Annotated in this window: 213 protein-coding genes, 4 tRNA genes and 1 pseudogene (1 of these 218 only partly in view); 137 read left to right on the top strand and 81 right to left on the bottom strand. The window is 63.8% G+C overall.

The window, feature by feature from the left end:
- The 4 genes in view from AruPA_RS08550 to AruPA_RS08535 are tightly spaced (at most 8 nt apart) and all read left to right on the top strand, a layout consistent with a single transcriptional unit that may run on beyond the window.
- A protein-coding gene (locus AruPA_RS08550) for a glucose 1-dehydrogenase (protein ID WP_265636237.1) crosses the window boundary here: on the top strand, positions 1 to 387 show its 3' portion. The gene continues 381 nt to the left of window position 1, outside the view; only the last 387 of its 768 coding nucleotides appear in the window; the start codon falls outside the window, past its left edge; the stop codon is at positions 385 to 387.
- Complete coding sequence (locus AruPA_RS08545) at positions 384 to 1,919, top strand: sugar ABC transporter ATP-binding protein (protein WP_265636236.1); 1,536 nt, start codon at positions 384 to 386, stop codon at positions 1,917 to 1,919. Before AruPA_RS08550 ends, AruPA_RS08545 begins: the two co-directional genes overlap by 4 nt.
- Positions 1,900 to 2,982: an ABC transporter permease gene (locus tag AruPA_RS08540; protein ID WP_265636235.1), complete on the top strand. Its 1,083-nt coding sequence runs from the start codon at positions 1,900 to 1,902 to the stop codon at positions 2,980 to 2,982. The genes AruPA_RS08545 and AruPA_RS08540 overlap by 20 nt, the downstream gene beginning before the upstream one ends.
- Positions 2,983 to 2,990: 8 nt before the next feature.
- Positions 2,991 to 4,082 (top strand): substrate-binding domain-containing protein, encoded by a 1,092-nt coding sequence (locus tag AruPA_RS08535; RefSeq protein ID WP_265636234.1) that lies wholly within the window; start codon positions 2,991 to 2,993, stop codon positions 4,080 to 4,082.
- Between the two features lie 22 nt (positions 4,083 to 4,104).
- Here the strand turns inward: AruPA_RS08535 and AruPA_RS08530 are convergent, their stop codons facing one another.
- Both AruPA_RS08530 and AruPA_RS08525 read right to left on the bottom strand, forming a co-directional pair.
- Positions 4,105 to 4,746: a DUF6969 family protein gene (locus AruPA_RS08530; RefSeq protein WP_265636233.1), complete on the bottom strand. Its 642-nt coding sequence runs from the start codon at positions 4,744 to 4,746 to the stop codon at positions 4,105 to 4,107.
- Positions 4,747 to 4,754: 8 nt separating this feature from the next.
- Positions 4,755 to 4,973, bottom strand: a complete 219-nt coding sequence (locus AruPA_RS08525) for a hypothetical protein (protein WP_265636232.1) — start codon at positions 4,971 to 4,973, stop codon at positions 4,755 to 4,757.
- Between the two features lie 192 nt (positions 4,974 to 5,165).
- Here AruPA_RS08525 and AruPA_RS08520 point away from each other — a divergent pair, with 192 nt between their 5' ends.
- Together AruPA_RS08520 and AruPA_RS08515 are read left to right on the top strand one after the other, a co-directional pair.
- On the top strand, positions 5,166 to 5,732 hold the full coding sequence (locus tag AruPA_RS08520) for an RNA polymerase sigma factor (RefSeq protein WP_265636230.1): 567 nt from the start codon (positions 5,166 to 5,168) through the stop codon (positions 5,730 to 5,732).
- Entirely contained in the window at positions 5,722 to 6,396 is a 675-nt protein-coding gene (locus AruPA_RS08515) for an NrsF family protein (RefSeq protein WP_265636229.1), read from the top strand. The genes AruPA_RS08520 and AruPA_RS08515 overlap by 11 nt, the downstream gene beginning before the upstream one ends.
- Before the next feature lie 33 nt (positions 6,397 to 6,429).
- Here the strand turns inward: AruPA_RS08515 and AruPA_RS08510 are convergent, their stop codons facing one another.
- The 8 genes from AruPA_RS08510 to AruPA_RS08475 all read right to left on the bottom strand — a co-directional run bounded on the left by AruPA_RS08510 (position 6,430) and on the right by AruPA_RS08475 (position 16,033).
- Entirely contained in the window at positions 6,430 to 7,785 is a 1,356-nt protein-coding gene (locus AruPA_RS08510; protein ID WP_265636228.1) for a HAMP domain-containing sensor histidine kinase, read from the bottom strand.
- Positions 7,769 to 8,452: a response regulator transcription factor gene (locus AruPA_RS08505; protein ID WP_265636227.1), complete on the bottom strand. Its 684-nt coding sequence runs from the start codon at positions 8,450 to 8,452 to the stop codon at positions 7,769 to 7,771. The genes AruPA_RS08510 and AruPA_RS08505 overlap by 17 nt, the downstream gene beginning before the upstream one ends.
- Before the next feature lie 34 nt (positions 8,453 to 8,486).
- Positions 8,487 to 9,890, bottom strand: a complete 1,404-nt coding sequence (locus AruPA_RS08500) for an MFS transporter (RefSeq protein ID WP_265636226.1) — start codon at positions 9,888 to 9,890, stop codon at positions 8,487 to 8,489.
- Between the two features lie 79 nt (positions 9,891 to 9,969).
- Entirely contained in the window at positions 9,970 to 11,037 is a 1,068-nt protein-coding gene (locus AruPA_RS08495) for an ABC transporter substrate-binding protein (RefSeq protein ID WP_265636225.1), read from the bottom strand.
- A gap of 29 nt (positions 11,038 to 11,066) precedes the next feature.
- A complete protein-coding gene (locus tag AruPA_RS08490) occupies positions 11,067 to 11,957 on the bottom strand; it encodes an ABC transporter permease (protein ID WP_265636224.1) in 891 nt (296 codons plus the stop codon).
- Positions 11,954 to 12,787: an ABC transporter ATP-binding protein gene (locus AruPA_RS08485; protein ID WP_265636223.1), complete on the bottom strand. Its 834-nt coding sequence runs from the start codon at positions 12,785 to 12,787 to the stop codon at positions 11,954 to 11,956. Before AruPA_RS08485 ends, AruPA_RS08490 begins: the two co-directional genes overlap by 4 nt.
- A gap of 57 nt (positions 12,788 to 12,844) precedes the next feature.
- Positions 12,845 to 14,365: a porin gene (locus tag AruPA_RS08480; RefSeq protein WP_265636222.1), complete on the bottom strand. Its 1,521-nt coding sequence runs from the start codon at positions 14,363 to 14,365 to the stop codon at positions 12,845 to 12,847.
- Positions 14,366 to 14,524: 159 nt separating this feature from the next.
- The gene (locus tag AruPA_RS08475; RefSeq protein ID WP_265636221.1) at positions 14,525 to 16,033 is read right to left on the bottom strand and encodes an ATP-binding protein; all 1,509 of its coding nucleotides are present in this window, start codon (positions 16,031 to 16,033) and stop codon (positions 14,525 to 14,527) included.
- A 246-nt stretch (positions 16,034 to 16,279) separates the two neighbouring features.
- Between AruPA_RS08475 and AruPA_RS08470 the strand changes: the two genes are divergently transcribed.
- Positions 16,280 to 17,152 carry a methyltransferase domain-containing protein gene (locus AruPA_RS08470; protein WP_265636220.1) on the top strand — a complete coding sequence of 291 codons (873 nt, stop codon included), beginning with the start codon at positions 16,280 to 16,282 and terminating at the stop codon, positions 17,150 to 17,152.
- 200 nt (positions 17,153 to 17,352) lie between these two features.
- Here the strand turns inward: AruPA_RS08470 and AruPA_RS08465 are convergent, their stop codons facing one another.
- The 4 genes from AruPA_RS08465 to AruPA_RS08450 form a co-directional block, all read right to left on the bottom strand.
- Entirely contained in the window at positions 17,353 to 17,553 is a 201-nt protein-coding gene (locus AruPA_RS08465) for a hypothetical protein (RefSeq protein WP_265636219.1), read from the bottom strand.
- 77 nt (positions 17,554 to 17,630) lie between these two features.
- Complete coding sequence (locus AruPA_RS08460; protein WP_265636218.1) at positions 17,631 to 17,852, bottom strand: hypothetical protein; 222 nt, start codon at positions 17,850 to 17,852, stop codon at positions 17,631 to 17,633.
- Positions 17,853 to 18,056: 204 nt separating this feature from the next.
- Positions 18,057 to 19,313, bottom strand: a complete 1,257-nt coding sequence (locus AruPA_RS08455) for a DUF5666 domain-containing protein (protein ID WP_265636217.1) — start codon at positions 19,311 to 19,313, stop codon at positions 18,057 to 18,059.
- Positions 19,313 to 20,119: a DUF6502 family protein gene (locus AruPA_RS08450; RefSeq protein ID WP_265636216.1), complete on the bottom strand. Its 807-nt coding sequence runs from the start codon at positions 20,117 to 20,119 to the stop codon at positions 19,313 to 19,315. The genes AruPA_RS08455 and AruPA_RS08450 overlap by 1 nt, the downstream gene beginning before the upstream one ends.
- 241 nt (positions 20,120 to 20,360) lie before the next feature.
- On the opposite strand from AruPA_RS08450, the gene AruPA_RS08445 reads away from it, so the two are divergent.
- The 8 genes from AruPA_RS08445 (at position 20,361) to AruPA_RS08410 (ending at position 28,670) form a co-directional block, all read left to right on the top strand.
- Positions 20,361 to 21,134, top strand: a complete 774-nt coding sequence (locus tag AruPA_RS08445; protein WP_265636215.1) for a hypothetical protein — start codon at positions 20,361 to 20,363, stop codon at positions 21,132 to 21,134.
- A 224-nt stretch (positions 21,135 to 21,358) separates the two neighbouring features.
- Positions 21,359 to 22,666: a glycosyltransferase family protein gene (locus tag AruPA_RS08440; RefSeq protein WP_265636214.1), complete on the top strand. Its 1,308-nt coding sequence runs from the start codon at positions 21,359 to 21,361 to the stop codon at positions 22,664 to 22,666.
- Entirely contained in the window at positions 22,663 to 23,970 is a 1,308-nt protein-coding gene (locus AruPA_RS08435) for a glycosyltransferase (RefSeq protein WP_265636213.1), read from the top strand. The genes AruPA_RS08440 and AruPA_RS08435 overlap by 4 nt, the downstream gene beginning before the upstream one ends.
- Positions 23,865 to 25,214 carry a glycosyltransferase family 4 protein gene (locus AruPA_RS08430; protein WP_265636212.1) on the top strand — a complete coding sequence of 450 codons (1,350 nt, stop codon included), beginning with the start codon at positions 23,865 to 23,867 and terminating at the stop codon, positions 25,212 to 25,214. The genes AruPA_RS08435 and AruPA_RS08430 overlap by 106 nt, the downstream gene beginning before the upstream one ends.
- Positions 25,211 to 27,028 carry an ABC transporter ATP-binding protein gene (locus AruPA_RS08425; RefSeq protein WP_265636211.1) on the top strand — a complete coding sequence of 606 codons (1,818 nt, stop codon included), beginning with the start codon at positions 25,211 to 25,213 and terminating at the stop codon, positions 27,026 to 27,028. The genes AruPA_RS08430 and AruPA_RS08425 overlap by 4 nt, the downstream gene beginning before the upstream one ends.
- Complete coding sequence (locus AruPA_RS08420; protein ID WP_265636210.1) at positions 27,025 to 27,864, top strand: hypothetical protein; 840 nt, start codon at positions 27,025 to 27,027, stop codon at positions 27,862 to 27,864. The genes AruPA_RS08425 and AruPA_RS08420 overlap by 4 nt, the downstream gene beginning before the upstream one ends.
- A 2-nt stretch (positions 27,865 to 27,866) precedes the next feature.
- A complete protein-coding gene (locus AruPA_RS08415) occupies positions 27,867 to 28,466 on the top strand; it encodes a histidine phosphatase family protein (protein ID WP_265636209.1) in 600 nt (199 codons plus the stop codon).
- Positions 28,467 to 28,472: 6 nt separating this feature from the next.
- Entirely contained in the window at positions 28,473 to 28,670 is a 198-nt protein-coding gene (locus tag AruPA_RS08410) for a hypothetical protein (RefSeq protein WP_322784393.1), read from the top strand.
- 431 nt (positions 28,671 to 29,101) lie between these two features.
- On the opposite strand, the gene lpxB is transcribed toward AruPA_RS08410, so the two are convergent.
- The 4 genes from lpxB to AruPA_RS08390 are packed head-to-tail and all read right to left on the bottom strand — an operon-like array spanning position 29,102 to position 33,427.
- Entirely contained in the window at positions 29,102 to 30,247 is a 1,146-nt protein-coding gene (lpxB, locus tag AruPA_RS08405) for a lipid-A-disaccharide synthase (RefSeq protein ID WP_265636208.1), read from the bottom strand.
- Positions 30,244 to 31,113 (bottom strand): carbon-nitrogen hydrolase family protein, encoded by an 870-nt coding sequence (locus tag AruPA_RS08400; RefSeq protein ID WP_265636207.1) that lies wholly within the window; start codon positions 31,111 to 31,113, stop codon positions 30,244 to 30,246. Before AruPA_RS08400 ends, lpxB begins: the two co-directional genes overlap by 4 nt.
- 11 nt (positions 31,114 to 31,124) lie before the next feature.
- A complete protein-coding gene (locus AruPA_RS08395) occupies positions 31,125 to 31,715 on the bottom strand; it encodes a GNAT family N-acetyltransferase (RefSeq protein ID WP_265636206.1) in 591 nt (196 codons plus the stop codon).
- Between the two features lie 8 nt (positions 31,716 to 31,723).
- Positions 31,724 to 33,427 carry a cytochrome c gene (locus AruPA_RS08390; protein ID WP_265636205.1) on the bottom strand — a complete coding sequence of 568 codons (1,704 nt, stop codon included), beginning with the start codon at positions 33,425 to 33,427 and terminating at the stop codon, positions 31,724 to 31,726.
- Between the two features lie 206 nt (positions 33,428 to 33,633).
- Here AruPA_RS08390 and AruPA_RS08385 point away from each other — a divergent pair.
- The 5 genes and pseudogenes from AruPA_RS08385 to AruPA_RS08365 all read left to right on the top strand — a co-directional run.
- Positions 33,634 to 33,709 (top strand) — tRNA-Lys (locus AruPA_RS08385).
- A 198-nt stretch (positions 33,710 to 33,907) separates the two neighbouring features.
- A tRNA-Arg gene (locus AruPA_RS08380) sits at positions 33,908 to 33,984 on the top strand.
- A 27-nt stretch (positions 33,985 to 34,011) separates the two neighbouring features.
- Positions 34,012 to 34,197: a Trm112 family protein gene (locus AruPA_RS08375; protein ID WP_029314210.1), complete on the top strand. Its 186-nt coding sequence runs from the start codon at positions 34,012 to 34,014 to the stop codon at positions 34,195 to 34,197.
- Entirely contained in the window at positions 34,194 to 34,547 is a 354-nt protein-coding gene (locus AruPA_RS08370; protein WP_265636204.1) for a DUF971 domain-containing protein, read from the top strand. The genes AruPA_RS08375 and AruPA_RS08370 overlap by 4 nt, the downstream gene beginning before the upstream one ends.
- A gap of 169 nt (positions 34,548 to 34,716) precedes the next feature.
- Positions 34,717 to 35,334, top strand: a pseudogene (locus AruPA_RS08365) (DNA-directed RNA polymerase subunit beta'); the annotation flags it as partial.
- Positions 35,335 to 35,450: 116 nt separating this feature from the next.
- Here the strand turns inward: AruPA_RS08365 and AruPA_RS08360 are convergent.
- Positions 35,451 to 36,425: a GNAT family N-acetyltransferase gene (locus AruPA_RS08360; RefSeq protein ID WP_265636203.1), complete on the bottom strand. Its 975-nt coding sequence runs from the start codon at positions 36,423 to 36,425 to the stop codon at positions 35,451 to 35,453.
- 368 nt (positions 36,426 to 36,793) lie between these two features.
- Here AruPA_RS08360 and rpsL point away from each other — a divergent pair, with 368 nt between their 5' ends.
- From rpsL to arfB, 43 genes are all read left to right on the top strand, one after another.
- Positions 36,794 to 37,165, top strand: a complete 372-nt coding sequence (gene rpsL, locus AruPA_RS08355; RefSeq protein ID WP_029312048.1) for a 30S ribosomal protein S12 — start codon at positions 36,794 to 36,796, stop codon at positions 37,163 to 37,165.
- 11 nt (positions 37,166 to 37,176) lie between these two features.
- Positions 37,177 to 37,653, top strand: a complete 477-nt coding sequence (rpsG, locus tag AruPA_RS08350; RefSeq protein WP_029312049.1) for a 30S ribosomal protein S7 — start codon at positions 37,177 to 37,179, stop codon at positions 37,651 to 37,653.
- 64 nt (positions 37,654 to 37,717) lie between these two features.
- Positions 37,718 to 38,905: an elongation factor Tu gene (gene tuf / locus AruPA_RS08345; RefSeq protein WP_265636202.1), complete on the top strand. Its 1,188-nt coding sequence runs from the start codon at positions 37,718 to 37,720 to the stop codon at positions 38,903 to 38,905.
- A gap of 102 nt (positions 38,906 to 39,007) precedes the next feature.
- On the top strand, positions 39,008 to 39,316 hold the full coding sequence (gene rpsJ / locus AruPA_RS08340) for a 30S ribosomal protein S10 (protein WP_029312051.1): 309 nt from the start codon (positions 39,008 to 39,010) through the stop codon (positions 39,314 to 39,316).
- Between the two features lie 17 nt (positions 39,317 to 39,333).
- Positions 39,334 to 40,008, top strand: a complete 675-nt coding sequence (gene rplC, locus AruPA_RS08335) for a 50S ribosomal protein L3 (RefSeq protein WP_265636201.1) — start codon at positions 39,334 to 39,336, stop codon at positions 40,006 to 40,008.
- A 4-nt stretch (positions 40,009 to 40,012) separates the two neighbouring features.
- Positions 40,013 to 40,672 (top strand): 50S ribosomal protein L4, encoded by a 660-nt coding sequence (gene rplD / locus AruPA_RS08330; RefSeq protein ID WP_265636200.1) that lies wholly within the window; start codon positions 40,013 to 40,015, stop codon positions 40,670 to 40,672.
- Between the two features lie 41 nt (positions 40,673 to 40,713).
- On the top strand, positions 40,714 to 41,010 hold the full coding sequence (locus AruPA_RS08325) for a 50S ribosomal protein L23 (RefSeq protein WP_265636276.1): 297 nt from the start codon (positions 40,714 to 40,716) through the stop codon (positions 41,008 to 41,010).
- 10 nt (positions 41,011 to 41,020) lie between these two features.
- On the top strand, positions 41,021 to 41,854 hold the full coding sequence (gene rplB / locus AruPA_RS08320; RefSeq protein WP_265636199.1) for a 50S ribosomal protein L2: 834 nt from the start codon (positions 41,021 to 41,023) through the stop codon (positions 41,852 to 41,854).
- Between the two features lie 3 nt (positions 41,855 to 41,857).
- Positions 41,858 to 42,136: a 30S ribosomal protein S19 gene (gene rpsS, locus AruPA_RS08315; protein WP_029312056.1), complete on the top strand. Its 279-nt coding sequence runs from the start codon at positions 41,858 to 41,860 to the stop codon at positions 42,134 to 42,136.
- Between the two features lies 1 nt (position 42,137).
- Positions 42,138 to 42,617 (top strand): 50S ribosomal protein L22, encoded by a 480-nt coding sequence (gene rplV / locus AruPA_RS08310; RefSeq protein WP_265636198.1) that lies wholly within the window; start codon positions 42,138 to 42,140, stop codon positions 42,615 to 42,617.
- On the top strand, positions 42,617 to 43,294 hold the full coding sequence (gene rpsC, locus AruPA_RS08305; protein WP_265636197.1) for a 30S ribosomal protein S3: 678 nt from the start codon (positions 42,617 to 42,619) through the stop codon (positions 43,292 to 43,294). The genes rplV and rpsC overlap by 1 nt, the downstream gene beginning before the upstream one ends.
- Positions 43,295 to 43,309: 15 nt before the next feature.
- Positions 43,310 to 43,726, top strand: a complete 417-nt coding sequence (gene rplP / locus AruPA_RS08300) for a 50S ribosomal protein L16 (RefSeq protein WP_029312059.1) — start codon at positions 43,310 to 43,312, stop codon at positions 43,724 to 43,726.
- A 1-nt stretch (position 43,727) separates the two neighbouring features.
- Positions 43,728 to 43,934 (top strand): 50S ribosomal protein L29, encoded by a 207-nt coding sequence (gene rpmC, locus AruPA_RS08295; protein WP_265636196.1) that lies wholly within the window; start codon positions 43,728 to 43,730, stop codon positions 43,932 to 43,934.
- Between the two features lie 13 nt (positions 43,935 to 43,947).
- Positions 43,948 to 44,223: a 30S ribosomal protein S17 gene (gene rpsQ / locus AruPA_RS08290; protein WP_265636195.1), complete on the top strand. Its 276-nt coding sequence runs from the start codon at positions 43,948 to 43,950 to the stop codon at positions 44,221 to 44,223.
- A gap of 1 nt (position 44,224) precedes the next feature.
- Complete coding sequence (rplN, locus tag AruPA_RS08285; protein ID WP_029312062.1) at positions 44,225 to 44,593, top strand: 50S ribosomal protein L14; 369 nt, start codon at positions 44,225 to 44,227, stop codon at positions 44,591 to 44,593.
- Position 44,594: 1 nt separating this feature from the next.
- Positions 44,595 to 44,915, top strand: coding sequence for a 50S ribosomal protein L24 (gene rplX, locus AruPA_RS08280; RefSeq protein ID WP_265636194.1), 321 nt, complete (start codon positions 44,595 to 44,597; stop codon positions 44,913 to 44,915).
- A gap of 10 nt (positions 44,916 to 44,925) precedes the next feature.
- Entirely contained in the window at positions 44,926 to 45,480 is a 555-nt protein-coding gene (gene rplE, locus AruPA_RS08275) for a 50S ribosomal protein L5 (RefSeq protein ID WP_265636193.1), read from the top strand.
- Positions 45,481 to 45,598: 118 nt separating this feature from the next.
- On the top strand, positions 45,599 to 45,904 hold the full coding sequence (rpsN, locus tag AruPA_RS08270; RefSeq protein WP_029312065.1) for a 30S ribosomal protein S14: 306 nt from the start codon (positions 45,599 to 45,601) through the stop codon (positions 45,902 to 45,904).
- Between the two features lie 12 nt (positions 45,905 to 45,916).
- Positions 45,917 to 46,315 (top strand): 30S ribosomal protein S8, encoded by a 399-nt coding sequence (gene rpsH / locus AruPA_RS08265; protein WP_029312066.1) that lies wholly within the window; start codon positions 45,917 to 45,919, stop codon positions 46,313 to 46,315.
- A gap of 12 nt (positions 46,316 to 46,327) precedes the next feature.
- Positions 46,328 to 46,861, top strand: a complete 534-nt coding sequence (gene rplF, locus AruPA_RS08260; protein ID WP_265636192.1) for a 50S ribosomal protein L6 — start codon at positions 46,328 to 46,330, stop codon at positions 46,859 to 46,861.
- Positions 46,861 to 47,223 (top strand): 50S ribosomal protein L18, encoded by a 363-nt coding sequence (gene rplR, locus AruPA_RS08255; RefSeq protein WP_265636191.1) that lies wholly within the window; start codon positions 46,861 to 46,863, stop codon positions 47,221 to 47,223. Before rplF ends, rplR begins: the two co-directional genes overlap by 1 nt.
- A gap of 12 nt (positions 47,224 to 47,235) precedes the next feature.
- Positions 47,236 to 47,808, top strand: coding sequence for a 30S ribosomal protein S5 (rpsE, locus tag AruPA_RS08250; RefSeq protein ID WP_265636190.1), 573 nt, complete (start codon positions 47,236 to 47,238; stop codon positions 47,806 to 47,808).
- Positions 47,801 to 48,010, top strand: coding sequence for a 50S ribosomal protein L30 (gene rpmD / locus AruPA_RS08245; protein ID WP_265636189.1), 210 nt, complete (start codon positions 47,801 to 47,803; stop codon positions 48,008 to 48,010). The genes rpsE and rpmD overlap by 8 nt, the downstream gene beginning before the upstream one ends.
- Complete coding sequence (gene rplO, locus AruPA_RS08240; protein ID WP_265636188.1) at positions 48,007 to 48,492, top strand: 50S ribosomal protein L15; 486 nt, start codon at positions 48,007 to 48,009, stop codon at positions 48,490 to 48,492. Before rpmD ends, rplO begins: the two co-directional genes overlap by 4 nt.
- Positions 48,493 to 48,657: 165 nt before the next feature.
- The gene (gene secY, locus AruPA_RS08235) at positions 48,658 to 50,007 is read left to right on the top strand and encodes a preprotein translocase subunit SecY (protein ID WP_265636187.1); all 1,350 of its coding nucleotides are present in this window, start codon (positions 48,658 to 48,660) and stop codon (positions 50,005 to 50,007) included.
- Entirely contained in the window at positions 50,004 to 50,687 is a 684-nt protein-coding gene (locus tag AruPA_RS08230) for an adenylate kinase (RefSeq protein ID WP_265636186.1), read from the top strand. Before secY ends, AruPA_RS08230 begins: the two co-directional genes overlap by 4 nt.
- 231 nt (positions 50,688 to 50,918) lie before the next feature.
- A complete protein-coding gene (gene rpsM / locus AruPA_RS08225) occupies positions 50,919 to 51,296 on the top strand; it encodes a 30S ribosomal protein S13 (protein ID WP_265636185.1) in 378 nt (125 codons plus the stop codon).
- Positions 51,297 to 51,376: 80 nt separating this feature from the next.
- The gene (rpsK, locus tag AruPA_RS08220; RefSeq protein ID WP_265636184.1) at positions 51,377 to 51,769 is read left to right on the top strand and encodes a 30S ribosomal protein S11; all 393 of its coding nucleotides are present in this window, start codon (positions 51,377 to 51,379) and stop codon (positions 51,767 to 51,769) included.
- A gap of 110 nt (positions 51,770 to 51,879) precedes the next feature.
- Positions 51,880 to 52,899, top strand: a complete 1,020-nt coding sequence (locus tag AruPA_RS08215) for a DNA-directed RNA polymerase subunit alpha (RefSeq protein WP_265636274.1) — start codon at positions 51,880 to 51,882, stop codon at positions 52,897 to 52,899.
- A gap of 31 nt (positions 52,900 to 52,930) precedes the next feature.
- On the top strand, positions 52,931 to 53,365 hold the full coding sequence (rplQ, locus tag AruPA_RS08210; protein WP_029312077.1) for a 50S ribosomal protein L17: 435 nt from the start codon (positions 52,931 to 52,933) through the stop codon (positions 53,363 to 53,365).
- Positions 53,366 to 53,553: 188 nt separating this feature from the next.
- Positions 53,554 to 53,931, top strand: coding sequence for a hypothetical protein (locus AruPA_RS08205; RefSeq protein WP_265636183.1), 378 nt, complete (start codon positions 53,554 to 53,556; stop codon positions 53,929 to 53,931).
- 347 nt (positions 53,932 to 54,278) lie between these two features.
- On the top strand, positions 54,279 to 56,066 hold the full coding sequence (locus tag AruPA_RS08200) for an ABC transporter ATP-binding protein (protein WP_265636182.1): 1,788 nt from the start codon (positions 54,279 to 54,281) through the stop codon (positions 56,064 to 56,066).
- Positions 56,067 to 56,080: 14 nt separating this feature from the next.
- Positions 56,081 to 57,742, top strand: coding sequence for a M3 family oligoendopeptidase (locus tag AruPA_RS08195; protein ID WP_265636181.1), 1,662 nt, complete (start codon positions 56,081 to 56,083; stop codon positions 57,740 to 57,742).
- A gap of 318 nt (positions 57,743 to 58,060) precedes the next feature.
- The gene (locus AruPA_RS08190; RefSeq protein WP_265636180.1) at positions 58,061 to 60,307 is read left to right on the top strand and encodes a cation-translocating P-type ATPase; all 2,247 of its coding nucleotides are present in this window, start codon (positions 58,061 to 58,063) and stop codon (positions 60,305 to 60,307) included.
- An 827-nt stretch (positions 60,308 to 61,134) separates the two neighbouring features.
- Positions 61,135 to 64,272: a maltotransferase domain-containing protein gene (locus AruPA_RS08185; protein ID WP_265636179.1), complete on the top strand. Its 3,138-nt coding sequence runs from the start codon at positions 61,135 to 61,137 to the stop codon at positions 64,270 to 64,272.
- Entirely contained in the window at positions 64,269 to 67,595 is a 3,327-nt protein-coding gene (gene treS / locus AruPA_RS08180; RefSeq protein WP_265636178.1) for a maltose alpha-D-glucosyltransferase, read from the top strand. The genes AruPA_RS08185 and treS overlap by 4 nt, the downstream gene beginning before the upstream one ends.
- Positions 67,579 to 69,741 carry a 1,4-alpha-glucan branching protein GlgB gene (glgB, locus tag AruPA_RS08175; protein WP_265636177.1) on the top strand — a complete coding sequence of 721 codons (2,163 nt, stop codon included), beginning with the start codon at positions 67,579 to 67,581 and terminating at the stop codon, positions 69,739 to 69,741. The genes treS and glgB overlap by 17 nt, the downstream gene beginning before the upstream one ends.
- Complete coding sequence (gene glgX, locus AruPA_RS08170; RefSeq protein ID WP_265636176.1) at positions 69,741 to 71,852, top strand: glycogen debranching protein GlgX; 2,112 nt, start codon at positions 69,741 to 69,743, stop codon at positions 71,850 to 71,852. The genes glgB and glgX overlap by 1 nt, the downstream gene beginning before the upstream one ends.
- Complete coding sequence (gene treZ, locus AruPA_RS08165) at positions 71,849 to 73,618, top strand: malto-oligosyltrehalose trehalohydrolase (RefSeq protein ID WP_322784391.1); 1,770 nt, start codon at positions 71,849 to 71,851, stop codon at positions 73,616 to 73,618. The genes glgX and treZ overlap by 4 nt, the downstream gene beginning before the upstream one ends.
- Entirely contained in the window at positions 73,615 to 75,606 is a 1,992-nt protein-coding gene (gene malQ, locus AruPA_RS08160; RefSeq protein WP_265636174.1) for a 4-alpha-glucanotransferase, read from the top strand. The genes treZ and malQ overlap by 4 nt, the downstream gene beginning before the upstream one ends.
- Positions 75,607 to 75,609: 3 nt before the next feature.
- Positions 75,610 to 78,387 (top strand): malto-oligosyltrehalose synthase, encoded by a 2,778-nt coding sequence (gene treY / locus AruPA_RS08155; protein ID WP_265636173.1) that lies wholly within the window; start codon positions 75,610 to 75,612, stop codon positions 78,385 to 78,387.
- 27 nt (positions 78,388 to 78,414) lie between these two features.
- Entirely contained in the window at positions 78,415 to 81,834 is a 3,420-nt protein-coding gene (dnaE, locus tag AruPA_RS08150) for a DNA polymerase III subunit alpha (protein ID WP_265636172.1), read from the top strand.
- Positions 81,835 to 81,842: 8 nt separating this feature from the next.
- Positions 81,843 to 82,271, top strand: a complete 429-nt coding sequence (gene arfB / locus AruPA_RS08145) for an alternative ribosome rescue aminoacyl-tRNA hydrolase ArfB (RefSeq protein WP_265636171.1) — start codon at positions 81,843 to 81,845, stop codon at positions 82,269 to 82,271.
- Positions 82,272 to 82,294: 23 nt separating this feature from the next.
- Here the strand turns inward: arfB and pheT are convergent, their stop codons facing one another.
- Both pheT and pheS read right to left on the bottom strand, forming a co-directional pair.
- Positions 82,295 to 84,775 carry a phenylalanine--tRNA ligase subunit beta gene (pheT, locus tag AruPA_RS08140; protein WP_265636170.1) on the bottom strand — a complete coding sequence of 827 codons (2,481 nt, stop codon included), beginning with the start codon at positions 84,773 to 84,775 and terminating at the stop codon, positions 82,295 to 82,297.
- Between the two features lie 2 nt (positions 84,776 to 84,777).
- A complete protein-coding gene (gene pheS / locus AruPA_RS08135; RefSeq protein ID WP_265636169.1) occupies positions 84,778 to 85,848 on the bottom strand; it encodes a phenylalanine--tRNA ligase subunit alpha in 1,071 nt (356 codons plus the stop codon).
- 594 nt (positions 85,849 to 86,442) lie between these two features.
- Here pheS and AruPA_RS08130 point away from each other — a divergent pair.
- From AruPA_RS08130 to AruPA_RS08105, 6 genes are all read left to right on the top strand, one after another.
- Complete coding sequence (locus AruPA_RS08130) at positions 86,443 to 88,653, top strand: prolyl oligopeptidase family serine peptidase (RefSeq protein WP_265636168.1); 2,211 nt, start codon at positions 86,443 to 86,445, stop codon at positions 88,651 to 88,653.
- A gap of 537 nt (positions 88,654 to 89,190) precedes the next feature.
- Entirely contained in the window at positions 89,191 to 89,694 is a 504-nt protein-coding gene (locus tag AruPA_RS08125; RefSeq protein WP_265636167.1) for an OmpA family protein, read from the top strand.
- 170 nt (positions 89,695 to 89,864) lie between these two features.
- Complete coding sequence (locus AruPA_RS08120; protein WP_265636166.1) at positions 89,865 to 90,737, top strand: tol-pal system YbgF family protein; 873 nt, start codon at positions 89,865 to 89,867, stop codon at positions 90,735 to 90,737.
- 33 nt (positions 90,738 to 90,770) lie between these two features.
- Entirely contained in the window at positions 90,771 to 91,964 is a 1,194-nt protein-coding gene (gene tilS, locus AruPA_RS08115; RefSeq protein WP_265636164.1) for a tRNA lysidine(34) synthetase TilS, read from the top strand.
- Between the two features lie 237 nt (positions 91,965 to 92,201).
- Positions 92,202 to 94,127 carry an ATP-dependent zinc metalloprotease FtsH gene (gene ftsH / locus AruPA_RS08110; protein WP_265636163.1) on the top strand — a complete coding sequence of 642 codons (1,926 nt, stop codon included), beginning with the start codon at positions 92,202 to 92,204 and terminating at the stop codon, positions 94,125 to 94,127.
- A gap of 114 nt (positions 94,128 to 94,241) precedes the next feature.
- Positions 94,242 to 95,120 carry an NAD(P)-dependent oxidoreductase gene (locus tag AruPA_RS08105; RefSeq protein WP_265636162.1) on the top strand — a complete coding sequence of 293 codons (879 nt, stop codon included), beginning with the start codon at positions 94,242 to 94,244 and terminating at the stop codon, positions 95,118 to 95,120.
- Here AruPA_RS08105 and AruPA_RS08100 read toward each other — a convergent pair.
- Positions 95,104 to 95,871, bottom strand: coding sequence for an enoyl-CoA hydratase/isomerase family protein (locus AruPA_RS08100; RefSeq protein WP_265636160.1), 768 nt, complete (start codon positions 95,869 to 95,871; stop codon positions 95,104 to 95,106). The two genes, AruPA_RS08105 and AruPA_RS08100, sit on opposite strands and share 17 nt — an antisense overlap.
- Before the next feature lie 598 nt (positions 95,872 to 96,469).
- Between AruPA_RS08100 and pnp the strand changes: the two genes are divergently transcribed.
- Both pnp and AruPA_RS21790 read left to right on the top strand, forming a co-directional pair.
- Entirely contained in the window at positions 96,470 to 98,620 is a 2,151-nt protein-coding gene (pnp, locus tag AruPA_RS08095) for a polyribonucleotide nucleotidyltransferase (protein ID WP_265636159.1), read from the top strand.
- Between the two features lie 68 nt (positions 98,621 to 98,688).
- Positions 98,689 to 99,081 (top strand): type II toxin-antitoxin system Phd/YefM family antitoxin, encoded by a 393-nt coding sequence (locus AruPA_RS21790; protein WP_408858585.1) that lies wholly within the window; start codon positions 98,689 to 98,691, stop codon positions 99,079 to 99,081.
- Here AruPA_RS21790 and AruPA_RS08090 read toward each other — a convergent pair.
- The gene (locus AruPA_RS08090; RefSeq protein WP_265636157.1) at positions 99,004 to 99,930 is read right to left on the bottom strand and encodes a hypothetical protein; all 927 of its coding nucleotides are present in this window, start codon (positions 99,928 to 99,930) and stop codon (positions 99,004 to 99,006) included. The two genes, AruPA_RS21790 and AruPA_RS08090, sit on opposite strands and share 78 nt — an antisense overlap.
- Before the next feature lie 88 nt (positions 99,931 to 100,018).
- Between AruPA_RS08090 and AruPA_RS08085 the strand changes: the two genes are divergently transcribed.
- Complete coding sequence (locus tag AruPA_RS08085; protein ID WP_322784392.1) at positions 100,019 to 100,213, top strand: ferritin-like domain-containing protein; 195 nt, start codon at positions 100,019 to 100,021, stop codon at positions 100,211 to 100,213.
- 1 nt (position 100,214) lies between these two features.
- Here AruPA_RS08085 and AruPA_RS08080 read toward each other — a convergent pair whose 3' ends face one another.
- Together AruPA_RS08080 and AruPA_RS08075 are read right to left on the bottom strand one after the other, a co-directional pair.
- Complete coding sequence (locus AruPA_RS08080) at positions 100,215 to 101,420, bottom strand: MFS transporter (RefSeq protein WP_265636156.1); 1,206 nt, start codon at positions 101,418 to 101,420, stop codon at positions 100,215 to 100,217.
- Between the two features lies 1 nt (position 101,421).
- Positions 101,422 to 102,063: a 2OG-Fe(II) oxygenase gene (locus AruPA_RS08075; RefSeq protein WP_265636273.1), complete on the bottom strand. Its 642-nt coding sequence runs from the start codon at positions 102,061 to 102,063 to the stop codon at positions 101,422 to 101,424.
- A 76-nt stretch (positions 102,064 to 102,139) separates the two neighbouring features.
- Here AruPA_RS08075 and AruPA_RS08070 point away from each other — a divergent pair, with 76 nt between their 5' ends.
- Positions 102,140 to 102,550: a DoxX family protein gene (locus AruPA_RS08070; protein WP_265636155.1), complete on the top strand. Its 411-nt coding sequence runs from the start codon at positions 102,140 to 102,142 to the stop codon at positions 102,548 to 102,550.
- 307 nt (positions 102,551 to 102,857) lie between these two features.
- Here AruPA_RS08070 and rpsU read toward each other — a convergent pair whose 3' ends face one another.
- Entirely contained in the window at positions 102,858 to 103,061 is a 204-nt protein-coding gene (gene rpsU, locus AruPA_RS08065) for a 30S ribosomal protein S21 (protein WP_007421557.1), read from the bottom strand.
- A 231-nt stretch (positions 103,062 to 103,292) separates the two neighbouring features.
- Between rpsU and def the strand changes: the two genes are divergently transcribed.
- Positions 103,293 to 103,853 carry a peptide deformylase gene (gene def, locus AruPA_RS08060; protein WP_265636154.1) on the top strand — a complete coding sequence of 187 codons (561 nt, stop codon included), beginning with the start codon at positions 103,293 to 103,295 and terminating at the stop codon, positions 103,851 to 103,853.
- 28 nt (positions 103,854 to 103,881) lie between these two features.
- Positions 103,882 to 104,535, top strand: coding sequence for a COQ9 family protein (locus AruPA_RS08055; RefSeq protein WP_265636153.1), 654 nt, complete (start codon positions 103,882 to 103,884; stop codon positions 104,533 to 104,535).
- A gap of 231 nt (positions 104,536 to 104,766) precedes the next feature.
- Here the strand turns inward: AruPA_RS08055 and AruPA_RS08050 are convergent, their stop codons facing one another.
- Positions 104,767 to 105,963, bottom strand: coding sequence for a UbiH/UbiF/VisC/COQ6 family ubiquinone biosynthesis hydroxylase (locus AruPA_RS08050; protein WP_265636152.1), 1,197 nt, complete (start codon positions 105,961 to 105,963; stop codon positions 104,767 to 104,769).
- Positions 105,964 to 106,259: 296 nt separating this feature from the next.
- Between AruPA_RS08050 and AruPA_RS08045 the strand changes: the two genes are divergently transcribed.
- The 7 genes from AruPA_RS08045 (at position 106,260) to lpxC (ending at position 116,970) form a co-directional block, all read left to right on the top strand.
- On the top strand, positions 106,260 to 107,615 hold the full coding sequence (locus AruPA_RS08045; RefSeq protein ID WP_265636151.1) for an ammonium transporter: 1,356 nt from the start codon (positions 106,260 to 106,262) through the stop codon (positions 107,613 to 107,615).
- A gap of 144 nt (positions 107,616 to 107,759) precedes the next feature.
- A complete protein-coding gene (locus tag AruPA_RS08040) occupies positions 107,760 to 110,159 on the top strand; it encodes a DNA translocase FtsK (protein WP_265636150.1) in 2,400 nt (799 codons plus the stop codon).
- A 7-nt stretch (positions 110,160 to 110,166) separates the two neighbouring features.
- A complete protein-coding gene (locus tag AruPA_RS08035; protein ID WP_265636149.1) occupies positions 110,167 to 110,550 on the top strand; it encodes a hypothetical protein in 384 nt (127 codons plus the stop codon).
- Positions 110,551 to 110,585: 35 nt separating this feature from the next.
- Complete coding sequence (locus AruPA_RS08030; protein WP_265636148.1) at positions 110,586 to 111,500, top strand: class I fructose-bisphosphate aldolase; 915 nt, start codon at positions 110,586 to 110,588, stop codon at positions 111,498 to 111,500.
- On the top strand, positions 111,497 to 112,114 hold the full coding sequence (gene thiE, locus AruPA_RS08025) for a thiamine phosphate synthase (RefSeq protein ID WP_265636147.1): 618 nt from the start codon (positions 111,497 to 111,499) through the stop codon (positions 112,112 to 112,114). Before AruPA_RS08030 ends, thiE begins: the two co-directional genes overlap by 4 nt.
- A 164-nt stretch (positions 112,115 to 112,278) precedes the next feature.
- Positions 112,279 to 115,290 (top strand): glycosyltransferase family 2 protein, encoded by a 3,012-nt coding sequence (locus AruPA_RS08020; RefSeq protein ID WP_265636146.1) that lies wholly within the window; start codon positions 112,279 to 112,281, stop codon positions 115,288 to 115,290.
- 732 nt (positions 115,291 to 116,022) lie between these two features.
- Positions 116,023 to 116,970, top strand: a complete 948-nt coding sequence (gene lpxC / locus AruPA_RS08015) for a UDP-3-O-acyl-N-acetylglucosamine deacetylase (protein ID WP_265636271.1) — start codon at positions 116,023 to 116,025, stop codon at positions 116,968 to 116,970.
- A gap of 81 nt (positions 116,971 to 117,051) precedes the next feature.
- Here lpxC and AruPA_RS08010 read toward each other — a convergent pair whose 3' ends face one another.
- On the bottom strand, positions 117,052 to 117,987 hold the full coding sequence (locus tag AruPA_RS08010) for a carotenoid 1,2-hydratase (RefSeq protein ID WP_265636145.1): 936 nt from the start codon (positions 117,985 to 117,987) through the stop codon (positions 117,052 to 117,054).
- Positions 117,984 to 119,537, bottom strand: a complete 1,554-nt coding sequence (crtD, locus tag AruPA_RS08005) for a 1-hydroxycarotenoid 3,4-desaturase CrtD (protein WP_265636144.1) — start codon at positions 119,535 to 119,537, stop codon at positions 117,984 to 117,986. The genes AruPA_RS08010 and crtD overlap by 4 nt, the downstream gene beginning before the upstream one ends.
- 72 nt (positions 119,538 to 119,609) lie before the next feature.
- Between crtD and AruPA_RS08000 the strand changes: the two genes are divergently transcribed.
- The 14 genes from AruPA_RS08000 (at position 119,610) to AruPA_RS07935 (ending at position 133,371) form a co-directional block, all read left to right on the top strand.
- On the top strand, positions 119,610 to 120,479 hold the full coding sequence (locus AruPA_RS08000) for a polyprenyl synthetase family protein (RefSeq protein ID WP_265636143.1): 870 nt from the start codon (positions 119,610 to 119,612) through the stop codon (positions 120,477 to 120,479).
- Positions 120,476 to 121,597 (top strand): methyltransferase, encoded by a 1,122-nt coding sequence (locus tag AruPA_RS07995; protein ID WP_265636141.1) that lies wholly within the window; start codon positions 120,476 to 120,478, stop codon positions 121,595 to 121,597. The genes AruPA_RS08000 and AruPA_RS07995 overlap by 4 nt, the downstream gene beginning before the upstream one ends.
- A 120-nt stretch (positions 121,598 to 121,717) precedes the next feature.
- The gene (gene bchC / locus AruPA_RS07990; protein ID WP_265636140.1) at positions 121,718 to 122,656 is read left to right on the top strand and encodes a chlorophyll synthesis pathway protein BchC; all 939 of its coding nucleotides are present in this window, start codon (positions 121,718 to 121,720) and stop codon (positions 122,654 to 122,656) included.
- Entirely contained in the window at positions 122,653 to 123,621 is a 969-nt protein-coding gene (locus AruPA_RS07985; RefSeq protein ID WP_265636139.1) for a chlorophyllide a reductase iron protein subunit X, read from the top strand. The genes bchC and AruPA_RS07985 overlap by 4 nt, the downstream gene beginning before the upstream one ends.
- A gap of 2 nt (positions 123,622 to 123,623) precedes the next feature.
- Positions 123,624 to 125,051: a chlorophyllide a reductase subunit Y gene (gene bchY, locus AruPA_RS07980; protein WP_265636138.1), complete on the top strand. Its 1,428-nt coding sequence runs from the start codon at positions 123,624 to 123,626 to the stop codon at positions 125,049 to 125,051.
- Positions 125,051 to 126,487 (top strand): chlorophyllide a reductase subunit Z, encoded by a 1,437-nt coding sequence (bchZ, locus tag AruPA_RS07975; RefSeq protein ID WP_265636137.1) that lies wholly within the window; start codon positions 125,051 to 125,053, stop codon positions 126,485 to 126,487. Before bchY ends, bchZ begins: the two co-directional genes overlap by 1 nt.
- 148 nt (positions 126,488 to 126,635) lie before the next feature.
- Entirely contained in the window at positions 126,636 to 126,872 is a 237-nt protein-coding gene (pufB, locus tag AruPA_RS07970) for a light-harvesting antenna LH1, beta subunit (protein WP_029312396.1), read from the top strand.
- A 13-nt stretch (positions 126,873 to 126,885) separates the two neighbouring features.
- On the top strand, positions 126,886 to 127,065 hold the full coding sequence (gene pufA, locus AruPA_RS07965) for a light-harvesting antenna LH1, alpha subunit (RefSeq protein ID WP_265636136.1): 180 nt from the start codon (positions 126,886 to 126,888) through the stop codon (positions 127,063 to 127,065).
- A 103-nt stretch (positions 127,066 to 127,168) separates the two neighbouring features.
- A complete protein-coding gene (gene pufL, locus AruPA_RS07960; protein WP_265636135.1) occupies positions 127,169 to 128,005 on the top strand; it encodes a photosynthetic reaction center subunit L in 837 nt (278 codons plus the stop codon).
- 55 nt (positions 128,006 to 128,060) lie between these two features.
- Complete coding sequence (gene pufM, locus AruPA_RS07955) at positions 128,061 to 129,041, top strand: photosynthetic reaction center subunit M (protein ID WP_265636134.1); 981 nt, start codon at positions 128,061 to 128,063, stop codon at positions 129,039 to 129,041.
- Complete coding sequence (gene pufC / locus AruPA_RS07950) at positions 129,038 to 130,207, top strand: photosynthetic reaction center cytochrome PufC (protein WP_265636133.1); 1,170 nt, start codon at positions 129,038 to 129,040, stop codon at positions 130,205 to 130,207. Before pufM ends, pufC begins: the two co-directional genes overlap by 4 nt.
- Positions 130,208 to 130,513: 306 nt before the next feature.
- Complete coding sequence (locus tag AruPA_RS07945; RefSeq protein ID WP_265636132.1) at positions 130,514 to 131,557, top strand: NAD(P)-dependent alcohol dehydrogenase; 1,044 nt, start codon at positions 130,514 to 130,516, stop codon at positions 131,555 to 131,557.
- A gap of 33 nt (positions 131,558 to 131,590) precedes the next feature.
- Positions 131,591 to 132,607, top strand: a complete 1,017-nt coding sequence (locus tag AruPA_RS07940; protein WP_265636131.1) for an amidohydrolase family protein — start codon at positions 131,591 to 131,593, stop codon at positions 132,605 to 132,607.
- On the top strand, positions 132,604 to 133,371 hold the full coding sequence (locus AruPA_RS07935) for a metal-sulfur cluster assembly factor (protein WP_265636130.1): 768 nt from the start codon (positions 132,604 to 132,606) through the stop codon (positions 133,369 to 133,371). Before AruPA_RS07940 ends, AruPA_RS07935 begins: the two co-directional genes overlap by 4 nt.
- Here AruPA_RS07935 and AruPA_RS07930 read toward each other — a convergent pair.
- The 4 genes from AruPA_RS07930 to AruPA_RS07915 all read right to left on the bottom strand — a co-directional run bounded on the left by AruPA_RS07930 (position 133,353) and on the right by AruPA_RS07915 (position 139,349).
- A complete protein-coding gene (locus AruPA_RS07930) occupies positions 133,353 to 134,291 on the bottom strand; it encodes a DmsC/YnfH family molybdoenzyme membrane anchor subunit (RefSeq protein ID WP_265636129.1) in 939 nt (312 codons plus the stop codon). The two genes, AruPA_RS07935 and AruPA_RS07930, sit on opposite strands and share 19 nt — an antisense overlap.
- Entirely contained in the window at positions 134,288 to 135,037 is a 750-nt protein-coding gene (locus AruPA_RS07925; protein WP_265636128.1) for a 4Fe-4S dicluster domain-containing protein, read from the bottom strand. The genes AruPA_RS07930 and AruPA_RS07925 overlap by 4 nt, the downstream gene beginning before the upstream one ends.
- Positions 135,034 to 137,841: a molybdopterin oxidoreductase family protein gene (locus AruPA_RS07920; protein WP_265636127.1), complete on the bottom strand. Its 2,808-nt coding sequence runs from the start codon at positions 137,839 to 137,841 to the stop codon at positions 135,034 to 135,036. Before AruPA_RS07920 ends, AruPA_RS07925 begins: the two co-directional genes overlap by 4 nt.
- A gap of 74 nt (positions 137,842 to 137,915) precedes the next feature.
- Entirely contained in the window at positions 137,916 to 139,349 is a 1,434-nt protein-coding gene (locus tag AruPA_RS07915) for a pyridoxal-dependent decarboxylase (RefSeq protein WP_265636270.1), read from the bottom strand.
- A gap of 94 nt (positions 139,350 to 139,443) precedes the next feature.
- Between AruPA_RS07915 and AruPA_RS07910 the strand changes: the two genes are divergently transcribed.
- Positions 139,444 to 140,397 (top strand): aldo/keto reductase family protein, encoded by a 954-nt coding sequence (locus AruPA_RS07910; RefSeq protein WP_265636126.1) that lies wholly within the window; start codon positions 139,444 to 139,446, stop codon positions 140,395 to 140,397.
- Here the strand turns inward: AruPA_RS07910 and AruPA_RS07905 are convergent, their stop codons facing one another.
- Positions 140,398 to 141,348 (bottom strand): fatty acid desaturase, encoded by a 951-nt coding sequence (locus tag AruPA_RS07905; protein WP_265636125.1) that lies wholly within the window; start codon positions 141,346 to 141,348, stop codon positions 140,398 to 140,400.
- A 102-nt stretch (positions 141,349 to 141,450) separates the two neighbouring features.
- On the opposite strand from AruPA_RS07905, the gene AruPA_RS07900 reads away from it, so the two are divergent.
- From AruPA_RS07900 to AruPA_RS07885, 4 genes are read left to right on the top strand one after another with little or no spacing between them, the layout of a single operon-like run.
- Positions 141,451 to 142,302, top strand: coding sequence for a helix-turn-helix domain-containing protein (locus AruPA_RS07900; RefSeq protein WP_265636124.1), 852 nt, complete (start codon positions 141,451 to 141,453; stop codon positions 142,300 to 142,302).
- Positions 142,299 to 143,792, top strand: a complete 1,494-nt coding sequence (locus AruPA_RS07895) for an aromatic amino acid lyase (protein WP_265636123.1) — start codon at positions 142,299 to 142,301, stop codon at positions 143,790 to 143,792. Before AruPA_RS07900 ends, AruPA_RS07895 begins: the two co-directional genes overlap by 4 nt.
- Positions 143,789 to 144,604, top strand: coding sequence for a phosphate/phosphite/phosphonate ABC transporter substrate-binding protein (locus AruPA_RS07890; RefSeq protein ID WP_265636122.1), 816 nt, complete (start codon positions 143,789 to 143,791; stop codon positions 144,602 to 144,604). The genes AruPA_RS07895 and AruPA_RS07890 overlap by 4 nt, the downstream gene beginning before the upstream one ends.
- 14 nt (positions 144,605 to 144,618) lie before the next feature.
- Positions 144,619 to 145,500: an ADP-polyphosphate phosphotransferase gene (locus tag AruPA_RS07885; protein ID WP_265636121.1), complete on the top strand. Its 882-nt coding sequence runs from the start codon at positions 144,619 to 144,621 to the stop codon at positions 145,498 to 145,500.
- A gap of 34 nt (positions 145,501 to 145,534) precedes the next feature.
- Here the strand turns inward: AruPA_RS07885 and AruPA_RS07880 are convergent, their stop codons facing one another.
- Genes AruPA_RS07880 through AruPA_RS07870 form a run of 3 tightly spaced genes read right to left on the bottom strand, consistent with a single transcriptional unit; the run spans position 145,535 to position 147,476 of the window.
- The gene (locus tag AruPA_RS07880) at positions 145,535 to 146,272 is read right to left on the bottom strand and encodes a hypothetical protein (protein WP_265636120.1); all 738 of its coding nucleotides are present in this window, start codon (positions 146,270 to 146,272) and stop codon (positions 145,535 to 145,537) included.
- Positions 146,269 to 147,231, bottom strand: coding sequence for an Hsp33 family molecular chaperone HslO (locus AruPA_RS07875; protein ID WP_265636118.1), 963 nt, complete (start codon positions 147,229 to 147,231; stop codon positions 146,269 to 146,271). The genes AruPA_RS07880 and AruPA_RS07875 overlap by 4 nt, the downstream gene beginning before the upstream one ends.
- Positions 147,228 to 147,476, bottom strand: coding sequence for a hypothetical protein (locus tag AruPA_RS07870; protein WP_265636117.1), 249 nt, complete (start codon positions 147,474 to 147,476; stop codon positions 147,228 to 147,230). Before AruPA_RS07870 ends, AruPA_RS07875 begins: the two co-directional genes overlap by 4 nt.
- 47 nt (positions 147,477 to 147,523) lie before the next feature.
- Between AruPA_RS07870 and rfaE1 the strand changes: the two genes are divergently transcribed.
- The 4 genes from rfaE1 (at position 147,524) to AruPA_RS07850 (ending at position 151,412) form a co-directional block, all read left to right on the top strand.
- On the top strand, positions 147,524 to 148,984 hold the full coding sequence (gene rfaE1 / locus AruPA_RS07865; RefSeq protein ID WP_265636116.1) for a D-glycero-beta-D-manno-heptose-7-phosphate kinase: 1,461 nt from the start codon (positions 147,524 to 147,526) through the stop codon (positions 148,982 to 148,984).
- Positions 148,985 to 149,045: 61 nt separating this feature from the next.
- Entirely contained in the window at positions 149,046 to 149,702 is a 657-nt protein-coding gene (locus AruPA_RS07860) for an ATP-dependent Clp protease proteolytic subunit (protein WP_265636115.1), read from the top strand.
- A gap of 196 nt (positions 149,703 to 149,898) precedes the next feature.
- Complete coding sequence (locus AruPA_RS07855; protein WP_265636114.1) at positions 149,899 to 150,453, top strand: SRPBCC family protein; 555 nt, start codon at positions 149,899 to 149,901, stop codon at positions 150,451 to 150,453.
- Positions 150,454 to 150,518: 65 nt separating this feature from the next.
- Positions 150,519 to 151,412 (top strand): GntR family transcriptional regulator, encoded by an 894-nt coding sequence (locus AruPA_RS07850; RefSeq protein ID WP_265636113.1) that lies wholly within the window; start codon positions 150,519 to 150,521, stop codon positions 151,410 to 151,412.
- A gap of 19 nt (positions 151,413 to 151,431) precedes the next feature.
- Here the strand turns inward: AruPA_RS07850 and AruPA_RS07845 are convergent, their stop codons facing one another.
- From AruPA_RS07845 to pspA, 7 genes are read right to left on the bottom strand one after another with little or no spacing between them, the layout of a single operon-like run.
- Entirely contained in the window at positions 151,432 to 152,070 is a 639-nt protein-coding gene (locus AruPA_RS07845; RefSeq protein ID WP_265636112.1) for a head GIN domain-containing protein, read from the bottom strand.
- Between the two features lie 48 nt (positions 152,071 to 152,118).
- Positions 152,119 to 152,727 (bottom strand): GIN domain-containing protein, encoded by a 609-nt coding sequence (locus AruPA_RS07840; protein WP_265636111.1) that lies wholly within the window; start codon positions 152,725 to 152,727, stop codon positions 152,119 to 152,121.
- Positions 152,728 to 152,741: 14 nt separating this feature from the next.
- Positions 152,742 to 153,002 carry a hypothetical protein gene (locus tag AruPA_RS07835; RefSeq protein ID WP_265636110.1) on the bottom strand — a complete coding sequence of 87 codons (261 nt, stop codon included), beginning with the start codon at positions 153,000 to 153,002 and terminating at the stop codon, positions 152,742 to 152,744.
- A gap of 28 nt (positions 153,003 to 153,030) precedes the next feature.
- On the bottom strand, positions 153,031 to 153,447 hold the full coding sequence (locus tag AruPA_RS07830) for a PspC domain-containing protein (protein ID WP_265636109.1): 417 nt from the start codon (positions 153,445 to 153,447) through the stop codon (positions 153,031 to 153,033).
- Between the two features lie 17 nt (positions 153,448 to 153,464).
- On the bottom strand, positions 153,465 to 153,713 hold the full coding sequence (pspB, locus tag AruPA_RS07825; RefSeq protein WP_265636108.1) for an envelope stress response membrane protein PspB: 249 nt from the start codon (positions 153,711 to 153,713) through the stop codon (positions 153,465 to 153,467).
- Positions 153,714 to 153,715: 2 nt separating this feature from the next.
- Positions 153,716 to 153,946 (bottom strand): envelope stress response membrane protein PspB, encoded by a 231-nt coding sequence (locus AruPA_RS07820; protein WP_265636107.1) that lies wholly within the window; start codon positions 153,944 to 153,946, stop codon positions 153,716 to 153,718.
- A 27-nt stretch (positions 153,947 to 153,973) separates the two neighbouring features.
- The gene (gene pspA / locus AruPA_RS07815; RefSeq protein ID WP_265636106.1) at positions 153,974 to 154,657 is read right to left on the bottom strand and encodes a phage shock protein PspA; all 684 of its coding nucleotides are present in this window, start codon (positions 154,655 to 154,657) and stop codon (positions 153,974 to 153,976) included.
- A 179-nt stretch (positions 154,658 to 154,836) separates the two neighbouring features.
- Here pspA and AruPA_RS07810 point away from each other — a divergent pair, with 179 nt between their 5' ends.
- Positions 154,837 to 155,775, top strand: coding sequence for a sigma 54-interacting transcriptional regulator (locus AruPA_RS07810; RefSeq protein ID WP_265636269.1), 939 nt, complete (start codon positions 154,837 to 154,839; stop codon positions 155,773 to 155,775).
- 107 nt (positions 155,776 to 155,882) lie between these two features.
- Here AruPA_RS07810 and alkB read toward each other — a convergent pair whose 3' ends face one another.
- On the bottom strand, positions 155,883 to 156,521 hold the full coding sequence (gene alkB, locus AruPA_RS07805; RefSeq protein WP_265636105.1) for a DNA oxidative demethylase AlkB: 639 nt from the start codon (positions 156,519 to 156,521) through the stop codon (positions 155,883 to 155,885).
- 190 nt (positions 156,522 to 156,711) lie between these two features.
- On the opposite strand from alkB, the gene AruPA_RS07800 reads away from it, so the two are divergent.
- The gene (locus AruPA_RS07800; RefSeq protein WP_265636104.1) at positions 156,712 to 157,050 is read left to right on the top strand and encodes a hypothetical protein; all 339 of its coding nucleotides are present in this window, start codon (positions 156,712 to 156,714) and stop codon (positions 157,048 to 157,050) included.
- Between the two features lie 133 nt (positions 157,051 to 157,183).
- On the opposite strand, the gene AruPA_RS07795 is transcribed toward AruPA_RS07800, so the two are convergent.
- The 5 genes from AruPA_RS07795 to miaA all read right to left on the bottom strand — a co-directional run bounded on the left by AruPA_RS07795 (position 157,184) and on the right by miaA (position 162,789).
- Positions 157,184 to 158,332: an acyltransferase gene (locus tag AruPA_RS07795; protein ID WP_265636103.1), complete on the bottom strand. Its 1,149-nt coding sequence runs from the start codon at positions 158,330 to 158,332 to the stop codon at positions 157,184 to 157,186.
- Between the two features lie 213 nt (positions 158,333 to 158,545).
- Positions 158,546 to 159,094 carry an HNH endonuclease gene (locus AruPA_RS07790; RefSeq protein ID WP_265636102.1) on the bottom strand — a complete coding sequence of 183 codons (549 nt, stop codon included), beginning with the start codon at positions 159,092 to 159,094 and terminating at the stop codon, positions 158,546 to 158,548.
- Positions 159,095 to 159,291: 197 nt separating this feature from the next.
- Positions 159,292 to 159,810: an acetolactate synthase small subunit gene (gene ilvN / locus AruPA_RS07785; RefSeq protein ID WP_265636101.1), complete on the bottom strand. Its 519-nt coding sequence runs from the start codon at positions 159,808 to 159,810 to the stop codon at positions 159,292 to 159,294.
- 151 nt (positions 159,811 to 159,961) lie between these two features.
- The gene (locus AruPA_RS07780) at positions 159,962 to 161,743 is read right to left on the bottom strand and encodes an acetolactate synthase 3 large subunit (protein ID WP_265636100.1); all 1,782 of its coding nucleotides are present in this window, start codon (positions 161,741 to 161,743) and stop codon (positions 159,962 to 159,964) included.
- A 53-nt stretch (positions 161,744 to 161,796) separates the two neighbouring features.
- Entirely contained in the window at positions 161,797 to 162,789 is a 993-nt protein-coding gene (miaA, locus tag AruPA_RS07775) for a tRNA (adenosine(37)-N6)-dimethylallyltransferase MiaA (RefSeq protein ID WP_265636099.1), read from the bottom strand.
- Here miaA and serB point away from each other — a divergent pair.
- Entirely contained in the window at positions 162,788 to 163,660 is an 873-nt protein-coding gene (gene serB, locus AruPA_RS07770) for a phosphoserine phosphatase SerB (protein ID WP_265636098.1), read from the top strand. The two genes, miaA and serB, sit on opposite strands and share 2 nt — an antisense overlap.
- Here the strand turns inward: serB and AruPA_RS07765 are convergent, their stop codons facing one another.
- The 5 genes from AruPA_RS07765 to AruPA_RS07745 all read right to left on the bottom strand — a co-directional run bounded on the left by AruPA_RS07765 (position 163,661) and on the right by AruPA_RS07745 (position 169,445).
- Positions 163,661 to 163,966, bottom strand: coding sequence for a hypothetical protein (locus tag AruPA_RS07765; protein ID WP_265636097.1), 306 nt, complete (start codon positions 163,964 to 163,966; stop codon positions 163,661 to 163,663).
- A 112-nt stretch (positions 163,967 to 164,078) separates the two neighbouring features.
- The gene (locus tag AruPA_RS07760) at positions 164,079 to 167,513 is read right to left on the bottom strand and encodes an indolepyruvate ferredoxin oxidoreductase family protein (RefSeq protein WP_265636096.1); all 3,435 of its coding nucleotides are present in this window, start codon (positions 167,511 to 167,513) and stop codon (positions 164,079 to 164,081) included.
- Positions 167,514 to 167,903: 390 nt separating this feature from the next.
- A complete protein-coding gene (locus AruPA_RS07755) occupies positions 167,904 to 168,635 on the bottom strand; it encodes a hypothetical protein (protein ID WP_265636095.1) in 732 nt (243 codons plus the stop codon).
- Positions 168,608 to 168,684, bottom strand: a tRNA-Arg gene (locus tag AruPA_RS07750). The genes AruPA_RS07755 and AruPA_RS07750 overlap by 28 nt, the downstream gene beginning before the upstream one ends.
- A gap of 44 nt (positions 168,685 to 168,728) precedes the next feature.
- A complete protein-coding gene (locus AruPA_RS07745; protein ID WP_265636094.1) occupies positions 168,729 to 169,445 on the bottom strand; it encodes a response regulator transcription factor in 717 nt (238 codons plus the stop codon).
- Between the two features lie 487 nt (positions 169,446 to 169,932).
- On the opposite strand from AruPA_RS07745, the gene ribA reads away from it, so the two are divergent.
- Entirely contained in the window at positions 169,933 to 171,045 is a 1,113-nt protein-coding gene (gene ribA / locus AruPA_RS07740) for a GTP cyclohydrolase II (RefSeq protein WP_265636268.1), read from the top strand.
- Complete coding sequence (locus AruPA_RS07735; protein WP_265636093.1) at positions 171,032 to 171,538, top strand: L,D-transpeptidase; 507 nt, start codon at positions 171,032 to 171,034, stop codon at positions 171,536 to 171,538. Before ribA ends, AruPA_RS07735 begins: the two co-directional genes overlap by 14 nt.
- Before the next feature lie 50 nt (positions 171,539 to 171,588).
- On the opposite strand, the gene AruPA_RS07730 is transcribed toward AruPA_RS07735, so the two are convergent.
- Positions 171,589 to 171,930 (bottom strand): hypothetical protein, encoded by a 342-nt coding sequence (locus tag AruPA_RS07730; RefSeq protein WP_265636092.1) that lies wholly within the window; start codon positions 171,928 to 171,930, stop codon positions 171,589 to 171,591.
- A gap of 495 nt (positions 171,931 to 172,425) precedes the next feature.
- Here AruPA_RS07730 and AruPA_RS07725 point away from each other — a divergent pair, with 495 nt between their 5' ends.
- From AruPA_RS07725 to AruPA_RS07685, 9 genes are all read left to right on the top strand, one after another.
- Positions 172,426 to 172,782 (top strand): septum formation initiator family protein, encoded by a 357-nt coding sequence (locus AruPA_RS07725; protein ID WP_265636091.1) that lies wholly within the window; start codon positions 172,426 to 172,428, stop codon positions 172,780 to 172,782.
- A 229-nt stretch (positions 172,783 to 173,011) separates the two neighbouring features.
- The gene (pdhA, locus tag AruPA_RS07720) at positions 173,012 to 174,049 is read left to right on the top strand and encodes a pyruvate dehydrogenase (acetyl-transferring) E1 component subunit alpha (protein WP_265636267.1); all 1,038 of its coding nucleotides are present in this window, start codon (positions 173,012 to 173,014) and stop codon (positions 174,047 to 174,049) included.
- A 3-nt stretch (positions 174,050 to 174,052) separates the two neighbouring features.
- A complete protein-coding gene (locus tag AruPA_RS07715) occupies positions 174,053 to 175,453 on the top strand; it encodes a pyruvate dehydrogenase complex E1 component subunit beta (RefSeq protein ID WP_265636090.1) in 1,401 nt (466 codons plus the stop codon).
- Between the two features lie 15 nt (positions 175,454 to 175,468).
- On the top strand, positions 175,469 to 176,776 hold the full coding sequence (locus AruPA_RS07710; RefSeq protein ID WP_265636089.1) for a pyruvate dehydrogenase complex dihydrolipoamide acetyltransferase: 1,308 nt from the start codon (positions 175,469 to 175,471) through the stop codon (positions 176,774 to 176,776).
- A 143-nt stretch (positions 176,777 to 176,919) separates the two neighbouring features.
- Positions 176,920 to 177,414, top strand: a complete 495-nt coding sequence (locus AruPA_RS07705; protein ID WP_265636088.1) for a GNAT family N-acetyltransferase — start codon at positions 176,920 to 176,922, stop codon at positions 177,412 to 177,414.
- A complete protein-coding gene (gene lpdA / locus AruPA_RS07700; protein WP_265636087.1) occupies positions 177,407 to 178,804 on the top strand; it encodes a dihydrolipoyl dehydrogenase in 1,398 nt (465 codons plus the stop codon). Before AruPA_RS07705 ends, lpdA begins: the two co-directional genes overlap by 8 nt.
- Before the next feature lie 7 nt (positions 178,805 to 178,811).
- Positions 178,812 to 179,756 carry a lipoyl synthase gene (gene lipA / locus AruPA_RS07695; protein WP_265636266.1) on the top strand — a complete coding sequence of 315 codons (945 nt, stop codon included), beginning with the start codon at positions 178,812 to 178,814 and terminating at the stop codon, positions 179,754 to 179,756.
- A gap of 2 nt (positions 179,757 to 179,758) precedes the next feature.
- Positions 179,759 to 180,223 (top strand): type II toxin-antitoxin system RatA family toxin, encoded by a 465-nt coding sequence (locus AruPA_RS07690; RefSeq protein ID WP_265636086.1) that lies wholly within the window; start codon positions 179,759 to 179,761, stop codon positions 180,221 to 180,223.
- A 112-nt stretch (positions 180,224 to 180,335) separates the two neighbouring features.
- Positions 180,336 to 181,394, top strand: a complete 1,059-nt coding sequence (locus tag AruPA_RS07685; protein ID WP_265636085.1) for a low specificity L-threonine aldolase — start codon at positions 180,336 to 180,338, stop codon at positions 181,392 to 181,394.
- Here AruPA_RS07685 and AruPA_RS07680 read toward each other — a convergent pair.
- From AruPA_RS07680 to AruPA_RS07665, 4 genes are read right to left on the bottom strand one after another with little or no spacing between them, the layout of a single operon-like run.
- Positions 181,387 to 181,809: a helix-turn-helix domain-containing protein gene (locus AruPA_RS07680; protein ID WP_265636084.1), complete on the bottom strand. Its 423-nt coding sequence runs from the start codon at positions 181,807 to 181,809 to the stop codon at positions 181,387 to 181,389. The two genes, AruPA_RS07685 and AruPA_RS07680, sit on opposite strands and share 8 nt — an antisense overlap.
- Positions 181,806 to 182,357 carry a Smr/MutS family protein gene (locus AruPA_RS07675; RefSeq protein ID WP_265636083.1) on the bottom strand — a complete coding sequence of 184 codons (552 nt, stop codon included), beginning with the start codon at positions 182,355 to 182,357 and terminating at the stop codon, positions 181,806 to 181,808. Before AruPA_RS07675 ends, AruPA_RS07680 begins: the two co-directional genes overlap by 4 nt.
- A 48-nt stretch (positions 182,358 to 182,405) precedes the next feature.
- The gene (locus AruPA_RS07670) at positions 182,406 to 183,104 is read right to left on the bottom strand and encodes a lactate utilization protein (RefSeq protein WP_265636082.1); all 699 of its coding nucleotides are present in this window, start codon (positions 183,102 to 183,104) and stop codon (positions 182,406 to 182,408) included.
- A complete protein-coding gene (locus AruPA_RS07665) occupies positions 183,101 to 184,522 on the bottom strand; it encodes a lactate utilization protein B (protein WP_265636081.1) in 1,422 nt (473 codons plus the stop codon). The genes AruPA_RS07670 and AruPA_RS07665 overlap by 4 nt, the downstream gene beginning before the upstream one ends.
- Positions 184,523 to 184,889: 367 nt before the next feature.
- On the opposite strand from AruPA_RS07665, the gene AruPA_RS07660 reads away from it, so the two are divergent.
- Entirely contained in the window at positions 184,890 to 185,732 is an 843-nt protein-coding gene (locus AruPA_RS07660) for a transglycosylase SLT domain-containing protein (protein WP_265636080.1), read from the top strand.
- Between the two features lie 9 nt (positions 185,733 to 185,741).
- Here the strand turns inward: AruPA_RS07660 and tolB are convergent, their stop codons facing one another.
- From tolB to AruPA_RS07605, 11 genes are all read right to left on the bottom strand, one after another.
- Positions 185,742 to 187,187 carry a Tol-Pal system beta propeller repeat protein TolB gene (tolB, locus tag AruPA_RS07655; protein WP_265636079.1) on the bottom strand — a complete coding sequence of 482 codons (1,446 nt, stop codon included), beginning with the start codon at positions 187,185 to 187,187 and terminating at the stop codon, positions 185,742 to 185,744.
- A 31-nt stretch (positions 187,188 to 187,218) separates the two neighbouring features.
- The gene (locus AruPA_RS07650) at positions 187,219 to 188,181 is read right to left on the bottom strand and encodes a hypothetical protein (protein ID WP_265636078.1); all 963 of its coding nucleotides are present in this window, start codon (positions 188,179 to 188,181) and stop codon (positions 187,219 to 187,221) included.
- A gap of 162 nt (positions 188,182 to 188,343) precedes the next feature.
- A complete protein-coding gene (tolR, locus tag AruPA_RS07645) occupies positions 188,344 to 188,787 on the bottom strand; it encodes a protein TolR (protein ID WP_265636077.1) in 444 nt (147 codons plus the stop codon).
- Entirely contained in the window at positions 188,787 to 189,503 is a 717-nt protein-coding gene (gene tolQ / locus AruPA_RS07640; RefSeq protein ID WP_265636076.1) for a protein TolQ, read from the bottom strand. The genes tolR and tolQ overlap by 1 nt, the downstream gene beginning before the upstream one ends.
- A 2-nt stretch (positions 189,504 to 189,505) precedes the next feature.
- A complete protein-coding gene (ybgC, locus tag AruPA_RS07635; RefSeq protein ID WP_322784389.1) occupies positions 189,506 to 189,967 on the bottom strand; it encodes a tol-pal system-associated acyl-CoA thioesterase in 462 nt (153 codons plus the stop codon).
- Positions 189,964 to 191,007, bottom strand: a complete 1,044-nt coding sequence (gene ruvB / locus AruPA_RS07630) for a Holliday junction branch migration DNA helicase RuvB (protein WP_265636075.1) — start codon at positions 191,005 to 191,007, stop codon at positions 189,964 to 189,966. The genes ybgC and ruvB overlap by 4 nt, the downstream gene beginning before the upstream one ends.
- Positions 191,004 to 191,615: a Holliday junction branch migration protein RuvA gene (gene ruvA, locus AruPA_RS07625; protein ID WP_265636074.1), complete on the bottom strand. Its 612-nt coding sequence runs from the start codon at positions 191,613 to 191,615 to the stop codon at positions 191,004 to 191,006. Before ruvA ends, ruvB begins: the two co-directional genes overlap by 4 nt.
- Positions 191,612 to 192,130, bottom strand: coding sequence for a crossover junction endodeoxyribonuclease RuvC (ruvC, locus tag AruPA_RS07620; protein ID WP_265636264.1), 519 nt, complete (start codon positions 192,128 to 192,130; stop codon positions 191,612 to 191,614). The genes ruvA and ruvC overlap by 4 nt, the downstream gene beginning before the upstream one ends.
- 111 nt (positions 192,131 to 192,241) lie before the next feature.
- Complete coding sequence (locus tag AruPA_RS07615) at positions 192,242 to 192,991, bottom strand: YebC/PmpR family DNA-binding transcriptional regulator (RefSeq protein ID WP_265636073.1); 750 nt, start codon at positions 192,989 to 192,991, stop codon at positions 192,242 to 192,244.
- A 65-nt stretch (positions 192,992 to 193,056) separates the two neighbouring features.
- The gene (locus AruPA_RS07610) at positions 193,057 to 194,223 is read right to left on the bottom strand and encodes a glycosyltransferase (protein ID WP_265636072.1); all 1,167 of its coding nucleotides are present in this window, start codon (positions 194,221 to 194,223) and stop codon (positions 193,057 to 193,059) included.
- A 134-nt stretch (positions 194,224 to 194,357) separates the two neighbouring features.
- Positions 194,358 to 195,560, bottom strand: a complete 1,203-nt coding sequence (locus AruPA_RS07605) for a TCR/Tet family MFS transporter (RefSeq protein ID WP_408858584.1) — start codon at positions 195,558 to 195,560, stop codon at positions 194,358 to 194,360.
- A gap of 153 nt (positions 195,561 to 195,713) precedes the next feature.
- Between AruPA_RS07605 and AruPA_RS07600 the strand changes: the two genes are divergently transcribed.
- On the top strand, positions 195,714 to 197,711 hold the full coding sequence (locus tag AruPA_RS07600; RefSeq protein ID WP_265636070.1) for an AI-2E family transporter: 1,998 nt from the start codon (positions 195,714 to 195,716) through the stop codon (positions 197,709 to 197,711).
- Here AruPA_RS07600 and AruPA_RS07595 read toward each other — a convergent pair.
- From AruPA_RS07595 to AruPA_RS07565, 7 genes are all read right to left on the bottom strand, one after another.
- A complete protein-coding gene (locus AruPA_RS07595) occupies positions 197,637 to 198,542 on the bottom strand; it encodes a glycosyltransferase (RefSeq protein ID WP_265636069.1) in 906 nt (301 codons plus the stop codon). The genes AruPA_RS07600 and AruPA_RS07595 overlap by 75 nt on opposite strands.
- A complete protein-coding gene (gene rfbD / locus AruPA_RS07590; protein ID WP_265636263.1) occupies positions 198,539 to 199,435 on the bottom strand; it encodes a dTDP-4-dehydrorhamnose reductase in 897 nt (298 codons plus the stop codon). The genes AruPA_RS07595 and rfbD overlap by 4 nt, the downstream gene beginning before the upstream one ends.
- 1 nt (position 199,436) lies before the next feature.
- On the bottom strand, positions 199,437 to 199,991 hold the full coding sequence (gene rfbC / locus AruPA_RS07585) for a dTDP-4-dehydrorhamnose 3,5-epimerase (RefSeq protein ID WP_265636068.1): 555 nt from the start codon (positions 199,989 to 199,991) through the stop codon (positions 199,437 to 199,439).
- Positions 199,988 to 200,869, bottom strand: coding sequence for a glucose-1-phosphate thymidylyltransferase RfbA (gene rfbA / locus AruPA_RS07580; protein ID WP_265636067.1), 882 nt, complete (start codon positions 200,867 to 200,869; stop codon positions 199,988 to 199,990). The genes rfbC and rfbA overlap by 4 nt, the downstream gene beginning before the upstream one ends.
- A 121-nt stretch (positions 200,870 to 200,990) precedes the next feature.
- Entirely contained in the window at positions 200,991 to 202,046 is a 1,056-nt protein-coding gene (gene rfbB / locus AruPA_RS07575; protein WP_265636066.1) for a dTDP-glucose 4,6-dehydratase, read from the bottom strand.
- Positions 202,047 to 202,121: 75 nt separating this feature from the next.
- A complete protein-coding gene (locus AruPA_RS07570; protein WP_265636065.1) occupies positions 202,122 to 205,889 on the bottom strand; it encodes a glycoside hydrolase family 99-like domain-containing protein in 3,768 nt (1,255 codons plus the stop codon).
- Between the two features lie 80 nt (positions 205,890 to 205,969).
- A complete protein-coding gene (locus AruPA_RS07565; RefSeq protein ID WP_265636064.1) occupies positions 205,970 to 207,640 on the bottom strand; it encodes an amidase in 1,671 nt (556 codons plus the stop codon).
- A gap of 73 nt (positions 207,641 to 207,713) precedes the next feature.
- On the opposite strand from AruPA_RS07565, the gene AruPA_RS07560 reads away from it, so the two are divergent.
- Both AruPA_RS07560 and AruPA_RS07555 read left to right on the top strand, forming a co-directional pair.
- Positions 207,714 to 208,898, top strand: a complete 1,185-nt coding sequence (locus tag AruPA_RS07560) for an FAD-binding domain-containing protein (RefSeq protein ID WP_265636062.1) — start codon at positions 207,714 to 207,716, stop codon at positions 208,896 to 208,898.
- A gap of 47 nt (positions 208,899 to 208,945) precedes the next feature.
- Positions 208,946 to 209,071 (top strand): hypothetical protein, encoded by a 126-nt coding sequence (locus AruPA_RS07555; RefSeq protein ID WP_265636060.1) that lies wholly within the window; start codon positions 208,946 to 208,948, stop codon positions 209,069 to 209,071.
- A gap of 116 nt (positions 209,072 to 209,187) precedes the next feature.
- Here the strand turns inward: AruPA_RS07555 and AruPA_RS07550 are convergent, their stop codons facing one another.
- Positions 209,188 to 209,967 (bottom strand): SDR family oxidoreductase, encoded by a 780-nt coding sequence (locus AruPA_RS07550; protein WP_265636059.1) that lies wholly within the window; start codon positions 209,965 to 209,967, stop codon positions 209,188 to 209,190.
- A gap of 124 nt (positions 209,968 to 210,091) precedes the next feature.
- Here AruPA_RS07550 and AruPA_RS07545 point away from each other — a divergent pair, with 124 nt between their 5' ends.
- The 11 genes from AruPA_RS07545 to AruPA_RS07495 all read left to right on the top strand — a co-directional run bounded on the left by AruPA_RS07545 (position 210,092) and on the right by AruPA_RS07495 (position 222,406).
- Positions 210,092 to 211,747 (top strand): fatty acid--CoA ligase, encoded by a 1,656-nt coding sequence (locus tag AruPA_RS07545; RefSeq protein ID WP_265636058.1) that lies wholly within the window; start codon positions 210,092 to 210,094, stop codon positions 211,745 to 211,747.
- Positions 211,748 to 211,862: 115 nt separating this feature from the next.
- Positions 211,863 to 213,362: an MmgE/PrpD family protein gene (locus AruPA_RS07540; protein WP_265636057.1), complete on the top strand. Its 1,500-nt coding sequence runs from the start codon at positions 211,863 to 211,865 to the stop codon at positions 213,360 to 213,362.
- 42 nt (positions 213,363 to 213,404) lie between these two features.
- Positions 213,405 to 214,553 (top strand): 2-methylcitrate synthase, encoded by a 1,149-nt coding sequence (prpC, locus tag AruPA_RS07535; protein ID WP_265636055.1) that lies wholly within the window; start codon positions 213,405 to 213,407, stop codon positions 214,551 to 214,553.
- A gap of 10 nt (positions 214,554 to 214,563) precedes the next feature.
- Positions 214,564 to 215,484 (top strand): methylisocitrate lyase, encoded by a 921-nt coding sequence (prpB, locus tag AruPA_RS07530; RefSeq protein WP_265636054.1) that lies wholly within the window; start codon positions 214,564 to 214,566, stop codon positions 215,482 to 215,484.
- Between the two features lie 14 nt (positions 215,485 to 215,498).
- A complete protein-coding gene (locus AruPA_RS07525; RefSeq protein WP_265636053.1) occupies positions 215,499 to 216,671 on the top strand; it encodes an acyl-CoA dehydrogenase family protein in 1,173 nt (390 codons plus the stop codon).
- Entirely contained in the window at positions 216,668 to 217,720 is a 1,053-nt protein-coding gene (locus AruPA_RS07520; RefSeq protein WP_265636052.1) for an enoyl-CoA hydratase/isomerase family protein, read from the top strand. The genes AruPA_RS07525 and AruPA_RS07520 overlap by 4 nt, the downstream gene beginning before the upstream one ends.
- 20 nt (positions 217,721 to 217,740) lie before the next feature.
- Positions 217,741 to 218,637, top strand: coding sequence for a 3-hydroxyisobutyrate dehydrogenase (mmsB, locus tag AruPA_RS07515; RefSeq protein ID WP_265636051.1), 897 nt, complete (start codon positions 217,741 to 217,743; stop codon positions 218,635 to 218,637).
- Positions 218,634 to 220,334, top strand: coding sequence for an AMP-binding protein (locus AruPA_RS07510; protein WP_265636050.1), 1,701 nt, complete (start codon positions 218,634 to 218,636; stop codon positions 220,332 to 220,334). Before mmsB ends, AruPA_RS07510 begins: the two co-directional genes overlap by 4 nt.
- Positions 220,331 to 221,098, top strand: coding sequence for an SDR family NAD(P)-dependent oxidoreductase (locus AruPA_RS07505; protein ID WP_265636049.1), 768 nt, complete (start codon positions 220,331 to 220,333; stop codon positions 221,096 to 221,098). Before AruPA_RS07510 ends, AruPA_RS07505 begins: the two co-directional genes overlap by 4 nt.
- A 49-nt stretch (positions 221,099 to 221,147) precedes the next feature.
- Positions 221,148 to 221,222: transfer RNA gene (locus tag AruPA_RS07500), tRNA-Val, on the top strand.
- A 143-nt stretch (positions 221,223 to 221,365) separates the two neighbouring features.
- Positions 221,366 to 222,406, top strand: coding sequence for a site-specific integrase (locus AruPA_RS07495; RefSeq protein WP_265636048.1), 1,041 nt, complete (start codon positions 221,366 to 221,368; stop codon positions 222,404 to 222,406).
- A 75-nt stretch (positions 222,407 to 222,481) separates the two neighbouring features.
- Here AruPA_RS07495 and AruPA_RS07490 read toward each other — a convergent pair whose 3' ends face one another.
- Positions 222,482 to 222,727, bottom strand: a complete 246-nt coding sequence (locus tag AruPA_RS07490) for an XRE family transcriptional regulator (RefSeq protein ID WP_265636047.1) — start codon at positions 222,725 to 222,727, stop codon at positions 222,482 to 222,484.
- Between the two features lie 230 nt (positions 222,728 to 222,957).
- On the opposite strand from AruPA_RS07490, the gene AruPA_RS07485 reads away from it, so the two are divergent.
- Together AruPA_RS07485 and AruPA_RS07480 are read left to right on the top strand one after the other, a co-directional pair.
- On the top strand, positions 222,958 to 223,614 hold the full coding sequence (locus tag AruPA_RS07485) for a hypothetical protein (RefSeq protein WP_265636046.1): 657 nt from the start codon (positions 222,958 to 222,960) through the stop codon (positions 223,612 to 223,614).
- A 260-nt stretch (positions 223,615 to 223,874) separates the two neighbouring features.
- Positions 223,875 to 224,798 (top strand): AAA family ATPase, encoded by a 924-nt coding sequence (locus tag AruPA_RS07480; RefSeq protein ID WP_265636045.1) that lies wholly within the window; start codon positions 223,875 to 223,877, stop codon positions 224,796 to 224,798.
- Between the two features lie 480 nt (positions 224,799 to 225,278).
- Here AruPA_RS07480 and AruPA_RS07475 read toward each other — a convergent pair whose 3' ends face one another.
- Positions 225,279 to 227,276: a plasmid recombination protein gene (locus AruPA_RS07475; protein WP_265636262.1), complete on the bottom strand. Its 1,998-nt coding sequence runs from the start codon at positions 227,274 to 227,276 to the stop codon at positions 225,279 to 225,281.
- A gap of 1,130 nt (positions 227,277 to 228,406) precedes the next feature.
- On the opposite strand from AruPA_RS07475, the gene AruPA_RS07470 reads away from it, so the two are divergent.
- The coding region (locus AruPA_RS07470; RefSeq protein WP_265636044.1) for a transposase at positions 228,407 to 228,945 on the top strand (539 nt) is incomplete at its 3' end.

The following is a 228,945-nucleotide window of genomic DNA, read 5'->3' as shown; positions in this document are numbered from 1 at the left end:
GCGGTCGGGCGGCGGATGATCGCGCGGCGGCGCGGCAAGATTATTAATATCGCGTCGGTGCAAAGCGAGTTGGGCCGCGCCTCGATCACGCCCTATGCGATGTCGAAAGGGGCGGTGCGGCAATTGACGCGCGGGCTGTGCGCGGAGTGGGCGCGGCATAATATTCAGGTCAATGCGATCGCGCCGGGGTATTTCCGCACCGAGCTGACGGCGGCTTTGGTGGCCGATCCCGCGTTCACCGCCTGGCTGGTCGCCCGCACGCCGGCCGGGCGGTGGGGCGAGGTGGCGGAGCTGGGCGGTACCGCGGTGTTTCTGGCCTCCGCCGCCGCCGATTTCGTCAATGGCCAGACCATCTTCGTCGATGGCGGGCTGACGAGCGTGGTATGAGCGCTGCCCAGACGCCGCCGCTGCTGGAGATGCGCGGCATCGGCAAATCGTTCGGCGGCACGCGGGCGCTGGACCGGGTGGATTTCACCGTCGGGCATGGCGAGATCGTGGCTCTGCTGGGCGAGAACGGTGCGGGCAAATCGACCCTGATCAAGATTCTGGCCGGGATTCACCGGATGGATGAGGGCAGTATCGGGTTTCAAGGGCGGGAGATCACGGGGTCGCCCGGGTTGCTGCCGATCCGCTTCATTCACCAGGATCTGGGCCTGTTCGACTGGATGACGATCAGTGAGAATTTCGGGCTGACGCTGGGGTTTTTGCGACGGATCGGGCTGATCGACCGGGCGGCGAACCGCGCGCGCACGGTGGCGGCACTGGCCGCACTCGGGCTCGATCGGCATCCGGACACGCGTATCCGCGATCTTGGCCGGGCGGAGCGCGCACTGGTGGCGATTGCCCGCGCGCTGGCGGCGAACGGCGAGGTGCTGGTGCTCGATGAGCCGACCGCGAGCCTGCCGGCTTCGGAAGTGGCGCGGCTGTTCGATGCGCTGCGGCAGTTGCGGGCGCGCGGAGTGGGGATTGTGTATGTGTCGCACCGGCTGGACGAGGTGTTCGAACTGGCGGACCGGGTGGTGGTGCTGCGCGATGGCAGGCTGGCCGGCGCCGGGCCGGTGGCGGGGCTGACGGCGGACCGGCTGATTTCGATGATCGTCGGGCAGGGGTTCGCGCGGCACCGGCGTACCGATTGCGCAGCCGGCACCGCGGTGCGGCTCGCGTGCTGGTCGGTCGTGATCGAGACGGCGGCGCCGCTCGATGCGGCGTTCCGGGCGGGCGAGATCGTGGGCCTGGCCGGGCTGGTCGGCGCCGGGCAGGAACGGCTGGGGCGCGCGCTATTCGGCCGGGCGGTGGTGCATGAGGGCGCGATCACGCTCGATGGCGCGGCCTATGCGCCGCGCGATCCGCGCCATGCGATGGCGCGGGGGATCGGGTTCGTCGCCGGCGACCGGACCGGGGAATCGACCGCGGCGCGGCTGAGCATCGCGGAGAATGCGTTTCTGAACCCGTATGCGCATGGCATGGGCGCGCTGGATTACATCACACCGCGCCGCGTGCATCGGCGCGCACACGCGCTTGGGCGCCGGGTCGGGCTGCGGCCGAACCAGCCTTGGCTGCTGCTCGAACAATTATCGGGCGGCAATCAGCAAAAAGTTGTGGTGGGGCGCTGGCTCGACCAGGGGGCAAAGCTGCTGGTGGTGGAGGACCCGACTTCGGGCGTCGATGTCGGCGCGCGGGCCGAGATTTACCGGCTGTTCGCCGAGGCGGCGGCGGCGGGGGCAACGATTTTGGTGGTGTCGTCGGATTTCGAGGAAATCGCGCAGATCTGCGACCGCGCGCTGGTGTTCGACCGGGGCGCGGTGGTCGCCGAACTGGCGGGTGAAGGGCTCACCATCGACCGGTTGATCGCGGCGGCATCGGCCGGGGTGTTTTCACGGCGACATGAAGGGAGTGCGCATGGAATCGCTCAAATCTGACGCGCTGGAGCCGAGCGGGGCCGAGCGCGAGAGCATGGGGCGCGGCGAGCTGGTGCGCCGCGGGCTCACCACCTACGGGCTGCCGATCATCACGCTGTTCCTGATCGCGCTGTTCTCGATCCTGCTGCCGGATACGTTTCCGACCGCGGACAACATGCGCGCGGTGTTCGTGGTGAAATCGGTCGTGGCGTTGCTGGCGCTGGCGGCGCTGCTGCCGATGATCGCGGGGCGGATCGATCTGACGGTGGGGTACGGCATCGTGCTGTGGTCGATCATCGCGATCAGCCTGCAGGTGCAATATCACTGGCCCTGGCCGCTTGCGGTCCTCGCCGTACTCGTGCTGGGCGGCTTGTTCGGGTTGATGAACGGCCTGCTGGTCGAGATCGCGCAGATCGACAGTTTCATTGCCACCTTGGGCACCGGCACGATCATTTTCGCTTTGGCGGAATGGTATACTGGTGGCGAACAGATGGTCGGCACGCTATCGGCCGGGTTCACCGCGATCAACGACGGGCGGTTGCTCGGGGTGATCCCCTTGCCGGTGGTCTATGTGCTGGTGATCGCCTTCGTGCTGTGGCTGGTGACCGAGCGGATGCCGCTCGGCCGCGTGCTCTATGCGATCGGTGCTAACCGGCGCGCCGCCGAACTCAACGGCATTGCAGTGCGGACCCATGTGGTCGGGGTATTCATCGCCTCCGGCGTGCTGACCGCGTTCGCCTCGGTCGTGCTGGCGGCGCAATTGCGGATCGGTACGACCAGCCTGGGGCTGAGCTATCTGCTGCCGGCACTGGTCGGCGCCTTCCTCGGCTCGACCACGATCAAGCCGGGGCGGGTCAATGTCTGGGGCACGGTTGCCGCCGAGGTGCTGCTGGCGGTCGGGATTTCCGGGATCGAGCAGCTGGGCGGGGCGTTTTTCGTGTCGGATTTGTTCAACGGCATCACGCTGGTGCTCTCGATCGGCCTGGCCGGTTTCGCGCAGCGCCGCCGCGCGGTTCATCTGAAGGCGGTGCGGCCGGCATTGGTGCCGGCACCGGCTGCCTCGGCAACAGGGGGGGATTTATGAAACCAGGAATGATCATCGCCATCGCGGCGGCATCGGCCGGATTGTCCGGGCGGGCGCTGGCCGATACCACCGTCGCGGCGGCAAAGGCGTTCGTCGCGGCGGCGACTAGCAAGACGATACCCTACACTGGCCCGACCACCGGGCCGAAGGCGGTGCCGGGCAAGTTCATTGTCTATGTATCGACCGATCAGTCGAACGGCGGCGCACGCGGTGTGGCCAAGGGCGTGGCGGCGGCGGCCAGGGCGATCGGCTGGCGGTTCCGCTTGATTGACGGTAAGGGCACGGCGGCTGGGCAGAACGCCGCGTTGTCTTCGGCGATCGCGCTCAAGCCGGCGGGCATCGTGCTGGGCGGGGTGGATGCGGTCCAATCCGCGCCGTTCATCGAGCAGGCCGACAAGGCGGGCATCAAGGTGGTAGGCTGGAATGCGTCGCCGCGTCCCGGTCCGATTGCTTCGCCCGGCGTGATCTATAATGTCACGCAGAACTCGCTGGACGTCGCGAAGGCGGCAGCGCTGTACGCCATTGCGAAGTCGGATGGACACGCGAATGTGGTGATCTTCACCACCAGCGAGTATGCGATCGCGATGGCCAAATCGGCCGAGATGGCCAAGACCATCAAGCAATGCGTGGGGTGCAAGGTGCTCGCGATCGAGAACGTGCCACTGGGCGCGACTGCGACGCGAATGCCGCAGGTGACGGCAGCGCTGCTGTCGAAATTCGGCAAGAGCTGGAATTATTCGCTGGCGATCAATGATCTGTATTACGATTATATGGCGCCTGGATTGGCCGCGTCCGGGCGGAAGGGTGATGGGCCGCCGTATAACGTGTCGGCGGGCGATGGTTCTGAATCGGCGTTTCAGCGAATTCGCTCGAAACAATTCCAGACCGCGACGGTGGCGGCGCCGTTGGAGTTGGAAGGGTGGCAATGTGTCGATGAGCTGAACCGCGCTTTCGCTGGGCAAAAGGCGGTGAGCGAGCCCGATCCGGTGCATCTGTTCACGCCCGACAACATCGATGAGGACGGCGGCAATGCCAATGTGTTCAATCCCTCGAACGGCTACAAGGCGGTGTTTCTAAAGATTTGGGGCAAATCGGCTTGACGAGACGGCCAGGACGCGCGGCTCAGGCGAGCGTGTCCTGGAGCGCCGTCAGGACCGCGAGCAGGTCGATCGGGTGGGCCGAGGTGATCTCGAGGTCGCGGTCCTCGAAGGGATCGATGCCGGGATGGTCGCTTTGCCAGGCGGCGATCGCGGCGTCGCGCGCGGTCAGCAGATCGGCGATTTCGGTCGCGAACAGTGCGAACAGCGCATTGATGCACCGGCTCGCCGGTGCGCCATCGCTGACCTGATAGGCGCGCGCGTAACCGATCGCCTGCGACGCCGGGATGAAATCATCGTCGGTGACCCAGCGATTAGTGGTGAACAGGGCGGTCGGGCGGCCGCAGCGGTCGAGCGCGATTGCGATCAGGTGATGGATCGGCGCATCCTCGGCCCGCCCGGCCGGACGAATGAAGGTGTGGATATGGCCGATTTCCGCCCAACTCGGGCCAAGTGCGCGCGCTTCGCCTGGGGCGTGGGCGTGGAAGTAATATTGCGCGCCGCTGACCGGATCGTGGACATCGCCGGGCGGATGATGTTCGAAGGCCATAAACGGCGCGCCGGCCAGCAGTTCGGCGACCAGGTTGGAGCCGCGATCCTCGATCGATCGAAGGGCGGCGACCAATCCAGCGGCGGCCGCCAGCCGGGCAGGATTGGCGGCCGGCACGGCCGGGTTTATTTGCCGGCGCAGGCGCCCGATTTCATTTTTTTGTTGGTCATCGCGGCATGGCCGGGCTTGGCGCTGGATTTTGCGCCCATCTTGCCGCCGGCGCAGGGGTTCGCAGACGTTGCAGCCTGGGCGGGTGCCGCGCTCACAAGACCGGCGATGGCTACGGCCGAACCGAGTGCGAGGGCTGTGCGTGTGATCGGGTTGGGCGCGGTTGGGTTTTTCATAGTGGTTCCTTCCAAGGTGCTACGGACGGGCCGACGGATGTGATCGGGCTGTGCCTATCAGCCTGATATACGCGGTGTCGCGGGTTTTGGTTACCGTTCGTGCCGGGGATTTTTTCGGGGCGCGGGTCTGGCTGGCCATGGACAGCGGCGGGGCGGCATTGGATGATCGGGATCGCTTCTGACGGAGGATGGATGGCGGAGGAAGACGCCAATTGGCGCATCTGGCTGGCGGCGGCGCAGGCGGGCGACCGGCGGGCTTATGGGGCGTTGCTGGCCGCCGCACTGCCATGGCTGCGGGCGCGGGCGCGCGGGCGATGGCCGACGGCCACGCTGTCGGATATCGAGGATATCGTGCAGGAGACGCTGCTGGCGTTGCACCGCAGCCTTGCCTTGTACCAGCCGTGCCGGCCGGTAGCACCGTTCCTATTCGGCATCATGAAACTGCGCGGAGCCGAAGTACGCCGCCAGCGCCATCGTCACGCGGCGCGTGAGACGATCCTGGACGATGTGCCGGCAACCTCGGAGGCGTTGCGGATGAATCCGGACCAGGATGCGGCGGTGGATCAGGCGGCGATGCAGGCGGCGATCGGGCGATTATCCCTACGCGATCAGGAGATTCTCGATATGCTTAAATTGCGGGAACTGAGTTTGCTTGAAGCTGCCGCGGTTTCCGGGCTGACCGTGACCGCGTTGAAGGTCGGTACGTTCCGGGCGATCCGGCGGCTGCGGCATGCCATGGGGGTCGAGGATGTCGAATGAACGTCTGATCACGGCGCTGGCCGATGAACTGAGCCCGGTGTACCGCGCGCCGGCGCCCGCGCGCTTGACGATGTGGTGGCTGGCCGTGACGGTGCCGATACTGGCGCTGGTGACACTGATGATGGGGCCGCGTCCCGACGTACTGTCGTTGCTGCTGCGGCCCGACTTTGCGCTCGACGAGGCGCTGGCGGTGCTGACCGGGGTTGCCGCCGCCTATGCTGCGTTCTGTGCCGGCCGACCTGATCAGCCGGGCTGGAAACTTCTGCTGCCGGTGGGGGCGATGGCGCTTTGGTTGGGTGTGCTGGGCCGGCAATGCATGTCGCTATCGGTCAGTACGCAGGGCGGTGCGCTGAGACTGCATGTCGATGTGATGTGCGTTCCGGCAATCGCTGTGGCGGGCATTGCGCCTGCGGTTGCGATGGTGGTGCTGCTGCGGCACAGCCCGATGTTCCGCACTGCGCACGCATGTCTGTGCGCGGCGCTCGCCGCAGCGGCGCTGGCAGAGTGCGCGCTGCGACTGTTTCATCGGGCGGACAGTTTCGCGACGATGTTGGTCTGGCAGATGGGCAGCGTCGCCCTGTTCACCCTAGCGGGCAGCCTCGTTGGGCGGGCAATTATCGGGCGGGCGCAACCGAACGGCCTCGCTTCGCACGTCGAATCCTGACGTGTTGCCGCTAGGCAATGGGGCTTTGGAGTGTCACGCGGTGAGCTTCAGCGTGATCCGCACGATCAGGCCGGGCGCATGGTCGAGCAGGGCGATCGTGCCGCCGTGCAGGCCGACGACGGCATTGACCAACGCGAGGCCGAGGCCGTGGCCGGCGGTGGTGCGCGCCGCATCGAGCCGGACGAAGCGGCGGAAGACACGTTCGCGATCGGCATCGCGGATGCCGGGGCCGCGGTCGGCCAATTCGATCGTGAGGACGCGGTCCTGCGCGTGCGCGGCGAGAGTGATGGCGATGCCGGGCGGGCAGTGGCGGATTGCGTTCTCGATCAGGTTCACCATCATCTGAGTGATCAGCGCGGTATCGCCCTGAATGATCAGATCGTCCGCGATCGCATGGGTGAGGCGCTGGCCACGGTCTTCCGCCACTGGTTCGTAGGATTCCGCCAATGCGCGGCACAGGGTGGACAGGTCGACCTGCTCGAAATGCCCTTGCACCGCCCCGGCCTCGACCTCGGCGATCCGCAACAGGGCAGCGAAGATCGCAATGATCTGTTCCACCTGCTGCAACGCCTGAGCGTAGCCCGGATCGGTCACCGTGCGTCGCTGGGCCTGCACCAGATGATCGCGCAGCCGGGTGAGTGGCGCCCGCAGATCATGCGCGATGTCGCTGGTGACCTGGCGCGCGGTTTCGACCAGGCGATCGATCGTGGCGAGCATCAGGTTCAGGTCGGTGGTGAGGAAATCCAGCTCGTCGTCGATGCCGTACAGCTTGATCCGGTGCGACAGATCGCCCGCGACGATCTGTCGGCTCGCCTCGCTGATCGCGCGCACCCGTTGCAGACTGTAAAGTGCGATCAGCAGGCTCATCACCAGACCGAGCGAGATCATGAAGCCGAACACCCCGGCGAACACCCAGGCGATTTCGGTATTCAGCCGCGCGAACACCGATGCATCCTCACCGATGAACAGGATGTCGCCGTCGGACAGGCGCTGACCGATGCCATCGATCGCGCGCACACCCGGCGGCATCCCGGGCAGGTTCCAGCGCGTGAGGTGGCGCCAGAGCAGCGGGTTGGAGGGCATAGGGATATTTCCAGCGCGCTCGACACCGTTCGTATCGGTCAGCGCGTAGAAAGTATGGCGCTCCTGCAGCGTTGCCAGCTCGATTTCCGAGCGCAGCGAACTACCCGAGGACAGGGCATCCGCGATCAGATCGGCGCGGTCGCCCGCCACGATCGGGCTGAACTCCTGGCGGGCGGCGCGGGCGGTCGCGCCATAGATCATGGCGAACACGATGATGGCGCCGATGGTCGAAAGCATGGTGCCCAGCACGGCCAGCCGAAAGCTGGCCATGCGGAACACGCTGCCGCGCTCAGCCGGGGCTCTCATGCGCCACCCGATAGCCGACACCCCAGACGGTGTGGATCAGCTCGCAGTCGAAGCCGCGATCGACCTTGGCGCGGATGCGGCTGACGTGGGACTCCACCAGCGAGGTCTGCGGGTCGAAATGGAAATCCCAGACCGCCTCGAGCAGCATGGTGCGGGTGACCACTCGGCCGGCGTTGAGCATCAGGAATTCAAGCAGGCGGAATTCGCGCGGTTTCAGCTCAATCCGCTGGCCGGCGCGGGTTGCGACCTGGCTCAGCCGGTCCAGCGTAAGGTCGTGAACCGCGAGGGTGGTGGCGGGGCGCTTGTAGGCGTGGCGGCGGGCGATCGCGCCGATCCGGGCGACCAGCTCCTCGATCGCGAAGGGTTTGACCAGGTAATCATCGGCCCCGGCGCGCAAGCCCTCGACGCGTTCATCGACCCGGCCGAGCGCCGTCAGGAAAATGACCGGGGTGGCGATCGCCATCGAGCGCAGGGCGGTCACCACGCCCAGCCCATCGAGCTGGGGCAGCATCCGATCGACCACCATGGCGTCGAAATCGGTGGTCGCGGCCATCAGCAGGCCGGCGCGCCCGTCCGGCGCGGTCGTCACCTCGTCGCCCCCGGCGGCGAGCTCGCTGCGGATGAATTCGAGCGTGTGCGGATCATCTTCGATCACGAGGATGCGCATCAGCCGGCGCTCCGCAATCCGGGCGTGCGCGGTTTCAATGGTTGACCGCCTCCAGCGGCCGGCCGGCGGTGTTGGGGCCGAACACCGCGACGATGACGATGCCGATCGCCATCGCGACGCCGATGAACACCGCAAGCGCCGGCACGCCGCCGTAGAACAGGAAATAACCGACCGCGAGCCCGGCGAAGGCGGCGGCGAGCCGGCTCCAGGACCAGACGATGCCGACACCGCCGGCGCGGATCCGTGTGGGGTACAGCTCGACCTGATAGGCATGATAAGCGCAGGACATGATGTTGGCCGAGATGGTGAACAGAACACCCAGGCCAATGAGCAGTGCCGGGGCGGTGGCCGCGGAGAAAGCGGCCATGAACAACGCCATGCCGAGCAGGCCGCACACGATCTGGGTACGCCGCTCGATCCGGTCGGCGAACAGCATCGCGAGCAGCGGGCCGAGCGGCGACGCGGCGGCGATCACGAAGGAATATTCGAGGCTGTTGGTGAAGGTAACGCCGCGCGCGATCAGCAGGGTCGGGACCCAGGCCGCGAAGCCATAAAAGCCGATCACCTGGGCGATGTTGAAGATCGACAGCATCAAGGTGCGTTCGGCGTAGCGCGGCGAGACGAGTTCGCGCAGCGCACCGGCACAGGATTGCTCGGGTGTGGCAGGCGCGGGTTCGGGCAGGCGCGCCGCACCGGTTTCGGCGAGGATGCGGCGCTCGATGGCGGTGACCACCGCATCGGCCTCGGCCTCGCGCCCGTGCAGGGCGAGCCAGCGCGGGCTTTCGGGAATGCGGCGGCGGGTGAACCAGATGAGCCCGCCGCCGAGCGAGCCGATCAGAATGACCCAGCGCCAGCCATCGAGCCCGGCGGGGCGGAGCGGGACCAGCAGCCACGACAGCAGGGCGACCACCGGCACGACGCAGAACGTTACGAACTGGTTGACCGCGAACGCCCGGCCGCGCGCGCGATAGGGGATGATCTCGGCGATATAGGTATCGATGGCGATAAGTTGCGTGCCGAAGCCGAGGCCGGCGGCGAACCGCCACAGGTTCAGCCCTTCGCCGGTCCGCTGAAACGCCATGATGGCGGTGCAGATCATGTACCAGACCAGCGACCACGTGAACACGGTGCGCCGCCCGATCCGGTCGATCACCGGGCTGATCAGCACCACGCCGGCCCAGAGTCCGGCAAAGGTGCAGAACACGAACGAGCCGATGCCGTGCACCGACAGGACATCGAGCACATCGAGGAAGCCAAGGCTTTGCGGGGTGAACAGGCCCGCGCGCAGCAGGCTGGGGGCGATGTAGCCGGTGAGGAACAGGTCATAGAACTCGAACATGCCGCCGAGCGAAATCAGCACGACAAGCGTCCAGATCGCGCGCGAGGACGGCAACCGGTCGAGCCGGGCAGCGATCCGTGCGGCAGCGATCTCAGACATCGGACATTTCCTTTGGCCCGTTATGGAGCCGCGCACCGGCATCGTCCAGAACCTGGCGATGCCGGCGGCCGGATCGTGGTTACTTCGTAAAGCCTTCGAGCTGGTTGGCCTTGTCGGCGTAGGCGTTGGAGTAGGTGATCGTCAGGTTGACCGGCTTGATGATCTTGCCGGCCAGTTTTTCGACGTCGAACACTTTTTGCGGGCCGTCCTTGGGCATCCGCCCATCAGGCAGGAACTGGCCTTTGTCCTCGTTCAACGCCTTGATGTAGGCGGCCTTGGTCGAGAGCGGGCTGCTGACGAAATCCTTCGGCAGATGGTCCGCGATGTCGGCCGCGCTGTGGGTCGCGATCCAGTGCATCGTCGCGACCATCGCGTCGACCACGTGCTGGGTCCGCACCGGGTGTTTCTTGACCCACGATGCCCGCGCCAGCACCGAAGCGGCGGGCCAGAAGCCGCCGAGCCATTTGTTGACGCCGGCACTGGTCGCGAGGTCGATCGTGGAATGGCCGATGCCCATGGTTTCGATGGCGTTGACGGTCGGCTGCGTCGTCATGCCGCAGACGATGCGGTGATGTTCGAGCGCGCTGATCAGCGTTTCGCCGGCACCAACGCCGATGCGGTGGTATTCTTGCGTGGTCAGATGATAACGGGCGGCAAGATAGAGCGTCAGGTCATCGGTGCCGGAGCCTAGGTCCGTCACACCGACCGATTTGCCCTTCCAGTCGGCGGGGGTCCTGATGTGGGTCCCCTTGCCGCACATGATGCGCTCGCCCGGCGCACCGCTGAGCTGGGCGATGTCGATGACGTTCTTGCCGTGCATCTGAAAATCGATGGTGTGCACATACCACGCGCCGGCCATGTCGACCTGACCGGCGACCATCGCGTCCTCGGCCCCGATGCCGCCTTCCTGCTCGGTGCTCAACACCATGTCGATGCCGTATTTTTTGAAGAATCCGAGGTCTTGAGCGAGCTGGTAGGGCAGGTAGATCTGCTTGTCGATGCCGCCGACCATCATGCTGACCTTTTGCAGCTTGGGCGCGGCATGGGCGGCGGGTGACGCGAGCACGCCGGTGGCGACCACCGCCGCGGCGGCGATATCGCGCAGCAGGCTTGCCGGTGAATGTTTGAACATTGGATGATCCTCCATGATTGTTGAGACTGGTCGTGGCCGGGGGACTACAAGCCGGCCTGGCTTGTTTCGGAGGCGGCGGGCGGCCGCCAAGCGAGCAACCGGCGTTCGGCGATCGACATGAGACCCTCCGCCGACACCGCGATCAGACCGATGATGAGCATCGCCCCGAACACGCCGTTGGTGTCGAAATTGTTCTGTGCCGTCGCGATCACGAGGCCGAGGCCCTTTTGCGCGCCTAGGAACTCGCCCACGATCGCGCCGATGATCGAGAAACCGAGCGCGACATGCAGGCTCGCGATGATCCAGGTGGTCGCCGAGGGCACCACGACGTGCCAAACCACCTGCAAGCGCGAGGCGCCGAGGATGCGGGCGTTGGCGACCAGATTGCGATCGACGCTGCGTACACCCTGAAACGCATTGAAGAACACAACGAAGAAGACCAGCACGGCCGCGAGCATCACTTTCGAGGGCAGGCCGAGCCCGAGCCAGATCACGAAGATCGAGCCGAGCACGATGCGCGGCAGCGCATTCACCATTTTGATATAGGGGCCAAGGATATCCGCCAGCAGCGGGATTTCACCGAGCAGCACCCCCATCACGACGCCGCTGATCACACCGGCGGCGAAGCCAAGCAGTGCTTCTTCCATGGTCACCCAGATCTGCAGCCAGAGCGAACCATAGGCGGTGCCGTGGACCGCCCAGTCCGCGAGGCGCAGGACAATGCCCCAGGGCGAGCCGGCGAAGAACGGGTCGAGGATTTTAAAATGGGTAAGCAACTGCCAGCCCGCGACGATGACGATGAAGGTACCGATCTGGCCGGCACGCACCGTGCGCTTGTAGTTGCGTACCCGGCGGCGTGCGGCAACGGCGAGCGGGTCTTCGACCTCGAAGGCCTGCGCCGGGCCGCCGCGCGGGGTGATCGGGGCGTCGCTCATGATGCGGCTCTCTGCGCGGTGGCGGCAGCCGACAGGGCATAAGTGCGCTCGACCTCCTCGCGCAAGGATTCCCATATCTGGCGGTAGAGTTCGAGAAAACGCGGTGTGAACCGGATATCCTGCACCGCACCGCGCGGGCGCGGCAGATCGATCTCATAGACAGCCTTCACGGTGGCCGGTCCGGCGGTCATCACCACGACCAGATCGGCCATTGAAATCGCCTCCTCGAGGTCGTGGGTGACGAACAACACCGATGGCCTGGTCTGCTCCCACAGGCGCAGCAGCTCATTGGTCATGATGGCGCGGGTCTGCACGTCGAGCGCTGAAAACGGCTCGTCCATCAGGAGCAGGCGCGGTTTGTTGATCAGCGCCGCCGCCAGGCTGACGCGCTTGCGCATGCCGCCGGATAGCTGGTGGGGGTAATGATCCTCGAACCCGGCGAGGCCGACCACGCCGAGCCAGCGCCGCGCTTCGGCCAGCGCATCGCGCGTGGCCATGCCGCGGAATTTCGGGCCGAGCGCCACGTTGTCGAGCACCGATTTCCACGGCATCAGCGCATCGGTCTGAAACACGAAGCCGGCGTTGGGCGTGATGCCGTCGACCGGTTTACCGAACACCCGCACCTGGCCGGCGCTGGCGCGTTCGAGCCCGGCGGTCAGCGTCAGGGTGGTGGATTTGCCGCAACCGGTGGGTCCGACCACGGCGCAGAACCGACCCGCCCCGACACGCAGATTGACATCGCGGATCGCCGTCATGGTCGAGCCGGTCGGCGTGACGAAGCGTTTCGTCACACCGGTCAGTTCGATGCCGTCTTCAGTTGATACACTCATATCGATACTCTACTTTTGGTAGCGGGGCTGTTGGTAGCGGCGCTGTTGTTGGCGGGCTCAGAAATGCCAGATCCCCCCGAATTCGAAACGATCGGCATTTTTCGGCGGCACGTTGGTGCCCCGCTGGAACTGCTTCTGGCCGATCATGCCTTCGATCCCGAGATCGACGCTGGGCACCGGCCGGTAAATCAGGTTGATGTGGGCGGTCTTGGTGGCGATCGCGTTCGCGGTATCGACCGGCAGGAAACCCGCGAGGTTGAGATGATTGTAGCCGATCGCGACGGTCGAACGCAGCTTGGCGGTCCAGAAATGCTGGATCCAGGCGGTGAATCCCTGGTCGTCCTGCACTTTCGAAGCAATGGTCAGCGGCGTCCCGGTCACGCCGTTGTCAACCGCCAGCACCGAGGCGACGTTACCGCCGAAATCATCGGGGATGTAGCGGCCGATCGCGCCGGACCAGAGCTGGGCGCCGATGTTGTCCTGCCCGAAGCCCTTGTTGATCGCACCGAGGTTGAGGGTGGTGCCGACCAGGCCGGCGCCGGTGATATGGCTCACCCGGTCGCCGTAGCCATCGGTGTAGGCGACGTCGCGTACCACCGCGCCGAGCTGAAAGTGTAGCAGCTTGCTGGTGTATTGATACCGCGCGCTGAAATCGGGCATCGGCTCGGTGACCGAGGGAACCTCGATATTGTTGCGGGTGTCCTGATAGCCGCTTTGCGGGCTTTCCGCCGCGATCGAGAAGATCGATGCCTTGTTGAACGGAAAGGTCAGGCGGATCTGTTCGGTGCGCTCAGCCGGAATGCCGGCCGGGCCGCCGTTGTCGAAGGTCTCGGGCGTGTCGGTCGCATCGAGGAAGTTGGAGTTGAGCATGCCGAGCGTGAGCGGCCCGATGGTGCCGTAGGCGAACACGATGCGCGCTGAATAGGAGTTGTTCTGCAGCGCCTGATTGTAGTCTCCGCCGGCGACGAACCCATAGAAATCGAGCGCGAAATTCGTGGTGATCGGGCCGAGGTCGCTCGCCGTGCTGGTCTGCACGATCAGGCGCGAGACCTTGCTCTGGAACTGGAAATCGCCTGCGGTGGCGCGTCTTGCCGGGCTGGGCGGCAGCAGATTGCCGATCGAGAATTTCGGGCCGAAATTCTGGGTCGGGCTGTATTCGGCCTGGAAATTGATGAAGCCGCCGATATGGATCGAGGTATTAGTCCCCGGAATCACGAACGAGCCCGGCAGCGCACCCATGGTAACGTACTGGTTGTTCGGCAGGCCTTCCTGCTGCGCCCGGGTGGGCGATTCCTTCTGGGACATGGTGGCAAGCACGGCATTGCGGGCGGCGATCAGGGTTTCATCGTGTTTCTGGCGGGTGGCCATGGCGGCGGCTCGTTCGCGCATGGCCAGCGCGCGCAGATGTTCCTTGCGCTCGACCTCGGCCTGATGAGCCTGAATTGCGGCAAGCTTGGCCGAGAGCGCATTGATCTGGGCTTGCAACTGGCCGATCTGGTCGGCCCATGCCGCGCGCGGCATGGCGGCGGCCAGCGCGATGGCCGAGCAGACAAATAGAGCGTGTTTGGAAAGTCTCATCGGCACCGTTCCTCCCAGAACATTTTTTCGATCAGCCCGATCCGGATGGCCGGGCCAGTTGAGGGAGGGGATGACGGATCGGTAATTCCGCATCCATGGATGAAATCGTGTGGATTTGTAATGTGCAGCGGCCGGTCTCGCGGAGCCGGCCCGGGCAGCCTAGCGGATTGGGTCGTACTGCGTGTCCGGCGCATCGGGCGCGCCGGGGGCAGTGGCCCAGGCGAGTTCGACCAGCGTGACGATGCGGCGCCCGGCGCCATCGGTCTGGCAGACGATCAGCCCCTGTTCCTCCATGTAGGTGAGCAGGCGGCGGGCACGGCCGAGCGAGCGGGTGCCGTAGGCGCGCGCGATCGCCTGATCACCCGGGCACGGCAGACCCTCGCGGGCGGTGCGGGCGATCATCATGAAAATACCCTGGATATCCTCGGGCAGCACGGCGGCGCGGGCTGCGATGTCGCGCCAGATATCGTCTTCGGCCATGTCGGTGCTGATGCCGGCGCGGGCGCGGGTCAGCATGCGGCGGAAGGTGACCAGATCGGGGGCGACGGTGCCGAGGCCGGCGATCCGGCAGCGGACCAGGAAATCCTGATACAGCACGCCGATCGCGCGGAACCCGGCTTCGGGGTCGGCCAGGATGGCGGCCAGAATCCGGTCGAGCCGGGCCGCGCGTTCGGCCCGCTCGGCCGAGCTCACGTCCGGCTCGGGCGATGGGCTAAGGTTTTCGGCGACCAGCGGTGTCGCGGCCATCAACTGACTCAGCAAATCAGGTGGCGGCGCCGCGGGGGTGCGGCGCGGCAGGCGCACGGCATCGGGCGGCGTTGCGGCAAGGATGACGGCGCGGGCATCATCGAGTGCGGCTTCGGGCAGGGGCAGCAAAGATGGCGGCGCGTTGCGCGGCTGGGTTGCCGTGCCGCCGATGCGTATGCCGAGCGGACGGCGGCTGAGCGCGGGGCCCAGCGCCATGAAATGGCCGCGTTGCAGATCGCGGAACACTTCGGCCTGGCGGCGTTCCATGCCGAGCAGATCGGCCGCGCGGGCCATGTCGATATCGAGGAAGGTGCGGCCCATCAGGAAGTTCGACGCCTCCGCCGCGACGTTCTTGGCCAGTTTGGCGAGGCGCTGGGTCGCTATGACGCCGGCAAGGCCCCGCTTGCGGCCGCGGCACATCAGATTGGTCATGGCACCGAGGGCGAGCTTGCGCGCCTCATCCGACACCTCGCCGGCGACGGCGGGAGCGAACAGCTGCGCTTCATCGACCACGACCAGCATGGGGTACCAATGGTCGCGGCCGACTTCGAACAGGCCGCCGAGGAAGGCGGCGGCGCGGCGGAGCTGGGTTTCGGCATCGAGCTGTTCGAGGTCGAGCACGATGGAGACGCGGTGGATGCGCGCGCGTTCGCCGGCGAGTTGCAGGTCCTGTTCGGTATAGAGCGCGGCATCGATCACCAGATGGCCAAACTGTTCCGCGAGGGTGATGAAATCGCCCTCGGGGTCGATGATGGTCTGCTGCACCCAGGGTGCGGCTTGTTCCAGCAGGCGGCGCAGCAGATGGGATTTGCCGGAGCCTGAATTGCCCTGCACCAGTAGCCGGGTCGCCATCAGTTCCTCGAGGTCGAGCAATGCCGGCGCGCCGGCCGCAGTGGACCCCATATCGATTGCAGTCGTCATGTCTTGATGTGTAGCCCTTCATCATGGATGGGCTCATCGACCGTGCCTCACCCGGAGGGGCTTTACCCCGCCGGCGGTGGCACCGCCAGACGTGGGAGGAAGGGGTGGCGTTAGGCGGATGTTAGGAATGATGCGGTATCACCGTTTTTGTTGCAGCGGTCTGAAGCGTTCCGCCTATCCACAGAGAAAAACCCGATCGATCGCTGCCGGTTTTCTTTGTGGTCCAAACAAAAAATGGACTTTGACATGATGCTTGATGCCGCTGCAACGCAAGAATGGATGGGGCGGTTGCGCGAGGCGACATCGGCGCTGTTGCCCCATAGCGGCGCACTCGACTGGCTACTGCGCCAGACCATACACACCCATATGCACCGGCTCGCGGTGCTGCCCGCCTTCGGGCTTACGCGCGGCATGATCCGAGTGCTGGACGTGGGAGCCGGGACGGGTGCGCTCTGCCTCGATATCGCATGGCTGTGCGGACCGGAGGCGCAGATTATCGCGGTTGATCGGGATGCGCAGAGCATCGCGCTGCTGCAGGACCTCGCAGCACGCCTCGGCTGCGCGATCGAGAGCCGGCGCGGCGAGGCGTATCGGCTGCCGGTTTCGTCTGCGAGTGAGGATTTGACAGTGTCGCGATTTCTGTTTCAGCACCTCGATCAGCCCGCGGCGGCGCTGGCTGAAATGATCCGGGTGACGGCGCCGGGCGGACGGGTGGCCGTAATGGATGTCGATGACGGAGCCTGGCTGTCCTATCCCGAGGAGGCGCCGGTTCTGGAGCAATTGAACGCAGCGATCCGGCAGTTGCAGGCGTCGACCGGAGCGGGGCGGCATATCGGGCGACGGCTGTATCATCTGTTTCGATCTGCCGGGTTGACTGAATTGCAGGTCCTGTCGGTGCCGCGTGTTCGACTGGGTACCTATTACGGACGCAACCATGAGCTCGAGGCACATCATAAGGCGTATTACCTCAATTATCGCGAGGCGCTGATCGGCGCCGGCCTGATCACGGCGGCCGCGTTCGATGACGCGATTGCGGCCCTGGATCGGTCGATCGATAACGATAATTTCGGATTCTCTTCAGATTTCATTGCGATCGGCAGGGTCCCTGTGCGAGGGTGAGCGACGGGGGCCGATGCCAAAGGTGTATGCGCTTGAAGTGTAAAAAGACGCTCAGGGGACGCACTTTGCTTCCCCTGAGCCTGAGCCCACGACCCGACTTCCAGTTCGTCCGCTCAGACAGGCGGGGCGATCTCCGAGGCGGGATCAGGGATATCAGCGAGGCTGCTGATCTGATTGTTGATACTCGTCAGTTCTGCTTATCAGGCGCCCGCCTGCGTCTGGTGACTGGAGGTCGCGGCGTTGACGGCGTGCGGGTGCACCGGAAACTGGGTGCCATAGGCATTGTTGATTTTCTGCACTAGCCGGTCCTGTTGGGCAGCGGTCGGCGCAGCTTGGGCGATGACGGGCATTGCAAAGCTGAGGGTGGCTGCAAGTACTGCAAAGGTAGAAAATTTGGTCATGATACCATTCCTTGAGGGGGGCTGATCGATCGGTGGTGTGTGCGGCCGGCCGGAGACCGGCTGGCCGCGATGGTCGTTCAGGCAGCAACGCGGTTGCGTGCGATCGCCTTCAGCTGATCGGCGTGGATCGTGCGGCCTTCAGCCAGTTTGGCGTTGTGGACGGCAGCCTTGCTGGAGTGCGCCTTCACGATGATCGGGCTGGGCTGATAGATCGCGGTGCCGACGTCGGCGTTAGCAGCAACCGGAGCAAACGCACCGACAATACTCAGAACCGACGCAAAAAGGGCAAATTTACGCATGGTAATCTCTCCTTGATCAAACGACGCAGGGGGTCCCCTGCTCTGGCTCGTCAAGTAACTCCTCCGTAGCAATGCATTAAGTTGGGTAATCACTCTAATACTTATGCACTTAAAATATGAATATGCGCGATCGGTAAATGACCGTGCCACGCGGCCGCGGGCGCTGGCCCACCGTTGTGGCCGGTGCGGTTCGAGCTCGGGCTCTCAGTGGTCGGGCTGCCCCTCGATTTCGGGCGGGTCCACATGGGGGCTCGGCGTATCGATGTGCGGCGGGCTGATGTCCGGCCGTTCGATATCGGGGGTTGGAGGGACCGGTTCCTCGAGTTCAGGAGGTTCGATTTCAACCGGCGCACCGACATCGTCAGGCGGCGTTATTTCGGTGTCCGTTCCGGATTGCGGCTCCACCACATCGCTACCCGGCTCCTGGCTTTCGGTCTGGGTGGCCCCCTCCGCATGGTTGATGCCAGGTCCAGAAAGGTCCGGAGCGACCGGCGTGTCGATATCGATGTGCTCGATCGCGATGGTGTTTGGCGCCGTGACGCGGCCATCAATTTCGACAGAGGCGAGACCGTTAAGCTCGACTTTGGGTGACGCGCCAGTCGCCACCATGCCGTCGGCAGCGACAATGCGTCCCCCAACGAGGGTTCGAAAGTAGTTCTGCACCTCAACCCGGGTGCCCGGCGCGCCAAGCACGATCGGCTGGCGGGTCAGGCTGGCGGCGCGCAAGCCGGCATTGGTCATGGTGCCGGTAACGGCGACACGCTCGCCAGGCCGCAGGCCGGCGGTGAGGCGGGGTGAGGCGCTGACCGGCGTGCCTGCCACCGCAACGATCCCGGATTTAACGGCGGTGACCATTGCCTCCAGGCGGAACATAGCGCTCGGTGGGAGTACCGAGACCCGCTGCGCCGCCCAATAGCCGTTTGACAAGCGCTGAGCTGAGACCGCTACCGTATCGCCCGGCCGGATGCCTGAAAAGGGTTCACCGGTCGTGGCTGCAACCACACGTTGGCCGAGCACTGTGAAGGCGCTGCCCTGGCCGGCGACGGCGGTGACGCGGCCGATGATTGCATCGCGGATAGAAATGCTCAGTGCGAGGCCGGTGTGCGGTCCGGTGAGAACGCCACGGACTTTTGCAATGTCACCGATCCGCAAGGCCGCGACGGGTGCTGCGCGACCATTGATCGTAACCAGGGTTTGGCCGGAGATGGCGTATTCGCGTCCGTTTACAAAGACGGAACCGAAACGTTGGATCGGGCCGTACCCGACGATCGGCGTTGCGCGCCCGCGGACGCCGGTTCCACCGATACCGCCGGTCTCCTCGCCGGTTGACGCACGGATACCTGTGCCGCCGATGCCGCCGGTTTCCTCGACCTGGGCACGGCCGGAGGTCGAAGTTGCGGCCCAGACAGTGATCAGCAGCGCGACCAGGGCAAAGCTGCGGTTGACCCATGGTTGGCGCATCACGGTCGGTCCTCGGAGTCGGTTTCGTAATAGTATACGCCGAGACGAAGGCGGCGAAACGTCCCGGCTGCCGGCGTGGTTTCGGCATCGGTACTGGCAAGGTTGCTGTCCATCAGACGCTCGTTCGCCTGGCGAAGCAGGCGGTCCGCCATGTCGGCCAAAATCGGACGGGCGGCGTCCAACCGATCGGCGCGGATGGCGTTGTGGAACAGGGCGCGCTCGATGAACGGCGTGTCCGAGCTGGATAGGTTATGAAACGCGCTGCGTAGATGGTCGCTGACGTTTGAGGCGAGGAAGAGCATTTTTTCACGAGGGGCGGCGGGTGTGTAGGTGGGTCGCAGCAATCGGAGTCGCTCGTCGGCGTCTTGTTCGACGACGCCGGCGCGGAGCAATTCATCGATCACGGTGCGAGCCCGAACATCAATTTTGGCGGCGCGGAGCAGATCGTCGAAACTGGTTGTGGTGCCGTCGCCATGCGCAGCGAGCGGACGGGGTTCACCGGCGGCATTGCGGAATGCCGGGACCGACACCCAGGTGGCGACCGCACGGGCGGCCATGTTGATGCCGGCCATTGGATCTCGCTCTGTCGGGCTGGGCCGCGTCGTTTCGTCGCGCAAGCGCTTGACCTCGCGGCGGTTGATGCCGGTTATCAGGCTAATCTGGCTGTCGGTCGCGGCTTCATCGCCGTTGTGGATTTTCAAGGCTTCCTCGACAAACACGCGCTTGAGCAAGTCGCGCATGGCGATGTAGCCGACGCCCCGCCGCATCAGATATGCGATGAGCGGACGTAGGACGCGCCTCAACATCGTTTCGAGGTCAAGCTCCATCAGGCAATACTCATGACGATCGTTTGTCGGGGACTCAATCGGGATAGGCCTATGAACCAGTTTATACCTAACGGCATCCGTTCATGCGTGTAACTTTTACCCACATACACGATTTTGGTAGAAGTTCAAGTTTTTATACGACGATCCGGCCATTGAAACGACATGATTTTCGTGAATGTATCGGCTCTGTAGGCGATCTGGTGGGAGACGTGCGGGTTTTATGGGGAGGCGGACGCGTATTCTTCTTGTACTTGGTCTGGCGACCGGTACGGCGGGCGCTCAGGCACAGACGGCAACACCGGGACCGTTCCGCATCAGCCTCGAGCCATCGTATTTCACGGGTCGCTTCGGAGCGGCCCACGGGTTTCGGATTTACAATCTGCCGCTTGCGATCATCTACCGCGAGAATCTATTGCGAGTTCGCATCGAAATACCCTATGTGGCGGTGGCCGGAGCGGGGCTCCTGAGCGGTGGTACGGTGCTGCGAGACCGCCAAAGTACCGCGCTGAGACGCGGGCTGGGTGATGCGTGGATCAGTGCACAATACCGGGTGTTGCCAGGGCAGGGCTTGACTCCTTCGATCAGGCCTTTGATCAAAATCAAAATACCTTTTGCTTCGCGAACGCGTGGGCTTGGCACCGGACGGGTAGATGGCGAGCTGGGCACGCGGTTCAGCTGGCGGGTCGGGACGCGGATTTTTCCCTATGCTGAAATCGGCTATCGCCTCAACGGTCGCGCCCACGGACTCAGGCTGCGTAACGCTGTGACATATCAACTTGGTGCCAGTATCGCCTTGGCTCAGCAGCAATATCTCACTGCCGTTTTCATCGGGCACAGCGCGTTTCAGTACCATGTTCGCCCGACTGACTCGATCGTTGCGGCCTATAATGTCACTTTGAGCCCGATTTGGGGCTTGGAGGCCTATGTCGATCGTGGCCTGACCGCGAATAGTCCGTCGGTCGGTCTAGGTTTTGGCGTGACAGCCGGTTTCTGATTTTCCCGATATATTCAACTCATTGAAATAATTGCGGATTGGCGCCTCTGGCGCGCCGCGTCTGCGCGCGTCGGAAGCTTTTTGGCGGACGTGTCATCGGACAGTCATTACAAATCACTTGACCGTGGAACTTTATCCCACGATAAGTTAATCACGATCACAATTCGTGGATGGGCGTTCCAATGAATCATTCTCTCGCGGCTGCCAGTCTTATGCGTGACGCAATGTCCATCTCGGCACCGTTCGAAGGGCGAGACTCCAGCACCGGCGTCGCCGGTGTCGTCCGTAATGCGCCCGTCCGGGTACCGCATCGCAAAATCAAGATCCTGCTTTATTCGCATGACACCTTTGGATTAGGGCATCTGCGGCGCAACCTAGCGATCGCCGATCGCTTACTGGCGCACGGAGGTCGGTTTTCTGTGCGCCTGCTCACCGGTTCGCCAGTGATCAGTGATTGGAGTTTGCCGCGCGGCCTGCAGGTGCAGGCGTTGCCTCCCGTCGTGAAAACCGGAGTGGAGCACTATCGCTCGCGCGATCCGAGATCGAGCTTCGCGATGACCAAAGGCTATCGCGAAGCGCTGATTCTCAAGGCGGTCTGGCGCCACCGGCCAGATGTGTTCTTGGTCGATCACGCGCCGGCCGGCATGAACGGCGAATTGCTCGCGGCGCTCGCGCTGATCCGGCGCGAATTACCGGCGACCCGCACGATCCTGGGGTTGCGCGACATTCTGGATGCGCCGGACACCGTCAAGGCGCTATGGCAGGAGCAGGAAATCCCTGAATTGCTGGACCAAGCGTATGATGAAATTTTTGTCTATGGGAGCAAAGCGCTGTTCGATGTGGCGGCCGGCTACGGTTTGCGTGGGCGGATTGCCGAGCACGTGCAGTACTGCGGGCATGTTGTCGCCGCGCCGGACGCCCCGTGCCGCCTCGCCGGTGCGGGTCCGCAGGCGATCTGCTGGACAGCGGCGAAAGCGGCAGGGCGGCCGGTTGCGCTGGTAACGGCCGGCGGCGGCGGCGACGGGTTTTTTCTGATGAACGCTTATATCGGGGCGCTGAACCGCATGCCGGCCGGTGCGCTGCATTCCGCCATCGTCACTGGCCCGCTGATGCCGCAAGCGCAGAAGGCGGCGCTGGTGCTGGCTGCTGGCGGGCGCGCCGACATCGAACTGGTCGACCACACGACCGATCTGATACCGAGCCTGCGTGCCGCCGATCTCGTTGTTGCGATGGCGGGGTACAACACCAGTGCGGAAATCATCGCCACCCGCAAGCGGGCGATACTGGTGCCGCGCGCCGCACCGCGCGCCGAGCAACTGATGAGGGCATCACTTCTGGCCGGGCTTGGCGTGGTGCAGACGATCGTTCCCGGCCCGGATCTGGCCGATGATCTGGCGCATTTGCTACCGCGGGTTCTGGCGGCGCCGCCGCCGCAGGCGGCGTCCTGGGCGGCGCTCGACCTCAATGGCGCGGAACGGGTTGCAACGCACCTGGGTGCCATGATCCCTGCCTTGATCGGGGATGCGTCATGAACGCCATGCCCCCAGCAGCGATGGCCTCGGGACCGGTCGCGTACATCATGAAGCGCTATCCGCGTCTTACGGAAACCTTCATTCTAAATGAAATTCGTGCGATGGAACGACTGGGGGCAGATCTGCGAATCTTCTCGCTCCTGCCGCCGGAGCCGCCGCCGCATCACGCCATGGTGGCCGAGGTGCGTGCGCCGGTACGTGCGGTGCCGATGGCTGGCGCGTGGGTCGACCTGGTTCGCGCGCATGCCGCCGCAATCAGGGCCGCACCACTGCGCTATGCGGGGGCGTTCGGCCGTGCCGCCTGGTGGTCGGTGCAGTCGCCGACACCGCTTTCGGTCTGGAAGCAGTTCACCCGCGCCGGCTTTGTCGCGACCGCCTGCCGGCGCGGCGGTATCCGGCATATCCATGCCCATTTCGCCAACGCTCCCGCGGCGGTCGCGCGGTTCGCCAGCCTGATGTCCGGGATTCCGTTCAGTTTCACCGCGCATGCCAAGGACCTTTACCTGACGCCGAAGCAGGTGATCTCCCGGCGGGCGCGGGCGGCCAGCTTCGTTGCGACGTGCACCGACTATAACGCGCAATATCTGCGCAATCTACTGGGCGAAGCTGAGTCTCATAAGATCAACCTAGTCTATCACGGCATCGATCTAACTCATTTTTCCGCGCGTACGGCGATCGGGGCGGCGCCGATCCCGCTCATTCTCTCGGTGGGACGGCTGGTTCCGAAGAAGGGTCACGATGATTTGATCGAAGCCTGCGCATTATTGCGTGACGCCGGGGTGGCGTTCCGCTGCATGATCGTGGGCGCCGGGCCACTGCACGCGGAACTCACCGCACTGATCGAGCGGCACGATCTAACCGGAACGGTGACGCTCGAGGGGGCGATGACCCATGCCGCCCTGATCGATCTGTACCGCAGCGCCACGCTGTTCGCCCTGGCACCGCGGATTGCCGATGACGGTGATCGCGACGGGATTCCGAACGTGATCGCCGAAGCGATGGCGATCGGGGTGCCAGTGGTGTCGACCGATGTATCGGGCATCCCCGAAGTGGTGCGCGATGGCGAGACCGGTCGGCTGGTGCCGCCGCGCGATGCCCGGGCCCTGGCCGATGCCATGGGCCGGCTGCTGGCCGATCCTGATCAGGCGCAGGCGCTGGCGGCTGCGGCGCGCGCCCTGCTCGAACGGGATTTCGATTTGTGGACCACGACGACGCGGCTGCACGGGCTGATGGGCTGTGCCGATTGCGCGCCGCCCGACGCAGGGCTGGTCTGTACCGCGCCGGCGGTGGCGGCGGCGGGATGAAAATTCTGTATTTCAATCCTGACCGCGGCGTGCCGGTGCTGGGTGACAAGGGCGCTTCTGTCCATGTGCGGTCGTTCGTGACCGCTGCCGCACGGCTCGGCCATGAGGTGGTGCTGGCCTGCGCGACCGCCGGCTCGGGCAATCCGTCTCCACCGGCGCGGCTCATCGAACTCCCGGTACGCACTGATGACGCGCGGCTGCGGGCCGAAGCGATGGTGCGCGGGCTGCCCGGCACGGCGATCGATGACCCGGTGGTCCGGCGCGAACTGGCGCGCCTCGCGCATGACCGGGGCGTGCGGCTCGCCTTGATCGCGCAATTGCGGCGGATCGGGTTTCAGCCAGACCTGGTTTACGAGCGCCACGCCTTGTTCAGCCGGGCCGGCGTGCGGATTGCGACCCATTTCGGGGTGCCGCGGCTGCTTGAGGTCAATGCACCGCTGATCGAGGAGCAGGCCCGGTTTCGTGATCTGCGGCTGATCGATGTGGCGCGGCGGGCGCAGGCGGCATCGTATCGCCGGGCAAATGTGGTCATCGCGGTGTCCGAGGCGGTGGCGCAGCATGTGACCGGTGTACGCGGCAATGCCGCCCATGTGTATGTTCTGCCCAACGGCGCCGATCTGTCGCGGTATCGGGCGGGCGGCGATGGTGCGGCGTTGCGGGCGCGGCTCGGGATCGGCGCGGCCCCGGTGATCGGCTTCATCGGCAGTTTCAAACCCTGGCACGGGGTGGATTTTCTGTTCGACGTGTTTGCCACACTCGCGCGCAGCCGCCCGGATGCACGGCTGATTGCGGTCGGGGACGGGCCGGATCTTGCCGCGCTGCGTGCACGCGCCGAGCAACTCGATTGCGCCGGGCGCATCATTCTGCCGGGCCGGGTGCCGCACGATGATATTGCCGACTGGCTGGCGGTGATGGATGTGACGGTGGCACCCTATCACGACCAGCAGGATTTTTATTTCTCGCCGCTCAAAATCGTCGAATCGCTGGCGGCCGGACGCCCGGTGGTCGCACCCGGCATCGGCCAGATCGCGAGCCTGATCGCACCCGAGGTGACTGGCATCCTGTATCCGCCGGGCGATGCCGCGGCCTGCGAAGCAGCGTTGCGGATGCTGATCGATCAGCCGGCGCGCCGCCTCCGGATGGGTGAAGCCGCGCGCCGTGCGGCCGCCGTGTGGGACTGGACCGCCGTGGTCGCCCGCGCGCTCGCCCTGGCCCCGCTCAGGCAGCGGGAGTTGGTGCAATGACCGCGCCCGCCCGACCCAGCCGGCGCTGGTTGCTGGCGTACCTGAGGCCGGAATGGCGCGCGCTGGGCGCCGGCTCGGCGGTCATGGCGGCGCGGGCCTGCGTATTGCTGGCATTGCCGTGGCCGCTGAAATTCATCATCGACAACGTCATTTTCCAACGCAAATTGGCTCCGTTGCTGCACGGCGTGCTGCCCGACCCGGTCGCGCACCGGGTGGAACTACTCAACCTGCTCGGGCTTACCATGCTCGGGCTCGGCGCGCTCGATGCACTGCTGGTATTTGTCGGCAACCGATTGTTTCTCGATGTCGGACAGCGGGTCGTGTTTCGGGTCCGCTCCGATCTATTTGCGCATCTGCAACGTCTTTCGCTCGATTTTCACCGTCGTCAGCGCGGCGGCGAATTGATCGCGCGCCTGTCGGGCGATGTTCGCCAGTTGCAGGATTTCATCGCCGCGGTCGGCATCGATCTGCTACCGCACGGCCTGACGATCATCGGCATGGCCACCGTCATGCTGCTGATCGACTGGCGGTATGCGCTGCTCGCGCTTTCGGTCGCGCCGATCCTGTTCCTGATGGCACGGTTCTACGCCGACCGGCTGCGCCAGCGGTTGCGCCAGGTACGCCGCCAGGAGAGTACCCTGTCGGGTTTGACGCAGGAAATTCTCGGCGGCGTCCAGGTGGTCCAGGCATTCGCGCGGGAAACCCACGAGGATGCCCGCTTCGGCGAGCAGGCCGGCAAGAGTCTCACGGCCAGCCTGCAGGCCAACACGGTGCAGGCGCAATTCGGCCCGGCGATGAACTTCATCATCGCGGTCGCGACCGGCGCAATCGCCTGGTACGGCGCGATTTCGGTGATCCAGGGCACACTGACGCCGGGTGAGCTGTTGATTTTCCTGGCGTATCTGCGCGGCATCGCGACACCCGCGCGGCAGTTCGCCAAGACCGGGCGGATCTTCGGCCGTGCGTCGGTGGCGTTGGAGCGCATCGGCGAATATCGCGCCGAGCAGCCGAGCATCGTCGATGCCCCGAACGCCCAGGCTCCGGAATCCTGCGCCGGGCGGGTAGAATTCCGCGCGGTCGGGTTTGGATACGGTGAAGCGCTTGACGTGCTCCACGATATTTCATTCACCCTGGAACCGGGCCGCACGGTGGCACTGGTCGGTGCGACCGGTTCCGGGAAAAGCACCATCGCGAGCCTGATCCCGCGGTTCTACGATGCGGGAAGCGGCAGCATCCTGCTGGATGGCAGCGATATCCGAACCCTGCCGCTCAACTGGCTGCGCCGCCAGATTGGGCTGGTGTTGCAGGAGCCGCTGCTGTTTCAGGCGCGGATTTGGGAAAACATCGCCTATGGCATGGCCGGTGCCGGCCGCAGCGAGGCGATCACGGCGGCGCGCGACGTGGGGGTTGACGATATTATCGAGCGCCTGCCCGGCGGGTTCGATGCCATGGTGAACGAGCGCGGGCTAAACCTGTCCGGCGGCCAGCGCCAATGCGTTGCCATCGCGCGGGCCATGCTATGCGGCGCGCCGGTGGTCATTCTCGATGAGCCGAGCAGCAGCCTCGATGCGGCGACCGAGCAACGGCTGATGAGGGCGCTCGAACGGCTGGCATCGCAGCGCGCGGCGCTGGTGATCGCGCATCGTCTTGCCACGGTGATGAATGCCGATCTGATCCTGGTGCTCGATCAGGGACGGATCGTCGAACGCGGCAGCCATGCCGATCTGCTGGCCGCCGCTGGCACGTACGCCACCCTCTGGCATGCCCTGCGTGAGATCCCCGAACCACCGAAACTGCGATTGGTATCCCCATGACCGTGCCTGCTCGGCCTGATTTCGTCGTCACACTGTCGGGTGTGGCGCTGGCGCTGTGCGCCATGGTGAGTTCGGCCTATGCCGATCCCTGGATTCCCGCTGCCGGCAATGGCGTCGTCAAACCGATGGTCCGGCTGTTCGATTCCAGCAGCGCGTATTCCGCCAGCGGTTTCACCACCGGCACCATCCCGGCATCGACCCAGCAGGAGACGCAGTTTCGCGTCACCGGCTCGGCCGGGATCGGGGATGGATTTTCGATCGAGTACGATCTGCGCGCAGGCCGCCTGCGGAGCGCACGCATCAAGCACCACCGGTCGATCGCCCAGTCCGGATCGGGGCTGGAGGACCAGACGATCGGGCTGAACTACGGCCTGACGCAGACACGGGATTTCGCGGATTCGGTAACCATGAACGTGGTCTTGCCAACCGGTTCGACCAGCGCCGCACCAGCGCTCGGCACCGGTCATTTCGCGCTGGAGCCGGATGTGCAGGCGGGTGTGATCGATGGCCGTTTCAGCGCCACCATCGCCGCAGGGGCGCGGATTTTCCCCGACAGCGGTGTGACGCAGCTCCGCAGCACCGTGTACGCGGGCCTGCGCGTCTGGCCCCGGCTGTCGGTGTTCGCGACCGGCTTCGTGAGCCGCACCATCCAGCAACCGAAAGCGCTGCGGCTGACCGACCAGGCCGAGGTCTACAACATCGTTCGCGTCGGTGCCGGGATGACGTACCGGTTGAGCACGATGCTGCGGCCGTTTTTCGAATATGAATCCACCATCGCGGGCCAGGGCATCCATGCGGGACGCCGTATCGTGGTGGGCGTGGCGATCCGGTATTGATCATGACCGATATCGCCCCGCCGATCCTGCTCGCGCGGCACGGCGAGACCGCCTGGACGCGGGCGGGGCGTTATCAGGGGCAGAGCGATCCGGCCTTGTCGCCTGCGGGTGTCGCGGAGTCCGAGCGCCTCGCGGCGACCCTGGGTGGTGGCGCGATTGCCGCGATCATGTGCAGCCCGCTGCTGCGCGCGCGCCAGACCGCCGGTGTGATCGCCGGAGTGATCGGGCTGCCGGCGCCGCAGATCGATCCGGACCTGATCGAAATTGCCTATGGCGATTGGGAAGGGCTGACCCAGGCGGAAGTCAAATGCCGCTGGCCCGCATTGCTGCGCGCCTGGAAGCACGCGCCTGAGACGGTGATGTTTCCGGGCGGCGAAACGCTCGGCGCGTTGCGCATGCGGGTGCGCCGCTGTCTTGGCACGTACAGCATGCCGGCCTCATCGGGTGCGGTTCTGTTGGTGACGCACAGCGCCTGGATCAGGATTGCCGTGATCGAGGCGCAGGGCCTGCCGCTCGCGAGGTTCCGGCAGGTTCCGGTCGCGACTGGTTCGGTGCAGCCGCTCTTTTTCCATACCAGCCGAACTCTTACGGGAACGAACTGAGACAGTATCATACGCATCACGATAATCGGCGGTGGCTATGTCTACATGGGATCGGCTGCCTGCTATGCCGCGACTGGAACCGATGTGGTTATCGTCGAGACCGATCGCCACCAATTCGAAGCGTTGAATGACGGCCCGATGCCAATCCACGAGCCGAGCGTCGATGACCTGGTCGCGACCCATCAGGTCGCCGGTCGCCTTTGATTCGCCACAACCATCGAAGGAGCGATTGATGACGTCGATGCGGTGTTTCTGGCGGTCGGCGCGCCATCCCGGTGCGGCAGTGTCCTGCGCTTGCGGATGAGTTTCGACAAGGGTCTGATCCGGAATTGCGGAGCGTCATATCCGTTAGTAGTTTTTAACACCTTGGGTTCGGCGATCCGCGGTGATTTGAGGCGGTGAAACGATCGAGGAGTATCAGCGGCTTGTCAGGACTGACAACGGGGATGCTCTGATTGACGGTGTTATCGATGGACCCGTCTTGATTGAGCGCTGGCGGTGGTGGGGTACAATTGGCAGTATCAGAGGATAACTACCCTGCGGTCTTTACAAAACGGTCAGAAAGCTTTTTCCTTCTTTTTTACAAAAAAGTACTTGCTTTGCCTTAATTATTAAGAGCGTCGGAGGTCGATCGATTACTGTCCGAGAACTTCGAGGGCGGCGGCGGCGGCGGCTTCGTTGGGGGGTAGGCCGTTGGGGGGGGTGAGGCGGGCGAGGGCTTGGATGAAGCCGGTGCGTTGGGTGGTGGCGATGGCGGGGTTGGTCAGGATTTCCTTGATGGTGGCGGCGAGTTCGGTGGGGGCGCAGTCGGATTGGAGGCGTTCGGGGACGAGGGCTTGGTTGGCAAGCAGGTTGATCATGGCGACGTGGGGTACTGTGATGAGCCGGCGGGCGAGCGCGGCGCTGAGCGGGTTGACGCGGTAGGTGACGGCCATGGGTACGCCGGCGAGCGCGAGTTCGAGTGTCGAGGTGCCGGATTTGGTCAGCGCGGCGGCGGCGGCGGCGAAGGCGTCGTAGCGGGTGGTGGGGCCGGTCACGATGATCGGGCGGGTCGGCCAGCTTGCGGCTTGGGCCGCGAGTTCGGTCGCGATGGCAGGGGCGGCGGCGAGAACGGGGACGAGGGCGGGGTGGTGAGGCGCGAGCCGGCCGATGGTTTCGCGGAAGACGGGCATCAGGCGGGCGGTTTCGGTGCGGCGGCTGCCGGGCATCAGGATGAGGGGTTGGGCGCCGCCATCGAGGCCGAATTGGGCACGAAAGCGGATGGCGTTGCCTTGATCGGCGCCGGATTGCAGGACGGGGTGGCCGACGAAGACGGGGTTGAGGCCGTGGGGGGCGAAGAAATCGGGTTCGAACGGCAGCAGGCAGAGCAGGCGGTCCCATAGGCCCGGAAAGTGGCGAACGCGACCGGGCCGCCAGGCCCAGACCTGGGGGGCGACGTAGTGGACGCGTTTGAGGCCGAGCGGGGCGATGGCGCGGAGGACGCGAAGGGTGAAGCCGGGGCTGTCGATGGTGATGACCAGGGCGGGCCGGCGGGTGGTGATGTCCGTGATGGCCTGGTGCAGGCGGTTGCGGAGTTTGATGACGCGGGGGAGGATTTCGGCGATTCCCATGACGGCGAGATCCTGCATCGGGAACAGGGTGGTGAGGCCTTGTTCGGCCATGCGGGCGCCGCCGATGCCGGCGTAGGTGAGGTCGGGGCGGCGGCGGTGGAGGGCTTCAATCAGGCGGGCGCCGAGAACATCGCCGCTGGCTTCGCCGGCGATCAGGTAGACCAGCGTCACGCGAGCGCGACCACGCTGGCGGGGGCAGGGTTGTCGGGCCAGTCCGTGTGGTTGCGGACGGCGGGATCGGCGCGGGTGGCGGCGAGGGCGGCGGGGTCAAGGTTGACGTACAGCAGGTCGGGCGCGTCGAGCGGGCCGCGGGCGATCAGGCCATCGTCGGGGAAGCCGCGATCGACCGGGCCGAAGGCGCAGGCGTAGCCGCGGTTTTCATCGAGTGTGGCGGACCAGGGGGCGATGCCGGTGGTGGGGGCGAGCGCGGTGAAGCACTGGTTTTCGAGCGCGCGGGCGCGGGCCGAGAGGCGGACGCGGTTGAATCCGTGCAGCGTATCGGTGCAGGTGGGGATCAGGATGATATCGGCGCCGGCGAGGGTTTGAGCGCGGATCAGCAGGGGAAATTCGGAATCGTAGCAGATGGCGATGCCGATACGGCCGAAATCGGTTTCGAACACGCGGGGTGGGCCGCCCGGGGTGATCCCCCAGCGTTCGGCTTCGAAGCGGGTCATGACGCGTTTGTCCTGAAAGGCGATGCGGCCGGCACCGTCGATCAGGGGGGCGCGGTTACGGATGCGGCCGTCCGATCCGCGCATCGGGACGGTGCCGGGGAGAAGCATGATGCCGTGGGTGCGGGCGAGGGTGCGACACGCGGCAATCAGGGCATCGGCCTGCTCCACCACGGCGGCGAGTTCGGCGGTAACATCGGGTGACGCGACGAAGGCGCCGGCGAGGGCCATGCTGGCGTATTCGGGCAGGACCAGGGCGTCGGCGTTACCAGCTTTTGCTGCGCGCAGGAGGGTTTCGATCCGGGCGGCGAAATCGTCGAGACTGGTGGGGCGGAGGATCGCGAAAGGCGAGAGGGCGATGTGCATGATGCGGGGCGTTATAGCTGTTTCAGCCAGGCTTGGAGACGATTTTCCACTTCGGCCTCGGTGCCGATTTCGCGCCAGCGCATGGTGCAGATCAGGCCAGCGCGAAGGGTGAAACCGCGATGGCGCCAGAATTCGTCGAGTGGGGTCGCGCCGGTCGGGCGGCGGGGGTCGGCCGCGCCACGGATGACGGCGCAGAAGGCGGCGTGGGTGACGCCCTCGATGGTGCGAGCGTGGGCTTCCCGCGCGGTGAAGAAGGCAACTCCGGCACCCTGGCCGCGGTAGGGTTCGAGCAGGACGGATTCGCCGAAATAGCAGATGGTGGCGGGCTCGAAGCCGGCAGCGCGGAAGGGCGCTTGCAGGGATTCGGCCTCGTCCGTCAGGGGCAGGCAGGTGGAGGCACCGACGATGATTTGATCATCGCGCGCGACGATGATGGCGGCGTGCCGGCTCGCCGCATAAGTCGCGACGTAATCGCGTTCGTAGGCGGCATCGCCCTCGTAGAGATAGGGCCAGGCACGGAACACCTTCATGCGCAGCTCGGCGAGCGCGGCAAGGTGCTGCAGAATAGCCGCACCCTGCAAGGTCTCGATGGTCAGCGCCACCTGGCAGCTCAGCTGCCTTGTTTGGCCGGAGCGGCCATGGCGGTCGCCGCCGTGGCCTGGGCCTGGTCCATGAAGCGTTTCAGGGCGGATTTTTTCTCCGACAGCGACATGCCGGATTGGGTGGCCACGACGGGGCAATAGGCAGTGAGAAGATATTGCGACATCTGGTCCTTGGTTATGCCGGGGTTGGCTTTTTTGACGGCGGCCATCAGCTCGGCGGTACGGTTTGTCAATGTAGCGGGCGTGGCACCGGCCATGATCTGCATTTCACCGGCGCCGGGGCCGATCAGGCGGTCGCTCAGGAGGGGGCAGCCGAGTTTACGGGCGGCGGCGGAGGCGATTGGTGGCAGATCGAGATAGTCGGCGTCGGCCAAGGCTATTTTATGCGGCGGGGCGGATCTGCGGAAGGCGAATACGCTGGCGGCGGTGGCATCCGGCACGCCACGGTTACCCCAGGCGGTGCGGACATAGTTGGTGACCGCGGCGATCTGGTGATCGGATAAGATCGAGCCGAAGGCAGGCATGACGGGGCCGTTGGCGTGCCAGGGGATCATGCCGCCGAGCACAATGCCGATGGTGTTGTCGGCCGGTCCGCCGGTGACGGCCTGGTTGCCGGCGAGGTTGGGGAACACCTGGGCAATGCCCTTGCCATCGGCCTGGTGGCAGGCGGCGCAATTTTGGATGTAGAGCGCGTGGCCTTCGGCAAGCTCAGCGGCGGGGACGGTCATCGGTTTGACGGGGTTGCTGCGCGGCTTGGTGGCGGTTTGCAGATAGGCCGCGAGGTCGTTGATGTCGGAAACGGGGATCTGGCTCAGGCTGTAGTCGACCACCGATTTCATCGGGCCGAACGCCGAGCCGTTCACCATGTTGCCGCCTTCGTGCAGATAGGAGACCAGATCGGCCCGGTTCCAGGCACCCACGCCGTATTGTTTGGAGGATGAGATGTTGGGGGCATACCAGGGTTCGCCGAGTATCTGGGAACCGGCCAGCGTGTCGCCCGATTTGATTGCGAACAGCAGGTTACGCGGCGAGTGGCATTCGGTGCAGTGGCCGAGCGCTTCGGCGATATAGGCGCCGTTTCGGACTGCGGGGCTCCAGGATTTCTGGTAATGGACCGGGTGTGCGCCGAAGAACAGGATACGCCAGCCGAGCAGGACGGCGCGGATGTTGAAGGGGAAGTTCAGCGCATTCGGCACATGCGGGGCATCGACCGCGGGAATCGCATCGAGATAGGCTTTGATCGCCAGCACGTCCGGCCTCGAGAGCTTCGAATAGGAGGTGTACGGCATCGCCGGGTAGATGTATTTCGGGAACACCAGGAGCGAGTGGCCTGGCGCGATGCCGTAGTGGAGGGCGTTCCAGAATTGCTTGTTGGTCCAGTTGCCGATGCCGTTGGTTTTGTCGGGCGTGATGTTGGGTGAGTACATCGTGCCGAACGGCGTGACGAAGGAGAGGCCGCCGGCGAAGGGCTTTGCGCCGGGGGCTTCGTGGCAGGGCATGCAATCGGCCGCAGTGGTGAGGTATTCGCCGCGCTTGACGATGGCGACCTGCTGCGGGCTCATGCCGGTGGTGTTGGGTTTCGGCATGGCGGCAAAGGCGCCGGGCGGGCTGACTTCGGAGGTGGGCAGATAGGCTTGGCCGATATCGCCCAACGCCATGCCCGCCCCTAGCGCGAGGGCAGCAACGGCGAATACGCCGGTGGCTATCCACACCGGCAATCTTGACCCGGACCGTGACGATGAGGGCATGGCAATCCTGCTTCATATAAAATCGGGCGGTGCGATTGCACCTTTGACGTGTCCTAATTCGCCATAAACCCGGAATGATCAAGTGGTGGTCAGGCAGGGTCTTCACAGATGATGACGGTGTTGCTAGAAGGCGCGGGTCCGGCGCTGCGATGGCCTCGGCGGGCAGGGATGGGCGCATAGCTCAGTTGGTAGAGCAGCTGACTCTTAATCAGCGGGCCCAAGGTTCGAATCCTTGTGCGCCCACCATTCCTGCTCCTTGCCGTCGATTACCCTGATAGCCGCACATCACCATCACCCCACCCAATGTCCGACGAACGGTTCGTACGTCCACAATGCGACGAACGGCGCGAGCGGACGCCAGTTCGCACGGTTTTTTAAATATACGGTCGCCGTCGCTGCACCCTTGCGATCCTGAGCGCCTTCGGCTAATCCACCCCCATCAGCGCACCCGTAGCTCAACTGGATAGAGCACCAGACTACGAATCTGGGGGTTAGGAGTTCGAGTCTCTTCGGGTGCGCCATTTTCCTCATCGCGAAGGACCTGCGCCATGACCGATCCGGCGCCGATCGACCCGAAACTACTCGAAGTTCTGGTCTGCCCGCTGACCAAGGGGCCGCTCGTCTATGATCGCGCCAATAGCGAATTGATCAGTGAACGGGCTGGACTCGCGTTTCCGATCCGCGACGGCATTCCGATCATGCTGATCGATGAAGCCCGCAAGCTCGACGCGTGACGGCGCCGCAACCCACCGAAATCAGGTTGAAACGCGCCGAACGCGTGCTGGAAATCAGCTTTTCCGACGGCACAAATTTCGTCCTGCCAGCGGAATACCTGCGGATCGAAAGCCCCAGCGCCGAAGTTCAAGGCCATAGCCCCGAACAGCGCCAACTGGTCGCCGGTAAACGCGCCGTCGGCATCATAAACCTCGAACCCAACGGACATTATGCCGTACGTATAAGTTTCGACGACGGTCATGGCACAGGCATCTATTCCTGGGACTATCTGCATCGGCTAGGCCGTGAATACAGCCAGCGCTGGGCCGCGTACCTGAAAGCCTTAGATGCGGCAAACCTCCACAGGTAAAGCAATGCGTCGCGAGGCTACACCGGACTCAACACCGTTGTAGGCGTTGCGCTGACCGCGTAAGGATAGAGATGCCCAATCTGCTGGGCTGAGACGATGGTCTGTAGGCCTCTCACCGTCGAGCGACTTGATCCTAATGATGGAACGGTGAAGATGTGGGGATGAGCAACAGGGCAAGCATATGTCGGTGCAGGAGGGTGATTACGTGCACCGGGGTGATCCGCTGGTCGATGGTCCGCGGGTGCCGCATGATATTCTGCGGGTGCTCGGGGTTGAGGCGCTGTCGGATTATCTGGTCAACGAAATCCAGGATGTCTATCGACTGCAGGGTGTGAAGATCAACGACAAGCATATCGAAGTCGTGGTGCGTCAGATGCTGCAGAAGATCGAGATCACCGAGCCGGGGGATACCACGTATCTGATCGGCGAGCTGGTCGACCGGATCGAGTTCGAGACCGAGAACGAGCGGCGGGTGAAGCTGGACGAACGGCCGGCGAGCGGGTTGCCGGTGTTGCAGGGCATTACCAAGGCGAGCCTGCAGACGCTCAGCTTCATCTCGGCGGCCTCGTTCCAGGAGACCACGCGGGTGCTGACCGAAGCGGCGACCGCGGGCAAGACCGATCAACTGCTCGGCTTGAAGGAGAACGTGATCGTCGGGCGGTTGATCCCGGCGGGTACCGGCAGCGTGATGAGCCGGTTGCGCGCGATTGCCGCGGGGCGGGACAAGACGACGCTGGCGCAGACACGCACGGCGCTGCCGTCACGCCGCGAGGTTGCCGCGGAGTAACGGCCTGGTTCGGTGGAGTAAAGAAGCCGGCATCCTTCGGGGTGCCGGTTTTTTGGGTTCAGGGAGGAAGGAAGACTTCTTTTTTGTAAAAAAGAAGCAAAAAACTTTTGGGAGTCTCAGACTGGTGCGGCTGCTGCGCTATCGTCCGCGGCCCGGCTCCAGGGTTTGCGGTAGGTAATGAATCGGTCGAACGTATCGGCGAAACCGCTCGATCGATGGAGTTTCATGGAGGGGGCGTTGATCAGATCGACCATGGCGTTCCATTGCAGTCCCGGGACGTCGTGATCGGCGAGACAGCGTTCAATCAGCGCTGTGCCGACGCGCTTGCCCCTATGAGATTTGGTCACACCCACATAGACGATCCATCCTAATCGTGTTTCACGATCAATCTGGGGGATGAGGAGCCCGATGGGCTCGTCGCCCTCGGTTGCGACCAGCCAGATGGTACGATCGGCGCTGGGTTCGGTAGGATCGAGAAATTCCGCCATATCGGCTCGCAAATCGATCAAGGGGTCGTTATCGGCTCGGTCCATCGTATCGGTTTGGCATGCGAGGTATAGATCAAGCAGACCGGTTTCTGTGAAATGACCCCCGCCCGTGATGCTGCGGGCGATTGAAGTCTTTCGCGTCACTGCTGAGCGTCGATGAGCCAGGATAGCGGCTGCCGCAGTGAATTCAAAGCGGTCAGCGACCACAGCACCCCGCCACACTGACGCATCAGGGTGACTCTCGAGAAAGCGAGCCTCACCATATTTGATTTCAATATCGGAAAATAGTTCCAGTGTTCGGTTCAGTATCAAACCGGCGATACTTTTTTTCTGGCACACCGATAACGCATCAGCGAAGACAGGCGGCCAAAGCTGCAACCGACCCCGGGGATCGATTTCGGTTGCAATTCTCGCGTATGTCTCAAATCCCTGATGTGCGACGAGGCGGACCACGTTGTGAGGTGTGTTTGAGGAGATGTTAGCCAGCACGCGGTCCCGTGCTGCTTGAGCTTTTGCGGGCTTCGGGCCGATTTGGAACCATAAGTCTATATTTCGACGGTCGATCACGCTGATTTCGAGCGATGGTGGAAATGCGTGGGTCATCGGCCATACTCTTCCATGCCATCGGTATCGGCGCAACAAAATCATTCTCTTTCCAATGGGGTCTGGGGCCTGAGGCCCCAGCGGGTCCAGGGCAGAGCCCTGGCCTTTTTCCGGGGAATCGACTTGACTCTGGGGTGTGCGGCTCTTAAGGGTGACGCCTCAGCGAGACGCGGGGATTTCCCGGTCGCGCCGTTCATTATTCTCACGCTTGCGGCGCCGTCGCCCTTTGGGGCTGACTTAGGTTGCGGGTCTGGGTTGCCGCAGGTGGAGTGTTCTCTGCCCTGCGGTGTTTGTATGAGCGCGTGACGGGTGAGATACCGCTGCCTTGTTTGGGCGAGACGGATTTAGGCCAGAAGGACGACGAGTGCATGCCGACTATCAATCAGTTGATCGCCAAGGGGCGTGAAGTTCGGGCCAAGCGCAACAAGGTGCCGGCGCTGCAGAACTGCCCGCAGAAGCGTGGTGTTTGCACCCGCGTTTATACCACGACGCCGAAGAAGCCGAACTCGGCCTTGCGTAAGGTTGCCAAGGTGCGCCTGACGAATGGTTATGAGGTTGTGAGCTACATTCCGGGCGAGGGGCATAATCTGCAGGAGCACTCGGTGGTGCTGATCCGTGGTGGCCGCGTGAAGGATTTGCCGGGCGTGCGTTATCATATTCTGCGTGGCGTGCTCGACACGCAGGGCATTGCCAAGCGCCGTCAGCGTCGTTCGCTGTATGGCGCAAAGCGGCCGAAGTAAGGAGAGAGTTCGTGAGCAGACGTCATTCCGCGACCAAACGCGAAGTTTTGCCCGATCCGAAATTCGGTGATGTGGTGATCAGCCGTTTCATGAATGTGCTGATGTATGATGGCAAGAAATCGGCGGCCGAGACGATTGTCTATGGTGCGCTGGACAGTTTGAAGAAGCGGGGCGGCAACAATGCCGATCCGGTTCGGATGTTTCATGAGGCGCTTGATAATGTGAAGCCGGCGATCGAGGTGCGGTCGCGCCGGGTTGGTGGTGCGACGTATCAGGTTCCGGTCGAAGTGCGGACCGAGCGGCGCCAGGCTTTGGCGATCCGCTGGATCATCGAGAGTGCGCGCAAGCGGGGCGAGCACACGATGGAGGACCGGTTGTCGAACGAGCTGCTGGACGCGGTGAACAACCGTGGTGCGGCAGTGAAGAAGCGTGAAGACACGCATCGCATGGCCGAAGCCAACAAGGCGTTCAGCCATTATCGCTGGTAGACGGAAACTCATCTGACGCCGGTTTTGATTGCGGCGCTGACCCAAATACGAGACGGAGATACCCATGGCCAAGGCTAAATTCGAGCGGAACAAGCCGCACTGCAACATTGGCACGATCGGCCACGTCGATCATGGCAAGACGTCGCTGACGGCGGCCATCACCAAGGTGCTGGCAAAGTCGGGCGGCGCGACGTTCCGCGCCTATGACAGCATCGATGCGGCGCCGGAAGAGCGTGCGCGTGGCATTACGATCGCGACCGCGCATGTCGAGTACGAGACCGCGAACCGGCATTATGCCCATGTCGATTGCCCCGGCCATGCCGACTATGTGAAGAACATGATCACCGGCGCGGCGCAGATGGATGGCGCCATTCTGGTGGTTTCGGCCGCCGATGGCCCGATGCCGCAGACGCGCGAGCATATTCTGCTCGCCCGTCAGGTTGGCGTGCCGGCGCTCGTCGTGTTCCTGAACAAGATGGACATGGCCGATCCCGACCTTGTTGAGCTGGTCGAGATGGAAGTGCGCGATCTGCTGAACAAGTATGAATATCCCGGCGATGACATTCCCATCATCAAGGGTTCGGCGCTGTGCGCGCTGGAAGACAAGCAGCAGGAGATCGGCGAGCAGGCCGTGATCGAGCTGATGGCGGCGGTTGACTCCTATATTCCGCAGCCGGAGCGCCCGATCGACAAGCCGTTCCTGATGCCGGTGGAAGACGTGTTCTCGATCTCGGGTCGTGGCACCGTGGTGACCGGCCGCGTCGAGCGCGGCATTGTCAAGGTTGGTGACGAAGTCGAGATCGTGGGTCTGAAGGCGACTGTGAAGACGATCGTCACCGGCGTGGAGATGTTCCGCAAGCTGCTCGATCAGGGCCAGGCGGGCGATAACATTGGTGCGCTGCTGCGCGGCACGAAGCGTGAAGATGTCGAGCGTGGCCAGGTTCTGGCGGCTCCCGGCTCGATCACCCCGCACACCAATTTCTCGGGTTCGGTCTATATTCTGAACAAGGAAGAGGGTGGCCGTCATACGCCGTTCTTTACCAACTACCGTCCGCAGTTCTACTTCCGCACCACCGATGTGACCGGTGTGGTGACGTTGCCGGATGGCGTCGAGATGGTGATGCCGGGTGACAACGTGACGGTTGCGGTTGAGCTGATCGCGCCGATCGCGATGGATGAAGGTCTGCGCTTTGCGATCCGTGAAGGTGGCCGGACCGTTGGTTCGGGCGTCGTCGCCAAGGTCACGAAGTAGGCTCCGGTTTGATACAGCCCCGCCTTCCGGTTCATGCCGGTGGGCGGGGTGGTTTTTTGGCTTTTCTGCCCCCGCTCTTTGTAACGACTATAGGTTTTGACGATGGACAATCAGAATATCCGTATTCGCCTCAAGGCGTATGATCACCGGGTGCTCGATAACAGCACCAAGGAGATCGTGAACACCGCACGGCGGACGGGCGCGCAGGTTCGGGGGCCGATCCCCCTGCCGACGCATATCGAGCGTTTCACCGTCAACCGGTCGCCGCATGTCGACAAGAAGAGCCGCGAACAATTCGAAATCCGCACTCATCTGCGGCTGCTCGACATTGTCGATCCGACGCCGCAGACGGTTGATGCGCTGATGAAGCTCGACCTTGCGGCCGGCGTCGATGTCGAAATCAAGATCTGATATCTGGAAGTAGTGTGATGCGCACCGGTATTATTGCAAAGAAGCTGGGGATGACCCGGTTGTTCAGGGATGACGGCACCCATGTGCCGGTCACCGTTCTGCACATGGACGATGTGCGGGTGGTGATGGCGAAGACTGTGGACTCCGACGGCTATGCGGCGGTTCAGCTGGGGTTTGGCCATGCCAAGACCAAGAACGTGTCGAAGCCGATGAAGGGTCATTATGCGAACGCGAAGGTCGAACCGGCGATGAAGCTGGTCGAGTTCCGCGTGGCTGATGACGCCGTGTTGGAAACCGGTGCGGTCCTGTCGCCTACGCATTTCGCGGCGGGCCAGAAGGTCGATGTCGCGGGCATCAGTAAGGGCAAGGGGTTTGCCGGTGGCATGAAGCGCTGGAACTTTGCCGGTCTTGAAGCCTCGCACGGCGTTTCGATCAGCCATCGTTCGCTGGGCTCGACCGGTAACCGTCAGGATCCAGGCAAGACCTTCAAGAACAAGAAGATGGCGGGTCATCTGGGTGACAAGCGGATCACCACGATGAATCTCGAGATTGCGGCGGTCGATGAGGCGCGCGGCCTGATCATGATCAAGGGCGGCATTCCCGGTGCGAAGAACGGCTATGTATTCGTGCGCGACGCGGTGAAGAAAGCCCGTCCGGCCGATGCGGCCTATCCTGCCGCGTTGAAAGGCTGAGACGATGGAATACGATATCTATACGCTGCAGGCCGAGACCGCGGGCAAGATCGAACTGCCTGAAGAGTATTTCGGCATGGCGCCGCGCCCGGATATTCTGGCGCGTGTCGTGCATTGGCAGCTGGCCAAGCGCCGCGCCGGCACGCACAAGACCAAGGGCATGGGCGAGGTGCAGGGCACCACGAAGAAGCCGTTCCGCCAAAAGGGCACCGGCAATGCGCGCCAGGGTTCGTTGCGCGCGCCGCAGTTCCGCACCGGTGGTGTGGTGCATGGTCCGGTCGTGCGGGATCATGGCTATTCGCTGAACAAGAAGGTGCGCCGGCTCGGGTTGATTTTCGCGCTGTCGCAGAAGGCGCTCGAGGGCAAGCTGGTCGTGTTGGATACGGTTGCGGGGGTCGCCAAGACTTCGGAACTGAGCAGCAAGATCAAGAAGCTTGGCTGGGGCCGGACTTTGATCGTTGATTTTGTGGTTGACGATGGGTTTGCGCGGGCGAGCCGCAATCTGATCGGGATCGATGTGCTGCCGGTGGTGGGGGCGAATGTATATGACATTCTCCACCACGATATTCTGGCGATCACGACAGCTGGTCTCGAGGGTTTGAAGCTGCGCCTGGCGGGGAAGGTTCCGCACAGCGAAGCCTCGCATGAGGAGATCGCGGCATGAGCAGCAGTGTGAGCAAGACGCCGGCGGCGAAAAAGCCGGTGCTGTCCCGCGAGGCGATGTTCGATGTGATCCGCGGGCCGCTGATCACCGAGAAGGCGACGGCGCTGTCGGAACGGAACCAGGTTGGGTTCAAGGTTGCGATCGATGCGACCAAGCCGATGATCAAGGCTTCGGTCGAGGGGTTGTTCGGCGTGAAGGTGACCGGTGTGAACACGCTGATCCAGAAGGGCAAGGCGAAGCGCTTCAAGGGGCGGCCGGGTAAGCGGTCCGATCTGAAAAAAGCATTCGTGACGCTGGCCGAGGGCCAGTCGATCGATTTCACGACGCGTCTGACGTAAGGCGAAACCGATGGCATTGAAACATTTCAAACCGGTCACGGCGAGCCTGCGCGGCACCGTCCTGATCGATCGCTCGGAACTTTGGAAAGGCAAGCCGGTCAAGGGTTTGACCGAGGGCAAGCACTCCACCGGCGGGCGCAACAATCATGGCCGTACCACCAGCTATTTCCGGGGCGGCGGACATAAGCGGACGTATCGTCTGGTCGATTTCAAGCGCCGCAAATTCGACGTGGCGGCGACGGTCGAGCGGCTGGAATATGACCCGAACCGTTCGGCCTTCCTGGCGCTGGTGAAATATGCCGATGGCGAGCTTTCGTACATTTTGGCACCGCAGCGGCTTAAAGTCGGCGATCAGGTGATCTCGGGTCTGAAGGTCGATATCAAGCCGGGCAATGCGATGCCGCTGGCTGCCATTCCGGTCGGCACGATCATTTGCAATATCGAGCTGAAGGCGGGTGCCGGCGGCAAGATGGCGCGTTCGGCGGGGACGTTTGCCCAGCTGGTCGGCAAGGATCAGGGTTATGCCCAGGTCAAGCTGATGTCGGGCGAGCTGCGGTTGATCCGCGGCGAGTGCATGGCGACGATCGGTGCGGTGTCGAACCCGGACCATTCGAACCAGGAACTCGGCAAGGCGGGGCGCAATCGCTGGCTGGGCCGGCGGCCGCATAATCGTGGCGTGTCGATGAACCCGGTCGATCACCCGTTGGGTGGTGGTGAAGGCCGGACCTCGGGCGGGCGTCATCCGGTGACGCCGTGGGGCAAGCCGACCAAGGGCTACAAGACACGTTCGAACAAGCGGACGGATGATCTGATCATCCGGCGCCGTAAGGTCGGGAAGGGCTGATCGATGACACGTTCCGTATGGAAAGGCCCGTTCGTTGACGGGTATATGCTGGCCAAGGCCGAGACCTCGCGCGCTTCGGGCCGCAATGAGATCATCAAGATCTGGTCGCGCCGGTCGACCATTCTGCCGCAGTTCGTCGGTCTGACGTTCGGCGTGTATAATGGCCGGAAGTTTCTGCCGGTTCAGGTCAACGAGAACATGGTCGGCCACAAGTTCGGCGAATTCTCGCCGACCCGCAGTTTCACCGGCCATTCGGCCGACAAGAAGGCGAAACGAGGCTGATATGAGCAAGCCCAATCATCCCCGCATGCTGGCGGAAACCGAAGCCGAGGCGGTGCTGCGCAACATTCGCGTCAGCCCCCGCAAGCTCAATATCGTTGCGACCTCGATCCGCAACCTGCCGGCCGGCCGCGCGATTGCCGAACTGACGTTCAGCAAGAAGCGGATCGCCCAGGACGTGAAGAAGCTGTTGCAGTCGGCCGTGGCGAATGCCGAGAACAATCATCAGCTCGATGTGGATCGTCTGGTCGTTACCACGGCGGAAGTCGGCCGCGGCATTGTGATGCGCCGGTTTCAGGCGCGGGGTCGCGGCAAGGCGGCGCGGGTCGAGAAATGGTTCAGCCATTTGCGCATCGTGGTCTCCGAGCGGGATATCGTTACCAAGGCTGAAAGGCGCGCGAACAGCGCGCGGGGCGTGAGCGCGGCGGGTCGTAATCGGCCGGTCGGCGCAGAAGGTCCGGTCATTGAAGGGGCGCAGGCGTAATGGGTCACAAGGTCAATCCGATCGGGCTGCGGCTCGGCATCAACCGCACCTGGGACAGCCGGTGGTTTGCGGGCACCGATTATGCCAAGCTGCTGCATGACGATTTGAAGCTGCGCGAGCATCTGATGACGCGGCTGGCGGGCGCGGGTATTTCCAAGGTGTTGATCGAGCGCCCGGCGAAGAAGCCGCGCGTGACGATCTATGCGGCGCGCCCTGGCGTGGTGATCGGGAAGAAGGGCCAGGATATCGACGTTCTGAAAAAGGAATTGTCGGTGATGGCGAAGGCCGAGGTGTCGCTGAACATCGTCGAGATCCGTAAGCCGGAAATCGATGCCGTGCTGGTCGCGCAGAACATCGCCCAGCAGCTTGAGCGCCGCGTGGCGTTCCGCCGGGCGATGAAGCGGGCGGTGCAGTCTGCGATGCGGCTGGGTGCGCAGGGGATCAGGATCAACTGCGGTGGCCGCCTCGGCGGTGCCGAGATCGCGCGGATGGAATGGTATCGTGAAGGCCGGGTGCCGTTGCACACGTTGCGCGCCGATATCGATTTCGGGACCGCGACGGCCAAGACGACTTATGGCACCTGCGGCGTGAAGGTGTGGATCTTCAAGGGCGAGATCATGGGGCATGATCCGCTTGCGCAGGACCGCCGGGCCGCCGAACAAGCGCCGCAGCGTTAAGCGAGGATTGAGACTATGCTGTCACCAAAGCGAACCAAGTTCCGCAAGGCGCACAAGGGCCGTATCCACGGCCTGGCCAAGGGGAATACTCAGTTGAACTTCGGCACGTTCGGGCTGAAGGCGATGGAGCCGGAGCGGATCACCGCGCGGCAGATCGAGTCGGCGCGTCGGGCGATCACGCGCCAGATGAAGCGTGCGGGGCGCGTGTGGATCCGGATTTTTCCGGATCTGCCGGTTTCGACCAAGCCCGCCGAAGTGCGCATGGGGTCGGGCAAGGGTAGCCCGGAGTTCTGGGTGGCGCGGGTGCATCCCGGCCGGATCATGTTCGAGATCGACGGTGTGGCCGAGGGGATCGCGCGTGAGGCGTTGACGCTGGGTGCGGCGAAACTGCCGATCAAGACCAAGATCGTTACCCGCATCGGGGAGGCGTGAGATGACCAAGGCCGCTGATATCCGGGTGAAGACGCCGGATGAGACGAATGAATTCCTGCTCGATCTGAAGCGTGAGCAGCTCAATCTGCGGTTCCAGCGGGCCACCGGCCAGCAGGAGAACACCAGCCAGATGCGCAAGACGCGCCGTGACGTGGCACGGGTGAAGACGATTATGGCTGAGCGCCTTCGCGCTTCGGCCAAGGTTTGAGGGGTTACGAGTTATGCCGAAGCGCGTCCTGACCGGGCGGGTCGTGAGTGACAAGATGGACAAGACCGTGACGGTGCTTGTCGAGCGTCGCATCATGCATCCGCTGTACAAGAAATTCATCCGCCGCTCGAAGAAATACGCGGCGCATGACGAGGCGAACGTCTGCGCCACCGGTGATCTGGTGCGTATTGAGGAATGCCCGCCGATCAGCAAGCGCAAGGCGTGGTTGGTGACGGCCCGAAACGGCGAGTCGCTGAGCCCGGCCTCGGCCGAAACACAGGTGGCCTGATATGATCATCGTTGAATCCAATCTGGACGTTGCCGACAATTCCGGCGCGCGCCGGGTGCAGTGCATCAAGGTGCTGGGCGGGTCCAAGCGCCGGATCGCCTCGGTCGGCGATGTCATTGTGGTGTCGATCAAGGACGCGATCCCGCGCGGCAAGGTCAAGAAGGGCGATGTGCATCAGGCCGTGGTGGTGCGGACCGCCTATCCGGTGCGCCGGGCCGATGGCAGCGTGATCCGGTTCGACCGCAATGCTGCCGTGCTGATCAACAAGCAGATGGAGCCGATCGGCACGCGTATTTTCGGGCCGGTCACGCGTGAGCTGCGCGCGCGCAAGTTCATGAAGATCATTTCTCTGGCACCGGAGGTGCTGTAATATGGCTGCACGTATCCGCAAGGGCGACCAGGTGGTCGTGATTTCCGGCGCCAGCAAGGGCCGCCAGGGTGAAGTGCTGCGCGTGCTGCCGACCGTGAACAAGGCCGTGGTTCAGGGCGTGGCGGTGGCGAAGAAGCATACCAAGGCGCGTGGCATGGGCGAGCCGGGCGGCATTATCAGCAAGGAAATGCCGATCCATTTGTCGAATATCGCATTGATCGATCCCGAGACGAAGAAGGCCACGCGCGTCGGCTTTCGGACGCTCGAGGACGGTCGCAAGGTCCGGGTCGCGCGCAAGAGCGATTCCGTGATCGACGGTTGAGGGTAGTATCATGAGCGAGGCCAGTGCCAAGACGAGGCTGCACCAGCATTACCACGATGTGGTGCGCGAGGCGTTGCAGAAGGAATTCGGCTACACGAATGTGATGCAGGTTCCGAAATTGGAAAAGATCGTCATCAACATGGGTGTCGGCGAGGCGGCGGCCGATCAGAAGAAGCTCGACCAGGCGGTGGCCGAGCTGACGCTGATTGCCGGGCAGAAGCCGGTCAAGACTGTGGCGAAAAAGGCGATCGCCGGGTTCAAGATCCGCAAGGGTCTGCCGATCGGGTGCAAGGTGACGCTGCGCCGGGCGCGGATGTATGAATTTCTGGACCGGCTGGTCACGATCGCGCTGCCGCGCGTGCGCGATTTCCGCGGGGTTTCGGGCAAGGGTTTCGATGGCCGGGGCAATTTTGCCATGGGCATGAAGGAACAGATCGTGTTTCCGGAGATCGAATACGACAAGGTCGATACGGTGCGCGGCATGGATATTGTGTTTGTCACCACGGCGAAGAACGACGCCGAGGCGAAGGCACTGCTCAAGGGGTTCAGCATTCCCTTCGTTTGAGCCGATCGCCCGGGCTCGTGCCCGGGTGGGATGGTCTGGCGACGGTGAGTTGGGCGCATACACAGTTTTTAGGGAAAACCGTCGGCGGGTGCTGACAGGTTCCGGAGGATAGAAGACGATGGCGAAGACCTCTCAGGTCAATCGGAATAAGCGGCGGGAAAAGATGGCGGCGCGCGACAAGGGCAAGCGAGCGGTGCTGAAGGCGATCGTGATGGATCGCACCCTGCCGGTCGAGGACCGTTTCGATGCGACGATGAAACTGGCGCAGCTACCGCGCAATGGCGCGGCGGTGCGGGTGCGCCTGCGTTGCGAGCTGACCGGCCGTTCGCGCGGCAACTATCGTAAATTCAAGCTTTGCCGCATCGCGTTGCGCGACTTGGCCAGTGCCGGGCAGATCCCCGGCATGGTCAAGGCCAGCTGGTAAGGAGGGCAAGCCATGTCGATGTCTGATCCGTTGGGTGACATGCTCACCCGTATCCGCAATGCGCAGCGCGCGCGTCATACCATGTGTGTCGCCCCGGCCTCGCATCTGCGGGCCAATGTGCTCGAGGTGTTGAAGCGCGAGGGGTTTATTCGCGGGTTCTCGAAAGAGGATCTGCGGCCCGGTGTGGCGCAGCTGCGCATCGAGCTGAAGTATAACGAGGGTGAACCGGTGATCAAGGAGATCACCCGGATCTCGCGCCCGGGGCGCCGGGTGTATTCGAAGATCAAGGAATTGCCGCGGGTTTATGCCGGGTTGGGGATCTCCATCCTGTCGACGCCACGCGGCGTGATGAGCGATGTCGAGGCGCGCACTGCCAATGTTGGTGGTGAAGTGCTCTGCCGCGTGTTCTGAGGAGGCAGCATCATGTCACGTGTAGGTAAATATCCGGTTCCGCTGCCGCAGGGCGTTTCGATCACCGTGGTCGATGGCATTCTGACCGCCAAGGGCAAGCTGGGCGAGTTGACCATGCCGGTGTCCGAGCGGGTCGAGGCGAAGATCGAGGATGGCAAGCTCGCCGTCATTCCGCGCAACAAGGAGGCCGCATCGCGCATGATGTGGGGCACCACGCGTGCGAATGTCGCGAACATGGTCGAGGGTGTCTCGAAAGGGTATGCGAAGGTTCTGGAAATCACCGGGACGGGTTTCCGCGCTGCGGTGCAGGGCTCGAATCTGGTGATGAACCTGGGGTTTTCGCATGACGTGGTCTTTGCGGTGCCGCCCGGCATCAAGATTTCGTGCGAGAAGCCGACCTTGATCAAGGTCGAGGGGATCGACAAGCGGCTGGTGGGTCAGGTTTGTGCCGAAATCCGCGCCTTCCGTCCGCCGGAGCCCTATAAGGGTAAGGGCGTGAAGTTCGAGGGCGAGGCGATCCGGCGTAAGGAAGGCAAGAAGAAGTAATGACCGCGACATATGACAATGAAGTGCGGCGCCGGCAGCGCCTGCGCTACCAGCTGAAGCAGAAATCGGGCGGAAGGCTGCGGCTTTCGGTGTTCCGGTCGGGCAAGCATATCTATGCCCAGGTGATCGATGATGCCGCGGGGCGGACGCTCGCCGCGGCCTCGTCGCTCGACGCGGGGTTGAAGACCGAGCTCAAGACCGGCGCCGATCGCGCTGCTGCGGCGGCTGTCGGGAAGCTGGTGGCCGAGCGCGCCAAAGAGGCCGGGATCACCAAGGTCGCGTTCGATCGTGGTGCGTATAAATATCATGGCCGGGTGAAAGCCCTGGCCGATGCCGCTCGCGAGAGCGGTTTGGACTTCTGAGGAGCATAGCGCATGGCACGTGAAGCACGAGACGGCGGTCGTGGCCGCGAGCGCGAGCGGGACCGGGACGGCGATGAGCTGATCGACAAGCTCGTCACCATCAACCGTGTCGCCAAGGTGGTGAAGGGCGGACGCCGGTTTGCGTTCGCCGCCCTGGTGGTGGTTGGCGACCAGAAAGGTCGCGTCGGTTTCGGCGCCGGCAAGGCGAAGGAAGTGCCCGAGGCGATCCGCAAGGCGACCGAGCGTGCCAAGCGCGGCATGATCCGGGTGCCCATGAAGGAGGGTCGGACCTTGCACCACGACATCGAGGGCCATTACGGCGCGGGTCATGTGGTGTTGCGTTCGGCACCGGCGGGCACCGGGATCATTGCCGGCGGTCCGATGCGCGCGGTGTTCGAGACGCTGGGGATTGGCGACGTGGTTGCCAAGTCGCTCGGTAGCCGGAACCCGCACAACATGGTGAAGGCAACGGTCGCCGCGCTGGCGAACTGCGCAAGCCCGCGGACGGTGGCGGCGCGGCGCGGCAAGAAGGTGGCGGATCTGTTCGGCACCAAACGCGAGAAAGAGGTGACGGCCGATGTCTGATCCGATCAAACGCGTTCGCATCACCCAGACCGGGTCGGCGATCGGGCGCAAGCCGGGCCAGAAGGAAACACTGGTCGGGCTCGGGCTGCGCCACATGCATTCCACGCGCGAACTGGCGGGCACGCCCGAAACCATGGGGCGGATCAGGAAGGTCGCGCATCTTTTGAAGGTCGAGGAATTGACCTCGGGGACTGAGCCATGAATCTGAATGAATTGCGCGACAATCAGGGTGCGCGCCTGAAATCGAAGCGGCTGGGCCGTGGCATCGGATCGGGCAAAGGCAAGACATCCGGCAAGGGCGTCAAGGGTCAGAAGGCGCGTGAAGGCGTCTCGCTGAACGGGTTCGAGGGTGGTCAGCTGCCAATCTATCGGCGTATGCCCAAGCGCGGCTTCACCAATGTGAACCGCAAGGATTACGCGCCGTTGAACGTGGGCACGCTGGCGATGCTGGTCGCGTCCGGCAAGCTCGATGCTTCGGCGCCGATCACCGAGGCGCATCTGCGGGCGGCGGGCGTGTATGCCGGTTCGAAGCTGTCGGGTGTGCGGCTGCTGGGGCGCGGCGAGATTTCGACCAAGGTCGAGATCGAAGTGTCCGGCGCGTCGGCCACGGCGGTTGCGGCGATCGAGCAGGCCGGCGGCACGGTGAAAACGCTGGTGGCGAAAGCCGAAGCGGCAGCTGCCTAAATTATCGAGAGTTTTTTGGTTCTTTTTCGTAAAAAAGAACGGCTCTTTGGAACAAGGGGCAGCAAGGGGCGGCCAGCGCATTTGGTTCTTGCCGTCTTCAGTGTAACGCATATAAGCAACGGCGCCTCATCCGCATGAGGCGCCGTTGTTATTTGGGGATCATTCATGGCTTCCGCTGCTGAACAGCTTGCATCGAGTTTCAATCTCGAAACCCTGTCGAAGGCGACCGATCTCAAACGGCGGATCTGGTTTACGCTGGGGGCGCTGATCGTGTTCCGGCTGGGGACGTATATTCCGATCCCTGGTGTCGATCCGACGGTGATGGAGCATATGCTGGCGCAGAACGGCGGCGGCGTGCTGGGCATGTTCAACATGTTCACCGGCGGCGCGCTGGGTCGGATGACGGTGTTTGCGTTGAACATCATGCCGTATATTTCGGCCTCGATCATCATGCAGTTGTTGCAGGCGGCGGTGCCGACGCTGGAGACGCTGAAGAAAGAGGGCGCTTCGGGGCAGCAGAAGCTCAATCAATACACGCGGTATCTGACGGTATTCATCGCGCTTGCGCAATCCTATGGCATCGCGATCGGGCTTGAGCATATCACCAGCGCGGTCGGGCCGGCGGTGATCGAGCCGGGCGGGTTCTTTCTGGTGACCACGATCATCACGCTGACCGGCGGCACGGTGTTCCTGATGTGGATCGGCGAGCAGATCACGTCGCGCGGGATCGGCAACGGGTCGAGCCTGATCATTTTTTCGGGGATCGTGTCGGCGTTTCCGGGCGCGATTGCCAGCGTGTTACAGTTGGGTGCGACGGGCGGGCTTTCGACCGGCTTCGTGATCGGGTTTTTTATCATGGCGCTGGTGGTCGTCGCGTTCGTGGTGTTCATGGAGCGGGCCCAGCGGCGGGTGCTGATCCAGTACCCGAAACGCCAGGTGGGCAACCGGATGTTCGGGGGCGATGCTTCGCATCTGCCGATGAAGGTGAACACCTCGGGCGTGATACCGCCGATCTTTGCGAGCTCGCTGCTGCTGATTCCGGCGACGATCGTGGGGTTCAGCCATGGCACCGGGCCGGCGTGGTTGCAGTTTCTGGCGCGGCAGCTTTCGAACGGGCAGCCGGGCTACATGATTTTATATGCCGGGCTGATTATTTTTTTCTCGTATTTCTATACGGCCGTGGTGTTCAATCCGGAGGAGACCGCGGATAATCTGAAGAAATATGGCGGGTTCGTGCCGGGGATCAGGCCGGGGGCGAATACCGCGAAGTATTTTGATACCGTGCTCACGCGACTGACCACGATCGGGGCGGGGTATCTGGTGATCGTGTGTCTGATCCCACAATTTTTGATCGGGCAGTTCGATCTTGCCGCGGGCTATTATTTTGGTGGCACATCGCTGCTGATTGTGGTTTCTGTGACAATGGATACGGTCGCACAGATCCAGTCACATTTGCTTGCACATCAATATGAAGGCCTGATCAGAAAAGGCCGCGGAAGGACACGAACCAGATGAACATCATTCTCCTCGGCCCGCCTGGTGCCGGCAAAGGGACCCAGGCCAAGCTTCTGCAGGAGCGCTACCACGTCGGGCAGATTGCCACGGGTGACATGCTGCGGGCCGAGGTCAAAGCCGGGACCGAGTTGGGCGCGATCGCCAAATCGGTGATGGAGGCCGGTGGGCTGGTTTCGGACGATCTGATCATCAACATGCTACGCAAGCGTTTGGCCCAGGATGATTGCCGGCACGGGTTCATTCTTGACGGGTTTCCGCGGACAGTGCCGCAGGCGGAGGCGCTCGATGCGATGCTGGCGGCGGAGAAACAGGATCTGCGGGCGGTGATCCTGCTCAAGGTCGATGAGGATGTGCTGGTCGAGCGGATCGCCGGGCGGTTCAGCTGTGCCCAGTGCGGCGCCGGGTATCATGATAAGATGCACCCGACCGCGCAGGCCGGGGTGTGCGACAAATGTGGCTCGACCGAGTTCATCCGGCGGCCGGATGACAACCCGGTGACGGTGAAGCAGCGGTTTACCGCCTACAACCAACAGACCGCGCCGATCGTGCCGTATTACCAGGGGCGGAACATCTACTACGAGGTGGATGGCATGGCGGACATGGATGACGTGACCATTGCGATCGAGGCCGCGCTGCGCAAGGCAGGGATTCCGGCGCCGGTTGCGATGTCTGCGGACTGATCGCGTCAGCCATCGGCGGGAGATCACGAAAAATTGATGCCATTTGATTGACTCGTATCGCCCCCGGCGATAGAGACACCCATCTGCGGCGCTCCCTGGCGGGGCGCCGCACTTTGTTCAGATGATGACTTTCGGAATTGGGTTCTGCCCGTCGGGCGGATCGGGTTTTGTGGTTGTCATTACCCAGTCGACGATTTCAATCCGCATCAGCGGAGACCAAGGAGCAGCTTCGTGGCGCGTATTGCTGGCGTAAACATTCCATCGAACAAGCGCGTGCTGATCAGCCTGCGTTACATCTACGGTATCGGGCCGAGCAAGGCTCGTGACATTTGCACGACGCTGAATATCGGTGACGACAAGCGGGTCAACCAGCTGTCGGACGACGAGATTGGCAAGATCCGTGAATTGATCGACAAGGATTTCCGCGTCGAGGGTGATCTCCGCCGTGAAGTGGCGATGAACATCAAGCGGTTGGTCGATCTGGGTTGCTACCGCGGCCTGCGCCACCGCAAGGGTCTGCCGGTTCGTGGTCAGCGGACGCATACCAATGCGCGGACCCGCAAGGGCAAGGCCGTGGCAATCGCCGGTAAAAAGAAGGTTACGAAGTAGCCTTTCGGTTCTTCGTATCGATGCAGTGATCCGCGCCGGACTGGGTCTGGCGGCGGATCGAGAGAAAGACAGGATTTTCTATGGCCAAACCAGCCGCCGTGCGTCCCCGCCGCAAGGAACGCAAAAATATCAGTTCAGGTGTTGCCCACGTGCTCGCCAGCTTCAACAATACGATGGTGACGATCACCGACGCGCAGGGCAATGCGATTTCGTGGTCTTCCGCCGGGAGCCAGGGTTTCAAGGGCAGCCGTAAGTCGACCCCGTATGCCGCGCAGGTTGCGGCCGAGGATGCCGGCCGCAAGGCGCGCGAACACGGGATGGAGACGCTGGAAATCGAAGTGAGCGGTCCGGGTTCGGGCCGTGAGAGCGCGCTGCGCGCGTTGCAGACCGTTGGGTTTTCGATCACGGCGATTCGGGATTTGACGCCGATTCCGCATAACGGCTGCCGCGCCCGCAAGCGCCGCCGGGTGTAATCCGCCGGGTGTGACGGGCTTGCGTTGTGTGCCTGGCGGACGATGCGTTTTTGGAAGGTGAGGGCGGGTTTGTCGCCTGACCGGAGGATTTGATGCTGAAAGATACCAACTTGGCAATGCAGCGGAACTGGCAATCGCTGCGCAAGCCGGAGAAGCTCGATATCGAGCCCGGCGCCGATGACATGCGGATGGCGACGATCATTGCCGAACCGCTCGAGCGCGGGTTCGGTGTGACCCTGGGCAACGCGTTGCGGCGCATTCTGCTGTCGTCGCTGCATGGTGCGGCGGTGACCGCGGTGCGAATTGATGGCGTGCTGCATGAGTTTTCCTCGATCGCGGGTGTGCGCGAGGACGTGACCGACATCGTGCTGAACATCAAGCAGATCGCGGTGCGGATGCATGGCGATGGTCCGAAGCGGATGACGCTGAGCGCCAAGGGGCCATGCGAGGTGACGGCTGCGATGATCCAGTCCGGCCATGACATCGAAGTGATGAATCCGGACCTGGTGCTGTGCACGCTGGACGATGGCGCGACGCTGGGCATGGAATTCACGGTCGATTCGGGTCGTGGCTATGTCGCCGCTTCGGCCAACCGGCCGGAAGACGCGCCGATCGGGTTGATTCCGGTCGATTCGATCTATTCGCCGGTGCGCAAGGTTTCCTATCGCGTCGAGCCGACCCGCGTCGGGCAGGTGACCGATTATGATCGGTTGATCATCGCGATCGAGACCAACGGTGCGGTGACGCCCGAGGATGCGGTGGCGCTGGCCGCGCGCATTTTGCAGGACCAGTTGGGCATGTTCGTCAATTTCGAGGAACCGCAGCGGTTGCGTTCGGAAGAGCCGCGCCCTGAACTGCCGTTCAACCCCAATTTGCTGCGCAAGGTGGACGAACTCGAATTGTCGGTGCGTTCGGCGAACTGCCTGAAGAACGACAATATCGTCTATATCGGCGACCTCGTGCAGAAATCCGAACAGGAAATGCTGCGCACGCCGAATTTCGGCCGGAAGTCGCTCAACGAGATCAAGGAAGTGCTGACCGCCATGGGGCTCGGCCTTGGGATGTTGGTGCCGGACTGGCCGCCTGAGAATATCGAAGATCTGGTCAAACGTTCCGACCAGCCGTTCTAACTCGTCATTTTTCTGATCTGGAGTAACCCTTATGCGTCACGGAATTGCTGGACGTAAACTCGGCGTCACCACGTCCCACCGTGCGGCCATGTTCCGCAACATGGCGGTGGCCCTGCTCAAGCATGAGCAGATCACCACGACGTTGCCGAAGGCCAAGGAGCTGGCGCCGGTGGCTGACCGGTTGATCACGCTGGGCAAGCGCGGGGGGCTGCATGCACGCCGCCAGGCTCATGCGGTGCTGCGCGATGAGGTGATCGTGTCCAAGCTGTTTGCCGCGTTGGCCGACCGGTACAAGGAGCGCCAGGGTGGTTACACCCGTGTGCTGAAGGCCGGGATGCGCTATGGCGATGCGGCGGATATGGCGGTGATCGAACTGGTCGATCGTGATCTGGCGGCGAAGGGGCTCGATAGCGGTCCGAAGCCCGAGGTCAAGGATGATGAGGACGATACGGCTGAGGCGGCTTGAGGTCGCGTTAGATAAGGCAAGCACTTCTTTTTTGTAAAAAAGAAGCAAAAAACTTTTTGGATCTGGGCGATGGGCCGTTCTTGTTGCTCGGGTAAGTTTGCTCACTTTTGGTTGAGACGAATGTTAGGCGCTGCTTCGGCAGCGCCTTTTTCGTTGCAATGCACGGAATCGGCGTTATCGTCGGCGGCATGAATCGTAGCATCCTGTTAGCGTTTCCGATCGTATTTCTCACATCCTGTTCGGGGGGTATGGGGTCGGGCCCGCGGACGCCTGCTCAGGCGAAGGCCGACAATTCATCGTTTCTGACGAGCCTGCCGGAAGCGTCGCAGAAGATGGTGCTGTTCTGCCAGGGGCAGTTTCAGAGTGAGGTGGGCGGGACGGTCTATATCGTAGCCGCACCGTCGCTGCAGAGCGGCGACATCCAGGCCAATTCGACCAGCACCGTGATCAATTCGCATGTCGTTATGGTGTATGACCGGGTCGAAGGCGCGGCAGTGACGTCCGCAGCGCGCTCATGCAGCCTGCACTCGAAAAATCTGGTGGTCCACCCGTCCCACGCCGAATGAGTGAGGCACCAGCCTCAACCCAAGTCCGATCCCAGACGAATAAAAGTTTTTTGCTTCTTTTTTACAAAAAAGAAGCCTTCCCTTCCCTGCCGTGCTGCCCCCATCCCGAGACGCAAGCAATTTATGCTGGACATAGCCGACCAACTCCGGTAACCACTAGTCTAGGTCAACACTCTTGAAGGGGGCTACAATGTATTTTGATGCAGTTGCCTCCTTTAGCGGGATCCGGTTCGAGCCAACGCGCGCTACGAACTAGGTTCTCCGCCCGGCACTTTCTGGTGCCCGTTCGATCGTTTTCAACATTGATATCTCAGAGGTGATCTCGCGTCAGCGGGGTCGGTCATTTCATGTCATCCTTGGATCTTAAGATCGCATCGCCGTTTCGTGCGGTGTTTGGTTTCGTCTTTCGGCGGTGGCGGACTCATCCGGGGCTGTTTGCTGGGACGGTGATTGCCATGCTGCTGGCGACGCTGACCGATGTGTTCATGCCGCTCTATGCCGGCGATCTGATCAATGCGGTCGCGACACACAGCCGCGCCTCGTTGCACGCGGCGTTAATGGCGCTGGCGATGATTGCCGCACTCGGCGCCGCACAGACCCTGCTGCGCTACATCGGGTTTCGCTCGATCGTGGGTCTGACCCTGAAGATCATGGGGGAGATGGCCAGCGATTCCTTTTACCGGGTGCAGCGCTTTGCCTCGGACTGGCATGCCAATAATTTTGCCGGTGCGATCGTGCGGAAGATCACCCGCGGCATCTGGGCGCTGGATCTGCTGAACGATACCGTGCTGATCGCGATGCTGCCGGCGCTTGCCGTCTTGATCGGGACATCGGTCATGCTCGGGCTGCAGGCGCCATCGATCGGTGGGCTGATCGCCGTGGGTGCGACGGTCTATGTCGGCGCGACGGTGTGGTTGCAGACGCGTTATGTCTCGCCCGCCTCGCAATTGTCCAACCGCTGCGATACCGCGATGGGCGCAGCACTGGCCGACGCCGTTTCCTGCAACGCCGTGGTGAAGGGGTTTGCCGCCGAGGCGCGTGAGGATGCGATTCTCGCGCGGGTGATCGACAAATGGCAGCGCCGGACCCGGCGCTTCTGGTTCCGGGGCAACCGGGTCGGCACCGGGCAGGGCGGCGCACTGATGGTGCTGCGCGTCGCGATCATCGGTCTTGCGCTGTATTTGTGGTGGATCAGGCAGGCGACGCCCGGTGAGGTGGCGACCGTGATCACCGCCTATCTGATCGTGCTCGGCTACCTGCGCGACGTGGGCTATCACATTGCGATGCTGCAACGGGCCGTCAACGAGATGGAGGATATGGTGCGCATGGAGGCGCAGCCCTTCGCCGTCGCCGATCGGCCCGGAGCGATGCCGGCGCAGATCCTGCGGGGCGAGATTGTGTTCGATCGCGTCGATTTTGCCTATGGCAAGCATGTCGAGCCGCTGTTCCGGGCGTTGTCGGTGACGATCGCCTCGGGTGAACGGGTCGGGCTGGTCGGGCATTCGGGCTCGGGCAAGACGAGCTTTGTCAAGCTGATCCAGCGCCTGCACGACGTGACCGGCGGGGACATCAGGATCGATGGGCAGAGCATCGCGCAGGTGACGCAGGCCTCGCTGCGGGGGTCGATCGCGATCGTGGCGCAGGAGCCGATTTTGTTTCATCGCTCGCTGGCCGAGAACATCGCGTATGGAAGACCCGATGCGACGATGGCCGAGATTGAGAATGCGGCGATGCTGGCGAACGCGCATGATTTCATTATGGCTTTGCCGAACGGGTATCGCACGCTGGTCGGCGAGCGGGGGGTGAAACTCTCGGGCGGCGAGCGGCAGCGGGTGGCAATCGCGCGGGCGTTTCTGGCCGATGCGCCGATCCTGATTCTCGATGAGGCGACGGCGAGCCTGGATTCGGAATCGGAGGCGCTGATCCAGCAGGCGGTCGAGCGGTTGATGACCGGGCGCACCGTGATCGTGGTCGCTCACCGGCTTTCGACCGTGCGGGCGCTGGACCGCATCCTGGTTTTCGATCAGGGTCGGCTCGTGGAGCAAGGCACGCATGAGGCGTTGACGGCACGGCCCGGTGGTATCTATCGCCGGCTGTTCGAGCGGCAGGCGCTTGGGTTGATGACGCACGAATAAAGAGGGACATGATAATGAAGTTCGATGACATCGAGGCGGTGACGCCGACGCGCGACAGTCTGGCGGCGGCCTATGCCTCGCTCAACGGATTGCTCGACCGCGATGCGGTGCGCGAGGCGCTGGCTGAGTGGGAAGGGCTGCGCCGCGCGACCGGGACCTGGTCGGCGCTCGTGCATCTGCGGTTTTCGCAGGATACCGCGAACGAGGATTACAAGGCGGCGCGCGAATATGCCGATGCGCTGGGCCCGGTGATCGCGGATCATGAGACTAGTTTCAAGAACCGGCTGCTCGCCCTCGATCCCGCGGTGATCGAGGACCAGTACGGCAAACACGCGGTGGATATCTGGCGCAACGCCGTGACGACGTTTGCCCCCGTGATCGCCGATGATCTGGAGGAGGAGTCGAAGCTCGAGGCACGCTATACCGCGCTGCTGGCTTCCGCGAAATTCGTTTTCGATGGCGAGACGGTCAATCTGGCGGGGCTGACGCCCTATACCGAGAGCGTGGATCGGGACACGCGGCACCGGGCCGCCGCGGCGCGCTGGGGGTTTTTCGCCGAGCATGGCGCCGAGCTCGATGATATCTACGACCAGTTGGTGAAGCTGCGCCACAAGATGGCGCGGGCGCTGGGCGATGAGACGTTCACGCCCCTTGGCTACCGGCGGATGGGGCGGCTGGATTACGGGCCCGAGCAGGTTGCGACCTATCGGGCCGAGGTGCTCAAGCACGTGACGCCGCTGGTGGCCAGGCTGGTCGAACAGCGGCGGATCGCGAACGGGTTGGACACGCTCTATGCGTGGGACGAGCCGTTGACCGACCCCCAGGGCAATCCGAAGCCGCAGGGCGGTCATGATGAGCTGGTGGCCAAGGCCAATGCGATGTTCGAGGCGATGGACCCCCGGCTGGCCGGGTTCTACCGGCAGATGAACGAAGGCGGCTTCATGGATCTGAAGAACCGGCCGACCAAGGCGGGCGGTGGGTTTTGCACCTCGTTTCCGGCGGTTGGGATGCCGTATATTTTTGCCAATTTCAACGGCACGCACCACGACGTGGATGTGTTCACCCATGAGATGGGGCACGCGTTTCAGAACTATCAGAGCCGCAATCAACCTTCGGTCGATTATCTGTGGCCGACCTCGGAATCGGCGGAAATCCACTCGATGAGCCTGGAGTTTCTGGCCTACCCGCACATTGCGCCGATGTTTGGCGACCAGGCGGCGCGGTATCGGCGGATGCATCTGATCGGGGCGCTGGAGTTTTTGCCGTATGGCGTGTGCGTCGATCATTTTCAACACGAGGTCTATGCGCGGCCGGATGCGACGCCGGCGGAGCGCCATGCGATGTGGCGGCGGCTGGAGGCGATGTATCTGCCGTGGCGCAACTGGGGCGATCTCGCGTATCCGGCGATGGGCGGACGGTGGCAGGCGCAACTGCACATCTATCGCGCGCCGTTCTACTACATCGATTACACGCTGGCACAGTGCTGCGCCTTGCAGTTCTGGGTGAAATCGCAGCAGGATTACCAGGCGAGTTTTGACACCTATGTCGATCTCTGCGGCCTGGGCGGCTCGGCGCCGTTCGGCAAACTGGTGGAAGCCGCCAAGCTGAAATCGCCGTTCGAGGCGGGTGCGTTGCAGGCGGTGGTGGAGACCGCCGAGGCGACCCTGGCGTTGTGAGGTGAGGCGTTTTTCGATGGTGTCTGGTGGTATAGGGTGCCGATGAGTTTCCCGCACATCACGGCGATCTATGCCGCGATCCTGCGGGGTGGGTGAGGATAGGAAGGCTTCTTTTTTGTAAAAAAGAAGCAAAAAACTTTTTGACTCTGGAACACGGGCGGTTTCACCGGCACTGGTCTAGATTAATAAAGTTTTTTTTGCTTCTTTTTTGTTCACAAAAAAGAAGACTCTTCCTCCCTCGCCTTGCGTTTGATGTCGCAGGCTTGACCTTCCCATCATGGGAATCACCATATCCACGGTGATGGAAAGGACTTTCCCATGAACATGCTCACGCCGATGCCCGACCGGGCCGCAGCCGACGAAATCAGTGTGGATCTGGCGATCGAGGGGATGACCTGCGCCTCGTGCTCTGGGCGGGTCGAGCGGGCGTTGCGGAAGCTGGACGGTGTTGGTCTTGCCGAGGTCAACCTGGCCAGCGAAACCGCGCGCGTGTTGGCGCGCGGGGTAGATGCGGCGGCGATGATCGCGGCAGTGGAGCGGGCGGGGTATGGCGCGCATGTGATCGATCCCGCGGGCGACGCCGATGAGGCGGCGCGGCGCGAAAGGGCGGCGCGGCGGGATTATGAGGTGCTGGCGATCTCCGCGGCGTTGACCGCGCCGCTGGTGATCGGGATGATCGCTGATCTGGCCGGGGCGCGGTTCATGCTGCCGGGCTGGCTGGCGCTGGCGTTGGCGACGCCGGTGCAGGTCTGGATCGGCGCGCGGTTCTATCGGGCCGGGTACAAGGCGCTGCGTGCGGGCAGCGCCAACATGGATGTGCTGGTGGCACTCGGCACCTCGGCCGCTTACGGCATGAGCCTGTATCTGCTCCTGCGGTCCTGGATGGTTGGCGGGCGGCCGGTGCTGTATTTCGATTCATCGACCGTGGTGATCACGCTGATCCTGTTCGGCAAATTGCTCGAACAGCGCGGCAAGCGCCAGACCGGGGCGGCGCTGCAGGCACTGACCGCGCTGCGCCCGGCGCGGGCGACGCTGCGCGCTGCGGATGGCACGGAACGGCAGGTGGCGGTAGGCGCGATCCGGTTGGGTGATCTCGTCGTGGTCAAGCCGGGTGAGCGGATCGCGGTGGATGGGACGATCCGCGCGGGGGAGAGCGCGATCGATCTGTCGATGCTGACCGGGGAGAGCGTGCCGGTGAGCAAAGGCGTCGGCGATCCGGTGACAGGCGGGGCCATCAACGGCGATGGGGTGCTGCTGGTCGAAACCACGGCGGTCGGCGGCGAGACGACGCTGGCGCGGATCATTCGGCTGGTGGAAACCGCGCAGTCCGGCAAGGCGCCGATCCAGGCGCTGGTGGACCGCGTGGCGGCGGTGTTCGTGCCGGCGGTGCTGGTCGTGGCGCTGATCACGCTGATCGGTTGGCTGCTGGCGGGGGGCACGGTGGAACATGCGGTGTTGACCGCCGTTGCGGTGCTGGTGATCGCGTGCCCCTGCTCGCTCGGGCTTGCCACACCGACGGCGGTGATGGCGGGAACCGGTGTGGCGGCGACGCATGGTATTCTGATCAAGGACGCGGAAACGCTGGAGCGCGCACGGTCGATCGATACCGTCGCGTTCGACAAGACCGGCACCTTGACCCAGGGGCAGCCAACCGTCGTGGCGCTGCACGCCGTGGAGGGCGGTGATCCTGTTGCCGTGCTGCGCCTCGCGGCCGCGGTGCAGCGGGGCAGCGAGCATCCGCTCGCCCGCGCGGTGCTGGCGCGGGCGGCGGCTGATGGGGTTCAGCCGCCTGGCGCGGCGGCGGTGAAAGCGTTGCCAGGACGGGGGATCGAGGCGGTGGTGAACGGCCGGCGGCTCATGCTCGGCAGCGGCCGGTTGCTCGGCGAATCCGGGGCGGATGCGGGGACGCTGCGTGATGTCGCGGCCACACTCGAGCACGAGGGCCGTACTGTTTCATGGTTGATCGATCGCGGCGCGGTGGATCAGGCGGACACGCCGGCTGTGCTTGGTCTCCTCGCGTTCGGCGATGCGGTGAAATCAGGATCACGCCGTGCCGTGGCCGCGTTGCGTGCGCGGGGCATTCGTGTCGTGCTGCTCACCGGGGATAGTCAGGGAAGCGCCGCTGTCGCCGCAAAAGCCCTCGGCATCGATGAGGTGCGGGCCGAACTCCTGCCCGGCGAGAAAGCGGACATGGTCCGGCGCCTCCGCAACGAAGGCCGCATCGTCGCCATGGTGGGCGACGGCGTGAATGACGCCCCGGCACTTGCCGCCGCCGATCTCGGGATCGCGATGGCCACGGGATCGGACGTCGCCATGCACACCGCCGGCATCACGCTGATGCGCGGCGACCCCACGCTGGTTGCAGCCGCGTTGGATATCGCCAACAAAACTTTTGGCAAAATCCGCCAAGGCCTGTTCTGGGCCTTCGCGTTCAACACCATCGGCATCCCGCTCGCAGGCCTCGGCCTGCTCAACCCCATGATCGCCGGCGCTGCCATGGCGGCCTCCAGCGTCATCGTTGTCACTAATGCGTTATTGCTGCGGCGGTGGCGGGCAGGGCGGTAGACAATACTGGTTGGCGCGGCATCCGACCCGGGGAAAGATTTTTTCGAGGCGTATTTCTATTTGCGCATTTGTTGGATGGGAGGACATTTGCGATGGCGGTGCCGATCGTGCTGCATTCGAATTTTCCGGGGAATTGATTTTGGTGCCTGGTGCGGCGCTTGCGGGACGCCAGATCGGGCGCACCGGATCATCGCGCTTACGGTAATCCATGATGCGGCAGGGCCGTGATAGCCTGCCTGGCGCGGCGAACAGGGCCGTCAGCCCGGTCGATCCCAGGGATGTCCGGTTCAATACCCGAAAGCGCGCGATGGGCTGGTCGAATCAAAGGAACCGGGACTGAAGCCGTCTGCTGTCGCAAGGCGCTACGGATTGCTTTATCGCGAATCGACAGTGGTGTGCGTGTCGCTTTTCTGGAGCTGTGGGAAGACTTGCAAACGAGCGGTGTTTCTTGCAGTTTGCAACCGCATTGGGGCTGATTCTGCAGCCGGCTGCCGATCTTGGGAACCTTGGCTGAACAATCGTTGCGCGCCTCTGACCTGACAGCCGTTTTGAACGACACGCGAGCCGCAGCGAAAAATACTCAATCAGATCCGTACCATATCGCGCATACTGCAACCAGAAACGGACAGGATTGCGTGATTGTGGCTCGCCGATCCTGACTTGAACATGCTGGCGAACCTGCCCACATCGCGTAGGAAGGCTGCGGATACGTTGTTTACGGTGCCGAGGCGCAGCGTCCTGGCACGTGTCGGCCTGTCCGGTCGTCGTAAACGGAGCTGAAATCGAACGACATTTGACCGGAACCGGTTGCATGGAGACTGTCCAGCATGGATGACCAAGCCGCACTGATCAGCGCGACCCAACCGGCATCGAAAACCTCGCGCGAACTTCCCGTAGCAACAGGGCGACCGATGCCGACCGCCGCTTATTATGTCGATATATCATCGGTGGCACGCGATCGATGGGAGAGTGAGGTACAGGTCGCAGCGTCTCTGGGGTTCGACTGCATCGCCATAGCGTCGCCCTTTGAAACCGATGCGTCATCGCATCGTTATAATATCGTTGATCACGCAAGGCTTGGCCGAGGGTTGGACGATGCCGATGCCGATGGCGCCTTGCGAGGTCTTGCCGGAATGGCACATGCGCGTGATCTGTCGATCGTCCTTGATATCTGTATTGATCGCGTGTCGCCTAGCGCGCCCTTGACGAACGAGCATCCGGACTGGTTCGTGCATGCGGACGATGGCGCGGCGTTTCGTCTGCTGTCGGACACGGACGCGGTGACCGACTGGTGGGATGAGCGGATTGCCCTATGGCAGTCACTTGGTATCGATGGGTTTCGGTGCGATTCAGCACATCGCGTACCTGCAATGATATGGGCGCGGCTGATCGGCGCGGCCAAACGACGCAACCTGAACTGTTGTTTCATCGCGGATTGTCTTGGCGCAGCCCCTCACGCAATCGCGGCGCTTGCAGGTTGCGGCTTCGATTACGCATTGTCCTCGTCGTGCTGGTGGGACGGGATCGGCTCCTGGATTGCCGATGATCTCGATCGCGTCGGCGCCATTGCCGCAATTGGCACACTAACGGTACCAACCGGCGATGCGCGGCCACCCTCGGATCGAGCGATCACCCTCGCGAGCTTCGTCGGTAATCTTTGGCTCTTGAACGCCAAGCCGCAAGTGTCCCAGATGGAGCAGATCAGACGTCTGAACGTACGCCGACAACAACACCGCGTGCTATTCCAGACGCCAGTGGTCCTGCGGTCACCGCCTGCGGCATCGATTACCTTGTTTGCACGTGTCGCCAGCGGGAGCGGTGGCATTGTCCTCGCGCTCACGTCACCCGGTGAGCCGATCCCCGAATCGGTGCTTGTCACCTGGCTTGGAGAAGCCTTTGGTGGCACGGGTGCGTCGGTTCATCAGACCGACGAAACGGGTACGCTCATTCTTGATATTACTGCACCTCGCGTGATCAGGCGGAAGGGCAACACGCTGACACCGGCCAAGGTGGCGGTCAAAGCACCGCGCATCGCCATTGAGGCGGTATCCCCTTCGATTGAGGCGGGTCGGTTTCCGGTCAAGCGGACGGTTGGTGACTGGATCAATGTCGAGGCCGACCTGATTTGCGACGGCCACGGCAGGCTAGCTGCCGATCTGCTCTGGCGCGCTGTCGACGATGCAGACTGGCAACGCGCGCCGATGGCGCTCGTCGTCAACGATCGATGGGCCGCTCAGTTCCAAGTCAAACGGTTAGGCCGTTATGAGTTCACAATCGAAGCTTGGATCGATCGGTTTGGTGCCTTTGTCGACGAAGTTGCCAAAAAGAGCGCAGCCGGTGTGCCGGTTGGGCTTGAACTGGTCGAAGGGATGCATTTGGTCGAGGCGACAGCTGCCGGGTCTGCGAACCGGATAGGCCAGGCATCGGCGGCTGCCGTGAACGACCTGCTCGCAGCGCTGCGGGACCAGCCCGAGACAGAACGTTTGCCCTTGTTAATCGCCCCTGCAACGACAGCGTTGATGCGTGATGCTGAGCATCGCCATGCGCTACTCAGAGTCGATCCACCACTGCCGATCGATGCCGAGCGGACGAGCGCGCGTTTTGCAAGTTGGTACGAGTTGTTTCCGCGTAGCCAGAGTGGCTCAGAAACGCGACATGGTACCTTTGACGATGTCATCAGCCAATTGCCTCGCATTCGTGCAATGGGCTTCGACGTGCTGTATTTCCCGCCGATTCACCCCATTGGCAGACGAAATCGAAAAGGCCGAAACAACAGCTTGACGCCGAGCGAGACTGATCCAGGTAGCCCGTACGCGATCGGATCAGTAGAAGGCGGTCATACCACTCTTCACCCCGAACTTGGCAATTTCGATGATTTTAGACGTCTGATCGACGCAGCGGCTTCGCAGGGCATTGAAATTGCACTCGATTTTGCAATACAGTGCGCGCCAGATCACCCGTGGCTGCGCGAACATCCCGAATGGTTCAACTGGCGGCCCGATGGCACGATCCGCTATGCCGAAAATCCACCGAAAAAGTACGAGGATATCGTCAACGTTGACTTCTATGCCGAGGGCGCGATGCCTTCGCTCTGGGTTGCGTTGCGCGACGTGGTGGCCTTCTGGGTCAAGCAAGGCGTGCGTATTTTCCGGGTTGATAATCCGCATACCAAGCCCCTGCCGTTCTGGGAATGGATGATCGGCGATATTCGCTCGCGGAATCCGGAGGTGATGTTTCTCGCGGAAGCGTTCACCAAGCCGAAATTGATGTACCGGCTGGCCAAATTGGGCTTTTCACAATCCTATACCTATTTTACGTGGCGCAACACGGCCGAGGAACTGCGGGCATACATGGTTGAACTAACAACCATGGCGCCGCGGGAGTTTTTCCGGCCGCATTTTTTTGTCAACACGCCGGACATCAACCCGCTGTTCCTCCAATCATCCGGTCGGCCCGGCTTTCTGCTGCGGGCGGCGCTGGCAGCGACTTTGTCCGGCCTTTGGGGCGTTTATAACGGGTTCGAACTGTGTGAAGCGGCGGGACTGCCGGGGCGCGAAGAATATCTGGACTCCGAAAAATATCAGATACGCGCTTGGGATCATGATCGGCCTGGAAACATCATCGCCGAAATCACGGCGCTCAACCGTATGCGTCGACAGAATCCGGCATTACAAAGCCACCTTGGCATCACGTTTTTGCCGTGTTCAAACGAGCAGGTGCTGTTTTTTGAAAAGGCTAATGCCGACCGCAGCAATGTCGTTCTCGCGGCGATCAGCCTTGATCCGTTCAACCTGCAGACCGCCGAGATCGAGCTGCCGTTATGGCGATTCGGGCTCGCGGATGACGCAGATCTTCACGCGGAAGATCTCGCACGCGACTTCGCTTTCGTCTGGCATGGCAAACGCCAGATCGTCAGCCTCGATCCACATGAATTGCCTTATTGCATCTGGCGGGTGCGCGCATGACCAAACTCGGAAAATTCGTCACCCCATCGATCAGCGATGCCGATCCGCTGTGGTATAAGGATGCGGTTATTTATCAGGTTCACGTCAAATCATTTTTCGACAAGAACAATGATGGCGTCGGTGACTTCGCCGGCTTGATGGAAAAGCTGGACTATATTGCCGACCTCGGTGTAACGGCGATCTGGCTGTTGCCGTTCTACCCGTCGCCGCGCCGAGATGATGGCTACGACATCAGCGCCTATCGTGCGGTCCATGAAGAATATGGCACGCTGAGCGATTTGAAGCGCCTGATCGAGGCGGCGCATCGTCGTGATATTCGCGTCATTACTGAGTTGGTCATCAATCACACGTCCGACCAGCATCCCTGGTTTCAAAGAGCCCGTTCGGCAAAGTCGGGTTCTGCCGCACGGAACTACTATGTGTGGTCTGATACCGACCAGAAATACGATGGTACCCGAATCATCTTTCTTGATACCGAAAAATCGAATTGGACCTGGGACCCGGTAGCCGGAGCCTATTATTGGCACCGGTTCTACAGCCATCAGCCTGACCTGAATTTCGACAACCCCCGCGTGTTGCAGGAGGTGCTCGGCGTGATGCGCTTCTGGCTCGATCTCGGGGTCGATGGCTTGAGGCTCGACGCGGTGCCGTATCTGATCGAACGGGAAGGTACCAATAATGAAAACCTTCCCGAAACTCACGCGATTCTCAAGCAGATCCGCGCCGCGATGGATGCGCATGCCCCCGGCCGGATGCTGCTGGCCGAGGCCAATCAATGGCCAGAAGATGCGCAGCAATATTTCGGCGATGGCGATGAATGTCATATGTCGTTTCATTTTCCCCTGATGCCGCGCATGTATATGGCAATCGCCCAGGAAGATCGCTTCCCGATTTCGGACATCATGCGCCAGACGCCGGCGATTCTCGAAACTTGCCAGTGGGCGATATTCTTGCGCAACCATGATGAACTCACCCTTGAGATGGTCACGGATTCCGAGCGGGACTATCTGTGGGAGACCTACGCGGCCGATCGGCGGGCTCGGCTCAATCTTGGTATCCGCCGCCGTCTTGCGCCCTTGCTGGAGCATGATCGGCGCCGGATCGAACTGATGAACGGCTTGCTGTTTTCGATGCCCGGCACACCCGTTATTTATTACGGTGACGAAATTGGTATGGGTGATAACATCCATCTGGGTGATCGCGATGGCGTACGCACGCCCATGCAGTGGTCACCGGATCGCAATGGGGGGTTTTCCCGCGTCGATCCTGCACAGCTCGTTTTGCCGCCGATCATGGACCCGATCTATGGTTATCAGGCGCTGAATGTTGAAGCCCAGGCGGCCGATCAACACTCGTTACTCAATTGGACACGGCGGATGCTGGCGGTGCGTAAGCGCCATCGCGCGTTCGGGCGCGGTGGTTTACGTTTTTTATACCCAGGCAATCGAAAAGTTCTCGCATATCTGCGTGAGTTTACTGATTCGGACGGACGGGATGAAACCATTTTATGTGTCTATAATCTATCTCGCATCGCGCAGGCGGTAGAGCTTGATCTATCGGCTTTCGAGAACCGGATTCCGGTCGATCTGGTTGGCGGCTCGCCGTTCCCGCCGGTCGGACAATTGCCATATATGCTGACCCTGCCGCCGTATGCCTTTTATTGGTTCAGCCTCGCGACCGAAGCCGCACTGCCAAGCTGGCGCATCCAGCCCTCCGAGCCATTGCCGGAATTTGTTACATTGGTGATGCGCAATGGATTGTCGGACCTGCTGAATGCAGAAACCCGCGGCATTTTGGAGACAGAAAGCCTGCCGAACTATTTGGCGCGCCGCCGTTGGTTTGCGGCGAAGGACCAAAAGATCAGTGCTGCGACGCTGGGCCGCGCCGACATCGTCGGCAGTGAAACTGCTGGATTGTTGTTGGCGGAGGTAAATGTGGAGGTCGGCGGTACGCTGCAGACTTATCAGGTGCCGCTGGCCGTGAGTTGGGACGATGCCCCGTCGAACCCGATGGCGCAGCAATTGGCGCTTGCGCGCATCCGCCACCACCGCCGGATCGGCTACCTGACGGATGCTTTTGCGATTGATGCCCTGCCACGCAATATCATCGTGGGCCTCAAAGCACGCACCACTCTGGCGGTGCGCAACGGCGAGGTCAAATTTCTGCCGACCGCGCAGATCGACGATCTGCCGGACATGCAGGATGCTGAAATCCGCCGCTTCTCGGCTGAGCAATCCAACAGTTCGATGATTGTTGGCGATGTCGCTATCATCAAAGTGCTTCGTCGGATCGAGGGTGGTATTCATCCTGAGACTGAAATGACACGCTTTTTGACCGATGCCGGCTACGCCAACACCCCCGCCCTGTTGGGCGAGATTGTGCGGACGGATTCCGATGGCGTGGGACACACTCTGATCGTGGCGCAACGCTTCGTGCGCAATCAGGGCGACGCCTGGCAGTGGACGCTGGATACCTTGACCCGCGCGGTAGACACAGCGATCCACGCGGACCTAGACGATGCTGGCGAGGCGGATGCTCTGGCGGGTTACCTGCCCTTTGCCGCGGCAATGGGACGGCGGCTTGCCGAGATGCACGCGGCGCTCGCAACGCCCGACACGGCATCGGATTTCCGGCCAGAACCCGCGGCGGAACGCGACGTAGCCCGCTGGACGGAGGGCGCGAAGCAGCAACTTGCGGCGGCGTTCGTGGCGCTCGAACGGGCCCGCCCGCTTGCCGCGGCGCAGACGCTCGCGCTGATCGATCAACTGGGAACGTGCCGGCAGGGGCTTGAGGCTGCGTTGCCGCGCCTTGCGAACGCTGGCATCGGCACGCTGAAAACCCGCATCCACGGCGATTTCCATCTCGGACAGATCCTGGCTGCGCAAGGCGACGCCTATTTGATTGATTTCGAAGGCGAACCGGCGAAATCCCTCGCCGAGCGCCGGGCCAAGGGCTCCGCCTTACGCGATGTCGCGGGGCTGCTGCGTTCGTTTGACTATGCCGCGGCGTCAGTCGAGCGCGCGGTACCGACCTCGACCGAGCGGGCGGCGGAGCGCAGCCACGCGATGGTGCAACGCTTCGTCAGGGATGCCGGGGCGAGCTTCCTGGAGGCCTATCATACGACCGCCGCGGCGGCGGCACATCCATGGCTGTCTACATCGGCGTGGGATGATTTGTTGACATTGTTCCTGATCGAGAAATCGGCTTATGAAATCTGCTACGAATCGGCCAATCGCCCGGCCTGGCTGATCATTCCGCTCACCGGCCTTGCCAATCTGGCAGCCCAGCTCACGACAGGAGCCCACGATGCCAGCATGGGATGACGCGACACTCGATGCGCTGGCCAACGCCACGCACGCCGACCCGTTTGCCTGCCTCGGGCCGCATACGATCGACGGTGTGCGGGTCGTAACCACGATTCAGCCGGGCGCCCATCAGGTCCGCCTCGTGGGTGCCACGGGCTCCGAACCGATGGAGCGGATTCATCCCGCCGGCATTTTTCAGGGAGAGCTCGGGTCGAATTCTGATTATACAATCGCGATCAATTGGGGCGAGACCAGCCAGACAATCGAAGATCCCTATCGCTTCCCGCCGCTACTTACTGATTTCGATATTCATCTGCTGGGCGAGGGTCGCCAGCTGCGCCTTGCCGATTGCCTTGGTGCCATCCCCGTGCGCATCAATGGCGTCGACGGCATCCGTTTCGCTGTCTGGGCGCCGAATGCGCGGCGGGTTTCAGTGGTTGGCGCCTTCAACGGTTGGGACGGCCGCCGTCACCCGATGCGTCTGCGCTATGATGTCGGCGTCTGGGAATTATTCATCCCGGCGGTCGTGATCGGCGCGCTTTACAAATTCGAAATCCTGACAAAATCGGGCGGTATCCTGCTCAAGGCCGATCCGCTGGCGCGCCAGGTGCAAGGGCCGCCTGAAACAGCTTCGATCGTCGCTGACAATACGGGGTTCGACTGGCATGACGAATCATGGTTGAAAAATCGAAACGGTCGCGCTGATAATGCTTTATCGGTCTATGAGGTTCACGCTGCCTCATGGCGGCGCCACGACGACGGCAGGCCTCTGTTATGGAGTGAGTTGGCCGACCAGTTGATTCCCTACGCCGCTGGTATGGGGTTCACGCATATCGAGTTCATGCCGGTGATGGCGCATCCGTTCGGCGGGTCCTGGGGCTATCAGCCGCTGTCTCAATACGCACCGATGCCGGCGCTCGGCACGCCGGCCGAATTCGCTGCCTTCGTCGATCGCTGCCACCAGATCGGTATCGGTGTGATTCTCGACTGGGTGCCGGCACATTTTCCGACCGATGCGTTTGGGCTGGTGCAGTTCGATGGCACGCCGCTCTACGAACATGCCGACCCCCGCGAGGGATTTCATCAGGATTGGAATACCCTGATCTATAATTTCGGCCGGACCGAGGTGCGCAACTTCCTTGTCTCCAGCGCGCTTTTCTGGCTCGATCGCTATCATATCGATGGCATCAGGGTCGATGCGGTCGCATCAATGCTCTACCGCGATTATTCGCGCAAGGAGGGGGAATGGATTCCAAACCGTTACGGCGGGCGCGAGAATCTCGAAGCGATCGATTTCCTTAAGGAACTGGCCAGCGCCATCGAACATTATGCGCCCGGTGCAATGTTGATCGCCGAGGAATCGACCGCTTGGCCGGGCGTGACTCGACCCGTCGCCGAGGGTGGTCTCGGTTTCAGCCACAAATGGAACATGGGCTGGATGCATGACACGCTGCGCTATATCGAAGAGGATCCGATCAACCGCCGTTACCATCACGACGAAATGACGTTTGGTCTTGTCTATGCGTTTTCCGAAAAATTCGTCTTGCCGATTTCGCATGACGAGGTCGTTTACGGCAAACACTCCCTGTTCGACAAAATGCCAGGGGATCCGTGGCAGAAATTCGCGAATCTGCGTGCCTATCTTTCGTTCATGTGGACCCAGCCTGGCAAGAAACTTCTATTCATGGGCCAGGAGTTCGGCCAATCGAGCGAGTGGAACCACGATATCGCGCTTGCGTGGCAGGAAGCCGACACGCCCGCGCACAACGGTGTGCGCCACCTGCTCGCCGATCTCAACCGGGTCTATCGCGCCGAACCGGCACTGCACAGTACCGATTTCAATCCCGGCGGATTTCGGTGGCTGATTGGCGATGATCGGGATCAGAGCATTTTTGCCTGGGTGCGTCAGACCGACGATGTCGCACAATCCATCGTCGTGCTGTGCAACTTCACCCCTGTGCCGCGATACGCCTACCGCGTGGGTGTGCCGACCGGCGGTCGCTGGCTCGAATGCCTTAATAGTGATTCCGCGATCTATGGCGGTTCGGATCTTGGAAATCTTGGTGCCATCACGGCCGATGCGAGCCCGGCACACGGCATGGCGCATTCATTGGCGCTGACCGTACCGCCGCTCGGGGTGCTGATCCTGCGACAGGATCGCTGATGGCGATCCTGCCGGCAAAACTCGCGACCGGAGCGAACGAGCCGCTGGGTGCAACATGGGACGGTCTGGGGGTCAATTTCGCGGTGTTCTCAGCCAATGCCGACCGCATCGAGCTGTGCCTGTTCGATCGCGGGGGGCGGCGCGAAATTGCGCGCTACGATCTGCCCGAATGCACCGATGAGGTGTTTCACGGTTATCTGCCGGATGCGTTGCCAGGCCTGATCTACGGGTTTCGTGCCCATGGACCCTACCAACCCGAGCAGGGTCATCGGTTCAACCCGAACAAGCTGTTGCTCGATCCCTACGCGAAGGCGATGTTTGGTGACATCCATTGGTCCGACACGCTATTCGGCTATCGCGTGGGCGCGGCCCGGGCGGATTTGTCGTTCGACCGGCGCGACAGCGCGCTGGCGATGCCGAAAGCGATCGTGGCCGATGCGTCCGCCGTCTGGGGCGAGCACCGCCGACCACGCCGCGGCTGGAGCGAAACGATCATCTATGAGGCGCATCTGCGTGGCCTGACCAAGTGCCACCCCGGTATCGCGTCGGAGCGCCAAGGCACGTTCGCGGCATTGCAAGATCCGGCTCTCATCGAGCATCTGGTCAAGCTCGGCATTACCGCGATCGAATTGCTGCCGGTCCATGCGTACCTGCAGGATCGCTTTCTGATCGAACGCAAATTGACGAATTATTGGGGATATTCGACCCTCGGTTTCTTTGTGCCGCAGACTGCGTATCTTGCCGATCCAGAGCAGGCACGCCACGAAATTCGCGCTGCTGTGCGCCGCCTGCACGAGGCGGGCATCGAGGTCATTCTCGATGTGGTCTACAACCATACCTGCGAGGGCAACGAAATGGGGCCGACGCTGAGCTGGCGCGGCCTCGATAACGCAAGCTATTACCGCTTGATGCCCGGCCAGGAGCGGTATTTCATCAACGACACAGGCTGTGGCAATACGCTCAACATCTGCCATCCGCGCGTGCTGCAAATGGTGATGGACAGTTTGCGCTACTGGGCCGATGCGTATCAAATCGACGGATTCAGATTTGATCTCGGAACGATTTTAGGGCGCGAAGCCGCCGGGTTCGATCCTGGATCGGGTTTCTTCGATGCCATCCGCCAGGACCCGGCGCTCGCCAAACTCAAGCTGATCTCCGAACCGTGGGATCTCGGGCCCGGCGGCTATCAGGTCGGTAATCATCCGCCCGGTTTTTCGGAATGGAATGCGGAGTTCCGCGATGGCACGCGCCGCTTCTGGCGCGGCGATCACGGCCAGCGTCCGGAAATCGCTCGCCGCCTGATGGGTTCGCCCGAATTGTTCGACTATCGCCGCCGCCGGCCCTCAGCTTCGATCAATTTCATCACCGCGCATGATGGGTTCACGCTGCGTGACCTGGTGAGCTACACCCAACGCCACAACATCAAGAACGGCGAGAACAACAACGACGGCACCGATAACAATCTTTCGGCCAATTGGGGCGTCGAAGGCGAAACGATCGATCCTGTCATTGCATCGACCCGCGAACGGGTAAAACGCGCCATGCTCGCGACCCTGTTCGTCTCCTACGGCGTGCCGATGCTGCTGGGTGGCGACGAAATGAACCGAACCCAGCGCGGCAACAATAATGCCTATTGCCAGGACAATGAAACATCCTGGGTGGACTGGTCCGGCCTCGAAGATGGCACAGCGACCGAACTTGCCGCGTTCGTTGGCCATCTGGCAGCGTTGCGGCGCCGCTATCCCAGCCTGCGCAGCGCGGTATTTCGCCATGGACTGGAAATGATCACGCCAGAGTTAGCCGACACGAACTGGTTCGATGAACAGGCGGGCGATCTGTCGATCGAAGCCTGGGCCGATCCAAACGCGCGCCTCCTTACGCTGCGGCGGGCAACACGCGAGGGCGAACAGCCCGATGTCACGCTGGTGTTGCTGAACGCTTCAGAGTCCGATCGTGAATTCACCCTGCCTGCACCCATGTTCGATTGGGTGCTCGAAATCGACACCGCGCGCCCCACATATCGGCGCGCGGCGTTCACCGAACCTGTGGTGACGGTCGCCTCCCGCTCCATCGTCGCGCTCGGCGCCCTGATCGAAGAGACAGAACAATGACCGTATCCCACATGAGCCCACCCCGTCCGGGCGCGCACGTTTCGGCCAATGGACGGACGATTTTCACGATCTGGGCACCCGGATGTGATTCGATGTCACTCGCGATCGAAGGACGTGATCCGCTCGCGATGCGGCGGCATCCGGATGGACATTTTGATATTGAAACAGAATGTTCTCCAGGCATGCGCTATCATTTTGTAACCGATACGGGAATAAAGGTGGCCGATCCTGCGTCACGCCTTCAGGCGCGGGATGTGCACGATGCCAGTATCGTCGTCTCGCCCGACGCCTACCGCTGGACCAATCCAGACTGGCGCGGCAGACCCTGGCATGAGACCATTTTGTATGAACTGCACCCCGGCGCCTGCGGCGGGTATGCCGGCATCGAAGGCATGCTGCCCGGCCTCGCCGAACTCGGCATCACGGCGGTCGAGTTGATGCCAATCGCCGATTTTCCCGGCCGGCACAACTGGGGTTACGACGGCGTTCTCCCCTACGCACCCGACACTGCCTACGGCACACCGGATGAATTGAAACATTTGATCGACACCGCTCACGGCCTCGGTATGATGATATTTCTCGATGTCGTCTACAATCATTTCGGTCCCGATGGGAATTATCTTCACACCTATGCTCCGGAGTTTTTTCGCGATGACCTCCACACGCCATGGGGCAGCGCAATCGATTACCGGCGTGCGCCGGTCCAGCGCTACTTCGTGGATAACGCGATCTACTGGCTCAACGAGTTTCGGTTCGATGGTCTGCGGTTCGACGCAGTACACGCCATTCAGGACGATGGGTTTCTTGCCAGCATGGCGAGCGCGATCCGTGCCGCTTGCGACTCCCGGCGCCACATTCACCTCGTGCTCGAGAACGACGACAACAATGCCGCTCTTCTGGAACAAGCTGTTGCCTATGACGCCCAATGGGCGGACGACACCCACCATTGCCTGCACGTTCTTCTCACCGGCGAACAGGGTGGTTATTACGAAGATTACCAGGATGCTGCCGCGCAGTTGGCACGTTGCCTGCAATCTGGTTTCGCCTATCAGGGTGAGCCCTCGTCCCACCGCGACAATGCATCACGCGGCACCCCGAGCGCGCACCTGCCGCCGACCGCCTTCGTCGCGTTCCTGCAAAATCACGACCAGATCGGCAACCGTGCGTTCGGCGAACGCCTGACCACGCTGGCCAACCCCGCGGCTCTGCGCGCGGCTGTGCTGCTCCTGCTGTTGTCGCCGCAGATCCCGCTGATCTTCATGGGTGAGGAGTATGGCGATACCACGCCCTTCCTCTATTTCACCGACCATAATGCGCCCGGGCTCGCCGAAGCCGTCCGCAAGGGACGGCGGCAGGAGTTCGCCAAGTTTGAGGCATTTTCGTCCAAGGAGGCGCAGCAGCGCATCCCGGACCCGAACGACGCAGCGACCTTTGCAGCCTCGGTGCCAGCGTTCAACTCGGCCGATGCGCCCGCGGCGGCCTGGCGTGCCTTCTATCGGATACTCCTGCGCCTCCGTCACACCAAGATCGTGCCCGGCATTCCAAATGCCCGTGCTGAGCGGGCAATCGCCCTGGGGCGCTCGGGCGTCCGCGCGGTCTGGACCCTCGGCGATGGTGCAACACTGACCATCGCGGCGAATTTCGGCGACCGTGCGGTGCCCTGTGCCGCAGGCGAGGGACATGTTCTGGCATCGTCGCCGCCCGATGCCGCGTGTGACAACCATCTGCCGCCGCATGCCGCCATCGCCTGGCTCGCCACACCGTGAGCGATCATGCCCTCTACGAACTGGCCGATCGTGCCGGGCTGTCACGCGTCTGGCACGATGTTTTCGGCACCGCGCACGATGTGTCTCCCACCAGCCTGCGCGGACTGCTCGCCGCCTTCGATCTCGATGCGGGTTCGGAAGCCGCCTGTCACGACAGCATCGCCCTGCTCGACGCCGAAGCACGCCTGCCCCCGCGCCTGCTGACGGCAACCGTCGATTCCGAAATCACTCTGAGCCATCCTGGCGGCGCGGCACGCATCCTGCTCGAAGATGGCACCAGCTATGACACGAGGCTGGAGGATGTCGGCAACGGCCACGCCCGTCTGCCCGGTCTGGCGACGCCGGGCTATCATCAGATCCATCTAGGCAATGCGATGATCGATCTGGCGATCGCGCCGCATCGCGCATTCACCGTGGAGGATGCGCTGGCCCGCCACGGCCGCACCGGCAAAGCGTGGGGCCTCGCGGTGCAGGTCTACAGCCTGCCGCGCGAGAACGATGGCGGCATCGGTGATTTCGCCGCCCTTGCCACGCTGGCCGCCAACGCGGGTGGGCGCGGCGCCGATGCGGTAGCGATCAGCCCGGTTCATGCCCTCTATGCAAGCGAACCGGGCCACTACGGTCCCTACGGTCCTTCCAGCCGTGTCGCGCTCAATCCGGTCTATGCGGCCATCGACTGCGCGGCGATTGCGCCATCGCCCGATGGCCTGATCGACTGGCGCGCCGCCACGCCGCTCCGCTATCAGGCGCTCCGGCGTGATTTCGCCCTGCATCGTGACGATCCGGCATTCAAGCAATTCCAGGCTGAAACCTCGCCCGCGATCCAGCTCCATGCCTTGTTCGAGGCGTTGGTGGCGCATCAACTCAGCGTTGGCGCGGGGCGCGACTGGCGATCCTGGCCGGATTCGCTGCGCGATCCGCACAGCAGCGCCGTCGCGGCACTGGCCGCTGCCAATCAGGACGAGTGCACGTTTCACCTCTACGCCCAGTTCCGCGCGCTCGGCAGCTTGCAGGCGGCCCAGCGCGCCGCCATCGATGCCGGCATGGCGGTCGGCCTGATCGCGGATTTGGCGGTCGGCGCCGATCCGGCGGGCAGCGATGCCTGGAGTCGTCCGGCCGAGGTGTTGCGCGCCGCTGCGGTTGGCGCGCCACCCGACGAATTCAACCGGCGCGGCCAGAACTGGGGCCTCACCGCGTTTTCGCCACGCGGCCTGCGCCAAAGCGGGTTTTCGGCACTGCGCGATATGCTGTCGACCGCGCTGCACGCCACCGGCGGCGTCCGCATCGATCATGCCATGGGCCTGTCACGTCTGTGGGTTATCCCCGAAGGCGGCGAGGCCAAGGACGGTTGCTATCTGCGCTATCCGTTCGAGGACATGCGCCGGCTGGTGATGCTGGAATCGCAGCGCCATCGTGGCATCGTCGTCGCCGAAGATCTCGGCACGGTGCCGGGCGGCTTTCGCGAATCCCTCGCGGCCAGCGGCATCACCGGCATGAGCATCCTGTGGTTCGAACGCGATGGGGATCGCTTCGTGCCGCCGGCGCACTGGCGCGCCGAGACCACGGCGTTGACGACAACGCATGACCTGCCGACCGTCGCGGGCTGGTGGTGTGGCACCGATATTGCCTGGCGCGAGCGCCTCGGGATTGCCGGCGAGGATCATGACAAACGCGCCCATGACCGGCATTGCCTGTGGGATGCCTGCGTGGCATCCGGCGCGGCACAGGGCGATATGCCGGCGCCCGACGACGGCGAACGGATCGCCGATGTCCTCGCCGTCCATGTCGCCACGGCATCGTCGGGTCTGGCGATCCTGCCGATCGAAGATGCGCTGGCTTTATCCGAGCAACCCAATATTCCAGGTACGATCGATGAACATCCAAACTGGCGCCGCCGGTTGCCCGCGCCCGCGGCAACCCTGTTTGATGCCCCGCGCGTTACGGCCCGCCTCGATGCTCTCGACCGGACCCGTAAGGCGCGCGGCTGAATCATGACACAATCCACGATCCCGCGCGCGACCCTGCGCCTGCAATTCCACAAGGGCTTCACGCTCGATGACGGTGCCGCCGTCATTCCATACGCCGCCGCGCTGGGCATGAGCCATCTTTATGCCTCGCCGATCCTGAAGGCGCGGCCTGGCTCGACCCATGGTTACGACATCGTTGACCATAATGCGATCAATCCCGAACTCGGGGGCGAAGCAGCACTGGATCGATTGTCGGCGGTGTTGCGCGCCCACGGCATGGGCCTGATTCTCGATATCGTTCCCAATCACATGGGCGTCGGCGGCAGCGACAATCAATGGTGGATGGATGTGCTGGAATGGGGCCGCGCCAGCCGCTACGCCGATGCGTTCGACATCGACTGGACCCCGCCGGACCGCGCGCTGCACGGCAGGATCATGGCGCCGTTCCTGGGTGAATCCTATGGCGCCGCCTTGCAATCGGGCGATCTGCGCCTGTCCGCCGATGCCAAGGCGGGGCGGATTTCGGTCGTTTACCACGAACACGAATTTCCACTCTCACCAGCCGGCATGGCGGTTGTGCTGAAGGCCGCGCCGCGCCGCTTTGCCGATGCGATCGCGCATTTCACCGGCGCCGCCGATCTGATCGACCGGCCGGACATCGCCCGCCCGCTGGCCGAAACCGCCCGTGCGCGCCTGATCGCAGCGCTGGCAACGCCGCACGGCGAAGCCGGTCTGGTCAACGCTCTGGCCCGCTACGAGCCAAGCACGCCGGATGGCATCCGCCGTCTGCACGAATTGCTCGAAACCCAGAATTACCGCCTCGCCTACTGGCGCGCCGCCGCCGATGAAATCAACTGGCGCCGGTTTTTCGATATCAACACGCTGGCCGGCATCCGCGCCGAAATACCATGGGTGTTCGACCTCAGTCACAAGCTCATCCTCGATCTTTACGCCCGCGGCGTGATCGATGGCGTACGTGTCGATCACGTCGACGGGCTCGCCGACCCGCGCGCCTACTGCCGCAAGCTGCGCCGCGCATTGACCGCCGCGGGCAAGTCGCGCCCGTCCAGCGCGGCGGCGGGACCGCCCTACATCATCGTCGAAAAAATCCTGGCGCCGCATGAGCGCCTGCGCGCCGACTGGCTGACCGATGGGACCACAGGCTATGATTTCATGAATGAAGTCGCCGCCGTGCTGCACGACCCGGATGGCGGCGAACCCCTCGGCGCACTCTGGCAGTCCCTCACCGGCCGCAGTGCCGACTTCGACCCCGAGGAACGTGATGCACGCCGCCAGGTGCTGCGCGATAATCTCACCAGTGAATGGAACGGCACCGCCGCCCTGCTGCATCGCCTTGCGGGTGCGGATCTGGCGACGCGGGATATTTCCCTCACCGCCCTGCGCCGCGCGCTTGCGGAATTGCTGGTGCATTTCCCGATCTATCGGATCTATGCTGGCGCCGGCGGCAGCACCAGTACCGATGAGCAGACGATGGATTGGGCGCTTGCGCTGGCCCGGCGGAGCTTTCGCGTCGCCGACCGCGGCCTGCTGAACCAGATCCGCCATTGGCTCGCCGATCGGCCGCTGGCGCGCGAGCCGTTGGAAACCCGCGCTCTGCATCGCCGGGCGATGGTCCGGTTTCAGCAATTATCCGCCCCGGTGGCGGCCAAATCGGTCGAGGATACCGCCTTCTATCGGTATGGGCGGCTGATTTCGCGCAATGAGGTCGGCAGCACGCCGGCGCAATTCGCGCTGGCGCCGGGTGCCTTCCATGCCGCCCAGCAGCAGCGCGCCGCAAGCCTGCCGCACGCCATGCTCGCCACCGCGACGCACGACCACAAGCGCGGCGAGGACACCCGCATCCGCCTCGCGGTCCTGTCGGAAATCCCCGATGAATGGCAGGCCGCCCTGGCGCGTTGGATGCGCCTGAACAGCGGCTTGACCAGGGATCTCGACACCGGCCGCGCACCGAGCGAGGGCGACGAGATCATGCTGTATCAGACGCTGATCGCCGCCTGGCCACTTGGAGCCGCACCCGATGCCAGCGGCGATTTCCGTGATCGGGTCTGGGGTTGGTGGGAGAAATCGATCCGCGAGGCCAAGCTCCGATCCGAATGGGCCGCACCCGATGAAGCCTATGAAGAGGCCTGCCGCCAGTTTCTGGACGGCGTGTTCGATACCATCCGCGCCACTGCGACCTTGGGCGAAATCGTCGCTTTCGCGCGCCGGATCGGCCCCGCTGGCGCGCTCAACGGGCTCGCCCAGACGGTTCTGAAATATACCGTCCCCGGCGTGCCCGATCTCTATCAGGGCACCGAATTCTGGGACCAGAGCCTCGTTGATCCCGACAATCGCCGCCCGGTCGATTTTCAGGCTCGTGCCGCAGGGTTGTCCGCCAGCCAGATGCCATTACTCGATGGCTGGGAGAACAGCGACATCAAGCAGTGCGTGATCGCCAGGCTGCTGTCATGCCGCGCCGACCACCAATCGCTATTTGCGGAAGGCGCCTACACGGCGCTCGATTTCATCGGCACTCATGCGGCGCATGGTCTCGCCTTCGCGCGCACCCATGGCGACCGCACGCTGGTCGTCGCCGTCTCGCGTCTCGCAGCACGCCTGCTCGGCGGCGCCGCACAACCGCTGATCCCGCCCGCCCACTGGGGTGATACCGCGCTCGATCCGGCGGTGCTGTCCGGCCCCTGGCGCGATGTTCTGACCGGCCGGACGCTCGATGCAACGGGCGGCGTAATCCCGCTCAGCACGCTATTCGCCACCCTGCCGGTCGCGGTTCTGATCGCCTGAAACCCCGAATCGTGCTACCCTGCGCGCATGCCGCATGCCGATTTCGTCCATCTCCGTGTCCACTCCGCCTATTCCCTGTCCGAAGGCGCGATCAAACCCGATAAAATCGCAGCCCTCGCGCAGGATCAGGCGATGCCGGCGGTCGCTATCACCGATACGTCCAACCTGTTCGGCGCAATCGAGTTCTCCCAGGCCTGCATGGCGAAATCGGTGCAGCCGATCATCGGCTGCCAGCTCTCGCTCACCCGGGCGGACCAGCCCCGGCTGACGCCGGACCCCCTGGTCCTGCTCGCCAAGGATGCCGCCGGATTCGCCAATCTCTCGAAACTCTCGTCCGCCAGCTTCCTCGAATCCGAAACCGGCAACCGCCCGCAGATCAGCCTGGATGCGCTGCTTCGCCATCACGAGGGGCTGATCCTGCTCACCGGTGGCCGGTTCGGCCCGCTTGGCCGCATGCTGGGCGAGGGTCAACGCGCCGAGGCCGAAACCCTGCTGTCCACCCTGGCTGAAACCTTCGGCGACCGCATCGCGGTCGAACTCGAGCGCCACGGCCTGCCGACTGAACGCGCGATCGAGCCCGGCCTGATCGCCATGGCCGATGCCGCCGGCATCCCGCTCGTTGCCACCAACGAATGTTTCTTTGCCCGGCAGGACATGCACGAAGCGCATGACGCGCTGCTCTGCATTGCCGAAGGCCGTCTGCTGTCCGAAGCCGAACGCCGCCGCGTCACGACCGAGCATTGGTTCAAACCCGCCAAAACCATGCGAACCCTGTTCGCCGACCTGCCGGACGCCTGCGACAATACCATCCACATCGCGCGCCGCTGCGCCATCGCCGCGCCCACGCGCAAACCGCTGCTGCCCATCTGCCCGAAAGTCCGCCCCGGCAGCACCGAGGCCGAAACCCTGCGCGCGATGGCGCGTGAAGGTCTGGCCGCCCGTCTCGCGGCGATCGGTGCCGATGCCGCGACCACCGCGCGCTATAGCGAACGCCTCGAATTCGAGCTCAACGTGATCGAACAGATGGGCTTTCCCGGCTATTTCCTGATCGTGGCGGATTTCATCCAATGGGCGAAATCCCAGGGCATTCCCGTCGGGCCGGGCCGCGGTTCGGGTGCGGGTTCGCTCGCCGCCTATTGCCTGCTGATCACCGATATCGACCCGATCCCGTTCAATTTGCTGTTCGAGCGCTTCCTCAACCCCGAACGCATCTCGATGCCGGATTTCGACATCGATTTCTGCCAGGAACGCCGCGACGAAGTGATCGACTACGTCAAACGCGAATACGGTGCGGACCGCGTCGCCCAGATCATCACCTTCGGCAAGCTGCAGGCCCGTGCGGCGGTGCGTGACGTCGGGCGCGTGCTCGGCATGCCCTACGGCCAGGTCAACAAGGTTGCCGAAGCCACGCCGAACAATCCAGCCAAGCCGATCCCGCTCGCCGAGGCGATCGAATCCGAACCCCGGTTGCGTGAAATGCGCGACACCGACGACGCCATCCGCCGCCTGCTGGAAATCGCTCTGCAGGTCGAAGGCCTGTATCGCCACGCCAGCACCCATGCGGCCGGCGTGGTGATCGGTGACCGGCCGCTGGCGGAATTAGTGCCGCTCTACCGCGATCCACGCGCGGATATGCTGATCACCCAGTATTCGATGAAATATGTCGAGAGCGCCGGCCTCGTGAAGTTCGACTTTCTGGGCCTGACGACACTTACGATTCTTGACCGCGCATTGAAGTTTCTACGGGGCCTCGGCACCGATATCGACCTCGCAACCCTCCCGCTCGATGATGTCAAAACCTATGAAATGCTCTCACGTGCGGAGGCGGGTGGTGTGTTCCAGTTCGAAACCCAGGGGTTTCGCGACGTGCTCAAACAGATGCGCCCGGACCGGTTCGAGGATCTGATCGCCGCCGTTGCGTTGAACCGCCCCGGGCCTATGGCGAATATTCCAGCCTATTGCGCCAGCAAGCACGGACAGGCGTGGGACTCACCCCATCCGGCGATCTTTGAAATCCTGAGCGAGACCTATGGCGTCATTGTCTATCAGGAACAGGTCATGCAGATCGCCCAGCGCATGGCCGGCTACAGTCTGGCCGCCGCGGATTCACTGCGCCGCGCAATGGGCAAAAAGATCCGCTCGGAGATGGAACAGCATCGCGCCACCTTCATCGCAGGCGCCAAGGCCAAGGGTGTCGATGAACCGAAAGCCATCGAAGTCTTCGACCTGATGGCGAAGTTTGCCGATTACGGCTTCAACAAATCGCACGCCGCCGCCTACGCCCTGGTTTCCTACCAAACCGCATGGCTGCGCGCGAACCACCCGGCCGCGTTCATCGCCGCCTGCATGTCGCTCTCGCACACCAATCATGAGAAACTCGCCGCCCTGAAACAGGACGCCGTGCGCCTCGGCATCCCGATACTCCCGCCCGACATCAACAAATCCGCTGCCGATTTCACGGTGGAACGTCAACCCGACGGCACGCTGGCCATTCGCTACGCACTTGCCGCCATCAAGCGGGTGGGTGAGGGGGCAATGAACGATGTCGCCCGCATCCGCGCCGATCGCCCGTTCACCGACCTCGCGGATTTCGCCACCCGCGTCGAACCCAAATCGCTCAACAAGGCGCAGATCGAACAACTCGCCAAAGCCGGCGCGTTCGATCAGCTCGAGCCCAACCGCGCCCGCGTCATGGCCGGTGCCGAAACCCTGATCCGCCGCGCCCAGGCCGAAGCCGCCAATCGCCAGTCAGGCCAGATCAACCTGTTCGGCAGCAGTGCGGCGCCCGAGCCGCTGCACCTGCCCGACACGCCCGATTGGCCCGGTTTCGAACGCCTCGGCTTCGAAGCCGAAGCGATCGGCTTTCACCTCACCGCCCATCCGCTCGATTCCTATGCGGGTGTGCTCAAACGCCTTGGCGTCATCCCTTCCAACCGGATCGACGCAACCGGCCACGCCGGCATCACCCGCGCCAAACTCGCCGGCGCCGTGGTCGGGCGCAAGGAACGGCCCACCCGCAGCGGCACGCGCATGGCCTGGGTGATGCTGTCCGATCAGGCCGGCGGCTTCGAGGTCACCTTCTTCTCGGAGGTCCTGGCCACCGCGCGCGAATTGCTCACCGAAGGCACCATGCTGCTTGTTACGGTCGAACTGCGGATGGACGGCGAAAGCTTGCGCATCACCGCGCTGGATGCCGAGCCGCTCGACCGCGCCGCCGCCGACGCCGGTTCGGGTCTCCGCATCGTGGTCGAACGCATCGAAGCCGTCGCCTCGCTGCGCGCCCTGCTCGACCGTGAAGGCCGGGGCAAAGGCCGCGTCCTCGTCTCCCCCCGGATCGGTTCCAACGCCCGGCTCGATATCGCGCTGCCCGGCGGCTTCAACGTCTCGCCCCGCCTCGCCCAGGCGGTCAAAATGATCCACGGCGTCGCCGAAGTCGCCGAACTCTAATTGCCGCCATGCCGATCATCGTGACCCCGCGCATCACACTGGACGATTCCGAACTCTCCGAGGTTTTCACGACATCCTCCGGTCCGGGTGGCCAGAACGTCAACAAGGTGGCAACCGCCGTGCGCCTGCGGTTCGATGCGCTGAACTCACCCGCCCTCAGCGACGACATCAAGGCGCGCCTGCGCAGCATCGCCGGCCGCCGCATGAGCAAGGACGGCGTCATCCAGATCATCGCGCAACGCTTTGCCTCGCAGGAGCGCAACCGCGACGATGCCCGTGACCGCCTGCTGGCATTGATCAGAGACGCGGCCGTCCGCCCGACCGCCCGCGTGCCGACCCGCGTGTCGAAAACCCAGAAGGCCAAACGCCTCGACAATAAAACGCATCGGGGCCGTACCAAATCCCTGCGCGGTACGATCCCCGACGACCGATGCTAAATAGCGCCATGCGCGGTATCATCTCACCCGCGCAGGGTGGCGTTGGTTGCCTTGCTGACGGCAGCGACGATCTTGGCTGAAACCGCCTCGATTTCGCTATCGGTCAGGCTCTTGTCCTTCGGTTGCAGCGTCACGGCGATCGCGAGAGACACTTTGCCCGCGGGCAATTTGTCGCCGGCATAGCGGTCGAACAGCGTGACGTCGGTGATCAGGCCGCGTTCCGCACTTTTCGCCGCCCGCAGCACGGCTTCAGCGGCGATGCCGGCATCGAGCACGAAGGCAAAATCTCGCCGTAGCGGTTGCAACGGCGAGATATCGGGTGCCGATTTACGGCGGCGCTTCGGATCGGCAATGGCACCAAGATCGATCTCGAAGCCGACGCTGCCAGCCGGCAGGTCGAGTGCGGCGCAGAGCGAAGGGTGCAGTTCGCCGAAGCTGCCGATGGTGGTTTTGGGTCCCTGCTTGATCGTGCCGGCACGGCCGGGATGGTAATGGCCGGGCGCGGTCGCGCTGACCTGCAGCGCCTCGAGCGGCACGCCGAGATCTTGCAGCACAGCGAACGCATCGGCCTTGGCGTCGAACGCATCAACACTGCGGGATGGGGCCAGCCACGACAACGGCGTTGCCCCGCAGCGCAGCCCCGCAGCGATCAGGTCCTGTCCGGCGGGGGTTTCGTTGCGAAATCCCGGCCCGATTTCGAACAGCGCGAGATCGCCGAAGCCGCGGGCCGCGTTCATGGCGGCGGCGCGCGCGATTGTGACGAGTGGCGAAGGACGCATCTGGTCGAGATCGGCAGCGATCGGGTTGGCCACGGTCAGGCTATCCGGTGTCGCGCCGAACCGCGCGGCGGTCGCACGATCGACGAAGCTGAACGTCACGCATTCCGCCATGCCGCGCGCGGCGAGCACACGCCGGGCGCGTACGCTACGGGCCTGGCGCGGCGTGAGCGATGGCGTCGGCACGGTGGTGAGCGGCGGCAGCGAAACCGGTACGATCCGGTCAAGCCCTTCGATCCGCAGCACTTCCTCGATCAGATCGGCTTCCGGTTCGATCGCGCGGGCACCCTCTCGCACCACCATGGCCTGATCCGGATCCAGATCCGCGTGCTGGTCGAGCGTGCTGCCGGCGGAAAACCCGGCGGAGGCGATATCATTGCGCCACGGCGGCACATCGACGGTCACACCCGCCGCATCCCGCGCGGCGATCGTAAAGCCGAGCGCGCCCAGAATCCCGACCGCCCGATCCGGCGTGACATCCGACCGGCCAAAGCTCCGCAGGCGCTCGAATCGAAGGCTGGCCTGCCGCTGCCACGCAGGTTCGGCGCCGGCCTCAGTGACTGCGGAGGCTTCGCCGCCGCAGAGCGCGATCACCATGGCGGTTGCCGCATCGAGCGCCGCCGGCAGCAACGACACATCGATGCCACGCTCAAAGCGTTGCCGCGCGTCGGAAAAAATGCCGCTGCGCTGGCCGCTGAGCGCAATCGCCACCCGGTCGAACAGCGCGCATTCGATGAAGACATCGGTTGTGGTCCCGTCGCACCCGGTCGCTGCGCCGCCGACGATGCCGGCAAGCGACTGCACGCCCGCTTCATCCGCGATCACGCAATCATCGCCCGTAACGGTCACGTCCTTGCCGTGCAGGCCGCGAAACCGCTCGCCCGCGCCGCGCCGCACTGTCAGCACGCCACCGCTGATCTTGTTGGCATCGAACACATGCAGCGGACGGCCGAGGTCGATCGTGAAGAAATTGGTGATGTCGGCCAGCGCGTTGATCGGCCGCAGCCCGACCGATTCGAGGCGTTGCTTCAGCCATGCGGGGCTCTCGCCATTGCGCACGCCGCGCACGGTCCGGCCGAGGATCCACGGGCACGCCTCGGTGAAATCGTCCTGCCAGCGGATCGCACTGGCCCCCGTACCGTTGATCGCAGGCGCATTCCACGGCGTCAGCGTGCCGAGGCCGGCGGCCGCAAGATCGCGCGCGATGCCGCGCACCGCCAGCGCATCGCCGCGATTGGGTGTCACCGAAATCTCGATCACCGGATCGTCAAGTCCCGCCCAGGCGGCGTATGGCGTGCCGACCGGCGCATCGCCCGGCAGATCGACGATGCCGTCATGATCCTCGCCGAGCGCCATTTCCCGCGCCGAAACCAGCATGCCGGCCGAAGCCACGCCGCGGATCTCGCCGATTTTGAGCGTGATGCCGCTGCCCGGAATATAGGTGCCGGGCGGGGCGAACACCGTCGTCATGCCGGTACGCGCGTTCGGCGCGCCGCACACGACCCCAACCTCGCCCGAACCGGTATCGACCCGGCACACCCGCAGCCGGTCCGCATTCGGGTGCGGTACCGCCTCGATCACGCGGGCGATCACGAACGGGGCGAGCGCTGCGCCGCGATCTTCGATGCCTTCGACCTCTAGGCCGATATCGTTCAGCGTGTCGGCGATCTGCGCCAACGAAGCGTCGGTCGTCAGATGTGTCCGCAGCCAGGAGAGCGAGAATTTCATGATTACGCGTCTCCCTCATGCAGCGTGACCGGGGCGAGCGGCGAGGTGCCGTAATGTGACAGCCAGCGGATGTCGCTCTCGTAAAAACTGCGCAAATCGGCAATCCCGTGCTTCAACATGGTGATGCGTTCAACGCCCATGCCGAACGCGAAGCCCTGGTATTCGCGCGGGTCGATGCCGCAATTGGCCAGCACGTTCGGGTGCACCATGCCCGAGCCCAGAATTTCGAGCCAGTCCGACCCGGCGCCGATCACGCCGGTTTTGCGATCCCAGGCGATGTCGATCTCCATCGAGGGTTCGGTGAACGGAAAATAACTGGACCGGAACCGCGCCTTCAGATCGGGGACCGCGAAAAAGGCCCGCAGGAAATCGACCAGGCAACCCTTCAGATGCGCAAGCGTGATGTCGCGGTCGATCACCAGACCCTCGCATTGATGGAACATCGGGCTGTGCGTCGCATCGTGATCCGACCGATAGGTCCGCCCCGGCACGATGACGCGGATGGGGGGCTTCTGCTCCAGCATGGTGCGGATCTGCAGGGTCGAGGTATGCGGGCGCAGCACCATCGGCCGGTTGCGGCCGGCCGCTTTGAGATAGAATGTGTCCATCATCGCGCGCGCCGGGTGATGGGACGGAATGTTCAGCGCACCGAAACTGTACCAGTCATCCTCGATGTCGGGCCCATCCTTCACGGTGAAGCCCATGGCGCCAAACAGGGCGGTGAGTTCCTCCATGGTCCGCGACAGCGGGTGGATCGAGCCGCGCAGCACGGGCCGGGCCGGCAGGGTGATATCGATCCGCTCCGCGCCCAACCGCGCCGTGAGGGCCGCCGCGTCGAGCTCCACGCGCCGCTGCTCGATCGCCTGGGCCAATGCGTTTTTCAACGCGTTGACCGCAGCGCCGAAACTCTTGCGAAGTTCGGCATCCATGCCACCCAGGGATTTCAGCAACGCGGTAACCTGGCCGGTCTTGCCCAGCAGGGCAACGCGGACGGCATCGAGCGCCGCAGGGTCGCCGGCGGCGTCGATGGCGGCGCGGGCGTGGAGTTCGATCGTTGTGATATCATTGGACATGGCCGGGCAGGGAGCGTGCCGCGCTCGAAATGTCAAGCAATGGCGGGGCAAAAGACCATGCGGCGCGATCAAGCCGCGGTCGGCACGCAGGTCTTCCCTTGTTCAATCAAGACCCGGGCAGGGCAAATGCGCCGACTGGCCCTGCGGCGCCGGAAACGCCGGCCTTTCCCCAAAAATAAACCCCCGGAATCGGTGTTCCGGGGGTCGATCGGTCTAAAAGGCTCAGTGCCGTACGGTAATAGCCTGTCTAAAATCCCACCCCCGACGAATAGCCAACGAAATCCATAAAACTGTCTAAAAAATAAACCAAATATCAGTTATCTAATGATTGGTGGTTTAATGTATTGCCCCGGTTGAATCTATAAATTGGAGGTAGAAAGTCCAAAAAAATGAATTTATTTCCTCGATATTTAAGGAATATTAATAAAATACTCGTCGTTTGATGCGCAGCGTATCTGACCTAACCTGAAGTTGTCAGAGTTTCGGATGCGACGGGTGCCCGGGTCCCGATCGTGCGGGACGGAGCGAAACAAATCGGTTTGCGCAGCGTTCGTTTTCCGGTACCCCGGTCCCTCACTTGAAACGGGGAATCGGATGATCAGATCAGCGCGTGGATTTCTTGCATTGTTGCCTGGGCTTGCGTTGGCTTCACGCGCACTGGCCAGCCCCGCCGCGCCCGCATCGATTCCCAAACCGCCGCCCGCACCTGTCGTCGCCCATGTCAGCCAAGATTTTGGTACGCCGGTGACCGATGATTATCGTTGGATGGAAAAACCCGGCAGCAAGCGGTTTGCCGCTTTCATGAAAGTGCAGAACGCCTACACGCGCAAAGTGCTCGCCGCGATTCCGGGCCGTCAAGCGCTCTACGAGCAGATCAAGCGCGACGCCAATGTCGGCACCGCGGTGTTCTCGGTGACCCGCGCCGATAACCGCATTTTCTACATGGGCGTGGCCCCCGGCCAGAACACGGCGCATCTGTTCGTACTCGATAAAATCGGCGGCAAGCCGCGCCTGCTGATCGACCCGATGCAGTTCAGCACCAATCACATCCCCCAGGCGCTGAATTATTATTTCGTCTCGCCCAACGGTAAATATGTCGCCTTCGGCGTCTCCGGTGGCGGCTCCGAGCAGGCCAAACTGCGTGTGCTCGATGTCGCGACCGGCAAACTCCTGCCGATCGGCATCACCCGGATCGATGGTGACGATACCGATTTCCCACCGATCGCCTGGCTGCCGGATTCCAAAGGCTTCATTTACTATCGGCTGCATAAATTCGGCCCGAAGGACCCGGTGACCGATTTTTATCAGAAAAGCCGGGATTATCTGCATCTGTTGAGCGCCACCGACGGTACCGGCGCGACCGACAAGCCGGTGTTCGGCTGGAAAGTGTCCCAGGCCGCGCCAATGACCTTCGCACAGGACGCCCTGGTGGTCACCGCGCCGCATTCGTCCTACGCGCTCGGTCTGTTCACCGAGAACGAGGAACTCCAGTCGATCGACGATGTCTACGCGACGAAATTGACCGATCTCGAAGCCGGCGCGCCGGTCTGGCATAAAATCGCCGGCCGCAGCGTGCAGATGGCCGGATTCGCCCTGCATGACGACCGGCTCGATGTCATCACGCCGAACGGCGCACCTCGTTTCAAGGTGGTCAGTTACGATCTCGCCGGATCGGCCGCGCCTAAAACCGTGGTGCCCCCGGGCGATGACGTGATCACCAGCCTCGCCGCCGGTCGTCATGCCCTCTATGTCGGTGCGATGCACGACGGCATGGGTCGCATCAAGCGGGTCGCCTACGGCACCGATGCAACGCGCTCGGCGGCCATGCCGTTCCAGGGCGGTCTCGGTCAGATCATCGCGGACCCGGATGGTTCGGGCGTGTGGTTCCATCTTGGGGGCTGGACCACACCCTCGGCCTGGTACGATTACGCGCCAGCCACCAGTGCCGTCACGAACACCAACCTGCAAACCCCACCGAAAGTCAGCTTCGCGGGCATCGAATCGCGCGAGGTCAAGGCGGTGTCGTGGGACGGCACGATGGTCCCGGTGTCGATCATCATGAAAAAAACCACCAAACTCGACGGCAAGGCGCCGACCCTGCTGATCGGTTACGGCAGCTACGGCATCACCATCACCCCGTTCTTTGCACCGACGTTCCTGCCCTGGCTCGATCACGGCGGCATCATCGCGATCGCGCATGTCCGTGGCGGTGGCTGGTATGGCGATGCCTGGCACAAGGCCGGTATGAAGGCGACCAAGATCAACACCGTCTTCGATTTCATCGCAGCCGGCCAGTATCTGGTCGATCATCACTACACCTCACCGGCGCATCTGGCCGGCGAGGGCGGTTCGGCCGGCGGCATCACCATCGGCGGTGCGATCGCCTGGCGGCCCGATCTGTTCGCCGCCGCGATCGATAGTCACGGCGACACCAACGCCCTGCGCATGCAGTTCAGCCCGAATGGACCGCCCAACGAAATCGAGTTCGGCAATGTGTTGAGGGAACCCGATTTTCACTGGATTTATGCGATGGATGCGATGGCCCATATCCGCAACGGCGTGAAATACCCGGCGGTTCTCGCAGTGACGGGCGCGAACGATCCGCGTGTGGAACCATGGGAAGTCGGCAAGTTCGCGGCCCGTCTGCAGGCGGCCAGCACCTCAGGCCGCCCGGTGCTGCTGCGCGTCAGCTACCAGTCCGGCCACGGCATCGGATCGACCAAGGATCAGGAAGTCCGCTCGATGGCGGATCAGGACGCATTCCTCTTCTGGCAGTTGGGTGTGCCCGGCTTTCAGCCAAAATAACGATCCTGGCGAGACGGCGTGTCGGTCGGGTCGCGTGAGGCCCCAAAAAGAGAGTGTGACGGGCGGAACCCGCCACACTCTGTAAGGAGACCACGGCATCACCCGTGGTTGTTGGGAGGAAACGGAGACCACAGGTCTCTTCACGCAATATCGTCCGGATTAGTTAACGTACCGTTACTTTTTGCGAAAATAATCAGTGCCGACTTGATCGAGCCCCAGCAAAATCGCGCACAACCGTGTCAAAAAAGTCGCGTCTCGACGAAATTGCCGGAATCGATCCGTCGGATCCCACGAAGTTGCGCGAAGCCGCTTGAACCGGCCGGGCAACCGGAATAGATGCTGCTCAAGCGAAATGGTCGATGCAAAACATCGCAACGATCCTTAGCGCCGTATTTCAGTCCGCTTATTGTCTGCGTGGTTGACGCTCGTTCAGCCGTGCTTCGGGTGAACGGGCTGGAATATCACCACCGACTGATAACGCGGCCGATACTGTGTCGGCACATTTTAACTTTGGCACACAACACCGGGACGGTACATATGAAAATCAAAGCTCTGGGCGCTCTTGCGGCTGTTGCCCTGTTGGCGGCGTGCTCCAACGCTCCCAAAACCCAAACTGCATCCACCGGCTCCGGCGCTATGGCCGCTTCCTCTGGCCCCGCGCCCGGTAGTGAGCAGCAGCTCGTGGCCGATGTTGGCGATCGCGCCTTCTTCGGCTTCAATAAATCCAGCCTGACCAGTGCAGACCAGGCAACGCTCGATCGCCAGGCCGGCTGGCTCGGCAAGTACCCGAACGTCGACGTTCTGATTGCCGGCAATGCCGATCCGCGCGGCACTGAAACCTACAACCTCGCGCTGTCCAAGCGCCGCGCCAACGCCGCGCGCGACTATCTGGTCGCCAAGGGCGTGTCGCCGTCGCGCATCCAGACCGTCGGTTACGGCAAATCCTGCCTCGTTTCGCCGGGCAACACCTCGGAAGACTACGCCCAGGATCGCGTCGCGATCACCTCAGTCCAGGGCTTCAATCCCCAGAACTGCCACTAAAAACGTATCTTCGGTGGTGTGATCGGCCGATCACACGCGCTGGGCCAAACGATCGGCGACCCCCTGACAGGGGTCGCCGATTTGCGTTTTCGGCACTCCATCTTCAAGGACGAATGGAATTGCCCTACATAGGGCTGCGCCCTGCGCGCCAACCGCCCTGAGGATGTTTCATGCGCCGTCTCCTGTTGACCGCCCTGCCGATTGCAAGCCTCGTCTTTGCCGGAGTCACCGTGGCCACCCTTGCCCCCGCCGGCGTCGCCCGCGCCCAGATGATTTCCAGCCGCGAGGGTATCGCGCTCGAGAACCAGATTCTCGAACTCAAACAACAGATCGCGGCGGACCGGCAAGGCAACGGCAACTCGGCCCTCGGTGCCCCCGCGCCGGAGCCCGGCGGCGGTGCGACCGCAGCGAGCAGCGCGCTCCTGCCCAACATGCTTCAACAGATTCAGACCCTGACCGATCAGGTGCAGAACCTGCGCGGCCGGGTCGACACGCTGGAGCATGAGGTCGCCACCCAGCATGACGAATTAAAGCAGGAAATCGGCAATCTGAAGTTCCAGTTGAGCCAGAACAGCGCAACCGCCCCTGCCGCAGGCTCGGGCCAGACGGGCGCCCCCCCGCCGGCGCCCACCCCCGCGCCGGTCGCTGCCCGTGTCCCACGGGTGGAAGCCTCACTCACCGCCGCCCGCCGCGCGCTGGCCGGGGGGGATTACAAGGCCGCCGCCGCCGATTCTCGCGCCGTGATCGCCCGTCAAGGGAAAAATGCCGACAAAGGCGCCGCCGAACTGACGCTGGCGGCGGCACTCGCCCATCAGGGCGACCATCAGGGCGCCGCCATCGCGTATGACGATGCCTACAACGCGAGCCGTACCGGCCCGAACGCGCCGGACGCGCTGCTCGGCCTTGCCGGATCGCTCACCGCCATCCATCAGAATCAGGAAGCCTGCGACACGCTCGATTCGCTGGCCAGCCAGTTTTCCTCTCCCTCGCCCAGCCTTGCCACGCGCATCCATCTGGCGCGCGTTCGCGCCCATTGCGGCTGATGCCCGCATAACCGCGGGACCGTTGCCGGCCCGATGAGCGAGACACCGGTCGCGGCCAGGTTCGACGCCGCGATGCGCGACCTCGGCCCGTTCGGACCCTGTCCGCGTCTTGCCGTCGCCGTCTCGGGCGGGGCCGACAGCACGGCCCTCGCCCTGCTTGCTCACGACTGGGCACAGGCGCGCAGCGGCACAAGCCTGGCCCTGATCGTCGACCACGGTCTACGTCCCGCCGCCGCCGCGGAAGCGGCGCTCACCGCGCAGCGCCTTCAGGCGCGCGGTCTCGCCACCCAAATCATTACCCTTGCGATCCCTCCCGGTTCAGCGGTGCAGGAACGGGCGCGCATCGCGCGGCATCATGCCCTTGCCTCCGCTGCCGCTGCCGCCGGCGCTGTACATCTGCTGTTCGGCCATCACGCGGCGGATCAGGCTGAAGGCCTCGCGATGCGCGCGGCCCGCGGCCCGGGCGGCGCCGCCGGCATGGCCGGTTTCGCCGCCCGTCACGACGTGGTACTCCTGCGCCCTCTGCTCACCTGCAGCCCCGCCGATCTGCGCGCCCTGCTGCGCCAGTGGAATGTCGCCTGGATCGATGATCCCTCGAACTCCGATCCACGGTTCGAACGAGTCCGCGTGCGGCTGCACCAGTCCCTGACACACACCGCCGCGACGGCAGCGCATCTCAGTGCCCAGACCGAAGCGGTGCGGCATCTGGCCGACCATGCAAGGATCGACCCGGCCGGTTTCGTCCTTCTCCAAACCGACCACCTGCCGCCCGCTGCCCTGGCGGCATTGATCCGGGCGATCGGCGGCTCGCTCTACCCACCCGCCCGCACCGCGGTCGATCGGCTCGCGAAGGCCCTGCGCCCCGCAACCCTGGGCGGCGTGCACATCATGCGCGCCGGCAGGCTCGGGCCCGGCTGGCTGCTCTGCCGCGAGTTCGCCGCCTGCGCACCGCCGGTGCCGGCTCACCCCGGCACGCATTGGGACAATCGTTTCCAGGTTCGCGAGGTCCCGCCCGTCGCTGAAACGATCGGCGCACTGGGCACGGAAGCCGCGCGCTTTCGCAGCCGTAACGGCCTGCCGAGCGCCGTTTTGCGCACCCTGCCCGCATTTTTCGACAAGGGCGCGGTCGTCGCGGTGCCCCATTTGCAGCCGGAGGCAGATCAGAGCCTGCTTTTCATGCCGCCCGCACCGGTGGTTGCGGCGCCCTTCACCTCTGCGCCGCCATGACGTTCACACCTTGCGGCCAAAGCAACCGACACCCGCGCTTCGTGACGCAGGGTGGGATAGGAAATTCGCCGCCGATCCCCATCTCAAACTTTGGGTAGCGGTCAATGGCGTGGCGTGCCATGGTGGCACCCTGATTTCGTTTGGCTCGTCTCGTTTGGCATGGCTCCGCAACGTTTGGCCGGCGTCCCGGCTACCCCGGTCTGAACCCCGGGTGACAACAGAACTGGATTAAGGTTGATGAATAATCTAGGGCGTAATTTGCTGGTATGGGTGATCATCGCACTGTTCTTCGTGCTGCTGTTCAACATGTTCCAGCCGGCCACCACGGCGTCCGACCATGGCACCCAGGTCGCCTACTCGACATTCATGTCCGAGGTGAGCGCCAACAAGGTCGATCATGTCACCATCCGTGGCCACGACATCACCGGTGCGTTGAAATCCGGTTCCACCTTCGAAACCTACGCGCCGAGTGATCCGGCGCTGGTCAACACGTTGATCCGCAACAAGGTTCGCGTCGTCGCCAAGCCGCTCAACCCGCCGGTCAACCCGCTGATCCACTACCTGATCTCCTGGGCGCCGATGATCCTGCTGCTCGGGGTATGGATTTATTTCATGCGCCAGATGCAGGGCGGCGGCGGTCGCGCCATGGGCTTTGGTAAATCCCGTGCCCGCCTGCTCACCGAAAAACAGGGCCGCGTGACGTTCGACGATGTCGCCGGCATCGAGGAAGCCAAGGGCGAATTGCAGGAAATCGTCGAATTCCTGCGCGATCCGCAAAAATTCCAGCGCCTCGGCGGCAAGATCCCCAAGGGCGTCCTATTGATCGGCCCGCCCGGCACCGGAAAGACGCTGCTTGCGCGCGCTATCGCGGGCGAAGCAAATGTTCCGTTCTTCACCATCTCGGGCTCGGATTTCGTCGAAATGTTCGTCGGCGTCGGTGCCTCGCGCGTTCGTGATATGTTCGAGCAGGGCAAGAAAAACGCACCCTGCATCATCTTCATCGACGAAATCGACGCGGTCGGCCGTCATCGCGGCGCCGGCCTCGGCGGCGGCAACGATGAACGCGAACAGACCCTCAACCAGATGCTGGTCGAGATGGACGGGTTCGAATCCAACGAAGGCGTCATCCTGATCGCCGCCACCAACCGGCCGGACGTGCTGGACCCCGCGTTGCTGCGCCCGGGCCGGTTCGACCGTCAGGTGGTGGTGCCGAACCCGGACGTGAACGGGCGCGAGCGCATCCTGAAGGTCCACATGCGCAAAGTCCCCCTGGCCGCCGATGTCGATCCGAAAGTGATCGCGCGCGGCACGCCGGGCTTTTCCGGTGCCGATCTCGCCAACCTTGTCAACGAGGCGGCGCTGCTCGCCGCGCGCATCGGCAAGCGCGTGGTCGCGATGTCCGAGTTCGAATACGCCAAGGACAAGGTCATGATGGGCGCCGAACGCCGCAGCTTGGTGATGAGCGACGAAGAGAAGAAAATGACCGCGTATCACGAAGGCGGCCACGCCCTCTGCTCGATCGCCCAGCCGCAATGTGACCCGGTGCACAAAGCCACGATCATCCCGCGCGGCCGCGCGCTCGGCATGGTGATGAGCCTGCCGGAAGGTGACCGCTACTCGATGAGCAAGGCCAAAATCCTCGCCGAGCTGGTCAAGGCGATGGGCGGCCGTGCTGCCGAGGAAATCATCTTCGGGCCCGAAAACGTCTCCAATGGCGCGTCCGGCGACATCAAGCAGGCGACCGACATCACCCGCCGGATGATCACCGAATGGGGTATGAGCGACAAGCTGGGGATGATCGCCTATGGCGATAACGGCCAGGAATTGTTCCTTGGCCATTCGGTCACCCAGCACAAAAACGTCTCGGAATCGACCGCTCAAAGCATCGATAACGAGATCAAGGCTGTCATCGACCACGCCTATAGCGAGGCCAAGCGCATCCTCACCGAGCGGATCGATGAGTTGCACCGCCTCGCCAACGGGTTGCTCGAATACGAAACCTTGTCGGGCGATGAGATCACCACCGTCCTGCGTGGCGATCCGGTCGTCCGCAAAGTGGTTGATGAGCCCGCGCCGGACAATCGCCGCGCCTCCGTGCCCAGCTCGCAAAAGCCGGATATGCCCAAATCCGGCGGTCTCGGCCCGCTGCCCGCGCCCGGCTGAGCCGCGCTGCCCATCACGAACCGATGACGAAAGCCGGAGGGCGATACCCTCCGGCTTTTTTCATGGTCCCCTCGCGACCATATCCCAACCGGACAATATTTCAGGAGCTTATACATGAGCGTACGAGTCGGCATGGTCGGGTTGGGGCGGATGGGCGCGGCAATGGCAGCGCGGTTGATCGAGCGCGGCCATCAGGTGAGCGGCTGGAACCGCACCGCATCCCGTGCCGAAGCAATCGCCGGTCTCACCGTCAAGGCCAGCCCCGCCGAAACCGTCGCCGGCGCGGATATCGTGATCGTCATGCTCCTCGACGAAGAGGCCGCCCGCCCGGTCTACCACGGCGATGCCGGCCTGCTCGCGGCCGATCTCAAGGACACCGTCATCCTCGACATGAGCACGCTGAAACCACGCGACATGCTCGCCAATGCCGAGGCGGTGCGCGCGGTCGGGGGTGCTTTCGTCGCCTGCCCGGTCGGTGGCACGGTCGGCCCGGCCCGCAGCGGCAAGTTGCTCGGCCTGGTGGGCGGCGAGCCTGCTGCGGTCGAACGGGCTCTGCCGGTGCTGAACGATCTGTGCGACCGGATCGAACGCTTTGCGGAACCCGAAGCCGCCTCGGCGATGAAACTCGCCATCAACCTGCCCTTGCTGGCCGCATTCCAGGCGCTCGGCGAATCGATCCTGATGACCCGCGATTATGGCATCGCGCCGGACCGCGTGGTCTCGATCATCGGCCAAAGCCCCGGCGGTGCCCCGGCAATCGGCCTGCGGCGCGAAGCCATCCTGTCTGAAATCGGCGGCAAGCCCGCCTCGATGGTCGGCTTCTCGCTCGATGCGGTCGAAAAAGATCTACGCCTGATCGACGAGGTCGGCGGCGAGGCCGGGTTCGATCTGCCGCTCGCCGAATCCGTGCGCGGTCAGGTGCACGATGCCGTGCGCGAGGGGTGGGGCGAGCGCGATCTGGCGGCACTCGCCGCGTTCAATCTGCGCGCCTGACCGGCTTGCGGCCAAGCGCTGCCAGTGCTGCGTGAAAGTCGGGGCTCTGGTGCGCCGCCGCCAGACCCTCGGCAAACCGAACCCGGTCGAGCGCGCCGTGCGCCAGCGCGCCGATCGCCGCTTTCATCCCTGCCACCGCGAGCGGTGCATTGTCGATCAGCCGCGCCGCCAGCGCATCGACCGTTGCATCCAGCGCCTCCGGTGCAACCAGATGCGTCAGATACCCCAGCCGCAGCAACGCCTGCGCCCCCACCGGTTCCGCCAGCACGAACAGCAGCCGCGTCGCATCCGGCCCGATCCGCTGCACCGCGCGCTCAAGCCCGGAGCGATAATAATGCAGCCCGATCCGCGCCGCCGGCATCAGCACCGCCATCGTCTCGACGCCCACCCGAAAATCGCACGCCAGCGCCAGATCGACCGCGCCGCCATACACATTGCCATGCAGCCGCGCGATGCTCGGCTGCGTCAGGGCCGCCAGCGCCGACCCCACCGCACCAATCCCGCCCGGCCCATCCTCGGCATCGCCGAAATCACCGCCCGCCAACGCATCGAGGTCGAACCCCGCGGAAAATACGGTTCCCACAGCCTCGAACACCACGACCCGCACTGATCGGTCCTTGGCAACCGCCGCAAGGTGCCCGCGCAACACGGCAATGTCATCCGCCCCTAACCGATTGCGCTGTGCCGGCCGGTTCAGCCGTAACCGTGCCACGCCGTTGGTGCATTCGAGGGTCGGACTGCTATCGCTCATGGGTTGAATACCAAGCGCGCGACCGCAGGCAAGGTCAATCCTGCCCGCCTAATTGATGGCCCGGCGTGAAGCGAAGTCTCGATGCTCTGGCAGCGTCGTGGCTTGCATAGACACCGATAACCAATAAAAGTGGAAAGAAAGCGCCTCTTTTTTGAAAAAAAGAAGTAAAAAACTTTCTGAGTCTGGGTCGCGGGCGTTTGAACCGGCACGAACCCGATTAACAAAGTTTTTTTGCTTCTTTTTTGTTCACAAAAAAGAAGACCTTCCCTTCCCCTTCGCCCGACTCCCGATGACAAGCTAATCCCGTAACCCGATAAGCCCCATCACGAAGCAGTAGCGGTATCGCCCGATCTGCGCTATAAAGGCACGGCACGCTGGTTGAAGCGTGGATGAACCGGGGGAATGGTCTCCCGGATGCGATCGGAACGGCTCAGGTCATTCGGTTGCGTGGAATGCCGGGTATCTCCGGCGTTTCCGGCCACATGGCCCGTGGCTGTGAGTTGACCCTCTCAGCCCGACCCATGCCGCCCGAGACGCTGGCCCCGCTTCACGCCGCTCAGTGCCCCGCCGGGCCGGTCCTGTTGTTGTGAAGGACTGCATGATGTTCGATAAATATTTCCGCAAGGAGCTCGACTGGGGTGGCCGCAAGCTGATCCTGGAAACCGGCAAGGTCGCCCGCCAGGCCGATGGTGCCGTGGTGGCCTCCTATGGCGATACCGTGGTGCTCGCCACCGCCGTCGGTGCCAAATCGGTCAAGCCAGGCCAGGATTTCTTCCCGCTCACCGTCAACTATCAGGAAAAATTCTTCGCCGCCGGCCGCATTCCGGGTGGCTTCTTCAAGCGTGAAGGCCGCCCGACCGACCGTGAGACACTGACCTGCCGGTTGATCGACCGCCCGATCCGCCCGTTGTTTCCGCACGGTTTCAAGAACGAAGTGCAGATCATCGTCACCGTTCTGAGCCATGACCTCGAAAACGAGCCGGACATTCTCTCGCTGGTCGCCTCATCCGCCGCGCTCACCCTGTCCGGCATGCCGTTCTTCGGTCCGGTCGGCGCCGCCCGCGTCGGCTATATCGATGGCGAATACGTGCTCAACCCGACTTCAGCACAGATCAAGGAAAGCAAGCTCGATCTCGTGCTCGCCGGCACCGCCGAGGGCGTGCTGATGGTCGAATCCGAAGCGCATGAGCTCTCCGAGGACGTTATGCTCGGCGCCGTCGCGTTCGGCCACAAGGCGTTTCAGCCGGTGATCCAGGCAATCGTCGAACTCGCCGAACACGCGGCCAAGGAACCCTGGACGCTGAGCGAAACCAGCGAAGAGGAAAAAACCCTCGCCGCCAGGATCGACACGCTGGCCCGTGAAGGCCTGCGCGCCGCGTATGACGAGAAGGAAAAAACCGCCCGTCACGAAAAACTCAGCGCGGTCAAAGCCGACACGATCAAGCAACTGACCGAGGAAGGCCTGCCCGCCGACAAGGCCAAGGGCATGTTCAAGGACCTCGAAGCCGACATCGTCCGCAACGCGATCCTCGACAACGGCATCCGCATCGACGGGCGCGACACCAAAACGGTCCGTCCGATTGTGGCCGAAGTCGGCGTCCTGCCGCGCACCCATGGTAGCGCCCTGTTCACCCGCGGCGAAACCCAGGCTTTGGTCGTCGCAACCCTCGGCACCGCCCAGGACGAACAATTGATCGACGCGATAGAGGGCGAATACCGCGAGCATTTCATGCTCCACTACAACTTCCCTCCGTTCTCGGTCGGTGAGACCGGCCGCGTCGGCAGCCCTGGCCGGCGTGAAGTCGGTCACGGCAAGCTCGCCTGGCGCGCCATTCACCCGCTGCTGCCCGCCAAGGACAAGTTTCCGTACACGCTGCGCGTCGTCTCGGAAATCACGGAGAGCAACGGCTCATCCTCGATGGCAACCGTCTGCGGCACCTCGCTTGCCCTGATGGATGCCGGCGTGCCGCTGGCCCGCCCGGTCGCCGGTATCGCGATGGGTCTGATCAAGGAAGACCGCGCCTTCGCCGTGCTGTCCGACATTTTGGGCGACGAGGATCACCTCGGTGACATGGATTTCAAAGTCGCCGGCACCGCCTCGGGCATTACGAGCCTGCAGATGGACATCAAGATCACCTCGATCACCTTCGAGATCATGAAGATCGCGCTCGATCAGGCCAAAGAGGGGCGGATGCACATCCTCGGTGAAATGGCCAAGGCGCTGCAAGGCTCGCGTGACGACGTCTCGCAGAACGCGCCGCGCATCACCGTGATCACCGTGCCGAAGGACAAGATCCGCGACGTGATCGGCACCGGCGGCAAGGTGATCCGCGAGATCGTCGAACAGACCGGCTGCAAGATCGACATCGAAGACGACGGCACGATCAAGATCGCCGCCACCTCCGACGAGCAGGCTCAGAAGGCGATCGACAAGATCCGTAGCCTGACCTCCGAGCCGGAAGTCGGCATGATCTACACCGGCAAGGTCGTGAAAGTGGCCGATTTCGGCGCCTTCGTGAATTTCTTCGGCGCGCGCGATGGCCTGGTGCATATAAGCGAACTGGCCCAGGGAAGGGTGGCCCGCACGGGCGATGTGGTGAAGGCCGGCGATATCGTGAAGGTCAAAATGGTCGGGCTCGACGATCGCGGCAAGGTCAAGCTGTCGATGCGCGTGGTCGATCAGGCCACCGGCGCCGATATCTCCGACCAGGTCGGCGGCAAGGCGCGTCGGGAAGACGCGGCAGAGTGAGTCACTGCTAAGTTTTTGTAAAAAATAGCAAAAACGCGCGACCACACTATAGCCAGTCTCTGGCTATAGTGTGCGCTGGGCAAAGCCTGATCGAAGCCAAGAATAATCTTTCGGCCGTGATCGATCGGGCTCGGGCGGGTGAAGAGATTATCATCACCCGCCACGCCCCCCGTCGTCACCCTCAAGCCAATCACGCCAAAACCGCCTCGCATGACGACGACCGATCTCCAATGGCGCGACCGCCGCCGGCTCAAGTGCGGCATCGGGGGCCGGATGTGGTGGAATTGCGCCGCGCCATCGTGCCCAATCGCCCAACCATCTCGCCTGCGGCGCTCAAGCCGCCATCTGTGCCGGTTGCATCCCCGGCATCCCCGATTTTTCCGTTACTCGCCTGTGTTCGCAGGGTGCCGATGAACGGTCTCCGAAACATTGTCGGACCGGAACATCGCCTCGATCGGTAGTGTCCCGAACTTCAGGATCGGCGGTACCCGATTGGTGAAATTATCTGGCAGATGACGGATCAGCGCAGCGTGGAGCGGGAGCCCGGTGTTACGATCGAGCGGCATCACATACCGGCTGGTAAATCCTCCGGACGCCGGAATATTCTCAAAACTGAACGCCAGATTCGCCCGCTCCGCCTCTCCATGCCCATATATCTTGCTCGCCTCAACATCGAAGGACGGACCCGCCGCATGTTCGGCCGCCAGTTCACGGTCGAGCACGAAGCAGGCCTGATACGGCGGATCGACATTCACAAAGCGGACATCGCCCAGATCGATCCCGGGACTATCAGCGACCCGTGTCGGCTCCCGATGATCAACCAGATACGTGTGGTAATCCGTATCGTTGAACTCGTAGCGCAAGAACCCCGGCAGCAGGCCATAGGGCCGCAGTTTCTCCCGAAACCGCCTGAAATACGAGAAATTGCGCTGTGAGAGCCGAATATCATCTTCGACATAGATGAAATGGGAATAGCGGGAGTCCGCCAGAAAGACCTCCCTGAGCAGGCTCTTGTGCGCCCAGGTCACCCGATATGGTACCGCAGCGTCGAACGGCACCTGCCGGAACGACACTCTCATCCCGCTCGTGCGCAACGGCACCAACGACCGCTCCAGTGTGGCAAGCTCTGCGTCATCCGCCGTCGTCGTCACAATGAAATCCACCGCGGCATCGGTGTATTCGGCAAAGCCGGTCGCAACTTCGAGCAGATGGCGCAGCCGGGTGGTCCGGAACTTGAATGCCACGACCACCATGATGTGCAAATTCGCAGCCGACCGATGATCGGCGGACAATTCAGGTAAATCGACCATGTTCTGAAACTGCATAAAAACCGGCTCTCTGGCAATTCGGCCGGCTACGGCCTGTCATTAACGTCATCAGCGTAGAGCTTGCCCCGTAATCCGGCCATCATCACCTCTCCTGCTCGCCAACCTGATCGAACGCTTCGGCGACGTCGGCATCGCGGTCCGCAAGACCATCGATGAGACTGACGAAGCCGGCGATTCAGACACCGCCGATCTCCTGACCGGCGTATCCCGTAAACTCGACGAATCGCTCTGGTTCCTGGAATCGCACGTCCAGACCAGAAACTGAGCTACAGGCTGACCGTCTCCGGCCGCGACGCCCGCAACCCGAACCACCACAACGGGATCACGGTCGCGGCCACAAACGCCATCGCCGGCCACCATGCCCCGGTCGCCGCATGTAACGCACCCATCCCCAGCGGCCCGGCGATCGACACCGCATACCCGATCGTCTGCGAAAATGCCGAAAGCGCCATCGCCTCGGTCGGCCCGTTCGATCGTAGCACGATAAAGGTCATCGCCAGTGGAAACATCGCCCCCTGCCCGATCCCGATAAGGGCGATCCACAGCCACGGCGCCGCTCCAGGTGCCGCCATCAGCCCGAGATAGCCAAGCAGCGTCACCCCCAGCACCGCGCTCGTCAAGCCGCGCTGGTCACGGCTGCGCGCCGCCAGGCTCGGCGTGATCAACGTCGAAGGCAAGGCCACCAGCGTGCTCACCGACAGCATCAGCCCCGCCTCCGCCTGCGAGATGCCCACCTGGTGCAGCATGGCCGGCAGCCACGAGAGTACCGCGTAATACCCAAGCGATTGCAGCCCCATGAACATCGCCACCGCCCAGGCCAGCGGGCTGCGCGCCATCAGCGCAAGCCCACCGCCCCGATACTGCAACGGCGCCCGTGTCACCCCATGCGTCAACTGCGGCACCCACACGATCATCGCGATCATCGCAGGCACCGCCCAGGCCCCCAGGGCCAAACGCCAACCCCACGCGCTCGCCTGCGCCAGCGGCACACTCACCCCGGCCGCCGTCGACGCTGTGATATACAGGGTCGTGATATAAAGCCCGGTCACCAACCCGACCCGTCCGGCAAAATCCCGCTTCACAATCGCCGGGATCAGCACATTCCCAACCGCAATCGCCGAACCCGCCAATACCGTCCCGATAAACAGCGCCGGTGCCGCATCGATCAGGCGAAGCGCCAACCCTGCACACAGCAGCGTCAGAACGCCCAGCACCACCGTCTCCAGCCCGAACCGCCGCTGCAACGGCAGACTGACCGGCGCCAACGCCGCAAAACATATCACCGGAATCGTCGCCAGCGCGATCAAGCCGAAACTACTCAACCCCAGCGATAGGCCAATCGGTACCAGCAACGGCGAAACGGAAGTAATGCCCGGCCGCAGATTGGCGGCAATCAGCAACACCCCAGCCAGCAGCAGAACCTGCCGGCCGGTCCACAGCCGGGGCACCGTAATCGCCGTGGAATCAGACACGCTAGGCGGCCGGCAAAAAGCGCTTGACCAGCGCCGATACCCGATGCCGGCGCATTTCATACTTCGCCTTGGCATCGGTCGTCATGTAATTCAGCTGAACCGTATACCGCCGCCCGACAAAACTCCGATGCCCATGCCACGTCGTCGGCCCGTTCGGGAACACCAGCAGCGTACCATCCACCGGCGGCACCTCCACCGCATAATCCTCCAGATCGTTCGGCCCCCGCAGCAGCCGCAGACACCCGTCCTGGCGCGCCCACGCCTCGCTCGCCGGATTGAGATACAGCAGCACCGTCACCCGTTTCGCCACCGAATCACAATGGATCTGCCCATCCCGCTCGCCGGTCTGGCCTCGCAGCGTGATCATCACCGGCGCACCCGTCAAATCCAGACCAAATTTCTCGGCAATCACCCGGCGAAACGCATCGCCCTTCATCTCCCGCGTCAGCGCCGCAGCATCCGGGCCAAGCCTGACCGACTCGATCGGAAAACTGCCCCGGCTACCCAGCGCCGGCAACCCGGCCACCACACCCGCGAGCCGCGCCGGCCGCACAAAGCCGCGCATCACCACATGGTCGAACGGATCGCGCGCCACTGGCGTCGCCGCCAACCCCGCAAGATCAAGAATGCTGCTGTCGCTCATGGTCAGGCTTTCGTTGAATAGGCACCGCGGCCGATCACTCATATAACCCCGCCATCATACAGCACCAGGAGACCCGATGAAAACCACGCAGCGCGGCACGTCAGATATCGGTCTTTTGCTGGGACGTCTCGCCCTCGCAACCGTCTTCCTCCAGGCCGGCCTCAGCAAGCTGACGGCATGGCCCGGCATCGTTCACCTGCTCACCCGCTTGCATGCGCCATACCCCCTGCTCGGCGCCATCATCGCCATCGCCAGCCAACTCACCGGCGGCCTCATGGTCGCCCTCGGCCTGCGCGCCCGCACCGGTGCGCTCATCCTCATCCTGTTCACCCTCGGCGCCAACTGGCTCACCCACCGCTTCTGGCTGATGCACGGCCCCGCCGCCGCCGCCGCCGAAATCCAGTGCCTCCTCGACCTCGCCATCTGCGGCGGCCTGCTCATCCTCGCCTCAACCGGACCCGGCCGCTTCGCCGTCGATCGCCGCTGAGGATGAGGGGACGAATGAGTTAAGCAAGGCCAAGGGGCTCTGCCCCCTGGACCCCCGTTAAAGGCGGAGCCTTTAAAATCCATTAGTTTTAGGGGTAGGGAGGGCGGCTGCCGGGCTCTGAACCGGTATGGTCTGGACGCCCTCCCTACCCCTAAAACTAGCAGGTTCTAAGGGCTGAGCCCTTAGCGGGGTCCAGGGGCAGAGCCCCTGGCCTTCTTGACTTAACCCATCCCACCCCACCACCCGCGCACGACAAAAAGCGCGGCATCGCGGCCGCGCTTCGTCGAACCCAGCAATCAGTCGTAGATCAGAAGCCTTCGCGTTCGATCCGCTTGCGCTCCATCTTGCGGGCGCGGCGCACGGCTTCGGCGGCTTCACGAGCGCGGCGCTCGGAGGGTTTTTCATAATGGCGGCGCAACTTCATCTCGCGGAACACGCCTTCACGCTGAAGCTTCTTTTTCAGCGCCTTCAGCGCCTGATCGACATTGTTGTCACGAACGAGAACTTGCACTTGGCCCGACACTCCGTTGCTGGTGAAGTAGAAAATGGAACATAGACGATTGAAAAAACAAGAAAAAGCCGCGCCATAGCAGGCGCAGCCGACGAACTGGCCGATCTGGGCCCGGCTCACCCGTAGCGATATAGCAAAAATCCCGGCTTTGCCAACCTCGGCCCTTCGAAATTCAGCCGATTTCACGCAGAGCCCGTTTGCGAAACCCGCCAACTGCGCCATTTGTGCATCATGGCGATCCTCAAACTGGCCCGCATGGGCCACCCCGTCCTGCTCACCCGCGCCGATCCGGTGCCAGACCCGACCGCGCCGGAGATCCGCCGCCTGCTCGCCGATATGATCGAAACCCTCGACGATGCCGGCGGCGTCGGGCTCGCGGCACCCCAGGTTCACGTACCACTCCGGCTGTTCATCTATAAAGTGCCGGAACGCCGGGTCTCGACCATCGAAGGCGATGAACCGCGCGCCCTCAGCGCCGTCATCAACCCCGAACTCACCCTGATCGAGGGCGATCCCGTCGAAGATTGGGAGGGTTGCCTGTCCATCCCCGGGATGACGGCCCTGATTCCGCGCGCCGCGCGCATCATCCTCACCGGTACCGATGCCAGCGGTACCGAATTCACCCGCCAAGCCGCCGGTTTCCACGCCCGCGTGATCCAGCATGAAACCGACCATCTCGACGGCATTCTCTACCCCGCCCGCATGACCGACATGCGCATGATCGGCTTTGCCGACGAAATCACCAAATTCCGCGAGGACATCCTGGCGGTCCACCACAACCACACCCTTTGAACCCGACCCAGCCCCGGAGAGCGAACCGATGAACCCGTGCGACACCATGCTGGCGGACGACGAAGCGGTCATCCGCGCGCTGCTGAACGAAGTGCCGTTCAACGGCTGGACCCGCACCGCGCTGCGCCGTGCGCTCGCCGCCTGCAACCGCGACCCCGACGATGCCGCCTTCCTCTTCCCCGGCGGCGCCGCCGACATGATCGAAACCTGGGCCTGCCTCGCCGATCGCGACATGGAAGCCGCAGCCCTCGCCGCAGACCTCGCCGCCTACCGCACCCCCGCCCGCGTCCGCGCCATCATCTCGCTCCGCTTCGAACAAAACCGCCCGCACCGCGACGCCATCCGCCGCGCCATCGCCGTGCTCGCCCTGCCGCAGAACGCCAAACGCGCCGCAACCATCACCGCCCGCACCGTCGATTCCATCTGGCACGCCGCCGGCGATCGCTCCGCCGACTTCGCCTGGTACACCAAACGCGCCCTGCTCGGCGGCGTCTACACCAGCACCCTGCTGTTCTGGCTGCGCGATACGTCCGATACCGACGAAGATACGATCGCCTTCCTCGACCGCCGCCTCAATAACGTCGCCACCATCGGCAAAACCCGCAAAGCCATCACCGACAAACGCCCCAAACTCCGCATCCCCATGCCCGGGTTCATGCGGACATGGGCGGAGCGGGCGTGAGGGCGGGTTTAGGGAAGCAAGGCCAAGGGGCTCTGCCCCCTGGACCCCCGTTAAAGGCGGAGCCTTTAAAATCCATTAGTTTTAGGGGTAGGGAGGGCGGCTGCCGGGCTCTGAAACGGTATGGTCTGGACGCCCTCCCTACCCCTAAAACTAGTGGGTTCTAAGGGCTGAGCCCTTAGTGGGGGGTTCGGGGGGCAAAGCCCCCCCGAGCTTGCTTCCTTGAACGCACTCTCACCCCCGTCCTCCCAGTCCCATGGCCGTGCGCATGAAGGCGCGTTTGAGGCGCGGCATGCGGTGGACGGCGGCGAGGCCGAGGTCGCGGGCGAGGCGGATGGGGGGTAAGTTGGTGGAGAACAGGCGGTCGAGTGTATCGGTGGCGGCGAGCATCATCAGATTATCGGGGCGGCGGGCTTGTTGGTAGCGGGCGAGCAGAGTGCGTGATCCGGGGTCATCGGCGGTGGCGAGCAGGCGGGTGAGGGCGAGGGCGTCGCGCAGGCCGAGGTTGAGGCCTTGTCCGGCGATCGGGTGGATGCCGTGGGCGGAATCGCCAACCAGGGCGAGGCGGGTGGCAAAATAGCGGTGGGCGTGCAGTGCGGAGAGCGGGTAGGTCCAGCGTTTGCCGACCAGACGGATCTTGCCGAGGTGGCTGCCCAGGCGGCGCGCGACTTCGGTGGTGAAGCGGGTGTCGTCCATCGTGGCGAGGCGTTGGGCGATGGCGTGGGATTCAGTGAACACGATGGCGGAGATATGGGCATTGTCCGCATCGCTCATCGGCAGCTGGGCGAACGGGCCGCCGGGCAGAAAATGTTCGAGGGCGACGTTGCCGTGCGGCCGTTCGTGGCTGATTGCGCAGACGACGGCGCTTTGGCGATAGGAAAACCGGGTGACGGCGATGCCGGCTTCGGCGCGCAGGCTGCTCATTTTGCCATCAGCCGCGATGACGAGGCGGGCGCGGTACGTGCCGGCACCGCTGACCGCGATCATCGCATGATCCTCGTGCCGGGTGACGTGTGCCGTAGCGGGGGCGTGCAGGACAATGCCGGAGTCGGCGAGGCGGCGGTTGATCGCCATGCGCAGGGCGCGGGCTTCGACGATCCAGCCGAACGGGTCGGTGCCGACGTCGCGATGGTCGAAGTGCAGAAACAAGGGTGACGCAGGCCTGCCCGGTTTGCCGTCGGAGACCCGGATTTGTTCAATCGGGCAGGGCGCGAAGGGCAGGATGTCCCATAATCCGGCGTCATCGAGCAGGATGCGTGATCCCGCGGCGATGGCATAGGCCCGGCCGTCGAAATCAGGATGTTCCATCGGCGGCAGTGCGGCGCGGTCGACCAGCAGGACGGATCGTCCCGCCTGGTCGAGCGCGAGGGCGAGGGCCGCGCCCACGGGTCCGGCGCCGATGATGGCGATGTCGACTTGATCCTGCGTCATTCGCCGTATGTCGCACGTCTTGCGTAACGTGCAAGTTCTGGTCCCGGCCGCACGGTCTCGTGATAATCGACGGCATTGCAGCGCGATTGCCGGTAGATTGACCACCGATCTGCTTAATTCATGGTCAATGTCTGACTCGATATAAAAATTGAATGAAGCTTTCGTAAGCGCCGGGTCTGCCTGAAATCTTTGGCATGAATACTGCATTACCCGATGCGAACGGCGCTTGGGCGTCGTCGTGCGGTCGCGGTTGCGACCGGGTAATGAACGCTGGGAAGCATGGAGACGAATATACAATGGCACTGATACCCTCCCCCGCCTGGCTCGATACCGGGGACAACGCCTGGCAGATGACGTCGGGTGTGTTGGTCGGTCTGATGAGCATTCCGGGCCTTGCCGCGCTGTATGGCGGCGTGGTCAAGAAAAAATGGGCGATCAATTCCGCCTTCATGGTGTTCTATGCCTTCGCCGCCGTGCTCATCGTGTGGGTGCTCTGGGCCTACAACATGAGCTTCGGACCGCATTGGCTGCACGTCGGAAAGGATTATTTCCTCGGCATTCCGCACCCGACCACGTCGGCCGCCGATCTCGAGAAACAGGCGATCATTCCGGATGCCGCGGCCGGCATGCCGCCGCTGGCTTTCCCGATGTCCACCATGGTGTGGTTCCAGTTCGTGTTCGCCGCGATCACGGTGATCATTCTGGCCGGCGCGGTGTTGGGCCGCATGAGCTTCAAGGCATGGATGATTTTCGTGCCCGTCTGGATGACATTCGTCTACACCATCGGCGCGTTCTCGCTCTGGGGCGGCGGCTGGCTCGGCCAGTTGGGCGTGGTCGACTATTCGGGCGGCTATGTCATTCATCTGACCGCGGCAGCTTCGGGCTACACGGCGGCGGCGGTGATCGGGCCACGGCTCGCGCGCGATCGTGAAAGTTTCCACCCGAACTCGCTGCTGATCACGCTGATCGGTGCCGGCCTGCTCTGGCTCGGCTGGTCCGGCTTCAACGGCGGTGACCCGTATTTCGCAAACATGGATTCCTCGGCGGCGGTTCTCAACACCAACGTCGCGACGGCGGCGGCCCTGCTCACCTGGCTGGCGCTCGACGTGATGTCGTTCGGCCTGCCTTCGGTGCTCGGCGCGGTCAACGGCATGATCTGCGGCCTCGTCGCGATCACGCCAGCAGCGGGTTACATCAACGGTACCGAAGCCATCGTGCTCGGCATCGTCGCCTCGCTGGTGCCCTGGTTCACCTGGAACAAGCTCGGCAAAATGGCGTTCATGCGCAAGGTCGATGACACCTTGGGCGTCATCCATACGCATGGTGTGGCCGCGCTGATCGGCGGCATTGGCACCGGTATCCTCGCGAACCCGAACATGATCGAGTATCTCGGCACCCAGAAGGACAGCAACGTCAACGTAACAGGCTGGCTCTATGGCAATTTCCATCAGGTGCTGCTGCAGATCTATGGTGCCGCCTACATCATCGTGATCAATGTGGTCGGAACCTTCATCCTGCTGAAGCTGATCGGCCTCGTGGTTCCGCTTCGGATGGACGAGGAAATGCTGAAAATGGGCGACGAAGCCGCACACGGCGAGGAAGCCTATGCGATCTACGCCGATGGGCAGAAAGTCCCCGTGATGGGCGACTGACCGGACGCACCGACCCTGACCGACGGCAATGGCCGGGTGCTTTCGGGCGCCCGGCCGTTTTGTTTTGTCGAATCAGGTGGATTGAGGTTATACTTCACGTCGTACTGACACGTCCGATGCCTATAACCGGAGCCTGATCACCCGATGTCCGCGACCACCGATACAAGACGGTTTCTGTCCCCCGCGCTCAAAGCAAGGTTTGCCCGGCATCTCGCCGAAATCGCAGCCCTGGTTTCGGTGCTCGCGGGGCTGATCCTGCTGGTGGCGCTGGTTTCCTATCATCCCGGCGATGTCTCGTTCGATACGGCATCCAGCCTGCCGCCGCAGAATCTCGGTGGTCGGTTCGGCGCGACGCTTGCCGATTTCATGTTGCAGGGCTTCGGTGTGATCGCGGTCCTGCCCGGTTTGGTGCTGCTGGCCTGGGCATTCTTGCTGGTCAATCACGGCCGTGTGTCGCATTGGCGGTTGCGCATCGCTGCAACTTTGGTTGCCATGCCTGCGCTCGCCGCCGCCCTCGGTGCTGCGCTCGCCATCGATCCGGCACTCATGACGCATTGGCCGGTTCCCGCCGGCCCCGGTGGTGCTGCGGGTAAATTGATCGGCGGCTTCGGCACTGCGGTCGGGCATTCGATGCTCGGCGTGATCGGTCGCGGCCTCGCGCTGGGGGTTGCTGCGATGATCGGCCTTGGCTGCGCTCTGTACGCGCTCGGGCTGAGCCCGGGCGAGTGGCGGGCGGCAGGGCGGCGTGCGCGCGATGCGGCGCTGATTTCGGCCCGGCAGAGCGGTCGTGCGGTGCGCGGCGCGCGCGGGGGCATGGGGGCGGTGTCGTCCTGGCTCGCGCCGGTGCTGAGCACGCCGCCGATGATCGATCCATTCGAGACGGACGATGAAGCCGGCATCCGGCTGCCGCATGCCGAAGGCACAGCGATCGAGCAGCCGAAACCCCATCATCCCGGCCTTGCCGCGCCGGCGCGGCTGACCCGGGCGGCGCCTGCGAAAAAGCTTCCGCCCAAGCAGGAACGCCTGCCGCTGCCCGACACCGGCTGGCGGCTGCCGCCGCTCGAGCTGCTGGCCGCCGCGCCGCCGCGCGCGGCGACCGGTCCTTCGGCGGAAGCGCTGCAATCCAACGCGCGCCTGCTTGAAACCGTGCTCGGCGACTACGGTGTGCAGGGCCGCATCGTTGAAATCCGACCCGGTCCGGTGGTGACGCTGTACGAACTTGAACCCGCACCGGGGATTCGCTCCGCCCGGGTGATCGGCCTGGCCGATGACATCGCGCGCAGCCTGTCGGTGCTGGCGGTGCGCATCGCCACCGTTTCGGGCCGCAACGTCATCGGCATCGAGGTGCCGAACGCCAAGCGCGAAACCGTTTATCTGTCGGAACTGATGGATATGGCGGATTGGGGCAGCGGCGCCGGCAAGCTTTCGATCGCGCTCGGCAAGGACATCGGCGGCAAGCCGGTGATCGCCGATCTGGCCCGGATGCCGCATCTGCTGATCGCCGGTACCACCGGTTCGGGCAAGTCGGTCGGCATCAACGCGATGATCCTGTCCTTGCTGTACCGGCTCTCGCCCGAGCAATGCCGGATCATCATGATCGACCCGAAAATGCTGGAACTCTCGGTGTACGAGGGCATACCGCATCTGCTGGCACCGGTGGTGACCGATCCGACCAAGGCGGTCGCCGCCCTCAAATGGGTGGTGCGGGAAATGGAGCGGCGCTACCGGGCGATGAGCGGCCTGTCGGTGCGTAACATCGGCGGCTATAACGATCGGGTGAACGATGCGCTGGCCAAGGGCGAAGTGGTCACCCGCCGGGTCCAGACCGGCTTTGATTCCGAAACCGGCCGGCCAACCTTCGAGGATCAGCCGCTGGCACTGGAGCCGTTGCCGCTCATCGTCGTCGTGATCGATGAAATGGCCGATCTGATGATGGTCGCGGGCAAGGAAATCGAAGCGGCGGTGCAGCGCCTCGCGCAGATGGCGCGTGCCGCCGGCATCCATGTCATCATGGCGACGCAGCGGCCATCGGTGGATGTGATCACCGGCACGATCAAGGCGAATTTCCCCACCCGCATCAGCTTCCAGGTGATCAGCAAATTCGACAGCCGGACCATCCTGGGTGAGCAGGGCTCAGAACAGCTGCTCGGCATGGGCGACATGCTGTATATGGCCGGCGGCGGCCGGATCACCCGCGTGCACGGCCCCTTCGTGTCGGACCGCGAGGTTGAGGACGTGGTGGCTTACCTGCGCGAACAGGGCGAGCCCGATTACCTTGATGCGGTGACCGAGGCGACGGAGGATGATGCACCCAACATGCCCGGTCTCGCCGCCGCGGAAGCCGGTGAGGGTGGGTTGTATCAGCAGGCGGTTGCCCTGGTCGCGCGCGAGGGAAAGGCCAGCACCAGCTTCGTGCAGCGGCATCTGCAGATCGGCTACAACCGGGCGGCCAAGCTGATCGAACAGATGGAAAAGGAAGGCGTGGTCGGGCCTGCCAACCATGTCGGCAAGCGCGAGGTGCTGATCGAAAGCACGCGCGATTAGCGGTGCGATGCTGCCGCCCGCGGTAATTGTGCACGATCGCCCGCAGATTGTGACGCTGATGGCGCTGGGGCGGCCTGTAACCTTGCTGTCGGCGCCGGGATTTGCGATTTATGGCGGGGGGTTCTGGTGGCAGGCGATGGTGGCGGGGTATGAGGCGGCGAGCCTGCTCGATTGCGCCGATGCCGGCGGCCGGGCGGTGGAGGCGCTGCGGCTGGGGTTGCCGGGCGTGATTCTGGCCCGCTCGGCGCCGAATTTCGCGCGGGTGGCGCTGATCGCGGCAGAGTGTGGGGCGCTGCTGCTTGATACCGCGCCGCCGGCGCTCGATCTAGCGGTTCGGGGTGCCGACCGGCGCCTGGCGGCGTGGCTTGGTGGCGCGGGCGAAACCGGCTAGGTCAGGACCGCCTTGCACAATCACAGGAGATGATCATGCGCGTCACCCAACGGGTTAAAAAAATTCTCGACTGGTATGAAAGCGACAACCCCGGCAGCAAGGGCAACCTTGCGCGCATTCTGATGCAGGGCAAACTCGGCGGGACGGGCAAAATGGTGATCCTGCCGGTCGATCAGGGGTTCGAGCATGGGCCGGCACGCAGTTTTTCGGCCAATCCGCCCGCCTATGACCCGCATTATCACTTCCAACTGGCGCTCGATGCCGGGCTTTCGGCCTATGCCGCGCCGCTCGGGATGCTCGAGGCGGCTGCCGGCAGCTATGCGGGCGCGATTCCGACCATTCTGAAGTTAAACTCGTCCAATTCGCTGGCGACCGAAAAGGACCAGGCGGTGACCGGTTCGGTATCGGATGCGCTGCGGCTGGGGTGTGCGGCGATCGGTTTTACGATCTATCCGGGTTCGGAATACCAGTTCAAGCTGATGGAGCAATTCCGCGAGCTGGCGGAGGAGGCCAAATCGGTCGGTCTCGCGGTGGTGCTGTGGTCCTATCCGCGTGGCCCGCTGCTCGACAAGGCCGGGGAAACCGCTGTCGATATCTGTGCGTATGCGGCGCATATGGCGGCGCTGCTCGGGGCGCACATCATCAAGGTGAAGCCGCCGACCGCGCATATCGGGCTGGAGGCGGCGAAGAAGGCCTATGAGAAGATCGATGTCTCGACGATGGAAAAGCGGATCGAGCATGTCGTGCAATCCTGCTTCGCCGGGCGGCGGCTGGTGGTGTTTTCGGGCGGTGAGGCTTCCGATTCGGCGACATTGATCGAAACGATCAAGGGGATCCATGCCGGTGGCGGCTCGGGCTCGATTGTCGGGCGCAATTCCTTCACCCGGCCGCGCGATGAGGCGCTGGCGCTGCTGTCGCAGATCATTGCGATCTATCAGGGCAAGGCTTGAGCGCACTCTATCTGATCTCGCCGCCGCGCATCGGGCCGGATTTCGCCGATGCGCTGGCGGCGGCGTTGGATGCCGGGGCGGTTTCGGCGTTTCAACTGCGGCTGAAGGATGCGGCGGAGGATGACATCTGCCGCGCGGTTGCGACGTTGATGCCGGTGGTGCAGGCCCGCGATGTGGCTTTCATTCTGAACGACCGGGCCGATCTTGCGGCGCGGCTGGGGTGCGATGGCGCGCATCTGGGCCAGGAGGATCTGCCGAAGGGCGGGGTGAAGGGGGCGCGGGCGTTGCTGCGGGATGCGAGCCTGGGGGTGACCTGCCATGATTCGCGGCATCTGGCGATGGAAGCGGCGGAAGCGGGAGCGGATTACGTGGCGTTTGGCGCGTTTTTTCCGACCGCGACCAAGGAGGCCAAAAGCCATGCGGAGATCGAGATTTTGGCATGGTGGTCGGGCCTGATGGAGGTGCCGTGCGTTGCGATTGGCGGGATCGATGCGGGAAATTGCGCGAGCCTGGTTGAGGCCGGGGCGGATTTTCTGGCGGTGATCGGTGCCGTGTGGCATCATCCGGATGGTCCCGCGGCGGGGGTGCGGGCGATGCTGGCTGCGATGGGCTAACAATATGTTAGTCATAATAACTGTCCTTTGTTTCACGTGAAACAAAGGCACCAAAGCGGACCTATTTGCGAAATGTTGAAAAATATTCGTAGTGTCTGTTAGACTCCGTCAAATCTATTTTTTTCGATGTTTAGTTAGAAGTTAGCGATTTTTTAGGCCAATCAATGAATTCCATACAGAGCGAACACTGGCGTCAACAGGTTGCGGAACTTGATGCTCAGGGACGCACCGAGGATGCATTAAATCTTTTAAAGCGCGTGGCGTTTGAGCGGCCGGATGACGCTTCACTTGGCTTTATGGTTGGTGAGCGCCTTAAAAAAGGCGGCCATTTGAGCGATGCTGCCCTCGTGTTCGCCTTGGTATCCAACCTTAACGATGAGCACCTGCGATTCCGCGCCCTGCTTGAACGTGCGGAGTGTTTGCGTCTGACAGGTGACTATTCAGGAGCGATCACGGTGATTGCGCGCGCAATGATGATCGATCCCGGAAGTCACTGGCCGGTGGTTGCCATGGCCGAAGTGTATGCGTCTGCTGGCCGCGACAGTGAGCGGTTAGAATTTCTTGAGCGGCATTATGAGGCTTTACGCCCGGATGGAAAAGCGGAATTGGCTCGCTATGCGTCTGGTATGCAGGCGTATTGGCAATTCGAGGCTACGCGCGCCAAACCTGGATGGGGACCGATGGCTCCTGAGCGGATACCTGCTTTGGAAAAGGCTGGGATAATTCTTCTGGTCAAAGACGAGGCGGATATTATCGGTCAAAATTTGATGCACCACTATACATTAGGCTTTCGATCCTTCTGCGTTATAAATAACATGAGTACCGATCGTACAAAAGAAAAAATAGAAGATTTTAGAGAGCAGCATCTAGATGCTTTTGTTTTGCTTGTAGACGATCCGGTCGCCGGGCATTATCAAGCGAAAAAGATGACGATCTATGCCGATGTATTTGTGAAGCATGCTGCGTTAGCTGATTACGTTATTGCGTGGTTATTTTTTATCGATGCAGATGAATTTATCGCGGCTGAAAACACATTTTCAATGGGAGCAGCGACTGAGAATTTTGAAAGGTATTTAAATAATAAATCCAATAAAATTATTGTATTTCACTGGGTTCATTGTGCTTCGTTTCTTCCAAAAGATGTATTCGATGCTCAATCAAATCCCTTTAAAACTTTCAATAAATACACTTCGCGGCTTCTACCTGTTGTCCCCAAAATATCCTATCGATCTGATAGCAATTTTGAAATTATGGAAGGAAATCATTTTGTAAAATCAATAAATTGTCCATTAAATGCTGTCATAACGGCCGCTCTCGGCGGATGGTACATATGGCATTTTTCCCTCCGTTCCAAAGATCATGTTCGAAAAAAGATCATCAATGGAGGTCGTGCATTTGAAGGGACTATAGGTCTCGAAAGTCACGGTGGGCATTGGAGGGAAAGATACTCGCTCTATCAAAAATACGGCGAACCGATTGTGAGCCAAGTCTTGCAGAATCATATCGACAGCATATTAGAATTGGACAATGTAAGCAATGCAGATTCCAGCACCGAAGCAGTATCTGATATCAATAACATAACTGTCGGTGGTAACCATCTATTGTCGCTCGGGGAGCAAGATCGGCACTTACTCAATATTCGTGATAATTCGAATGATTGGGAAGTGCAGTTAGCCGATGTGCGCCGTCATGCCGAGCAGTTCAAAAATAATGTGGAATTGTTTAGAAGGCTCGCATGGTTACAAGCTGTGAGTGGTTTACTTGATGAGGCTGAGGCGACACTACTAGCCAGTGCCGAAATGCCTGGCGACAGAGGGAATGCATTTTACTCAATTGCGGCACTGCGGTTGGCTCAGGGCGACGTCATAGGTATGTCGATGTTTTTCGATCGTGCCCTCTCCATCTCCGATGTTTCTCAGAAAAAACTCGCCGAGATTGAAGATCTTAAAAAATCCTTTGTTGGCGACCGCTTTTTCATGCCGTTTGTTCTGGACTCCGTCGGGGTAGAGCCGTTTGCGCATGATTTCCTTTGTTTCGTTGGGCCTCAGAAAATTTCTGCCGCCGAAGGGCTGACCTACGCACGTTTCATGGAGCATGCACTCCCCAAAATCGGATTGATTTCGGACGTGGCCGTAAATATTCTTGAGCACGATCATGAACTCAATGGGCCGTCCTACTGGTATCACCTCCATTTAGGGCACCATTTTTGGCTTAACGGCAATCGCGCGAAGACGGACTTCCATTACGGTCAAGCTCGTTCGGAGAGCCTTTCAAAAAAAATTATGCCCACTCATTTCAATGCGGGCGTTCTTACGTGGCTGGATTCTAGCACGGTTGATCGTTTAGCCGTTGAACAGGCCGCCGATTTCGCGGGGGTCAGCGGGTGGCACTGGTGCACGCCAAGCGATGAGCTGGTGGCGCCACAACTGACAATTATTGTTGGTTGTGACTCCAGATATTTCGTTTATTTTCCAAAGTTGTTGCTGTCGCTGACCGAATCGTTAATGAGCGCTGCACCAGAGAATATCACATTGTTACACGTTCACATTGCTGAACCAGATCGTCCACAACTTGAATTCCTGGAGAAATGGTCGAAATATTTTAATCACGCCGGTTCAAAATTATACCTTTCGTATGCATTCGGCTCATTAAAGTACGCTGACGCTGGTATTTTTACGTGCCTTCGATTTTTGGCGTTGCCCGAAATATTGGCGCGATATAATGCAAATACTGTTATAATTGATATTGATAATATCATATCAGCTGATTTCTTTAAGCAAATTCGCGGTCTCAAAGCGGCTGATCTGGCATTGCGAATGCACAATTTCGATGATTCGCAGCGCCAGATAGCCGGCGAGCCATGGTCCATCAACGCTAGTCAGATGTATGTTGCGGCGAACGAAATCGGAAAACTATATGGAAAAATTCTCAAAAACTTTATTTCAGTAGCCTACGACCCAAGCCTACCGACAAACTGGACAATAGATCAAAACGCGGTTGGCCAAGGATTTGATTATTGCCGGAAAAAATATCCGGAGCTAAATATTATCGATTTAGCAAAATATGAATCAATTACGGTAATGCCGCATAATGTGGGTGGCAAAGAAGCATTATATAATTTAGGCGGCGCTATTACTATTTCAAATTTCGAAGAGTTTCTGAGAAAAATCTTGTAGAGGCTCGTCCTATGCAATACGCATCTTAAATTATATATTTTAAATAAAATTTATAACTATCTAGAATACATTAGAAATGCGAATCAAAACCGTTAATATTGATCGCGTGGTCGTTTTTGGTAGAAATAAAATGATTTTTTTGGCTGTCATTCCGACACCTTTTGACTTACCACACCGTGTTGTGCGGGAATATAGAAACGTAAGTTTTGGATTATTACCTCGGCGATGTATCGGCATAAAAAAATATTTTCAAAAATTTTTTGGTTCTTTTTTTTAAAAAAGAACCGCTTTTTTGAGATCGCCAGCTGCGCTTCGTGCTGGCGGTAGAGCTACAGTTCTCCTATTCGGTTTTCTGCAGATTTTGTAAGGTGAGATGCGCTCTTTCGGTGGTGGAGGGCTCGGGACGTCTTAGGTCGGTTGGCGTTTTGATCGTGGCATGTAAAGCGAAATGGTCGGGGATCGAGGAGTCCAATTGGGCGGCGTATTGTTGGCCGGGATTCAGTGGGGCGTTCACGCGTTTTCGGCGTGTTACGGGCTGATACATAAAAATGCCGCAATTTGAGGGGGTTATGGCGAAATAATCAGAAATATTGATTGATTTCTTAACCAAAGCTTCACGGTATAGTGTGCGGTGCAACGAAGGACGTGGTTGGGCCCGGTTTTTGCGGGTCGGCGGTTGGTTTGGCATTTTTGGGAAGCTGGTCGGGTATGGATGGTGGTTTGAGCGGCGCGATGGTGCGGTCGGCTGGGTCCTGGGATGCCGGGGCGGGTCGGGCTGGGCGGGGTGTGCGGCGCGGGTTGCGTTCGGCGATCGCTTGTCATGGCGTGGGGCTGCATAGCGGGGCGGCGGTGCGTTTGCGGCTGGTGCCGGTGGCGCCGGGCGCGGGGATTGCGGTGCGGCGGGTGGATCTGCCCGGGGCGCCGGTGGTGCCGGCTTTGTGGAATTATGTCGCGGATACGCGGATGTGCACGGTGCTGGCCGATCCGGCGCGGCCGGAGGTGCGGGTTGGCACGGTCGAGCATGTGATGGCGGCGCTGGCGGGGCTTGGCATCGATGATGCGATGATCGAGGTGGATGGGCCGGAGTGTCCGATTCTCGACGGGTCGGCGGCGGAGTTTGCGTTTCTGATCGGGTGCGCGGGGATTGCCGAGAGCGGGGTGGCGCGCGAGGCGATCGAGATTCTGCGGCCGGTGCGGGTGGTGGATGGTGCGGCCTATGCGGCACTGGAACCGGCGGGGCCGCGTGCAGGGGCGTTTGGGATGGCGCTGGAGATCGAGTTCGCCGCCGCGGCGATCGGGCGGCAGCGGTTTGCGTGCGATCTGACGCCGGGCGGGTTCATGGCGGACTTGTCGCGGGCGCGGACGTTTACGTTTGCCGATGAGGTCGAGGCGTTGCAGGCGGCCGGGCTGGCGCGGGGCGGGAGCCTGGCGAATGCGGTGGTGGTGGATGGCGCGCGGGTGATGAACCCGGAGGGTCTGCGGTACGGCGATGAATTCGTGCGCCACAAGCTGCTCGATGTGGTGGGCGATCTGGCGTTGGCCGGGGCGCCGATGCTGGGGCGGTTCGAGGGTGCGCGGACGGGGCACCGGATCAACAACATGGTGCTGCGGGCGTTGTTCGCCGATGCGGCGAATTACCGGATGGTCGGGGCGGTGAGCGAGCTGGCGGCGGTGGCTTAGGGATCGCGCGGGTTCGGATGACGCGCCGCCTGCCATGAGGCGTTGGGGCGTATGGTGCGCCGGGTCATGGAAGGCTTCGGGTCATATGAAGCGCCGGGGCATGCGGAACGGTAGCATCGCCTGCACCACCGGCATGGTGAAACGATCGAGATCGAGGGTTTCGTGCACGCCATCGAGGCGTTCGCGGTCGACGGTGGTGGCGATGCGGGCGCGGGCGTAGAAGGGCGTATCCTCGAAGGCGCGCAGGAGGCGGGGTTCGGCATCGGCGTCGCTGCGGGTGGCGCGGGTGATGCGCCACCAGGTGATCGGCAGCGGTGCTTCGGGCGGGGCTTGCAGCGGTGCTACGCCGCCGGCGGCGGTGAAACCGAGGGAGAGCGACGTGGTGCCGCCATCGCGGCGGTTGGCATGGTAGAACACGCGCGCACCCTGGCGGCTTGGCGCGCGGGACCAGTTCCAGGTGGAGAAGGCGGTGTGCATTGGGGCGTCGCCCTCGTTGCGGTCGAAATAGGCATCGCCCTCCCAGGAGAGTCCGGGTTTTTCGAAGGCGACGCTGATGCGCGCGCAGGGCGCGATCGGCTGCCAGCGGTGGGCGCCCGCGGCATCGATCTTGTAGATGGTTGGTTCCAGCGCCTTGGGATGCAGGGTGATGGTGCCGCGCAGGGGTTGCGGGATGGGGGTGGTGAATTCGGTGATGCGGGCGGTGAGGCGATTGCCGTTCCAGTCGAGCCGGCTGGGGCCGATGCCGAGCGTGCCGGGTTCGCGGACCAGGCTGCGGCGGCGGCGCTCGGTCATGGCCCAGAGGGTGCGGCGCGGGCCGTAGAGGGCGAGGTTGATCGCGACGTAATCCTCGGGGTCGGCGCCGCCCGGGGTGCGGCGGTTGGCGGCGGCGTAGTAGGGTGAGAAGACCGAGCCGACGAAGGCGATCAGGGTGAGGGCGTGCAGGCCGTCATCGCTGAGGGCATCGGCGTACCACCAGGCGTAGCCGCCGCGCGGGATGGGGTGGTCGAACCGGATCATCGGCGGTCGGCCATCAGGGCGGTGGCGGCGAAATGGCCGGACAGGGCGGCCATCGGCAGGCCGGGTCCGGGATGGGCGGAGCCGCCGGCGAGGTAGAGGCCGGGCAGGGCGGTGCGGGCGGCGGGGCGCTGGAACGGGTCGCGCCAGCCGGCGAGGTCGCGGCCGTAGAGCGCGCCGCCGGCGCCGGGGAATTTTTCGTTGAACTCGACCGGGCCGGTCATGGCGGCATCGATGCCGGTGAGGGTGAGGCCGGCGGCGGCGAGGCGGGCGGTGACGCGTTGCCAGAGGGCGGCGATGGCGGTGGCATCCGGCGTGCCGCGATCGCCGGTGGCGGGGGCGTTGACGAGGATGAGGAGGCGCTCGGGGGTGGCGGGCGGCGATTCGGTGCGTGCGCCGGTGCGGTCTTGCGCGCAGAGGTAGATGGTGGGGTCGGTGGGCAGGCGGGCGCGGGCGATTTCGGCGAATTCGGCGGCGTAGTCGGTCGAGAAGAAGACGTTGTGGTGGCTGAGCGGAAAGCCGCTGACCCGGGCGGTGACCTGCCAGGTGACGGCGGAGAGGGAGCGCTTGCCGTCGCGCAGCCGGGGCGGGATGGCGGCGCGTGCGGCTGCGCCGAGGGCGCCTGTGCTGAGCGCGCCGAGTTCGGTGTTCGCGATGACGGCGGAGGCGGCACGGGTGGTGCCGTCCTGCAGGCGGACGCCGGTGGCGCGGCCGTGTTCGACCAGGATTTCAGCCACACTGGTATTGAAGTGGAACACGGCGCCGAGGCTGGTGGCGCGGCCGGCGATGGCTTCGGCGAGGCGGCGCATACCGCCGGCGATGCGCCAGACCCCTGCTTGCTCGGCATGGGCGATCAGCATGAGTGTGGCCGGGGCGGCGAAGGGTGAGGCGCCGGAATAGGTGGCGTAGCGGGCGAAGAGCTGGCGTAGATGGGGGTCGGTGAAGCAGGTGCCGAGGGCATCCCACAGCGAGGCGAAGGGCGAGGCGGCGCGGAAGGCGGCGAGGCCGGTGAGGCCGGCGTCGCGCGTGACGCCGATCAGGCTGGGGGTGGGGTTGTGCATGAAACTGGCATCGAGCGTGCGGTAGATGGCTGCGCTGCGGGTGCAAAAGCGGCGGAATGCCGTGGCGGCGGGCGCGCCGAGGGCGTGGCTGATGGCGGCTTCGCTTGCGGCGGGGTCGGCCAGCAGATCGAGTTGGGTGCCATCGCGCCAGTGGTGCCGGGCGAGGACGGCGAGCGGGACGAGGCTGACATGATCCTCGAGCCGGGTGCCGGCGCGGGCGAACAGGGCATCGAAGATTTCGCGCATGGTGATGACGGTGGGCCCGGCGTCGATCTCGGCGGCACCGATGCTGACGGTGCGCAATTTGCCGCCGGGGGCGGCGGCTTGTTCCAGCACGACGACGGACTGGCCGGTTGCGGCAAGCTCGAGCGCCGCGGCCAGGCCGCCGATGCCGGCGCCGATGATGATGACGGGGTGGTTTGGGGTGGCGGGAATCGGGCGTGGCCTCCTGCGGGGGTGGGGCGCGAAATTGCTTGACGAACTGTCAATCAAATAGCACAGTCGCGAGTGACAATCAAAGTTGACACATGCGGTTCGGCCCGCATGAGCGCCGGGAGGCTTCTGATGGATGCCGTAGCACTGATCGAGTCCACCCTTACCACTGCGATGCTCCGCGCTGAAGCGGGGGACGCGCCGCCGAAACTGGCGGCCGCGATGCGCCATGCGGTGTTTCCGCGCGGCGCGCGGGTGCGGCCGCGGCTGTGCCTGGCGGTGGCTTCGGCATGCGGGGCGCGGGATTTCGATGCGGCGGCGGCGGCGGGTGCGGCGCTCGAATTTCTGCACTGTGCTTCGCTGGTGCATGATGATCTGCCCTGTTTCGATGATGCGCCGATCCGGCGGGGCAAAGCCTCGGTCCATGCCGCGTTCGGCGCGCCGCTGGCGGTGCTGGCGGGGGATGCGCTGATCGTGCTGGCGTTTCAGACCGTGGCGCTCGGCTGCGCGGCGCAGCCGGGGGCGTTGGCCGGGTTGATCGGCATTGTTGCGCAATCGGTCGGCATGCCGGGCGGCATCGTTGCCGGGCAGGCGTGGGAGAGCGAGGATGACGTGGATCTGGCGCGGTATCAGCGGGCCAAGACTAGCGCCTTGTTCGCCGCCGCGGCGATGGCGGGGGCGGTGAGTGCCGGTTACGCGCCGGCGGCGTGGCGGGCACTGGGCGAGAATCTGGGCGATGCGTATCAGATCGCCGATGATCTGTGCGATGCGGCGGGCGATGCGGCGGTGTGCGGCAAGCCGATCGGCCAGGACAATGCGTTGCACCGGCCGAGCGCGGTCGCGCAATACGGGATCGACGGCGCGCTCGATCGGCTGGATGTGATCGCCGAAGCGGCGGCGGCATCGATTCCCGATTGTCCCGGGGCGGGGCCGCTGCGCGCGCTGATCGTTCAGGAAGCCAAGCGCCTGGTGCCGAAAGCGCTGGTGCGCGCGGCGGCATGACCGTCGCCGCCATGGCCGGCGCGGCCCCGCCGGGTTGGCGCGACCGGTTGCACGCGCTGCGCAACCGGATGCTGGCCAGTCCGCGGTTTCAGCACTGGGCGGCGGCGTTTCCACTGACGCGCCCGATCGCGCGGCGCGAGGCGGCGGCGTTGTTCGATCTGTGTGCCGGGTTTGTTTATGCGCAGACGCTGGCCGCGTGCGTCAGTCTCGATCTGTTCGAGCGACTCGCGGCGGGGCCGGTGGCGATCGGCACGCTGGCGGGCGAGGGCGGCATGATGCCGGAGGCGATGCTGCGGCTGATCCGCGCCGGTGCGGCGCTGCGCCTGCTGGAGACCGATGGCAGCAGCGCCCAGCTGGGACCGCTGGGGGCGGCGCTGCGCGGCAACCCCGGCATCGCCGCGATGGTGCGCCATCATGCGCTGCTGTATCGCGACCTGGCCGACCCGGTGGCGCTGCTGCGCGGCGAGGCGAATGCGAGTCTCGCCGCGTTCTGGCCTTATGAGCAGGCGAATGACGAGCGTGCGCTGGCGTATTCCGCGTTGATGGCGGCGACGCAGCCGATGATCGCGGGCGAGATTCTGGCGGCGTATGATTTCCGGCGGCACCGGCGGCTGCTCGATGTGGGGGGCGGCGACGGCAGTTTCATCGCGGCGGTCGCCAAGGTGGCCCCGTTGCTGGACGTGATGCTGTTCGATGTGCCGGCGGTTGCGGCGCTGGCAGGGCGGCGCCTTGAGGCGGCGGGGCTGGCGGCGCGCAGCCGGGTGCTGGCGGGCGACATGCGTTGTGATGTTTTGCCGCGCGATGCCGATATCATCACGCTGGTGCGGGTTCTGCACGATCATGACGATGCGCAGGCGATGGCGATTCTGCGCAATGTGCGGGCGAGTCTGGCATCGGGCGGGACGGTGATGGTTGCTGAGCCGATGGCGGGGACCAAGGGCGCGCAATCGATGGGGGATGCTTATTTCGGGCTGTATCTGTTCGCAATGGGCAGCGGCCGGCCGCGCCGCCCGGCCGAGCTGGTTGCGATGTTTGAAGCTGCCGGCTTCATCGGTGCGAAACGACATACGACCCGTCAGCCCATGCTGGCGAGCGTGATGACGGCGGTGGCGCCGTGACGGCGGGCGGTTTCTTCGCCGGCGAGTGTAAGTTTAGATTGACAATCCAGACTGTAACGGTATTCTTACACATGTGGCCCGGCAATCCTCGGGCACAGCACTCCACTGGGAGGACGTGCATTGCTCGATAGTCTGGCCGTCATCATTGAAGAGCCAAAACGCGTCGCCGTCCGCCGCATCGCGCTCGATGCACCGGGAGCGGGCGATGTGGTGGTCGAGATCGATTACAGCGGTGTGAGTTCCGGGACCGAGAAACTGATCTGGTCGGGTGCGATGCCGCAGTTCCCGGGCATGGGCTATCCGTTGGTGCCGGGTTACGAGGCGGTCGGCCGGATCGTCGCTGCCGGGGCTGAGGCGTCATTGCGGGTGGGCGAGCATGTGTTCGTGCCCGGTGCCCGCTGTTTCGGCGCGGTGCGCGGCTTGTTCGGCGCCAATGCGAAGCATCTGGTGGTCGGCGCCGATCGGGTTGTGACGGTCGCGCCGGATCTGGGAGATCGCGGCGCGCTGATCGCGCTGGCGGCCACCGCGCAACACGCGCTGGCGGTGGCGGGCGGGGCGCCTGAACTGATCATCGGGCATGGTGTGCTGGGCCGGTTGATCGCGCGGCTTGCGGTGATCGCGGGCGGTGCACCGACCGTGTGGGAGACCAACCCGAATCGGATGGATGCTGGTGATGGCTATCGAGTTTGCCACGCGGGTGATGATGCGCGGCGCGATTATCAGCGGGTGATCGATGTCAGCGGCGATGCGGCGGTGCTCGATGCGCTGATTGCCCGCCTGGCACCGCAGGGTTTGATCACGCTGGCGGGGTTTTACGCCGCACCGATGCAGTTTTCCTTCGCGCCGGCCTTCATGCGCGAGGCGCGCATCGCCATCGCGGCGCAGTGGCAGAAGGCCGACCTTGTCCATGTCACCGATCTGATCGCGTCGCGGCGGCTCGACCTCGATGGCCTGATCACGCATCGGGTGCCGGCGCATGAGGCGGGCGGCGCGTATCATACCGCGTTCGGAACAGATAATTGCTTGAAACTGCTCATCGATTGGAGAGACGCATCATGAATGCAACCACCGGCCGGATCGCCCCCGATATCGAGGTGGGCGCCAGCGTGGCGTCGCCCAAGAAAACGCAGATCATTGCGATCTATGGCAAGGGCGGCATCGGCAAGAGTTTCACGCTTGCCAATCTTTCATACATGATGTCGCAACTTGGCAAGCGGGTGCTGCTGATCGGGTGCGATCCGAAGAGCGACACCACCTCGCTGCTGTTCGGCGGGCGGTCCTGCCCGACCATTATTGAAACCTCGTCGCGCAAGAAGGCGGCGGGTGAGCCCGTGCTGATCGGCGATGTGTGTTTCAAGCGCGATGGTGTGTTCGCGATGGAACTGGGCGGTCCGGAGGTTGGCCGTGGCTGCGGCGGACGGGGCATCATTCACGGGTTCGAACTGCTCGACAAGCTCGGCTTTCATCAATGGGATTTCGATTACGTGCTGCTCGATTTCCTGGGCGATGTGGTGTGCGGCGGGTTCGGTCTGCCGATCGCGCGCGATCTGTGCCAGAAAGTCATCGTGGTCGGCTCGAACGACCTGCAATCGCTCTATGTTGCCAACAATGTTTGTTCGGCGGTCGATTACTTCCGGAATCTGGGGGGTAATGTCGGTGTGGCCGGCCTGGTGATCAACAAGGACGATGGCACGGGCGAGGCGCAGGCGTTTGCCGAGGCGGTCGGTATTCCGGTGCTCGCCGCGATCCCGGCCGATGAGGACATCCGGCGCAAATCGGCCAATTATGAAATCGTCGGCCAGCGGGGTGGTCAGTGGGCGCCGCTGTTCGAGGCGCTCGGCGTGCAGGTGGCCGAGGCGCCGCCGATCCGCCCGAAGCCGTTGAGCCATGATGCCCTGCTCGGCCTGTTCAAGGGCGATGCGGTCGGCCGCGGCGTGACGCTCGACCCCGCCAGCCTCGAGGATATGTGCGGCTCGACCGTGTTGAACAAACCCTCGCTTGAAATCGTCTACGAGGGCGCCTGAGCATGAGCCCGCCCGACGGAGCAACCATGCCGGCCAGCCCAGCCGCGAGCGGCTGCCACGGCGGTGCCGAGACCATGCAGGACGCCGCCCGGGCTGCCGGGAAATCGGCGATGCTGGACCGGCTTGCCGCCGATTATCCCAAGGGGCCGCATGATCAGCCGCAATCGATGTGTCCGGCGTTCGGCAGCCTGCGGGTCGGGCTGCGGATGCGTCGAGTGGCGACGATTCTCTCAGGCTCGGCCTGCTGCGTTTATGGGTTGACCTTCACTTCGCATTTCTACGGCGCGCGCCGCAGCGTGGGGTATGTGCCGTTCGATTCCGAAACGCTGGTGACCGGGCAATTGTTCGAGGACATCCGCAAGGCGGTGCGCGAGACCGCGCGGCCGGCGGACTATGATGCGGTCGTGATCATCAATCTCTGCGTACCGACCGCTTCGGGTGTGCCGCTCGATTTGCTGCCCAAAGAGATCGATGGCGTGCGCATCATCGGCATCGATGTGCCGGGGTTCGGTGTGCCGACCCATGCCGAGGCGAAGGATGTGCTGGCCGGCGCGATGCTGCGCTACGCCCGCACCGAGGCCGAGGCCGGGGCCGTGGCCAACCCGCGCACCAAACTCGCCGACGGGCAGCGGGTGACGCTGATCGGTGAGTTGTTTCCGGCCGATCCTCCCGGCGTTGCGGCGATGCTGGCGCCGATGGGCCTGGCGATCGGGCCGCAGATTCCGGCGCGCGAATGGCGTGATCTGTACGGCGCGCTCGACTGCAGCATCGCGGCCGCGGTGCACCCGTTCTATACCGCGAGCATCCGCGAATTCGCCGCAGCCGGCAGGGCCATCGTCGGCTCGGCACCGGTGGGCGAATCCGCCACCGCCGACTGGCTCGATGCGATCGGCAAGGCGGCGAATATCAGTGCCAAGACCATCGATATCGCCAAGGCGCAGGCGCTCGCGCCGATCCGCGCCGTGATGGCGGCGAACCCGACGACCGCGCGCCTGATCGTGTCCGGCTACGAAGGTTCGGAGTTGCTGGTGGCGCGCCTGCTGATCGAGGCCGGCGCGACGGTGCCTTACGTCGGCACGGCGCTGCCGCGCACGGAATGGAGCGAGCCTGATCGCGTCTGGCTCGAAGCGCAGGGCACGCATGTGCAATACCGCGCCTCGCTGGAACAGGATATTGCTGCGATGCGCGACGTGAAGCCGGATCTGGCGATCGGCACCACGCCGCTGGTGCAGGCGGCGAAGGAGCAGGGCACGCCGGCGGTGTATTTCACCAACATGGTCTCGGCGCGGCCGGTGTTCGGCACCGCGGGCGCTGCGGCTTTGCCGGGCATTATCGCCACGCAATGCAAGGGCCGTGAACGGTTCAGCCGCATGGTCGGGTTTTTCGAAGCACCGGGTTCGATGAAACCCGCCAAGGCGGAGGTCGTCTGATGCTGGTGCAGGACCACGACCGGGCGGGCGGCTACTGGGGTGCGGTTTACGTATTTTCGGCGATCAAGGGATTGCGCGTGGTAATCGACGGGCCGGTGGGTTGCGAGAACCTGCCGGTGACCGCCGTGCTGCATTACACCGACGCGCTGCCGCCGCATGAATTGCCGATCGTCGTGACCGGGCTCGATGAAGACTCGCTCTCGATGACCGGCACCGAAGGGCCGATGAAACGCGCCGCCGCGATCGGGGACCAGAAAATTCCGGCCGTCGTGGTGACCGGCAGTATTGCCGAGATGATCGGCGGTGGCGTGACACCGGAGGGTTCGAACCTGCGCCGGTTTCTGCCGCGCACGATCGATGAGGATCAGTGGCAGAGTGCCGATCGCGCGCTGGTCTGGCTGCATAGCGAATTCGGCAACGTCAAGGCCAAGCGGCCGGAAGTGAAGGCCGAAAAGCCGCGCGTGAATATCATCGGGGCGATCTACGGCACGTTCAACATGCCGTCCGATCTGGCGGAGGTGCGGCGCCTGGTCGAGGGGATCGGCTGTGAGGTCAATCTGTCCTTCCCGCTCGGGTCGCATTTGAAGGATACGCCGAGACTTGCCGATGCCAGCGTCAATATCTGCCTGTATCGCGAATTCGGCCGCAAATTATGCGAGGAACTCGGCAAGCCGTATCTGATGGCGCCGTTCGGCATTCACGCCACCACCAATTTCTTGCGCAAGCTTGGCGAACTCACCGGACTCGATCCCGAACCGTTCATCGCGCGCGAGAAGGAGACCACGATCAAGCCGATCTGGGATCTGTGGCGCAGTGTGACGCAGGATTTTTTCGCGACCGCGAGTTTCGCGGTGGTCGCGACCGAAACCTACACCCGCGGGCTGAAGCGACTGCTCGAGGATGATCTGGGCATACCCTGCACGTTTTCCTTCGCGCGCAAACCCGGCGTGAAACCCGACAACGATGCGGTGCGCGCGGCGATTGCCAAGACGCCGCCGCTGGTGCTGTTCGGTTCGTTCAATGAGCGGATGTATGCCGCCGAGCGCGGGGGCCGTTCGATGTACATTCCCGCCTCGTTTCCGGGTGCGATCATCCGGCGCGCCACCGGCACGCCGTTCATGGGATATGCGGGGGCGACCTACGTCGTTCAGGAATACTGCAACGCCCTGTTCGATGCGCTGTTCACCATTTTGCCGCTCGGCACCGATCTCGACAAGATCGATGCGACGCCGGCCAAAGCTGACACCGCCGATCTGTGGGATGCCGGCGCGCTGGCGGCACTCGATCGTCATCTGGCGGATGAGCCTTATCTGATCCGGATTTCGGCGGCCAAGCGCCTGCGCGATCGTGCCGAGCGCTGCGCGCAGCATGAGGGATCCTCGCGCGTGACCGAAGCCCATGTCGCCATCGCCTTGCGCGAGAGGGAGCTTGCATGAGCCCCGCGCGCCATCACACGCCCGCCGTTCCGGCCGGGCTACCCCATCGTCCGCAGTCCCATGGGCTGCGGCCGTCCCCCCGCGCGGGGTCCGCGCGGAACTGGTCTGACCCGGCAACGTGCCAGTCCATATCGAGGATATCTCTATCATGTCCATGACCACACAAGATCGGGAGGGCTCGCTATCGGGTCTGACCGAGCGCGAAGCGAAGGAGTTTCACTCCATCTTCGTGATGAGTTTTATCGGCTTCGTCATCATCGCTGTGATCGCCCACTTCCTGGTATGGCAGTGGCGCCCGTGGATCCCGGGTCCGCATGGCTATGTCACCGGGTTCCTTACCAACGCGCACATCGGGGTGAAAATGCTCACCTCGCATATCGGTTGAGGGAGGACAGACCATGTGGCGCATGTGGCTTCTATTCGATCCGCGCAGGGTTCTCACCGCACTCGGGGTCTTCCTGTTTGCGTTGGCCATCCTGATTCACTTCATTCTGCTCAGCACGCCACGGTTCGACTGGCTTGGCGGAGCACCGGCGGTGACGATGCAACAGCAATCGTCGATGCCAGCAAACAAGTAACGGGGCGACGGCCCTTCGCCAACTCCGGTGATCGCCAGACGATCGGGCGGCACCGGGGGAAGGGCCCCCAACTGCGAGTTCGAGAGCGACAAGGAACAGCCCGATGGCAATGCTCAGTTTTGAAAGAAAATACCGCGTCCGCGGCGGCACACTGCTCGGCGGCGATCTGTTCGATTTCTGGGTAGGGCCGTTCTACGTCGGTTTCTTCGGTGTCATCGGCGGATTCTTCACCCTGCTCGGGACCGCCCTGATCATCTGGGGTGCCGCAATCGGCCCCACCTGGAATATCTGGCAGATCAACATCGCCCCGCCCAACCTTTCCTACGGGCTCGGCTTCGCGCCGCTTGCCCATGGCGGCCTCTGGCAGATCATCACCATCTGCGCCGTCGGGTCGTTCGGTTCCTGGGCGCTGCGCGAGGTCGAAATATCGCGCAAACTCGGCATCGGCCTGCACGTGCCCGCCGCGTTCAGTGTCGCGATCTTTGCCTATGTGACCCTCGAAGTCATCCGCCCGCTCCTGATGGGCGCCTGGGGTGTCGGCTTCCCGTATGGCATCATGTCCCATCTCGATTGGGTGTCGAACACCGGCTATAGTTATATCAACTTCGAATACAATCCGATGCATATGGTCGCGGTGACCCTGTTCTTCACCACCACCTTCGCCCTCGCCCTGCACGGCTCGCTGGTGCTCGCCGCGATCAATCCGGCCAATGGCGAAGTGGTCAAATTCACCGAACACGAAGACACGTTCTTCCGCGACTTCATCGGCTACTCGATCGGTACGCTGGGCATCCACCGCCTCGGCCTGTTCCTCGCTCTTGGCGCCGGTTTTGCCAGCGCCGCCTGCATCCTGATCTCCGGCCCGTTCTGGACCCAGGGCTGGCCCGCCTGGTGGGGTTGGTGGCTGCATCTGCCGATCTGGCAATTCGGTGGGCACTGAGGTCCGTCATGAGAACGCCGTCATCCAATAACATCCCGTCAGCAGGGAGGCTGTAATGCCCGAATACCAGAATATCTTCACCCGGGTGCAGATCCGCGGCCCCCTGCACGATGGCGTACCCGCCCCCAGCGGTATCTGGGGCCGGCAGGGCAAGCCGTTCTTTAGCTACTTCCTGGGCCAGCTCGGCAACGCCCAGGTCGGACCGATTTATCTCGGCACGCTGGGCGTCGCTTCGATCGTCTCCTTCGTCATCGCGTTCGAAATCATCGGCCTCAACATGTGGGCCTCGGTGAACTGGAACCCGATCCGCTTCGTGCGCGATCTGCCGTGGCTTGCGCTCGAACCGCCCGCCCCTTCCGACGGGTTGCGCCTGCCGCCGCTGCAGCATGGCGGCTGGTGGCTGATGGCCGGGTTTTTCCTGACCACCTCGCTCATTCTGTGGTGGGCGCGCATCTATCGCCGCTCGCGCCAGCTTGGCATCGGCACGCATACCGCCTGGGCGTTCGCCTCGGCGATCTGGCTCTATCTGGTGCTCGGTTTCATCCGCCCGCTGCTGATGGGCAGCTGGGGCGAGGCGCCGCCGTTCGGCATCTTTCCGCATCTGGACTGGACGGTTTCGTTCTCCCTGCGCTACGGTAATCTGTATTACGACCCGTTTCACATGCTCTCGATCGTGTTTCTGTACGGCTCGGTGCTGCTGTTCGCCATGCACGGAGCCACCATTCTGGCGGTGAGCCGGTTCGGCGGTGAACGCGAGGTGGAGCAGACGGTCGATCGCGGTACCGCCGCTGAACGCGCCGCTCTGTTCTGGCGCTGGACGATGGGGTTCAACGCCACGATGGAATCGATCCATCGCTGGGCCTGGTGGTTTGCGGTGCTGACCACGCTGACCGGCGGTATCGGTATTCTGCTGACCGGCACCGTGGTCGACAACTGGTTCCTCTGGGCCGTGAAGCATCACGTCGCCCCGCCCTATCCGCATATTTACGGCCATGTCGCCAATCCGATCACCTCGGGCACGGGAGCGCAACAATGAGAGTGACAATCCCGCTCGTCGCCCTGATTGGCGGCCTGGCGCTCGCAACCGTCGCGGTGCTGACGCTGCAACGCCCACCGGTTCATGTCGAACAGGATGGATACCGGGGAACCGGCATTCAGTTGATCTCGAGCCCGGCCGCGACGGCGGCCGCCTTCGCCCTCAATCAGGCGCCGGCCGTCCTGCCGCAGAACAATGCCGGTCCGCCGGCCGGCAGCATCTATAAGAACGTGCAGGTGCTGAAAAACGTGCCCGCCGGCGCTTTTGCCCGCATCATGGTGTCGATGACGCAATGGGTCGCCCCGAAACAGGGCTGCGGGTACTGCCATGTGAGCGGCAATTTCGCCTCCGATGCGAAATATACCAAGCGCGTCGCCCGCCGCATGATCCAGATGACGATCTATACCAACGCTGTCTGGAAATCGCATGTCAAGAACGTCGGCGTGACGTGCTATACCTGCCATCGCGGCAACAACAACCCGCAATATGTCTGGTTCAAGGCGGTCGAGCCGCCGCATGCGACCGGGCTGATGGCGACCGAAACCGGCGAGGCGCGCCCCTCGCTCGCGGCCGATGGCTCGGCGCTGCCCTATGATCCGTTCACGCCCTTTCTGGTCGGCAAGCCCAAGGGCGGCGTGAATGCCATGATCAACACCGCCGGCACTACCGCCCTGCCGGATGGCAATCGCATGTCGATCCAGCAGACCAACTGGACCTACGCGTTGATGATGAATTTCGCGACCTCGCTCGGGGTCAATTGCGAATTCTGCCATGAATCGCGCAATTTCGGTTCGTGGTCGGAAAGCACGCCGAAGCGTGTGACCGCCTATTACGGGCTGCACATGGTGCGCGCACTGAACAACAACTACATGGTGCCGCTGACCGGTACCTTCGCCCATGACTTGCTCGGCCCGTCAGGCGATGTCGCCAAAATCGATTGTTCCACCTGTCACCAGGGCGTGTCCAAGCCACTCTACGGCGCGCCCATGGCCAAAGCCTTCCCCTACCTGCAAGGTCCGGCCACGTTGGCCGATGCCTCGCCGACGTCGGCGGCCGCCAGCGGCGAGGCCAATCCCGCCATGATCACCATGACCAACGCACCGGCCGCAGCAGCGCCGGCCAGCGCGACCCCTGCACCGGCTCCAGCAGGGCAAACGGGCAAATAACGCTCACCGCATGGTGTCGGAAAGGCGCGGGCCGTTGGGTCCGCGCCTTTTTTTTGGCTGGGGCCGGGATGGCGGGAGGTATGCGGACCATCCGCCGGGCATGGGCGCTGGCTGTTTCCTCACCACGCTGACACCGTCGGCGATGCCCTGGCGACCCGCAACGCAACAGGTGTTGCGGGTGGGTGTTGCGAAGTGGAACAGGCTGGACGGGTCGTGTGGCGGGGCAGCGCTGGATTTGCCGGCGCGGGCGGTTTGGCACGAAGGATGCAAGGCTTGCAGGCGGACCGACCAAACGGGGAAACGACAATGAAAGCAGCCGTGCTGCACGACTATGACGAGGCGCTGAGCAATCCGGTGTTCGTCACGTATGAGGATGTGCCCGATCCTGAGATCAGGGGGCCGAACGATGTGATCGTGCGGATTGGCGGCGCGGGCGTGTGCCGGACGGATCTGCACGTGATCGAGGGGATCTGGCGCAGCAAGGTTGATCTCGCATTGCCGCATATTCTGGGTCACGAGAACGCCGGCTGGATCGAGGCCGTGGGCAAGGGGGTCACGCATCTGAAGGTGGGCGACCCGGTGATTTGTCATCCGTTGATCACCTCGGGTCATTGTCTGGCGTGCCGGCGGGGCGAGGACATGCATGCCGATGAGAGCGAGTTTCCGGGCATCAACGTCAATGGCGGCTATGCGCAGTATTTGCGGACGGGCGCGCGATCGATCATCAAGCTGCCGGAGAGCCTGTCGCCCAAGGATGTCGCGCCGCACACCGACGCGGGGCTGACGGCGTATCGTGCGGCGAAGAAGGCTTCGCGGCATCTGCTGCCGGGCGAATTCGCCGTGGTGATTGGTGCCGGCGGGCTTGGTCATATCGGCATCCAGGTGTTGCGGGCGCTGTGTGCGGCGCAGATCATTATTGTGGATCGGGCGGATATGGCGCTGAAACTGGCGCAGGAGTGCGGCGCCGATTTTGCGGTGAAGGCGGACGGGTCGGAGGTGGACGAGGTTCTGCGCCTGACCCGGGGCAAGGGTGCGGAGGCGGTGATCGACTTCGTGGGCGAAGGCGATGCGGTTGCAAAAGGTCTTGCAATGACCCGCAACGCCGGGTTTTACTATATCGTGGGGTATGGCGGTAAGATCGATATCCCCACGATCGACATGATCACTTCGGAAAAGACCATCGTCGGTAATCTGGTGGGCACCTATCCCGAATTGATCGAACTGATGGCGCTGGCCGACCAGGGCAAAGTCACCCTTGCGACGCGCGAATACCGGCTTGAAGACGCCAATACTGCGCTGCACGACCTGCACCACGGCAAAGTCCGTGGCCGTGCTGTATTGGTTCCCTGAAGCTTCATTCAACAAAAAGGAAACGGACAAGATATGTACAAGGCAAAAGACGGATCGGAGATTTTCATCATCGATGGGCATGTGCATCTGTGGGATGCGAGCCCGGAGAACATCCGCAATATTCACGGCAAGCAGTTCATCGACTGTTTCTACGGCTACCATGCGTCGCTCTCGCCGCCGGAACAGCTGTGGACCGCGGAAAAATTCGCCAAATACGGCGCGGAACAGATGGTCAAGGACCTGTTCATCGACGGGCCGGATGACATGGCAATATTTCAGCCGACCTATCTCAAGGATTTCTACAAGAACGGTTTCAACACGCTCGAGCAGAACGCCATTCTGTCAAAGCGCTACCCCAACCGTTTCATCCTGAACGGTGCGTTCGATCCCCGTGATGGCGAGGGGGGGCTCGAGGCGCTGGAGGCGCAGGCGGAGACCTATAAGCTCAGGGGTGTGAAACTCTACACCGCCGAGTGGAAGGGCGACAGCCGGGGGTACAAATTATCCGATCCGGCGGCCTATAAATATCTGGAGAAATGTGAGAAGCTCGGCATCAAGAACATCCACGTCCACAAGGGCCCGACGATCATTCCGCTCGACCGCGATGCGTTCGATGTCGCCGATATCGATCATTGCGCCACCGATTTTCCGAACCTGAATTTCATCGTCGAGCATTGCGGTCTGCCGCGTCTCGATGATTTCTGCTGGATCGCGACGCAGGAATCCAACGTCTATGGCGGGCTTGCCGTGGTGTTGCCGTTCATTCACTCGCGGCCAGGATATTTCGCCAAGGTGATTTCGGAATTGCTGTTCTGGATCGGTGAGGACAAAATCCTGTTCGGGTCCGATTACGGCATCTGGACGCCGCAATGGCTGGTTGAAAAATTCATGAACTTCGACCTGCCGGACGAAGTGATGAAGGAGACCGGCAAGGAACTGACGATGACGGCGAAGCGCAAGATCCTTGGTGAAAACGCGGCGCGGATCTATGGCGTCGATATCGCCAGCCAGCGGGCGAAGCTCGACCGGATGGAACAGGTCGCGGCGTGAGCCTCAGCCTCGAGGCGCGCACCCAGGCGGTGCGCGCCGCTCTCGATCAGGTGACCGATCCGGAACTCGATGAGAGCGTGGTCGAACTCGGCTTCATCACCGGCATCGATATTGCCGAAACCGGTGCCGTGGACATCAGGTTCCGGCTGCCGACCTATTGGTGTGCGGCCAATTTCTCATATCTGATGGCGGCGGACATGCGCGATGCGGTGCGGGCACTGCCGTGGGTGGCATCGGTCGCGGTGACGCTCGATGAGCATATGTTCATCGATGCGATCAACGACGGCATCGCGCAGGACAAGGATTTCGGCGATGCATTTCCGACCGAGGCCGGCAATGATCTTGCCAGTATCCGCCTGCAATTCGGCCTGAAGGCGATGGAGCGGCGGCAGGAGGCGTTGCTGCGGCATCTCCTGGCGGCCGGGCATGATCCGGTCGCCTTTCTGTCGCTCGATATCGCGGGGTTGGAGGCGTTGCCGCTCGATGCGGCGGGTGCGGCGCTCAGGCGGCGCTATCTCGAACGGCGCGGCCTGGCCGGGGGCTTGCCGCGCGCGCTGGTGACCAGCGCAGGCGAGCCGATCATGCACGAAACCTTGCCGGTCTATCTGCGCCATATCAGCCGGGTCGGGTTGAATGCGGAGTTCAACGGCGCGCTGTGCCGCGGGTTGCTGGCGGTGCGGTATGCGACCCCGGCAGCATTGCCGGCGGAACCCGACCTCGCTGATTTCATGCGCCAGGGCATCGTTCAGACCGCACGGCCGTAATAGATCGCGGCGACATGCGTGGCTTCGGCGAAGAAGAGCCAGCGCTCGATGAACAGGCCGGCACCGGTGCAAATTGCTGCGAGCGGGGCGGCGATCATCGGTGCGATACCGATCGCCGCCAGTAGCGCGAACAGAAAGGGCAGGCCGAAGGCGACGACCAGGGTGATCCGGCGCAGTTTGGCCGCGTGCTTGCGCGCGATCTGATAGCCCATTTCGCGCAGGATATAGTTTTCGGTGAAATGCGGCTGATCGAGCGGTGTCACACTGCCGAACGCGGCGAGGCCGGTCGCGGATGCGAGGGTGGTGAGCGGGGCCTGCCGGTCTATGAAGCGCCAGTATCCGCGTTTGGCGACCGCCGCGACCAGGGCGGCGAGGGCCGCCAGTGCGCCAGTGAGGCGCGCATGACTGGTCCAGATGCCGGTGAAGGCGGCGAGCATCGTGGCACCCGAAAACGCGGCAAAGATCAGGTAATCCGGCGCGGTATGCCGGTTGTGCCACTGCCGGATCGGCTTGAGACTGGCATAGATCATGGCGGTGCAATACACCGTTCCGAGCGCCAAGACCGCCGCCAGCAGGCCGAGCACGCGGGTGGCCGGCGCGCCGGCGCCGGCAAAATACCACAGCGCCGCAAAGCCGAACGCCGGCGGATAGGTCAGGATCGAGGCGACGCCTTCGCGCGACAACCACGACGACCGCCATTGGCTGAACGCGCGCCACGCCCGTTCCGGCCGGCCGAGATGCAGCGTCGAGGCGAGCAGGCCGCCGCTCGCGAAAGCCAACGCGATCATGACGGCGGCCGGTAGAAACCAGGGCGCGTGCGGCAGCAGTCCGAGCGCGCAGAACAGCCCGAGCCAGGCGAGCAGACCGTAGCCGAAGCCGGTCAGCGTGGTCAGCAGGAGAACCGAGCTTGCCGGGGTCATCGCGAGAGCACCCGGTCGACCAGGGTGAGCAGGGCCGCGCCGAATCCGGTGCCGCTGCGGACCGGTGTTTCGGTTGCGCGCGTCGGGATCATGGCGCGGCGCGGCGGCAGGTATTTATTGACCGGGTTGTATCCGAGCTCCGGCATCAGATCGACACCGCCGCGGGCCGCGACCAGCTTCGAGACATCGCTCGAAGGATCGCCCAGATCGCCGAAATGCCGCGCGCGCGAGGGGCAGGTTGCGACGCAGGCCGGTTCACGCTCGGCCTCCGGCAGGCTGGTGTTGTAGATCCGGTCAATGCAGAGCGTGCATTTTTTCATCACGCCCGCATCCTCATCGAACTCGCGCGCCCCGTACGGGCACGCCCAGGAGCAGAGTTTGCAGCCGATGCAGATATCGGTGTTGACCAGCACGATGCCGTCTTCCTCGCGTTTGTACGAGGCCCCGGTGGGGCAGACCGTTACGCATTGCGGCGTCTCGCAATGCAGGCAGGAGCGGGGAAAATTGACGGTGCGGCCGCCGCAGCCATCGTCCTGGCCGGTGGCCTCGTAGGAGTGGATGCGGTTGAACCACACGCCATCGGGTTCGGCGCCGTATTTGTCGTAATCGGGCAGCGGTGCGGAATGGCCGCCGGTGTTCCATTCCTTGCAGTTCACCGCGCAGGCATGGCAGCCGACGCAGGTATCAAGGTCGATCACCAGGCCGAGTTTTTTGGCCCCCTCGATCGGTTGCGGGAGCGAGGTCATTCCGCGCCCCTCCCTGGCGTGTAGGCGGATGGCGGGAACATCGGTTCCGTTGCCTCCTGCGTGTCGGGCGCGCATTTTTCGATCCGCACCGTCACGTCGAACCAGGCCGCCTGACCGGTGACCGGATCGGAGTTCGAGGCGCGGTGACCCGCACCATCCTCGGGCAGATATTCGGAGATGATGTGGTTGAGCAGGAAGGCGCGGCGGGATTCCGGTGCCGCCTCGGCGAGCGCCCAGGCGCCGGTGCGCTTGCCGATGGCGTTCCACGTCCACACCGTGTTCGGGTTCACGCCGTCCATGATCCGCACCTGGCATTTGACCCGGCCGTTGCGCGAGACCAGCTCGATCCAGTCGTCATCGGCCAGATCATGCGCTGCGGCCAGATCGCGGTGCAGATAGAGCCGGTTTTCCGACAATATCTGGCGGAGCCACGCGTTCTGCGAGCCCCATGAATGATACATCGCCATCGGCCGCTGGGTGATCGCATGCAGGGGAAAGCGATCAGGGTCGGTCATGCTCTGCTCGATCGGCGGATACCAGATCGGCAAGGGGTCCATCATGCTGGCGATCCGCGCCCGCAGCCGGGCGGGCGGGATGCGGCTGCCGTGACCTTCGGCGGCGAGGCGGAACGTCTGGAGGATTTCGCTGTAGAGATGCAGAACGATCTGATCATCGGACTCGATCAGCCCCATCGCTTTCGCGCCGCTCAGATAGGCGCGGTTCGCGTGTTTGTAATAGAGCTGCTCGGCCGGCAGATGGAGCTGCCAGAAACCGTGATTCTCGACATAGCGGCGCAGCTGGTCCGGGTTGACGGCGCCCTTGCCGATCGCGGTGCCGTCGGCGCCGCGAAACCCGGCGAGCGGGCCGACGCCGGGTTTGCGCTCGTGGCGGACCATGTAGTCGGCGTAGGATTGGTAGCGTTTTTCGCCCTGGTCATCGACGAATTGCGGCAGGCCGAGCCGGCCGGCCAGATCGATCAGCACGTCTTGAAACGGCCGCACATCGCGGTCCGGCTTGAGCACCGGCACCCGGATGGCATCGGCCGGCCCGTGCGCCGAGCCGATCGGCCGGTCGAGCAGGGAAATACAGTCGTAGCGTTCGAGATAGGTGGTGTCGGGCAGGACCAGATCGGCGTAGGCGACGGTTTCCGAAGCGAAGGCATCGGCGTAGATCACGAAGGGGATGCGGTACTTGCCGTCCGGATCATGGTCGGTCAGCATGCGCATCGTCTCGCCGGGATTCATCGCCGAGTTCCAGGCCATGTTTGACATGTACAGAAACAGCGTATCGATTTTATCGCCGCCGCCGGCATGGGCTTCGGCGATCGCCATGTGCATCAGGCCATGAATGCCGAGCGGTGCCTCCCATGAAAACGCCCGGTCCAGCCGCAGCGCTTCGCCCTCGTCATCGACCAGCAGATCCGCGGGACTGGACGGGAAACCGAGCACCGCTGCGCTCAGCGCGCCATCCGGATCGTGCCGGTCACCGCCCGGTGCCGGGCCGCCGGGGATCGGTTTCGGATAGGGTGATTTATAGCGCCACGAACCCGGCGTATCGACCGCGCCGATCAGCATCTGCAGCACGTGGATCGCGCGGCATGACTGAAACCCGTTGGAATGGGCGGAAATACCGCGCATGGCGTGCATCGCGACGGGCCGCCCCGTCATGGTCGAATGGGTGCGCCCTTCCGTATCGGTCCAGGGCTGATCGAGGCGGATCGCCTGGTTGAAGGCGATTTCGGCAATCTCGGCGGCGATGCGGCGGATATCGGCGGCATCGATGCCGCAGCGCGTGGCGACCGCTTCCGGCGCGTATTCGGGTGCGGTATAGCGCGCCGCCAGCACGTCGAATGCCGGGCGGGCGTTGCGGCCATCGCTCGTCGCGAAGCGGCCCAGCAGGGCCGGGTCGGTGGCGGTGGCCATCGCATCCGTCACGCTGTGCGTCGCGCGATCGAAGGCGAGCGGCTTGCCCGCCGCGTCGCGCAGGAACAGGCCGTGATCGGGCGCGCCCGGATCGTCGATCACCAGATAATGGGCATTGGTGTAGCGGATCAGAAATTCGGTATCGATCGACCCGGTTTCGAGCAGGCAATGGATCAGCGCCAGCACGAACAGGCCATCGGTGCCCGGCGTGATCGCGACGAATTCATCGGCGATCGCCGAATAGCCGGTGCGGATCGGGTTGATCGAGATGATCTTGGCACCGCGCTCCTTGAGCTTGGCCAGACCCAGCTTGATCGGGTTGGAATCATGGTCCTCCGCGACGCCGAACAGCAGGAACAATTTGGCGTGCTCCCAGTCCGGCTCGCCGAATTCCCAGAACGCGCCGCCGACCGAATACAACCCGCCGGCCGCCATGTTGACCGAACAGAACCCGCCATGGGCCGCGAAATTGCGCGTGCCGAACATGCGCGCGAACAGACCGGTCAACGCCTGCGACTGATCGCGCCCGGTGAACAGGGCGAGTTTATGCGGATCATCGGCGCGGATGGCGGCGAGCCGGTCGGTCGCGATGGCCATGGCCTCGTCCCACTCGATCTCGATGAATTCGCCCGCGCCGCGCGGCCCCACGCGCTTGAGCGGCTTGCGCAGCCGCGCCGGCGAAATCGCCGTCATGATGCCGGCCGAGCCCTTGCCGCACAGCACGCCGCGGTTCACCGGATGATCGCGGTTCCCCTCGATATAGCGGAGCCTGCCATCCTTGAGATGGACTTTGATGCCGCAACGGCAGGCGCACATGTAGCACGTGGTATAGGCCACCGCATCGCCGACCGGCGCCGCATAGTCGATCTTGTCTTTGGGCATGGGACACCTCTGGCCCCCGTTATGCCGGGGATGAGCGGGGTCAACCATCCGTCCGGCGCGATCGAACCGATCGGTCAGGCCGATCGATGCCGCCGGTTTTGTGCGGCTTCGCAGATCGCGGCGACCAGGGCATCGACATCGGCTTCGGTAGTGCGGTGATTGACGATGGCGGCGCGCAGCACGCGCTTGCCGCCGATCAGCGTGGTCGAGACGACGAATTGCCCCGCCTCCTGCAGATCGGCCGCGAGGTCGCTGTTCAGCGCATCGAGGTCCGGCCCGCCGTCGTCATAGCGAAAACACACGATGTTCAGCGCGACCGGGGCGGCGAGAACCAGCATCGGGCTCGCCGCAAGCGCCGCCGCGAGGCGTTGCGCGAGGTCGCAGCCATGATCGACGATGGCACCCAGCCGCGCGGTGCCATAGGCCTTAAGCGTCATCCACACTTTCAGGGCGCGAAACCCGCGCGAGAGATCGGGCCCTAGGTCGCACGGCCAGGGCGCACCGCCCGCGAGGCCGCGCGCCGTGCTGGTCAGATACGAGGCGGATTGCGCGAAACTGTCGAGCATCCATTGGCGCTCGCGCACCAGGATGCAGCCCGAATCATATTGCACCTGCGCCCATTTATGAAAATCGAACGCGACTGAATCCGCCTGCCCGATGCCATCGAGCAGCGCCGCGCGGGTGGGTGACAACGCGAGCAGCGCGCCGAATGCGGCATCGACGTGAAACCACAGCCCGTGCCGCGCTGCCAGTGCGGCCAGTGCGGCCAGATCATCGATCGCGCCGATATCGACGCTGCCGGCTGTGCCGATCAGCAGAAACGGTGCGCATCCGGCCGTGCGATCGGCAGCGATCCGCGCCTCCAGGGCAGCGAGGTCGATCCGCCCCGCGCCATCCGTGCCGATCCGGCGCAACGCGGCGCTGCCCAACCCCGCCATGTCGAACGCGCCGGGCACGCAGCGGTGCACGCCCTCCTGAGCGTAGCCGACCAGCGCGACACCAGCCACGCCATCCCGCCGCACAGCGGGGCCGCAGAAGCGCCGCCGCGCGCAGAGCAGCGCGATGAAATTCGCGATCGACGATCCGGTCACCATCAGGCCGCCGGCGGTCTCCGGCAGGCCGAGCATGGCGGCGGACCAGGCGATCACCTGGCGTTCGACCGCGAGGCCGACATGATCGCGCCCGCCGCAATTCTCATTCAGCCCGGCCGCGAGCAATTCCGCCAGCATTCCCACCGGATTGCCGCCGCCCTGTACCCAGCCCATGAAGCGCGGATGCGTGTTGCCCGACGCGTAGGGGGCGATGGTTTCGGTGAACCGCGCATAGGCCGCCTCGGCGCCGGTGCCTGCAACCGGCAGTGCGGCGGTAAAGCCCGACCGGATCGATGGCGGCATCGGGCGCCAGACCGGAGAGGCCGATAATCCCGCCAGCCGATCGATCATGTCGTCCATCATCCGATGGCCGAGCGCGCGCAGGCCGCTCCAATCGTCAGGGTCGAGTGTGGTCATGCCCGCGTGCTTATCGAGCCGCGGTGCGGCGGTAAAGGGTTGCGCCCGGCCGGTTGCGACGCAATCTGTCGTGCGGACATTTGAGGAGACATTCATGCAATACCGCAAACTCGGCGACAGCGATCTGACCGTATCGGAGATCGCCCTCGGCTCGTGGCTGACCTATTCCGGTGGCGTCGAAAAGGATCAGTCGATCGCCTGCGTCAAACGCGCGCTGGACCTTGGCATCACGCTGATCGACACCGCCAATATCTACGGCAAGGGTGCCGCCGAAACCGTGCTGGGCGAGGCGCTCGCCGGCGTGCGGCGTGACAGCTACGTGCTGGCGACCAAATTGTTCTTTCCGATGACCGAGACCGACAAGGGTCTGTCGCGCGCGCAGATCGAAAAACAGCTCGACGCCTCACTCGAACGGCTCCGCGTCGATCATGTCGATCTCTACCAGTGCCACCGCTATGACCCGGAAACGCCGCTCGACGAAACCATGGAAGCGCTGACCGCAGCGGTGAAATCCGGCAAGACCCGCTATATCGGGTTTTCGGAATGGCCGGTCGAGAAAATCCGCGAGGCGACCGAGATGATGGGGGTGACGAAATTCGTCTCCAGCCAGCCGCAATATTCGATGATCTGGCGCAAGCCGGAAGACGCGGTGATCCCCTATTGCGCCGCCCACGGCATTTCGCAGATCGTCTGGTCCCCGCTCGGCCAGGGTATTCTGACCGGCAAATACCAGCCCGGCGCCAGGCCGCCGGCCGGGTCGCGCGCGACCAGCGCGAGCATGGGGCATTTCCTGCAGGATTTGACCGAGCGGCGCGCGGTGCTCGAGGCGGTGCAGGCGATGCAGCCGCTGGCGCAGCAGGCCGGGTTGACGCTCGCGCAGTTCGCCCTCGCCTGGGTGTTGCGCGAGCCCAATGTCGCCGCCGCGATCATCGGTGCGTCGCGCCCCGCGCAGATCGATGAGAACGTCAAGGCATCGGGTGCGCAGGTTGATCCGGCGCTGTTCACCCGCGCCGAAGCCCTGTTGGTGCCCGCGCTGCAAGCGGCCTGATCAGGCGCGGTTCGCCGCGCCATCGAACGGGTGAACTGGCTGGTCGTGCGGGTGGATCAGGTAACGGCGGATGACATCGCCGTACCCCTGATAGACCAGCCCGCCATTCTCCTGCAGCAGCCGGTGGCGTTCCTGGCGGTACCAGCGCGGCAGTTGGTACCACGGCAGGCCGGGGCGCTCGTGATGGGCGCTGTGCAGATTGTTGAACAGGAACAGCCAGCCGAGCAGCCCGGCGTTCTCGACCACGGCGGTCCGCTGCGCCGCTTCGGGCGCGGCGCGGTGCTCGGCGAACGAGCGGATCATCAGCAGCGCGGTGCCGGGCAGGATGAACAGCAGCGCATAGTGCAGCGGGCTGATGCCGCACACCGCGACGACCCAGACCACGATGAGCGTTGCGACCGGCAGATGCGCCGCCCAGGCGGCGCGCACGCCGGGCTCATCGCGCCACAGGCGGCCAGCCTCATGCCATAAAAACCGCGCGATCATCCAGGGCGGCCCGATCAGCAGCCGCCCGGCCAGCCGTGCCGAGCCGTGCACCATGATGCGCGCGGCCGGATGCAGGCGGTGCCAATCCGTTGCGGTCCAGTAATGGGTTTCAGGATCTTCGAGCGGATCGGTCAGATATTCGTTGCGATGATGCGCGATGTGCAGGGCGCGGTAGCGGTCGAACGGCAGGAACAGCGCGAGCGCGGGCAGGCCGAGTGCCCGGTTGACCGCGGCGGCGCGGGTCGGATGACCGTGGATCAATTCATGCTGCACCGAGCCATGCCAGGCGATGATCCACGCCCCACCGATCAGCTCCAGCGGCCACGGGATCGCCGCATGAAACCAGGTCAGGCCGAGCCAGAGCCCGTAGATCACGATCGTCAGTCCCAGCGTCGGCCATTCGATGGCCGGAACGATCTGGGTTGGGTGGGGTTTTTCATGCGGTTTCAAATCGATTGGGAGCATGGGGTCGGTTTAAAATCAGAATGAAATGATGGAAACGTGCGAGTTGTAGACAGAACGCGTCATGTGATGATAACTCACGCATCACGATGATGATGATCGACCATGGTTCCTGATCGCCGGATCGCCGCGCCCGCGTTTCGCGACCGCCTGCTCGACGTGATTGCCCAGCGGGGCATGACGCAGGCGGCGTTTGCCCGCGCCACCGGGCTCGATCGATCGACGCTGACGCAATTGCTCAGCGACCAGACCCCCCGCCTGCCGCGCGCGGAAACGCTGGTGGCGATCGCCACCGCCTGCGGCGTCTCGACCGACTGGCTGCTCGGCCTCAATCTGCGCGAACAGGTGACCCAGGCGAGTTTCGGCGAGATCATGCAGATCGAGCCGCATGAGGGCCTGCCGATCGATGACCGGATGTTTCAATGGATGGTCGAGACCGCCGGCAACAAGATCCGCACCGTGCCGGTCGGTTTCCCCGATCTGTTGAAGACCGAAGCCGTGCTGATGCATGAATATCGCCACGCCAGCGGCGATGCGCCGCCCCGCTGGGACAGTGTGACCAGCCGGCTGGAATATCTGCAACGCCCAGAGACCGAAATCGAAGCCTGCGCCGCGGTCCAGGCGATCGAGGAATTCGCCGCCGGCCGGGGTGTCTGGGCCGGTCTGGCGGCGGCCGACCGGGCCGAGCAGATCGCGCGCATCCAGGCGCTCAGCCGCGAGCTGTACCCGAGTTTCCGGCTGTTCCTGTTCGACCGGCGGGATTTGTACTCCGTGCCGTTCACCGTGTTCGGCACCGCGCGCGCGGCCGTGTTCATCGGCGGATTTTATTTCGTGTTCACCTGGACCGAGCATATTCGCGCCCTGATCCGCCGGTTCGACCAGCTGGTGCGCGGCGCGGTGGTGCAACCGCCCGACATCGCGGCGTTTTTCTCGAACCTGAAAGTGTCCCCGGATTGAGCCAGAGCCCCAGGGCGCCCGTCGTCGAACTCGGCGCGCGCCTCACGATCGATGACCTCGAAGCACTCGCCCATGGCCGTGCCGGGCCCGCGCTCGCCCCGGCCGCGGCATCGCGCATCGCCGCCGGACGCGCGGTGGTCGAGCGCATCGTCGCCGCCGGCATCCCCGCCTATGGCGTGACGACGGGGGTGGGCAGCCAGAAGGATTTCGCGGTCGATCCCGCCACCATCGCCGCCTTCAACGACCGGCTGATCACCGCCCATGCCACGATCGCGCCGGCCCCGCGCGCCAGCCGCGCCGGGGTGCGGGCGGCACTGGCGATCCAGCTGCACATCATGGCGTCAGGGCGTACCGGCGTGCGGCCGGTGCTGGTCGATGCGCTGCTGGCGCGGTTGCAGGCGGATGACCTGCCGGATGCGGTGCTCGGCTCATCGTCGGGCATGTCGGATATCGTGGCGATGAGCCAGTTATCGCTCGGCATCATCGGCCGTGCCGGCGTCGGTCCCGGCGGCAGCGGCGCGGCGTCGCTCGACGGGCTGGCCGCGAAGGAGGCCCTGTCGCTGCTCAACAGCAACGCCTTCACCCTCGGCCTCGGCAGCCTGGCGCTGGCCGGGGCGCGGCGGCTGTTCGCGGTGCAAAACCTCGTCGCCTGCCTGTCGCTCGAAGGGTTTCAGGGCAATGCGGCGTCGTGGAGCGAGGCGGTCGATCAGGCGCGCGGCCAGCCGGGGCAGAGTGCGGTGGGCCAGCGCCTGCGCGCGGCGCTGGCCGGCGGCGCGCTGCTGGCCGGCGGGGTGAACCGCTTGCTGCAGGACCCGCTGAGCTTTCGCTGCGTGCCGCAAATCCACGGCGCGGCGGCGGCGGCGCTCGATTTCGCCTGGGATGCCTGGGAGCGCGAGCTGAACGCGATCCCCGACAATCCGCTGGTGCTGTGGGGTGATGACGCCCCGGCGCCGTTCATCTCGCACGGCAACATGGACACCACGCTGCTGGCCTTGACGCTCGATACGCTGCGGCTCGCTTTGGCCAGGCTGTGCGATGCCGCGGGCGAGCGCATCCATAAAATCCAATGGGCGCAGTTCAGCGGTTTGCCGACCGGGCTGGCCGGGCACGACGCGGCGGATGGCGGGGTACAGTTTCTCAACCTTGGTCACATCGCGGCCGGTTGCCTCGCATCGGTCCGGCAGGCGGCGAACCCGGCGGTGCTGAATTTTCGCGGCCAACTGGGTGACGGGGTCGAGGATGTCGCCGGCAACGCGCCGGTCGCGGTCGATCAGCTCGAACAGATGCTCGCCCCGGCGTGGAACCTCACGACGATTGAAGCCGTCTGCGCCGCCTGGGCGATTGCACGCCGCGGCATCGATCCCGCGACTCTGGGCGCCCGCACCGGGAAGCTGTTCGCCGCGCTGCTTCCGCTGCTGCCGATCGGCGTGGAAGGCCAGGCGATTTTCGACCTGAGTGCGGCCCGCGCCATCGTGATCGCCGCTTCATGAGCGCCGCGCCGGTTGCCAGCTTCGCGATGTACGATCTGCCGCCGTTGCGCCCCGCAATCGATAGGTTCTGGGCGGCGCTTCGCGACCGGATGCGGGCCCGTGGCATCGCATCCGTGCCGGACACCCTGGCGCATGACCGACCGCTGGAGGCGATCTGGCATGATCCGGCCCTGATCCTGGCGCAGACCTGCGGCCTGCCGTTCATGACCACCCTGCGCGATACCGTCCGTCTGGTGGCAACGCCGTGCTACGATCTGCCCGGCTGCGATGGGGCGGATTATTGCAGCTTCATCATCGTGCGGTCCGATCATCCGGCCCGGCGCGTTGCCGATCTGCGCGGCGGCATCGCCGCGATCAACGGCTGGAACAGCCAGTCCGGCATGAACGCGTTGCGCGCGGTGGTGGCACCGGTCGCCGGTGGCCCATCGTTTTTCCGGCGCGTGCTGGTGACCGGCGCGCATCGCGACAGCCTGCGCGCGGTGCGCACCGGTGCGGCCGATATCGCCGCGATCGATTGCGTCACGCATGGGCTGCTGGCCGATCACGCGCCCGGCGAACTTGCCGGCATCCGGGTGCTGTGCCGCTCACCCGCCACGCCCGGCCTGCCGCTGGTCACCGCCGCCGCGACGCAAGATGAGGTGGTGCAACGCATCATCGCGGCGCTGGAGACTGTGATGGACGATCCGTCACTGGCCAGTGTCCGCGCGATCCTGCATATCAAAGGGATCGCGCGGCTCACCGCCGCCGATTACGCGCCGATCCGCACCATGGGCGAAGCCGCCGCGGCGTGGGGCTATCCGGCACTCGGCTGAGCGAGGAGACTGGCTTGAAAATCGATCCGCACCGTTTCCGCATCAAACCCGGCGACACCGTCCGGCTGCACAAGCTGCCAACCGAAATCGAGCCGTTCTTCGATTCCAAAAAGAGCTACAAAAAACTGCTGTCCGACCATGTCGATCAGTTGAGCGCCCAGCAACAGCTGCTCTACGCCTCGAACCGCCATGCCATCCTGCTGATCTTTCAGGCGATGGACGCAGCCGGCAAGGACGGTGTGATCAAGCACGTGATGTCGGGCGTCAACCCGCAGGGCTGCCAGGTGTTCAGCTTCAAGCACCCAAGCGCGCTCGAACAGCAGCATGATTTCCTGTGGCGCACCACCCGCAACCTGCCCGAACGCGGACGGATCGGGATCTTCAACCGCTCCTACTACGAGGAAGTGCTGATCACCCGCGTGCATCCCGACATTCTGACCCGCGAGGCCCTGCCCGACCCGCCGCCGGACAACCCGCATGACATGGGCGCGTTCTGGGATGCCCGCTACCGCTCGATCAACGATCTGGAGCACCACCTCACCCGGAACGGCACCAGGATCATCAAGGTGTTCCTGCACCTGTCAAAGGACGAACAGCGCAAGCGGTTCCTTGCACGGATCGACGATCCGGCAAAGAATTGGAAATTCAGCACCGCCGACATCGAGGAACGCGGCTTCTGGGACCAGTATCAGGCCGCCTACGAAGCCTGCCTCGATGCGACCAGCACCGCCGAGGCGCCCTGGTACGTCGTGCCGGCCGATAACAAGCACAACGCCCGTCTCATCGTGTCACAGATCATTCTCGACACGCTGACTGCCCTCGATATGAGCTACCCGCACACCGATCACGCGCGACGCAACGCCCTGCTCGAGATCCGCAAGCAATTGCTGGCCTGACGCCGTTGCGCGATAGGCGACACCCAAGCCAGGATCACTGCACCTGCGGGCTGGGCACCGGCATTGTGCCAAGGGTCTGGCCGGGCACGGCCGGGGGGCCGACCAGCGCGGGGCCGGCGCCGGTGGCCGGGGCCGAGCCGCCGAGCGGTTGGGCGACGATGCCGTTGTTGGCATTGTAGGCGGGCGGCAGGGTGGATGCGGCGGGAGCCATGCCGGGGGTGGGGCTATAGGCGAGCCAGTCCGGCAGGCTCTTCTGGATCTGGTATTGGAGTTCGACGTTCATATCCGCCATCATGCGCTTGGTCAGCGCATAGAGCGCGGCGCGCATCCGATCGGGTGTTTCGTTGGAAGGCGCGGTTTCGCTGCGCGACACCGTCGCATCAGCATAGCCGACCCGCTGGCCGTTGCTGGTACTGACGCTGAGCTCCACCGTCATGGTGCCTTCCAGATTATCGCCCACCTGATGCAGGGCCGCGCGCTTGATCGTGAACGTCGCCGAACCGGGGCTGCCATCGCCGATCAGGCGTTCACGGGCCATCCGCTCGAGCACGGCGGCCGGTGCCTCGGGCGCGGTGGCGATCAACTGGGCGGCGTTGGGACCGGGCATATATTCATCGCGCACCGAAACGCTTGCCACTTTCAGCGTGATCTGCGGCAGATACGTGTATTGCAGTTCGGGAAAACTGGTCTGCACCGGCGGGCCGCTCGAGCATGAGGCCAGGCAGAGCGGCGCACCCAAGGCAAGAATGACGGCGAGATTGATCGGCTTCATGGTTGGTTCTCCCGGCGTTCGGCTGGTTCGGCGGGCGCGATATCGGCCCGCGGGAAGCGGAAATCGACGTTGCAGAACTCGCAGGTCATGGTTATGTCGCCGTCGATCGTCATATGGTCGAGGTCGTCTTCGGAAAACCCGTGCAGCACGTCGGAAAGCCGGGCGCGCGAGCAGCGGCAGCCATAGGCGAGCGGGCGGGGCCGATCGACCGCGACACCCTCCCCATGAAACAGGCGGTACAGTAGCCGGTCGGGCGGCAGCGCATCATCGAGCAATTCCGCCTCGGTGATGGTCGCGGCGAGGATTTTGGCGGTGCGCCAGGCTTCCTCCTGCGCCTCTTCCGACAATTCCGGGTCGATGCCGCCGGCGCCGGCGATGCGTTCGATGATCAGCGCGGAAGCCCGCCACCCGGCCGGTGTCTCGGCGCAGGCGAGATGGATGGCGCAGGCGAGCTGTTCGGAGGTCGCGAAATAATGCAGCGCCATATCGGCCAGCGTGTCGCCTTCAAGGCTGACGATGCCCTGGTGGCGTTCGGTGTCCGGCCCCTGATCGACGGTGAAAGCGAGGTAGCCATCCCCCATCAGCGCGCGCGCAGTGGGTGCTTCGGGCATGGTCGCATCCTCGCCGAGCCGGGCGTAGCCGCGCAGAGCGCCGGCATCGGTACAGTCGGCCAGCAGCATCGGCACCGGTCCGTCGCCTTTGGCCTGGAGCGAAAACGTGCCGCTGAATTTCAGCGCGGTGGCCAACCCGGCGACCAGCGCCAAGGCTTCGCCCACCATGGTGCGCAACGCGTCCGGATGGTCGTGCCGGGTCAGCAGCGCATCCGCCAGCGGCCCAAGCCGGACCAGGCGACCACGAACCGGTTGTTTTGGCAGGAAAAACGGCGTGACACCGCGCGGCACCGCGAGGTCGGGCACATCGGGACGGTTACGGTCGAGAAAATGGGGCAGTGTGCTCATGGCCCATAGATAGAGGCAGGCGCGGCATTTTGCCATTGCCCGCGTCGAGCAGGAAGAAAGGTCTTCTTTTTTGAAAAAAAGAAGCAAAAAACTTTTCGGCTCAAGGCACGAGCCATGTCACCATGCCAGTCCCAGATCAAAAAAGTTTTTTTGCTTCTTTTTTTAAAAAAAAAGAAGTGCTTCCAGCCCTCCCCGATGCCGCCCGCACACACCCCAGGCCCAAAACCGCATGTGGGCGCAACCATCGATCAAACCGCTTGCCCCGCGTGCCGCTGCACGGTAGCGATGCGCCATGACGGAGCATGACGATGGCGATCTGATCGCGGCGATTCACTCTCTAGCGCGCGCGAGCGTGCTGGTGGTCGGCGATCTGATGCTGGATCGTTATGTTTATGGCCGGGTCGAGCGGGTCAGCCCGGAGGCGCCGGTGCCGATCCTCTCGGTGAGCCGCGAAATTTCGATGCCGGGTGGCGCGGGCAATGTGGTGCGCAACCTGACCGCGCTGGAAGCGGCCACCGCATTCGTCTCGGTGGTGGGCGATGACCAGGAAGGCTCCGATCTGACCGCCCTGATCGGCGGGCAACCGAATGTCGAGCCGTGGCTGTTGGTGGAAAACGGCCGCGCCACCACCGTGAAAACCCGCTATATCGCCGCCGGCCAGCATCTGATCCGCGCCGATCGCGAGCTCGTGACCCCGCTGCCCGCCAAGCTCGGCGAGCGGCTGCTCAAAATCGCCTCCGATGCGATGGCGGCTACGTCGGTCACGGTGCTGTCGGACTATCGCAAAGGCGTGCTGGCACCCGATCTGGCACGCGCGCTGATCGCCAATGCCGCCGCGATCGGGCGGAAAGTGGTCGTCGATCCCAAAGGATCGGACTGGTCGCATTACGCCGGTGCGGATGTGATCACGCCCAACCGGCGGGAACTGGCCGCGGCCACCGGCCTCGACCTCGATGACGAACCGGCGATCGTCGCGGCGGCGCGCGGGTTGATCGCGCAATTCGAGTTCGGCGCGGTGCTGTGCACCCGCGCCGAAGACGGCATGAGCCTGGTGACTGCGACCACCGAGCGGCATTATCCGGCCGAAGCCGCCGAAGTGTACGACGTCTCCGGCGCGGGGGATACGGTGGTCGCCGTGCTCGCGGCCGGGCTGGCAGCCGGCCTGTCGCTCGAAGTCGCGGCCCGGCTGTCGAACATCGCGGGCGGGCTCGTGGTCGGCAAGGTCGGCACCGCGGTCGCACGACCGAACGATCTGATCGATGCGGTCAAGCCGGCATCCGGCGCCTTGCGCAAGGTGGTGACACGCCAGGTGGCCGCGGAAGCCGCCGAGCGCTGGCGCCAGCGCGGCTGGCGGGTGGGTTTCACCAACGGCTGTTTCGACCTGCTGCACCCCGGCCATATTCATCTGCTCGAACAATGCCGGGCGGCGTGCGACCGGCTGATCGTCGGGATCAACGCCGATAGCTCGGTGCGCCGCCTCAAAGGGGCGAGCCGCCCGGTGCAGCCCGAAGCCGCCCGCGCCGCCGTGCTCGCCTCGCTCGCCAGCGTCGATCTCGTCGTCATCTACGAGGAAGACACGCCGCTCGAAGTGCTGGAAATCATCCGGCCGGAGGTGCTGGTAAAAGGGGCTGACTACACCCACGATACCGTGGTGGGTGCCCGTGAAGTCGAGTCCTGGGGCGGGAAGGTCATGCTGGCGGATCTGCTGGCGGGCCATTCGACCACGGCCACGGTGCAGCGCCTGCGCGGCTGATCATCTCGACAGCGCCGCGTCGTTCACGCACAATGGCGCGATCTATTTGCAGGAGTAACGGATGACGAACGCATATCGGAACTGGATCGCCCCGCGAGCCGACGAGGAGGATGCACCGGAGGCGGATCCGAAGGACACCGACCGGAAGGAGCCGAAAGCGCCGGGTGCCGAGTTGGAGAACCGCCTGTTCAAGCAGCGCAAGGTCCTGATTTTCGGCGAAATTCACGACCGGATCGCCCGCGCGGTGACGGGTCAGTTGCTCGCATTGTCGGGTGCCGCGGATGAGCCGATCGATGTCTATGTCAATTCGCCGGGCGGCCATGTCGAGAGCGGGGATACGATCCACGACGTGATCCGCTACGTCGATGCCACCTCGCCGGTGCGGATGATCGGCACGGGCTGGGTCGCCAGCGCGGGCGCGCTGATTTTCCTGGCGGGCCACAAGGACCGCCGGTTCTGCCTGCCGAACACCCGCTTCCTGCTGCATCAACCGATGGGCGGTGTACGCGGCCCGGCGACCGACATCGAGATCGAGGCGCGCGAGATCATCAAGATGCGCGAGCGGATCAACCGCATCATTGCCCGTGAAACCGGCCAGAGTCTCGAGCGGGTCGAGAAGGATACCGACCGGAATTACTGGATGGGTGCCGACGAGGCGATCAAATACGGCATGGTTGCCAAGGTGGTGCACAGCGCCAAGGAACTCGAGGCCGGCTGAACGCGTGCCACCCCGCCGCGCCATGGCGTCGCGGGGTGGCCGACGGCCAGACAACAACCGCCGCCAATCGAATGTCGCGCGCCCTTATAGTTTGGGGCCAAAATAGTCGCTGGTGAGCCGGAGCAAAGTTGTGTAGAGAGCAATGCCCACCGAAATGGGCAGGTCACTGACAAGAAAATTCAACAGGAGAGTCGTCTTGGATCAAACAATATCACGGCGCGCCGCCATCGGCGCGCTTCCCATCGCCGCCATCGCACTCGCGATTGCCGGCGTCGGCACCGCCCAGGCTGCGCCGGTCCTGCATGTCACAAAATCCGTCGTGATCGCTGCGCCCGCAGCCAAGGTGTGGAGCATCATCGACCAGTTCGGCACGCTGACCTGGGTGCCGGCCGTCAAATCCAGCAGTGCGACCATGGGCAACAAGCCCGGATCGGTCCGTACGCTCAATCTGGGTGGCCCGATCGTCACCGAGCAACTGAAGCACTACAGCGCGGCGCGGATGCGCTACAGCTACATCATCCAGCCGACCGAATCGAACATGAAGGTGCTGCCGGTCAGCCACTACTACTCAACCATTTCGGTAACCAGGCTTGGCGCTGACAAGACCCGGGTCACCTGGACCGGCAGCTTCAAGCGCGCCGATCTTTCGGCGCATCCCAAGCCCGGCATGGACAACAAGGCGGCGATCACCGCAATCACCGGCGTCTATTCCACCGGGCTTGCCAATCTGACGCCGCTCGCCGCACAGTGATGTTCGTTCGATCCGGCGGTATCGCCGCCGGATTGTTTCGATCGCACCGATAGGCATCCGGCACCATGGCGAAGCCGAATACGCTCCTGAAACGAACGAGCAATGCGCTGCTCGATCATGTGGCCACCCTGGGTCAGGGCACGCCCGGGTCGGACAGCGCGCTGGCCCGGCAGTTCGATGTCAGTCGCACAACCGTCCGCGCGGCGCTCGAACGTCTGATTACCCTCGGTGTGCTGCGGCGCGAAAACGATGGGGTGGTCATCGCACGCCTTCCGGTCAGCAGCGATTATTTCGACGATGCCGAGACCAGCGGCCCGCAGGATCAGATCGAGCTGATCTTCATGCAGCGCGTGCTGCTGGGGGATTGGCGGCCCGGCCATGTCTTTTCCGAAGCCGAGCTGGCCCGTGACAGCAACGCCAGCACGGTCTCGGTGCGGGAGTTTTTGATCGGGTTTTCCCGGTTCGGGCTGATCGCCAAACAGCCGCGCGGCGGCTGGGTGTTGCAGGAGTTCCACGACGGTTTCGCCGCCGAGGTGGCCGATATGCGCGAACTGATCGAAATGGCCGCGATCAACCGCGTCCCCGCCGGTCAGGATCCCGAATTCGCCGCCGCCGCCGATCTCATGATCGCGCGCCACCGCGCTATCGAGGCGGCCCTCGCCGAGCGGTACGCCGAGTTCCCCACACTGGATCGCGATTTCCATCTCTGGCTGATCGGCCATCTGCAAAACCGCTTCGCGCGCGATTTTTTCGATATTGTTTCGTTTCTGTTCCATTATCATTACCAATGGGACAAGCAGCAGGAAACCGAACGCAGCCGCATCGCGATCGCTGAACATCTGGCCATTCTGCTGGCATTGCGCGCCGGCAAGCGCGATGCGGCGACGCGTGCGATGGCAACGCATCTCGCAACGTCGCGCCGCTCGCTGCAAGCGGGATTGCGCCGCGAAGCCGCCTGAGGCCGCGCGCGGCATCGCCCTATTTGAGGCTGACGATGCCGTAGGCCAGGGTCTTGAACTGATGCACCTTCGGATGCCCCAGCACATCGATCCGGCCCTCGCCATACATCGTCACGTTCGCCACCTCGCTTGCGAACACGCGCAGATTGCCCTGGCCGCGCACCAGCATTGTCACCGTCCTGGCGTGCAGCCCACCGGCGTCGATCGAGCTCACCCCGCGTGAAATCAGCGTGAATCGCCCCACCGTGCCAGTCAACGTGGCCGCGGCGGCGCCGTTATTGGTCAGCGTGAATGCCGTGCCCGTAAGACCCGTGACGCTCGCATGCACCAGGCCCCGCAGGCCGAGCGCGGTGAGTCCGGGCGTGGTGATGGTGATGGTGACGGTCTGGTGTTTCGGCAGATCGAACCCGTGCGGCCGGTCGATACGCAACACGCCCTTGACCACCCCGATCCGCAGATTGTCGATCAGGTACCGATCGCCCGCGAGCTGCACCGACTGCGCGGTACCCTGGCTGACGTGCAGAATGAAATGACCATCGACCCGCAAGGAAGTGAACGCCGCCACGGTGCGCGTCGCGGTGATATCGGCCGCCGGGGCTGACGCGGTTGCGATGAGCACGGCAACCATGGCCATCGCGGTCCGGATCAGCCCTGTCATGAAATCATCGATCCTGTCTCCGCCGCCTTCACCCAGGCTTCCGGCCGGTCAGTTGAACTCGACCAGACCGATCCCGCGTCTCGACACGTCCCTCACCGTCGGATCACCCGCGACATGGGCCGTGCCAACCCCGCTGACACTGACATGCACAACCCGGCTGGCATAGCCCCGCACCACCCCGGTGCCATCGATTTTCAGCGTCAGATCATCGGTGATCAAGCGTTGCGCATCGACCTGCCCGGCACCGCTCACGGAAACCACCGCCCGGCGCACCGTCCCGCTCATGGTCAGGCGTGCCGTGCCCGATACTTCAAGGGCGAACGCCGCCCCGCTCAGCCCGCGCAGATCGCCGCTGGCCATGCCGTTGACCGCCACCTGATCGAGCCGTGGCGCCGTGATGATCAGGCGGACGGTATCATCGTCGGCGGATAACGCGCCGCTTCGCAGGCCTACGACCAGCACGCCATCGTTCACGCTCAGGCGAAGCCGTTTCAGCGTGGCGGCACCGGCGGTTGCGACCACCGATTGGTGCGGCGCCTCGGTGAACAGGACGCGCGCCATGCCATCGATCCGGATCGCATGGAACGGCGCCAACGCCGGATGCAGTGTCGCCGCCGCCGCCCCGCGCACAAGCCCCAATCCGATAGCGAGGGCCATCACCATCGCACGCCTCACAGAACGAACACCGCCATGCGCGCTGAACCGTGACTATGCGCCGTGCCCAGTGCCGCCTGCCCGGCACCGCCGGCCAGCGCGAGAATGAACGAAATCGCCAGGCTGGCGGCCAACACGAACCCGATCGCCGGCCCGATGATCAGGGCGGCGCGCCCCGTGTTGCGCTCGCGCCGTGCAGGGGCGGCGATCAACCCTGGCCGTGCCGGTGCAGACGGTGGGTTCGCAGGTAGGCGCTGCTTGATGAGTTTTTCGGTCATGGCGCGTGTCCTTACGAGACGATGGATATTACAGCCGGTCGAACCGGCGGCGCAACAGGCGATCGGGGTCCGCAGCACGGGCTTCCAGCCGGGCGAGCCGCAGATCCAGGTTGGCAAAGCGCGCTGCCAGCCCATCGATCGGCAACACCGGCATGGGTGCCGATCCTCGCGTGGGCCTGTCCGGCACACGTGGCGGGGCCACCCGGTCGCGCAAGGTGGCGAGCCGCTGCGAGAACCGCCCGCGCCCATGGCGGATGAAGGCGGCGAGCGCCAGATAGACCAGGATCGCCGCGATCGGGTGCCACATCAGCACCAGCACGGCGACCCCGCGAATGATCCAGCACGGCACCTCGATGAAGGCTGCCAGGGCGGCGCACACCCCGGCCAGCATGCCACGGCGGGCGATGGCGGTGTTGAAATCCGAACGGTTCATGGTCGTGCTCATGGTTGAATGACCTGATTTCAAACGCGTGTGCGATAAGGGTGTTCGGCATCGAGCAGCGCGCTCTCGAGGGAGATGACGCGCTGTTCCAGCCGTTGGGCATTGTTCGAAAGGGCCGAGATCGCCGCTTCCAGCCGCTGCAGCTCGGCCTGCCTGCCGCCGCCGCGCCGGTAATGCAGCCAGAGCCAGATCGGCGCGACGAACAGCATGAAGCCCAACCCCAGCGGCACCAGCGTGCTCGGCAACGTGGAGAGCAGGACCGGGTCCATGGCTAAACCTCCGTGCCGCGGGAATAGGGCGTCTCGGCATCGAGCAAGGCGCGCTCCAGCGTCGCCACCCGCTGTTCCAGCCGCTGCGCCGTGGCCGCCAGGCTTTCGATCAACTGACGATCCGCGTTCGACACGCCGCTGCCGCGGTGTTCGAGGTGCATCTTGTAGGCCTTGACCCCGAAGACACAGACGATCGCGATAATCGGGATCAGAAACGGCATGTAATCCAACATGAAACCTCTCCTGTCGTTGCAGCGCGCTTATGCGGCTTTTTCTTCTGCCTTGATCCGTGATTTCAGCTCGGCCAGTTCGCGCTCGACCTGATCATTGGCCTCCAGCGCCGCGAACTCCTCGGCCACCGTCGGCGCCGCCGGCCGCCGGCCCAGATCATACGCCTCGGCACGGCCCTCCATCAGGTCCAGATTGCGTTCCACCTGCTCGAACCGGGCGAATGCATCGGTCACCCGCTCGTCATACAGCGACTGCTTGACCTTCAACCGCGTCGTCGCACTCTGCTGGCGCAGCACGATCGATTTCTCGCGCGCCTTCGCATCATCGAGCTTGGCCTGCAGCTTGCCGACATCCTCGTTCTGCTGCGCAATCGCCGCCTGTACCGCCTCGATGTGGTGCTGCGCCTCGGCAATCGCCTGGCTTGCGCGGCTTTTCGCGAGCAATGCCGCCTTCGCCAGATCCTCGCGCCCGCGCTGCACCGCGAATGCCGCCTTGCGATGCCACTCGTCCTGATCGCGCGTCAACGCCGCAATCCGCCGCTCGATCTCGCGCCGTTCAGCGATCAGCCGCACCGCGGCCGAGCGCACTTCGACCAGCGTATCCTCCATCTCCTGGATCACCAGGCGGATGACTTTCTGCGGGTCTTCCGCCCGGTCGAGCAGCGCATTGAGGTTGGAATTCACGATATCGGACAAGCGCGAGAAAATCCCCATGGGATCCTCCTTTTCGAGTGAGAGAGGCAGATGCCAGACCATAAGCATGGATCGTGCCAGACCGCCCGCAACCAGCCAAAATCCGCTAACTCATTGATCTACAACGGCCACGCCGATTTCGCTTCCCACCAACAGCCAAAAACTGCTAAACAATAGCACTAAATATCAGGATCAATCCCATTTCCGTCACGACCGGCGCCAGCGAAACCACCCTGATCGGCCAAAGCGTCGCCTTCAGGGCCATGCTCGCCCACGTCTCCGACCTCGCCCCGATCGATCGCCCCGTCCTCGTCATCGGCGAACGCGGCACCGGCAAGGAACTCATCGCCAGCCGCCTCGCGCTGCTCTCAACCCGCTGGAACCAGCCTTTGCTGCAACTCAACTGCGGCGCCCTGTCGGAATCCTTGCTCGATTCCGAATTATTCGGCCACGAAGCCGGCGCCTTCACCGGGGCGACCCGCCGCCGCGCCTCGCGCTTCGAACTCGCCGACCACGGCACCATCTTTCTCGATGAAATCGCCAACGCCTCCCTCGCCGTGCAGGAAAAACTGCTCCGCGTCATCGAATACGGCGTGTTCGAGCGCGTTGGCGGCAACGACCTCATCGCCGTCGATGTCCGCGTCATCGCCGCCACCCACGAAGACCTGCAAGCCAGCGTCGCCGCCAAAAAATTCCGCGCCGACCTGCTCGACCGTCTCGCGTTCGACGTCATCCGCATCCCGCCCCTGCGCGACCGGGGCGAAGACATCCTCCTCCTCGCCGAACACTTCGCCCAACGCATGACCGCCGAACTCGGCCGCAGCTTCTTCGCCGGCTTCACCCATTCCGCCCAGACCCAACTCCTGTCCCACCACTGGCCCGGCAACGTCCGCGAACTCCGCAACGCCGTCGAACGCAGCCTCTACCGCGAAACCGACTGGCAATCCCCCCTCAACCACATCCGCCTCGACCCGTTCGGCACACCCACCGCACCACCCACTGACGCCGCGAGCCTCACCGCCATCCTCGCCGAACACCGCCACAACCAACGCCGCACCGCCGCCGCGCTGGGTCTCACCTACGATCAGCTGCGGCATCGGATGCGGAAAGCCGGGTTGTTGGGGGTGTCGAAAAAGTAAGGCTGGGGCTTTGCCCCAGACCCCAGCAAAGGCTTGCCTTTGCAAACCATGAATTGGGTGGGGATCACCGCAATATCTACTTAAACGACTTCTAGATGTGGGTCATCTCAACTGGCCTGCCTGAACGTGAGATTATAGCGCAGCGCGCCGGTCAGACCGTGGGTGCTGGCGGCCAAAGTATCGATGCCGTGAAACACGAGGCGCGCCGGCCCGCCCCAGACCACGACATCGCCATGATGCAGCGCAATCCGGCGCGTGCGATCACTGCGCGCCAACCCACCCCACAAAAACCGCGCGTCAACACCGAGCGACACCGACACGATCGGCTGGCCGAGATTGCGCTCGTCACGGTCCTGATGCAGCGTCAGCCGCGCACCCGGTTCATAACGGTTGATCAAACAAGCCTCCGGCGTGAACCCGTCATAGCCCGCCGCTGCGGCCGCATTCAGTGCAAGTTCGGCAAACACCGCCGGCATCGCCGGCCACGCCCGGCCACTGAGAGGATCGATCGGATCATAACGGTAACCCCGCCGGTCGGAAACCCAGCCCAGCCGCCCGGCATTGGTCATCGCCACCGACATCCGCCGCCCGCCCGGCGTTTGGAGATGACGGAACGGTGCGGCGGCGGCAATCCTCGCGATGGCATCGAGCAGAGCACCGGCGATCGGCAGCGCAAACCCGCCAAGCAACACCGCACCAGGATCGAGGTTAAGGCGCGCCCGATCTTCGGGGAAGAGATCATTCATCGACTTTCAGCTTGGCCCAAGGGCATCTGGAACATCCGAACGGGCATTCGCAAGTATTGCGCTAACGTGTGGGGGTGGGCAATCCCGGACAGCGGTTCGCGCGATGATCGGTCGGGTTCTTGTGTTGGCCGCGTGTCTGGTCGGCGATCCGGCGCATGCTGCAGGGCCACGTTGGCAGCGGGTTTGGACGGTGGAACGGGTGCTGTGCGCGAAATGTGATGCGGGCGATCTGGGAGCGTTTCAGAACTATGTCGGAATGAAACTGACGATCGGTCCCGATCGGTTTATCAATCCGGCTTTTGAGAGTTGCCGGACGGGCGTGGTTTATACCGATGTTCGTCGGCGAAGGGTGGCTTATGCGTATAAGATGATACCAGGGTTGCCGAGGATCGGACAGCGGTACGTTTTGGCTGGCGTTGTGGGATGCGCGATGGCGAGCGGGCCTCCCAATGCCATCGCGCGGGTCGCGTTCGATGAGGCAACGGGATATTATCTGTGCGAGGGCGGGGTAGTTTTTGGTTTGCGTTAGGGCTGGTGCGTAGGCGATGGCGAAATTGGGGTCGATTGTGCGGGTGGTGCAATGGCGGACGACTATTTAGGTCTGTTTGGTCGCGCCGTGAGACAAGAGGCGCATGACGCCGCGCTCTTCCTCCCCACGCTTGCTACGGTTTGGGGTGGGGGTCGAAGCGGGTGCGCAGGGCGCGGTTGGCGGGGTCGCCGATGTGGCGGGCGGCGAGGGCGGCGAGGGCGGCGGTGGTGGCGGACAGGGTCAGGAACAGGATCAGCCAAGGGAGTTGCGGCCAGTATCCCATGGCGGGGTAGGGGATGATGTCGCGCATGGTGGCCAGGATGATGATGTGGAACAAATAGAGCTCGTAGCTGTGCCGTCCCAGCCAGCGGATGGCGCGGGCGGGGTGTGTGTCGGACCATTTTGGTGGGGGGCCGGATCGGCTCGCGAGGATGAGGATGGCGGCGGCGAGGGCGAGGAGGGTGAAGCTGTAGATTTTGCGGTCGCTGCCGAAGCCGTTGAGCCATAGGGCGATGATGGCGATGGTCGCGCCGATCCGCAGGATGAGAGCGGTGCGGGGTTGCAGGGTGATGTGGGGGGTAGCCAGGGCGCACAGGCATCCAATTGCGATGGCGTCGAAGCAGGAGACATTGGCATAGAGGTAGAAGATGTCGCTGTGCATGTGATGCGCCCGATACCAGGGGGCGATGGCGATGAGGATCAGGCAGAGGGCGGCGATGAGCCAAGTTTTGCGGAGCAGGATGCAGGCGATCGGGAAGATCAGGTAGAACAGATCTTCGACGGAGAGCGACCAGTAGATATTCAGGCAGTAATTGAAATAGCCCAGGCGCTGCATGAGGATGTTGTGCCAGAAGGTCAGGACGGAGAGTGCGCCGAGCAGGATGTCCGCTGTTGGTTCGTTGGGTTGCTTGAAGGGGGCGAGGCCGAAAAGGCCGAGGGTTACGATGATGGCGAGGGCGATGAGAAGGAGCGGTTCGAGGCGGGAGAGGCGTTGGACGTAGAAGGATCGCAGCGGGATGTGGCGGAGGGCGCCGTAGCGGTTGAGCGCGTTGGACGTGATGAGATAGCCCGATATGACGAAGAACAGCGTGACCCCGAAATTGCTCCAGCCGATGACCGCGAAGACGGCCGGGTCCCCGAACGTCGTTTGAAGGGGGCCGGTATCCCAGAGGCGGTAGGTGTCGCTGAAGTGAAGGATCATCACCATCAGGATTGCGACGCCGCGCAGGATGTCGATGCGCGGATTGCGGTGGGTGGGGCGATGGGTGGTTGGGGGCGGCATGGTGGAGGGGATAACTTGTTGTCGCGCCGGGGGATAGGCGGGGTGGATGGTGGCGGACGGGGAGAAGAGGCAGATTGCGCTTCGCTTTTCCGTCCTACGGTTGTTTATTCGGGTGTCGTTGCGGATATTTGGGACAGATGTGGCAAGTGGGTTTTCGCGTTCGACCGATTAGATTGTGGAAAGTAAAGTGATGGGTTTAAAGAGAGACTCATCCTACGGTTTTGTGCTCATAACGTGCAATTTAGACTTTATAATTTCCGCTTCTTTCTGAGCAGATTGCATTGCGGTTATTATTTTATCGTGTATTTTCCAATATTTTTGTAATTCCGTATTGTTGACAAGGTTTTCTATGGGCGATAAATTTCCCCATCTGAAGAAGTTGTCGATGTTATTATATTTTGTTTCAAGATCTTCGATTTTTCGCTTTGTTGGGGAGTTTGCGGTTTTACTATGAAACCATCTATCCCAATCTTGACCACCTTTTGACTGATTACAGGGACCACACGCCGGAACCAAGTTCCTTATTTCGTGCAAGTATCCAGTCGGTTTTTTATTTCGAACCAATGGACGCAAATGATCCCAATCGGTCGTCTTACTTCCGCAATATACACACTTCATGTCGGACTTCGACATGCTGAGTTTTGACAACGCTTCTTGCTGCTCCTCCTCCGACCACGGGATAGTTGGTATGATTGCCTGTATGAAGGCGTTCGTGATCGACGATGTTCTGCTGGTTATTTTAAGCAGTTTTGGAATTTTCATCGAGTCACACCAAAAATTTCGCCTTGGCAACTGGGGATTGCTTTGACCGCTTTATAGGATTTCCGCAGGTGCCGCACATAGCGTGTCGGTATCATCCGGAGAAAAAAATGGTACTGATACATCTCATTGCAGCGTTGATCGACTCGGTAGCAGCTTTCATCGTGTTTTTTCGAGCCATAAAATGAAACAGCTACTAACTATATTGTTCGAGTTCCTCGCGCGATCGCCGCGACACCCGTCCGTGAAACCTCAGCCAATCCCAGCGGTCGCATCAAATCGAGAAATGCGTCCAGTTTATCCGTTGCGCCGGTTAATTCAAACACGAAGCTTTCTGTGGTTGCGTCGATGACTCGTGCGCGAAACGCGTCGGCCAATCGTAGGGCTTCGGCGCGGTTTTGGTTTTGGCCGATGACTTTGATGAGGGCGAGTTCGCGGGCCAAATGCGGGCCTTCGCGGGAGAGGTCGGAGACGCGGTAGACGGGGACGAGGCGGTCTAACTGCGCTTTGATCTGGTCGATGACGAGTTCGGTGCCGGTGGTGACGATGGTGATGCGGCTTTTGCGGCGGTCGTCTTCTACGGGGGCGACTGTCAGGCTGTCGATGTTGTAGCCGCGGCCGGAGAACAGGCCGATGACGCGGGCGAGGACGCCGGATTCGTTTTCGACGAGGACGGAGATGGTGGCGGAGCGGAGGGTTTGTTCGACGATGGCGTTCATGGGCGGGGCTTTACTCAAGGTTGGGTGGTTGGATTGCTTCGCTTCGCTCGCATGACGCGTAAGGTGCTGCAGTACTCAGAGGCGAGGACCCAAAGGATCAAAAGTTTTTTGCTGCTTTTTTACAAAAAAGCAGTGCTTAACCTTGCTTCCCTTAAACGAGCACCAACCCTTCGTCAGTGATGTCGCGCGCTTCCTGTTCGTGTTCCGGCCCGAGGATCATGTCGTTATGGGCGGCGCCGGAGGGGATCATCGGGAAGCAGTTTTCGAAGCGGTCGACGTGGATATCGGCGATGACGGGTTGGTCCGAGGCGATCATGTCCATGATCACGCGGTCGAGGTCATCGATTGTGTTGGCGCGGAGGCCGACGGCGTGGAAGCTTTCGGCGAGTTTGACGAAATCGGGCAATGCTGCCGAGTAGCTTTCGGAGTAGCGGCTACCGTGCAGGAGTTCCTGCCATTGGCGGACCATGCCCATGTATTCGTTGTTGAGGATGAAGATTTTCACGGGCAGGCGGTATTGTGCGAGCGTGCCCATTTCCTGGATGTTCATCAGAATGCTGGCCTCACCGGCGATATCGATCACCAGGGCATCGGGGTGGGCAAGCTGGGTGCCCATGGCGGCGGGCAGACCGTAGCCCATGGTGCCGAGCCCGCCGGAGGTCATCCAGCGGTTGGGGTGTTCGAAGCGGTAGTGTTGGGCCGCCCACATCTGGTGCTGGCCGACTTCGGTGGTGATGTAGGTTTCGCGGTCGCGGGTGAGCTCCCAGAGCCGCTTGATCGCGTGCTGGGGTTTGATGATCGCGCCCGGTTCGAAGCTCTGGGTGAATTTCAGGCAGTCCTTGGCGCGCCAGGTTTCGATGCGCGCCCACCAATCGGCCAGTGCGCCGCGGTCCTGGCGGGTGGCGTCCGATTTCCAGGCCTCGATCAGCGCGCGCAGGGCCAGGGTGGCGTCGGCCACGATCGGCACATCGACCACGACGTTCTTGTTGATATTGGCAGGATCGATATCGACATGGATTTTTTTCGAGCCCGGCGAGAACGCATTGAGCCGGCCGGTCACCCGGTCATCGAACCGCGCGCCGAGGTTCACCATCACGTCGCAGCCATGCATCGCGAGGTTGGCTTCGTAGGTTCCGTGCATGCCGAGCATGCCGAGGAACGCGGGGTTGGCTGCCGGAAACGCGCCCAGACCCATCAGGGTCGAGGTCACGGGCGCGCCGGTCAGGCGCGCGAATTCGCCGAGCAGGACGGACGCTTCGGGTCCGGCGTTGATGATGCCGCCGCCGGTGTACAAAATCGGCCGGCGCGCCGTCTTGATCAGGCGCACGGCCTCGGCGATGCGTGCCGCGTCCGGTTCGGTGCGCGGCCGATAGCTGCGGTGCGGCCCGGTCGCGGGTTCATCGTAGGGCGCGGGGTTGATCAGAATGTCTTTCGGCAGGTCGATCAGCACGGGGCCGGGCCGTCCGGTGCGCGCGACATAGAAAGCCTCGTGCACGATGCGCGCCAGATCTTCCGAGCGTTTGACCAGGTAGTTATGCTTGGTCGCCTGCCGCGTGATGCCGGTGGTATCGGCCTCCTGGAACGCATCGTTACCGATCAGATGGGTCGGCACCTGCCCGGTCAGACAGACCACGGGAATACTGTCCATCAGCGCATCGACCAGACCGGTCACCGCGTTGGTGGCGCCGGGGCCGGAGGTGACGAGCACCACGCCGGTCTTGCCGGTCGAGCGGGCATAGCCTTCCGCGGCGTGGACCGCGGCCTGTTCGTGGCGCACCAGAATGTGGCGAATGGCGTTCTGCTGGAACAACGCGTCATAAATCGGCAGCACAGCCCCGCCGGGATAGCCGAAAATAACATCGACGCCCTGCGCCCGCAGGGCACGGAGCAGCGTTTCGGCGCCGGAAACGGCAATGGTGTTAAGCGCGTTCATCAATTCGTCCTGTATCAGCGAGCCCTATGGGTAGCCCGTGGTGACCCTATGCGTCAACCCGCATTGTTAATAAATGAAATAAAATAACGATCCAAACTTTCCGAATATTGCGTTGCATGGCTGAATCGCGCATGGATCATCTGCGTTGCGCCGGCATCGGCCAATCTCTGGTGGCGAAACCAGGTGCTCTGGCGCTTGGTGTAGGCCAGTGTGGCGGCAATCGCGCGGTCTGCCGCCGCCGCCAGCGTGATCTCGCCGGCGAGATGCGCGCGCAGTTCCGGCACGCCGTGCGCCCGCAGCCCCGGCAGCGCAGGATCGGGGTTGCGCGCGTGCACCTGCCGCACTTCATCGAGCGCGCCGGCCTCGAGCATGGCGGCGAATCGCGCCGCAATCGCCGCGCGCAGATCATCGCGCGGCGGGTCGAGCCGCACCACGCCGAGCCGATAGCCGGTAAGGCTTGCGCGCGGCAGCGCGTGCCAATGCGCGAGCCCATGGCCGGTGCCGAGCCAGACCTCCGCCGCGCGGGCAAGGCGCTGCGGGTCGGATGGACGAAGCCGGCCCGCCGTCACCGGATCGCGCGCCGCGAGCCAGTCGTGCAGCCAGGCCGGGCCGTGCCGGTCGAGCAGCGCGCGTGCCTCGGCGCGTGCGGCGCTGCCGGGGTCGGGGATGGCGGCGATGCCGTTGATCAGCGCGCTCAGATACATTCCGGTGCCGCCGCACAGGATCGGCAGGGGTGTATTTTCCAGCACGCGCAGCGCCGCGGCGCGCCACCACGCGGCATCGACCGGTTGATCGAGCGCGCGCACGCCGTAGAGCGCGTGGGGTGCCACGGCTTCATCGGCCGCACTCGGCCGCGCGGTGATGATCCGCCAATCGGCGTAGCACTGCATCGCGTCGGCATTGATGATGGTGCCGCCGAACCGTTTCGCGACCGCCAGCGCCAGCGCCGACTTGCCCGAGGCGGTCGGGCCGGCGATGACGATCATCGGCCGGAGGTCTGGCGCGCTTGTCGAACCGGGGGCGATTGCTTTAGGCGATGTCTCCATGAAATTCGTTCTGGTGCTGGTCGCTCCGCGCGGCAAGGTTTCGCTGACCGATGCCATGGTCGAGCGCGTGCGCCGATCGGTCGCGGGCGGCGAGGCGGCGTGGCTCTCGCCGGGCGAGGCGGCGGAAATTCCCTGTATGATGGAGCCTGAGCGCGCCCTCATCGCCGAAGCGCTGGACGGCGCGCCGATCGATGCGCTGTGCGTCAAGGCGCGCGGCCGGCGCAAGGCGGTGCTGATCGCGGATATGGACAGCACGATTGTCACGTCCGAAACGCTCGACGAACTGGCGGGCGAAGCCGGCGTCGGCGAGCAGGTCGCGGCGATCACCCGGCGGTCGATGGCCGGCGAGATCGATTTCACCGAAGCCCTGCGGGAGCGGGTCGCGCTGCTGCGCGGTTTGGATATCACGGCCCTGGAACGCACCTGGCGCAAGACCGAACTGATGCCGGGTGCGCGCGAGCTGGTTGCCACCATGCGCGCGCACGGCGCCGTCACCGCGCTGGTTTCGGGCGGGTTCACATATTTTACCGGCCGGGTGGCGGCTGAACTAGGGTTCGACTCTCATCGGGCCAACGCCCTGCTCGACGACGGCTCGCGCCTGACCGGGGTGGTCGGCGAGCCGATCCTGGACCGCGACGCCAAGCGCGCCGCGCTGCATGAGATCGCCGCGCTGCGCGGTGTGAAGCTCGGGGCGACGATGGCGGTGGGCGACGGCGCCAATGATCTGGCGATGATCACCGACGCGGGCATGGGAATCGCCTATCGCGCCAAGCCCGTGCTGCGGCAGCAGACCAGGCTTCAGGTCGACCACGCCGATCTGCGGGCCCTGCTGTTCGTGCAGGGATATCCCGCTTCGGTGTTTCGCGCCTAGTTACCGCCAGACCCAATGGCCCGGCACCCAGGCGCCGGCCCAGTTGCGATGCGGCGGAATCCACACGCGCGGCGGCGGGCGATAATAGACCGGCGGCGGCGGCGCGTAATAGGTATAAGCCGGCGGCGGGTAATAGGCCGGCGGCGCCGGGACGACCAACGGCACGGAGATACCGATCCCGAAGCGCGGTCCACCCCACCAGGCGTAGGCCGATTGCGGGATCGCAATGGTCGCCCCGACCAGGGCGACTGTTGCCGCGGCGAGCAGCTTACGATTGAACCGGGCAGGCAAAACGCGGGATGGCATGAGCGTTCTCCATTCAATGGGGCACCGGTGATGCGGTGCCGATACAGGTCATATAGGTCGATGCCTTGTAACAAACCTATGCATTTTGTGACTCAATTCCAGGTCGATCGCGCTACGCGGCCGCGATGCCGAACGGTTGCGGGGCCTGGGCCGGTGCCGTGGGGGTGAATGCGGCATCCAGACTGGCCCAGAGCGGTTCGACCGCGGCGAGATTGCGCGCCTTGATATGGCCGTAGCCGCGGATCTGCGCCGGCAGGCTGGCGAGTTCGACGGCGCGATTGAAATTCGCTTGGCTCAATCGGGGCAGGGCCGCGCGCAGCGAGGTTTCGTAGCGCGCGATCAGGGCGCGTTCGCCACGGCGTTCCGCGGTATGGCCGAACGGATCGAAGGCGGTGCCGCGCAGGGCTTTGAAATGGTGCAGCACGCCGAACACGCGCAGCATCCAGGCGCCGTATTCGCGCTTTTGCTGGTGGCCGGTGCGCTTGTCGCGTGTGGCGAGCAAGGGCGGGGCGAGGTTGAATTTGAGCGTTGCACCCTCTTCGAATTGTGCCGCGATCGCGGCGCGGAAGGCCGGGGCGGCGTACAGGCGGGCGACTTCGTATTCGTCCTTGTAGGCCATCAGCCTATAGAGATTGCGGGCGACCGCTTCGGTCAAGACAGTCGAGCCCGGGCGGATGCGCTGCTCGGCGTGGCGCGCTTCGGCCAGCAGGTCCATGTAGCGCCCGGCGTAGGCGGTGTTCTGGTAGGCGATCAGCTCGTCGCGGAAGCGGGCGATCACGCTGTCGAGATCGGGTGGGGCGGCGTTGCCGGGCTGGCCGGGCAGTTTGGCTGCGACCGCTTCGAGATCGAGTGCCGCGGCGCGGCCCCAGGCGAACGCGGCGAGGTTGAGGGCGACCGCCTGATTATTGAGGTTTATGGCCTGCTCGATCGAGGCGCGGGCAACCGGGATTTTCCCGGCCTGCCAGGCGTAGCCGAGCACGAACAGATTGGTGGCGATCGCATCGCCCATCAGGGCGGTCGCGATTTTGGTGGCTTCGATGGTGGCCAGGTTCGATTCGCCGATGCGCTGCGCGATGGTGGCGCGCAGCCGGCGCATCGGCAGGGAGACATCCGGGTTGCGGGTGAAATCGCCGGTGATGGTTTCATGCAGATTGACCACGGCCGTGGTGGCTTCGCCCAGGCAGTCGAGCGTTTCGTGCTCGGCGGCGACCAGCGCGTCGCAGCCGAGCAGGAGATTTGCCTGGCCCTGCGGGATGCGCAGCGACTGGCCGGTGCCGGCGGTGCCGCCGAACCGGACATGTGAGACCACCGCACCGCCTTTCTGCGCGAGGCCGAGCACGTCGAGCACCGAGATTTTCGACCCGTCGAGATGGGCCGCCATGCCGAGCAGGGCGCCGATGGTGACGACGCCGGTGCCGCCGATGCCGGCGATGACGACGTTCCACGGGCGGTCGAGGCTGGGCAGGACGGGTTCGGGCAGGTCGGTCGGGGCGTTTTCCAGGGTGATAGCGGGTTTTTTCAGCCCGGCGCCGTGCACGGTGACGAAGCTGGGGCAGAACCCTTCGACGCAGGAGAAATCCTTGTTGCAGGAGGATTGGTCGATCGCGCGTTTGCGGCCGAATGCGGTTTCCACGGGCACGACGGAGACGCAGTTGGAGGTTTTCGAGCAATCGCCGCAGCCTTCGCAGACGCGCTCGTTGATGAAGGCGCGCTTGGCCGGGTCGGCCATGGTGCCGCGTTTGCGGCGGCGGCGTTTTTCGGTCGCGCAGGTCTGATCGTAAATCAGGATTGTGACGCCTTCGGTCTCGCGCAGGCTGCGCTGGACGTCATCGAGGGTGCGGCGGTGGTGGATTGTGACGCCGGGGGCGAGATCGGTGACGCCGTGGTATTTTTCCGGCTCGTCGGTGACGATGGCGATCCGCGTGACGCCTTCGGCGCGCATCTGGCGGGTGATCTGGGGGACGGTGAGCGGGCCATCGACGTGCTGGCCGCCGGTCATTGCGACGGCGTCGTTGAATAGGATGCGGTAGGTGATATTGGCCCTGGCCGCGATGGCGGCGCGGATCGCGAGGCTGCCGGAATGATGGTAGGTGCCGTCGCCCAGATTGGCGAAGACGTGTTTTTCGGTGGTGAAAGGCGCCTGGCCGATCCAGGCGACGCCCTCGCCGCCCATATGGGAGAAGACGTCGGTCTCGCGGTCCATCCAACTGGCCATGTAGTGACAGCCGATGCCGGCCATGGCGCGCGAGCCTTCCGGCACCACGGTGGAGGTCGAATGCGGGCAGCCGGAGCAGAAATGCGGGGTGCGGTGGGCGCCGAAATCGAGCGTTTGCGCGACAGCGATATTGGCGCGGAGATTGGCGAGGGTCGCGGCGCGGGCCGCGGTGGGGTGGAGGCGTTGGACCCGATCGCCCAGCGCCAGCGTGATTTCGGCGGCCGAGAGGTCGGATTCCGGTTTCAGGAGGGTGTGGCCCCGGTCGTCGGTCTTGCCAAGCACCCTGGGCGCGTTGGCGGTACCGTAGAGGATGGTCTTGATCTGGGTTTCGATCAGCGGCTGTTTTTCCTCGACGACGATGATCTCCTCGAGACCCTGGGCGAAGTCGCGGATGATGCCGGGTTCGAGCGGCCAGGTCATGCCGAGTTTGAGCACCCTGATGCCATCGAGGGCGAGGTCGGTGCGGGCCTGTTCGACATCGAGGAAGGATTTGCCGGCGGTGACGATGCCGATCCGGGCTCCCGGTGCGCGATCGATGATGCGGTTGATCGGGTTGGCGCGGACGAAGTCGAGCAGGGCGGGGTGGCGGATGCGGAACATCCTGGCTTCCTGGGCCAGGATCGGTTCATGCAGGCGCATGGCGACGGTTGCGGGGTCGATCTCGGGCATCACGATCGGGAGATCGGCATCGGCGGTGATCGAGGCGGTGCAGTCGATGATTTCCTCGACGGTCTTGAAACCGAGATAGAGCCCGGCGTGGCGCGAGGCGGCCCAGCCGTAGAGGCCGAGGGTGAGGATATCGGGGATCGAACTCGGCGCGAGAACCGGCACCGATGCGGCGATCAGCGCCTGTTCGGATTGGTTGGCGATGGTGGAGGATTTGGCGGCGTGATCGTCGCCGGTGACGACGAGGACGCCGCCGTTTCTGGTAGTGCCGGCGAAATTGGCGTGTTTCAGCGCATCGCCCGAGCGATCGACGCCGGGGCCTTTGCCGTACCACATGGCGAACACGCCATCGGCGGTGTGGCCGGGGAACAGCGGGGTCATCTGCGAGCCCCAGACCGCGGTCATGGCGAGGTCTTCGTTGAGGCCGGGTTTGAAGACGATGTTTTCGGCTTCGAGTGCTGCTTTCGCGGCGAAGGCCTGGATGTCGAGCCCGCCGAGCGGCGAACCGCGATAACCGGAGAGGAAGCCGGCGGTGTTCAGACCGGCCGCGCGGTCGCGCCGGCGCTGGGTGATCAGCAGGCGGATCAACGCCTGGGTGCCGGTGAGGATCATCGGGCCGGCGGCGGCGGTGTAGCGCGCATCGCGCGCGTGTTCGGCGGTCTTCATGGCGCGGTTCGCTCCTGCACCTGAGCGGTGCGTTTGATATGCGACTACCGTGAACGGCGTGTCTTCCCTGAGATGAGTATGTGCAGAAGCCGGGCGATTGGCGAGATAAATCAGCGGTTTGCGGCGGTTTTGGGCGGCGGGGCGGATGTTTTGATTTACTGCTCGCTGAGGGCGAGCCGAGCGCGGGTGCGGCGGGGGTTGCGGGTTTTCCAGGAAATAATATTTCGTCCGGCGTGATCGGTGGGGCCGGTGAGGGCGGAGGCGGCGTCACGCAACGCAAATTATCACGCGATTGTGATCGAAACGCGCGGGGCTGGCGGCCGGGTCGCGGGTGCCCGCGGGTATAATGATACGATATCGTAACGATAGTGATGCAATTGCGCGCGGTGGTCAGGCGGGTCGATTTTTGCAATCCGGGCCGGGCGGCGGGGGTGCGGGTGTGGCGGGTTCCGATGGGTCGGGTTCCGGTGCGCCGAACAGGACGTGACGGCGGGAGTCCACGATCGGCGGATGGTCGGGGAAGAAGGGCGGTTCGGCGGGAAGGTCGATGCCCATCGCATGATAGAGCGGGGCAAGGATGCGGATAAGTTTCGGGTTGGCTTGCAGGAAGCCGGTGAATTCAGCGTCCGACAGGAGATGCTGCAGGCCGAAGCGGGCGAAGCCGGTTTCGGGCAGCAGGCGATAGAGCCAGGCTTCGCGACGCGGCAGGGTGAGGCGCTTGCGGCGCGGCTGGTCGGAGGGTGCGGCGGCAGGTTCGGCGTTCGGCCTCGCCTGTGGTTTGGGCGCGGGGCGGTTCGGGCGGGCTGGATGGGCACCGCGCGCGAGGGCGGCGAGGAAGCGGGCGGTAAGGTTGCGCAGGCGGGTCCAGATCAAATGGACCATGGGCGCGGGGATGAAGGCGGCGCGGCCTTTTTCGGCGACGACCGCGCAGAGTGCGTCCATCACGGTGGCGAAGCAGACGATCGTGAAAGGGGGTTGCGCGCGGGTTTCTGACACGCGGGCTTTATAGAACAGGGGGGTGGGGGGTGCGAAAGCGGAATTTGCGATCGCGTCGGTTGCGGCGCGGGAAGCGGGGCGCAGGGCGTGGGAGGGATTGGCGTCCCCGGCGGGATTCGAACCCACGGCCCCAGGATTAGGAATCCTGTGCTCTATCCTGCTGAGCTACGGAGACGTGGCGTTGGTATAGCAAAGCGCCAACGCCGCGCCAAACCGGGGTCAGGCGACCGGTTCGGTGGCTTCCTGGCTCAGGCGGTAGCCGCCGCCTTCGGTGATCAGCAGGCGGGCCTGGTTGGGTTCGGGTTCGATTTTCTGGCGCAGGCGGTAGACATGGGTTTCGAGCGTGTGGGTGGTGACGGCAGCGTTGTAGCCCCAGACCTCGTTCAGCAGGATCTGCCGGCCGACCGACTTGCCGCCGGCGCGGTAGAGGTATTTCAGGATCGCCGCTTCCTTGTCGGTCAGGCGGATGCGGCGGTTCTTGACCGGTTCGTGCAGCAGTTTCATCGCCGGTCGGAACGTGTAGGGGCCGATCTGGAGCACCGCGTCTTCGCTGCTTTCGAAATTGCGCAGATGGGCGCGCAGGCGCGCAAGCAGTTCGGCGAGGCGGAAGGGTTTCGCGACATAGTCGGTGGCGCCGGAATCGAGGCCGCGCACCACATCCTGCTCTTCGGCCGAGCCGGTCAGCATGATGATCGGGATTTTCATGCCCGCTTTGCGCAGCCTGGCGCAGAAACCGCGGCCGTCGCCGTCCGGCAGGCCGACATCGAGGATGATGGCATCGAACCGCTGGTCGCCTTTGGCGAGGATCGCCTCGGCTTCGGCGATCGTGCCCGCCTCTGTCGGGGCGAACTCGTTCCCGGCCTGGAGTTGTTCGCTCAGCGTGGCGCGCAACGCCCGATCATCGTCGACAATCAGGATGGGGTGGTGGCTCGTCATGGTTCGGTTCCTCGAAAAACGCAATTCGACCAGTCGATATGGTTCCCGCGATAACGGCTGCCGCCGTTTCACGCCACCCTTGCGGGGCCGATCACGGCGATTTGCTAAGGCAAGGCACGGTATGAGGCACGCACGGCACGCCCGGCAGGCAATGCCCTGCTGGTTACGACCCGGCGGCGCCCTCTGGCCGATTTGCCTGCCCGCATCCATATATGGGGCTCGTATCAGCCATAGGGCGCGCCGCCCTTTGGCGATATTGGGACAAGATGAATGAATTGCCATGACCCTGTTGCCCTCTGTTACGCCTGATCGCGATGCCGGCGGCGTTTTCCGCGCGGATCGGGTGAGCGCGCCGCGCACGGAGACGACGGGTGCGCCGCGCACCGATACGATGGGCGCGCCTCGCACGGATACGATGGGTGCGCCTCGCACGGATACGATGGGTGCGCCTCGCACGGATACGATGGGTGCGCCTCGCACGGATACGATGGGTGCGCCTCGCACGGATACGATGGGTGCGCCTCGCACCAGGGCCGTCCATCGGGCGGTTGCCGACAGCCGGCGCGGCGTGCCGGTGATCATTGCCGGGCCGCGACCCCTGATCGCCGCGCCCGCCGAGACCGTGGGCGCCGAAGGGTTGCATCTGATCGACCGGCTGGCGGCCGGGCCGGCGTGCCTGCTGCTGGCGCCCGCCCGCGCGGAGGCGGTGCTCGGGGTGGCGATTGCCGAACCGGGTGAGGCGGTCGCGCTGGCCCTGGCGCGGCCGCTGATCGACGCCGAGACGCTGCGCCGGGCGGCGGACCCGACGCTCGAACAGATATTGCCGCGGTTTGACCGCGCGGCCGTGCCGGACCAGGCGGCGGCGGCGCTCGCGCTCGGCAAACTCGCCCGCCTGCTGCCCGCGATGGTCGCGGCCCCGGTGCGCGCGGGCTGGGCATCGCTGCCGCTCGGCGCCGGGCTGCTGGTGGTGCCGGCCGCGGATCTGCTGGCGTATCCGACCGAGCTCGCGGCCACCCTGCACCGGGTCGCCGAGGTGGCGATTCCGCTCGCCGATGCGCCGGATGCGCGGCTGATCGCGTTTCGCGCGCTCGATCAGGGGATCGAGCATATGGCGATCCTGGTGGGCGATCCGGCGAGCCAGGCGGCACCGCTGGTGCGCATCCATTCCGAATGTTTCACCGGCGATCTGCTCGGCTCGCTGCGCTGCGATTGCGGGCCGCAGTTGAAGGGTGCGATCAGGCGCATGGCGGATGAAGGGGCGGGGGTGGTGCTGTACCTGGCACAGGAGGGCCGGGGCATCGGGCTGATCAACAAGCTGCGGGCCTATACGCTGCAGGACGGCGGGCTGGATACGGTCGATGCCAACCGCGCGCTCGGCTGGCAGGCGGATGAGCGGAATTTTCACATCGCGGCTGCAATGCTCGACGCGCTCGGCCTGCATCGCATTCGGCTGTTGACCAACAATCCGGACAAGACCGCCGGGCTGACCGCCTGCGGCATCGAGATCGCCGAACGGGTGGCGCATGTCATGGCGCCCAACGGCGTCAATGACGGCTACCTTGCCACCAAGGCCGCGCGAATGGGGCATGTATTTGAATAATATCGCCCAGGTTCGGGGCGATGGGTATTTATGGCTGGCCCAGGAGCGGTTTCGCGCGGCGATCGGGGCGCGGGGCATCGTGCGGCACAAGGAGGAAGGCGATCGCGGCACACCGGCCGGGCTGCTGGCGCTGCGGCGGGTGCTGTATCGGGCCGATCGCATCGCCATGCCGCGCTGCGCGGTGCTGACCGAGCCGATCGCGCGCAGCGACGGCTGGTGCGATGATCCGCAGCACGCCGATTACAACCGGATGATCCGCGTGCCGCACGCTGGGCGGCACGAGGCGCTGTGGCGGGACGATGCGCTGTATGATGTGATCGGCGTGCTGGGGTGGAACGACGCGCCGGTGATGCCGGGCCGGGGATCGGCGATTTTTCTGCACGCGGCGCGACCTGATTATGCGCCGACCGCCGGCTGCATCGCGCTGGCACCTGACGATCTGATCGCGGTTTTGGCCAGAGGCCTCACCGCGATCGAGGTTATCGCACAATAAAAGCGCGTTCGGGCCGCGGATGGCCCGAACAAAAAATCAAACGCAGGTGATCAGTGTCCGATCGGCACGTTGATGCCGAACGACAGCGTCGGCGGGCCGTAATAGGCCGGCGGCGGCGGCGCGTAATACACCGGCGGCGGAGGCGGCGGGGGCGGCGCATAATAGACCGGCGGCGGCGGCGGGTAGTAACCGCGTGGGCCGCGATAGCCGCCCCGCCAGTCATCGTCGCCGCCGTGATGCCAGCCCGGCCGGCCATGCCAGCCACCGTCATGCTGCCACGGCGGATCGGCGGACGCAGTGCCGGCGGTCGCCACGCCAAGCGCACCAGCCAGCCCAGCCAGAACCAGAATACGCCGGATGGCCTGGCCCTGACGGTTCGGATTGCGGTTCATGATCATAACTCCTCGTTAAGCTACAGACGGATATAGTTACGCATCATGGCAAAGGAGGGGCGGCAATTCGGGCGAAATACGGCTGACGAAAATTTCATGGTCATGGGTTGAGGGATCGATGGGGTTGGGTGATCGGGCTGGGGCAAGGAAGGCCAGGGGCGCTGCCCCTGGACCCCGTTAAAGGCGGAGCCTTTAAAATCCACTAGTTTTAGGCAAGGGGAGGGCGTGGCCTCGGTGGTTCCGTCGATCTGGCCTGGGTCGCCCTCCCCTTGCCTAAAACTAAAGGGTTCTAAGGGCTGAGCCCTTAGTGGGGGTCGAGGGGGCAAAGCCCCCCGCCTTGCTTGCTCCGGCCCAGGCGCCCATCCCCTTTGATCTGACATCCCATGACCATGGGGTCTTGCCGAGGGGTGGGGCGGGGCGGCATTGTTGGGGTGTGTGGGGTTGGGTGGTTTGTGTGATGAGCGGGCGGTTTTTGTGAAGCGGCGGATCAGGGCGATGATTGTCCCGTTGCTGTTGCTGATTGTGACGGGGTATTTCGTGTTCAATGCGATCAAGGGGTCGCGTGGGATTACGGCGCAGCGTCACGATCAGGGGTTGCTGGTGGGGGACCAGGCGGCATTGGCGCGGGTGCAGGCGCGGCGGGACCGATGGCAGGCGCGGGTGGATGCGTTGCGCCATCATGCGATCGACCGGGATATGTTGAATGCGCAGGCGCGTTCGGTGCTGAACCTTGCCAATCCCGATGATCTGGCGGTGCCGTTGAAGCCGTTGCCGCCGGGGGCGTCTGCTTCGGGTGGGGGTGGCGCGCCGGGGGCGGCGGCCGCGCCCTTGCCACCGCCGGGCAAGCCGTGAGCGGGGTCATGCGCTGCGCATAGGTGAGGCGCATGAGGGTGGTGGGGTGCGGGGTTCAGACGGCGCGCGGGTGATGGTTTGAAGGGCGGGTAAGGCGTTAACCGGATTCGGGTTAACGCCCGTATTGCATTGCACCATCGATGTTTTTTTCATGACACGCTTGCCAATCGGCACGGTTGCGGCGATGGAGGGGCGAGTATCGTTGCCCGTTGATTTGATGGAGGGGGATATGGCGGCAAGCCAGGCGAAATCGATCACCAAAACATCTTCGGCGGCGCGCAAGCGCACCGGCAAGGCTGCTCCTGCGCTCGATCGGGATGAATTGCTGGCTGCCTATTCCAAGATGCTGCTGATCCGCCGGTTCGAGGAGAAGGCCGGCCAGCTGTACGGCATGGGGCTGATCGGGGGTTTCTGTCATTTGTATATCGGCCAGGAGGCGGTGGTGACCGGCATGCAGCTGGCGCTGGAGCCGGGCGATCAGGTGATCACCTCGTATCGCGACCATGGCCATATGATTGCGTGCGACATGGACCCCAAGGGTGTGATGGCGGAGCTGACCGGGCGTGCGGGCGGGTATTCGCACGGCAAGGGCGGCTCGATGCACATGTTCTCCAAGGAGAAGGGATTCTATGGCGGTCATGGCATTGTGGGCGCGCAGGTTTCATTGGGCGCGGGGCTGGCGTTCGCCAATCATTATCGCGGCAACGACCGGGTGACGCTGGCGTATTTCGGCGAGGGGGCATCGAACCAGGGCCAGGTGTTCGAGAGTTTCAATCTGGCGGCGCTGATGAAGCTGCCGGTGGTGTTCATCATCGAGAACAATCGTTACGGCATGGGCACCAGTGTTGAGCGGGCATCGGCCTCGCGTGATCTGAGCCAGAACGGCGCGCCGTGGCATATTCCGGGCATGCAGGTGGACGGGATGGACGTGATGGCGGTGAAGGCGGCGGCGGACCAGGCGGTGGCGCATTGCCGCGCCGGCAACGGGCCGTATCTGCTCGAGATGAAGACCTATCGGTATCGGGGTCATTCGATGTCGGACCCGGCGAAGTATCGGACGCGCGAGGAGGTGCAGAAGATGCGCACCGAGCATGACTGCATCGATCTGGCGCGCAGGGAGCTGGAGGCGCTGGGTGTGGCCGAGGATCAGCTCAAGAGGATCGATGACGAGATCAAGAAGCGGATTCAGGAAGCGGCGGATTTTGCGCAGGAGAGTCCTGAGCCTGATGAATCCGAATTGTGGACCGATATTCTGGTGGAGGCATAAGCGATGAGCACGGACGTTCTGATGCCGGCGCTGAGCCCGACCATGACCGAGGGCAAGCTGGCCAAATGGCTGAAGAAAATCGGTGACACGGTCAAATCCGGCGATGTGCTGGCCGAGATCGAGACCGACAAGGCGACGATGGAGGTCGAGGCGGTCGATGAGGGTGAGTTGCTGAAGATCCTGGTTCCGGAGGGTACCGACAACGTGCCGGTGAATGCGCCGATTGCGGTGCTGGGGACCAAGGGCGAGCGCGTTGCGGCGGCGCCGGCTGAGGCGCCACAGGCGGAGGCACCTCAGGCGGATACGAAGTCTGAACCGAAACCCGCGCCGAAGGCGGAGGCGAAGCCTGCGCCCGCGCCTGCAGGCGAAAAGGACTCGGGCGAAAAGGACTCGGGCGAAAAGGACTGGGGCGAAAAGGACTGGGGCCCGACCAGCGAGATGACGGTGCGCGAGGCGCTGCGCGATGCGATGGCTGCCGAGATGCGCCGCGATGGCGATGTGTTTCTGATGGGCGAGGAGGTGGCGCAGTATCAGGGCGCCTACAAGATCAGCCAGGGTCTGCTCGATGAGTTCGGCGAGAAGCGGGTGATCGATACGCCGATCACCGAACACGGGTTCACCGGCATGGCGGTGGGGGCGGCGATGTCCGGGCTGAAGCCGATCGTCGAGTTCATGACGTTCAATTTCGCGATGCAGGCGATCGATCAGATCATCAATTCGGCGGCCAAGACGCTGTATATGTCGGGCGGGCAGATGGGGTGCCCGATCGTGTTTCGCGGCCCGAATGGGGCGGCGGCGCGCGTCGCGGCCCAGCACAGCCAGTGCTATGCCTCGTGGTACGCGCATTGCCCGGGGTTGAAGGTGATCGCGCCCTATTCGGCGGCCGATGCCAAGGGGTTGCTGCGGGCGGCGATCCGTGATCCGAACCCGGTGATCTTTCTCGAGAACGAGATTCTGTACGGGCACAAATTCGAGGTGCCGACCGATGAGGATTTCATTCTGCCGATCGGCCGCGCGAAGATCGAGCGGGTGGGTGATGATGTCACCATCGTTGCCTTTTCGCTGATGGTCGATGTTGCGCTGAAGGCGGCCGAGCTGCTCGACCAGCAGGGGATTTCGGCCGAGGTGATCAATCTGCGGACGATCCGCCCGCTGGATATCGAGACGATCGTCGCCTCGGTGAAGAAGACCAGCCGGATCGTCAGTGTCGAGGAAGGCTGGCCGTTTGCGGGCATCGGCGCGGAGATTGCCATGCAGATCACCGAGCACGCGTTCGATTGGCTGGATGCGCCGCCGACGCGGGTTGCGGGGCTCGACGTGCCGATGCCCTATGCCGCCAATCTGGAGAAACTGGCGTTGCCCCAGCCGAACTGGGTGGTCGATGCCGTGAAAAAACTGTTCTGAACCGGGAGCGCTGCCATGGCCACCAACATCCTGATGCCGGCTCTATCGCCCACCATGACCGAGGGCACCCTCGCGAAATGGCTGAAGAAGGAGGGTGATACCATCAAATCCGGCGATGTGATCGCCGAGATCGAGACCGACAAGGCGACCATGGAGGTCGAGGCGGTCGATGAGGGTGTGCTGGGCAAGATCCTGGTGGCGGCGGGCACCGAGGGTGTGGCGGTGAACGCACCGATCGCCGTGCTGGTCGATGCCGGTGAGGCGGTGCCGAGCGCGGCGCCGGCGGCGAAAGCCGAGGCTGCCGCGCCCACGGCAACCGCGGCGGCGACACCGGCCCCGGCGCCGCGCGGCGAGCCCAAGGCGAACGGGCACGATACGTCCGATCATGGGGCCCGCATTTTTGCCTCGCCGCTGGCGCGCCGCATGGCGAAGCAGGCGGGGCTGGACCTCGCGGGTATTCAGGGGTCCGGGCCGAACGGGCGCATCGTCAAGGCCGATATCGACGCGGCCCGCGGCCAGGCGCCCGCCGCCCCGGCCAGTGCGCCGCAGGCAGGCGCAGCACCGGTCGCGGCAGCTGGTGGCGCACCGGTTGCGGCTCCGGCCCCAAAACCGGCCGAGATCACCGCGCCGCACGATGCGGTGCCGCATTCCTCGATGCGCAAGGTGATTGCCAGGCGGCTGCAGGCTGCCAAGCAGACGATTCCGCATTTCTATCTGTCGATGGATGTTGAACTCGATGCGCTGCTGAAACTGCGCGCCGACCTCAATGCGCAGTCGCCCAAGGATGGGGCGGGCGCGTTCAAACTCTCGGTCAACGATCTGATCATCAAGGCGAGCGCTGTCGCGCTGCGGCGGGTGCCGGCCGCCAATGCCAGCTTCACCGATGACGCCATGATCCGGTATCACGACGTGGATATTTCGGTCGCGGTCGCGATTCCGGATGGGTTGATCACGCCGATCATCCGCAAGGCGGACCAGAAGGGGCTTGCCGCGATCAGCAACGAGATGAAGGACCTGGCTGCGCGGGCGAAATCCGGCAAGCTGAAACCCGAGGAATTCCAGGGCGGGTCGTTCTCGATCTCGAACCTCGGGATGTTCGGCATCACCAGTTTTTCCGCCATCATCAACCCGCCGCAGGGCGCCATTCTTGCGGTCGGCGCCGGGGAGAAACGGCCCGTCGTGCGGGGGTCGGAGTTGGCGATCGCGACCGTGATGACCGTGACGTTGTCGTGCGATCATCGTGTGGTGGATGGCGCGGTGGGGGCGGAGTTCCTCGCGGCGTTCAAGGCGATCGTCGAGGCGCCGCTTAGTCTGATGCTTTAGGGATAAGACAAGATGGTCTTTTTTGAAAAAAAGAACCAAAAAACTTTTTTGGGTTGGGTCGTAGGCTGTGGCGAGCGTGTGCCCCCAGACCAGATTCATGAAAGTTTTTGCTTCTTTTTTCAAAAAGAAGCCTTCGCTTCCTGATGCCTGATTTCACGCTCCGCGACGCGACGCCGGCTGATACCGATGCCGTACTCGCGCTGGTGCACGACCTTGCCGTTTATGAACGCGCGCCGGATGCCGTGGACATGACGGCACCGATGCTGCACGCGGCGCTGTTCGGCGACAGGCCGCTTGCGCACGCGATCGTTGCCGAAGATGAAGACCTTCTCGGCTTCGCGCTCTATTTCACCAGTTTTTCGACCTGGACGGGCAAGGCCGGGATCTATCTCGAGGATCTGTTCGTCAAACCCCAAGCGCGCGGCCGGGGGATTGGCAAGGCGTTGCTGCGCCATCTCGCGGCGGAGGCGATCCGGCGCGATTGTGCGCGGCTCGAGTGGCAGGTGCTCGATTGGAACGCACCGGCGATTGCGTTCTACCGATCGCTCGGGGCCGAACCGCTCGATGAATGGACGCGCTATCGCGTCAAAGGCGAGGCGCTCGAAGCCCTTGCCAAGCAGGAGACCACACATGGCTGATCAGAATTTCGACGTCATTGTCGTTGGCGGCGGGCCGGGCGGGTATGTCACCGCGATCCGCGCGACGCAGTTGGGCATGAAGACCGCCCTGGTCGAGCGCGAGAATTTGGGTGGCATCTGCCTCAACTGGGGCTGTATTCCGACCAAGGCGCTGCTGCGTTCATCGGAAATCAATCATTTGCTCCATAATCTCGGCGAGTTCGGATTTGCGGCGGATAATGTCCGCTTCGATCTCGCCAAGGTGGTCAAGCGCTCGCGCGGAGTGGCGAAGCAATTGTCGTCCGGCGTCGCGCATCTGATGAAGAAGAACAAGATCACGGTGTTCGATGGGTCGGGCAAACTGGCGGGCAAGGGACGTCTCGCCGTCGAGAAGGACGGCAAGCCGGTTGCCACGCTGAGCGCGAATCACATTATTTTCGCAACCGGCGCGCGGGCCCGCGTGCTGCCCGGGCTGGAGCCCGACGGCAAATTCATCTGGTCCTATCGCGAGGCGATGGTGCCGGACATGATGCCGAAATCGCTGGTGGTGATCGGGTCCGGTGCGATCGGCATCGAATTCGCGAGTTTCTACCGCAACATGGGGGCGGCGGTGACGGTGATCGAAGCCCTGCCGCGGATTCTGCCGGTCGAGGATGAGGAGATCTCGGCCTTCATGCACAAGCAGTTCGAGAAACAGGGCATGAAGCTGCTGACCGGGGCGGTGTTCAAGAGCGCCGAAAAGGGCAGCGACAGCATTACCGTAACCATCGAATCCGGCGGCCAGGAGCACCGGATCACGGCGGATCGCGCGATTTCGGCGATCGGCATCGTTGGTAATTTCGAAAATCTCGGGCTCGAGGCGGCGGGTGTGAAGGTGGAGCGCACGCATGTGGTGGTCGATGGGTTCGGCCGGACCGGGGTTAACGGCATTTACGCGATCGGGGATCTGACCGGGCCGCCCTGGCTTGCCCACAAGGCCAGCCATGAGGGGATCATCTGCATCGAGAAGATCGCGGGGCTCAACCCGCATGAATTCGAGACCGGCAATATTCCGGGCTGCACCTATTGCCGCCCGCAGGTTGCTTCGGTGGGCATGACCGAGGCGAAGGCGAGGGAGTCTGGCCGCACGATCAAGGTTGGCCGGTTTCCCTTCATCGGCAACGGCAAGGCGATTGCGATGGGCGAGCCCGAGGGGATCATCAAGACGATTTTCGACGCCGAAACCGGTGAGATGCTCGGCGCGCACATGGCCGGCGCCGAGGTGACCGAGATGATCCAGGGCTATGTCATCGCTCGGCAGCTGGAGACGACGGAATCCGATCTGATGCACACGGTCTTCCCCCATCCCACGGTCAGTGAAGCGATGCATGAATCGGTGCTTGACGCCTATGGTCAGGTCATCCACTTCTGACCGCATGATGCGTACCGAAATAGATCACCGGGTCAGGCACCCGGAAAAGCAGCACCGGAGCGATAATCCGATCCAGCGCAAGCCTGCCTGGATCCGGGTGAAGGCGCCGACGCATCCGATCTATCTCGAAACCCGGACCCTGATGCGCGAGAGCGGGCTGGTGACGGTGTGCGAGGAAGCCGCCTGCCCGAACATTGGCGAATGCTGGTCGCAGCGCCACGCGACCATGATGATCATGGGCGAGATCTGCACCCGCGCCTGCGCGTTTTGCAATGTGTCCACCGGTCATCCCAACCCGCTGGCGGCCGATGAGCCTGAGCGCGTGGCCGCCGCCGTGGCCCGGCTCGGGCTGCGGCATGTGGTGATCACCTCGGTCGATCGGGATGATCTGGCGGATGGCGGGGCGGCGCATTTTGCCGCGGTGATCGGCGCGATCCGCGCCGCGACGCCGGCGACCACGATCGAAATTCTGACGCCCGATTTTCTGCGCAAACCGGGCGCGATCGAAACCGTGACGCAGGCGAAGCCGGATGTGTTCAATCACAATCTGGAGACCGTGCCGCGCCTGTACCCGACCATCCGGCCCGGTGCGCGGTACTTCCAGTCGCTGCGTCTGCTCGACCGGGTCAAGCAGCTCGATGGCGGGGTGTTCACCAAATCCGGTCTGATGGTGGGGCTGGGCGAGACCAAGGCCGAGATCGGCCAGGTGATGGATGATCTGCGGATCGCCGATGTCGATTTCCTCACGATCGGGCAATATCTGCAACCGACCGTTAAGCATGCTGCTGTAGACCGGTTCGTGCCGCCCGACGAATTCGCGGAATTGGCCGCGATGGCGCGCGCAAAAGGGTTTCTGATGGTTTCGGCGACGCCGCTGACCCGATCGTCCTACCATGCCGATGCGGATTTCGCTTCGTTGCGGGCGGCGCGTGCGGCGAAACGGGTGGCCTGACGATGCCGAAATATGCCGAGCGCAAACTCGTGCCGTATCGGCCGGACCAGATGTTCGACCTGGTCGCCGATGTTGGCAAATACCCGCAGTTTCTGCCGTGGTGCGTCGGCGCTCGGGTACGCTCGCATGTCGGCAACGACATGGTGGCCGATCTGACGATCGGGTTCGGGCCGTTCCGGGAGAGTTTCACCTCGCGGGTGACGCTGGAAGCGCCGGAGCGGATTCATGTGCATTACGAGAACGGACCGTTCAAATATCTGCGCAATGAATGGCGGTTCATCGCCGATCCGCGCGGCACGATGATCGATTTTTATGTCGATTTCGAGTTTCGCAGCTTTATTCTGCAAAAGGCGATCGGTGCTGTTTTTGCCGAGGCGGTGCGGCGGATGGTGGCGGCGTTCCTGACCAGGGCGCGGGCGATCTATGGCGCGCCGCAGATCGTGCAGAGGCAGGAAGTAAAGGTCTGAGGCTGATCTTTTCTAAAAAGAGCAGCACCCGACACCGGCACACACCAACGAATAAAAGTTTTTTGGTTCTTTTTTACAAAAAAGAACCCTGTCTTCTACTTAAAGGACGCCCATGTACGCCCCGATTCCCCCCAACCCCGATGCGCCGCCCGTGCGGATCAACCTTTATTCCGACACCCAGACCCGCCCGACGCGCGCAATGCGCGAGGCGATGCTGAACGCCGAGGTCGGCGATGAGCAGCTTGGGCTCGATCCGACGATCAATGCGCTGTGCGCGCGGGTGGCGCGGCTGCTTGGCAAGGAGGCGGCGATTTTCCTGCCTTCGGGGGCGATGTGCAATTCGATTGCGATTCTGACCCATTGCCGGCCGGGGGATGAGATCATCGCCCATGAATCGGCCCATATCATCGAGGCGGAGGGCGGTGCGCCCTGGGCTTTGGCGGGAGCGCGGGTGCATGGGTTGCCGGGCGCGCGGGGATTTTTCACCGCCGATGATCTGCGGGCGAGCCTGCGCGGGGCTTCGCGCTATGCGGCGCCGCAGACGCTGCTGGAGATTGAACAGACGTCCAATCTGGGTGGCGGGGCGGTGTGGCCGCTGGCGGTGTTGCAGGAACTGGCCGGGATTGCGCATGAGGCTGGGATGGCGACGCATATGGATGGCGCGCGGCTGATGAACGCCGTGGTCGCCTCCGGTGTTGCGGCCGCCGATTATGCGGCGCCGTTCGATACGGTGTGGATCGATTTCACCAAGGGCCTCGGCGCGCCGCTGGGTGCGGTGCTGGCGGGCTCGGCTGCGACGATCGACCGGGCCTGGCACTGGAAGCAGCGGCTCGGCGGGTCACTGCGCCAGGCGGGGATCTGCGCGGCGGGGTGCCTGTATGCGCTCGATCATCATGTTGAACGCCTGGCTGAAGATCACGCCAATGCGAGGCGGCTGGCCGAAGGGCTGGCCGGGGTGGCGGGGCTCGTGGTCGAGCCGCCGGATACCAATCTGGTCTATGCGGATGTCGCGACCAGCGGCAGAACGCCGGCTGCGTGGGCGGAGTCGTTGCGGGCGCGGGGCATCATGGTCTCGGTGATGGGGCGCATGCGGTTGCGGCTGTGCACGCATCTCGATGTGTCGGCGGCGGATATCGAGGAGACGATTGCGGCGTTCGCCGCGATCAACTGAGCGGTTTGCGCGGCGCCCGCGGCCTTGTGCCGGCATCGGTCACGCGCGGCTTTGTGCCGCCATCCGCCGCGCGCAGCAGATCATCGATGGCGGAGACGGTCGCGGCGGGCAGGTGGCGCAGTTGCCGGGCGAAGCGGTTGGCGAGGGCGGTTTGTTCGGGGGTGAGGCCGGCGCTGTCGAGTTTCGGTCTGGGTTTGGACAGGCGGGCGCGGTCGGCGAGGTCGTGGGCGTCGTCCCAGATCAGGTCGAATTGTTCGCAGATCTGGTGGATCAGCCCTGGCGAGGGCGCGCCGCGGCGGCCGTGTTCGAGTGCCGAGAGATAGGCGGGCGAGACATCGAGCGCGGTGGCCATTGCGCGCAGGGTGATGCGGCGGTCGGCGCGGATCTGGCGGAGTTTGGCGCCGAACGGCGTCATGCCCGCCGGCGGCGGAGCAGCACGCGCAGCGCCCCTTCATTGGCGGCGTGGGGGTGGCAGACCGCGAGGATCAGGGCGTGGAGCGGGGCGTCGTTCAGCCAGAACGGCACTTCGCGGCGCAGCACGCCTTCACCGCCCGCGCGGCGGCCATGGCCGGTGACGATTTCGACACAGCGCATGCCCTGAGCCGATGCGCCGGCGATCAGCGCCATGACCGCGATATGGGCGTTCGGCTTGGTCATGCCGTGCAGATCGAGCACGCGTTCGGGGGCGATTTTGCCGGCGCGGAAGCGTGACCAGGTGGCGCGGTCGAGCCCGGGAGGGGCGGTGCCGATCGCGAGCGCGGCGCGGCGGGGCGGTGTGGGTTTCGCTCGCGGCGGTGGCGCTGGCGGCGGTTCGGGGCTGGTTGGTGCGGCGGGCGGGCGAGGTATCGGGGCGGGCTCGGGCGACACGGGCACGCGCACGCCGGGCAGGGGGGCGACATGGCGCAGATAGCGCGCCCAGGCCTCCAGATCAGCCGCAGGAATGGTTTTCGCCCTGATTCCCATGACCCAACCAAAAAAGTTTTTACTGCTTTTTTTTACAAAAAGAAGCGCTTACGCGCCTTGCCGATCATCGGCTCCCACCAGGACGATGTGCAGCCGCCGCGGCCCGTGCGCGCCGAGTTCCAGGGTGCGCTCGATATCCGCCGAGCGTGACGGGCCGGTGACCAGCATGACGTTGCGGGGCATGGCACCCGCCTGGCGCAGATTGTCGAACGCGTCCTCATAGGGGCCGACGATGGCGGCGGTGTCGAGCACGACGATTTCGGTATCGGGCAGCAGGTTCAGCGTGGTGGGCGTGCCCGGGCCGGAGGGCAGCATGAGGGTGCCGGTTTCCGCGATGCCGGCGAAGCCGGCCTGGACCGAGACCATGTCGCTCGGCGCGGCGCGGCCGAAGCGCGTGGTCAGCAGGGGGTTGGCCGACCAGTCGATGCTCTCGAGCGTCGGGTGCGGCGCGATGGCGAGTTCCATCGGCAGGTTCTGGGCGCGCAGATAGGTCGCGATCGCTTCGGGCAGGGCGGTTCGGTCCTCGATGCGATCGATCGTTGCGAACTCGCGCGTGGCGTTGGCGATGAACAGATCGACCAGCCCGGCATGATCGCGTGCGACGCGGGCGGGAATGATCTGGCGGGGGTGGGCGGTGAGGCGGGCGTGCAGCATCATCGACTGGTCGGCCGGCAGGGCGCCACGGCCGAGGCCGCGGCGGATGGCGGCGAGGATGGCGGTGCGCTGGTCGTTCGAGGTGGCGTTCATCGGCTGCGCTGCTCCCTGGCATAGCGGGCAAAAAACGTCTCGCCTTCGGGGGCGGGCATGTCGCGGTCCCTGGTCCAGGCGCCGGCGAGCGGCAGGGCGCGGAACGAGCCGCGTTTGCGCCCGGCGAGGCCGAGGCTCCAGGAGGCGATGCGCGTGACGGCGCGGTAGAGCGCGGGCCGGCGGGCGAAAAATCCCCACACGCCAATGCCGTAGCGGCCGGTGGCCGGGGAGAGATTGCGTTCGAACGCACGTTCGCGCCAGTGGCGCATCATGCCGGTGAGCGGGATTTTCATCGGGCAGACGCTCTCGCATTTGCCGCAGAAGGTGGAGGCGCTGGGCAGCAGATGCGCCTGGTCGGCGCCGAAGATCGCCGGGGTCAGTACGCTGCCCATCGGGCCGGAATACATCGAGCCATAGGCATGGCCGCCGACCGTGAGATAGACCGGGCAATGGTTCATGCAGGCCGAGCAGCGGATGCAGCGCAGCATGTCCTGGAACGCGGAGCCGACCATGTTGGAGCGGCCGTTGTCGAGCAGGACGACGTGGTATTCCTCTGGCCCGTCGAGGTCGCCCGGGCGCTTCGGGCCGGTGGAAAACGTGGTGTAGACCGAGAATTCCTGCCCGGTTGCCGAGCGGGCGAGCACGCGCAGCAGGGAGAGCGTATCCTCGATGGTGGGGACGACTTTTTCCAGCGATGCCAGTACGATGTGCACGCGCGGCAGGGTTTGGGTGAGGTCGCCGTTGCCTTCGTTGGTCACGATGATCGAGGTGCCGGTTTCCGCGATCAGGAAATTGGCACCGGTGATGCCGACATCGGCGGCGAGGAATTTTTCGCGCAGCACGGCACGGGCCTCGGCCTGGATGTCGCGTTTTTCGGCGAAGATGCGGTCGGCCGGCAGATGGGTGTGGGCGGCGCGGAAGCTTTCCTCCCAATCCTCGCGGTTGAGGTGAAACGCCGGGCCGATGATGTGGCTGGGCGCCTCGTTGCGCAATTGCAGGATGTATTCACCGAGATCGGTCTCGATCGGCTCGATGCCCTGCTCGGCGAGGAAGTCGTTGAGGCCGATTTCCTCGGAGATCATCGACTTGCCCTTGGTCGCGGTGCGCGCGCCGACGCGCTGGCAGATGCCGAGCACGGCGTTGCGGGCATCCTCGGCGGTGCGGCACCAGTGGACCTGGCCGCCCTTGGATTCGACCTGGCTGGTGAAGGCTTCGAGGTAGTAATCGAGATGGGCGATGGTGTGGTTCTTGATGCCCTTGGCGGTTTCGCGCAGGGCCTCGAACTCCGGCAACCCGGCCACGGCGTTGGCGCGCGACAGGGCGAAGGGTTTTTTGGCGCGGTCGAGCGCTTTTTGCAGCCCCGCATCCGCCATGGCGTGGCGAACATTGTCCTTGAAATCGGGGCTGGTATTGAGCATCGGCCACTCCTTGGTGTCGGGCGCTTGCGAGCGCAGTCCATTGTAGAGCGTGCCGGTCGTGAAGCAAAGCCGCCAAACGGACGGTCTTGCGGTGTGGGGGATTTCTTTCCCGGTCAAAAAAAAGGGCGGCACTCGCGTGCCGCCAAGTTTAGGGAGGAAACGTCCAAGAAAGCAAACAAAGCGAACTGGTCGCCGTGTTGCTGAGATCGTTATATCCAGACCGCCGGCATGATGCAAGAACTTTTTTGCAGTGCAGCATCGCTCATTGTGGAGGAATCCGGGGTGTTTGGGTGCAACCGAGGCATGGTGGCGTATTTTCGGTCGGAATTTTATTAAATTTTAAGCATCGGGGCGGATACTGCCCGATATGGATTGCAAACGCGCCACCGTGATCGGTCTTGTCGGGCTCGCGACCCTGCTGGCGCGCCTGCCCGGCGCCTGGGCGTTGCCCGCCGGCATCGTGCCGCCGCTGGGCCCGATCGGTGATCCTTCGGCGTTGTGCGCCGCTGCGCTCAATCTCGCGGAGGGGGTCGTTCATACGCCGGCCGGCCTGCTCAACGCCGTGGCGACCGTGGAATCCGGTCAGCGTGATCCGCAGACCGGGCAGGTGGCGCCCTGGCCCTGGACGATCGATGCCAATGGCACCGGCCATATCTATGCCACCGAAGCGCAGGCCGTCGCGGCGGCCCAGAGTTTTGAAAATCAGGGCATCACCTCGCTCGACATCGGCTGCATGCAGATCAATCTGCTGCACCATCCGACCGCGTTTGCCACACTGGCCCAGGCGTTCGACCCCGCTTCGAACGCGCTGTACGGGGCGCAGTTTCTGCGCCGGCTGAAAACCCGGTTGGGCGGGTGGGATCCGGCGGTGGCCGCGTATCATTCCGAAACGCCGGCGCTCGGCTTGCCCTATGAGCAGAAAGTGCTGGCGGTCTGGCATGATCACGGTGGGCCGGCACCGGTGCTGCTGCCGGTTGCGGCGGGCATGGCGGGTATTCCGAAACCGGCGAAAGCGGATGCGAAACCCGCTCCCGGGGCGATCGCGCTGCGCCAGTTCGGGGTGGGTGGTTTCGCATTTGCCGGGTTGCATGGCCATCCGCAGATCCTGCCGATTGCCGCACCGGGCGGTGCCGCCCCGGCGGGTGGGATGGTGGGGCGCGGGCTTGCGGCCTATCGGCGTAATCCGATCCCCATCACCGGGGCGAAATGATCCCCCGGTTCAGGACAGCAGCGGGCCCCAGGACGGATCGGTTGCGTTGGTCGGCGTCGGCGTGATGCGTTCGTTGAACCCATCCGTGCCGATCGTGACCAGATGCGACACGTTGCCGACCCGGAGCGGCGTTTGACGGTAGAACATGATCACGCGGCCATTGGGGCAGAAGGTCGAGCCTTCCTCGAGATAGCCTTGCGACAGGATGCGCTCGCCCGACCCATCCGGCTTCATCACACCGATGCCGAAACCGCCCGAACCCAGCCGGGTGAACGCGATCAGATCGCCGCGCGGCGACCAGTCCGGCTCGGCATAGCGGCCGCTGCCGTAGGAAATCCGCTGCACGTTCGAACCATCGGCGTTCATGACGAACAATTGCTGGTCACCCGAGCCGTCGCGGTCCGAGTTGAACACGATCTTGCTGCCGTCCGGGCTGTAACAGGGCGTCACGTTGATCGAATTGGCATCGGTCAGCGCGGTCTGCCTGCGGCTGGCCAGATCGTATTTCACGATCATCGCGCCACCGCCGTGCGAGACCGAGACCAGCAGCGCCGATCCATCGGGGCTGAAACGCGGACCGAAACTCATATCGCCGAAATTGCCGACCACGCTGCGGGCGCCGGTTTGCAGATCGAACAGGAACACCCGCGGGTTGTTGCTCTCGAAACTGACGAAGGCGAGTTGCTGGCGCGTCGGGTTGAACTGCGGCGACAGCGCCATCGAGCGGCCCGAGGTCAGGAAGCGCGTGTTGGCACCATCGTAATCCATGACCGCCATGCGCCGGGTCGGCCCGGTCGGGGGGCCGGAGACCGAGATATAGGCAACCCGGGTGTCGAAATAGCCCTTCTCGCCGATCATCTGCTGATAGATATCGTCGGCGATGATATGCGCGATCCGCCGCCAGTTGCCCGAAGCCGTGGTGTAGGCGGTGCCCTGCAACTGCTTTTGCTGCGACACGCCCCACAGCCGGTACTCGACCCGAACCTGGCCGCCACCCTGGTCGGTCACGCTGCCGGTCACCAGCGCCTGCGCCCCCAGGATGCTCCAGTTCGCCCAGACCGGCACCCCATTGGCCACCGAATTCGGCACGAAACTGTTTGCATCGATCGACCGGAACAGACCGCAATGATCGAGGTCCGCCGTAATCACCTGGGTGATCTGGTCGCCAAGCTCCGATGGTCCGGCGCTTGCGTTGGTGAAGGGCGGCAGCGCGATCGGGATCGGCGCATTGTGCGCGCCCGAGACGTTGATGGCGTCGTTCGGGCCGTTGCCCGCAGTGCCGCCGCCGGACGGCGCGCTCTGCGCCCGTGCCAATCCCGGCAGGATCAACCCGGCGGCACCGGCACCGAGCATCAGGCGGCGCGACAGCGGCGGCAGGCGTTCCACCAGCGTGTCGGGCACATGCGGATGGGGCACATGCGGATGGGGCGCAGGAATGGAGCGATTGGTTGTCATCGATGACCTCTGTCCTGTAATTTCGGCGAAGTTACGGCGTGAACCGGAAAATGAAGGTGTGAACCGAGCCGAGCATATAGGGCGGCAGCGGTAGTTTGGCACATTGATAGTTTTTCACCGCATCGACAGCCCGCTGGGCAAATGCGCTGAACACCGGATCGCTCAGCTTGCCCTGATCGGCCGGGGCGACCTCGGCCTCGCGCACCACGCCTGAAGCATCGGTCACCACCTGCAGCAGCACGCTGAAACTGGACACGCCGGGCGCGCCGGCATCGATGCCCCAGCAGGGTTGAACCTCCGAGCCGATCGCGTTGCGCTGCGCGGCCGACAGGCCGGAATTCGCCGTGCTCATTTTGGTGCCGCCGCCCTGCGGTGCGCCGCCCTGGCGCGGATTGTACTTCGCGGTCGGCGCCTTTTTCTGCTTTTCCAGCGACCGCAATTTGGCAATCGTGTTCAGGACCGACTGGCTCATGGGCGCCGGCGTCTTGACCACGTGCTTCTGGCTGGTCGGGCTTTTCTGCGCCGGCGTGGGCGGCTGTTTTTTCGGCGGCAAGGGCAGCTTCTTGGCCGGCTTGACCTCGGTTTTTTTCTGCGGCGGATGCGGCGGCGGGGGCGGTGGGGTCGGCAGGGGTGTCGGTGCGCGTGTCGGCGGCGGTGGCGGGGGTGCCGGCGCGGGCGGGCGCGGCAGCTTCGGCTGCGCATGCGGGGCCGGCGGTGGCGGTGGCGGCGGCGGCGGGGGTGCGATCTTGGGCTGGTCCTTCGGCTTCTGCTTGGTCAGATGCGCCTTGTGAACCCGCCTGGTATCGGCCGGCGCCGGCACCTTGCCCTTGTGCAACGCCTGTTGCGGCACGTGCGGACCGATGATCGTGACATCGACCGCCGCCGTCGCCGGAGCCTTCAGATGCTCGGTCGGCAACACCACGATCGCCAATAGGATCACGGCCAGATGCACCAGCCCTGACACGATCGCCCCACGCCGTAAACCCCGGTCCATGGTCAGCTCTGGGGTGGGGGGTATGGGTGGGAAGAAGGCCAGGGGCTCTGCCCCTGGACGCCGCTGGGGCCTGAGGCCCCAGACCCCCGGAGTTTTGGCAGGGGGCAGCGCCCCTTGGCCTTGTTCCTGCTCATGTCCCTCAACCCCATAGGCGACCCCGGATCAGTGTGCGGACGGGGTGGGTTGTTGGGCGAGGAGGGCGACTTTATCGAACCCGCCGTCGGTGATCGTGGCCATCACTTTCAGCATGGTGCCGTAGGGCACGCTGGTATCGCCGCGCACGAAGATGCGGCGGTCGGTGTTGTTCTTGGCGATTTGTTGCAGCGTGGCGACCAGATTATCGAGGGCGACCTTGGAGTTCTGCAGATAGACATCGCCGCCCGCGTTGACGGTGATGGTGATGGGGGTTGCGTCGGTATTGACGGGTTTGGCGTTGGCGTGTGGCAGGTTGACCGACACGCCGGAGGTGATGAGGGGGGCGGTGATCATGAACACGATCAGCAGCACCAGCATCACGTCGACCAGCGGGGTGACGTTGATTTCCGCCATCGGCCGGTAGCGGCTGCGCCGGTTGCCGCGTTTGTTGTCGAGCAGACCGCCGGCCATTATGCGCGCTCTTCGGCTTGGCGGGACAGGATGGCGCTGAATTCGGCGCCGAACGCTTCGAGGCGGGCGGCGACGCGGGAGAGATCGGTCGAGAGCTTGTTATAGGCGAGCACGGCCGGGATGGCGGCGACCAGGCCGATCGCGGTGGCGAACAGCGCTTCGGCGATGCCGGGGGCGACGACCGCGAGATTGGTGTTGTGCATGGCGGCGATGGCGGCGAACGAGTGCATGATGCCCCAGACGGTGCCGAACAGACCGACGAAGGGGGCGACCGCGCCGATCGAGGCGAGGAAGACCATGTGGCGTTCGAGCCGTTCCATTTCGCGCATCGTGGTCACGCCCATGGCGCGGTCGACGCGTTCGTTGACGCTTGATCGCACGATATCGGCACCGGCGACGCGCGAGGAGCGGCGCCATTCGCCCATGGCGGCACCGAACACCGCGGCCATCGGGTGGCCGGGCTCGGCGCCTTCCTGTTCGTAGAGCTCATCGAGGCTGCGGCCGGACCAGAACTTGTCCTCGAACGCGGTGGCGTCGCGGTTGACCCGGCGGATGGTGATGGTTTTTTCGATGATGATCGCCCACACCCAGATGCTGGCGGCCAGCAGCAGGAGCATGACGAACTGCACGACGAAGCTCGCCTGCAAAAACAAGCCCAACAGCGACAAATTCGCGCTCGGTGCGGCGAGTCCCGCGGCGTTGACAGCCTGATCCATCTTCAAGTCCCTTCCACGGCACCGCGGCCGTCTGCTATTCCGTCCATCCGCATCCGCTCCAGCGCCGTGCGCATCGGCGCCGGCAGCCGTGCCGCCCGCCCGCTTGCCGCATCGACGCAGGCGAGCACCAGTGCGATGCGTACCAGCGCCAGATTGTCGCGCCAGACCGTCTGATCAAGCGTGACCGTCGCCGCGGCGATCGTGATGATCCGCGTGGCGACGATCAACGCATCGTCGAGTCGTGCGGGCCGCTCATAGTCGATATTGGCGCGGCGCACCACGAACATCCTGCCATGCGTGGCGATCATTTCCGCGTGGGGCATCCCGAGCGCGCGCAGGGCCTCGGACCGGCCCCGTTCGGCATAGCGCAGATAATTCGCGTGATAGACGATGCCGCCGGCGTCGGTATCCTCGAAATAGATCCGCAACCCCAGGCGGTGGGTGCCGTTGTGCAGCGCGTTCATGGCTCGAACAGCAGATCCTGCTGGCCGTTGGGGGCGGGCGGCGGCAGGATGCCGAGATGCGCCCAGGCATCGCGCCCGAGCATCCGCCCGCGCGAGGTGCGGGTGAGGAAGGCTTCCTGGATCAGGAAGGGTTCCACCACGTCTTCCAGCGTGTCGCGCGGTTCGGACAGCGCGGCGGCGAGGGTTTCGATGCCGACCGGGCCGCCGTTATGGTGTTCGGCGATGCGGCGGAGGTAGCGCCGGTCCATCGCATCGAGGCCGCGCTGATCGACGTCGAGCCGGCGCAGTGCCGCATCGGCGGCGGCGCGATCGATGACGGTGGTGCCCGCGACGGTTGCAAAATCGCGAATTCGCCGGGTCAGCCGGCCGGCGATGCGCGGCGTGCCGCGCGAGCGTTTGGCGATTTCGGCGGCACCGTCCGGGGTCAGGTTCATCCCCAGCAGCTGGGCGGCGCGTGTTACAATCCGTGTCAATTCTTCCGGCGTGTAGAAGATCAGCCGCAGCGGGATGCCGAACCGGTCGCGCAGCGGGTTGGCGAGCAGGCCCGAGCGGGTGGTGGCGCCGATCAGCGTGAAGCGCGGCAGGTCGATCCGCACCGAGCGCGCGCCCGGCCCTTCGCCGATGATCAGGTCGAGCACGAAATCCTCCATCGCGGGGTAGAGCACCTCCTCGATCGCCGGTTGCAGGCGGTGGATCTCGTCGATGAACAGCACGTCCTTCGGCTGCAGATTGGTCAGGATGGCGGCGAGATCGCCGGCTTTCTGGATGATCGGGCCGGAGGTCGCGCGGAAACCAACCCCCATTTCACGCGCGATGATCTGCGCCAGCGTGGTCTTGCCGAGGCCGGGCGGGCCGTGCAGCAGCACGTGGTCGAGCGGATCGCCGCGCCCGCGGGCGGCTTCGATGAAGATGGCGAGGTTTTCCCGGCTGGCCTGCTGGCCGGTGAAATCGGCCAGGGTCTGCGGGCGGAGTGCGGCTTCGGGACCGTCTTCGGCGTCGCGCGCGCCTGACAGCAGGCGGGAGTCGTCATCGCCGTTCATCGGGCCAACCGGCGCAAACCGTCGCGGATCAACACATCGAGCGCGGTTTCGGCACCGAGGGCGGCGAGCGTGGCCGCGACCGCCTGTTCGGCTTCACTGCGCCGGTAGCCGAGGTTGGTGAGGGCGGAAATCGCATCGCCCGCGATACTGGGTGCGGCTGGGGCTGGTGCGATCGCCACGACGCCGAACGCAGCACCGGTCGGCATCGCGGCGATGCGTTCGCGCAGTTCGGCGATCAGCCGGGCCGCGAGTTTGGGACCGACGCCGGGGGCGCGGGTGATCGCCGCGCGATCGGATGATGCGATGGCGCCGGCCAGCCGGTCGGGCGGCAGGGCGGACAGCAGGGCCAGGGCGACTTTCGCGCCGACGCCCTGCACCGTGGTCAGCAGGCGGAACCAGTCGCGTTCCGCGCCGTCGATGAAGCCGTACAGGGTGATGGCGTCTTCGCGCACCTGGGTTTCGATCAGCACGCTCGCGCGCGCCGGTGGCGCGGGCAGGGCCGCGAGGCTGCGCGAGGACAGGAACACGACGTAGCCGACGCCATTCACATCGATCAGGCAGCGCCCGTCCTCGATCTGTTCGGCAAGGCCGGTCAGTTTGCCGATCATGCGGCCCCGGTCAGCAGGCTGGGCATCACCGCGGTGGTGGCAAGGTGATGCGCGTGGCAGATCGCGACGGCGAGGGCGTCGGCGGCGTCGGCGCGCCGGATGGCGGCGCCGGGCAGCAGCCGGCGGACCATGAGTGCGACCTGGGATTTTTCGGCATTGCCGGTGCCGACCACCGCGCGTTTGACGGTTTTCGCGCCATATTCGGCAACCGGCACGCCCGCCCTGGCGGGTGCGAGCAAAGCGACACCGCGGGCGTAGCCGAGTTTCAGCGTCGCGGTGGCGTTGCGGTTGACGTAGGTTTCCTCGACCGCGGCGTAATCGGGCGTGTAGTCGCGCAGCAACTGGTTCAGCGCGGCATCGAGCACGCGCAAGCGTTCAGCGACCGAGGCATCGCCATCGGTGGCGATCACGCCGTCCGCCACATGGCGCAGGCGGTTGCCATCGACCTCGATGATGCCGAATCCGGTGAATCTCAGTCCCGGATCGATCCCTAGAATCCGCGCGCGAATCGCCATGGCCACGTTATACGCGCGCGCCACCGCGGACCCAAACGACCGGATGGTCATGGTGGCCGCGTTTCGAACCCCCGATGCCGTATGGCGCACGAGAGTGCGGAAATCGGCGCGTCAGGCGTCCAGCGCCTGCATCACCGGTTCGGGGATCTCGAAATTGGCGTAGACGTTCTGGACATCGTCGCTGTCATCGAGCGCGTCGATCAGTTTGAGCACGGCGCGGGCGGAGTCTTCATCGAGCGTGGTGGTGGTGGTCGGCCGCCAGTCCAGCTTGGCGGTCTCGGGCTCGCCGAAGCGTTGTTCCAGCGCATCGCGCACGGCGAAGACTTCATCGATGGCGCAGATCACCTCGTGGCCGTCCTGGTTGCTCAGCACATCATCGGCGCCGGCCTCGATCGCGGCTTCGAGCATGGCATCGGCGCTCGCGGCGGCGGCGGGGTAGCGCACCACGCCGATGCGGTCGAACATGAAGGAAACCGAATTGCTTTCACCGAGCGAGCCGCCGTGCTTGGCAAACGCGGTCCGCACGTCCGAGGCGGTGCGGTTGCGGTTATCGGTCAGGGCTTCGACGATGATGGCGACGCCGGCCGGGCCATAGCCCTCGTAGCGCACCTCGACATAGTCTTCCGAGCCGCTGACGCCGGCGGCTTTTTTGATCGCGCGCTCGATCGTATCGCGCGGCATGTTCGACTGGCGGGCGGCAGCGCAGGCGGCGCGCAGGCGGGGGTTGGCGGCCGGGTCCGGCAGGCCCTGTTTGGCCGAGACGGTGATTTCGCGGATCAGCTTGGCGAATTGCCGCGCGCGGCGGATATCCTGCGCCCCCTTGCGGTGCATGATGTTCTTGAATTGGGAATGTCCAGCCATGGTCCGCCTGCGTGATCAATGTTTCGGGTCGCGATGGCGCGACATAGCAGCGGGGCGGCGAAATGTCAGCGGGGAGCGATGCTGCGGATGGCGGCGGCCAGGCGCGGCGCGGTGGCCTGCAGCGAATATGCGGCGGCGACGCGCAGGCGGGCGGCGGTGCCCATGGCCTGGCGGCGCGGCGGATCATCGCGCAGGCGGCGCAGCCGGTCGGTCCATGTGGCGGCGGGTCCGGCCAGAAAGCCGGTGACGCCATCCTCGATGATCGTGGTGTTGGCACCCACCGGGCTGCCGATGGTCGGGCGGCCGGCGGCCATGTACTGGATCAGCTTGTAGCCCGATTTGCCGCGCGCCCAGGCATCGTCCGGCAGCGGCATGATGCCGACGTCGCACTGGCTGATCATGGCCGCCTCGGTCGCCTCGCTCCAGGGCAGGTTGCGGCAGGTGACGCCGGGCAGGGTGAAATCGGGCGCGCCGATCACCAGCAGTTCGAGCGGCGCCTCGGCCGCGAGCGCGCGCAGCGGCTCGGCAAGGCGCGCGAGATAGGGGGCGGTGACCGGCGTGCCGATCCAGCCGATGGTGAAGACCGGGTTGGTGGGCATCGCGGTCGGTGGATAATGATCGAGATCGACCACGGTGGGCAGCAGCAGGACATTGCGCGCCCCTTCCCGCAGCGCCCAGTCGTGCAGGGTCTCGTTGGCGACGATGGTGAGCGCGGCGCGCCGCAGCAGGGCGGGGAATTTGCCGCCGAGCAGGGTGCGGACCAGACGGTTGCGCCCCCGGGCCTCGCCCTCGCCGCCGTAGCGCAGGAACCAGGCATCGTCGAAATCGAGGATGAATTTCTTGTGCGCGCCGAGCAGCGCATGTTCGAACATGGCCGGCAGAAAGGGCAGGAGTTCCTTTTCGATCCAGATGATGTCGTGCTCCTGCACCGCTGCGCGCAGCGCGGGCGCGCGGGCATAGGCGGCGAGCACGGCGGGCAGGCGGCTGCGGCCTTCGTAGAGCGCCTTGACGTAATCATCCGACAGGAATGGCCGGGCCGTGGTCAGGATGCCCTGTTTTGCCAGCGGTTCGGCGTATTGCAGCAGGCGGAGCCGGCTGCTCGCGCCCAGCCGACCGTACCGGGTGGCCATCAGAACGCGTAAGTCGGGCTGGCGCAACGATCTGTCGGCGTGCGGCGCGTCCTGCGGTACGATCGGGTCGGCGATGCGGTCAAGATGGACGCTGATGGACATGTTCCGCCATGAAAAGGTGATACGCGTTTACCGCTTACCCGTGTAATGATCAAAAGCTGAAAGCGGGTTAACGTCGCCGGGTCAGGCCGGATCGGTGCCGATCGCCCCGGTCAGCGCGGGATCGGGCCGCGACGTCATTGTCCGGTGCGCGTTTCGCCCCGTCGGGGCGCCGAAGTCAGGATCAGCCATGCCGCGCCGAGCAGCATGGCGCTGACCATGACGAACGGGGCACCGGGCAGCCGCCAGGGCACATCGCGGCTGAACAGGTCGAACACGAAGGCGCCGGTGAGCGGGGCGGCGATGGCGGTGAGGCCTTCGATCGAGGCGAGGGCGCCCGCGACGCGGCCCTGCTGATCGGCCGGCAAGGCGCGCGAGATCATGCTGCGGATCGCGGGGTTGGCGACCGAGCCGAGCGAGGTGAACGCAATGCCGACGAACAGCCACGCCGGGCTCGGCGCGAGGCCGAACATCATGAAACCGAGCGCGCTGGCGCCAAACCCGATCAGCGCCGCCCCGCGTTCGCCGAACAGCGTGACCGCCCGCTTGACCAGGGTGAATTGCACGATCGTGGATGCGCCGCCGACGGCGGCGAACAGAACCCCGTTCTGCTGCGGCCCCCAGCCGAAGCGCAATTCGGTAAACAGCACCAGCACCGCCTGCAAGGCACCCAGGCCGAACCAGCGCACGCTCCACGCGGCGGCGAGGCGCCAGAGGCGGGGCACCGTCGTCAACAGGCGCATGGCACCCAGGGGGGTCGCATCGCGCAGGCGGAGCGGGCGGCGTTTTTCGACCGGCAGGGATTCCGGCAGGACGAAGATGCCGTAGATCACGTTGACCGCGACCAGCCCGGCCGAGACCAGAAATGGCAGGCGCAGGTCGATCGCGCCCAGAAATCCGCCCAGCATCGGGCCGGCCATGAACCCGAGGCCGAAGGCGGCGCCGATCATGCCGAACCGCTGCGCGCGTTGTTCGGGCGGCGTGATATCCGCGATGTAGGCGCTGGCGGCCGAGACGTTGCCGGCGGTGGCCCCTGCGATCAACCGGCCGATGAACAGCCAGCCGATGGTGGGCGCAAAGGCCAGAAGGATATAATTGGCGGCACTGCCGGACAGTGAAATCAGAATGAGCCGGCGCCGGCCGAACCGGTCGCTCAGCTGGCCGAGGATCGGGGATGCGAAAAACTGCGTCGCGGCGAAGGTCATGCTCAGCACGCCGACCCAGAGGGCCGCATGCGAGATGGGCACGTGCGCGAGCTTTTGCACAAGCTCCGGCAGGATCGGTGCGATCAGCCCGAAGCCCAGCGAATCGATCACCAGAACCGCAAAGATAAAACCCATGATGAGCGTTCGATCCCGTCGTTGCACGCGGTGTGGATGCGCCCGCGCGAAGCAGGGCTCCTGCCCGGTTTTCGGTTTGCTGTCACCTGGGCGCTTTTTTCGGCCGGGCCGCGCCACCATATGGATCGAAACGGGGATTCAGATATGCGAACAATGCGACCGACGCCGGTTACGGACGGCCCGGTGACGATCCCGCCGGCAGAGACGCCCGGGTTGCGCGGGTTGTTGTCGCTTGCGGTGGCTGTGGTCGTCGTCTCCGCGCTGTATTTCGCGCGGGACGTGCTGATCCCGATCACCCTGGCGGTGCTGCTGAGCTTTCTGGTCGCACCGATCGCCGCGTTTCTGCGGCGTTGGCACTGCGGGCGTGTGGGTTCGGTCATGCTGGCGATGGCGTTGCCGCTGGTCGTGCTGCTCGGCCTCGGTGCGATCATCGGCACGCAGGTGACCGCGCTGGTGCGCGAGGTGCCGGCGGAGCGCGCGATCATCGTGCAGAAGATCGATATGATCCGCCATGCGACCATCGGCAATTTCAACAGTTTCGTGAAACAGGCCGGCAAGGAACTGCAGCACGCTGCGGCCCCCAAGGTCGAGCATCACTCGGCCGATCGTGCGCCGCCGCCCGAGCGGGTTTCCGTCGTGCCGCCTCCGATTTCGCCGACCGCGGTTGCCAAGGGCATCATCGGGCCGATGCTCGATCCGCTCGCGATCATGTTCATCGTCTTCACGGTCGGCAGCTTCATCCTGTTGTACCGCGAGGATCTGCGCGATCGCATGATCCGGCTGTTCGGCTCGACCGATCTGCACCGGACCACCACGGCGCTCGATGATGCGGCGGAGCGGCTCAGCCGGTATTTTCTGACCAAGTTTCTGATCAATGCGGGATTTGGCGTGCTGGTCGGGCTCGGGTTGTTCGCGATCGGCGTGCCGGGCGCGATCCTGTGGGGCGTGCTGACCGCGCTGGCCCGGTTCGTTCCGTACATCGGCAGTTTCATCGCCGCTGTGCCGCCGCTTCTGCTGGCGGCGGCGGTCGATCCTGACTGGACGATGGCGATCTGGACCCTGGTGCTGTTCATCGGCGGCGAGACATTGGTAGGCCAGGTGGTCGAACCCATGGTGTATGGCAGGACGACCGGGCTGTCGCCGATTTCGGTCGTGGTGGCGGCGATTTTCTGGGGCTGGCTGTGGGGGCCGGTCGGGCTGCTGTTATCGACGCCGCTGACCCTTTGCTTCGTGGTGCTTGGCCGCCATGTCGAGCGGCTGGAGTTTCTCGATGTGCTGCTCGGCGATCGGCCGGCATTGACCCCGGTTGAGACCTTCTATCAGCGGGCGCTCGCCGGCGATCCGGACGAGGCGCTGGACCAGGCGGAGATCTTGCTGCGGGACCGCTCACTCTGCGGCTATTACGACAGCGTGGTGCTGCCGGCACTGCGGCTCGCCGCCGGGGATGCCGCGCGCGGCGCGCTCTACCCGGGCCAGCTCGGCCGGATCACCGATACCGTCGCCGAGTTGATCGATGGGCTCGACGATCAGGTGGACAGCGACAAGCCCGTGCGTGCAGCCCCCGCGGGGACCGATGCGGGTGCTGCGCCCGCGGAGCCCGTGCCGGCACCGCCATTGGTGCTCCCGCCGCGGGCGCAGCTCGCCCCGGTCTGGCAGGGCGAGACGCCGGTGATGTGCATCGCCGGGCGCGGCCCGCTCGATCGTGAGGGTTGCGCCATCATGGCCCAGTTGCTGGCCCGGCATGGTATCGGAACGCGCATCGTGCCGCACGAGGCTGCGGCGCGGACCCATATCGCGAGCCTCGATACGGACGGGATCGCGCTGATCTTTCTGTGCTGCCTCGATATCGCGGCCGCACCTTCGAGCGTGCGCTATCTGGTGCGGCGGTTGCGCCGGGCCTCGCCCGACGTGCCGATCGCGGTCGGGTTCTGGACCACCAAAGCGGATTACGAACGCTATGGCGATTTCCAGGCGGCGATCGGGGCGAGTCTCTATCCGACCTCGCTGCGCGACGCGGTGGATCAGATCCTGGCGCAGGCGATCGCAACGGCGCAGGTGGCGCCGGTTGAAGTGCGGTCAGCCGATCATGAACCAGAGGCGGAAGAGCATGTTTTCAAGCTCGGTCTGCCGCTTCAGCCCGGGGCAGCGTAGGGCGCGCGAGCGCGGGGCCACGCCGCCCCGCAATCCTTCGCTGATCCGCGCCACGTCGCAGCGCGCCTGCTCGGTCAGAAATTCGGCATGGGTGGCGAGCTGCCCGACGTGGCGGCGCATCATGGTCATGAAAATGCCCGGGCCACGGCGCAGCGCGGCCACCGCGCGGGCCAGGGTGGAGGGCGGCGAGCCGATCAGGTTGGCGCGGTGCTGGCGATAGAGCACGACCGGTTTCGGGTCGATCAGCACGACCCCGCCGCATGCGGTGATCACGATATAGCTCCACCAATCATGCACCGTGCCGGGCGGGCCGGGGATGCGCGCGACCAGGTCGGCCGCCGCCCGGTTCATCACCATCGTGTTGCCATGCACGATGTTCTGCGTGAGGCTGGCGGGAAACCCGGGCTTGTCGCCCGGCAGGATCGACAGATTATGGCCCTGCAGATGCTCATCGACCAGATACTGCCGGGCGCAATACAGCATGGCCTGGTTGCCGGCGGTCTTCAGCGCGGCCCGGGCGCGCGCGAGTTTATCAGGAAGCCAGACGTCGTCCTGATCCGCGAAGGCAACCGCATCGGCGTCCGCCGCTTCGGGCAGCAGGGACAGGAAGCTCTGCGCCGCGCCGAGATGCGCGCCTGATCCGGCGGTTTCCCGGCACCGGGCGGGGCCGATCTTCGCCGTAAAACGGGCCATGATATCACGGGTATCGTCGGTCGAACCGTCATCGCGCCATATCACGCGCCAGTCGCTGTCGGTCTGGCGCTCGAAACTCTCCAACTGCTCGGGCAGGAAGTGTGCGCCGTTGTAGGTCGAGAGCAGGATCGCGATCATGGCGAGCGGTCGGCCTGGAGCATGGCGGTGATCACCCGCTGCGTCGCATCGTGCCAATCGGGCAGACGCAAGCCGAACACCGTGGCGAGTTTGCCGCCATCCAGCCTGGAATCGGCGGGGCGCTTTACCGGTGTTGGCCAGTCGGCGGTGGTGATCGCGGTGACCGCCGGGCGGGTTTCGCCCTCGGCGGCGGCGATGTCGAAGATCGCCTCGGCAAACCCGTGCCAGGTGGTCTCGCCACGATTGGTCGCATGGAAAATGCCCTGGAACGCGGATTGCCAGCCGCCATCCTGGATCTGCCCGGCGATGGTCAGGATCGCCGCCGCCAGATCTTCGGCCGCCGTCGGTGTGCCGCGCTGATCGCCCACCACACGTAACGCACTGGTCTTGCGCGCGGCGTTGATCATGGTGCGTGCGAAATTCCGGCCACGGGCGGAAAACACCCATGATGTGCGCAGGACCATCGCCATCGCGCCCGACTCGAGCACCGCGCGCTCGCCGGCTTCCTTGCTGGCGCCATACACGCCCAGCGGCGCGACCGGATCGGTTTCGACATAGGGCGCACCCTTGTCGCCATCGAACACATAGTCGGTCGAGATATGAATGAGCGGAATCCCGGCATCGCGGCAGAGACCGGCCAGAATCGCCGGCCCGTCCCGGTTCGCACGAAACGCCGCCTCGTGGTTCTGCTCGGCCGCGTCCACCGCCGTCCACGCCGCGGCGTTGATCACCAGCGCCGGGGCGACAGCGGTGAAACACGATGTGATCGTCACCGGATGCTCGAAATCGAAGACCGGCCGGCCCACCGCCTGATACGCACGCCTCGACTGCGCCGCCAGCGCCATGCCCAATTGCCCGGTCGCGCCGGTGATCAGGATCGGGCGATCGGCCATGTCAGGCATGAAACCAGTGTTCGCACGCGGCGAGACGCGGCAGCAGCACATCCTTGTCCGACAGGACCGCCTGCCCGGGCGGGGCCGGCCAAGGCAACGCAAGGTCGGGGTCGTTCCAGATCACACCGCGTTCGGAGGCTTTGTCGTAGCCGGCGGTCACCTTGTAGATCACCTCGGTATCCGGCTCGAGCGTGCAGAACCCGTGCAGGAAACCGCCGGGGATCCATAATTGCCGCCCGTTGGCGGCCGATAGCTCGGCCGCGACGAATGTGCCGAAATCCGGCGAGCCCTTGCGAATATCGATCGCGACATCCCAGATCGACCCCCGCACGCAGCGCACCAGCTTGCCCTGGACGTACGGTGCCACCTGGCAATGCAGGCCTCGGATCGTGCCGGTCTGGGCGGAATAGGAATGATTGTCCTGCACGAACGCATGATGAAAGCCGAGCGAAGCCAGCTTGGCCTGATTCCAGCTTTCACTGAACCAGCCACGCTGATCGGCAAACCGCGGCGGTGAGATCAGCAGAACATCCGCAATCGCCTGTGGCTCGATCATGGGTGCATCCCATCCGCCAGTTCGATCAACACCCGCCCCAGCTCCGTCTTGCCCAGTTTCAAAGCCCGCCCCCGCAACGTCGCCGCATCGATGAAGCCCATCCGGAACGCGACCTCCTCCGGACAGCCGACCAGATTGCCCTGCCGCTGCTGGATCGTCTGCACGAAGGTGGCCGCCTGCAACAAAGAGTCCGGCGTGCCGGCATCCAGCCACGCTGTACCGCGTCCCAATCTTTCGACGTGCAACGAGCCGTTTTCAAGATAAATCCGGTTAAGATCGGTGATCTCCAGCTCGCCGCGCGGCGACGGGCGGATCGCATGGGCAAACTGCGTCACCCGATCATCATAGAAATACAGCCCGGTCACCGCCCAGTTCGACGACGGGACTGCCGGCTTCTCGACAATCTCGACCGCCCTTCCCGCATCATCGAAGCGTACCACACCATAACGCTCCGGATCGCGCACCTGATAGGCAAACACCGTCGCCCCCTCCGGCCGCGCCGCCGCCGCCCGCAACGAGACCGACAAATGATCCGCATGGATCAGATTATCGCCCAGCGCCAACGCACACGCCTGCCCCGCCAACCAGGCCTCGCCGATCAGAAACGCCTGCGCCAAACCATCCGGCGACGCTTGCTCGGCATAGGTGATCGTGACACCGAACTGCTCCCCATCCCCCAACAAACGCCGAAACTGCGGCAAATCCGCCGGCGTCGAAATCAACAGAATGTCCCGAATGCCCGCCAACAACAAAGTCGATAACGGATAATAAACCATCGGCTTGTCATAAACCGGCAACAACTGCTTCGACGTCGCCTGCGTCGTCGGATGCAACCGCGTCCCCGACCCACCGGCCAGGATAATGCCCTTGGTGATCATGGTGAGAGGACGGTGCTGGTCGCGAGGAACGCCGGGGCTTCGCCCCAGACCCCACCAAGGGGCAGCGCCCCTTGGTGGGGCTTGGGGCGAAGCCCCGACTTTCTGGCGATCAGCACCGTCCTCATGCCGCGGTCCCCAGGCGTTGGCCGGCGTAGCGTGCGGCGCGGATGGGTTGCCACCAGGCGGTGTGGCCGAGGTACCAGTCGATGGTGCGGGCGATGCCGGTTTCGAAATTATGGGTGGCGTGCCAGTGGAGGGCGGTTTCGGAGGTGGTGGGGTCGATTTCGTAGCGGAAATCGTGACCGGGCCGATCGGTGACGAAGCGGATCAGGCGGCTGCGCGGGCCGGCGGGGTCGGGGATTTTTTCGTCGAGGATGCGGCAGATGGTGGTGACGACGTCGAGGTTGGTGCGGGGCTGCCGGGCGCCGATGGCGTAGGTGGCGCCGGGTGTGCCGTTGAGGGCGATGAGCGCGAGGGCTTCGGCGTGGTCATCGACGAACAGCCAGTCGCGCATATTCGAGCCATCGCCGTATACGGGCAGGGGTTTGCCGTCCAGGGCGTTGAGCAGGACGAGCGGGATGAGTTTTTCCGGGAACTGCCAGGGGCCGTAGTTATTGGTGGTGTTCGAGACGATGGTTGGCATGCCGTAGGTGTGGTGCCAGGCGCGCACCAGATGATCGGACGCGGCTTTGCTGGCGGAGTAGGGGCTGCGCGGATCGTAGGGTGTGGTTTCGGTGAAGGGCGGGTCGGAGGCTTCGAGCGCGCCGAACACTTCATCGGTCGAGATGTGGTGGAACCGGAAGGCGGATTTGCGTGGTTCGGGCAGGGCTGACCAGTAGGTGCGTGCAGCTTCGAGCAGGATGAAGGTGCCGGTGATATTGGTATTGATGAAATCGGCCGGGCCATCGATCGAGCGATCGACGTGGGATTCCGCGGCGAGGTGCATGACCAGATCGGGCTGGTGGGTGGCGAAGGTGCTGCGCATGGCGGCGGCATCGGTGATATCGGCGCGGATCAACGTATGGCGCGGGTTGGAGCGTGCGGCGTCGAGCGCGTCTTCGGATGCGGCATAGGTCATTTTGTCAATGTTGATAACATCATGACCGGTCGTTGCGATCAGGTGGCGGATCACCGCGGAACCGATGAAGCCGCAGCCGCCGGTAATCAAAATCTTCATATAAAATACCCAGTTTGTCTGGCGTGATGCGATTGATTGGTCGTTAGGGTGGAGGAAGAAAGCCTTAAGGGTTGTTTAAGCAGGCCCGGTAAAATTGTGCAACGCAATGTCGGTTTTTGCGACGCCAAACCGGCCGGCAAGGCTGGCGAGGTCGCTGGTCTGGCGATGCCGTGCCGCCTCATCGAGATCCAGTTTTACGGCAGCGATTTTGTGTATGCGCGCGATTTCCTCGAGATGGCGCCGGGCATCGAGGGCTGCGGTGATGCCGCGCTCATGGCGGCGGTGGATGTTCAGGGGTTCGGCGAGCCAGATGACGCTGGCATCGGTCGCGGTCAGAATTTCGAGATAGAGCCGCCAGTCGCCGGCGAGTCTCCATTCCGCAAGGTCGGGCCCGAGGCGGTCGAGTGCCGCGAGCAGGGCGCTGCGGCGGAACAGGACGCCGCTGACGTTCAGGATGAGGTTGCGGGTGGCGAGAAAGCGGGTGGCGAAATCCCGTCCGCTCGTCACGAAGGACCGATCGAGGTCCGGCGCACCGGATTCGACGTAGTAGTTCTGATAGTCGGGCATCAGGATTTTGCCGGTGGCGTCGATCGCGCGGGAATCGGTGATCGCCATCACGGCGTCGGGCGCGTGCATGAGGGCATCGGCGAGGCGGCCGATCATGCGGGGGTCGGCCTGATCATCGGCTTCGGCGATCCACAGGAAGTCTCCGGTCGCAAGGCTAGCCGCGCGCCGCCATTGCGCGAACACCGAACCGCCGTTGCTGGCATTGCGATGCAGCGTGATCGCGCGCCGCCAGTCAGCGGCGATGCGCAGGGCTTCGGCGACCGAGCCATCGGTCGAGGCGTCGTCGAGCAGCAGGACTTCAGTGAGCGGATAGGTCTGGCCGAACACCGAGCCGAGCCGGTCGGCAAGGTAGTCACGGTAATTATAGCTCAGCACGGCGCATGAGATGCTGACGAGGCTGGGGTGGGCGATGCGGAGCAGCTTCGCGGCGTAGGTCGGGAAATCGAAATGCCGCTCGGCAATCGCGGCGAGGCGCCGGCGGTCGGCTTCGAGGGCGGTATGATCGAGCCGGTCGAGGATGGCGGTTGCGAAGGCGGTGACATCGCCCATCGGCACCGCGGCGCCGGTTTTGCTCGCCCGCAGCAGGTCGGGGATGCCGCCGGCACCGTCGAAGGCGATGCTCGGCACGCCGGCGGCCATCGCTTCGATCACGGTGCTCGGCAGCGGGTCCTCGCGTGAGGTGAGGGCGTAGAGGTCCGCACCGGCGTAGGCGGTCGCGACGTCATCGTCGAAAGCCACCATATGGAACCGGCCGGTGGTGGCGGCGGCGGCGATTTCGAGGCTGAGGTAGTCGCGAATCCACAGATGCGCCTCGCCCATCCAGAAGAAATGCACGTCCTCGCGCACTGCCGCGATCTGGCGAAACACCTGCAGGAACAGGTCGAACCCTTTGCGCAGATCGGCGAAGCCGACGCCGAGCACGACGTAATCGCTGGCTTCGAGGGCGTGGTGCGTGCGGAATGCGGCGCGCGCGGCGTTGGAAAACCGGACACCCTGGTAGTTGCCCTGCGCCAGGACGTGCAGGTTCGGCGGTGTCAGTTCGAGGGCGGTGCACAGCGCATCGCGCACGAAGGCCGATGAGAATACCGTGGCGCGGGCGGCGGCCATGCCCTGGCGGGTGACGCCGCGCAGCGCGCGTTCCTGCACCAGGCGCGGCATTTCGTGGATCAGCAGGGTGGCGGCGATGCCGGCCTGGGCGAGCAGGGTGCAGACGCGCGAGGAGGCGGCGCTGTTGACGATGGCGCAGGCGATGCCCCGGGCGCGGTAGCGGGCGATATGTGCGAGCAGCGCGCCTTCGTCGGGTGCGACATCGGTGATGCCCTCGGCCTGATAGGCGCCGATCAGTTCGCCGCCGCCGAGCAGCAGGATGCGTGGCACGATACCATGCTGGCGCCGCAGCGTGCGCGCGAGGTGCAGCAGCAGCAACTGGGCGCCGTGGTTGAGCGCGTCATGGCCGACCAGCAGGATGTTGCGCGCGGTGTCGCTGTCCTGCAGCCCGGTTGCGGCGCGGCCGGTGGCGTTGAGGAATGCGGCGCCGAAATGCAGGTCGGGTTCGAGATAGGCCCCTTCCGCCCATTCGTTCCACGCATTGATGCAGACGATCGCCTCGCCGAACACCGGCCGGCGGCGCGCGCGGTCGATCAGGCTGGCGAGCCAGGTTTGATAGGCGGTGGGGGTCGCGTTATGCAAAATCACGCCGCCTTTGCCTTCGCGCCGCGCATCGTTGTCCCAACCCGGCACAACGGTGCGGATCAGCGGATAGGCGGGGTCGGGCGCCGCGAGCGAGATGGCGGCAATATCGTCGTAGGTGAACACGTCGCTGGTGAATTCGGGGTCGAAATTGTCGAGCGTCGCGTTGATCTTTGGCGCATCGACCACGAGTTTGTGGGGCGGGAATTCCACCGCGCCGTCCAGCCCGTGGCGGGTCGGGTCGTAATCGTGAAAGCTCTGCGCCATGAACAGCAGCGGGTTTTCGCCGTGGCGTTCCCTGAACAGGGCGCGCCACCGCCCGATCGTGGCCGGCCCGTCCGGGATCAGGGCGGCGCGATAGATCATCAACAGCGGGCGGCCTTCGAGGCGGATGTAGCGCGGGTCGGCGAAATGCCTCGCCAGATCGTCGACAAGGGCGATATCGTCCTCGGGTTCATAGTCCTGGGCCAGCAGGATTTCGCGTTCCTGGCCGTCCCACCGGCGGGTCCAGTTTTCATTGGCCCACATCAGGCAGAATTTCGTATCGAGCGTGGGATCGCCGAGCAGGCGTTCCAGCGGGTTTTCCAGCAGCCGCCTGCGGTTGAACCAGTAGTAATAGAACACGAAGCCGCCGATGCCGGCCGCGCGCGCCAGTTCGATCTGGCGGGGCAGGATGGCCGGGTCCTGCAGCGAATAATATCCCAGATCGCGCGGCACGCGGGGCTGGTAATGGCCGGCGAAGCGCGGGGTGGCCCGGGCGAGGTTGGTCCAGTCGGTAAAGCCGGTGCCCCACCAGGCGTCGTTTTCCGGGATGGCGTGAAATTGCGGCAGGTAATAGGCGAGCAGCGTCGCGAGACGCGGCGCGCCGGCGGGCAGGGGCTGGATGGTTTCGAACGCGGGTGAGGGCCGTGTGGCGCTGCGGACCGCGCCGGCCATCAGGCGCTCCCGCTCGGGGCGTTTCGGCAGAAACCGTCCGCCCCGGTTCGCGATGTAGTGCAGGAGCGGGTTCTGCCCGCCGATATCCTCGGCGTAGCGGCCGCGGTAGAAGGCCGTGTCGAAATCGGGCGACGGGTCGCGTGATTCGACCACGCCGAAGGCACAGAAATGTTCGAACGGGTCGGATTTGGTCGCTGCGACGTCCGGGTTCTGTTCGAGATACCAGGTCGGGTTGAACACCGGCACCGGGCTCACCTGGCCGGTCCGCCGGCGGTTCAGGAAATCGGCGAGGGCGAGGTGTGATTGCGGCACGCCATAGGCCTCGCGATACCACAGCGCGTGGAACATCGGCGATGGGTCGCGGCCCTCGCGATCACCGAACTCGATGTAATGGACCAGCGGGTTGAGGTCGGCGGCGGCGATGTCCGGGTTCGTGTTGCGATAATAATCGGGATCGAAATACGGATTGGGCTTGCGCCCGTTGCGCCAGCCGATCACGCAGAAATGCACGATCGGCTCGGCATCCGTCGGCAGATCGGGGCGCTGGGCGGTATAGAATCCGGTGTCGAACAGGCCGCTGGCTAGGATGATTGCGATCTCGCGCGCCAGTTCCGGCGCGATATCGACGAGCCGAGGTCCGGTCTGGTCCATTCTAGCGAATCCGCTCCCTGATCACACTTTTCTCATTTTCCATCACCCAATCCAGTTTATAACACATTTCGATCGAATTGTCAGGGGGACGTCGCGGCGCGCGCTGGCGGCCGCAGCGCGAGGCCGAGCCGTGATTCCAGCGCGCGCCCCAGCGCCAGCATCGGTGCCTCGTCGAACAGGCGGCCCCAGAGGCTGGAGGCATGCGGCACATGATGCGTCGGCGCATCGGTCGCGATGCGGGTGCCGGCCAGCGTATCGGCGATCCGGCTCGGTGAGGCGATGAAGCCGGAGGGCAGGCACAGGCAGGGGTGGCCGGTGAAATTGGTGATCCCGAGCATCGGGCCGGCCAGGGCGGGCCCGATCATGACATCGACCGTGGTGAACAAGGCGTCCATCGCGATCATCACGCGGCGGCGCAGCCGGTCGAGCTGGATATGATCGACCGCGGAGAGAAACCGCGCCATGCGGAACTGGTTCGGCCAGGCATCGGCATCCTGCCAGGTCAGCAGATCGTCGCGATCGCTCAGCGTCAGCGGCTCGAACAGGGCCGCGGCTTCGGCCATCAGGATCGAGGTCAGGCTGTCGTACGGCAGGTCGGGCCGGGTCAGCGCGACCAGGTGCACGCCCAGCGCCCGGCAGTGTTCGAGAATCGCCCGATCCTGATCGAGCGCGCCCTCACCCTCGACATCGGCGGGGAAATACCCGACCCGCAACGTGGCGAGATCACGCGCCAGATCGCCGCCGAACGGCGCCTCGATGCTGGACACATCGCTGGGATCGGCGCCGTTGATCACCGCCATCACGAGCGCGCAATCATCGACGCTGCGGCCGATCGGGCCGATCTTGTCGAGGCTGGGGCACAGCGACATCACGCCGCTGCGCGCAACCCGGCCGAAACTCGGCCGCAGGCCGACCGTGCCGCAGCGGGTGGAAGGCGACACGATCGAACCATAGGTCTCGGTGCCGAGCGAGAATCCGCACAGCCCTGCCGCGGTGGCCGAGGCGGAACCGGCCGACGAGCCCGATGACCCTTCCTCGGGATTCCACGGGTTGCGGGTTCGCCCGCCGTGCCAGAGATCGCCATAGGCCAGCGCGCCGACGGTGGATTTGCCAAGAATGATCGCCCCGGCGTCGCGCAGGCGCCGCACCACGATGGCGTCGGTCACCGGCACGCGCCCCTCGAACGGCTCGGCGCCCCAGTCGGTCGCGAGACCGGCGGTGTCGATGATGTCCTTGCACGCATAGGGAATACCGTGCAGCGGTCCCGCCCAGTCGCCCTTTGCAGCGCGCGCATCGAGCGCCGCCGCCTCATCGAGGGCCGTGGGATTGAGCCGCGCATAGCACTGCAGCACGGGGTTCTGCTGTGCGATCCGGTCCAGATAGATCCGCGTCAGCCGCGTCGCGGTCAGCGATCCCGCGCGGATCCAGCCGATCTGCGCGGTGATCGGCGCGAAGGCGATATCGGCATCGTCGTCCGGCAGCGGCAGCGCGCGGCGCGGCAGGTGCAGCGGTGCCGGTTCGGGCATGCGAAACCCCGGCAGCCGGGGGTCGAACACCGTCGCCGGCGGCATATCCTCGTCATCGCGGTTGCGGCGCATGGTATCGGCGCGGCGCGCGGCGGCAAGGCCGATCTGCTCGGCGATTTCGGCAGCCACCAGCGCGCGCTCCGCCGGCGTGTAGGATACGCCGACCACGCGTTCCGCCGCCTCGATATCCTGTGCCGTCACGATCGGCTTTGCCGCTTGATCCATATTTGCTCCTGCACCCTCTGCAACGGTAGCATAGGGGCGTTGCGGATCGCGGCAAGCGGGCCATGTCGCGCCCATGGAACAATTCACGCCCACGCGCGCCGCCGGCCTCGCCCGCCTCGCCGCGTTTCTGCCCCACGCCGGCCGCGCCTATGCCGAGGGCCGCAACACCGACCCCGGACCCGGCCGGCACAGCGCGGTTTCCCACCTCTCGCCCTATCTGCGCCACCGCCTGATCACCGAAGCCGAGGTGACACAGGCGGCCTTTGCCGCCCATGGCGAGGCGGCGATGAAATTCATCGAGGAGGTTTGCTGGCGCGGCTATTGGAAAGGCTGGCTGGAGCATCGCCCCGCGGTCTGGGCGCATTATCGCGCCGGGCTGCGCCGGGGCGAGAACCGGCTGGCCACGTCCGGCGGCCTGCGCCGCGCATTTCACGATGCCTGCGCGGGGCAGACCGGTATCGATTGTTTCGATGCCTGGGCACAGGACCTGGTGGCCCATGGTTATCTGCACAACCACGCGCGGATGTGGTTCGCCTCGATCTGGATCTTCACGCTGCGCCTGCCGTGGGAACTCGGGGCTGATTTCTTTCTGCGCCATCTGCGCGATGGCGATGCGGCGTCGAACACGCTGTCGTGGCGCTGGGTCGCCGGCCTGCACACGCCGGGCAAACACTACCTCGCCCGGGCCGAAAACATCGCGCGCTACACCAACGCGAGGTTCGATCCGCGTGGCCAGCTCGACGAAACCGCCGCGCCGCTGACCGAGGAAATCCCGCCGCCACGGCCGGTGCCGCCAGTGTTCGACAAGCCGATCACCGGCGATGTCGCGCTGCTGCTCCACGACGATGATTGCGACCCCGGCAGCCTCGATCTCGCCGGATGCACTGTGCGCGCGGTGGCCGGTCTCGCGATGCCGGCGCCGCGCGCGACACGTGGCGTCGCCCCGGCGGTTGCCGCCTTCGCCCATGGCGCGGTCGAGGATGCGCTCTGCTGTGCCGAGCGCCGGTTCGGCGTCGCGGCGGTGCGGCTCGACGACAGTGCGGACATTGCCGTCTGGGCGTCCGGGCACGATCTGCCGGTGATCACACCCTACGCACCGGTCGGCCCGGTCGCCGATGCGCTCGCGGTTCTGCCAACGCCACCCCGCGCGGTGCCGCGCGCCTGGGATCGCCATGTCTGGCCCCATGCGACCAAAGGGTTCTTCCAGCTGCGTCAACACATCCCGGCTTATCTGGCCAGCGCACCGATGGGCTCCTGATCGTCGATCTCGTTGCCGCCATCCTGGCGGTACGGCAGCATGCGACCATGAACGACCCGATCGGTTTTCTGGCATCCCGCACCGGGCGCTATTCCGGTCCCGGCATCGCGCACGACACGCGGGCGTTCACCGGTGTTCTGATCATCGTTCCGCCGCTGAGCCCGCCCAGGTGACGCAATCGTGGCCGCGAAGTCGGGTCGAACTGAAGAAAGTTTTCATATGAGCAATGAACGACGGGTCTTCCCCACCCTGCCTATCCGGTAGTGGCAACGCGCCCCGCGCCCGTGCGTCACACCACCATCGTACCGCCGTCGATGGCGAGGATCTGGCCGGTGATGTGGCCGGAGGCTGCCGAGCAGAACAGCAGGGCGGCGCCTTTGAGATCGTCGTTATTGCCCAGTTTGCCGAGTGGCGTGTGGTGCAGAACCTGTTTTTCGAACTGGCCGAGAATGCCCTTGGTCATTTTCGAGGGGAAGAACCCGGGGGCGATGGCGTTGACCGTAATGTTGTGCGGCCCCCATTCGGCGGCGAGCGCGCGGGTCAGGTTCACCACCGCGCCTTTCGATGTGTTGTAGGGAATGGTGCCGGTAATATCCGGGTGGTGCCCGCGCAGCCCGGCGATCGAGGCGATGTTGAGGATTTTGCCGGCGCGGCGGGGGATCATCGAGCGGCGGGCGATCTCCTGGGTCAGGAAGAACAGATGATTGACGTTGAGGTTCATCACCCGTGCCCAGGCGTCCGGGGTGACGTCGGTGGCGGGCGCACCCCAGGTGGCGCCGGCGTTGTTGACCAGGATATCGACCTCGCTGTGCAAGGCGAGCACGGCATCCGCCAGCGCTTTCGGCCCTTCGGGCTTGCCGAGATCGGCGACATGCGCGGTCGCGGCGATGCCTTTGCTTGCCAGATGGCGTACCGCCTCGTCCAGCTCGTCGGCCTTGCGGGCGGAAATCGCGATGGTCGCGCCGTATTCGCCCAGCGCCTCGGCGATCTGCAGCCCCAGCCCGCGGGAGCCGCCGGTGATCAGCGCGCGTTTGCCGGTCAGGTCGAACAGGGATTTCAGTGCGGTCATTTCGTTTCCTCGGTTGGTTTTCCGCCCCCGTCTTGGGACGCATATTGACGGGCGCGATACGCTCCTATCCTATAGCGTTCAAGTCCTGGCGTGAACCGGGGCGCCAATTCGGAGGAAACGACTCATGAGTGCCGCCCAAGCGCCGTTTCAGTATCAGTTGTTGATCAAACAGATCCTGAAAATGCCGATCGCGCAGGCCAGCCGGCGGCAGATCGTGTATCGCGGCGACCTGCGCTTGACCTATCCGCAGTTCGTCGAGCGGGTGCACCGGCTGGGCGGCGCGCTGGCGGCGCTGGGGGCCGGCATGGGCAGCCGGGTCGCCGTGATGGATTGGGACAGTCACCGCTATCTCGAATCCTATTTCGCGGTGCCGATGCTGGGATCGGTGCTGATGATGGTCAACATCCGCCTCAGCCCCGACCAGATCGCCTACACGATCGATCACTCCGGCGCGGAAATCCTGCTGGTCAATGTCGATTTCCTGCCGGTGCTCGATGCGATCCGCGATCGATTGCCGAAATTGCGCGCCGTCGTGGTGATGAGCGATGCTGGCGCACCGCCCGCCGTAGCCGGCAGCGCAGGCGAGTACGAAACCCTGCTCGCGGCGGCGCCGGCCCACCGGGATTTCCCCGATTTCGATGAAAACACCCAGGCCACCACCTTCTACACCACCGGCACCACCGGCCTGCCCAAGGGGGTGATGTTCAGCCACCGTCAATTGGTGCTGCACACGCTGGCGCTGATGTCGACGCTGATGATGGCCGGGTTGAACGGGCGGATTTCGCGCGAAGACGTCTATATGCCGCTCACGCCGATGTTTCATGTCCACGCCTGGGGTTTTCCCTATGTCGCGACCATGATGGGGATGCAGCAGGTCTATGTCGGGCGATTCCTGCCGGACATGGTATGCCATCTGCTGCGGACCGAACGGGTCACCGTGTCGCATTGCGTGCCGACCATCATGCACATGATCCTCAATGCGCCGGCGGCGAAGGATATCGACTTCACCGGTTGGCGTGTGATCATCGGCGGCTCCGCTCTGCCGCGCGCGCTGTGCGAGGCGGCGCTGGCCCGTGGTGTCGATATCTACGCCGCCTACGGCATGTCGGAAACCTGCCCGATCATGACGATGACGCAACTGCGCGGCGATATTCTCGATACCGAACCCGATCGCCCCGAGGCCGAGATCCGCATGCGTCTGGCCGCCGGCATGCCCGGCGTGCTGTGCGAGGTGCGGGTGGTCGATGAAGCGATGAACGATGTGCCGCACGACGGTACCTCGGTCGGCGAGGTGGTGGCCCGGTCACCCTGCCTGACGCCGGGTTACGCCGGCAATGCCGAGGCCTCGGCCGCGCTGTGGCGCGGCGGCTGGCTGCATACCGGGGATATCGGCACGATGGATCGCGACGGGTTTCTGCGCATCGTCGACCGGGTCAAGGATGTCATCAAAACCGGCGGCGAGTGGATCTCCTCGATCGGGCTCGAAGACATCGTGCTGACCCATCCCGCGATTTCCGAGGTCGCGGTGGTCGGCATCGCCGATGAGCGCTGGGGCGAACGTCCGGTCGCCTTCGTGGTCGCGAAACCCGATCACCTGGTCGATGAGGAAGCGGTGCGCGCCCATGTGCGCGCCCATGCCGATGCCGGGGCGATTTCCCGCTTCGCCGTGCCGGACCGCATCATCGTGGTCGATGCGCTCGATAAAACCTCGGTCGGCAAGCTTGACAAGAAGGTAATGCGCACAAAAGCCACCGCGATGGTCACGCCGGTCAGCGCCTGACCGGAGTGCAAGCCTCGGGTTCGCGGGCGGGGGCTTGCCTTTGGGGCAGGTTGGAGCGCATTCAGGCACGATCTGTTTCCTGTGAACGATACCAAGACGAAAGCAATCAATCGCCATGAAGCTGCATGAGGTTCACGTCCATCCTTCCAAATCGCTGCTCAGGCGTGACGATCAGCTGGCGTGGAAAATCGCCGGCGTCGCGGCGGACAAGGTGGCGGTGGAAAAAGACGTCACCGCCATGATCATCAACCGCATCATCGACAATGCCGCGGTCGCGATCGCCTCGATCAATCGTGGCCCGGTGGTCTCGGCACGCGGCATGGCGCTCGGCCATACCAAGCGCGGCGGCGCGACGCTGTTCGGCCTGCCCGGCCGCAAGACGGTCAGCCCCGAATGGGCCGCCTGGGCCAACGGCACCGCGGTGCGCGAACTCGACTATCACGACACGTTTCTCGCCGCCGACTACTCGCATCCCGGCGATAACATTCCGCCGATCCTCGCGGTCGCGCAGGCGATGGAGCGCACCGGGCGCGACCTGATCCGCGGCATCGCCACCGGCTATGAAATCCAGATCGATCTGGTCAAGGCGATCTGCCTGCACGAGTGGAAAAAAGACCATATCGCGCATCTCGCACCGGCCCAGGCGGCCGGCATCGGCGCGCTGCTCGGCCTCAAGCAGGAGGTGATCTTTCAGGCGGTGCAACAGGCGGTGCATGTCAGCTTCACCACCCGCCAGTCGCGCAAGGGCGAAATCAGTTCCTGGAAGGCGTTCGCCCCCGCCCATGCCGGCAAGCTCGCGATCGAGGCGGTCGATCGCGCGATGCGCGGCGAAGGCGCGCCGAGCCCGGTGTATGAAGGCGAAGACAGCGTGATCGCCTGGATGCTCGGCGGCAAGAACGCGGTGTATCACGTGCCGCTGCCCGAAAAGGGCGAGCCGAAACGCGCCATTCTGGACAGCTACACCAAGGAGCACTCGGCGGAATATCAGAGCCAGGCGCTCATCGACCTCGCATTCCGGATGCGCGAAAGTATCGAGGATTTCAACGCGATCAAAAAAATCATCATTCACACCTCGCATCACACCCATTACGTGATCGGCACGGGTGCCAACGATCCGCAGAAAATGGACCCGAAGGCCTCGCGCGAGACGCTCGATCATTCGATCATGTATATCGTTGCCGTGGCGTTGCAGGACGGCAGTTGGAGCCATGTCGACAGCTATGCACCGCAGCGCGCCCAGCGGGCCGATACCGTGGCGCTGTGGCACAAAATCGAAACCCGCGAAGATAAGGAATGGACGCGCCGGTATCACACGGCCGATCCCAGCGAAAAAGCGTTCGGCGGGCGGATCGAAATCCAGTTCAAGAACGGCAAGACGCTGATCGATGAAATGGCGGTGGCCAACGCCCATTCGCTCGGGGCGCGTCCGTTCGGCCGGAAGGACTACATCCATAAATTCGAAATGCTGACAGCGGGGCTCATCTCGCCGCGCGAATCCGCACGGTTTCTCGAGGCGGTGCAGGAATTGCCGAAAATTCCGGCAGGCGAGCTCGATCGTTTGAACGTGGCCGTGCCCGGCGGGGCCCTGGTCGAAAGCAAGCCCGGTATTTTCTGAGCGGCCGACCCCGCTCGACCAGGTGAGTGAAAGGATGATGCAATGAACGAGGCGGTTTTACCGAAGCCGAAAAAATCGGTCGCTCTCTCCGGGGTCGCCGCCGGCAACACGGCGTTGTGCAGCGTCGGGCGCACCGGCAATGATCTGCATTATCGCGGCTATGATATTCTCGATGTGGCGGAGAGCTGCACCTTCGAGGAGATCGCCCATCTGCTGGTGCACGGCACGCTGCCGAACCAGGCGGAGCTGCGCGCCTATCAGACAAAGCTCATGCAGTTGCGCGGCATTCCGGCCGCGGTGCGCCGCGTGCTCGAGGCGATGCCGGCCGCCGCCCACCCGATGGACGTGATGCGCAGCGCCGTCTCCGCCCTCGGCTGCGTGCTGCCCGAGGCGCATGACCACAACCAGGCCGGCGCACGCGACATCGCGGACCGGTTGATGGCCTCGCTCGGCTCTATGCTGCTCTATTGGTATCACTACGCGACCAATGGAAAACGGATCGACGTCGAAACGGACGATGCCTCGGTCGGCGGCCATTTCCTGCATCTGCTGCACGGCAAGGCGCCGGACGAACTCTGGGTGCGCGCGATGCACACCTCATTGATCCTGTACGCCGAGCATGAATTCAACGCCTCGACCTTTGCGGCACGCGTCGTCGCCGGTACCGGGTCTGACATGTATTCCGCAATCACCGCCGGCATCGGCGCCCTGCGCGGCCCCAAGCACGGCGGCGCCAATGAAGCGGCGTTCGACATCCAGAAACGCTATGCGACGCCCGATCAGGCGGAAGCCGACATCCGCCGCCGTGTGGAGGCGCGCGAGGTGGTTATCGGCTTCGGCCATCCGGTCTACACCGTGTCCGACCCGCGCAACGAGGTGATCAAGCGGGTTGCCCGCACGCTTTCCGAACACGCCGGCGCACCACGGATGTTTTCGATCGCCGAGCGCATCGAAAGCGTGATGCACGACGCCAAGAAAATGTTCCCCAATCTCGATTGGTTCAGCGCGGTGTCCTATCACATGATGGGCGTGCCGACCGCCATGTTCACCCCGCTGTTCGTCATCTCCCGCACATCGGGCTGGAGCGCGCATGTGATCGAACAGCGGATCGACAACAAGATCATCCGGCCCTCGGCCAATTACACCGGCCCGGAAGATCTGCAATTCGTTCCGATCGATCAACGGCATTGAGGATGGCAGCATGACCTATTTACGCGCCGACGATCTGCCCCACTGCCCGGCGGGCGAGCGGTTTCGCGCCTTGCTCGACCGTCCCGGCATTCTGCGCATTCCCGGTGCGCACAATGGCCTCGCCGCGCGTCAGGCCATGCGCGCCGGGTTCGAGGCGTGCTATCTCTCCGGCGCGGCGATGACCGCCTCGATGGGGCTGCCCGATCTCGGCATCATCACCGTCGATGAGGTTTGTTTCTTCGTCCGCCAGGCGGCGCGCGCATCGGGCCTGCCGGTGCTGGTCGATGGCGATACCGGCTATGGCGAAGCGCTCAACGTGATGCACATGGTGCGCAGCTTCGAGGATGCGGGGGCCGCTGCCGTGCATATCGAAGACCAGTTGCTGCCGAAGAAATGCGGCCATCTGAACGACAAGAAACTCGCGACCCCGCACGACATGGCAGCCAAGGTCGCCGCCGCCGCCCACGCGCGCCGCCACCTTTACATCATCGCCCGCACCGATGCGGCGGCGAGCGAAGGGATCGATGGCGCGGTGGCGCGCGCGAAGCTCTACATCGAAGCCGGCGCCGATGCGATCTTCCCCGAAGCCCTGCACAGTGCCGAGATGTTCCGCGAATTCGCCCGCCGCATGCCCGGCGTGCCGCTGCTCGCCAACATGACCGAATTCGGCCACACCCCGTTCTTCACCGCAGCCGAATTCGAGGCGATGGGGTTTCGCATGGTGATCTGGCCGGTCACTTCGCTGCGCGTCTCGGCCAAGGCGGTCGCGCGGCTGTACGACGCGATCAAGCAGGACGACGGTGCACAGAATTGCGTCGAAGCGATGCAGACCCGCGCCGAGCTTTACGAAACGATCGACTACGCCGGTTTCGAGGCGCTGGACGCAACGATCGTCAAGACGATCGTGCCGCAGGGCATGCCGCAGGCCTGAACAGGGACAGCATCATGGACGCCGTGACGGAGATGGATGCGACCAGCCCATTCGACTTATCCGAGGCGCAGCGCGCAATCGCCGAGATGGCCCGCAATTTCGCGGATGCCCGGCTCGCCCCGCACGCGCTCGATTGGGACGAGCGGAAATTTTTCCCGGTCGATGTCATCCGTGAAACCGCATCGCTCGGCATGGGCGGCATCTATGTGCGCGAAGCCAGCGGCGGCAGCGGCCTGAGCCGGCTCGACGCGGCACTGATTTTCGAGGCGCTGGCCACCGGCTGCCCTGCCATCGCCGCCTATATCTCGATCCACAACATGGTCGCCTGGATGATCGACCGCTACGGCGATCAATCCCAGCGCGACCGTTTCCTGCCCGATCTGGTCAGCATGAAAACGCTCGCGAGTTACTGCCTGACCGAGCCCGCCTCCGGGTCCGATGCGGCGGCGCTCACCACGCGGGCACAGTCCGACGGCGATGCCTATGTGCTCGACGGCACCAAGCAATTCATCTCGGGCGCCGGCGAGACCGATCTCTATCTGATCATGGCGCGCACCGGCGGCAGCGGGGCTGGTGGCGTGTCGTGCTTCATCGTGCCGCGCGATGCCGCCGGCCTGTCGTTCGGTGCCAACGAGCGCAAAATGGGCTGGAACGCCCAGCCGACCCGCCAGGTGCTGCTCGATGCGGTGCGCATCCCGGCCGCCAACCGGCTCGGCGGGGTGGGCGAGGGGTTCCGCATCGCCATGAGCGGTCTCGATGGCGGGCGGCTGAACATCGGCGCCTGTTCGCTCGGCGGTGCGCAGAAGGCGGTGGAGGCAACCATTGCCTACATGAAACAACGCACCGCCTTCGGCAAGCGGCTCGATGAGTTCCAGGCCCTGCAGTTCCGCCTCGCTGACATGGCAACCGAACTCGAAGCGGCGCGCGTCCTCCTGTGGTACGCCGCCGCGGCGCTCGACCGCCACGCGCCCAACGCGACATCGCTATGCGCCATGGCCAAGCGCGTCGCGACCGACACCGGTTTCGATGTCGCCAACCAGGCGCTGCAACTGCACGGCGGCTACGGCTATCTGGCCGACTACGGCATTGAAAAAATCGTGCGCGATCTGCGCGTGCATCAGATCCTCGAAGGCACCAACGAGATCATGCGCCTGATCGTCGCACGCGGCCTGATCGCGGACCGATGATGGACACGCCGGACGTCCTGATCCGCACGGCGGGCCGCTGGGGCCATATCACGCTCAACCGCCCGCGCGCCCTGAACGCGCTCAGCTACGCGATGTGCTGCGCGATCGACGATGGGCTCGCCGCCTGGCGCCGCGATGCCGCGATCATCGGCGTGCTGATCGATGGCGCGGGCGAGCGCGGTTTTTGCGCCGGCGGCGACATCCGCGCGCTGTACCACGCCGCCATCGGTGGCGAGGCCGCATCGTCGGATATTTTCTTCGCCCGCGAATACCGGCTGAATGCGCGGATCGCGGAGTTCCCGAAACCCTATGTCGCCCTGATGGATGGCATCACCATGGGCGGCGGCGTCGGGCTGTCGGCCCACGGGTCGCACCGCATCGTCACCGAACAAACATCGCTTGCCATGCCGGAAGTCGGTATCGGCTTCATCCCGGATGTCGGTGCCACCCATCTGCTCGGCCGTGTGCCAGATCACCTCGGCACCCATGTCGCCCTGACGGCAATGCGCCTCAGCGCCGCGGATGCGCTGGCGATCAACCTCGCCGATCATCAAATCCCCGCATCCCGCCTCGATGATCTACGCCGCGACATCTTCGCGGCCAACACGATCACCGAACTCGATCCGATCCTCCACCGATACGCCATCCCGCCGGAACCGAGTGCCCTGCTCGCCCAGCGCGACTGGATAAAAGATTGTTATCAATACGACTCGATAACGGAAATTCTCGGCCACCTCCGCACCGCCGGCCCTGCCGCTGCGGCCGCCGCTGCGACCATTGCCGCCCAGTCGCCAACCGCGGTTCGCCTCGCCCTGCGGGCGTTGCGGCAAGCCCGCGCGTTCGGCGCGCTCGAACCCTGCCTGCAACAGGAATATCGCCTCGCGGTGCGCTGTACCCGCGCCCATGATTTCATCGAAGGCGTGCGCGCCGCCGTGGTCGACAAGGATCGCAACCCGCAGTGGCAGCCGCGCTCCGACCATGAGATCGACGACGCCATGATCGATCATTATTTCGCGCCGCTCGGTGCCGCGGAGCTGCGTTTCGACTGACAAAAACCACGGGGGAAATCATGGCCATCATCGGGTTCATCGGCTTGGGCAACATGGGCGGGCCGATGGCGGCGAATCTCGTGCGCGCCGGCCATCATGTCCAGGGCTACGATCTGGTGCCCGCCGCCTGCACGGCCGCCGCAGCCCAGGGGGTTCGTATCATGCCTGACCTCGCCACCACCGCTGCCGGCTGCGATGCGGTGATCACCATGCTCCCCGCCGGCGCCGCGGTGCGCGCCCTCTACGAAGATCCGTCCGGGATTCTCGCTGCCGCGCCCGAAACCTGCCTGATGATCGATTGCTCGACCATCGATGTCGAATCCGCCTGCGCCGCGCACGCCATGGCGCAGCAATCCGGCCGGCGCGCGATCGATGCGCCGGTCTCCGGCGGCGTCGGCGGCGCGGTCGCAGCCACCCTCACCTTCATGGCCGGCGGCACCGAAGCCGCCTTCGCCGCGGCGCAACCCCTGCTCGCCGCCATGGGCAGCCGCGTGGTGCATTGCGGCGACGCCGGTGCTGGTCAGGCGGCGAAAATCTGCAACAACATGATCCTGGGGATCTCCATGATCGGCGTCAGCGAAGCCTTCGCCCTGGCCGACCGCCTCGGCCTCGACCGCCAGGCGCTGTTCGATGTCGCATCCACCGCATCGGGCCAGTGCTGGTCGCTCACCAGCTATTGCCCTGTGCCCGGTCCGGTGCCTTCCAGCCCGGCCAATCACGGCTACCGCCCGGGATTTTCCGCCGGCCTGATGCTGAAGGACCTGCAATTGTCGCAAACCGCCGCCGCCCAATCCGGCGCGGTGACCGAACTCGGCGCCCACGCCGCGCGCATGTATCAGGCCTTCGCCGAAGCCGGCCACGCGCAGGATGATTTCTCCGCGATTTTTCGCATGATCGCGGCACGGTCCGCGTCATGACCGGCTTCGCCGCCGCGCGGCACTTCCTGCTCGAACACCGCACCGATTACCAGGCTGCCTACACCGGCTTTCAACCGCCAGCGCCCGTGCCGTTCAACTGGGCGCTCGACTGGTTCGATGCCGTGCTCGCAACCGATGCCGCGCAGCGCGACCGCCCCGCCCTGCTGATCGATGATCCATCCAGTGGTGAGCAACTCAGCATCAGCTTCGCCGCCATGGCGGTGCGCTCCAACCAGGCGGCGAATTTCCTGCGCGGTCTGGGCGTTGCGCGCGGCGACCGCATCCTGCTGCTGCTCGGCAACATCGCGCCATTGTGGGAACTGATGCTCGCCGCCATGAAACTCGGCGCCGTCGTCATCCCCGCGACCGTGCTCCTCACCGCCGATGAACTGCGCGACCGCGTCGCGCGCGGCGGCAGCCGCTTCGTGGTCACCACGCCCGATCAGGTCGAAAAATACGAAGCTCTGGGCTTGAACACCGTCAACATCGTGGTTGATGGCGGCGATCGCCCCGGTTGGACACGCTACGCACCACAGGCGCACGAAACCAGCCTCGCCCCCGCCGGCGCCACCCAGGCCGATGACCCGCTGCTGCTCTATTTCACCTCGGGCACCACCGCGAAGCCAAAACTCGTTCTGCACTCGCATTATTCCTACCCGGTCGGCAGCCTGTCAACGATGTATTGGATCGGCCTGCAACCCGGTGATATCCATCTGAACATCTCCTCGCCCGGCTGGGCGAAACACGCATGGAGCAGTTTCTTCGCGCCCTGGAGCGCGGGTGCCACCATCTGCATCGTCCGCCAGATCAAATTCGATGCGCCCGCCCTGCTCGCCGCCATCGCGCGCTGCGCCGTCACCACGCTCTGCGCGCCACCCACGGTCTGGCGGCATCTGGTCCAGCACGATCTGCGCGCCCATCCCAATCGTCTGCGCGAAATCGTCAGCGCCGGCGAACCGCTCAACCCTGAAATCATCGAACAGATCCGCGCCGCCTGGGGCATCACCATCCGCGACGGCTACGGCCAGACCGAAACCACCGCGCAGATCGGCAATCCCCCCGGCGCGCCGGTCAAACCCGGCGCCATGGGCCGCCCGCTGCCCGGCTATCGCGTCGAATTGCGCGACGGCGCCGATGGTGTCGTGGGCGAGGGCGAGGTCGCGCTGGTCTGCACGCCATCCCGCCCGCTCGGCCTGATGCGCGGCTATCTCGACCCCGCAACCACCACCCTGTTCGGCGCCGACCAGCCCTGGTACCGCACCGGCGACGTCGCAACCATCGATGCCGATGGCTACCTCACCTTCGTCGGCCGCGCCGATGATGTGTTCAAATCATCCGACTACCGGATCAGCCCGTTCGAACTGGAAAGCGTCCTGATCGAACACCCATCCGTCGCCGAAGCCGCCGTGGTGCCGCGGCCGGATGCGGTCCGCCTCGCGGTTCCCGTCGCCTACGTCGCGCTGATCGCCGGCGCCCCGGCCGATGCCACGACCGCCCGCTCGATCTTTGCGCATCTGCAATCGCGCGTCGCACCATTCAAACGCATCCGTGCGCTGGTGTTCGTCGATGATCTGCCCAAGACCATCTCGGGCAAAATCCGCCGCGTCCAGCTCCGCGCGGACGAGGTCAGCGGCAGCCCGGCCGGCATCCGGTTCGACGAATCTATCCTCAACGACCCGCCTGGAGCCCTCCCATGAACCTGAATGGCAAAACCGCCCTGGTCACCGGCGGCGGCTCCGGCCTCGGTGAGGCGACCGTCGCCATGCTGGTCGACTCGGGCGCCCGTGTGCTGATCGCGGATATCGACGACGCCAAAGGCCGCGCGGCCGCCGCCCGCTTCGGGGCCGCCGCGCGGTTTCACCGCACCGATGTCGCAAGCGAGGCCGATGCGGCGGCAGCAATCGCCGAAGCCACCGCCACCTTCGGGGCGCTGCACATCCTGGTCAATTGTGCCGGCATTGCCCCCGGCGAACGCGTGCTGGGGCGCGACGCCCCGCACGATCTGGCGCGCTTCACCCGCGCCGTCACGATCAATCTGATCGGCACGTTCAACATGATCCGCCTCGCCGCCGCCGCCATGGCGGATCATCCGCCGGATGGCTCCGGCACGCGCGGCGTGATCGTCAACACCGCCTCGATCGCCGCGTTCGACGGCCAGATCGGCCAGGCCGCCTATGCCGCCTCCAAGGCCGGCGTCGTCGGCATGACCCTGCCGATCGCACGCGAACTCGCCCGTTCCGCGATCCGGGTAATGACGATCGCCCCCGGCCTGTTCGCAACGCCCATGATGGCAGGCCTGCCCGCCGCGGTGCAGGACTCGTTGGGGAGTTCGGTCCCGTTCCCTTCGCGCCTCGGCCAACCCGCCGAATTCGCGTCCCTGGTCCGCCATATCTGCGAGAACGACATGCTGAACGGCGAAACCATCCGCCTCGACGGCGCGTTGCGCATGCCGCCACGCTGATCCCGGCTTGCGTATCCGCGCGACCGAAGCTATGACCGCGCAATCAAGTGGGCGCGTAGCTCAGCGGTAGAGCATCGCCTTGACATGGCGGGGGTCACAGGTTCAATCCCTGTCGCGCCCACCAGATTTTCCGAAGTGGGTCCAATCACTTATGAGGAAATCTGGCCCCGCCTTAGTTTGGTTCACTGAATTTTCGTCCCAATTTCGTCCCACTTCGGGTCGACGCGTCCCCCTTGTCGCCGGTTCGAAGATCGGCACAATGGGTTCATGGCATCGATCTCCGCGCGTAAGGACAGTGACGGCAATGTAATCGGGTACCGCGCGCAGATCCGCCGACGGGGTCATCCGCCGCAGGTTCGGACGTTTCGGCAAAAGTCGGAAGCGATGATCTGGTCACGTTCGATAGAGGCAGACATGGACAAGGGCATGTTTGTCGATTTCAGCGAGGCCGAGCGCACGACACTGAATGAGTTACTTGACCGGTATCGCTCCGATGTGACGCCGACCAAACGCGGCGCCGCGGCTGAACTCTCAAAAATAGCCGTAATCCTACGACATCCGATCGTGCGGCGACCATTGGCGGTACTTACGGGCGCCGACCTAGCGCAGTATCGGGACGACCGATTGCGTGAGGTCGCACCGGCAACGGTGAACCGCGAATTGACCGTCTTGAGCCATGCTTTCAGCGTCGCCATGCAAGAGTGGCGGATCGTGCTGCCGCGCGGCAATCCAGTCTTGGCGATGCGCCGCCCTCGCGCGCCGGAAGGCCGTTCACGCCGACTTGGTGCGGGAGAAGAGGAGCGCATCGGTGTGGCCGCATCGGAATATGAGCGCACATCGAAGGCGATCCGCATGGCAAGCATTATTGCGCTGGCATTGGCGACGGGCATGCGCCGCGGCGAGATAGCATCAATGCGATGGGACTTCGTCGACCTTTCGGGACGCACGATCCACCTGCCAGAGACCAAAAACGGAACGGCCCGATCGGTACCTTTATCTAAGGTAGCGGTGGAGATTTTGCGGGGCGTGGTGCAACGCATCGACGGCTGGGTATGGGGTGTCGATATCGATCCGCATTCCATTACGCGGGCCTTTGACCGAATCTGCGTTCGTGCGGCGATCAAAGATTTGCGGTTCCATGATCTTCGCCATGAGGCCGTATCGCGGTTATTCGAGAAAACCGACTTGAGCGAGATGGAGATCGCGCGGATCACCGGCCACAAGACATTGGCGATGCTGAGCCGATACACCCATTTGCGCGCAGGTCATCTCGCAGACCGATTGGATGGCAAGCGTCGAGGCGGATGAGGGATTTGCAGCCTTCGCCCTACCCGGATTTCTAAATGAAGGGTTGATCAGCCGGGGTTTCACAAAAGCAACAAATCAATCGCTATCCGTGCAACTGACGTCCGGATGATACCCCACCGTGCCACCATCTCCGAAATATACGCCTGCCGCTTCCAACGCAGTCTGCATCGCGGTCAGGTTTGCCCTCGTGATGGCCGGGGCGCCGTCATAACCTTCAGCGCGAATGACTGTTGATCGCGCGATCTGCGCACGCGCCGCGAGTTCGGCCGTTGACCACCGAGTGATCCCGCGGGCCGCCCGAATCTGTACGCCTGTGATCATGAATCCCTCCATTTAATGACTGATATTATATTAAATGCTTGACGACGGCAAGCGAGCTCGCTATAACGAAGATCCTCAGCCCATTACGCTGACTGAGCGCGGCACACGTCCTCGGGATAATATTCTCGAAGTTTCATGAAAATTGGCGGCCGGAATGACCGGCGAAATTCGGCTGGACAAGGTGCTTCCAACACCTCGCCCAGCCTGACCTCAAACTGTGGACCTAACACATGTTCGAAGCTGATGATGAGAATAACACCCCTTCGGTGCGCCGGAACAGCGGGGAAAGCGGAATTGTTCAGCAACGCGATCCGAGTTTGCGTGGGGATGCGGACATTCCACCCCTGCTTCGCCTCATGATTGACACCTGCGCTGGGCCGGATGGCCCCGATGTCGGCCAGCGAGGGAATGGCCGGATAAGCCAATCCTACTCACATGCGATCATGATTGGTGAAGCTGGTGCTAGCCTTGCCACTTCTCGTCTCCTCGCGTGGGGTTTCCCAACCCAGCAGGCGATGCCGGGATCACCCTATGACTTGAGTGTAGATTTGGCGGATGGCGGGCACGCCAGGATTCAAGTCAAGACAACAAATCGATTGAAGGACCGTGCCTACCACTGGATTCTGAAGCGAGGATGCTCGAGTTCGGCTTCAGGGACGTTCCGTTACGAACGCGGCGATTTTGACATCGCCGCGTTGGTTGCGCTGCCGATCGACCGGGTCCTGTTCCGGATTGCGCCGATCGAGCGCGCGTCGGTCAAGCAAGCATCGATGTTGGCGCCGGCGATTGAACTGACAAGTTGGCAAACGGCATTACGCGCGTTCAAAAACAGTGGGCTCGTGCCGGGTCAGCAGCGACCGTTTGTTCACGGGCGCCCGCTCCGGTAGCGGTAACGCATCGCTAGCAGCCCGTCGGACTTAAGGATTTTACGCAATCACTGCATTGATGTCGCGTTAATATCGTCATTTAATTGCGTAATCCGTAATACATAAGATGTATAATACCAAAAAAGTCGTAGATTTCGGTTAACTCCGACAGACTCCTAGTCTCCGCTAATCCAAATATCTTCAATTTTTATGGCTGTGTCCTCTCATTGAGCGGACCGGCCTAGATGCGGCAATGCGACCGCGCGAAAGGCATATTCGAAATGTCTGACAACGAACTTTTCCTAAACAATGAGCTGCCGCCACCTCGTCCAAGCGTCGTTGTAATCCCTCATCATGCACGACGGGCTTCGCGCTTCGATGACCCGATGGCGCTGTGGGAGCTCAACATCGGGGAGAAATTGTTCCTCACTACGATCCCTGATCTTTCGAGGGTCCGATCTAAAATGATGAGAAAGTGGCCGCACGCTGAGCAGGTAATCGACAGTATTCTCAACGACATCACGATGATGTCGCACAACCGGGTCGTCGCGATGAGCCCGACTCTGCTTGTCGGAAATCCAGGGGTTGGGAAGACCAGCTTCGCCAGCGCGCTTGGCAAAACTCTCGGGCTCGCCCCGCGCGTTATAGGCTGCGGCGGTATCAGTGATAGCATGTTTGGTGGCTCAAATCGGCGTTGGTCAATTTGCGACGCCGCTGTCCCCGTGAACGCAATCTGCGCCGCTGAAAGGGCCAATGTTCTACTTATTCTCGATGAAATCGAGAAGACAGGTACCGGGCGCCAAAACGGCAATATAATTGACACTTTACTTGGGATGCTCGATCCAGTGACATCCAAATCCTGGCATGACCCGTGCGCCGAAGTCGGTGTCGACCTCAGCTACCTCAACTGGATGTTCACATCCAACGACATTGATTCCTTACCGGCACCGTTCATCGATCGTTGCCGCATCGTGCGGTTTCCGGCACCGACTCACGACCATCTGCCGATACTGGTCCGGTCAATCCTCCACGACATTGCTCGCTCGCAGGGGATGCGTACCAATTGGATTGCGCCGCTCGCGCAGTTCGAACTGGATGCCGTTGCAAACACGTGGCGAACCGGCTCGATGCGCGGTTTGCGACGCCTTATCATTGGGGTCCTAGAGTGCCGGGACCGTGAGGTGCGCGGACGCCCCTTGTCGTAGATTGTGCAAAGTAGGCTGGATGTCGCCGCGATCCGGGTCTCGCACTGCGCTGATCGGGAGCAGAGAGTCGGGTCCTCAGTGTTATTCCCTGGCGGCACCAGCCTCATACGATGCTCACCCCCGACTTCTTGCGGGTTCGATCGTTGTTGGTTTCCGTGTAGTGGAAATCTGCAGCATAGAAAGTGCCAAATATTTTTTGCAAATACGATACCATCATCTCGTCCGACGAGCGAGGGATGATGTATGGCCTATCAGGGGACCCGCATTTGAAACGCTACGGACGAGTTTGAAGCCTTACGAGAGTTTTATAGGCATCTAATCGCCTCACAGCAGCAAAAAATCGTCCACGAATGGCGGCCGTGAGCCATAAAATCCAAGTGCGATTGCCCTGTATGGCCTATTGATCGCACTCTTGCACTGTCGTAATTTACGCAACCCTGTGGTATTACAAAAAAGCCGGGACATCAGTGTTAATTTTCATCACGGTTTGGGGCGAGATGGAATGTTCGTGATCGTGCGCGTTTGGCTCCCTTCCATCGAATTTTTCTGAACTGATGGATTAGCCGACCTCACATCTTGTGCGTACCTCGTACCGATCACATTGCCAATGAATTCTTGTATCGTCGTGGCTGGAGGTGTAGGATCGCTCCCGACCTCGAGCCAAACAAATCCAGCCATTGGTATAGGCGCCTCTTCAGACACCGGCATAAACAACCCTGGATAATGCTTTAGCAAGGCCGTTATGTCGTTACCCTCAGCAAATTTCGATATCACTTTGAGGCGATCGTTACCAAGATCCAATACAAGTGATGGCGGGAACCCTATCTCTTCAAATTTTTGATACATGATCTCGCTTGTCTCAACGCATCCAGAGTAGGCCATTATCCCACCCTCGGGTATAAAGCCTATGTTATAGCCATTGCGATTTTGATATAACAGAAATGGCACAATTGAATTTAGTTGGTCCAGCCGATAATATTGTTGCAGCGCATCGTGACGAATTATTGTCTCCGTCTCATTTGGCTTGCCAGTTCCCTTGCAATGGCGTGATAAAACGATACGGCAATTTATTAAACCAAGAGATTCGAATTGCTTACGGATGCAAGCCCCTGCACGTATTTCGGTTGGTGTCAAGTTTCTCTGTGGAAAATTTTGAGGGTGTTGCGATAGAATTCCGGTAGCAATCTGGGACGCAAAACGTTGGACCGCCAAAGGTGCTATGTCAGGGAAATACTCGAACAACAGACAGATAGCATCAAAAACCGTGAGGCCTGAGCCCTCATAAGCAAGTGATATATATTGTATTAGACATTTATGTTGACTCTCTAGTATTTTCACGACCCTTTGATGAACGTCGGCACCTATATCAAATTTTTCAGATAAGTGATCATACGTTATCGTGTTAAATTGAATATCAAGATTCTTTTGTTTACGAGTCGCTACGACTAGGTTATGATTCATACTAGATTCTCGCATGAGATCGCGAGTTAAACGCATTACCTCTTGATTTAGGTGAGCGTTCTCGTGTAACAACGAGTTAGTTTTATTAATGTGGAGTAGCATCGAATCGAGAGTAGACGTTAAACCGGCAAAAACATCAGCATTACGAGCATTTTTTTCCGGTATTTTGTTACAAATAACGTCATTTAAAGTTATTTTTTCTAACTTTCTTAAATCCGCGGGAAATTCTAACGGTGCGTATGGGGCGCTTTGAATATCTTGACGATATTTTTTTGGGGATTTATTTGTTTTTGTGGATTTTCTGATCCCACGGGCGAGACCTAAGGGCTCCATCGCCTCTGCATATGCCGACTGTATTTTTCCAAGTTTTGTATCTTCGCTAGTACCTGCTTGACGTGCTTGGCCCAGGGCACTGTATCGATCCGTAAATAACGTTCCATAGCTTATTACTTTCTTCTGCGTCTTAATCTGTTCTTTTGTATTTTTATTTGTCGATACGTAGGTTCGAAGAACAAGTGGGACCACAAAAGCGTGGAAATGCGGCGACTCTTCGTCCAAATGTAAGGCCATTTCGATGAGGTTGTCACCGTAACAGCGAGACATGAAATCTCTGTTCCTCGTAATCCAATCGTTGAGCACAACTGGATCGGTTTGCCAATTATGAAATCTTTCTGAGAAAAAGTCCGCTGAAGCAGAAAGTACAAACTCTCCTACAATCGGGCTTGGGCTTTTGCCTGTCCGTTCGTTCTTATAACCTGCAAGAGTCTTCTGGCAGTCCGACTCGATTGAGCCGCTTCCGAGAAGAAACCTGTTTAGAATTGTTCTTGAGTTATCAATATTGACGTCAGCTTCGACAGCTCGACGCTCAACATGAGCAGCACTCCTCGCCAGTGCCTCACGGGTAAGCGGTATTACTCTCAAAAAACAACGCCAAATCATCTTATAAACCCTATTACCATGGTAATGATAGAATAAACCATCAAGAAGAAGGCGATAAGTCCTTTTTATATTTACCACGTGCAACTGTGGTAATGCGGTAACGAAGCACGTTAATTGATCGTCGCATCAAATGAGTATTTTAGGCCGACCCCGCTTCCGTTTTATTTTAAACGTGGCAGCAATGCGCACAGGTTTGAGCGATCCGCATTCGAACGCAAGTATGTCTTGGAGCCGCCACCGGGGTCCGCGACAACCTGGCAGCCAGATTGGACGGGGAAGAATTTCCGGCTCTCGGCTGAAAATATTTTTCAGGCTGCCTGGGCTGACCGACCAACGGCTCGCGAGTGCAGTATAGTCGAGAATCTCGCTGTTCGACTGATGGTTGATAGTCATAGTGACGTCACAGGCTTAACTTCAACCAAGCTATATTTAGGTCGGATCCCTGGTGTCTGTTTTTTAGGGTCTTCGCCTCTGCCATCTCCATCCATTCGCGATGATCGATGGGGTGAGCGACGCCGTGGGCTGCGTCGTCGCTGCCCAAACGAATTTTTATGCGGGGTCCGCTTTCGACTGTTCGAAGCCAAATTTTTCCGGTGCCGCGCGAGAAGACTTTGCCGGATACAAATCAGCGAACACAAATATTTGCTACCCAGCACACGGCCCCGCCGTTTCAATGGCTTGCCCGGCGGGGGCGGAGACCGATGGTGTCGCTGAAACCGGCGAGCGTTCCGTGTCAACCTCAATCCGCGTTCTACCAACACGCTCGTGCGAGAAAGATGAGATATCATCGTCCGCTTCCTTTAAATGCTATTAGGGAATTAAAAGCTTCTCACCACACATCTACGTATGCATTAACTCAGAGAAATCAATTAAAAAAGTATGTACGTTATCTTTGTTTTGCAGCTAAAGCGCAAAGCCTAATGGGATACAGGAAGATTTAAGAATGTGTATTGTACTTCTACATCTGTATGGAGCATCTGTCAAGTAAACAAGGGCACAATTGAGTGGGTGCTTTATCAAACCCTACGAGGATGCGTGTAAGCGAATAAAGGGGTTGAATTGTTGGGCCGGATGGCCCAGCGCATCATGTGTCAATGCTCAGGCTCAGAGGCCATTTCGGAATCAACGCGGAACGTTTTCGGCGCGGGGTTGGATGGCCGGACCCGATGTGATTCCATGCAGGTGTTCGAAGCCTTGTTGGAGATCACATGTGGACGCCGACCACCCGCGCGCAGCATAGCCGCGCAGGCCTACGTTATGGAAGTGACGTCACCGATGCAGAGTGGGCGATCCTTTCACCGTTTTTGCCTCCCCCGCGTTCGTGCGGCTGCCCGCGCAAGTGGGAGATGCGACAGATCGTCAATGCGATATTATACGTCCTGCGCGGCGGCATCGCTTGGAGCCTGCTGCCCAAGGATTTCCCGCCCGCCCCCACGGTTTATCGCTGGTTTGCACGGTTCCGCGACGACGGTACCTGGGAGCGGATCAACCACCACCTGGTTATGCTCGACCGCGAGCGGGCTGGCCGCGAAGCGAGCCCGACAGCCGCCGTGATCGATAGTCAGAGCGTCAAGACGACCGAGAGCGGCGGCATCCGCGGCTATGACGCCGGCAAGAGTGCGCCTCGAAGGCGTGCATCATCTATGGAGGAAGGTTCCATCCGGAAAGTTGTCGATTTGATCCGGAAGCTGACGAGCGGCTCTGTTGGGCAACCGACCGGGTCGAAGCCTCGTGACAAAGGCCGCCT

Source organism: Acidiphilium sp. PA (assembly GCF_026191915.1).
In the GTDB taxonomy this organism is placed as follows: Bacteria; Pseudomonadota; Alphaproteobacteria; order Acetobacterales; family Acetobacteraceae; genus Acidiphilium.
Note: the sequence above shows the minus strand (reverse complement) of the source record. Positions and strands in the feature narration are given on the sequence as shown.

Excerpts from the sequence above, each read along its gene's own strand:
- ilvN (WP_265636101.1), bottom strand. The coding sequence starts at position 159,810 with ATGAACGCCATCGTCGAACAAACCCTCCGCTCCGCCACCATCTCCGTC.
- AruPA_RS07660 (WP_265636080.1), top strand. The coding sequence starts at position 184,890 with ATGGATTGCAAACGCGCCACCGTGATCGGTCTTGTCGGGCTCGCGACC.
- rplC (WP_265636201.1), top strand. The coding sequence starts at position 39,334 with ATGCGCACCGGTATTATTGCAAAGAAGCTGGGGATGACCCGGTTGTTC.
- rfaE1 (WP_265636116.1), top strand. The coding sequence starts at position 147,524 with ATGACGGAGCATGACGATGGCGATCTGATCGCGGCGATTCACTCTCTA.
- AruPA_RS08120 (WP_265636166.1), top strand. The coding sequence starts at position 89,865 with ATGCGCCGTCTCCTGTTGACCGCCCTGCCGATTGCAAGCCTCGTCTTT.
- AruPA_RS08525 (WP_265636232.1), bottom strand. The coding sequence starts at position 4,973 with ATGAAAAACCCAACCGCGCCCAACCCGATCACACGCACAGCCCTCGCA.
- rplE (WP_265636193.1), top strand. The coding sequence starts at position 44,926 with ATGAGCGAGGCCAGTGCCAAGACGAGGCTGCACCAGCATTACCACGAT.
- rplB (WP_265636199.1), top strand. The coding sequence starts at position 41,021 with ATGGCATTGAAACATTTCAAACCGGTCACGGCGAGCCTGCGCGGCACC.
- ftsH (WP_265636163.1), top strand. The coding sequence starts at position 92,202 with ATGAATAATCTAGGGCGTAATTTGCTGGTATGGGTGATCATCGCACTG.
- rpsC (WP_265636197.1), top strand. The coding sequence starts at position 42,617 with ATGGGTCACAAGGTCAATCCGATCGGGCTGCGGCTCGGCATCAACCGC.
- treZ (WP_322784391.1), top strand. The coding sequence starts at position 71,849 with ATGACCGTATCCCACATGAGCCCACCCCGTCCGGGCGCGCACGTTTCG.
- AruPA_RS08425 (WP_265636211.1), top strand. The coding sequence starts at position 25,211 with ATGACCGCGCCCGCCCGACCCAGCCGGCGCTGGTTGCTGGCGTACCTG.
- AruPA_RS07795 (WP_265636103.1), bottom strand. The coding sequence starts at position 158,332 with ATGCCGCCCCCAACCACCCATCGCCCCACCCACCGCAATCCGCGCATC.
- rpsH (WP_029312066.1), top strand. The coding sequence starts at position 45,917 with ATGTCGATGTCTGATCCGTTGGGTGACATGCTCACCCGTATCCGCAAT.
- tilS (WP_265636164.1), top strand. The coding sequence starts at position 90,771 with ATGAGCGAGACACCGGTCGCGGCCAGGTTCGACGCCGCGATGCGCGAC.
- AruPA_RS08030 (WP_265636148.1), top strand. The coding sequence starts at position 110,586 with ATGCGCGTCACCCAACGGGTTAAAAAAATTCTCGACTGGTATGAAAGC.
- rfbA (WP_265636067.1), bottom strand. The coding sequence starts at position 200,869 with ATGATCACCAAGGGCATTATCCTGGCCGGTGGGTCGGGGACGCGGTTG.
- AruPA_RS08075 (WP_265636273.1), bottom strand. The coding sequence starts at position 102,063 with ATGAGCGACAGCAGCATTCTTGATCTTGCGGGGTTGGCGGCGACGCCA.
- AruPA_RS07525 (WP_265636053.1), top strand. The coding sequence starts at position 215,499 with ATGGACGCCGTGACGGAGATGGATGCGACCAGCCCATTCGACTTATCC.
- pufL (WP_265636135.1), top strand. The coding sequence starts at position 127,169 with ATGGCAATGCTCAGTTTTGAAAGAAAATACCGCGTCCGCGGCGGCACA.
- pspB (WP_265636108.1), bottom strand. The coding sequence starts at position 153,713 with ATGGACCCGGTCCTGCTCTCCACGTTGCCGAGCACGCTGGTGCCGCTG.
- AruPA_RS07595 (WP_265636069.1), bottom strand. The coding sequence starts at position 198,542 with ATGATCGCGATCCTGCTCTCGACCTACAACGGCGCACACTTCCTGCCC.
- lpdA (WP_265636087.1), top strand. The coding sequence starts at position 177,407 with ATGGCTGATCAGAATTTCGACGTCATTGTCGTTGGCGGCGGGCCGGGC.
- rpsJ (WP_029312051.1), top strand. The coding sequence starts at position 39,008 with ATGGACAATCAGAATATCCGTATTCGCCTCAAGGCGTATGATCACCGG.
- AruPA_RS07510 (WP_265636050.1), top strand. The coding sequence starts at position 218,634 with ATGACCGGCTTCGCCGCCGCGCGGCACTTCCTGCTCGAACACCGCACC.
- AruPA_RS07890 (WP_265636122.1), top strand. The coding sequence starts at position 143,789 with ATGAGCGCCGCGCCGGTTGCCAGCTTCGCGATGTACGATCTGCCGCCG.
- rpsL (WP_029312048.1), top strand. The coding sequence starts at position 36,794 with ATGCCGACTATCAATCAGTTGATCGCCAAGGGGCGTGAAGTTCGGGCC.
- AruPA_RS07685 (WP_265636085.1), top strand. The coding sequence starts at position 180,336 with ATGTACGCCCCGATTCCCCCCAACCCCGATGCGCCGCCCGTGCGGATC.
- AruPA_RS08360 (WP_265636203.1), bottom strand. The coding sequence starts at position 36,425 with ATGACCCACGCATTTCCACCATCGCTCGAAATCAGCGTGATCGACCGT.
- bchZ (WP_265636137.1), top strand. The coding sequence starts at position 125,051 with ATGCTGGTGCAGGACCACGACCGGGCGGGCGGCTACTGGGGTGCGGTT.
- AruPA_RS08505 (WP_265636227.1), bottom strand. The coding sequence starts at position 8,452 with ATGCGCATCCTCGTGATCGAAGATGATCCGCACACGCTCGAATTCATC.
- AruPA_RS08105 (WP_265636162.1), top strand. The coding sequence starts at position 94,242 with ATGAGCGTACGAGTCGGCATGGTCGGGTTGGGGCGGATGGGCGCGGCA.
- secY (WP_265636187.1), top strand. The coding sequence starts at position 48,658 with ATGGCTTCCGCTGCTGAACAGCTTGCATCGAGTTTCAATCTCGAAACC.
- AruPA_RS07570 (WP_265636065.1), bottom strand. The coding sequence starts at position 205,889 with ATGGACCAGACCGGACCTCGGCTCGTCGATATCGCGCCGGAACTGGCG.
- rplN (WP_029312062.1), top strand. The coding sequence starts at position 44,225 with ATGATCATCGTTGAATCCAATCTGGACGTTGCCGACAATTCCGGCGCG.
- AruPA_RS07605 (WP_408858584.1), bottom strand. The coding sequence starts at position 195,560 with ATGGGTTTTATCTTTGCGGTTCTGGTGATCGATTCGCTGGGCTTCGGG.
- AruPA_RS07930 (WP_265636129.1), bottom strand. The coding sequence starts at position 134,291 with ATGACCCCGGCAAGCTCGGTTCTCCTGCTGACCACGCTGACCGGCTTC.
- AruPA_RS08055 (WP_265636153.1), top strand. The coding sequence starts at position 103,882 with ATGAACCCGTGCGACACCATGCTGGCGGACGACGAAGCGGTCATCCGC.
- AruPA_RS08200 (WP_265636182.1), top strand. The coding sequence starts at position 54,279 with ATGTCATCCTTGGATCTTAAGATCGCATCGCCGTTTCGTGCGGTGTTT.
- serB (WP_265636098.1), top strand. The coding sequence starts at position 162,788 with ATGAAATTCGTTCTGGTGCTGGTCGCTCCGCGCGGCAAGGTTTCGCTG.
- ruvA (WP_265636074.1), bottom strand. The coding sequence starts at position 191,615 with ATGATCGGCAAACTGACCGGCCTTGCCGAACAGATCGAGGACGGGCGC.
- AruPA_RS07910 (WP_265636126.1), top strand. The coding sequence starts at position 139,444 with ATGCAATACCGCAAACTCGGCGACAGCGATCTGACCGTATCGGAGATC.
- AruPA_RS08020 (WP_265636146.1), top strand. The coding sequence starts at position 112,279 with ATGAATTCCATACAGAGCGAACACTGGCGTCAACAGGTTGCGGAACTT.
- AruPA_RS08375 (WP_029314210.1), top strand. The coding sequence starts at position 34,012 with ATGACCGATCCGGCGCCGATCGACCCGAAACTACTCGAAGTTCTGGTC.
- AruPA_RS08070 (WP_265636155.1), top strand. The coding sequence starts at position 102,140 with ATGAAAACCACGCAGCGCGGCACGTCAGATATCGGTCTTTTGCTGGGA.
- prpB (WP_265636054.1), top strand. The coding sequence starts at position 214,564 with ATGACCTATTTACGCGCCGACGATCTGCCCCACTGCCCGGCGGGCGAG.
- AruPA_RS07985 (WP_265636139.1), top strand. The coding sequence starts at position 122,653 with ATGAATGCAACCACCGGCCGGATCGCCCCCGATATCGAGGTGGGCGCC.
- rplV (WP_265636198.1), top strand. The coding sequence starts at position 42,138 with ATGAGCAAGCCCAATCATCCCCGCATGCTGGCGGAAACCGAAGCCGAG.
- arfB (WP_265636171.1), top strand. The coding sequence starts at position 81,843 with ATGCCGATCATCGTGACCCCGCGCATCACACTGGACGATTCCGAACTC.
- AruPA_RS08470 (WP_265636220.1), top strand. The coding sequence starts at position 16,280 with ATGATGCTTGATGCCGCTGCAACGCAAGAATGGATGGGGCGGTTGCGC.
- rplR (WP_265636191.1), top strand. The coding sequence starts at position 46,861 with ATGACCGCGACATATGACAATGAAGTGCGGCGCCGGCAGCGCCTGCGC.
- AruPA_RS08450 (WP_265636216.1), bottom strand. The coding sequence starts at position 20,119 with ATGTTGAGGCGCGTCCTACGTCCGCTCATCGCATATCTGATGCGGCGG.
- AruPA_RS07680 (WP_265636084.1), bottom strand. The coding sequence starts at position 181,809 with ATGACGCCGTTCGGCGCCAAACTCCGCCAGATCCGCGCCGACCGCCGC.
- AruPA_RS07690 (WP_265636086.1), top strand. The coding sequence starts at position 179,759 with ATGCCGAAATATGCCGAGCGCAAACTCGTGCCGTATCGGCCGGACCAG.
- AruPA_RS08205 (WP_265636183.1), top strand. The coding sequence starts at position 53,554 with ATGAATCGTAGCATCCTGTTAGCGTTTCCGATCGTATTTCTCACATCC.
- AruPA_RS08510 (WP_265636228.1), bottom strand. The coding sequence starts at position 7,785 with ATGAGAGCCCCGGCTGAGCGCGGCAGCGTGTTCCGCATGGCCAGCTTT.
- AruPA_RS07610 (WP_265636072.1), bottom strand. The coding sequence starts at position 194,223 with ATGTCCATCAGCGTCCATCTTGACCGCATCGCCGACCCGATCGTACCG.
- pnp (WP_265636159.1), top strand. The coding sequence starts at position 96,470 with ATGATGTTCGATAAATATTTCCGCAAGGAGCTCGACTGGGGTGGCCGC.
- AruPA_RS07830 (WP_265636109.1), bottom strand. The coding sequence starts at position 153,447 with ATGAGCACGACCATGAACCGTTCGGATTTCAACACCGCCATCGCCCGC.
- AruPA_RS07765 (WP_265636097.1), bottom strand. The coding sequence starts at position 163,966 with ATGCCATCCCGCGTTTTGCCTGCCCGGTTCAATCGTAAGCTGCTCGCC.
- AruPA_RS07745 (WP_265636094.1), bottom strand. The coding sequence starts at position 169,445 with ATGACGAGCCACCACCCCATCCTGATTGTCGACGATGATCGGGCGTTG.
- AruPA_RS07900 (WP_265636124.1), top strand. The coding sequence starts at position 141,451 with ATGGTTCCTGATCGCCGGATCGCCGCGCCCGCGTTTCGCGACCGCCTG.
- rfbC (WP_265636068.1), bottom strand. The coding sequence starts at position 199,991 with ATGATCGAGCCACAGGCGATTGCGGATGTTCTGCTGATCTCACCGCCG.
- tolB (WP_265636079.1), bottom strand. The coding sequence starts at position 187,187 with ATGACAACCAATCGCTCCATTCCTGCGCCCCATCCGCATGTGCCCCAT.
- AruPA_RS08495 (WP_265636225.1), bottom strand. The coding sequence starts at position 11,037 with ATGGAGGATCATCCAATGTTCAAACATTCACCGGCAAGCCTGCTGCGC.
- AruPA_RS07860 (WP_265636115.1), top strand. The coding sequence starts at position 149,046 with ATGACGAACGCATATCGGAACTGGATCGCCCCGCGAGCCGACGAGGAG.
- AruPA_RS07920 (WP_265636127.1), bottom strand. The coding sequence starts at position 137,841 with ATGCCCAAAGACAAGATCGACTATGCGGCGCCGGTCGGCGATGCGGTG.
- rpsQ (WP_265636195.1), top strand. The coding sequence starts at position 43,948 with ATGCCGAAGCGCGTCCTGACCGGGCGGGTCGTGAGTGACAAGATGGAC.
- tolQ (WP_265636076.1), bottom strand. The coding sequence starts at position 189,503 with ATGGATCAGGCTGTCAACGCCGCGGGACTCGCCGCACCGAGCGCGAAT.
- lpxC (WP_265636271.1), top strand. The coding sequence starts at position 116,023 with ATGGTGCGGTCGGCTGGGTCCTGGGATGCCGGGGCGGGTCGGGCTGGG.
- rplX (WP_265636194.1), top strand. The coding sequence starts at position 44,595 with ATGGCTGCACGTATCCGCAAGGGCGACCAGGTGGTCGTGATTTCCGGC.
- pufM (WP_265636134.1), top strand. The coding sequence starts at position 128,061 with ATGCCCGAATACCAGAATATCTTCACCCGGGTGCAGATCCGCGGCCCC.
- AruPA_RS07995 (WP_265636141.1), top strand. The coding sequence starts at position 120,476 with ATGACCGTCGCCGCCATGGCCGGCGCGGCCCCGCCGGGTTGGCGCGAC.
- rplQ (WP_029312077.1), top strand. The coding sequence starts at position 52,931 with ATGCGTCACGGAATTGCTGGACGTAAACTCGGCGTCACCACGTCCCAC.
- AruPA_RS08100 (WP_265636160.1), bottom strand. The coding sequence starts at position 95,871 with ATGAGCGATAGCAGTCCGACCCTCGAATGCACCAACGGCGTGGCACGG.
- AruPA_RS07540 (WP_265636057.1), top strand. The coding sequence starts at position 211,863 with ATGAAGCTGCATGAGGTTCACGTCCATCCTTCCAAATCGCTGCTCAGG.
- ruvB (WP_265636075.1), bottom strand. The coding sequence starts at position 191,007 with ATGAACGGCGATGACGACTCCCGCCTGCTGTCAGGCGCGCGCGACGCC.
- AruPA_RS08415 (WP_265636209.1), top strand. The coding sequence starts at position 27,867 with ATGACCGATATCGCCCCGCCGATCCTGCTCGCGCGGCACGGCGAGACC.
- rpmC (WP_265636196.1), top strand. The coding sequence starts at position 43,728 with ATGACCAAGGCCGCTGATATCCGGGTGAAGACGCCGGATGAGACGAAT.
- rplO (WP_265636188.1), top strand. The coding sequence starts at position 48,007 with ATGAATCTGAATGAATTGCGCGACAATCAGGGTGCGCGCCTGAAATCG.
- pdhA (WP_265636267.1), top strand. The coding sequence starts at position 173,012 with ATGGCGGCAAGCCAGGCGAAATCGATCACCAAAACATCTTCGGCGGCG.
- AruPA_RS07845 (WP_265636112.1), bottom strand. The coding sequence starts at position 152,070 with ATGACAGGGCTGATCCGGACCGCGATGGCCATGGTTGCCGTGCTCATC.
- AruPA_RS08485 (WP_265636223.1), bottom strand. The coding sequence starts at position 12,787 with ATGAGTGTATCAACTGAAGACGGCATCGAACTGACCGGTGTGACGAAA.
- AruPA_RS07880 (WP_265636120.1), bottom strand. The coding sequence starts at position 146,272 with ATGAAGCCGATCAATCTCGCCGTCATTCTTGCCTTGGGTGCGCCGCTC.
- AruPA_RS07760 (WP_265636096.1), bottom strand. The coding sequence starts at position 167,513 with ATGAAGACCGCCGAACACGCGCGCGATGCGCGCTACACCGCCGCCGCC.
- rpsE (WP_265636190.1), top strand. The coding sequence starts at position 47,236 with ATGGCACGTGAAGCACGAGACGGCGGTCGTGGCCGCGAGCGCGAGCGG.
- rplF (WP_265636192.1), top strand. The coding sequence starts at position 46,328 with ATGTCACGTGTAGGTAAATATCCGGTTCCGCTGCCGCAGGGCGTTTCG.
- AruPA_RS08490 (WP_265636224.1), bottom strand. The coding sequence starts at position 11,957 with ATGAGCGACGCCCCGATCACCCCGCGCGGCGGCCCGGCGCAGGCCTTC.
- pheS (WP_265636169.1), bottom strand. The coding sequence starts at position 85,848 with ATGTCCAATGATATCACAACGATCGAACTCCACGCCCGCGCCGCCATC.
- AruPA_RS07915 (WP_265636270.1), bottom strand. The coding sequence starts at position 139,349 with ATGACCACACTCGACCCTGACGATTGGAGCGGCCTGCGCGCGCTCGGC.
- def (WP_265636154.1), top strand. The coding sequence starts at position 103,293 with ATGGCGATCCTCAAACTGGCCCGCATGGGCCACCCCGTCCTGCTCACC.
- ribA (WP_265636268.1), top strand. The coding sequence starts at position 169,933 with ATGGGTGCGCCTCGCACGGATACGATGGGTGCGCCTCGCACCAGGGCC.
- AruPA_RS08455 (WP_265636217.1), bottom strand. The coding sequence starts at position 19,313 with ATGCGCCAACCATGGGTCAACCGCAGCTTTGCCCTGGTCGCGCTGCTG.
- AruPA_RS07505 (WP_265636049.1), top strand. The coding sequence starts at position 220,331 with ATGAACCTGAATGGCAAAACCGCCCTGGTCACCGGCGGCGGCTCCGGC.
- tuf (WP_265636202.1), top strand. The coding sequence starts at position 37,718 with ATGGCCAAGGCTAAATTCGAGCGGAACAAGCCGCACTGCAACATTGGC.
- AruPA_RS08500 (WP_265636226.1), bottom strand. The coding sequence starts at position 9,890 with ATGTCTGAGATCGCTGCCGCACGGATCGCTGCCCGGCTCGACCGGTTG.
- AruPA_RS08195 (WP_265636181.1), top strand. The coding sequence starts at position 56,081 with ATGAAGTTCGATGACATCGAGGCGGTGACGCCGACGCGCGACAGTCTG.
- AruPA_RS08515 (WP_265636229.1), top strand. The coding sequence starts at position 5,722 with ATGTCGAATGAACGTCTGATCACGGCGCTGGCCGATGAACTGAGCCCG.
- glgB (WP_265636177.1), top strand. The coding sequence starts at position 67,579 with ATGCCAGCATGGGATGACGCGACACTCGATGCGCTGGCCAACGCCACG.
- AruPA_RS07905 (WP_265636125.1), bottom strand. The coding sequence starts at position 141,348 with ATGCTCCCAATCGATTTGAAACCGCATGAAAAACCCCACCCAACCCAG.
- treY (WP_265636173.1), top strand. The coding sequence starts at position 75,610 with ATGACACAATCCACGATCCCGCGCGCGACCCTGCGCCTGCAATTCCAC.
- rpsS (WP_029312056.1), top strand. The coding sequence starts at position 41,858 with ATGACACGTTCCGTATGGAAAGGCCCGTTCGTTGACGGGTATATGCTG.
- AruPA_RS08460 (WP_265636218.1), bottom strand. The coding sequence starts at position 17,852 with ATGCGTAAATTTGCCCTTTTTGCGTCGGTTCTGAGTATTGTCGGTGCG.
- AruPA_RS08535 (WP_265636234.1), top strand. The coding sequence starts at position 2,991 with ATGATCATCGCCATCGCGGCGGCATCGGCCGGATTGTCCGGGCGGGCG.
- AruPA_RS08040 (WP_265636150.1), top strand. The coding sequence starts at position 107,760 with ATGTCCGCGACCACCGATACAAGACGGTTTCTGTCCCCCGCGCTCAAA.
- AruPA_RS07480 (WP_265636045.1), top strand. The coding sequence starts at position 223,875 with ATGTCTGACAACGAACTTTTCCTAAACAATGAGCTGCCGCCACCTCGT.
- ruvC (WP_265636264.1), bottom strand. The coding sequence starts at position 192,130 with ATGGCGATTCGCGCGCGGATTCTAGGGATCGATCCGGGACTGAGATTC.
- AruPA_RS08475 (WP_265636221.1), bottom strand. The coding sequence starts at position 16,033 with ATGACGACTGCAATCGATATGGGGTCCACTGCGGCCGGCGCGCCGGCA.
- rplP (WP_029312059.1), top strand. The coding sequence starts at position 43,310 with ATGCTGTCACCAAAGCGAACCAAGTTCCGCAAGGCGCACAAGGGCCGT.
- AruPA_RS08540 (WP_265636235.1), top strand. The coding sequence starts at position 1,900 with ATGGAATCGCTCAAATCTGACGCGCTGGAGCCGAGCGGGGCCGAGCGC.
- AruPA_RS08000 (WP_265636143.1), top strand. The coding sequence starts at position 119,610 with ATGGATGCCGTAGCACTGATCGAGTCCACCCTTACCACTGCGATGCTC.
- rfbD (WP_265636263.1), bottom strand. The coding sequence starts at position 199,435 with ATGGCCGATCGCCCGATCCTGATCACCGGCGCGACCGGGCAATTGGGC.
- AruPA_RS07560 (WP_265636062.1), top strand. The coding sequence starts at position 207,714 with ATGGAACAATTCACGCCCACGCGCGCCGCCGGCCTCGCCCGCCTCGCC.
- AruPA_RS07715 (WP_265636090.1), top strand. The coding sequence starts at position 174,053 with ATGAGCACGGACGTTCTGATGCCGGCGCTGAGCCCGACCATGACCGAG.
- AruPA_RS07945 (WP_265636132.1), top strand. The coding sequence starts at position 130,514 with ATGAAAGCAGCCGTGCTGCACGACTATGACGAGGCGCTGAGCAATCCG.
- AruPA_RS08445 (WP_265636215.1), top strand. The coding sequence starts at position 20,361 with ATGGGGAGGCGGACGCGTATTCTTCTTGTACTTGGTCTGGCGACCGGT.
- rfbB (WP_265636066.1), bottom strand. The coding sequence starts at position 202,046 with ATGAAGATTTTGATTACCGGCGGCTGCGGCTTCATCGGTTCCGCGGTG.
- AruPA_RS07675 (WP_265636083.1), bottom strand. The coding sequence starts at position 182,357 with ATGGGAATCAGGGCGAAAACCATTCCTGCGGCTGATCTGGAGGCCTGG.
- AruPA_RS07875 (WP_265636118.1), bottom strand. The coding sequence starts at position 147,231 with ATGAGCACACTGCCCCATTTTCTCGACCGTAACCGTCCCGATGTGCCC.
- AruPA_RS07710 (WP_265636089.1), top strand. The coding sequence starts at position 175,469 with ATGGCCACCAACATCCTGATGCCGGCTCTATCGCCCACCATGACCGAG.
- AruPA_RS08185 (WP_265636179.1), top strand. The coding sequence starts at position 61,135 with ATGGATGACCAAGCCGCACTGATCAGCGCGACCCAACCGGCATCGAAA.
- AruPA_RS08045 (WP_265636151.1), top strand. The coding sequence starts at position 106,260 with ATGGCACTGATACCCTCCCCCGCCTGGCTCGATACCGGGGACAACGCC.
- AruPA_RS08400 (WP_265636207.1), bottom strand. The coding sequence starts at position 31,113 with ATGCACATCGCCCTCTCGCCTTTCGCGATCCTCCGCCCCACCAGTCTC.
- alkB (WP_265636105.1), bottom strand. The coding sequence starts at position 156,521 with ATGAATGATCTCTTCCCCGAAGATCGGGCGCGCCTTAACCTCGATCCT.
- AruPA_RS07870 (WP_265636117.1), bottom strand. The coding sequence starts at position 147,476 with ATGGTTGCGCCCACATGCGGTTTTGGGCCTGGGGTGTGTGCGGGCGGC.
- AruPA_RS08125 (WP_265636167.1), top strand. The coding sequence starts at position 89,191 with ATGAAAATCAAAGCTCTGGGCGCTCTTGCGGCTGTTGCCCTGTTGGCG.
- ybgC (WP_322784389.1), bottom strand. The coding sequence starts at position 189,967 with ATGAACGCGCTGCACAACGGCACCCACCGCCTGGGGTTGCGGATCTAT.
- AruPA_RS08440 (WP_265636214.1), top strand. The coding sequence starts at position 21,359 with ATGTCCATCTCGGCACCGTTCGAAGGGCGAGACTCCAGCACCGGCGTC.
- AruPA_RS07665 (WP_265636081.1), bottom strand. The coding sequence starts at position 184,522 with ATGCTCAATACCAGCCCCGATTTCAAGGACAATGTTCGCCACGCCATG.
- AruPA_RS07735 (WP_265636093.1), top strand. The coding sequence starts at position 171,032 with ATGTATTTGAATAATATCGCCCAGGTTCGGGGCGATGGGTATTTATGG.
- rplD (WP_265636200.1), top strand. The coding sequence starts at position 40,013 with ATGGAATACGATATCTATACGCTGCAGGCCGAGACCGCGGGCAAGATC.
- AruPA_RS08520 (WP_265636230.1), top strand. The coding sequence starts at position 5,166 with ATGGCGGAGGAAGACGCCAATTGGCGCATCTGGCTGGCGGCGGCGCAG.
- miaA (WP_265636099.1), bottom strand. The coding sequence starts at position 162,789 with ATGGAGACATCGCCTAAAGCAATCGCCCCCGGTTCGACAAGCGCGCCA.
- mmsB (WP_265636051.1), top strand. The coding sequence starts at position 217,741 with ATGGCCATCATCGGGTTCATCGGCTTGGGCAACATGGGCGGGCCGATG.
- AruPA_RS07725 (WP_265636091.1), top strand. The coding sequence starts at position 172,426 with ATGATTGTCCCGTTGCTGTTGCTGATTGTGACGGGGTATTTCGTGTTC.
- tolR (WP_265636077.1), bottom strand. The coding sequence starts at position 188,787 with ATGGCCGGCGGTCTGCTCGACAACAAACGCGGCAACCGGCGCAGCCGC.
- glgX (WP_265636176.1), top strand. The coding sequence starts at position 69,741 with ATGGCGATCCTGCCGGCAAAACTCGCGACCGGAGCGAACGAGCCGCTG.
- AruPA_RS07780 (WP_265636100.1), bottom strand. The coding sequence starts at position 161,743 with ATGAACGCGCTTAACACCATTGCCGTTTCCGGCGCCGAAACGCTGCTC.
- AruPA_RS07495 (WP_265636048.1), top strand. The coding sequence starts at position 221,366 with ATGGCATCGATCTCCGCGCGTAAGGACAGTGACGGCAATGTAATCGGG.
- rpsK (WP_265636184.1), top strand. The coding sequence starts at position 51,377 with ATGGCCAAACCAGCCGCCGTGCGTCCCCGCCGCAAGGAACGCAAAAAT.
- AruPA_RS07520 (WP_265636052.1), top strand. The coding sequence starts at position 216,668 with ATGATGGACACGCCGGACGTCCTGATCCGCACGGCGGGCCGCTGGGGC.
- AruPA_RS08230 (WP_265636186.1), top strand. The coding sequence starts at position 50,004 with ATGAACATCATTCTCCTCGGCCCGCCTGGTGCCGGCAAAGGGACCCAG.
- AruPA_RS08480 (WP_265636222.1), bottom strand. The coding sequence starts at position 14,365 with ATGAGACTTTCCAAACACGCTCTATTTGTCTGCTCGGCCATCGCGCTG.
- AruPA_RS07650 (WP_265636078.1), bottom strand. The coding sequence starts at position 188,181 with ATGGACCGGGGTTTACGGCGTGGGGCGATCGTGTCAGGGCTGGTGCAT.
- lipA (WP_265636266.1), top strand. The coding sequence starts at position 178,812 with ATGCGTACCGAAATAGATCACCGGGTCAGGCACCCGGAAAAGCAGCAC.
- pufC (WP_265636133.1), top strand. The coding sequence starts at position 129,038 with ATGAGAGTGACAATCCCGCTCGTCGCCCTGATTGGCGGCCTGGCGCTC.
- AruPA_RS07550 (WP_265636059.1), bottom strand. The coding sequence starts at position 209,967 with ATGACCGCACTGAAATCCCTGTTCGACCTGACCGGCAAACGCGCGCTG.
- AruPA_RS08050 (WP_265636152.1), bottom strand. The coding sequence starts at position 105,963 with ATGACGCAGGATCAAGTCGACATCGCCATCATCGGCGCCGGACCCGTG.
- AruPA_RS07705 (WP_265636088.1), top strand. The coding sequence starts at position 176,920 with ATGCCTGATTTCACGCTCCGCGACGCGACGCCGGCTGATACCGATGCC.
- AruPA_RS07600 (WP_265636070.1), top strand. The coding sequence starts at position 195,714 with ATGCGACCGACGCCGGTTACGGACGGCCCGGTGACGATCCCGCCGGCA.
- AruPA_RS07820 (WP_265636107.1), bottom strand. The coding sequence starts at position 153,946 with ATGTTGGATTACATGCCGTTTCTGATCCCGATTATCGCGATCGTCTGT.
- AruPA_RS07730 (WP_265636092.1), bottom strand. The coding sequence starts at position 171,930 with ATGAACCGCAATCCGAACCGTCAGGGCCAGGCCATCCGGCGTATTCTG.
- AruPA_RS07670 (WP_265636082.1), bottom strand. The coding sequence starts at position 183,104 with ATGAACGCCACCTCGAACGACCAGCGCACCGCCATCCTCGCCGCCATC.
- AruPA_RS07835 (WP_265636110.1), bottom strand. The coding sequence starts at position 153,002 with ATGACCGAAAAACTCATCAAGCAGCGCCTACCTGCGAACCCACCGTCT.
- AruPA_RS08435 (WP_265636213.1), top strand. The coding sequence starts at position 22,663 with ATGAACGCCATGCCCCCAGCAGCGATGGCCTCGGGACCGGTCGCGTAC.
- AruPA_RS07790 (WP_265636102.1), bottom strand. The coding sequence starts at position 159,094 with ATGAAAATTCCAAAACTGCTTAAAATAACCAGCAGAACATCGTCGATC.
- rpmD (WP_265636189.1), top strand. The coding sequence starts at position 47,801 with ATGTCTGATCCGATCAAACGCGTTCGCATCACCCAGACCGGGTCGGCG.
- AruPA_RS08420 (WP_265636210.1), top strand. The coding sequence starts at position 27,025 with ATGACCGTGCCTGCTCGGCCTGATTTCGTCGTCACACTGTCGGGTGTG.
- rpsN (WP_029312065.1), top strand. The coding sequence starts at position 45,599 with ATGGCGAAGACCTCTCAGGTCAATCGGAATAAGCGGCGGGAAAAGATG.
- AruPA_RS07485 (WP_265636046.1), top strand. The coding sequence starts at position 222,958 with ATGTTCGAAGCTGATGATGAGAATAACACCCCTTCGGTGCGCCGGAAC.
- AruPA_RS07840 (WP_265636111.1), bottom strand. The coding sequence starts at position 152,727 with ATGGCCCTCGCTATCGGATTGGGGCTTGTGCGCGGGGCGGCGGCGGCG.
- prpC (WP_265636055.1), top strand. The coding sequence starts at position 213,405 with ATGAACGAGGCGGTTTTACCGAAGCCGAAAAAATCGGTCGCTCTCTCC.
- AruPA_RS07565 (WP_265636064.1), bottom strand. The coding sequence starts at position 207,640 with ATGGATCAAGCGGCAAAGCCGATCGTGACGGCACAGGATATCGAGGCG.
- AruPA_RS07490 (WP_265636047.1), bottom strand. The coding sequence starts at position 222,727 with ATGATCACAGGCGTACAGATTCGGGCGGCCCGCGGGATCACTCGGTGG.
- pufA (WP_265636136.1), top strand. The coding sequence starts at position 126,886 with ATGTGGCGCATGTGGCTTCTATTCGATCCGCGCAGGGTTCTCACCGCA.
- AruPA_RS08465 (WP_265636219.1), bottom strand. The coding sequence starts at position 17,553 with ATGACCAAATTTTCTACCTTTGCAGTACTTGCAGCCACCCTCAGCTTT.
- treS (WP_265636178.1), top strand. The coding sequence starts at position 64,269 with ATGACCAAACTCGGAAAATTCGTCACCCCATCGATCAGCGATGCCGAT.
- AruPA_RS07545 (WP_265636058.1), top strand. The coding sequence starts at position 210,092 with ATGAGTGCCGCCCAAGCGCCGTTTCAGTATCAGTTGTTGATCAAACAG.
- pufB (WP_029312396.1), top strand. The coding sequence starts at position 126,636 with ATGTCCATGACCACACAAGATCGGGAGGGCTCGCTATCGGGTCTGACC.
- AruPA_RS08010 (WP_265636145.1), bottom strand. The coding sequence starts at position 117,987 with ATGATCCGGTTCGACCACCCCATCCCGCGCGGCGGCTACGCCTGGTGG.
- pspA (WP_265636106.1), bottom strand. The coding sequence starts at position 154,657 with ATGGGGATTTTCTCGCGCTTGTCCGATATCGTGAATTCCAACCTCAAT.
- AruPA_RS08035 (WP_265636149.1), top strand. The coding sequence starts at position 110,167 with ATGCTGCCGCCCGCGGTAATTGTGCACGATCGCCCGCAGATTGTGACG.
- AruPA_RS08545 (WP_265636236.1), top strand. The coding sequence starts at position 384 with ATGAGCGCTGCCCAGACGCCGCCGCTGCTGGAGATGCGCGGCATCGGC.
- AruPA_RS08090 (WP_265636157.1), bottom strand. The coding sequence starts at position 99,930 with ATGGTCGATTTACCTGAATTGTCCGCCGATCATCGGTCGGCTGCGAAT.
- AruPA_RS07615 (WP_265636073.1), bottom strand. The coding sequence starts at position 192,991 with ATGGCTGGACATTCCCAATTCAAGAACATCATGCACCGCAAGGGGGCG.
- bchY (WP_265636138.1), top strand. The coding sequence starts at position 123,624 with ATGAGCCCGCCCGACGGAGCAACCATGCCGGCCAGCCCAGCCGCGAGC.
- dnaE (WP_265636172.1), top strand. The coding sequence starts at position 78,415 with ATGCCGCATGCCGATTTCGTCCATCTCCGTGTCCACTCCGCCTATTCC.
- AruPA_RS08190 (WP_265636180.1), top strand. The coding sequence starts at position 58,061 with ATGAACATGCTCACGCCGATGCCCGACCGGGCCGCAGCCGACGAAATC.
- AruPA_RS07940 (WP_265636131.1), top strand. The coding sequence starts at position 131,591 with ATGTACAAGGCAAAAGACGGATCGGAGATTTTCATCATCGATGGGCAT.
- AruPA_RS07850 (WP_265636113.1), top strand. The coding sequence starts at position 150,519 with ATGGCGAAGCCGAATACGCTCCTGAAACGAACGAGCAATGCGCTGCTC.
- AruPA_RS07925 (WP_265636128.1), bottom strand. The coding sequence starts at position 135,037 with ATGACCTCGCTCCCGCAACCGATCGAGGGGGCCAAAAAACTCGGCCTG.
- pheT (WP_265636170.1), bottom strand. The coding sequence starts at position 84,775 with ATGAAATTCTCGCTCTCCTGGCTGCGGACACATCTGACGACCGACGCT.
- AruPA_RS07555 (WP_265636060.1), top strand. The coding sequence starts at position 208,946 with ATGAACGACCCGATCGGTTTTCTGGCATCCCGCACCGGGCGCTATTCC.
- AruPA_RS08130 (WP_265636168.1), top strand. The coding sequence starts at position 86,443 with ATGATCAGATCAGCGCGTGGATTTCTTGCATTGTTGCCTGGGCTTGCG.